Below are 222,833 nucleotides of genomic sequence, written 5' to 3' on the forward strand. Positions count from 1 at the left end.
GGCGCCGCCCAAGGCAGCATCGCGCGCTGCGGCGATGGCAGATGACGTGCCCGGCGCTCAGCTTCGCGGCCATTCGCGGATGTCGACGAAATGGCCGGCGATCGCCGCGGCCGCCGCCATGGCCGGCGAGACGAGGTGGGTGCGGCCCTTGAAGCCCTGGCGGCCCTCGAAGTTGCGGTTCGAGGTCGACGCGCAGCGCTCGCCAGGCTTCAAGCGATCGTCGTTCATCGCCAGGCACATGGAGCAGCCCGGCTCGCGCCAGTCGAAGCCGGCTGCCTTGAAGATCTTGTCGAGACCCTCGGCCTCGGCCTGCGCCTTGACGAGGCCCGAGCCCGGCACGATCATCGCGTCGATGCCTTCCTTGACCTTTTTGCCCTCGGCGACCTTGGCGGCCTCGCGCAGATCCTCGATGCGGCCATTGGTGCAGGAGCCGATGAAGACGCGGTCCAGCGCGATATCGGTGATCTTGGTTCCGGGCTCAAGGCCCATATATTGCAACGCCCGCTTCTTGGACTGGCGCTTGTTCTCGTCGGGAATGTCGTCCGGGTTCGGCACGACGCCGGTGACCGAGACCACGTCCTCGGGCGAGGAGCCCCAGGTGACGATCGGCGGCAGGTTGGCCGCGTCGAGCTTTACCACGCGGTCGAAATGCGCGCCCTCGTCGGTGACCAGGCTTTCCCAATAGGCGCGCGCCTTGTCCCAGGCCTCGCCCTTGGGCGCCCGGGGGCGGTCCTTGATATAGGCATAGGTCGTCTCGTCCGGCGCGATCATGCCGGCGCGCGCGCCGCCCTCGATGGACATGTTGCAGACCGTCATGCGGCCTTCCATGGACAGCGCCCGGATCGCCTCGCCGGCATATTCCATCACATGGCCGGTGCCGCCCGCCGTGCCGATCTCGCCGATGATGGCGAGAATGATGTCCTTGGCGGTGACGCCGCGGGGCAGCGCCCCATCCACCTGGATCAGCATGTTCTTGGCGCGGCGCTGGATCAGCGTCTGGGTGGCCAGCACATGCTCGACCTCTGAGGTGCCGATGCCATGGGCGAGTGCGCCGAAGGCGCCGTGGGTCGAGGTGTGGCTGTCGCCGCACACGATCGTCATTCCCGGCAGGGTGAAACCCTGCTCCGGCCCGACAATGTGCACGATGCCCTGGCGGGTGTCTGCCTCGTTGTAATATTCGATATTGAACTCGGCCGCGTTCCTGGCAAGCGCCTCGACCTGAATGCGGCTTTCCTCGTTCTTGATGCCGAACTTGCGGTCGGGCGAGGTCGGCACGTTATGGTCGACGACGGCGAGCGTCTTTTCCGGGTGGCGCACGGTGCGGCTTGCCATGCGCAGGCCCTCGAAGGCCTGCGGGCTGGTCACTTCATGCACCAGATGGCGGTCGATATAGAGCAGGCAGGTACCGTCGTCCTGGCTGTCGACCAGATGGTCGTCGAAAACCTTGTCGTAGAGCGTGCGGGGCTTGGTCATCTTCTTCTTCCCTAGCGGAACTGGTTGGAAATGGCTGGCCGGCCTCGACATGATCCGGGGCCGGGCTGGCTGATCCGCTCAGGCTATAGACGGCACAGTAGCGCGCCGGAAATCCGCGCGAAAAAGCGGCCGGGCAGGCGTTTCACGTCCTGCAGCACGACTTTCTCATAGGCTGGATGTCCAATCAGCTTTTCCATAAAGGCGCTAATACCAGCGTTTGGCGCGGGGAGCAATTCACGAACCCTGCGCTCGGCCTCACTCGTCCGGCTCTTTCAGGTCGAGCTTCATTTCCAGCCTGCGAAGCACCGCAAGGACAATCGCGCCGAGCAGGCAGCCGAGCCCCGCGATGAGCCAAAGCCCCAGCCCTGCGGCAAGGCCGATCGAAGCGGCCAGCCACATGCCCGCGCCCGTGGTCACGCCGCGGACATGACCGCGCTTGAAGATGATGAACCCGGCCGCCAGGAACGCCACGCCCGATGTTATCGCTTCGACTAGGCGGATCGGGTCGGCCCGCACCTGCTCGTCGGAGAACTCGGGCATGGAGACGATTTCCACGGCGACGATGGCGAATATCGCCGAAGCCAGGCAAACCAGCATATGCGTGCGCAGGCCAGCCGGACGGTCGGTCAATTCGCGCTCGAAACCCAGCACGCCTCCGAAGAGGATCGCCAGGCAAAGCCTTGCGACGATGACCTGCCAGGGCAGAACGGTGTCGGGGGCAAACTCGGCGAGCAGGATGTCCATGGCAAAGACAATGCCCGGCGCGCTATCCGGTTCCTCAACCCCGGATCGGACGCCACCGCGCTTTGCGGGCGACGGGGAGCCCGGGACACGAGTTCGGGCTGCCGCAACGAGAAAGAGCGCCGGACAGGCGCTCTTTCCGATCAGTCGCGAGTGATCCGGGCCTATTCGCTCTTCGGTTCGGCCTGCTGCTCGGCGGCCTCTGCGGCGGCCTTTTCCGCGGCCAGCGCCTGGGCGGCAGCGACCTTCTCCGCTTCCAGACGGGCTTTCTCTTCAACAACGAGCTGGCGCGCCTCGTCGTTCAGCTTACGGGCGCGGGCATTGGTGTTTTCGGTGATGCGCGCCGATTTGCCGCGACGGTCGCGCAAATAATAAAGCTTGGCGCGGCGGACCTTGCCGCGGCGCACGACTTCGACACCCTCGACCAGCGGCGAGAACACCGGGAACACGCGCTCCACGCCCTCGCCATAGGAAATCTTGCGAACGGTGAAGTTTTCCTGGAAACCGGAGCCCGAACGCGCGATGCAAACGCCTTCATAGGCCTGCACGCGGGTACGCGTTCCCTCGGTCACGCGCACCAGCACACGCACGGTGTCGCCCGGCGAAAAGTCTGGAAGGGTGCGCTGCGCGGCAATCTTTTCGACCTGCTCGGCCTCGAGCTGACGGATAAGGTCCATCGTTCATGTCCTTTGTTCTTCGCGAAGCGTCAGAGCGCTCGTCTCGCCGGCAGTCCTCTTGACCGCCTGATGAGTGCCTTCCGCGGAAGGACAGGAGCGAATTCACGTTCATTGATTAATGCACGGCCATGGACCTCCCATGGCAGCGGATGCGCGCACATACAACAGGCATCGGCGGAAATCAACTATCGAGGGCGCGCGGGAACGAACTTCAGGACGCCGACAAGCTCCGATCCCGCCTCGCGGCCGCCGTCGGAAGGGTGCCTGATCCCGTCGGTCACCGGCACTTCCTCGAAATCGAACGGGCTGATGCCTTCGAGACAGGCGACATTGACGCCGTATTCATTCGGGTTCGACCGTCTCTGGTGATGCGTATAGATGCCGCATCTAGAGCAGAAATAGTGCTTCGCCGTGTTCGTGTTGAACTGGTAGAGCGAGAGCCTCTCCCCGCCCTCCACGACCGTGAGATCGCCCAGTTTGGCCGAAACGGCGACCGCGCCGCGCATGCGGCAGTACGAACAGGTGCACCGGCGCCCGTTGCGCAGCCCGTCGCTAAGCTTCACCCGGAACTTGACGGCGCCGCAGTGACAGGCGCCCGCCGCATGTTCGAAGTCGTAGTCCATCGTCCGATCCCTCTGCCTTGCTGGATCAGTTCACCGTCTCACGGAAACGCTGAACTGATCCAACTGTTTGATTCCATGCAATTCCGGCGGACAACCGGCTTCCATTTTTCCTGGAACTGCTCTAACCGCCGATGCGGCCCAGATGCGTGTCCTTGAAACCGCTGGTTCTCTTCAAACCGTAGCCAAGCGCGCGGTCGATGCCGATATGCGCTGCCAGGATCATGCCGAGTTCGGACAGCAAGGGCCAGCCGGCAATCGATGCGAGAGCCAAAAGCGCGACCGGCGCAAGCCAGCTATGGACGGCGTTGTAGCACCATGCACCCACCCGCGGCCCGGCAAGATAGCCGAGCATTGACAGATCGGGCACGAGAATGAGCGCGGCGAAAAGCCACCAATCGCCGCCGATGAAATGATAATAGCCGAGCGCGGCGAGCGCCAGCGCCGCCCCTTCAAGGCGCAAAAGACCGCTCATGCCTTCCCCCCGCCGCGGGGGCGGTAAGCCTGCCATAAATCCGGCCGGCGCTCCGCAGTCAGCCTTTCGGCCTGTTCATGCCGCCATGCGGCGATCTTGGCGTGGTTGCCCGAAGTCAGCACCTCGGGGATCTCCCTGCCCTCGAACTCTTTCGGCCGGGTATAGTGAGGATGCTCGAGAAGCCCGCTTTCGAAGCTTTCCTCCTCGCCCGACACGACATTGCCCATCACCCCCGGCAACAGCCGCACGACGGCGTCGAGCAGCACCATGGCCGCCGGCTCGCCGCCCGACAGGATATAGTCGCCGATGGAGATTTCCTCCAGCCCGCGCGCATCGATCAGCCGCTGGTCGATGCCCTCGAACCGCCCGCACAGGATGACGGCGCCAGGACCGGCGGCCAGCTCGCGCACGCGCGCCTGCGTGAGCGGCCTGCCGCGCGGGCTCATGAGAAGCCGGGGACGTGGGTCCCCGGGCGGCGCCGAATGATCGAGCGCCCGCGCCAGGACGTCGGCGCGCATCACCATGCCGGCGCCGCCGCCGGCCGGCGTATCGTCGACGCTGCGATGCTTGTCGGTGGCGAAATCGCGTATCTGCACGGTCTCGAGCGACCACGTTCCGGCCTCACGCGCGCGCCCGGCAAGCGAGATGTCGAGCGGTCCCGAAAACATCTCCGGATAGAGCGTCAAAACGGTTGCACGGAAGGTCACCGATTGCCTCCGGCCGGTTTCGGCCCGCGCGGGGGCGCGGAAGGCTCAGATGGCGTAGGCGGATCGGGATCTTCGCCGGGTGCTTCCTCGCCGTCCTCTCCGAGCCCGGCCGCCAGGCTGTCCAGCCTTATGACGCCTTCCTCGAAGTCGATTTCGGGCACGGCCTCCCGCGTGAAAGGCACCATTACGCTCGGGCCGGAATCCGGCCGGATTTCCAGGACGTCGCCTGCTCCGAAATCATGGATGGCGAGCACCTTGCCCACTTTCTCGCCGGTCTCGTCCAAAGCCGGCAGGCCGATCAGGTCGGCGTGGTAGAACTCCTCCTCTTCCAGCTGGTCGGGCAATGCCGAGCGGTCGACGTAAAGCGCCTGACCCGTCAGCGCTTCCGCGGCGCTGCGGTCGCTCACCCCTTCGAAGCGGACGATGACGACGTTCTTGGCCGGGCGCACATCCTTCACCTTGAGCGCCTGACCGCTCTCGGTGTGAAGCGGGCCGTACCGGCCGAGTGCCAGCGGGTCTTCCGCGAAGCTTTTCACGCGCACTTCGCCCTTGATCCCGTGCGCCGCGCCGACCACTGCGAGTTGAACGGGATTCTCGAGCTTTACCGTCTTGGCCATGTCTTCTCCGATGGCGGGAATACTGCCTGGCAGCCCATTGCGCCGGTTTCCTCAACCTTGGCGCGGCGGCTCGTTGGCGGACAGCCGCGCCGCCACGGCCTCGATGCGCTCCGCCAGCTCGGCGATGCTGCCCGTGAGCGTGGCATCGTTCTTGTCGGCCTTCAAAAGAGCGTCGTCCCGCGTCTTGCGCAGGGTCGCGATCTCGCTTTCCATGCCGCGCACCCGCTTCTGCAGCTCCGCCAGCTCGTCCATCACCATGATGCCTGCCATCACGGTGATGCGCTGGTCGCCGATTTCGCCGAACGAGTCCTTCAGGTGCAGGACATAGCGGTCGAAACGCTCGGCCAGGTCAATCAGGTGCGCTTCCTGCCCCTCGTCGCAGGCCATGCGGTAGGTCTTGCCGTCGATGGTTACGGTGACTTGAGCCATGACTGCCGTTACCGGTCGAGCACGGCGCGGATCGTCTCCATCGCCGTCACCAGCCGCCGCGACACCTCGCGATTGACCTCTGCCAGCCGCTCCGCGCGCGCCTCGGCCTTGTCGATCTCCTGGGCAAGCCGCGCCCTGTCCGCGCCCATACGCTGCACCTCCGCTTCGGCCTCGGCGAAATCCTGCTCCCTTTCGAGCCGGTTGTCGGCCGCAGCTTCCAGCATGCCGACGGCCTTCGTCAGACGGCCGATCGCTTCCTTCAGCGTCGTATCACCAGAACTCTGGATGTTCATCGCCACCATTCCCAGCCCGCCCGCCTGCGAAATGCGCGCAATCCTAAGCTTTTACCCCCGAAAGATTACGCGGAGGGTGAAGCATGCGTCAATAAGATCCCCCCGCTATCCCCTATAAGATGGGCCCGATCAAGGCACGCGCAGCCGGCAGGTTTTATTGACTTAGGCACGCCACCTGCTATGTCTCGCCTGCATTTTCGGGGCCGCGATGTGCCAACCGTTCAATCTCCTGCCGATCTGCGAGCAAACATGATCCCACGCGACAAACACGACCGGATGGCGAACGCAATCCGTTTCCTCTCCATGGATGCCGTCGAGAAGGCCAAATCCGGACATCCTGGACTGCCCATGGGGACGGCCGACATTGCCACCGTCCTGTTCACCCGCTTCATGACGCACGACCCCAAGAAGCCCAACTGGCCCGACCGGGACCGCTTCGTCCTGTCCGCGGGCCACGGTTCGATGCTTCTGTACTCCCTGCTCTATCTGCTGGGCTATGAAGACATCGACATCGACGAGATCAAGAATTTCCGCCAGCTCGGCTCGCGCACGGCCGGGCACCCGGAATATGGCCACGCCGCCGGCATCGAAACGACCACCGGACCGCTCGGCCAGGGTCTGGCCAATTCCGTCGGCATGGCGCTGGCGGAATGCCTGCTCAACGCCCGCTATGGCGACGAGCTCGTCGACCACTATACCTATGTGCTGGCCGGGGACGGCTGCCTGATGGAGGGCATCAGCCAGGAAGCCATAGCGTTTGCCGGCCACCTGCGACTCAACAAGCTCATCGTCATGTGGGACGACAACCGGATCTCCATCGACGGCCCGGTCTCGCTGGCCGATTCCACCGACCAGTGCGAGCGGTTCGCGGCGTCGGGCTGGAACACGCTGCGCGCCGACGGCCACGACCCCGAAGCCATCGCCTCGGCGATCGAGAGCGCCCGCGCGTCCGACCGCCCGACGCTGATCGCATTCCGCACCACCATCGGCCACGGCGCGCCGACCAAATCCGGCACGGCCAAGGCGCATGGCTCGCCCCTCGGCGCCGAGGAGATCGCGGGCGCGCGCAAGGCGCTCGGCTGGGACGCGGATCCCTTCGTCGTGCCTTCCGACATTCTCGACGATTGGCGGCTGGCAGGCCTGCGCTCGGCCAAGGAGCGCAAGGAATGGGAAAAGCGCCTGGCTGCGGCCGATGCCGACACCCGCGCCGAGTTCGAACGCCGCATGCGCGGCGACCTGCCCGAAGCCTTCACCGCCGTCATCGACGACTACAAGAAGAAGCTGGCCGGCGAAAACCCCAAGGTCGCCACCCGCAACGCTTCCGAAATGGCGCTGGAGGTCATCAACGACTGCCTGTCGGAGACCATCGGCGGCTCGGCCGACCTGACGGGCTCCAACAATACCCGCACCAGCCAGCTCGGCACGGTCGAGCCGGGAAGCTTTTCCGGCCGCTACATCCATTACGGCATCCGCGAGCACGGGATGGCCGCGGCCATGAACGGCATGGCGCTGCATGGCGGCATCATTCCGTATGGCGGCACCTTCCTGACCTTCTCCGACTATGCGCGCCCGGCCATGCGGCTGGCCTCGCTGATGGGCATCCGCTCCATCTTCGTCATGACCCACGATTCCATCGGTCTGGGCGAGGACGGGCCGACCCACCAGCCGGTCGAGCACCTGGCGGCACTGCGCGCGATACCCAACCACAATGTGTTGCGGCCCGCCGATGCGGTCGAGGCCGCCGAATGCTGGCAGATCGCGCTGGAAAGCCGCAAGGTGCCCTCCACCATCGCCCTGACCCGCCAGAAGCTGGAACCGGTGCGCACCTCCTATGTGGAGGAAAACCTGTGCGCCCGCGGCGCCTACGAGCTGGCGCCGGCGGGCGACGATGCGGCCGTCACGATCTTCGCAAGCGGTTCCGAGGTCGAGATCGCGGTCGAGGCTAAGAGGCAGCTCGACGAGCGCGGCCACCCGGCGCGGGTGGTCTCGGTGCCCTGCTTCGAACTGTTCGAAGAGCAGTCGGAAGATTATCGCGAGGCCATTCTCGGCCAGACGCCGGTGCGTATCGCCATCGAGGCCGGCATCCGCCAGGGTTGGGACCGCTTTATCGGCTCCGATGGCGTTTTCATCGGCATGACCGGCTTCGGAGCCAGCGGGCCGGCGCCCGACCTCTACAAGCATTTCGGCATCACCGCCGAAGCGGTCGTGCAGGCGGCCGAGGCACGTCTCGGCGAAACGAAATAAGAATGGCCGGAAGGACCGGGGCGGACTTTGCCATCTGGCTCAGTCATCGCCCCGGCCTATGGCTGGATTCTTTATCGCGCCCGCTTTAAGTAACTCTCGTCTTTCCGCCATTAGCCATGGCCCATGCCCCGGAGGAAGTTCATGACCGTCAAAGTCGCCATCAACGGATTTGGCCGCATCGGCCGCAACATCGTTCGCGGTATCTACGAATCGGGCCGCAAGGACATCGACATCGTGGCCATCAACGATCTGGGTCCGGTCGAGACCAACGCTCATCTGCTGCGCTATGACAGCGTGCATGGCCGCTTCCCCTCGGAAGTGACGGTCGACGGCGATACGATCGGCATCGGCAGCGACAGCTTCAAGGTTTTCGCCGAGCGTGATCCGGCCAAGCTGCCCTGGGGCGAGCTCGGCGTCGACATCGTGATGGAGTGCACCGGCATCTTCACCTCCAAGGAGAAGGCCTCGCTCCACCTTGAAGCCGGCGCCAAGCGTGTGCTGGTCTCCGCCCCCGCCTCCGGCGCCGACCTGACGGTCGTCTACGGCGTCAACCACGACAAGATCTCGTCGGAGCACAAGGTCGTTTCCAACGCTTCCTGCACCACCAACTGCCTCGCGCCCGTGGCCAAGGTGCTGCATGACGCCTTCGGGATCGAGAAGGGCTTCATGACCACCATTCACGCCTATACGGGCGACCAGCCGACGCTGGATACGATGCACAAGGATCTTTATCGCGCCCGCGCCGCGGCCATGTCGATGATCCCGACCTCGACGGGCGCGGCCAAGGCCGTCGGCCTGGTGCTGCCCGAGCTCAACGGCAAGCTCGACGGCGTGTCGATCCGCGTGCCGACCCCCAACGTCTCGGTCATCGATTTCAAGTTCGTGCCGAAGAGGAAGGTCACGGTCGAGGAGGTCAACAAGGCGCTGGTCGACGCCGCCAACGAGGGGCCGCTCAAGGGCATCCTTGCCTATACGGACGAGCCGCTGGTCTCGATCGACCTGAACCACAACCCCGCCTCTTCCACCTTTGCGCTCGACCAGACCAAGGTGATCGAAGGCGATCTCGTGCGCGTCATGGCCTGGTACGACAATGAGTGGGGCTTTTCCAACCGCATGGCCGACACGGCGGTGGTGTTCGGCAAGACGATCTGACGCGAAGATTCCTGATCTGCGACGATACGCCCGGCCTTCGTGCCGGGCGTTTTTCCTGCCGCGCTTGCGGAACCGCGCATTTGGACGCACTCTGCACTGAATCTGCGAAGTCAAAAGGGCGATGGATCAAGGCATCTATGTCATAACGCTCATCGGCACCGTTCTGGTGCTGATCGCCGCCTTTTCCAGCCTGATCGCCTTCCGCTTCGGCGCCCCTCTCCTTCTCATATTTCTCGGAATAGGCCTTGCCGCCGGCACCGACGGGCTGGGACTGGATTTCGACAATGCCTCAGCGGCCTATTTCGTGGGATCGCTTGCGCTTGCCGTGATCCTGTTCGATTCGGGCTTCGGCACATCCATATCCGCCTTCCGTTCCGCCGCCGCGCCGGCCGTCGTGCTCGCCACCGTCGGGGTGATGCTCACCGCCGGCCTCGTCGGCGTTGCCGCCCATTTCGTCGCCGGCTTCGACTGGCTGCAATCCTTCCTGCTCGGCGCCACCGTCGCTTCCACCGATGCTGCGGCTGTCTTCTTCCTGCTGCGGGTCGGAAACATCTTCGTGCGCGAGCGCGTCCGCTCGACGCTCGAAGTGGAATCGGGCTCCAACGACCCCATCGCCATCTTCCTGACGCTCTCGCTCGTCGGGCTGATCGCCACCGGCACACCGCTGGAGCCCGCCAAGCTGGCCGGCGAGGTGGCGATGGGCTTTCTCCAGCAGATGGGCATCGGCCTTCTTGCCGGCATCGCCGGCGGCTACGTGATCGTGCGGCTGGTGATCCGGCTGAACCTCGACCAGGGGCTGATTCCCATACTCGTGCTGGCCCTGTCGCTGCTCGTTTTCGCACTCGCCGGCGCCATCGGCGGCTCCGGTTTTCTCGCGGTCTATGTGGCGGGCCTGGTGGCCGGCAACGGCCGGCTGCGCTCGACCGCGGCGATCAAGCGCTTCCAGGACGGGGTGACCTGGCTGGCGCAGATCATCATGTTCCTGGTTCTGGGCCTGTTCGCCACGCCTTCGCAATTCGCCGAACTCGCCGTACCGGCGCTGGTTCTGGGCCTGTTCCTCATCTTCGTCGCCCGCCCGCTGGCCGTGACCTTGTGCCTCATGCCGTTCCGCTTCTCCCGCGCGGAGACGGCCTTCATCTCATGGGTCGGCCTGCGTGGCGCCGTGTCCATTCTCCTGGCGATCACGCCGCTCATCGACGAGCTGGAAGGCGGCCGCGCCTTGTTCAACATCGTCTTCATCATCGTGCTCGTCTCGCTGATGGTGCAGGGCTGGACCGTCGGCCCGCTTGCCCGCCGGCTGAACATGGTGGTGCCGCCCCGGCTGGGCCCGCTCAACAAGGTGGAGCTGGAGCTGCCCGGCTCGGCGCATCATGAGTTGCTTGCCTACCGCGTGGTGCCGGGCAGCCCGGTCGAGCGCGGACAGCGCATTCCCCGCTGGGCACGTCCGTCGCTGGTGGTCCGCGACGGGCGCTCCATGACCTATCAGTATGCCGGGCGCCTCATGGCGGGCGATCACGTCTACATCTTCGTTCCCGACCGCTACCCGCGGCTGCTCGACCGTCTCTTCGCAAGCCCCGCCGAAATGGATCCGGAGGACGCCGATTTCTTCGGCGCCTTCAGCGTCGATCCGGACCGGCCCGCCGCCGATATCGAGGCTGCCTATGCGCCGGGGCTAAGCGACAAGGAACAGGCGATGTCGATCGCCGAATTCATGCGCAAGCGCCTGGGCGGGCGCGCCGAATATGGCGACCGCGTCACGCTGGGCAACATCGAGCTGATCGTCCGCGACGTCGACGAGAATGGCGGGATCGCTGCGGTGGGCCTGTCGGTCGACCCGCCCGCAAGCCCGACGCCGGTGCCGGTTTTCCTCAGCATCGGCGAGGCGGCAAGCCGCCTCCGGAGCATGCTGAAACGCCGAAGCTGACGCATCGGCGAAAAGCCTCGCGGCATCTTGTCAGCGCGGCTCGGCACTGTATGTTCCGGGCCGCGCCCGACAGGGGCAGCCTGCCGAACGAGGAGCAAGGGACATGGCCGATTTCAGGACTCTCGACGATCTGGGCGACGTCGCCGGCAAGCGCGTTCTCGTACGCGTCGATCTCAACGTGCCGATGAAGGACGGGGTGGTGACCGACGCGACCCGCATCCGCCGTATCGCGCCGACCCTTGCCGAACTCTCCGGAAAGGGCGCCAAGGTCATCCTGCTCGCGCATTTCGGCCGGCCCAAGGGCAAGCGCGATCCTGAAGCTTCGCTCGGCCCCGTGGCCTATGCCGTCGAGACGGCGCTGGACCAGCGCATCCATTTTGCCTCCGACTGCATCGGCGAGACCGCCACGGAGGCGGTCGCCGAAATGGCCGATGGCGACATCCTCCTTCTCGAGAACACGCGTTTTCATCCGGGCGAGGAAAAGAACGACCCCGATTTTGCCGCCGCGCTTGCCGAAAACGGCGACATCTATGTAAACGACGCCTTCTCCGCCGCCCATCGCGCCCATGCCTCGACCGAAGGTCTAGCCCGCCTGCTGCCGGCCTATGCCGGCCGCACGATGCAGGCCGAGCTCGAGGCGTTGGAAAAGGGGCTCGGCAATCCGGCGCGCCCGGTGCTGGCCATCGTCGGCGGGGCAAAGGTCTCGACCAAGATCGACCTGCTGCTCAACCTGGTGAAGAAGGTCGATGCGCTGGTCATCGGCGGCGGCATGGCCAACACGTTTCTTGCCGCGGGCGGCACGAATGTCGGCAAGTCGCTGTGCGAGCACGACCTGGCCGAAACCGCCAGGCAGATCATGATCGATGCCGCCTCGGCCGGCTGCGCCATCATACTTCCTTCCGATGCGGTGGTGGCCCGCGAGTTCAAGGCGGGCGCCGAAAGCCATGTGGTCGAGGTCGACGCCGTGCCTGCGGATATGATGATCCTGGACGTCGGCCCGAGAACGGTCGAGAAGATCAAGGAATGGCTGGACCGCGCCGATACGGTGGTCTGGAACGGCCCCCTCGGCGCGTTCGAGATCGAGCCTTTCGACAAGGCGACGATGGCGGCTGCCCGATATGCGGCCGAACGGACCCGTGAAGGACTGCTCGTCTCGGTGGCCGGCGGCGGCGATACGGTCGCGGCGTTGAACCAGGCTGGCGTCGCCGACGATTTCACCTATGTCTCGACCGCCGGCGGCGCTTTTCTGGAATGGATGGAAGGCAAACCGCTGCCCGGCGTGCTGGCATTAACGAAGTAGGCGAACTTCGTTTTCTTTCAATCGATTAGGAGCCTGGCCACCGCATTCCGTTTTCTACTGTCATCTGCTAATCGCGTTGCATGGCACGGCTAGAGCGCCGTGCGTCCATTCGGACGCACAAAGGACGCTCCATCTTTTTGTTTTCCGCATTTATGCGGACGTCAGGTGGTCCCACCTGACTGCAAAATGCTGAAGGAGGCACAGGAATGAGCGAACGTCTTGAAGATATCGCCGCCCGCATGTTGGCAAGCGGCAAGGGTATTCTGGCCGCCGACGAAAGCACCGGCACCATCAAGAAGCGGCTGGATTCCATCGGTGTGGAATCGACCGAGGACACAAGGCGCGACTATCGAGAGATGCTGTTCCGCGCCGAAGAAGGGATGAAGAACCACATCTCCGGCGTCATCCTCTACGACGAGACCCTGCGCCAGAAGGCAAGGGACGGCACGCCGCTGGCGAAGGTCATCGCCGACAGCGGCGCGGTGCCCGGCATCAAGGTCGACAAGGGCGCCAAGCCGCTGGCCGGCTTCCCGGGCGAGACCATCACCGAAGGCCTCGACGGACTACGCGAACGCCTTGCCGAATATTACGAGCTCGGCGCGCGCTTCGCGAAATGGCGGGGCGTGATCTCCATTTCCGACGATCTTCCGAGCTGGGGCGCCGTCAAGCAGAACGCGCAGGCGCTGGCCCGTTACGCGGCACTCTGCCAGGAGGCGGGCATCGTGCCCATCGTCGAACCGGAAGTGCTGATGGACGGCAAGCCGGGCGATCACTCCATCGACCGATGCTACGACGTCACCGAATGGGTTCTGAAGACGGTCTTCGCCGAGCTTTACGACGCCCGCGTGCTGCTCGAAGGCATGGTGCTGAAGCCGAACATGGTCATCGACGGCAAGAATGCGCGCAAGGCCAGCCGCGAGGAAGTGGCGGAAAAGACCGTGCGCTGCCTCAAGGCGACCGTGCCCGCCGCCGTTCCGGGCATCGCATTCCTGTCGGGCGGCCAGTCGGACGAGGAAGCCACGGCGCATCTGTCGGCCATGAATGCCGGCCACGACACGCCGTGGACGCTGACCTTCTCCTATGGCCGCGCGCTGCAGGCGGCCGCCCTGAAGGCCTGGGGCGGCAAACAGGAGAATGTCGCCGCCGGCCAGCGGGCCTTTGCCCACCGTGCCCGGATGAACGGTCTCGCCGCCCGCGGCGACTGGAAGGAAGCGCTCGAAAAGGCGGCTTGACTGCCGCGCCCTTCGCACCCTCTGTCCTGGCCGACCATTGGATCATCTTTCCTCAAGAGGCGGATCGGCTGCCATGCCCGGCAGGGCAAGGGCGCGCGAAGGCGCAGTAACGACAGGTCGATTCCGTAGGGTGGGCTCGAAGATCGCGGCGGCGAATGCGGCCGGGCCGGAATTATCGGTTCACCCTCGGATTGTCCTTTGCTAAACCCGTTTGATGAACCCGCTCAAGGCTGCGCTTTCCTGGCTTGCCTTCCCGATCTATGCCTGGCAGGGCATCGGGGTGCGGCTGCGCACGCCGCGCATGCTGCCGCCGCAGGGGCGGGTGCGTCATCGCATCGACGGAGCGGAGCCGGCGGTGCGCCTGCTGGTGATCGGCGATTCGTCCGTCGCCGGCGTCGGCATCGCCGATACGAGCTATGGCCTGCCCTCGCAGCTTGCCCGCCTTGTCGCCCTGCGCCACGAGCGCGCGGTCGTATGGCGGGCCGCCGGCTTCAATTCCGCAACCGCGGGACAGGTTCGCGATTTTGTGGTGCCTAATCTCGCCGACGAGCACTGGACCCATATCGTGATCGCGGTGGGCACCAACGATGCCAAGAATTTCCACGGGGTACGGCGCTTCAAGCGGGAGTTCGGCGGCCTTCTTTACGCCTTGCGCGCCAAATGGCCCGAAGCCCTGATCGTCTGGTCGCCCGTCGTCGACATGCGCCGCATGCCCGCCCTGCCGCCGGCGCTTGGGCATATACTGGAAATCCGGGCATCGCTGATCAACCACATGGGAACGCAGCTTTGCGAGGAGCGCGGCGTGGTGCCGGCCACCCGCCTGCCCATTGACGACCCGGATGCGGGCTTTTCCGATGACGGCTTTCATGCCTCGGCGGATGGCTACCGCGCCTGGGCCGAACATCTACTTGCCTACATGCAGGAAGGCCGCCAGGTCGAGCGTCCGGGCCGGCTGGTCGCCTGATCAGAATCGCCGGCTGCGTCTTTTCCATTTCATTCCACGTCGCATTCTGCATATCCGCCCGATCCGGGAAGGCATAGAGCAGCGTCACCGAGCGAGCCCGTGGAACTTGCCCGATCTTCATCTTATTTGCACGGAACCGGCTGCTTGCGCCATGTCGGCATGTAGCCGTTCATGAACCCTTTGAAAGACCAGGTCATGGCCGCACAAGCGGAAGCAAGCCAGCCACTCGCCGACTACGGCAGCGAGAGCCTGCCGACGCCGGCGATCGCCGTTGCCTCGATCATCCTGTCTGTCGGGCTCGTCGCCATCGGCAACGGGCTGATGTTCGCCTTCATTCCGCTGCGACTGGCGGCCGAGGGTTTCAGTCCGACCTGGGCAGGCGCCATCCTCACCGCGCTGGCCGCAGGCGGCATGGTCGGCTGCTTCATGACCGGGCACATGGTGCGCCGCGTCGGCCATGCCCGCGTGTTCATGACGCTGACGGCCATCGTCATCCTCTCCAACGCCTTTATCGGCATGATGACGGAGCCCTATTTGTGGCTCGGCTCCCGCGTCCTCTACGGCTTCGCCATGAACGGGCTTTTCATCGTGGCCCAGAGCTGGCTGAACGATGTGCTCGAGAACAATATCCGCGGCCGGGTGATGGCGATATTCTACGTCACCTACGTCGTGGCGCTCGGACTTGGTTCCTTCTCGCTGCGCTTCATCGACATCGCCACCAACGCCGCGCCGATGATCGGCGTCGTGTTCGCCGCTGTGTCCATTATCCCGGTGGGGCTGACGCGCCTGCGCCCGCCTCCGCCGCCGGAAACCGCCTCCATAGCGCTGAAGCTTGCCTGGCAGGTGTCGCCGGTGGGCGTTGCGGGCATGCTGGCCGTCGGCGGTCTGTCGATGATGGTGGCTGGTTTCGCGCCGATCCATGCCACCGCCGCCGGCCTGAGTCAGCAGGACGTGGCGCTGCTGATGTTCGCCATGCCGGTGGGAACCATCCTGATCCAGATTCCGGCCGGGTGGATTTCGGACCGCATGGACCGCCGCTATGTGCTCGTCGCCTCTTCGCTCCTGGTCATCGTCGGCGGCATCCTTGCCACGCGCGTCGACGGCGGCGCCCTGATCTGGATGCTGGCCGTCTACATGATCTGGAGCGGCGCGACGGAAGCCATCTATTCCATTTCGAGCGCCCATGCAGGCGACCGCGCCCACAAGGGCGACCTCGTGGCTCTGTCGAGCACGATGCTGTTCGCCTGGTCGCTGTCCGGCTTCCTCATCCCCGGCGGCACGACCTTGCTCACGGCGGTGTTCGGCACCGAAGCCTTCATGTATGTCGCCATCGTGGTGGCGGTCGCCTTTTGCGCGTTCGTCCTGTGGCGGATCAGGCTTGCCGAGGCGCCTGCGTCCGAGGAGACAACCGACTTCGCGCCGCTGCCGGCCCAGGCGCCCCTGCCGGCCGAACTCGCCTTTTATCCCGACGAAACGGCCGAGGAGCCGGAGCGGACCGACGAATCGGACGAAACTCCGGCAGGCGTGTCTTGAAACTGACAAGTATGTCTGCCTATCTATCTACTGCCTGAACCATCCACCGGATGGCGGAAATGCGGCAGACTGATCCGCCCGCAGGCAAGAGGCTGACGACCGGCTTTGCCGTTTTCGCTTTTCCAGAATCGGATTTTGGTTCAAGCTTACGGTGCGCGACAGAGTGTCGTGCAGCCTGGTTGTTCTTGTTGGAAAGGAAAGACACTGAGAACAGCACTGCAGAAGAAGGCTGAAATCATGCCTTCACCGGCCGGGGCAAGCGGCGACAGCCTGTCTCGCGCCATCCAGACCGTGCTGACGAGCCTGGAAGGCTCCAAGGCGGAAAACATCGTCTCCATCGACATTCAGGGCAAATCGCCGCTGGCCGACCACATGATCGTGGCGTCCGGGCGGTCGCACCGTCACGTGGCGGCCGTCGCGGAACATTTGCTCCGGGCGCTCAAGGAAGAAGGCTTCGGCGCGGCACGCGTCGAGGGTCTTGCCGGAGCCGACTGGGTGTTGATCGATTCGGGCGATATCATCGTTCATGTGTTCCGGCCTGAGGTTCGGGAGTTCTACAACATCGAAAAGATGTGGGCGGCCCCCGACCTGGAGGACGAAACGCTGCACTGAAGCATGGCTCCGGGAAGCGGAGAACCGCTTTTCGGACTGCAACATGCTGGAGGCGAACGACGGATCGTCGTGACCGACGATGAAATCCGTGCGGTCCGACACATACCGCCGCCGGTGGCGGCGCCCGACCGCGCCGTGCGTCCTTCTGGACGCACGAGGGACGTTGCAAGCCTTGGAGGCCATGCGGCGGGCGCATGTGGTGCGCCCACCTGAACAGCGAGGCTGACATCCGTATTCTCATTCATGCCGTCGGCCGAATGAAGGCCGGCCCCGAACGCGACCTGGCCGACCGCTTTCTCGATCGGTTGCACAAAAGCGGACCCGCCGTCGGCATCGAGTTTGCGGGCGTGACCGAATGCGCCGAAAGCCGCGCGCAAACACCCGCCGAGCGCAAGCGCGAGGAAGGCCGCAAGCTGAGCGAACTGGCCGGCACGGGCGCGATCTTCCTGCTCGACGAGCGAGGAAAGAACATCTCCTCGCGCGCTTTGGCCGAAACGATCGCCCGCTACCGCGACGAGGGCGTGAAACAGGTGACGTTCGCCATCGGCGGACCGGACGGGCATGACAGCGAGACACGCGCCGCCGCCGAGATCGCAATATCCTTCGGCGCGCAGACCTGGCCGCATCAGCTCATGCGCATCATGCTGGCCGAGCAGCTCTACCGCTCGGCGACCATCCTCGCCGGCCATCCTTACCATCGCGACTGATGGCGTGGCGTGCGGTGGAGATTGCCGTGTGACTGGCAAGGGTGATGTCCCGAACCATGGTTGATGCTTCCTTAACGAAGCCGAACTACTGTGATGTGACGAGCGTTGCGTGTATCCTGGCGTAAGGAAAGGCCGGGCGACCGGGCACGCGCTTCTGTTCGCGAGAACCCAGGGTCCTGACCCTAGCCGGTTCCTGCAACAGACGAGGCTCCAACGAGGACGCCGTAGGCGGAAGGCATGGGATGAACATTCGGAAGCTCAGCTGCGGAACGGGGATCCGGGGGCTCGCCGCCGCCGCCTTCCTCGCCTGTGCAGCGCTTCCGGCCGCAGCCCAGTCCGTCGACACGCTGGAGATCGAACAGAACAAGAGCCAGGAGGAGTTCGACCGCGTCGCGCGCGAAATGGAGCTCTCGCAACAGCGGCAGGAAGAGCTGGCGGCCGAGCTCGCGGCGGTCAAGAACGACAATGCGGCGCTGACGGCGGCTCTCATCCAGGCGGTCAAGACCGAGCGCAAGCTCAGCGAGGACATCCAGGCCATCGAAGGCAGGCTGGAGAACCTGATCGAGCGGGAGAACGAGCTGAAGACCTCGCTCCGCGCCCGGCGGGGGACCCTTGCCGAGGTCCTGGGCGCCCTGCAGCGCATGGGCCTCAACCCTCCGCCAGCCATACTGGTCCGCCCCGAGGATGCGCTCGCCTCGGTGCGCAGCGCCATTCTGCTGGGCGCGGTCGTGCCGGAACTGCGGGATGAGACTGCGGTCCTGGTGGCCGACCTCCAGGAACTGGCGCGCATCGTCGCCTCCATCCGATCGGAGCGGGAGAGCCTTGAAAGCAAGGTGGCGGAACAGGCCCATGAAAAACAGCGCCTGACCGGTCTGTTGACCGAAAAGCGCCGTCTTCAGGACGAAACGGAAGCCCTGATGGAAGAAGAACTGGCGAAGGCGGAGGACCTGGCCCTGCGCGCCGACAGCCTGCAGGGGCTGATCGTCTCGCTGCAGACCGAGATCGAAAGCCTTCGCGCCGCGCTGGAGGAAAGGCGCGCCCGCCAGGAGCGCGACGCCGAGGATGCGCGCGAGGAAAACGGGCTGGCGGAGGCGCTGCCTTTCACCCGCCGCGCCGGCCTTCTGCCCCTGCCTGTCGCGGGCGAGTTCGTCTCCTACTACGGCGAGGACGACGGCAGCGGAAGCACCCTCAAGGGTGACATTCTAAGGACACAATCAGGCGCGATCGTCACCGCACCGGCTGATGGGACGGTGCTCTATGCGGGTCCGTTTCGTTCATACGGCCAGCTATTGATACTGGACCCCGGCGACGGCTATCATATCGTACTGGCTGGCATGGACCGGCTGCATGTCTCACTGGGGCAAACCGTGTTGGCGGGTGAACCGATAGGCATGATGGGCGAGGCAAGACTGGCAAGTATCACCACGGCTGCCGCGGGCAGTGCCGTTCCCGAACTCTACGTCGAGTTCAGGAAGGATGGGAAACCGGTCGATCCCAAGCTCTGGTGGGCTCGGGAATTATCTGGAAGGACGGGAAATGATACGTAAATTGTCCCTATTGCTTGCCGGCGCGCTGATGGGCGCGTCCGCCGTCAGCCTGGTCCACGGCACAAGCGGATCGGCTGCGGTTGCGGCGGGCACGGAGACCTATCGCCAACTGGCGATCTTCGGCGACATCTTCGAGCGCGTGCGTGCGCAATATGTGACGGAACCGGACGACAAGGAGCTGGTGGAGAGCGCCATCAACGGCATGCTCACCTCGCTCGATCCCCATTCGTCGTTCCTGAATGCCGACGCCGCCAAGGATATGCGCGTTCAGACCAAGGGCGAGTTCGGCGGCCTCGGCATCGAAGTCACGATGGAAAACGAGCTGGTCAAGGTGGTGTCTCCCATTGACGACACCCCGGCCGCGCGCGCCGGCATTCTGCCCGGCGACCTCATCGAGAAAATCGACGGCGAAGAAGTACGCGGCATGGCGCTCAACGATGCCGTGGACAAGATGCGCGGCCCGGTGAACACGCCGATCGAGCTGTCGGTCCTGCGCGAGGGCCAGGCTCAGCCGCTCAAGATCACCATCGTCCGCGACATCATCAAGGTGAAGGCGGTCAAGCATCGCGTCGAAGACGATATCGGCTACATGAAGATCACCTCGTTCACCGAAAAGACCATGGACGACCTGCGCGAGGCTGTCGACGCGATCAAGAGCGCCGTCCCCGACGACGAACTGAAGGGCTACGTTCTCGATCTGCGGCTCAACCCGGGCGGCCTTCTCGATCAGGCCGTCAAGGTCTCCGACGCTTTCCTGGATCGTGGAGAGGTCGTCTCGACACGCGGACGCCAGCCGAACGACATCTCGCGCTTCGGCTCCGAGCCTGGCGATCTGACCGACGGCAAGCCGCTGGTCGTGCTGATCAATGGCGGTTCGGCTAGCGCTTCCGAGATCGTGGCGGGCGCCCTGCAGGATCACCGCCGCGCAACCGTGGTCGGCACCCAGTCCTTCGGCAAGGGATCCGTTCAGACGATCATCCCGCTGGGCGAGAACGGGGCGCTGCGCCTTACCACCGCGCTCTATTACACGCCGTCCGGCCAGTCCATCCAGGGCAAGGGCATCACGCCCGACATCAAGGTGGAGCAGCCCCTGCCCGAAGAACTCGCCGGACGCGACCTTTCACGCGGCGAATCGGACCTGCGCGGCCATATCCAGGGCGAGCTGGAAAGCACGGAAGGTTCCGGCTCCATCGCCTATGTTCCCCCGGAACCAGAGGATGACGTGCAGCTCGGCTACGCACTCGACCTGCTGCGCGGCGTGAAGACCGATCCGGCCTTTCCGCCGAACCCCGAAAAGGCGGTCATGAACCAGTAGGACCTGTGAACGCACGCCGCAGACCCTGCGGCGTGCGTTCGCACATCGTTGCCGCGGGCAATGAGACGCGGAAGAACCGGCCCACCGACATCAAACCTCTTCAACTGCGCTATCATCCCGTCGGCTAGCGATGATTCGCTGCCGCTGGTCGCGCGGCGGCATTTTTGGGGTTAGGCCCTAGACCTGCGATGGGGTTGCACGAGCGAATGGAACCGGGTCGGGACGATATGGACAGGCCTCTCGGCCAGGTGAAGCCCGGCCGCAAGCGCGCGGCACGACGCGTGGGCCTGACAGCGGCGGCAGGCATTTGCACCGCCGTTGGGCTTGTCGGAATCTCCGCCTTCCTGTCATTGAGCGGCGATCCCCTGCGCTCCCCCTCGCCCGCAGCGGTCTCCGAGCCTGAGGTGGCGACCGCTCTCGCCCAGGGCGAGACGGAAACGCAGGCGGCAAGCGCTGAATCCGGGGCGTCCACGCCGCGTTCGGGCGCGCCGGGCGCCTCGATCATCCATCTCGACCCGAAAACGCCCCGCCCGAGCGACAGCGTCGTCGTCATCCGCGATCCAGCAGAAATCAGCCAGAACCCGCGCACCGCGCATCTGCCCGACCGGAGCCTTCTCGAGCCGTCGGAGACGGGGCCGCTTCCCATCCGCAACGCCGCCGGCCGGAGGCCGTTCGATGCCTATGCCCGCCCATGGTCCGGGGCGCGTGGCGCACGGATCGCACTGGTGATAGGCGGTCTCGGCATTTCGCAGACGGGCACGCAGCGCGCGATCGAAAGCCTTCCTCCCGAAATCACGCTCGCCTTTGCCTCGCAGGGCAACAGCCTGTCGCGCTGGATGCAGACGGCCCGGCGCGAGGGCCACGAGATCATGATCCAGCTCCCGCTCGAGCCGTTCGACTACCCCGCCGTCAATCCCGGCCCCAGGACGCTTTTGACCGAGGCTCCGTGGGAGGAGAACGCGCAGAGCCTTCGCTGGGCGCTGTCGCGCATGACGAACTACGTCGGGGTCATGAACTATATGGGCGCGCGCTTCACCGCCGATGCGGACGCGATGGACCTGCTCATGGAAGAACTGGGGCAGCGCGGCCTGGCTTTCCTCGACGACGGCACCTCGGCGCGCAGCCTTGCCGACACCCTTGCCCCCCGGAAAGGCGTTCCGTTTGCCGCCGGGGATACGGTCATCGATGGCGCTCAGGAAAGAGGTGCGATACTGAAGAAGCTGGACGAGCTGGAGCGTATCGCCCGCGCACGCGGCCATGCCGTCGGCACCGGCTCGGCCCTCGACGTCACGATCGAGACCGTCGCCGCCTGGGCCGCAGAAGTCCGCGCGCGCGGCATCGAGCTCGTGCCGGTCTCGGCCGTCGCATTGGACCCTGAAGGATAGCGAACGATATGGCTGTTGCGAAGAAGAAGGCAGACGAGTTGCCCTACCGCCCTTGTGTGGGCATCATGGTGCTGAACGATGCGGGCGACGTATGGGCGGGCCGGCGGATAGTCGAGCCAAAGGGCGAGATGGACGGCGCCACCATGCTCTGGCAAATGCCCCAGGGCGGCATCGACGAGGGCGAGGACCCGCTGGAAGCCGCCAAGCGCGAGCTCTACGAGGAAACCGGCATGAAAAGCGTCTCGCTGCTCGCCGAGGCGCCCGGCTGGATCAACTACGACCTGCCGGAGCATCTGATCGGCATCGCCCTGAAAGGGAAGTTCCGGGGCCAGACGCAGAAATGGTTTGCCTTCCGCTTCGAGGGCGACGAGAGCGAGATCGAGATCAACCCGCCGCCGGGCGGCCACGAGCCCGAATTCGACGCCTGGGCATGGAAGCCCATGGACGCGCTGCCGGGCCTCATCGTGCCCTTCAAGCGCCGCCTTTATGAAGATGTGGTCGCCGCTTTCCGCCACCTTGCGGCCTGAGCCGGCAAAAAGCCGGCCTCGCGGCCGGCTTTCATCAGACCATATGCGCCTTGTAGCATTTTGCAGCCAGGTGAAACTACCTGACGTCCGCATAATGCGGAAAACAAAGAGATAAGTGTCCTTGTGCGTCCGAATGGACGCACGGCGCTTCTAAGCCGGCAGGATCGCCCCTTCGAGCGTCGTCAGCTGGCCGAGGAACTCTTCCGCCTTCGTGCGCGCCTCGTGGTCCTTGGCGTCTTCCATGTCCTCGCGCGCCTCCTGAATGCGGCGGGCAAGATCGGCGCGGTCGATGTCGTCCACATGAACCGCCGATTCGGCGAGCAGCGTGCAACCTTCCGGCAGGATGTCGGCGAAACCGCCGAACACCACATAGCGGTCCTCCTTGCCGGCGGTGCTGGAAACGGTGATGACGCCCGGCTTGATGGTGGTCATGACCGGCGCATGGTCGGCCATGACGGTCATTTCGCCTTCCGCTCCCGGGATCACGACCCGGTCGACCTCCTCGGAAACGAGAAGCCGCTCGGGCGAGACCAATTCGAATTTGAACGATTGAGCCATGACGTCCTACCGATCTGAATATCGGCGAGGCAATCGCTTGCCTCGCCTGAAGACCATATGGGCTGAAGTTTAGGCGGCTTCCGCAGCCAGCTTCTCCGCCTTCTCGATGGCGTCCTCGATGGTGCCGACCATATAGAAGGCAGCCTCGGGCAGGTGGTCGTACTCGCCGGCGACGAGGCCCTTGAAGCCCTTGATCGTGTCGGCGAGATCGACCAGCTTGCCGGGCGTACCGGTGAACACTTCGGCCACGAAGAAGGGCTGCGACAGGAAGCGCTCGATCTTGCGGGCACGGGCCACCGTCAGCTTGTCCTCTTCGGAGAGCTCGTCCATGCCCAGGATCGCGATGATGTCCTGCAGCGACTTGTAGCGCTGCAGCGTCTGCTGCACGTCGCGCGCCACCTCGTAATGCTCCTCGCCGACGATCATCGGGTCGAGCATGCGCGAGGTCGAATCGAGCGGATCCACGGCCGGGTAGATTCCCTTTTCCGAGATAGCGCGATTGAGCACGGTGGTGGCGTCCAGATGCGCGAAGGAGGTCGCCGGCGCCGGGTCGGTGAGATCGTCGGCGGGCACGTAGATGGCCTGCACCGAAGTGATCGAACCCTTGTTGGTCGTCGTGATGCGCTCCTGCAGGGCGCCCATGTCCGTGGCCAGCGTCGGCTGGTAGCCCACGGCCGAAGGAATGCGGCCGAGAAGCGCCGACACTTCCGAACCCGCCTGGGTGAAGCGGAAGATGTTGTCGACGAAGAACAGCACGTCCTGGCCCTGATCGCGGAAATATTCGGCGACCGTGAGGCCCGTCAGGCCGACGCGCGCGCGGGCGCCGGGCGGCTCGTTCATCTGGCCGTAGACGAGGGCGGCCTTGGAGCCTTCGCCGCCGCCCTTCTTGTTGACGCCCGAATCGATGAACTCGTGATAAAGATCGTTGCCTTCGCGGGTACGCTCACCCACGCCGGCGAACACCGAATAGCCGCCATGCGCCTTGGCGACGTTGTTGATCAACTCCTGGATCAGAACCGTCTTGCCGACGCCGGCGCCGCCGAACAGGCCGATCTTGCCGCCCTTGGCGTAAGGCGCCAGCAGGTCGAGGACCTTGATGCCGGTGACCAGGATTTCGGCTTCCGTCGACTGATCGACATATTCCGGCGCGGGCGCGTGAATGGGACGCATCTCCGTCGCCGTGACAGGACCTTCCTCGTCGATCGGCTCGCCGATGACATTGATGATGCGCCCCAGCATCTCCGGGCCGACAGGCACGGTGATCGGGGAGCCGGTGTCGGTCACATCCTGCCCACGCACCAGACCTTCGGTCGAGTCCATGGCAATGCAGCGGACGGTATTTTCACCCAGATGCTGCGCCACCTCGAGCACCAGGCGGTTGCCTTGATTGTCCGTCTCCAGCGCGTTCATGATCGCCGGCAGATGGTCGGTGAAGTGCACGTCGACGACGGCACCGATAACCTGGCGGATCGTACCCTTGGCACCGGGCGCGGCAGCGGTTGCCGCCGCTGTCGTCTTCGTTGCCGACGCACGCTTGGCGGGCGCGGCCTTCTTGGCGGTCGCCGAAGTCGTTTTCGGTGTCGCTGCTCTAGCCATAATCTATAACCTCTTCGGTCCGTTGAGCAATTCCAGGAAAAGTGCGAACCGGTTTTCCGTCCGGAATTGCGAATGCAGGAATTAGAGCGCTTCCGCGCCCGAAATGATTTCGATCAGTTCCTTGGTGATCTGCGCCTGGCGCTGACGGTTGTAGGTGATCGACAATTTATCGATCATCTCGCCCGCATTGCGCGTCGCATTGTCCATCGCGGTCATCTTCGCGCCCATCTCGCCGGCGGCATTTTCCAGGAGCGCCCGGAAGACCTGGATGGCGATATTGCGCGGGATGAGGTCGGCCAGGATGCCCGCCGCGTCCGGCTCATATTCGTAGGCCGCGTCGGAGCCCTGGCTTTCAGCCTCGCCGGCTGCCGGCGGCTGCGCCGGAATCACCTGCAGGGCCGTCGGCACCTGGCTGATGACCGATTTGAACTCGGAATAGAACAGGGTGCAGACGTCGAACTGTCCGTTCTCGAACAGGCCGATGATCTTCTTGGCGATCTCGTCGGCATTGACGAACCCGACCCTCTTCACCTCGCGCAGGTCGACCCGATCAATGATCAGCTGGCCGTACTCGCGGCGAAGAATGTCATACCCCTTCTTGCCGATGCAGAGGATCTTGACCGTCTTGCCTTCCGACAGGAGCTTGCGGATATGCTCGCGCGCATGGCGCGCGATCTGGCTGTTGAACCCGCCGCACAGACCGCGCTCGGCGGTCGCCACGACCAGCAGATGGGTGTCATCCTTGCCGGTGCCTGTCATCAGTGGCGGTGCATCGCTACCCGACACCGTCGAAGCGACATTGGCCAGAACCGCGCCCATGCGCTGGGCGTAGGGCCGCGCGGCTTCCGCGGCCTCCTGCGCGCGGCGCAGCTTCGCCGCGGCGACCATCTGCATCGCCTTGGTGATCTTCTGCGTCGCCTTGACCGAGGCGATCCGGTTGCGAAGGTCCTTGAGGGAAGCCATGCGTCACAAACCTCAGGCGAAGTTCTTGGCGAAGGCGTCGATCTCGGCCTTGAGCTTGCCGCGCAGATCGTCCGACAGGGCCTTTTCCTTGCGGATCGCATCGAGCACGTCCTTGCCCTCACTGCGCATATGCGCCAGCAGGCCCTGCTCAAAACGGGTCACGTCCCTCAGCGCCAGCTTGTCGAGATAGCCCTGAACGCCGGCGAAGATGACCGCGACCTGCTCTTCCGTCTTGAGCGGCGAGAACTGCGGCTGCTTCAAAAGCTCCGTCAGGCGCGCGCCGCGGTTGAGCATGCGCTGGGTGGCGGCGTCGAGGTCCGAGCCGAACTGGGCGAAGGCCGCCATCTCGCGGTACTGGGCGAGCTCGCCCTTGATCGAGCCCGCCACCTGCTTCATCGCCTTGATCTGGGCGGCGGAGCCGACGCGCGACACGGACAGGCCGACATTGACGGCCGGCCGGATGCCCTGGAAGAACAGGTTCGTCTCCAGGAAGATCTGGCCGTCGGTGATCGAGATCACGTTGGTCGGGATGTAGGCTGACACGTCGTTCGCCTGCGTCTCGATGATCGGCAGCGCCGTCAGCGAGCCCGACCCATTGTCTTCGTTGAGCTTCGCAGCACGCTCCAGAAGGCGGGAATGCAGATAGAACACGTCGCCCGGATAGGCTTCGCGGCCGGGCGGACGGCGCAGCAGCAGCGACATCTGGCGATAGGCCACGGCCTGCTTGGAAAGATCGTCATAGCCGATAACGGCGTGCTTGCCGTTGTCGCGGAAATACTCGCCCATGGCGCAGCCGGCGAACGGCGCCAGGAACTGCATCGGCGCGGGGTCCGAGGCGGTGGCGGCGACGACGATGGAATATTCCAGCGCACCGCGCTCTTCCAGCACCTTCACGAACTGCGCGACGGTCGAGCGCTTCTGGCCGACGGCGACATAGACGCAGTAGAGCTTCTGGCTCTCGTCGTCGCCGTCGTTGAGCGCCTTCTGGTTGAGGAAGGTGTCGAGAAGGATGGCTGTCTTGCCGGTCTGGCGGTCGCCGATGATCAGCTCGCGCTGACCGCGGCCGACCGGGATCAGCGCATCGATGGCCTTGAGGCCTGTCGACATCGGCTCGTGCACCGATTTGCGGGGAATGATGCCCGGCGCCTTGACGTCGACGCGGCGGCGCTCCTTGGCCTGGATCGGTCCCTTGCCGTCGATCGGATTGCCGAGGCCGTCGACCACGCGGCCGAGAAGCTCGGGTCCCACCGGCACGTCGACGATGGTTCCGGTCCGCTTGACCGTGTCGCCTTCCTTGATGTCGCGATCGGCGCCGAAGATGACCACGCCGACATTGTCGACTTCCAGATTCAGCGCCATGCCGCGAATGCCGCCGGGGAACTCGACCATCTCGCCGGCCTGGACATTGTCGAGGCCGTAGACACGGGCAATGCCGTCACCGACGGACAAGACCTGACCGACCTCCGAAACTTCGGCCTCTTTGCCGAAATTCTTGATCTGGTCCTTGAGAATTGCGGAAATTTCCGCCGCGCGGATATCCATCAGCCGACCTCTTTCAGTGCAAGCTTGAGCGAATTGAGTTTGGTTTTAAGCGAAGTATCGATCTGGCGCGATCCGAGCTTGACGACAAGTCCGCCGAGAAGGGAGGGATCGACCGTCACATCCATGGTGACGTCCTTGCCGGCAACCTCCTTGAGGGCGGCCTTGAGCTCTTTTTCCTGCGCCGCGGTCATCTTATGCGCGACGGACACCTCGGCGGCAACCTCGCCCCGGGCCCGCGCGGCGATCTGCCGAAAGGCGCGGATCATCTGCGGCACGGCGAAAAGGCGCCGGTTGCGCGCGGTCACGCGAAGGAAATTGCCGACCAGGCCGGTGATGCCGGCCTTGTCGAGTACGGCGCCGATGGCTTTGAACTGTTCTTCGGCTGAAAAGACCGGGCTCTTGATCAGGCGCTGAAGATCGTCGCTGCCTTTGAGCATTTCCTCGAAGCGCGACAGATCGCTTTCAGCGGCTGGAACGGCCTTCGCTTCATTGGCGAGTTCGAACAGCGACTGCGCATAACGCCCTGCCACTCCGGAGATCATCGAGCCAGATTCTGCCACGGGATGGTCTCTTCTCACAGCTGAGGGTCGCGAGATTTGACGCTGGAGTGCGAAGACTCGGGCTAAATCCCTGACCTTGTTGATGTTATTTCAACACAGGAGAACGCGTGCCACCGTCCCCCGGCCGAAAGCCGCTTGCCGTCTAGCACAGGCTTCCCGGACTCGCAACACGCCGCAGGGCGGCGAAAGGGGAGGTTTTGTCGCAGCCGCTGCGCGGCTGCAGCGTCGTGCGTCCGTTTGGGCGGGCGAAGGACGCTGCAGCCTATGAAATTTGCGCATCGCGTTTGCCGAAGGTCGATCCGGTTTGCGGGCCGATGCCGCAGCTGCGACGTCAGCCGATGAAGCCGAAGGTGAAGGCCAGCGGCAGCGCCGCAAGCACGATCGCGACCATGAGGCAGAGCCAGTTGTAGAGCGTGTTGGCGCCGTCCGACATCATGGAAACCAGGCGCCCGAAAGCCGCCAGCGCCCACGCCAGACCGAGCACCATGTAGACCAGCGGTTGGGCGAACAGGATGGCGCCGAGACCGATGCCGACATAGAAGCCGCCCAACTGCGCCCTCACCGACGAGACGCCTGAAGCCCGCGAGGGCTCGTTCTCCAATCGCAGCACCCGCAGCGTCAGCCGCGGCGCGAAAAGCGCGCAGGCTCCCAAAAGCACGGTAAAAGCCGCCACGCTCCAGGCCAGCCACTCGCCCTGGCTGTAGGGCCAGGGAAACGCGAAATCCATTCTTGCCCCCATTCCGCAGGCCCGAAACCGGCCTGCTTCAAACCTATATGCATTGCCGCTGATCGGCACTGTGCCGTGACGACGCATGGTGGATGCACAGACAAAGGGCTGCCAGCAAAGCCGCACGCCGTCAAGCGCCAGCGAAAGCCTCAGGGACAACAGCTATAGAAAACTCTGCGGGTCGACGTCGACCTGCACGCGGACCGAGCCGCGCGGGCGCGGCGCGGCTTCTATCATGGCGCGCAGATAGGCCTGTATGTCGGCGCGCCGCCCGCCCTGGACGAGCAGGCGGAAACGGTGGCGTCCGGCGATCAGCGAAAGCGGCGCCTCGGCGGGGCCGAGCGTCATGAGGTCGCCGGATGCCGGGGCTGCCCGGCGAAGCGCACGGGCATGGCCCTCCGCCTCGGCCCGGCTTGCCGCGCTGACGATGAGCGCCGCCAGCCTGCCGAAGGGCGGCAGCCCCGCCCGCTCGCGCTCGGCGATCTCCCTTTCATAAAACGCTTCCGCATCGCCCGAGACGAGCGCCCTCATGACCGGGTGCTCGGGCTGGTATGTCTGGATCAGCCCATGGCTTTTGCGCCCGGAACGCCCCGCCCGGCCCGTCACCTGGCTGAGGAGCTGGAAGGTGCGCTCGGCCGCGCGCGGATCGCCATTGGCAAGACCCAGATCCGCATCGACCACGCCGACCAGCGTCATGCCGGGGAAATTGTGTCCCTTGGCCACCAGTTGCGTTCCCACGACAATGTCGGCCTGGCCTTCCGCGATCGCCTCAAGCTCCAGCCGCAGCCGCTTCACGCCGCCTATCATGTCGGAGGAAAGCAGGATCGTGCGCGCCTCGGGAAAATGGCGGTCGATTTCCTCGGCGATGCGTTCCACACCCGGCCCGCAAGCAGCCAGGTGGTCGAGCGTGCCGCATTCGGGACAGGACTCGGGACGCGGCTCGTTATGCCCGCAATGATGGCATACGAGCTGGCCGCGAAAGCGGTGCTCGACCAGCCAGCTCGAGCAATCCGGACACTGGAACCGATGGCCGCATACCCGGCACAAAGTGAGCGGAGCGTAGCCGCGCCGGTTGAGAAACAGCAGCGACTGCTCCTTGCGCTCCAGCGTCTTGCCGACCGCCTCGATAAGGATCGGCGACAGGAAGCCGCCCCGCTCGGGTGGCGCCTTGCGCATATCCACCGCGCTCAGCTCCGGCAGCGCCGCGTCGGCGAAACGCGCCGGCAGCTTGATGCGCTCATAGCGGCCCTGATCGGCGTTCACACGGCTTTCCAGCGACGGGGTGGCCGAGGCGAGCACGACGGGGAACCTCCCGATATGCCCGCGCACCACCGCCATGTCGCGCGCATTGTAGAAGACGCGATCCTCCTGCTTGTAGGCCGGGTCGTGCTCCTCGTCGACGACGATCAATCCCAGGTCATCGAAGGGAAGAAACAGTGCCGAACGCGCGCCGGCGACGACGCGTATCCGGCCTTCCGCCACCTGGCGCCATACGCGCTCGCGCTTTCGCGGCGGCAGGTCCGAATGCCATTCGGCCGGCTTGGCCCCGAACCGGTCGTGAAACCGTTCCAGGAATGCCTGCGTCAGGGCGATCTCGGGAATGAGGATCAGAACCTGTTTCCCCTTTTCGAGCGCGGCGGCGACCGCCTCGAAATAGACCTCCGTCTTGCCCGAGCCCGTGACGCCGTCGAGAAGCCCGACGGAGAACGCATCGCCGCGGGCCAGGCGCCGCAGCCTGTCCGCCGCTTCCGCCTGGTCCGGCGATAGCTCCGCCTTGGCGAAATCCGGATCGGGCGCCGGCACGATGGGGCGGGGAGGAATTTCGACCGTATCGAATATCCCCTGCGCGCTCAGCCCGTCGACGACGCCGAGCGAGACGCCGGCCGCATGCGCCAAACCGGATCGCGTCCAGGCCTGGCCGTCACCGGCGAGCGCCAGCACGCGCTCGCGCGCCGCCGTCAGGCGGTCGGGCCGCCGCTCGGTCAGCCGCAGGCCCTGGATGGGCGGTTCGGGATCGAACGCGGCCGGCGCGCGCAAAAGCATGCGCGCCACCATGCCGGCGGGCGACAAGGTATAGGCAGCGATCCACTCGACGAAGCGGCGTGTCGGCGCATCCAAGGGCGGACAGTCGAACACATGCGCGATCGGCCGCAGCTTCTTCGCGTCGACCGGGCCCCCTTCGCCGTCCCAGGCGATGCCGGCCACCTCCCGCGGACCCAGCGGCACCCGCACGATGGATCCCGGAACCACCCGCATCCCTGCCGGCACGGCGTAGGAATAGGGTCTGTCCGCCGGCATGGGCACCATGACGGGAATGACACCGGTTCTTGCCGAATCTTGTTTCATGAGGCGTGACCTTGCCGTTTTCTTGGATTAGAGCAAGGCCGAGTGTAGATAAGAGGCTGCACCGTCCGCGCCAGCGCCACCCAAGGAGTAGACCATGAAATTTTTCGTCGATACGGCCGATGTGAACGAGATCCGCGAGCTCAACGATCTGGGCCTGCTGGACGGCGTGACCACGAACCCTTCGCTGATCATGAAATCGGGCCGCGACATACAGGAAGTGACCAAGGAAATCTGCTCGATGGTCGAAGGTCCGGTGTCGGCCGAGGTGACCGCCACCGATTTCAGCGGCATGATGAGGGAAGCCGACATCCTGTCGAAGATCGCCGACAATATCTGCATCAAGGTGCCGCTCACCCTCGACGGCCTCAAGGCCTGCAAGGAGATCACCGGCAGCGGCCGCCTGGTCAATGTGACGCTGTGCTTTTCGGCCAACCAGGCGCTGCTCGCCGCCAAGGCCGGCGCGACCTTCATCTCGCCCTTTATCGGGCGGTTGGACGACCTGGGGATCGACGGGATGGAGCTGATCGCCGAAATCCGCACGATCTACGACAATTACGACTTTGCCACGGAAATCCTCGCCGCCTCGATCCGCACCGTCAACCACGTCAAGCAGGCCGCCCTCATCGGCGCCGACGTGGCCACCGTTCCGCCCGCGACCTTGAAGGCACTCGTCAAGCATCCCCTGACCGACAAGGGTCTGGAAGCCTTCCTCGCCGACTGGGCGAAAACCGGCCAGAAGATCGGCTGACGGCCGGACGCACCGCCGTTCGGCCCTCGGGCGCCCTCCACCATCTGCGCGGCAGCAGCGCGCGGACGGCCCCTCGGGCCGGCACACGGACAAGCATGATGACTGCACGAAGGAAGTCGTCGATCGTGAACAATCCGGGTTCTAAGCGGCGGCCTGCATCGGCCGGAATTGAAGCACAGCGATCAAGAACGACAAAAACACCTTCAGCCACCTGAGCAGGAGGGAGAAGTTGTAGCCGGCGGTGGCCAGGATGGCGTTGATGGCATCGCCCTGGGCGTGGGCGAGGTAGTTGCGGCCCATCCTTGCTCGTTCTTGATATGGCCGATCACCGGCTCGACGGCGGGTCGTCGTCGCATCTGGCGCTTGATGGCCGGCGTCACGCGACGCTTCTGGCCTGCGGTGAAGACCCTGAACCTGTGGCTTTGCGGCGCGTTGTGGCCGCGGTAGCCAGCGTCGGCGAGGATGCGCTCGATCTCGGCGCCGACGGTGTCTTGCATCGCGGGGATGACCGTTCCCAGGGTATGGCCGTCATAGGGGTTGCCGGGAAGGGCCATGACGTGCAGAGCGAACTGGCCGCCCTTCGAGCGCTTCAGCGTGGTGGCGATCGAGACTTTGACGCCGAATTCATAAGGGGCGTGGGCCTTGCCCTTGCCGATGCACTCGACCTCATGGGCGTGCAGGCTGTAGATCTTGCGGCCACGCTGGCGTTGCCTCTGCTCGAGAACGGTGGAGGCCTGGTAGAGCGGCCACTTGAAGACCGCGTCCAGCTCCGCATCGCCGGCGATCTGGCGCTTGATGTCGCGGATGGTCCGTCCGAGATAGGTCTTCAGCTTGCGCAGCGCCTTGCCCGCTCGCTTGAATTGCTTGGCGTGGGCATAGCGCTGATGCTTGATCAGCGCCAGCTTGCCGACCCGGACATAGGACTGGCGCAGGTCGAGCCCCGTCTTCTTGGCCAGCCGTACCAGCCGCTCGCGGGCACGATGGATAAGCTTGGCGCCGGTCGGAAACATGACATTCTTGGGCTGCACCGTCGTGTCGACGATGACCCGCCGCGTGTCCTGCGGCTTCATCGCGCCAGTCTTCACCGCCACGCACGGCTTTCCTGCAGCAGGACTGCGATCCGTTCCTCGCCCATGCGCTGACGCCAGCGCGTCATCGAGGAGCGGTCAAAAGGCAGTTCGTGCTGGAAGAACTCCTCGCCGCACAGATACTGGTAATAAGCGTTCTCGATCCACCGCTCGCACAGTGCCTCGTCCGACAGGTTGAAGGTGTGCTTGAGGAGCGCCAGCCCAGCCATCAGCCGTGTCGGCAAGGGCGGCATACCCGGCCCGTCGGAATAGACCGCGCCGAAACGCTCTTCCAGCACCGACCAGTCGATGGCCTGCGTCAACCGCACCAGCTCGTGCTTCATGTTGAGAATCTGATCAAGGCGGGCGCGGAACAGATCCTGTTCTCCCGTCTCACGCCGCTCGCGTGGTTTGCCCATCGCCTGGCTCTCCGATTCACCGCGATAAAGGCAGTGAATCATGCTTCGCCGGGCAGACCATAAACTGGAATTGCAAGAAAACGACCCACAACAAGGCTGTTTCCTGCAATCTCGAAATCAACACTGCAGACTTTTTCTACGAAATATCAGTGGCTTCCGGATTCTTCACGGCCGACGAAGTCGGGCCGGTTCGTCGACCAGCCCGACCTGTAGTGCCTCGATGGAAAGGCCCTGCTATATTCCGAGCAGGGCCTTGGCTTCGCCCAGCGTGGCCATCGACGCGTCGTGGTTGCCGGCCTGGTGCTCGGCCTCGCCACGGGCGCGAAGCTCCATCACCTTGGCCTTGTCATCCTCGCTGAGGCTTGCTGTCTCCAAGGCAGCATCAATCGCGGCCATCTCGGCCGGGCACGAATGCGCCAGAGCGGAAGCGGGAAACGCAAAAAGCGCGGCGGCAAGCAGTAACGTTCGCAACATGAAAGCCTCCCTGGCCGGGGTTGTGACGGCGGCAGGTGCCGCCGATGCGGCCAACCCGATCATAGGCCCACCCCATTGCAACGCAAAGTGGGCCGAATTCAAATTCTCGCGAGAACCGGCGCGCGTCAGGGCGGCCCATGATTTTTGCGGAACGGCGTCCCGGCTGCAGAGGCACAGCTCCGCTCCTCTTGCACGTCGATACGGGCCCCCGATCCGACACCTTTCGAGGGGCGACCTACATAGACGCTGTATAGTAGAAGATGTGCCTTCCGACCTGGCCGGTCCGCTCAAGCTTGCTCGCCCACCCCGGCAGCACGAAATCTGCATGGTAGTGAGTGGAGCGCCTAAGCGGCTGGTGGACGTCGCAGCGGCGCTCGTCGCAATCGAAGATCGCGCGTGCGATCAGCTCTGCAGTCTCGAACGCGCGCGGTTCCCTGATCCGGTCGGGTAAACTGTCGCAGGCAAATGAGAACTGGCAGGCATTCTTCAGATGGTCGTTCTGGTAGACGACGTCGCAGACAGTGTCGGGATAGAAGTTGCTTTCGACCCGATTGAGGATGACGCGTGCCACAGCCTTCTGACCGACATGCGGCTCTCCCCGCGCCTCGAAATAGATCGCCCGCGAGAGACACTCGATTTCCTTCTGATAGCTGCGGTAGATCGGTGTCGACTCGGGTCGCGGTTGCGGAACAGGCACAGCCCTCGCGGAAGCCCCCTGGGAAAGAAAAACGGCGCACAAAACGCCCATGGCGAGCGCTCTGCCCGCTGTCAACTGCATCATCTGCCAGCCCCGTGTTGTATTTTCTTTCGCGAGCTCCTGCAGGATCAATTGGGCCTGACATTGAAAAGGATGCGGCAGGAAAAAGGCATCTCCGGTCTTCCACAGGACCGCCGCCTTTATTTGCGCGGACCATACGGCGGACCGAAAACGGTGAAACAGGGACTGCGTCTACACGATAGCCCTGTAAAATTGAGGCACGAGCGACGGCAATAATTGGGTGGGTGGCGGTCGTATCATCAGTCGCTATGGGATGTCGGTTTGCGGACTAGCGGTCATGTTCAGGTCGGTAGTGTGTCCTGCATGGAAGCACGATTTCCGTGGCGATCGTACCAGGCTGCCAGCGCTGGATGGATGGCGCGCCAATCTGGTTTGAGCTGCTGAAATTCCATCAGACCGAGCCCCGCCGCGAGTGCAATGCTTCGGAACACCGGAAAGTCCGGAAGGCGCTTCTTGTCAACTTCACTTTCCAAGTACGCCAGGCAACGCTTCGAACGCTCGGTCTCAACCCTGACAAGGAAATCAGAGCGCAGGTGGAGTTCGCGTCTGTTCTCGCGGACCCAGCTGGCAATTCCTTCCAGAAAACCGAGTATTTGACCCTCCTGGCATATCTCTCGCCAAGTCAAGTATTCGGGATGCGGTATCGGTGCCGATCTGGACTTCGATGCCAGGTAGTCATACACATGCCTCACTTCAGTGATCGTGAGATCGCCGTCAATCAGTGTAGGGACACGACCAACGGCACTGTATTCGAGCACGGGATTATCGGGTCGGCGGTTCGCAGCCAAGACCTCGATGGTCTCGGCCGCCAGCCCGCTTTCACGTATCATGATACGTGCGATACGCGCGTATGGAGAACCTGGTGAATAAAACAGCTTCATCTATCTAGATTAGCCTGCCCGTCTCGGAAATCCAGTGACAAGGAACGGCCGCCCTGAGCTCGAATCAATCGTTCCGGGCGAAGCGCAAACAGCCGCAATGGGATCGATAGCAGCCGTCGCTGATCGTCAAGATATAATCGGGATATATCGCGCTGTAACCTAGCACCGGCGGTTCGCTATGCAGATTGGTAGGATGCGGAGATCGGCGGCGATATCGCGCCATAGAGGGCAATCGGCGGGATGGCGGAGAGGGAGGGATTCGAACCCCCGATACGGTTGCCCGTATGCCGCATTTCGAGTGCGGTGCTTTCAACCACTCAGCCACCTCTCCGCGGTCGCCGGTGCGGGGCGAAGCCCTGCGCGGGCGCTTAGATAGCGGCGAACCGCTTTCGATACAAGGCTGAATCTGGTCCGAATCCGGTTTCGGGCGCCGCGATCGGCGGCAGCGGACTTGACCTTGCGGCCGGCTTGAATTATGGACCCGCCTATTGCGGCGTGGAGCGTTCTCTGCGCCGCTTATTTCGTGAGGCCCTGCGGGCCTTTTAAATCAGACTGATAAAAAGACGGCAGGCAGCGTGCGCGCGGCCCAAGCCGGACCGGACACCGAAAGGCCAGAATGATGTTCGCAGTCATCAAGACCGGCGGAAAGCAGTATCGCGTTTCCGCAAATGACCTCCTTGAGGTCGAAAAAGTTTCCGGCGAGCCCGGCGACATCATCCAGTTCGGCGATGTGCTCATCGTCGGCGAGGGCGAGGACGTAACCCTCGGCGTGCCCTTCGTGGACGGCGCCAGCGTGGCGGCCGAAGTGGTGGAGCAGGGGCGCGGCAAGAAGGTGATCGCCTTCAAGAAGCGCCGCCGTCAGAATTCGCGCCGCAAGCGCGGCCATCGCCAGCTTCTGACCACCGTGCGCATCTCGGAGATCCTGACGGGCGGCGCCAAGCCTTCCAAGAAGGCGGCGGCCAAACCGGCGGCAAAGGCCGAGTCCAAGAAGGACGGCGAGAAGGCCGCGCCGAAGAAGGCCGAAGCCAAGGCCGAGGCAACCACGGCTCCGCTGTTCACGGCGCCGGCGGGCGAGCCCGACGATCTGACCAAGATCAAGGGCATCGGCCCGGTAGCGGCGGGCCAGCTCCAGGAGCAGGGCATCGCCACCTACGCGCAGATCGCCGGACTTTCCGACGACGATGTCGCGCGGATCGACGAAGCCATGCCTTTCAGCGCCGACCAGATCAAGGACTGGCGCGAACAGGCCAAGGAACTGGCAAAGTAGGGCCAGTTCAAAAACGGAATTGAATTTGGACGCGAAGGCGTTCATAAGAACAACCAGGCGTTCGCAGGACGCAAAGGAGTAACACCATGGCACACAAAAAAGCTGGCGGTTCGTCGCGCAACGGTCGCGATTCCGAATCCAAGCGCCTTGGCGTGAAGAAATTCGGCGGCGAGAAGGTCGTTGCCGGCAACATCATCATTCGTCAGCGCGGCACGAAGTGGCATCCCGGCTCGAATGTCGGCATGGGCAAAGACCACACGCTGTTTGCGCTCGACGCCGGCAATGTGTCCTTCGCCAAGAAGGCCAACGGCCGAACCTACGTATCCGTAAACCCAATTCTCGAAGCAGCGGAGTAGCCGGTTCCGCACCAAGAACACCGGCGACCCATCTTGGGACCCGGTGTCGGATGAAATCCGGAAAAGGTTCAGGGGAGATGGGTCGCCATCTCCCCTTTCTTTTTGCCCGGAGGAAAAACGATGGTTGCCGACAGTGAAGAGGTCGAGAGCGAAAGTTGCAGTATAGAGTGCCCGGTCCTGGTGACCGAGCGGCTGGTGCTGCGGCCGCCGCATGAAGACGATGCGGACGAGCTGGTCGAGCTCGCCAACGACAAGCGGGTGGCCGAGATGCTCTCGCGCATGCCCTATCCCTATAGCGCCGCGGACGCGGTGACCTTCATTCGCGGCAGCAAGTCCCGCAGCAATGGCGGTTGCAACTATGCGGTGGCCCTGTCCGGCAGCGGCGCCTTCATCGGCTGCGCCGGGCTCGACAACCGCGAGCACGGCCTGGAGCTCGGCTACTGGATCGGGGAACCCTACTGGGGCCGCGGCTATGCGACGGAGGTGGCGCATGCGCTGGTCGATCTGGCGTTCCGGGCGACCGATGCCGACCGGCTGAACGTGTCGTGCCGGGTCATCAACGCGGCCTCGCGCCGGGTGATCCACAAATGCGGGTTCCAGTATGTGGGCCAGGGCATGATGGATTCGGTGGTCGCGGGACGCGTTCCCATCGAGCGCTATCAGCTCGACCGCAAGACCTGGGTCAGCCTCAGGAGCTGGGGCGCCTAAGCCGACGGAAACGGCCGGGAGGCGTTTGGCCAACGCCAGCTGCCTCCCGCGCCTTTCGATCGGCTGCAGCGCCGTGCGCCCATCGTGCATTCGGAAAATCGATTTCGATTTTCGGGCCGATGCTGTAGACGAAGCGACAAACGGAAAGACACGCGGCGCCATGAAATTCCTCGACCAAGCAAAAGTCTACATTCGTTCCGGCGACGGCGGGGCGGGCGCGGTTTCTTTCCGGCGCGAGAAATTCATCGAATTCGGCGGGCCCGACGGCGGCGATGGCGGGCGTGGCGGCGACGTCTGGATCGAGGCGGTCGACGGCCTCAACACGCTGATCGACTATCGCTACCAGCAACATTTCAAGGCCCAGACGGGCGTCCATGGGATGGGGCGCAACCGCACGGGAGCCAAGGGCGCGGATGTCGTGCTCAAGGTGCCGGTGGGCACCCAGGTCTTCGAGGAAGACAATGAAACGCTGATCTGCGACCTGACCAAGGTCGGCCAGCGTTTCCGCCTGGCGGCCGGCGGCAATGGCGGTTTCGGCAACCAGCACTTCAAATCCTCCACAAATCAGGCTCCGCGCCGCGCCAATCCCGGCCTGCCGGGGGAGGAGGCCTGGATATGGCTGCGGCTGAAACTGATTGCCGATGCCGGGCTCGTCGGCCTGCCCAATGCGGGCAAGTCTACCTTCCTCGCCTCGGTGACGGCGGCTAAGCCCAAGATCGCGGACTACCCGTTCACGACACTGCACCCCAATCTGGGCGTGGTGCGTGTGGATGCGCGCGAATTCGTGCTTGCAGATATTCCCGGCCTCATCGAAGGCGCCCATATGGGCGTGGGGATCGGCGACCGGTTTTTGGGCCATGTCGAGCGCACGCGGGTGCTTCTGCATCTCGTCTCCGCGCGGGAGGAAGACGTGGCGGCGGCCTACAGCACCGTGCGGGGCGAGCTTGAAGCCTACGGTCATGGCCTTGACGAGAAGCCGGAGGTCCTGGCGCTGAGCCAGGCCGATCTGCTGGACGAGGATGAGCGCGCGGAAAAGCTTGCCGCCTTGCAGGAAGCATCCGGAGCCCGGCCGCTACTGCTGTCGGCGGCGACGAAGGAGGGCGTCGAGGAGGTTCTCCGCGCCCTGATGCGCTTCATCGAGGAAGCGCGGATGCAGGAGAGCGATCCTCAGGCCGCGGACGACCGCTGGCAGAAGTGACGGTCGAGACGATGCTGCAACATTGGGAACCGTCACGATGAGCATCCCGGCCCTTGCCGCCTACCGCCGCATCACCGTCAAGATCGGATCCGCCTTGCTGGTCGACCGGAAAACGGGCTTGCGCGAAGCCTGGCTCGAGGCACTGGTGGAAGATATCGCGCGGCTGGCAGCTTCCGGAGCGGATGTGCTGGTGGTCTCGTCCGGGGCGATTGCGCTGGGACGCACGGTGCTCGGGCTGGAGCGGCGGCGGCTGCCGCTCGAAGAGGCACAGGCGGCCGCCTCGGTCGGCCAGATCGCGCTTTCAAGCGCCTGGGCCAAGGAGTTCAGCCGACAGGGGCTCGTTTCGGGCCAGGTCCTGGTCACGCTCGGCGACACGGAGGAGCGCAGGCGCTATCTCAACGCGCGCGCGACCATCTCCACCCTGCTCAAGATGAAGGCCGTACCGATCATCAATGAGAACGACACGGTGGCGACCAGCGAGATCCGCTATGGCGACAATGACCGGCTGGCTGCGCGCGTGGCGACGATGATGGGATCGGACCTCCTGATATTGCTGTCGGACATCGACGGGCTTTACACCGCGCCGCCCGCGCGCGATGCGGGCGCCACGTTCGTTCCGGTCGTCGATGCCATCACACCGGAGATCGAGGCGATGGCGGGCGATGCGGCGTCGGAGCTTTCGCGCGGCGGCATGCGCACCAAGCTCGACGCCGGCAAGATCGCGACCGCCGCGGGAACGGCCATGGTGATCGCCTCGGGCCACACGATGCATCCGTTGCGGGCCATCGAGGAAGGCGCGCGCGCCACACTGTTCAAGCCCAGCGGAACCCCCGTGCGCGCCTACAAGACGTGGATCGCCGGGCAACTTGAGCCTGCGGGCACGATCGGGGTGGATCAGGGTGCCCTCAATGCGCTCGCAGCCGGAAAATCCTTGCTGCCGGCGGGGGTGAAGTCGGTCTCGGGTCGCTTTTCACGGGGCGACACGGTGGCTATCCTCGGGCCCGACGGTCGCGAGGCCGGCCGCGGCCTTGTCGCGTATGATGCCGAGGACGCCCGCAAGATTGCGGGACTCAAGACGAGCGCCATTGCCGACGTGCTCGGCTACGAGGCCCGCGCCGCGATGGTGCATCGCGACGATCTCGTGCTGGCCGTGCCCGTGAGGCGCGGCGATACGGTGAAAGCGGAGGAATAGATGCTGAACCCGGTCAACAAGGGCGGCGAGGACATCGCCGGGATGATGCGCGAGATCGGAACGCGGGCGCGGGCGGCGGCCCGGCCGCTCTCCACCGCGTCCACGGAGGCGAAGGACCAGGCCCTGCAGGCGATGGCGCAGGCGCTGACGGATCGGGCGCCGGCCATTCTGGAGGCCAATGCGCGCGACATGGAGCAAGGGCGCCAGTCCGGCCTGTCCGCCGCAATCATGGACCGGCTGCTGCTCGACGAGGAGCGCATCAGGTCGATGGCCGAAGGCGTCCGCGCCATTGCCGTGCTGAAAGATCCCGTCGGTGATGTCCTGGATGCCTGGGAGCGCCCCAACGGCCTCAGGATCGAGCGCGTGCGCACGCCGCTGGGCGTGATCGGCGTGATCTATGAAAGCCGGCCCAACGTGACGGCGGATGCCGGCGCGCTGTGCCTGAAAGCGGGCAATCCGGTCATATTGCGCGGCGGCTCGGATTCGGTTCATTCCTCGGCGGCGATCCATGCCGCACTGGTCGAGGGGCTGAGGTCGGCCGGCCTGCCCGAGGACGCCATACAGCGCGTGCCGGTGACGGACCGGGCGGCGGTCGGGGAAATGCTCAAGGGGCTCGACGGCAATCTCGACGTGATCGTGCCGCGCGGCGGGCGCAGCCTGGTCGAGCGCGTGCAGGCCGATGCGCGGGTGCCGGTATTCGCCCATCTGGAGGGGCTGTGCCACCTTTATATCGACAGGTCCGCCAGCCGGGAAATGGCGATAGGCATCGCTGTCAACGCCAAGATGCGCCGGACGGGCATTTGCGGTGCCGCCGAGACCTTGCTCGTGGACCGGGCCGCGGCGGACACGCATCTGGTTCCGGTGCTTGCCGCACTGGCTGCCGCCGGCTGTGAAATCCGGGCGACGGACGAAGTCCGGGCCCTGTTCCCCGATGCCGGCGAGGCGAGCGAGGAAGATTGGGCGACGGAGTATCTCGACGCGGTCATATCCGTGAAACTGGTGGACGGCGTGGCGGGCGCGATCGATCACATCGAAACCTGGTCGTCGCACCATACGGAAGGCATTGTCGCGGAGGATGCCGCCGCGGTCGAACGCTTCTTCAACGAGATCGATTCGGCCATTCTCCTGCACAACGCCTCGACGCAATTCGCCGATGGCGGCGAGTTCGGCATGGGAGCCGAGATCGGTATAGCCACGGGCAAGATGCATGCGCGCGGCCCGGTCGGCGTGGAGCAGCTCACTTCCTTCAAGTACCGCGTCCGCGGCGCCGGTCAGACCCGCCCGTGAGTTCCCGTCGAGAAGTCGTGGCGACTGAATTGTTCGGCGTTCCGGCCTCGTGCCTGCGCATGCCCCATGTGGAAAAAGGCATGGCCGTCGGCCTGTTCGGCGGATCGTTCAATCCGCCCCATGCCGGCCATGCGCTGGTGGCGGAAACGGCGCTGCGCCGGCTGCGTCTCGATCAACTCTGGTGGATAGTCACGCCGGGCAACCCGCTCAAGGACAGAAGCGCGCTCGCCCCGCTTTCCGAACGCATCGCCCTGTCGCGGGAATGCTCGAAGGACCCGCGCATCAAGGTCACTGCCTTCGAGGCGGCGCACAAGATCCGCTATACCGCCGATACGATCGAGCTGGTGCTGGCGTGCAATCGCGGCGTCAACTTCGTCTGGCTGATGGGAGCGGACAGCCTGCGCGATTTCCACCGGTGGGAACGCTGGCGAAAGATTGTCCGCTCGGTGCCCATCGCCGTCTTCGACCGGCCCGGCGCGACGCTCTCCTTCCTGTCGTCGAAAATGGCCAAGGTATTCGACCAGGCGCGCATCGACGAGGACGACGCGCCGCTGCTGGCCCGCCTGTCGCCGCCCGCCTGGACCTTCGTTCATGGCCCGCGCTCATCGCTGTCGTCGACACAGTTGCGTGAAACGGTCCGGAGCGCGGTGCTCTAGGTGTGGCTCAGCGCGACGGTGATCATCATCGCGGCCAGGGCCAGCACGGCCAGCTTCCAGAAATCCCGGCGCTTTCTCAACCCCGGCAGGCCGAGAGGGCGGATGAGGTGCAGGGCCATCATCGCCACGATCAGCAGGGAGAGCAATTTGGTCATCGGCAACCCAGGAAATGAGGAGCGGTTCTTGTGCACGGGGCGCACGGCAATGTCAAAAGGGCCCAACGCACGGAAGCCTATGGGGCAGAGGCAAAGCCGTCTTGACCTCGGACGCCTGACGGATCAGGTTCCCGCGCATGTGAAACGATGAGGTGAGACAATGGCACTGGATGGCAAGGCGGCGATCGTCACGGGCGCGGCGACCGGCATCGGTTATGCGATTGCAGAGCGGCTGCTGCGGGAGGGGGTGCGCGTGGTCATCGCCGATATCGATGCGGAGAAGGGTGCCCGCGCGATCGCGGATCTGGAGCAGTTCGGCGAAGTGCGGTTCGTCAAGGCGGATGTCGGCAAGAGCCTCGACGTGCACAACCTCGTCGCATCGACGATCGATACGTTGGGCGACATCGACATCCTCGTCAACAATGCCGGCATCGTGCACGGAGCTGACTTCCTCGACATCAAGGAAGAGGATTTCGACCGGGTTCTGAAGGTCAATCTCAAGGGCACGTTCATGGTGGGACAGGCGGTGGCTCGCTATATGGCCGACAAGGTGAAGGGCGGCGGCGCGCCTGGCGTCATCGTCAACATGTCATCGGTAAACGCGGTCTTCGCCATTGCCAACCAGGTGCCCTATTCAGTTTCCAAGGGCGGCGTGAATCAGCTCACCAAGGTGATGGCGCTGTCGCTGGCGCCCTATGGCATCCGCGTCAACGCCATCGGCCCCGGCTCCATCATGACGGACATGCTGGCGAGCGTGAATGCCGATCCGGCCGCCAAGAACCGCATCCTCTCCCGCACACCGCTGGGGCGCATCGGCGACCCGAAGGAGATCGCATCGATCGCCGCATTCCTGGCTTCCGACGATGCGAGCTACATCACCGGCCAGACCATCTACGCCGATGGCGGCCGGCTGCCGCTGAACTACACGGTGGCGGTGAAGGACGGCGAAGAGGACGAGGCGTAGGAGGGAAAATCATACCGCGTCTCTCCTGACAGAATGTTGTCATGACGAGTGTGCGATACGGGCAGTCACATCACTGAGGAGGATGAGAAATGCCCTTATTCGACAACACTGTTCTGTCTTCCCTTGCCGGTTGGGCCCAGGGCTGGCGGCGTCGCCGTCGCCGACGCGTCGGTGAGCGGATCATGAACGATCTGCCCCGCCATCTCCAGGACGACATCGGGTGGGAACCGCCGGCGCGAAACCGCCGGATGTAGATCATGTTTCGCTAATCGGCATCGTGACGTACTATCGGTCCGGGCACGGTGCCGATGAAAACCGGCTTCGGAGCATCCGTCGCGCTTTTTCACAACCGCCTCCTGACAGGAGAACCCATGACACATCAGCAAAAGACGATCGGAGTGGTTTTCATCGAGAACCTGGCCGACTGGGAATACGGGTTGCTGGCGGCCTCGGCGGTAGAATGGCTGGGCGCGCGCGTGGTCGCCTTGACACCCGATGGCAAGCCTGTTCGTTCGGCGGCGGGGCTCCAGGTGAGTGCGGATCGCGACATCGACCCGGCGGAAAACGAAGATCTGGATGCCCTTGCGCTTATCGGCTCTGATCGCTGGGCCTCGGCGGATGCGCCTGACGTTGCGCCGCTGCTGAAGAGAATGGCCGGGCGCGGCGGCGTCATCGGCGGAATTTGCGGGGCCACGCTGCCCCTCGCCAAGGCCGGCCTTTTCGCAAATGTGAAGCACACGAGCAACGACCGCGACTGGATCAACGAACATGCGCCCGGCTATGCCGGCGCGGCCAATTATGTCGATACGCCGAAAGCCGTCGCCGACGGCCGTATCGTCAGCGCGGCCGGAACGGCTCCCGTGACATTCGCGGCGAGCTTCCTGCGGCTGGTGTTTCCCGACCAGGAGCAGGTCGTGCAGCAAATGCAGAGCTTCATGGCGCGCGAGCACGCATAGGGCCCGCTGCGGCACAGCTGGTTCCTTCGCCTCGTTGGCACCCTGCTGACGGTATGTTGTCAGGAGGGCTGTGCGATAAGGCCTCATGACAAAGGACATGGAGAGGCGCGATGAGCGAGTACAGCCCTGACAACGCGGCAGTCTGGTTCGAGATACCGGTAACCGATATGGCCCGGGCCCGTGCCTTTTACGGCGCCGTTCTTCAAAACACCCTTACGGACATGGACGGACCCAATCCGATGGCACGGTTCGCGGCGAAGGATGACCAGGCGGTCGCCGGCCATATCTATCCCGGCAAGCCGGCTGCCGAGGGAACGGGGATCACGATTCACCTATCGGTTGCGGCTCCGCTCGAGGACGCGATGGCGCGCGTGGAGGGCAATGGCGGCAAGGTTGTTTCCCCCATCGTGCCTATACCCGCGGGACGATTCGTGTATTGTCTCGACCCCGACGGTAATAGCTTTGGCTTGTTCAACTAAGGATTGTCCCTCATGCGACGGGCGGACAGGCTGTTCCAGATCGTCCAGCATCTGCGCGGAGGCAGGCTCGTTACGGCCCGTATACTCTCCGAGCGGCTGGAAGTTTCGGAACGCACGATATACCGCGACATTGCCGATCTTCAGTCGACCGGCGTTCCGATCGACGGAGAGGCGGGCGTGGGCTATCTCATGCGCGAAGGCTTCGAGCTGCCGCCGCTGATGTTTACGCGCGACGAGATCGTGGCATTGGTGGCAGGAGCCCGCATGGTGCGTGCCTTCGGCGGCGCGGCCATGGCCCGGGCGGCCGAGGAGGCGCTGGTCAAGATCGGCACCGTGTTGCCCGAAGCCGAGCGCGAGCGCATTTCACGAACCGAGATCCACACGCCCGACTGGGTGATCTCGGATGCCGAGCGCCTCATCATCGACGAACTGGAAAAAGCGATCGAGCAGCGGCGGGTGCTGCGGCTCGACTATCGCGACGAGGCCGGCCGCGGCACGCTGCGGGACGTGCGCCCGCTTGGACTGTGGTTCTGGGGCAAGGTCTGGACGCTGGTCGGCTGGTGCGAGCTGCGCAGCGATTTCCGTGCCTTCCGCATCGACCGTATCGCGGTGATGAGCGAAGCCGGGCGCACTTTCAAGCCCGAACGCGGCAAACAGCTTGGGGATTTCTACCGCCGGTTGGAGCTGCGGGAGGGCTCCGGCAACGGCCACGACAGGTGATCCAGGCCACCTCGGCACTGGATAACAAAAGGGCTGTCCTTTCGGACAGCCCCCGTGTTTTCGTATTCTCACGCGGCCATGGCGGGCATCAACAGGCCCGTCCGCGTTTCATGCGCTTCAGCGGAAAGACTGCTCCCCGCAAAGGCAATCCATCGAGACCACGCTTGAACGGAAATCACTCGACATTGGATCACCTCCTTTCGTTTCGTTGCTGATGGACGCAATGTGGAGCCTAACGCCGTCATCTGCAAGAGGCGGAATCCGTAGGATGTCGGTTCCCTACTCGGCACAATCCAAATAGCGAGAAGAACGGGCTGCGGAACCGGAGGGCTCCGGCGCCTCCGGCTCGCAACGCGGAACCTGCCTTCACCCGCGCTTGTTCTGACGGTTCTCCACGAGGTCCTCGACGACGGCCGGGTCGGCCAGCGTCGAGGTGTCGCCGAGCGCCCTATAGTCGTCCTCGGCTATCTTGCGCAGGATGCGGCGCATGATCTTGCCGGAGCGGGTCTTGGGCAGGCCGGGCGCGAACTGGATTTTGTCGGGAGAAGCGATCGGCCCGATCTCGTTGCGGACATGGGCCACCAGCTCCTTTTTGAGTTCCTCCGAACCCTTCTCGCCGGACATCAGCGTGACGTAGCAATAGATGCCCTGGCCCTTCACATCGTGAGGATAGCCGACCACCGCCGCCTCGGAGACCTTCGGGTGCGAGACGAGCGCCGATTCCACCTCGGCCGTGCCCATGCGGTGGCCGGAGACGTTGATCACGTCATCGACCCGGCCCGTGATCCAGTAATAGCCGTCCTCGTCGCGGCGGCAGCCGTCGCCTGTGAAGTACTTGCCCTTGTAGGTCGAGAAATAGGTCTGGATGAAGCGCTCATGGTCGCCATAGACGGTGCGCATCTGCCCGGGCCAGGAATCGGCAATGCACAGATTGCCGCTGGCCGGGCCCTCCAGAACCTTGCCGTCGCCGTCGACAAGCTGCGGCCTCACGCCGAAGAAGGGACGCGTGGCCGAACCCGGCTTCAGGTCCGTCGCACCGGGCAACGGCGATATGAGAATGCCGCCGGTCTCCGTCTGCCACCAGGTGTCGACGATGGGCGAGCGCTCGTCGCCGACGACCTTGTAGTACCATTCCCAGGCTTCCGGATTGATCGGCTCGCCGACCGTGCCGAGGACGCGCAGCGACTTGCGCGAGGTCTTCTTCACATGATCGTCGCCGGCGCCCATCAGCGCCCGGATGGCGGTGGGGGCGGTATAGAAGATGTTGACCTTGTGCTTGTCGATGACCTGCCAGAAGCGCGAGGCGTCGGGATAGTTGGGCACGCCCTCGAACATCAGCGTTTGCGCGCCGTTGGCCAGCGGGCCGTAGACGATATAGCTGTGGCCGGTCACCCAGCCGACATCCGCGGTGCACCAGTAGATATCGCCTTCGTGATAATCGAATACATATTGGTGCGTCATCGACGTATAGACGAGATAGCCGCCGGTGGTGTGCAGCACGCCCTTGGGCTTTCCGGTGGAGCCGGAGGTATAGAGGATGAAGAGCGGATCCTCCGCGTTCATCTTCTCCGGTTCGCAATCCGTCGACGCCTTCGAGGTCTCATCGTCATAGGACAGGTCGCGGCCGTCGACCCAGTTCACGTCGGCGCCGGTGCGGCGCACGACCAGGACGTTGCGCACCTTGGCGCCGGCCTTCTCGGCGATCTCGATGGCCTTGTCCGTGTTTGCCTTGAGCGGGACCTTCTTGCCGCCGCGCAGGCCTTCGTCGGCGGTGATGACGAAATCGGACCTGCAGTCTTCGATGCGGCCGGCCAGCGAATCGGGCGAGAAGCCGCCGAACACGACCGAGTGGACCGCGCCGATGCGGGCGCAAGCCAGCATCGCGTAGGCGGCCTCCGGTATCATGGGCATATAGATCGTGACGCGGTCGCCCTTCTTCACGCCGTTCGACTTCATCACATTGGCAAGCCGGCACACGTGCTCATGAAGCTCGCGATAGCTGATCTTCTGGTCTTCGGCCGGATCGTCGCCCTCCCAGAGGATCGCGGTCTGGTCGCCGCGCTTTTCCAAGTGGCGGTCGATGCAATTGTAGGAGGCGTTGGTGGTGCCGTCCTCGAACCATTTGATGGAGACGTCGCCGTTAAAGGACGTGTTCTTCACTTTCGTGAACGGCGTGAACCAGTCGATGCGCTTGCCGTGCTTCGCCCAGAAGGCTTCCGGGTCGTCGATGCTGTCCTTGTACCACTTCTCATAGGTGTCCTTGTCGATCAGAGCGTCCTTCTTCCACTCCGGCTTGACCTGATGAACGTGTACTTCGGACATGATACCTCCTCCGGATGAATGCACGGCACAGCCGCGGCAGGCGCAAGAGGCGCCCCGCTTTCGCGCGCATTATTAACATTCTCGCGGTCACCACAACATTAGACGATGGCCGGACTGGCAGCCGAGGGGTCGTGGCTGTTAGCAGCAGATCGCGGTGGCTGCTAACATGTTGCTTTCATGAAACTTTTACGGCCCTAGGAGCATTTTGGTTATAGACGGTCAAGTCACACGAGGACAAAATATGGCTATGTTCAACGAATCGGAAAGGGAATCGATGCGTCCACATGCCGATATGGAGATGATGTTGAAAGGCTACGGCCTGACGACCGCCCACTTCCTCTATCATCTGCCGGATCATCCGCATCTTCTGCAGACCTTCATCTGGCAGCAATACGATCTCGCGCCGAAATTTCCCGCGCTTTACGGGTTCATCGAGTTCTGGAAGGAAAAGCTCGACGGGCCGCTCCACTCGGTAACCTATACCCACCGGGAACTGGTGAGCGAAAGGGAATGGCGCAACGTCACAGGCGAACTGGTTCTGCACTGAGATCGGCTGATCGCCGGCCTTGCCGGCCGACGTCGAAATGAAGGCTCAGCTTCGGCTGCCGAAGATGGCGGAGCCCAAGCGCACGCTCGTCGCGCCAAAGGCGATCGCCGTTTCGTAGTCGCCAGACATTCCCATGGAGAGCCTTTCCACGCCTGCCTCGCCGGCCAGTTTCTCGAGCAGCGCGAAGTGCGGTCCCGGAGTCTCCTCGAGGGGCGGGATGCACATCAGGCCGGCGACGGTGAGGCCGTGGGCCCGCCGGCAACGGTCGACGAAATCGACGGCCATGCGCGGGTCCACGCCGGCCTTCTGTTCTTCCAGCCCCGTATTGACCTGCACATAGACCGGCAGTTGCCTTTCCTGCTTTCGCATCTCGTCGGCCAGTGCCTTGGCGATCTTTTCCCGGTCGACCGTTTCGATGACGTCGAAGAGGGCGACGGCTTCCTTCGCCTTGTTGGACTGCAGGGGGCCTATCAGATGCAGATCTACGTCGGGAAACTCCTGCCGCAGTTCCGGCCACTTTCCCTGCGCTTCCTGGACCCGGTTTTCGCCGAAGATGCGTTGACCGGCTTTCAGCACAGGCCGGATGTCGCGGGCCTCGAACGTCTTGGAAACGGCCACGAGCGAGATCGATCCGGCCGGCCGGCCGGCTCGGCGCGCGGCCTGTTCGATCCGCTCCCTGACTTTGCGCAGATTGTCGATCATATCATTCATCGTCTGTCGCTCCAGCCTAAACGGTCCGTCAATCATAAGCCGAATCGGAGCCTTGCAGTTGACGCTCGCCACAAAGCGTGGTGAAGGTCCCGACCGACAATCAGCTTCTATCTGTGAAAATCCGGGCATGGCAACCGAACGTTACAATCCGCGCGTTTCTGAACCCCGCTGGCAGAAGGCTTGGGACGAGGCGAAGCTATTCGAGACCCGCGACGACGACGGGCGTCCGACCTATTACGTGCTGGAGATGTTTCCCTATCCATCGGGTCGCATCCATATCGGCCATACGCGCAACTACACGATGGGCGACGTGGTGGCCCGCTATAAGCGGGCAAAGGGCTTCAACGTTCTGCACCCCATGGGCTGGGATGCTTTCGGCATGCCGGCGGAAAATGCGGCGATGCAGAACAAGGTGCATCCCAAGGAATGGACCTACCAGAACATCGCGGTGATGCGCGACCAGCTCAAGACCTTCGGCCTGTCGCTCGACTGGAGCCGCGAGTTCGCAACCTGCGACGTCGATTATTACCACCGCCAGCAGATGCTCTTCGTGGATTTCTTCGAGAAAGGCCTGGTCGGGCGCAAGATCTCGAAGGTGAACTGGGACCCCGTGGACCAGACGGTGCTGGCCAATGAGCAGGTGATCGACGGCCGCGGCTGGCGCTCGGGCGCACAGGTGGAGCAGCGCGAGCTGGCGCAGTGGATCTTCAAGATCACCGACTATGCGCAGGACCTGCTCGACGCCATCGACGGCCTCGACCACTGGCCGGAGAAGGTGCGCCTGATGCAGCGCAACTGGATCGGCCGGTCCGAAGGCATGGCGATACGCTGGGCGCTGACGGAAGAGACCGCGCCGCCGGGCGAGAGCGAGCTGGAGGTCTACACGACCCGCCCTGACACGCTGTTCGGCGCTTCCTTCATGGCGATCGCCGCCGATCACCCGCTGGCCAGGAAAGCGGCCGCCGAAAATCTCGAGCTCGCCAGGTTCTGCGAGGAGTGCCGGCGCATGGGCACCTCCGCCGCTGCGCTTGAGACGGCGGAAAAGAAGGGCTTCGACACCGGGATCAAAGTACGGCATCCGTTCGACCCGGAATGGACGCTGCCCGTCTATGTCGCGAATTTCGTACTGATGGAATATGGCACCGGCGCCATTTTCGGCTGCCCGTCGGGCGACCAGCGCGACCTTGATTTCGCCAACAAGTACGGGCTGCCGGTCATACCGGTCGTGATGCCGGAAGGAGCCGATGCGGCGACTTTCCAGATCACAGAGGAAGCCTTCACCGATGACGGCGTGATGATCAATTCCCGCTTCCTCGACGGCATGAAGCCGAAGGAGGCTTTCGACGAGGTCGCCCGGCGTCTCGAAGAGGCGACGCTCGCCGGCCGGCCGGTGGGCGTCCGGAAGGTGAACTTCCGCCTGCGCGACTGGGGCATTTCGCGACAGCGCTATTGGGGCTGTCCTATCCCCATGATCCACTGCGAAAGCTGCGGCGTCGTGCCGGTGCCGAAGGAAGACCTGCCGGTCAAGCTGCCCGACGATGTGGATTTCGAAAAACCCGGCAATCCCCTCGACCGCCACCCGACCTGGCGGCACGTGACGTGCCCGCAATGCGGCGCTGAGGCGCGGCGCGAGACGGACACGATGGATACCTTTGTCGATTCGTCCTGGTACTTCGCCCGGTTCACGAGCCCTCACGCGCAAACGCCCACGGACCCGGAAGCGGCCAATCACTGGCTGCCGGTGGATCAGTATATCGGCGGCATCGAGCACGCGATCCTGCATCTGCTGTATTCGCGCTTCTTCACCCGCGCGATGAAGGCGACGGGACATCTCGATCTGGAGGAGCCTTTCAAGGGCCTATTCACCCAGGGAATGGTGGTTCACGAGACATACCGGGCGGAGGATGGCCGCTGGCTGTCGCCGGCCGAAGTGCGTCTCGAGGGATCGGGCTCCGAACGCACGGCCATCGAGATGGCCACGGGCAAGCCGGCCACAATCGGCCCGCTCGAAAAGATGTCGAAGTCGAAAAAGAACACGGTAAGCCCGGAGGAGATCACCGAATCGTTCGGCGCCGATACCGCGCGCTGGTTCATGCTGTCCGATTCGCCGCCCGAACGGGACGTGGAATGGACGGATGACGGCGCTGCGGGCGCGCACCGCTTCGTGCAGCGCGTTTGGCGGCTGGTGTCGGACATCGCGCCAATCGTCCGGGGCGTCGGGCCGCAGGCCGCGGCGGAGGGTGATGCAGCCGCTATCTCGAAACCCGCGCACAAGGCATTGAAAGCCGTCGGCGAGGATATCGAGCGGCTGGCGTTCAACCGCGCCATTGCCCGCGCGCACGAGCTGGTGAACGAGCTGAGCGCCGGCTTTTCCGGCCTCGACGCCGACGCTCCGCGCGAAGCAAAGGCTGCGGCGCGCGAGGCGGTGGAAATCCTCGTGCATCTCATCGCGCCGTTCATGCCGCATCTGGCGGAAGAATGCTGGGCTGCGATCGGCGGCACCGGATTGGTCGCCGCCAGCGCCTGGCCTTCATTCGACCCGACGCTGGTCGTGGACGACGAGATCGTGCTGCCGGTGCAGATCAACGGCAAGAAGCGCGGAGATTTGACAATTGCCCGCGACGCGGACAAATCTGCGGTTGAAGATGCGGTCCTGAAGCTCGATTTCGTGCAGAAGGCGCTGGACGGCGCCGCGCCGCGCAAGGTGATTGTCGTGCCGCAGCGCATCGTCAATGTCGTGGCCTAAGCTGGAGCAGTGAAGGTGGAAATTCGCACATTGGCCGGGGCCGGCCTTGGCCTGATACTGGCGCTTGCCGCCGGCTGCACCGTCCAGCCGCTGTACGAGAGCACCCCGGACAGGGCCGGCCTTGGCGCGCCGGCGGTCGATCTGTCGAGCATCGCAATCGAGCCTGTTTCCACGCGCTATGCGCAGGAAGTGCGAAACCATCTCATATTCCTCCTGTCCGGGGGCGCGGGCGAACCCGCCTCGCCCCGCTATGTCCTCGATCTCACGGTAACGCACAACACCAGCTCGTCGGTCCAGATCCAGTCGGGCAACGAGAATGAGCCGACGGCCGGTACGGTGACGATGACCGGCGCCTACCGTCTCAAGGACACGGCGACGGGGTCGGTCGTGGCCACCGGCCGGCGGAGCGTGTCATCATCCTTCGACAGGCCGCAACAGGAATATGCCGTGCTGCGGGCAGAGCGCGACGCCGAGAACCGTGCTGCCCGGGAACTCGCCGAGTTTCTACGCCTGGCCGTGGCGCAGGACATTGCGCGCCTCGACAAGCGTTGACCGGCTATTATATTGATCTGGAACTAAATCCTCGGGGGACCTTCGGGTGCGGGCGGTAATTGAAGCGTGTTGTCATTGCGACGTCACAGATTTCGGTGAAACAGCCGCCAGTGGAGTGCTTCGCTCATGGATATTCACACGACGCTCACATCGGTGGCCGGGGTGCTTGGAAGCCGGGTCCTGAAACGCGAGGTGCTCGACGCCGGCGCTCCTTCTCACGTCGTCGACCAGCTGATCGCCGAACGCACGACGCATTTGTCCCAGCATCCGCTATGGCCGGTGGCCAAGCCGCTGCTTTACCGCTACTTCCACTACCGGCAGGCGGTTGCGATGGCCGACACGGTGGCCCAGCTCTCGGGATGGGATGCCTTTACCTATATCAGCCAACTGCTGCTGCTGGATATTTCGGCGCGGGGCACCGAGAACATTCCGGCTGACGGCGGATTTATTCTGGCGCCGACCCACCCTACCGGCATTGCCGACGGCATCGCTGTTTTCGACCTGATGAAGGAGATCCGGCCCGATCTGGCGATCTTCGCCAACCGCGACGCACTCCGCGTCAATCCGCGCTTCCGCGACCTGATCATTCCGGTGGAATGGCGGCAGCACGAGAAGTCCCATGCCAAGAGCCGCGATACGCTGGAAATGACGGCCAAGGCTTTTGCTTCCAAGAAGGCGGTGGTGCTGTTTCCCGCCGGGCGGATTGCCTATTGGCACAAGGACAAGCTTACCGAACGGCCCTGGCAGCCTTCGGTGGTCGCGCTTGCCCGGCGCTACGAGGTGCCGGTCATCCCCGTCAACATTACCGCGCGCAATTCCGGGCTGTTTTATCTGTTGTCCAAATATTCGACCGAACTGAGGGACATGACGCTGTTTCACGAGCTTCTGAACAAGAAGGGGCGCGCGATCCAGATAACGATCGGCAGGCCTATCGCGCCGGCGCTCCTGGACGGGGAGCCGTCGGAAGTGGCCGAGAAGTTGCAGGAACATGCGGTCGGCCGGCTGCTGGAAGAGCCGGACGCGGCGTTCGCCCCCGGATAGCGCCTTACCGATCCGCAGTACGGCGCGAGCCGGAACATGCCGAACGCTCGGCAGCAGAAGCGGGTAGGCAGGCAAAGCCGGTGGAAGTTGTTCGGGCACGGCCGCCACGGTCGCTTTCCATCTGCGCCGCCTTCGGCCAAAGTGCGCACCATGCACCTGAAGCTCTCCGGCATCGCCAGATGCGTCATCTCCTGCTGTGTCCTGCCGGCAGGCACCCTCGCCGCCTTTGCCCACGCCTCTGAAAGGGGGCATGTGCTGCTCCTGCCGACCGGATACTACCTCATGGGCGGGGCGATGGCGGTCGTGCTCAGCTTCGCCATCCTGGCCTTGGCGCCGCCGGGCGCGCTGTTGCGTGCCGGCGCCTGGCGGCTTCCGCTCTGGCGCTACCGGCCCTTCGGCAAGGCCGCCGTCAGCACACTCTCCTTCGCCGCTTTCGGCTTCCTGATCTTCGTGGGCTGGGCCGGCAGCCGCGACCCGCTGGTCAATCTCCTGCCCTTGACCGTATGGACCCTGCTCTGGCTTTGCCTGACCCTGGCGCAGGGAGTTTTCGGCTTCTGGTGGCCATGGCTGAACCCCTGGTACGGGCCATGGCGTATCTGGACAGCCATGACCAGCAGGAGCCAGCCCGTCCTGATCCTGCCGAACCCGGTGGGCAAATGGCCCGCCTTTGTGCTTCTGTTCGCCTTCGCCTGGTTCGAACTTGTCTCGCTTGCGCCCGAAGATCCCGGCAATCTTGCCAAGGTAGTGGCCGCCTATTGGCTGTTCACCTTCGTCTGCATCATTCTCTTCGGCTATGCAGCGTGGATGGAAAGAGGCGAGTTCCTGTCGGTCTTCTTCCGCCTGGTCTCCCGTCTCGCCGTATTCGCTGCCGGCGCCGGGCGCCTCTGGCTGGTTCTGCCGGGAGCGAAGCTGCGGCATGCGCCGGTTCTGCCGGCAAGCGGTGTCGCCTTCGTGCTCCTGGCGCTGGCCTACATTTCCTTTGACGGGCTGATGCGCACCTTCGCCTGGCTCCAGCTTATCGGCGTCAACCCGCTCGAATTTCCCGGCCGCTCTGCAGTCGTGGTGCAGAACACGCTCGGGCTGGCCGGCACGACTCTCCTGTTTGCCGCGCTTTTTCTCACGGCGATCCTTGCGGGCGAAAGCTTGGCCGGCGCCAAGGGAACCGCGCGTGCGGCCGGCGCGCTGGTGTGGTCGCTTACACCCATCGCGCTCGCCTATCACTTTTCCCACTATCTCGTCGTCATGCTGGTGAACGGGCAGTACGCGCTGGTCGCCGCCTCGGATCCGCTGGCGCGCGGCTGGAACCTGTTCGGCACCGCGGACATGCCCGTCCGCGCCGGCGTGACGCTGGGTGCCGATGCCGCCTGGGTCATCTGGAATGCGCAGGCGGCGGCAATCGTCGGCGGCCACGTGCTGGCGGTGATTCTCGCGCACGCCACCGCCTACCGGCTTTACGGCAGTGCACGGCGCGCCGCGCTGAGCCAGATTCCGATGGCGATCCTGATGATATTCTACACCGTTTTCGGCCTGTGGTTGCTGTCCACGCCCACCGCGGGCTGACATGCCCTCGCATAACGCTGCGTCATGTTGTATTGCCAATGGCCGGGAATGGTGATTTAGTTTGTACACAAGTGATTTTTGTGGCGAGAGAGGGCACAAAAAAGCGCCCCACCGCCCGGTTGGACTGTCTTGAACAGAGGGGAACCGGTATGACTGAAAATCGCAAATCCACCATTCTCACGCCGCACGGCCTGACGCGCCGAAATGCGTTGAAAGGCCTTGGAGCAGCAGCCGGCCTGATCGCCGCGCCCGGCTTTGTCCGCTATGGACAGGCCCAGTCCTCCGAACCCATCAAGATCGGCTTTCAGTGCCATCGCACCGGCATCGGCGCCGCCTATGGCCGCTGGTATGAACGCACCACGACGGCCGCGGCCAAGCTGATCAACGAGGCCGGCGGCATCAACGGCCGGCCGCTCGAAATCATCATCGAGGACGATGGCACCGATCCCAAGCGCGGTGCCGAAGTGGTCGAGAAATTCGCCAACCAACATAAGGTCGATCTCGTCTACGGCACGCTGTTCAGCCACGTCGTCGTCGGCTCCGCGCCTGCCGCGGGCGAACTGAAGATGCCCTACTATGTGGTCAGCGAGGGCTACCACGTCGCCTCGGGCAAGATGAATCGCTATTGCGTGCAGCCGGGCATCACCGACGTGAAGGCGCAGGTCCGCTCGGTTGCGCCGTGGATCGCCAATAATCTCGGCAAGAAGATCACCCTGATCTATCCCGACTACGCATTCGGCCACGATCACCGCGACTTCTTCGAGCCGGCGATCCAGGCCCAGGGCGGACAGGTGGTCGCCAAAGTGCCGATCCCGCCGACGGAGACCTCGTTCACCCGCTATCTGCCGCAGATCCCTTCCGACACGGATGTGATCTATCATGTCATGGTCGGCCCGGCGGTCCTCACCTTCGTCAAGGAACTCGGCGAGTTCTTCGGCAATTCCGGACCGCAGCTCTTCGGCTTCATCGATTCCCTCGAAGCCGTCGACATCAACAGCCCCGGCCTGGAATTTCTGGACGGCAGCCATTTCTGGGAAGGCATGCCGCGCTATGCGCAGCCCGACCAGCCGGATTACGTATCCTTTTACCGCGAGACGGTCGGCATCGACGAAAACGGCGCCAGTGTCGACGATCCGAAGGATGTCTCCACCGCTGCCCACATGTTCGGCTGCTGGGAGACGCTGTATGTCATCAAGGCGGCGATGGAAGCCTCCGGCTATGCCGGCCCCGGCGACCGCGCCAAGCTGATCGAAGCGACCGAGGCCATGACCGAAATGGAGGCCGGCCGCGAGCACCCGCAGGGCAAGAAGCGCTTCAACGGCAAGATTCACCAGGTCTTCGGCGAACAGAATATCTCCAGGGTCGAAGGTGGCAGGCTCAACGTCGTGCATCGCACGTCGATCGAGGACGGTCTTTACGAGCCGGAGGCCGATTACACGACGATGTCGTTCTGATCCGGCAACCGGACGCGCAGTGCTCCTACCGACGCCATCAACGCCGAGGAAGCTCGTGGATGTGTTTTGGAGGGCCCAGGGTGCCCATCCCGCCGACTCCTGGGACCCATTGGAAGAGTATCGGGAACATCGCCCCGGCGCGCCTCAACACCGGCAGCTCTTTCTGCGCAGACCGGCCGGACCTCTCAATGGGGCCCGGCTCTCCCTCCGGTTCGGCCGGGATAGCGCGCGCGGTGCCTGGTATTGACCTCACAGCCCATTCCACTGCTTCCAGGAGTTCGCCGCTAACCCATGGCCTTCGGACCCTATCTTCTCCTCGCCACGCTTGAAGGCCTCGTGACGGCGGCGGTGCTGTCGCTCATGGCGCTGGGCCTCTCGCTGGTCTTCGGCGTCATGCGCGTCGTCAACGTCGCCCATGGCGAGTTCTACATGCTGGGCGCGGTGCTGGCCTGGTGGTTCTCGACCATGCTGGGCGGCCATCCGGCCGTCGGCTTTCTGCTTGCGCTGGTGCTGAGCCCGCTCGTCGTCGCCGCTGTCGCCTTCGTCGCCGAGCGCCTTGTCCTTAGCCGGCTCAATTATGAGCCGGAGGCGACCATCGTCGCCACCATCGGCCTGCTCTACATCATCCAGCAGCTCGCGCTCAGCTTTTACGGCGCGGACGCCCGCCCGGTGGAAGCGCCGTTCAGCTATCGCATCCAGCTGCCCTGGTTCGGCTATTCCGCCTATAAGCTCGCCGTCATCGCTGCGTCCATGGTTATGATGATCGGCACATGGTTGGTGCTTACCCGCACGAAGATCGGGCTCGTCATGCGCGCCACGCAGTACGACCGCGAGACGGCGCAGGCCTTCGGCATTCCCGTCGGCAAGGTCTATGCCGGTGTCTTCGCGCTGGGCGCGGCGCTGGCCGCCTTTGCCGCTGTCCTCATCGTGCCGATCCAGCAGGCGCACTACCTGATGGGCCACGATCCGCTGCTTCTGTCCTTCATCGTCGTCATCATCGGCGGGCTCGGCTCGCTGCGCGGCACGGTCGTCGCCGCCATTCTCATCGGGCTTTCGGACGGCATCGTCTCCATGTTCTTTTCGCCGACGCTCGCCAAGATGCTTGCGACGTTCCTCGTTGCCATGGTCCTCGTCTTCCGCCCGCAGGGCCTGTTCGGAGCGGCCGCGCGATGATTTCCCTTCTCCCGCGCGGCAAGACGCTGGTTCTGCATATCGGGATCGTCCTGGTGCTGCTCGCGCTCAATTTCATCCTTCCCGAATATCACCGCGGCGTCTTCTCGCGCGTCCTCGTGCTCGCCGTATTCGCCATGGGCTACAACATCGCGTTTGGCTACACGGGCCTGCTCAGCCTCGGGCATGCCATGTTCTTCGCCGCCGGCCTCTACGGCGCGGGGCTGACCATCTATCATCTGGACTGGGGCGTCTGGCCTGCTTTCGCGACGGGGCTTGCGGCCGGCCTCGCGCTGGCGCTTCTGGTGGGCGCGCTGGCGCTGCGGACGACCGGCGTCGCCTTCATGATCGTGACACTGATGTTCGCCCAGGTCTTCTACCTCACCACCCTTTATTTCACGACCTATACGCGCGGCGAGGAAGGGCTGGTCCTGCGGCAGCAAGCCCGCGTTCTTGCGTTTCCCGGCGGCGCGCTCGATCTCTCCGACCCATCGACACGCTATCTGGTCGCGCTCACGCTCTTCACCCTCGTCCTCGGCGCCGTGCTGTTTCTGGTCCGTGCGCCGTTCGGCCGTTCGCTGGTGGCCATAAAGGAGAACGAGGAGCGCATGCGCATGCTGGGCTACGACGTCTTTGCCAACAAGCTTCTGTCCGTCGCTCTTTCGGGCCTCGTCTGCGCGGCCTCGGGCGCGGCCTATGCGGTGCTGTTCGGCTATGTCGGATCCGGTTTCGCGGCGATCCAGTATTCGATACTGCCGCTGCTCTGGGTGCTTTTAGGCGGCGCGGCGACGACGCTCGGACCCCTGATCGGCACGCTGCTCATGTTCTATGTGATCGACCTTGCCTCCAGCCACACGACGGCGCATCTCCTGGTCGTCGGCCTCGTCCTGATCGGTCTCATCCTTTACTTCCCGAAGGGCATCGTCGGCACGATACGAGAAAGGTGGGCGCCATGGCTGCCGTGAACCCCCTTCTTTCCACCAACGCGCTCAGCCGCTCCTTCGGCGGGCTGAAGGCCGTCGAGAAGGTGGATTTTTCGCTGCCTGAGGGCCAGACCCGCGCCATCATCGGGCCCAATGGTGCCGGAAAGACCACCTTCGTCAGCCTCGTCTGCGGCCGCGTTGTCCCCAGTTCGGGCACCGTGGTCTTCGACGGAAGCGACATCTCGCGGATGCCTGCCCACAAGCGCGTGCGCGCCGGCATCGCCTACACGTTTCAGATCACCTCCATCTTCGCCAATCTTACGGTGTTCGACAATGTGGCGCTTGCCGTCCAGCGGCGGCTGCTCGGCGACAGGCAGAACGGGCTCTCCAGCCGCCTGCTGCTGAAACACGGCCTCGACGCACTGGAAAAGGTCGGACTCGGCAGCTATGCCGAAGCGCTGGCGGGCAACCTCGCCTATGGCCACCAGCGCCTGCTGGAAGTGGCGATGGGGCTGGCGCTCAAGCCGCGCCTGCTGATCCTCGACGAGCCCACGCAGGGACTGTCGGACGGCGAGATCGAAAGCTTCATCGCGCTTGTCCGCGAGATCGGCAGCGAGGCGACCGTGCTTCTCATCGAGCACAATATGGACGTGGTCATGGCACTGGCCGAGCGCATCACTGTCATGGAACAGGGCCGCATCCTGGCCGAAGGCACGCCGGACGAAATCCGCGCGGACAAGGCCGTGCAACGAGCCTACCTCGGAGGCGATGCGTGAACGCGATACTCACCCTCGACGCCGTCGATAGCGGCTACGGCAAGGTGCAGGTGCTGCGCGGCCTTTCGCTCGACCTGAGGCCGGGCGAGGTGCATTGCCTGCTCGGCCGCAACGGCGCCGGCAAGACCACGGCCCTCAAGGCGATCATGGGACTGCTGCCCGTCTCGGTGGGGAAGATCGTGCTGGACGGCAGGATGATCTCCGGCCTGCCCGCCCATGAAGTCCCGCGCGCGGGCATCGCCTACGTGCCTCAAGGCCGCCGGCTCTTTTCGGAACTGACCGTCGGCGAGAACATCGAGGTCGGCCTGATGACGCGCGGCAAGGGCGGCGAGACCCGCGACAGCGTGCTGGATCTGTTTCCGGTGCTGCGCGAGCGCCTGAAGCAGCGGTCGGGCACGCTTTCCGGCGGCGAGCAGCAGATGCTGGCGATGGCCCGGGCGCTTTGCATCGAGCCGAAGGTGCTGCTGCTCGACGAGCCGACCGAAGGGCTGATGCCCTCGATGATCGCCCGCATCCGGGAAACGGTCGCCTCCCTGCGCGAACGCGGCGTCTCCACCATTCTGGTGGAACAGCGCGTCGACGCCGTGCTGCCGGTCGCCGACCGCGTTTCCTTCATTGAAAACGGACGCAACCGAGAAACGGTGGACATCGCGCAACTTCAGGCCGACCCGGGCATGGTTCACCGCTATGTGGGCGTGGGATAAGAGCGATCCCAGGAAAAGTGGAAGCCGGTTTCCGCCGGGGGGTAGCGTAAAATGATCCACCGCGCCTACCCGTCCGCGATCTTTCCCAAGAGCTTCAGAAAGATCTCCGCCTCGCGCGCGTTCAGCGGCTTCAGCGTTTCGGCCGTGATCCGCATCGCCACCGGCAACAGCCTCTCGACGAGCACGCGCCCCTCATCCGAAAGCCCCACCACCAGCCGCCGCCGGTCCAGGGCATGCGGCTTCAGTGTCACAAGTCCCCGCTTCTTCAGCCGGTCGATCACGCCCTTGATGGTCGCCGCATCCATGGCGATGAGCTGGCCGAGCTGGTTCTGCGATGTTTCGCCCACCTCATGAAGCCGCGCCAGAGCGGCGAACTGCGGCGGCGTGAGGTCGCCCACATGCGCCGCGAAAATGGACAGATGACGCTGGTTCGCCTTGCGCAGGACGAAGCCGACCTGCTCGTGCAGGCGGTATTCTCCGCCCGCTTCCAGACTGTCCCGCGGCGGCGCCGGCTTGTCGGCCAGGCTCATCGCAGCCCGTCCTGGCCTTTGATGTCTTCGGCACGAAGACCGCCCATGCGCGCATGGACGCGGGGTCCGCAGGTCATGGCGAGCACGAACAGGATCTCATCGGGACGCGGCCCGTCGGCCATCCCGACTTCCATGGCGTCGAAATGGCTGCGCACATAGGCGGCGTTGATATGGCCGAGCGGGATGTCGATGCGCGCGCCGAAGGCGCCCACCTTCTTGGCCGAGGGCACGATGGCCCGGGAATCGCCGAGCCGCTCGCGCATGGCATAGCCGCCCGGCACATGCCAGAGCGCGCCGTGCTCCAGCTCGCCCGCCACGCCCACAATGGCCCCCTTGCCGAAACCGTCGATGACCGACGTGTCGCCGCCCAAGGCAGCGATCAGCCGGTCGGAGAGCTCCAGCCCCAGCGGTTTCAGATCGTCCATCGCGCTTTCGAGCTCGGAGACATAGCGCCCGGCAAAGGGATTGGCCACCAGAGCCATGGCCGCCGCCCGGCGGCGCGGCGTCTCGCGCACCGGCCCGCCCTCGTGAAATATCTCCTCGGTAAGCAACGCGATCTTTCGGACGAAAAACTCAGGCATGGCTCGTTTCCTCAAGTAGAAGCATTTCATTGACTGGAATGGGACGTTGCCGCGGCGCTTCGCCGAAGCAAGACCGGGAGCCGCCCACCAGACGATGCCGGCCCTGCAGGAAAAGCGCCGCGCCCGCGATCAGGCCACGATCCCGCATGTCTTGCGCCACGGCAAGCCCTGCGTCGAGTGCTGTCGATGCTTCTTTCCCCGACAAAGGTCCGACCGCCACCGTCACCATCTGGTCACCGAGATCGCTGTCCGGCGACAATTCATTAGCCGGCAATCGTTCTATGCCGCCATGGCCCGGCAGATTGACAGCGTTGGCGATCAGCGTTGCCGCCACATCGGCCTGCGCCGCGCTTGCCGCCAGCACCGTCACGGCGTCGGCGATGCCCAGCGAATGGCTTCGGCCGCGCCAGCCGCTGGTGGCGAGCCCGCGCACCGGGTCGCCGGCGCGGATCGTCAGCCGGTCGGAAAGGCCATGGCCGGTGCCGGCGATCGCCACCGTCGTCTCAGTGCCTGCGGCAAGGTGCAGCGCGGTATCGCCGCCATTGTTGACATAGGCGCGCCGGAGCCGCCGGCCGTCGACCATAGCAGCCAGCATCTCATCGGCGACGCCCCCGGCAACCGCTGCCATCGGCGTCACAAAGGCCGGATGGTGCCGGGCGCTGGCCGCTTCCATCCGGCGCGCGGTCGAGTGGCGGAAACGGCGTGCCCGCAGCCCGACCGGGCGGCGTAGCGCGGGCAACTCGCTCACGAGCTCTTCCAGAATGCTCCGGAACCGGGCGGCCGCCTGCGCATAAGCCTGCCTCACCTCGTTCTCCGGGCCGAAAGCTTCGACGATCAGGTCGATCGGCCCGTGGTTCATATGCAGCCGCCGCTTGTCGGGCAGCCAATGCACGGTCGGGCCCATCATTTCCGGGGCTCCCGCCGCAATTGTGCCAGCGGCGGCCAGGGGCTGGCTGCCGGGGCTGCCTCCAGCCGCCGCTCGTTTAAATATTCGCCGCCCCGCTCCAGCACATCCTCCAGCGAACGGATCTCGGCCTCATGGCCGCCGAGACGGATATAATCGTCGCGGCGCATGGTGAACTCGATCGGCGCGACCAGCGCCGGAGTCGGCACATAGCCGAACGCATTGTCCGGCGTGCGCGAGACGTCCACCATGATGGTGATTCCCCCGCCCGGCCAGACATAGACCGGCGCCCCGCCGCAGGTGACATAAGTCTTCAGCCCCTGCACGGAGCGGGTGAGGTTGACCGGGTTTTCGGTCACGCCGGCGCGCAGGCTGCCGCCCGCCCCGCCCATGAAAAGCACGGTGCAAAGCGCGGGCTCGCAATTCTCCTCAATCAGGTCGACGGATCTGCGCAGCCGCTCGGGAAAGGCCTTCTCCACCGGCTTCAGATCCTCGTCGAGCTCGTAATAGGCGAACTGCTCACCGGTGGTCGATACCATCAGCAGCGAGAGCCCCGGCCGGGCGCCTTTCTTTGCGTTGAAGCCGCCCAGGATCTCCAGCGGGTCGTCAATGGTGGTTCCGCCCCAGCCGAGCCCCGGCTCGGAGACCTTGAAATAGCGGCCGGGCGTCGATTTGCGTCCGACGATCTTTATCCCGGTGTCCTCCCAGCCGATCACCTTGCCGGCCTGATGCTCGGATACGACGCCGGTTATATGGTCGTCCACCACGACCACCTCGTCCACCAGCCCTTTCCATTGGGTCGCGAACATGCCGATGGTGGCCGACCCGCAGCCGACCCGCATGCGGGCTTCGCGCTGGCCGTCGATCACCGGCGCCTTGCCGGCTTCCACGATGACCGTCGCGCCGCCGTCGATGGAAAGTTCGACCGGCTTCTTGTTGCACAGATCCATAAGCGCACGGCAGGTCACGCGGCCCTCGGACTTGGAGCCCCCGGTCAGGTGCTGCACGCCGCCCAGCGAGAGCATCTGGCTTCCATATTCGGCGGTGGTGACATGGCCTATCACCTCTCCCTCGGCCCGCACGGCAGCCGTCTCCGGGCCAAGATGCCGGTCGGTGTCGATCTTCACCTTGACCCCGCAATAGGAGAAGATCGCCTCGGTCACCACGGTGATTAGATCGACGCCCTCGACGTCCTGGCTCACGATAAAGGGTGCCGGCTTGTAATCCGGATAGGTCGTGCCTGCGCCAATGGCGCTGACGAACCGGCGTCTGGTATTGACCAGCCCGCCGTCCCAGGATCGCTCTTCCTCGAACGGCACCAGCGCCGCGCCATCCTCCGCCGCATGCTCCAATATGGTCACTGGATCGCAGCGCGTGATCCGCCCGCCGAAATTGCCGTAGCGGTCGCAGGCGCCGGTGCGGCCCTCGGCGATGTAGCACATGACGGGGCAGGCATCGCAGCGCAGCTTTTCTTCCTGGGCCTTCTTCGGCGGTTCCGCCTCGAAACGTTCGGAAAGCTCGTTCATGGCTTCCGCCCCGCTGCCTGAATGGCCGCCAGAACGCGCGACGGCGTTGCCGGCACCTTTTGGATCTCGGCGCCGCTGGCATGGCGGATGGCGTTGAGGATGGCCGGCGCCGTGGGAATGAGCACGTGCTCGCCCAGCCCCTTGGCGCCAAAGGGACCTTCAGGGTCCGGCACCTCCACCAGGATCGTCTCGATCGGCGGCACATCGCCGATTGTGGGGATGAGGTAGTCGTGCAGGTTTTCCGTGCGGCCCGGCACATACTCCTCCATCAGCGCAAGGCCGATCCCCTGGGCGATGCCGCCCTCGATCTGCCCTTCGGCCAGGATCGGATTGATGGCCCGGCCGACATCGTGGGCGGCGGTGATCTTCAACAGTCTCACCGTGCCCAGCCTCATGTCCACCTCCAGCTCCACGATCTGGGCGCCATAGCCATAGACGGCATAGGGCTTGCCCTGGCCCTTCCCGTCGAGCGCGGTGGTCGGCGGATCGTAGGTCTCCTCGGCCGAGAAGACATAGCCATGCGCATCGGCTGGAAGATTATCGAGTGCCACATGGCGCACCGCCTGGCCTTCGCGAATGACCAGCACCGTGCCCTCCAGCGATATTTCCGCCGCGTCCGACACGTTCGCGAAACGCAGGATCGTCTCACGCAGCGCGCGCCCCGCCTTCTCCGCCGCCTTTCCCGAAATGAAGGTCTGGCGGGAGGCGGATGTCTTGCCCGCGTCGGGCGTGATGCCGGTATCGCCGCCAAGCAGCGTGAAGGCCGACAGCGGCAGGCCGCTGGCGTCGGCGCATATCTGCGCGATCACCGTGTTCGATCCCTGGCCGATATCGACGGCGCCCTGGTGCAGGACGACGGCGCCGTCACGCGAAATCCCGACCCTGATCGTGGAGGGATTGGGCAGCGCCGTGTTTCCGCAGCCATACCAGCAAGAGGCGACGCCAATCCCCCGCCGCGTCTTAAAGCTCTCCTTGTTGAAGCTTTCCGCATCAGCCAGCGCGCGCTCCCAGTGCGGCCGCAGTTGCTCCAGACATTGGCGGATGCCGACGCCATGAAGTTCCTGGCCGCAGGTCGTCCGGTCGCCGTCCGACAGCGCATTGACCAGCCGGAATTCCAGCCGGTCCATCCCCAGCTTCCCGGCCAGGCGGTCGTAGAGCGTCTCCTGCATGATGGTCGCCTGCGGCACGCCGAAGCCACGAAACGCACCGGAGATCGGCCCGTTAGTATGGATCGCGCGGCCGACCGCCCGGTAGTTCGGCGTTCTGTATGGGCCCGACGCGTGCACCGGCACGCGATTGGCCACCGTCGGACCCCAGCTTGCGTATGCGCCTGTGTTGAAGTCGCCCTCGAAGATCATGCCTGTGATCCGGCCTTCCGCATCGGCGCCGATGCGGGCCTGCATCCTGGCGGGGTGGCGCTTGGTGGTCGACCGCATGGAATCGCCGCGGCTATAGACGAGAGCCGCGGGCCTGCCGGTTTTAAGCGCCACGAGGCCGATGAGCGGTTGAAGCGAGACGTCGAGCTTGGACCCGAACCCGCCGCCCGTCGCCAGCGGCACGATCCGCACCTTTTCCGGCGGCAGGCCCAACACCTTGGCCGTGTCGTCGCGATCCATGAAAGGGGCCTGGGTGCAGGCTTTTATGACCAGCGTGTCGCCATCGACCATGGCATAGCCGGCTTCCGGCTCGATATAGGCATGCTCCACATAGGACGTCTCCATCGAGCCCTCGACTATGGCCTCGGCGCGGGCGAAACCGGCCTCGGGATCGCCGCTTTCAACGAGCCCCTGCGTCAGGAGGTTGTCCGGGCGTTCCTCATGAACCAGCTTTGCGCCGGGGGTTCTGGCCTCTTCCGTCGTCAGGCAATACGGCAGTTCGGTCCAGGCGATCGGAAAACGGGCCGGATCGAGCGCCTCGATGGCGTCGCGTTCCCCTGCGATCAGCGCGACCGCTTCGCCCCGGAACCGGGCGCGTCCTTCCGCCAGAGCCGGCTGGTCGGCAAAGGGCGGAATGACGCCGAAGCGGTTTTCGCCGGGGATATCCGCCGCCGTGAAGACGCCGACGATGCCCGGATGCGCCGCGATAAAAGCTTCCCTGTCGCCGATCTCGAAGGTCGCGTGCCAAAAAGGCGAACGCATCACCAGCACCGATAGCGCATCGGGCGGCCGCTCGTCGGCGCCGAAGATCTCCCGCCCCGTTATCTTGCGCTCGCCGTCAAGGCGGATGGGCGAAGCACCAACGGCCGCGCGCGGGGCGATGGTTCCGCTGTCGACGGCAACCGGCCTGTTAGCGTTCATCACCGCCTGCACGATCTTGCGGTAGCCCGTACAGCGGCACAAAACGCCGCCCAGCGCGTCCTGGACCTCCGCCTCCGAAGGTGTCGGGTTTTCATCCAGAAGCGCGCTTGCCGTAATCAGAAGACCCGGCGTGCAGATGCCGCACTGTGCCGCGCCATGGCGCAAAAAAGACTGCTGAAGGGCCGAAAGGCGACCATTCGAAAGCCCCTCCACCGTGCTCACCCGGCGGCCCGCGACGTCGGACGCGGGAACGAGGCAGGCGCAGACGACCTCGCCGTCGACCAGCACCGAGCACGCGCCGCAATCGCCGGCGTCGCAGCCGACCTTGGTTCCCGTCAACCCGACCTTATCGCGCAGAAGCGCGGAAAGCCGCTGAACCGGAGCAGTTTCGACGACGATCGGCCGCCCGTTGACCTCAAACGATAGGGAAATGCTTCCACCGCTCATGCCGCAACGCCTCGCTCTGCATCGGTGAAAGCGGCTTGGAGCAGCGCCCTTTCAACGATCTCTCGCGCCCCCAGCCTGCGATATTCGGCACTGCCGCGAACGTCGTCGATGGGGGACAATTCCGAAAGTGGATAATCTGCGACAAGTTCTGATATATTACTGATATATCTACCGATCAGCGCTTGCTCCAATCCCTCGATCCGCTGCGCCACTGCCGAGCAGGAGCCGACGGCGACCGCCGCCTCCACGATTCGCTCTCCTTCCAGTGCGATGCGCGCCGCAGCCATGGCGATGGATATGACGAGGTAGCGCCGCGAACCCAGCTTCACGAAGCTGGACCGGCCGGCCGTCGCGTGCCTGGGCACATGCACCGCCGTTACGAGCTCGCCGGGCCGAAGCGCCGTTTTGCGGTTGCCGAGAACGAATTCAGACAGCCGGACCAGGCGCTGGCCTTCATCGGCAGAACGCAGCTCAACGCGCGCGTCCAGCGCCAAGAGAGGCGGCATCCCATCGGCGGCGGGAGAAGCGTTGCACAGATTGCCGGCCACCGTCCCACGGTTCTGGATCTGGATGGACCCTACCTCGCGTGCGGCCTGCTTGAGCATGTCGAAGGCCGGCGGCAGGGGATGGCGTATTATCTCGGTCCAGCTCGTCCGCGCGCCGATGGCGACATGGTCGTCGGTCTCGGTGATGCCGGCGAGCTCCGGCAGGCCGTTGATGTCGAGCACGTCCTGCTTGAGGGGCCCGGCACCCAGTGCCGGGTAGAAATCGGTGCCGCCCGCAAGCACGGTCCATGGCTTCTGCTTCAGCAGAAGCAGCGCCTCCTCGAGTTCGGTCGGTCTGGCATAGTCCATGGCTTGCCTGCCTGCCTCGTCTTGCACGCCGCACACCGCCGCTGCCTTTGGTCAGTGTCGAACCGGGCGGCACGCTCCTGTCCCTGCGCCATTCTTGTTGGTCTGCGGCGCAAACTCGTTTGTATACGAATGATACGCCGATGCGCCTGCTTGTCAAAGGGGAACATCCGGTCCACCCTTGCACCGATCACTCATTATGCGGAGGCAAGGCATGGCCGATGAGGCGCTGATCGTCATCGACGTCCAGAACGATTTCTGCCCGGGCGGCGCACTCGCGGTGAACGAGGGCGACCAGGTGGTGCCGCTCATCAACCGGCTGATCCAGCGGTTCGACCATGTGGTGCTGACCCAGGACTGGCATCCCGCCGGGCATTCGAGCTTCGCGTCCCGCCATACCGGCAAGCAGCCCTTCGAGACCATCGCCATGCCCTACGGCGAACAGACACTGTGGCCGGACCATTGCGTGCAGGGCACGCACGGGGCGGAGTTTCACGATGACCTGGAATGGACGAAGGCGGAGCTGGTGATCAGGAAGGGTTTCCGCAGGGAAATCGACAGCTACTCGGCCTTCTTCGAGAACGACCACAGAACCCCGACGGGCCTTTCTGGCTATCTGCGCGAGCGCGGCATCACAAGGGTCACGCTGGCCGGGCTCGCTACCGACTACTGCGTGGCCTATTCGGCGCTGGACGCGCGCAGGCAGGGCTTCGAGGCAGCTGTCCTGCTCGACGCCTGCCGCGGCATCGATCTCGGCGGATCAATGGCGGCGATGGAGAAAAGGATGCGCGAGGCGGGTGTGGCGCTGGCCCAAACGTGAAAAACGGCGCGAAACGCTCCGCGCCGTCGCTGCTTTCGGGCAAAAAAGGGCCTAAGCTGCCTGCCTTTTGGGCTGGATCAGCCCCTTTGCGACCAGCAATTCGGCGATCTGGACCGTATTCAGCGCCGCGCCCTTGCGCAGATTGTCGGAGACGACCCACATGGCCAGGCCATTGTCGATGGTCGAATCTTCGCGCAACCGGCTGATATAGGTGGCGTCCTCGCCGGCGCTCTCATAGGGCGTGATGTAGCCGCCGTCCTCGCGCTTGTCGATGACCTGGCAGCCCGGTGCCTCGCGCAGGATCTCGCGCGCCTCGTCGGCGGTGATCGGCTTTGCGAACTCGATGTTCACTGATTCGGCATGGCCGATGAAGACCGGCACGCGGACGCAGGTTGCCGTCAGCTTTATCTTGGGGTCGAGCATCTTCTTGGTCTCGGCCACCATCTTCCATTCTTCCTTCGTGAAGCCGTCGTCCATGAAGACGTCGATATGCGGGATCACGTTGAAGGCGATGCGCTTGGTGAACTTCTTGGTGGAGATGGGATCGGCGACGAAGACGGCGCGCGTCTGCTCGAACAGCTCGTCCATGCCCTCTTTGCCCGCGCCGGAGACCGACTGATAGGTGGATACGATCACGCGCCTGATCGTCGCCGCATCGTGCAGCGGCTTCAGCGCCACGACGAGTTGGGCCGTGGAGCAGTTGGGATTGGCAATGATGTTTTTCTTACGGAAGCCTTCAACCGCATCCGGATTGACCTCCGGCACGATCAGCGGCACGTCCTGGTCGTAACGAAAGGCCGACGAATTATCGATAACCACGCAGCCCTGCTTGCCGATCCTCGGCGAATATTCCTGGGAAACGCCGCCGCCCGCCGACATCAGGCAGATGTCGGTGTCGGAGAAATCGTAATTTTCCAGCGCCTTCACCTTCAGCGTCTTGTCGCCGTAGGAAGCCTCCTGCCCCACTGACCGGCGCGAGGCGAGCGCCACCACCTCATCGGCGGGAAATCCGCGCTCTTCGAGGATGTTGAGCATTTCGCGGCCGACATTTCCGGTGGCGCCGGCTACGGCTATCTTGAAACCCATGATCTTGAACTCCTGTCCCTCTCCGCTTGCTTTGGAAGATGCCCGCCGACCTGCGGGTTTCTCTTCCCCGGGCCGGACCCGGGGAGAGCGCGAGCGGGCCAAGGGAAATCAGACCGTCTTGGCGGTCGTTTTTTTGGCCGTCGTGGTGGTGAAGCGGAGGCGCGCGCCGACATTCCCGGCGGTGCGGGGCGAAAGGCCCGAAAAATGCATCGCGATGGGATCGCGCATCAAAGTCAGCTCCGTTTACGCGCGTTGTTTTACGCTGAATTGGCGCGGAGTCAACGTGGTGCATCGGGCACGGCTTGCCGAAACGTGACTTGACCGGCAGCCGCCGCGCCATACTCTGGTCGGGACCGTCTAACGAATGCAGGAAAGCGATCATGCATACGAACCGGACGATTTCACCCTTGCCGCTGGCTGCCCTGTTTATCGCGGCCCTCGTGTTTTTCGGCCTCGCCGCCCCGGCCTTTGCCCACCATGGCTGGGCCTGGACCGACGGCGAGCCTTTCGAGCTGAGCGGGACGATCGAGGAGATCTATATCGGCAATCCGCATGTCACCTTGACGGTGAGGGCCGAAGACGGCACCTGGCATGTCGACCTCGCCCCACTCGCGCGGACCTTGCGTGCCGGTTTCGACGAGGATGCCGCCAGCGTCGGCGATAGGGTGACCTGCCTCGGCTTCCGCTCCAGCGATCCGGCGGAAAGGACAATGAAAGCGGCTCGGGTGACGGTGAACGGCACAGCTTACGACGTTTATCCACGCCGCGTCCCCGACATCTGACAGGCGCGGCCCATGCTCGCCGAGTGGCTCCAGGCACTGCACGACTGGCCGCTGGCGGCATTCTTTCGCCGCTCGGTCTATGCCTATCCGCTGCTCAACGCGACGCATATATTCGCGCTGACGCTGCTTGTCGGCACCATCCTGCCGGCCGACCTCAAGATGCTTGGCCTGTTCCCGAGATTGGCGGCCGATCCCTTTCTGCGGCTGATGACGGCAATCTCAGCCACGGGGCTGGTGCTGGCCGTGGCCACTGGCATTCTGCTGTTTTCGGTTCAGCCGCTGGAATATGCCGCCAACGCGGCCTTCCTGACCAAGATCTCCCTGGTTGCGCTGGGCATCGCCAACGCGATTGTCGTCCGCACGAGCCAGGCTTGGCGAAGGGCTTCGGCGGGCGGGGCCATAGGCCCCGGCCTGCGGCTCGGCGCCTTGCTGTCGCTGGCCATATGGGTGACGGCGCTTTTCGCCGGACGCTGGATCGCCTTCATCTGAACGCCGGAACAAACGGAGTTGGCCGGCCGTTGCAGGAAGACGGAGGCCGCCATGAACGAGCAGAAAGAGCAGAAGACCTATCGCGCCCGCGACACCCGCCAGGGCGACATCATCTTGCGCACGCCCCTGCGCAAGACGATCTTCATCGCCGGGCTCGTAGGCTTTGTCCTGCTTGCCTTGCTGCTGACCTTTCTGTGAGGGAAAGTCCGGTCAGGCCGCCCGGTCAGGATGAAAGCGACCTGAATTTCTCCACGATGGCATCCCCCATGGCGCCGGTGCCCAGTTCGGTCATGCCTTCCGACATGACGTCCCTTGTGCGGCAACCCTCGTCAAGAACGGCAGAAATCGCCTTCTCCAGGCGGTCCGCTTCCTCCACCATGTTGAAGGAGTAGCGCAGGCACATGGCGAAGGAGGCGATCATGGCGATCGGATTGGCGATGCCCTGCCCGGCGATGTCCGGTGCGGAGCCGTGCACGGGCTCGTATAGCGCCTTGCGGCTGCCCGTTTTCGGATCCGGCGCGCCGAGCGAGGCCGACGGCAGCATGCCGAGCGAGCCGGTCAGCATCGCCGCCACGTCGGACAACATGTCGCCGAACAGATTGTCGGTAACGATCACGTCGAACTGCTTGGGCCACCGCACGAGCTGCATGCCGCCGGCATCGGCCAGCATATGGGTGAGCTCGACATCGGAATATCTTTCCTTGTGCGTGGCCGTCACCACCTCGTTCCACAGCACGCCCGACTTCATGACGTTGCGCTTTTCCATCGAGCAGACCTTGTTCCGGCGCGTGCGTGCCAGCTCGAAGGCCACGCCCGATATCCGCTCGATCTCGAACGTATCGTAGACCTGCGTGTCGATGCCGCGCTTCTGGCCGTTGCCGAGATCGATGATCTCCTTGGGCTCGCCGAAATAGACGCCACCCGTCAGCTCGCGAATGATGAGAATGTCGAGGCCCTCGACCACCTCCTGCTTTAGCGAGGAGGAAGCGGCAAGGGCGGGATAGCAGATGGCGGGGCGCAGATTGGCGAAAAGCTCCATCTCCTTGCGCAGCCGCAGAAGGCCGGCCTCGGGGCGAACCTCATAGGGAATGCCGTCCCATTTCGGCCCGCCCACCGCGCCGAAAAGCACGGCGTCCGCGGCCAGCGCCTTGGCCATATCGGCGTCGGAAATGGCCTGGCCATGCGCGTCATAGGCCGAGCCGCCCACAAGCCCTTCCTCCGTCTCGAAGCCGGCCCCAAGCTCGGTGTTCATCATATCGATGAGCTTGGCGACCTCGGCCATCGCCTCGGGGCCGATTCCGTCGCCGGGAAGAAGAAGGAGCTTTTTCGTTGCCATGGAAGCCTCTCAGAAAACATTCGACGCCTTGCTAAGGCACGGAAAACCGGGGCGCAAGGCTCATGCGCCCTGCTCCGGTACTGCGCCACGAAGTTCAGGCACCACGCAGCCGCGCCGTGACCTCGATCTCGATCTTCATTTCCGGCTTGATGAGATCGCATACGATCATCGTGGCGGCGGGCCGAATGCCGCCGAAGGCTTCGCCGAGGACCGGGAACACGCGCTCCGCGTAGGCCGCGTCCGTCACGTAATAATGCGCGCGCACGACGTCCTCGAGTGCGAAGCCGGCATCCGCCAGAGCCGCGCGGATCGTGGCGATGCAGTTTCGCGTCTGCTCTTCCACGCTGTCCGGCATCACCATCGATGCATAGTCATAGCCCGTCGTGCCGGAGACGAAACACCAGGGGCCATCAACGACCGCGCGGCTGTAGCCCGCGGTCTTTTCGAAAGGCGATCCGGTCGAGATCAGCCGCCGCATCGCGAGGCACCGATCCTCATATCCATCTTATCAGGCCCACGGGCGGCTCTGGCTGTACTGGCTCTCGAAGCTGTCGATGGCGGCGGCTTTCTCAAGCGTCAGACCGATGTCGTCGAGCCCGTTCAGCAGGCAGTGCCGCTTGAAGGCGTCGATCTCGAACTTGATGGCGCCGCCGTCCGGCCCGCGGATCTCCTGCTCCTGGAGATCGACCGTCAGCGTGGCGTTGGAGCCGCGCTCGGCGTCGTCCATCAGCTTCCCAAGCTCTTCCTCGCTCACCTTGATGGGCAGGATGCCGTTCTTGAAGCAGTTATTGTAGAAAATATCCGCAAAGCTGGTGGCGATCACGCAGCGAATGCCGAAGTCAAGCAGAGCCCATGGCGCATGCTCACGGCTGGAACCGCAGCCGAAATTATCGCCCGCAACCAGGATCTTGGCATTGCGGTAGGCTGGCTGGTTAAGCACGAAATCCGAGTTCTCCGAGCCGTCCTCATTATAGCGCATCTCGGCAAAAAGACCGGTTCCCAGCCCCGTACGTTTGATCGTCTTGAGATAATCCTTGGGTATGATCATGTCTGTATCGACATTGACGATCGGAAGGGGAGCGGCGACGCCGGTGAGCGTGGTGAACTTTTCCATGAACCTTAGACCCGTCTGCCGTGGATTTTGCGGCTGGCACTGTTTTGCATAGGAGTTTTGTTTGCACAACCCCGATGCGTACCAAGACATCTTGCGTAAACGTAAGGGCTGAGCGAAGAATTGCTTATGAGTGATTCGCCGATCAAGCTGCGCCGCTCGGCGCTCTATGTTCCCGCGAGCAATGAAAAGGCCTTGGCCAAGGCCAGGGACCTGTCTTGCGACGCGGTGATTTTCGACCTTGAGGATTCCGCCGCGCCGGAAGAAAAGGCGACGGCCAGGGAACGCCTGCGCAAGCTGCTTTCGTCCGATATGCGTCCGTCCCGCGAAATCATCATCCGGATCAATCCCCTTTCCAGCGAATGGGGCACGGAAGACCTGCTGGCCGCGCGCGCCATGCGGCCGGACGGCATACTGCTTCCCAAGGTGGAGGGCCCGGACGACATATTGGCGGCCGACGAGGCTCTGGACGAAGCGGACGCGCCGCCCTCGCTGAAGCTCTGGGCGATGATGGAGACGTCGCGCTCCATCGTCAACGCCGCCCCGATCGCCGAACTCGGCCGCAACCCCGCTGCCCGCCTCGCCTGCCTGGTGGCCGGCGTCAACGACCTCGTCAAGGAGACGCGAATCGCGCCGCTCCGGGAGAATCTGCGGCCCTGGCTCATGCAGATCGTTCTGGCCGGGCGCGCTGCCGGCATCGATGTGCTTGCCGGCGTCACCAACAACTTTCGCGACATGGAAGTTTTTGCGAGGGATTGCTCGGACGCGCGCTCCATGGGCTTCGACGGAAAGACGCTCATCCACCCGGCCCAGATCTACCCCGCCAACGCGATTTTCGCACCCTCATCCGAGGAGCTCGCCGAAGCGCGCAGGATCGTGGAAGCGTTCTCGAAGCCCGAAAATCAGGAAAAGAACGTCGTCGCCCTCAACGGGCGCATGATGGAGCGGCTCCACCTCGAGCAGGCAAGGGCGCTGATAAGGCGGGCGCAGGCGGTCGAGGAGCTGGAGGACAGGGACGATTGAGGCTGTATCGCTTTCTGACCGGCCCCGACGACGCAAGCTTGTGCCACAAGGTGACGGCAGCTCTGAATGGAGGATGGCTCCTGCACGGCTCGCCGACATATGCCTATGACGGGGAAGCCCGGGCCATGCGCTGCGGCCAGGCCGTCTGCAAGGAGGTCGAAGGCGTCGACTACACTGCGGATACCAGGCTCGGCGAATGGTAATTTGGCCGGCATGCGATCAGGCGACGTCTTCCTCGATCCGCGCCATGTCGTCGTCCGACAGGCCGAAATGATGGCCGATCTCGTGGATAAGCACATGGGCGACGATGTCGCCCAGCGTTTCCTCGTTCTCCGCCCAATAGTCGAGGATGGCGCGGCGGTATAGCGTGACCCGGTTGGGACCCTCGCCGGTGGCCGGATTCCAGCGTTCGGCAATGCCGCGACCCTCGAAAAGCCCCAGAAGGTCAAAGGGCGTCTCCAACGCCAGGTCGTCCATGATCTCTTCGGTGGGGAATTCCGCAATCTGGATGACGATCTCGCCCGTCAGCTCGCGAAAATCCCGGGGCAACGTGGCGTAGGTCTCAAGCGCCAGGAGTTCCAGCTCCGGCAGCGAGGGCGAAAGCTGGTCCTGCCAAGCTCGTGTCTGATAAATGCGTGCCATTTCTTGTCCTTGTGGAAGCGCATATAGCGGTTTCCTTTCCAAGATTCGAGAGCACGGCGCATTTCCGCTGCTATCGCTGTCACCTCTTGGACCGGCATGGCGCCTCGTGGCATCGTTTTCTCGACCTAAGCCTTTGTTCTTGCTCGTGATCCTTGTCCGGGAGGCCTGCGCCTCCGGGTATCATGGCAAAACCCGGCTTTCCTTCAGCTCCACCAGGAAAGGTGCAAGCGCCGGAATCAGAGCATGCCGCTGCGTCCAGATAGCAAAAAGGCCGGATACCCGAGCCCTAAGCCATTCAAATCTAAGAGATTTTGGAGCGGGCGAAGGGATTCGAACCCTCGACCCCAACCTTGGCAAGGTTGTGCTCTACCCCTGAGCTACACCCGCTCGCGCGGCGAAAGCCGCAAGCGGCGCTTATATGGCTGAACTGGAAGGCGATTGCAACAGGGAATTCGCACCGTTCTGCGTATTGGATGCGATTCGGCCGGCCGGGCTCGAAAGGACGCGCTTATGCGGCATCTTGCAACCGGAGCCGCCTGTGAATAGACGAAGGTCGGAGCAGAACCCGTGGGGGCAGGCAGGCCATGGCGAAGACGGCTGACGATCTATTCAAGTTCTTGCACGAGATGGGGATCGAGACCGAAACCAGGGAGCATCCGCCGCTCTTTACGGTCGACGAATCGCAAACGCTGCGCGGCAGCATCCCCGGCGCGCACACCAAGAACCTCTTCCTGAAGGACAAGAAGGGGCGCTACTTTCTCGTGACCGTGGAGGAGCGTGCGGTAGTCGATCTGAAAACCATACATCAGGTCATCGGCGCCTCGGGACGGGTCTCCTTCGGCAAGGAAGATGCGCTGATGGAGCTGCTCGGCGTGACGCCGGGCGCCGTGACCTTGTTCGGCCTCATCAATGACGAGGACCGCAAGGTCACGCTCGTTCTCGACGAGCCGCTGATGGAAGACGAGGTCATTAACGGCCACCCGCTGCACAACAGGGCGACGACATCGATCGGCAGGGATGATCTTCTCCGTTTTCTGAGGGCCACAGGACACGACCCGCTCGTCTTGAAAGTCTCGATTTGATGGCCACATCTGGCCATAGCATCATATACTGACCCGAATCCGGCTGCGGCCGGCGCAACAGAGGGATCTCCATGAGCACGCGCGACAATCCTTATGCAGTCCCCGGGGACACGGCAGGCGGCACGATGAGGGCCGGCGTCGACTTCGGCGCGCCGGAGCAGAGCCGGACGCCGGGGCGGCCATCCCTTCTGGATCTGGAGAACGGCCCTGTTGCGGAAGGACTGATCAAGGAAGCGTCCACCGCCAGCTTTACCGCCGACGTCATCCAGGAATCGCGCCGGCAGCCCGTACTGGTCGACTTCTGGGCTCCCTGGTGCGGGCCCTGCAAGCAGCTGACGCCCGTTCTGGAGCAGGCGGTGAGGCAGGCCGGTGGCAAGGTGCGGCTGGTCAAGATGAATATTGACGAGCATCCTGCAATCGCCGGACAACTTGGCATCCAGTCGATCCCCGCCGTCATCGCCTTTAAGGATGGCCAGCCGGTGGACGGCTTCATGGGAGCCGTGCCGGAAAGCCAGATCAAGCAGTTCATCGACAAGCTGGGCGGCGGTGGCGACCGGATAGGCGAAGCGCTGGAAACTGCGAAGGCGGCCGCGGACGAAGGCGACAGCCAGACGGCTGCCCAGATATATTCCGCCATTCTCCAGGAAGAACCTGATCAGGTCGATGCATTGGCAGGGCTTGCCGGGCTGCTCTTTGACGCCGGGCAGGCCGACAAGGCCGCCGCGCTGCTCGATCGGGTGCCAGCGGCCAAGAGCGATGCGCCGGCGGTCGCGGCCATTCGTGCGCGCATGGCCCTTGCCGAGCAGGTGGCAGCGCTCGGCGACCCGGAGGCGCTGGCGGCTCGTCTTGAAGCCGATCCCGACGATCACCAGGCACGGTTTGACCTCGCCCTGATCGCCAATGCACAGGGCCGCCGCGAGGAAGCCGCCGAGCATCTTCTGCACATCATTCGCAAGGACCGCAGCTGGAACGACGATGCAGCGAGAGCAAAGCTGCTCGAGCTTTTCGAAGCTTGGGGGCCGGGCGATCCGGCGACCCTTTCGGCACGCAGGCGTCTTTCATCCTTGCTCTTTTCCTGAACCCTTGAAGCATTGGCTTGCCGCGGAACTCGCACCGCATTGAGTTTTGAAACCCGTGACACATATTGCCAGATGGTAATACGCGAGCGCCGGCAAGCTGCCTCACCGGTGCTGGGCCGTGCGGGCCTGAGATTGGCTCGATGGAGGTGAATCCTTGAAGGCGGGAAATGCCGACTACTGCGATGCCGCCGACCTGCCGCGGGTGGTGCCCGTATTCCCGCTCGCCGGCGCCTTGCTCCTGCCGGGAGGGCGGCTTCCGCTGAACATCTTCGAGCCCCGCTATCTCGCCATGGTCGATCACGCCCTCGCCGATCGGCGGCTGATCGGGATGATACAGCCCAGCATCGAGCGGACCGGAAGCAAGGCCGAAGCCCATGCGGCTGGCCCGCCGCTTTGCGCCGTCGGCTGCCTCGGAAGGCTGGTCTCGCTGTCAGAAACGGGTGACGGCCGGTATCTGATCTCGCTCCAGGGCGTCTGCCGGTTCTCCTGCATAGAGGAAGTTGCGACGGACACGCCGTTCCGGCTGTGCCGCATAGAGCCGTTTGCCCGGGATCTGCGCAAGGACGCGACCGCCGAGACGATCGACCGCAAAGGCCTGATTCATGCGCTGCGGGCCTATCTGGCTGCCCATGAGCTGGAAGCGGACTGGCGCAGCGTGAGCAGGGCGGAAAACGGGCCGCTCGTCAACGCCCTGTCGATGATGGCGCCCTACGGACCGGCTGAAAAGCAGGCGCTGCTCGAGGCTCCAGACGTGAAGGCCCGCGCCGAGACGCTCATCGCACTGACGGAAATGGTGACCGCCCGGCGTGGCGGCGACAATGACCGCAATCTGCAGTAATGTCGGCGCTCCCGTCAGGGAGCAGGGGCGGCGGGACGCTACCTCTTGCCGAACCGCTCCTGTGCGGCGGTTCCAGCCATTTCGATGCGAACAGATGACCGTGGAAGGACCTCGATGAGACGGACCCAGGACGACATCGTCGATGTAAAGCTGCTGGAACTTCTGGTCTGCCCCATCAGCAAGGCACCGCTGAAGTGGGACCGGGAGCGGAACGAGCTGGTTTCACGTGCCGCAGGCCTGGCCTATCCGGTGCGCGACGGCATTCCCGTCATGCTGCCTTCGGAGGCGCGGCCGCTCTCACAGGACGTCCCCGGCCGGCCCGGCTGAAATTGCCGCTCCGTGCGAGGGCGGTTGACAATCCGGCTCCCGCAGGCGCTTTCCAACGGTGGGATGGGCGCTTAATGTGATTCCATGGCACAAAAGAAAGCACATGAAGTCGACGGCTGGCTGGCAAGGCCTGACCCCCTTTTCTGGATCGTGCTGATCTATGGGCCGGATCGCGGGCTGGTCTCCGAGAGGGCGCGGCGCTACGCCGTTGCGACCGGCCTGCCGCTGGATGATCCCTTTACCGTGATCAAGCTGGATGCCGGAGAGGTCGAGCAACAGCCGGGGCGCCTGTCCGATGAAGTGCGAACCGTGCCGATGTTCGCCGAACGGCGGTTGATCTGGCTGCGCGGCGCCGGCGCGCAGGCCGGGCTCGGTCGCGACATTGGGCGGCTGATCGCCGAGCCATCCAGCGACTGCACGATATTGATCGAAGCCGGCGACCTGAAGAAGGGCGCCGCCCTGCGCAGCGCCGTGGAGCGCGGCGATGGCGCGATGGCGCTTCCATGCTATGCCGACGATGGCCGCGGCCTCGACGCGCTCATCGACGAGGTGCTGTCGGCCAGCGGTCTGTCCATCGATCTTGAGGCGCGCCAACTGCTGAAGGCCAATCTCGGCGGCGACCGGTTGGCGACCCGGGGCGAGCTTGAAAAGCTCGCGCTTTACTGTGCCGGCAGCAAAACGGTTCTTGCCGCCGACATTCGCGAGCTTGTCGGCGATGTTGCGCGTTCGAGTGCCGACGATACGGTCGACGCGGTCCTGTGCGGTCGCATAGCCGAGTTCGACACGCTCTTTTCGCGGCATCTGGCGACGGGAAGCCCTGCCTTCCTCGTTCTCTCGGCAGCGCTGCGGCAGGTGCATCAGCTTCAGATCCTGCGCGAGCAGGTGGAACGGGAAGGCAAGTCGCCGGCCAGCGCGATCGGCGCGGCCCGCCCGCCGGTCTTCTTCGCCCGCCGCCGTGCCGTGGAGACGGCCCTGCAGCGCTGGGATCTCGGCAGGCTCGCCGCGGCGGGCGTACGCCTCCACGGTGCCATTCTGCGCACGAGGCAGCACCCTGCGGCGGCCGAGGCCTCGACCCGACAGGCGCTGCTGGCCCTCGCCATAGAAAGCGCTCGGACGGGCCGCTGAAACCCGGCCTGTACGGCTGCCGCGAGCAAACCTTAGCCGGCTATACTAACGCTGGAGAAGCCGGCAGAGTTCGTCAAGCTGCTCAAGCGAACGGTAGGCGATCTTCAACTCGCCGCCCTTGTTCTTATGATTGATGCTCACCTTCATCCCGGTATTGTCGCTGAGGAGCTTCTCCAGCGACAAGGTGTCGGCATCCTTCTCCTTGCCGCGGCTGGCCCCATTGGACGTCGGGGTCGGTTGATCCGGCGCGCTTGCCAAGGCCTCGGCCTGCCGCACGGAAAGCCCCTCTTCAACGATCCGCCGGGCGAGGGCCGCCGGATCGGCGGCGCTGACCAGCGTGCGGGCATGACCCGCCGTCAGCGAGCCGTCGACAATGAGATCGCTGACGGCGGAGGGCAGCTTCAACAGGCGCAGGGTGTTCGCCACGTGGCTGCGGCTCTTGCCGATCACCTGGCCGAGGTCCGCCTGCGTATAGTGATGCTCGTCCATGAGCTGCTGGTAGCCACGCGCTTCTTCGAGCGGATTCAGATCGGAGCGCTGCACATTTTCGATGATGGCCAGTTCCAGTGCCGCCTTGTCATCGACGTCGCGCACAATAACCGGAACTTCCGTGAGCCCGGCGCGCTGCGCGGCGCGCCACCGCCTCTCGCCGGCGATGATCTCGTAACGGCCTTCAGCCGCCGGCCTCACCACGACAGGCTGGACGATGCCGTGCTCGCGGATGGACTGGGTGAGATCAGCCAGATCCGCTTCGCCGAAATTCCGCCGGGGATTACGCGGATTGGGCGACACGAACTCTATTGGAACAAAGCGATCGGCGCGAAACGTCTCTTTTTCGCTGGCGGAAGGCTTGTCCATTTCCCCGATGAGTGCGGCGAGGCCGCGACCGAGGCGCTTGCGGGAAGGATCTTCGTTCATTTTACGTCCATACTCTTGATGACACTCAAGCGGCCCGCAAGCGGCGTTCCCGCCGAATAACCTCGGAGGCGAGCTGCAAATAGGCCTGGCTGCCAGAGCATTTCAGATCATATAAAATGGCCGGCTTGCCGTAGGATGGGGCTTCGGAGACCCGGACATTGCGCGGAATCACCGTTTCATATACGGCATCGCCCATATGCGCTCGCACATCCTCGACCACCTGATTGGCCAGGTTGTTGCGACGGTCGAACATCGTCAGGACGATGCCCTGTATGGTTAAGCTGGGGTTAATCGAGCCCTTGATCTGCTCCACCGTCTCCAGAAGTTGACTGAGGCCCTCCAGCGCGAAAAATTCGCATTGCAGCGGAACAAGCACCGAGTCGGCGGCAGCCATTGCATTGAGCGTGAGCAGGTTCAGCGAGGGCGGACAGTCCACCAACACGTAGGAGTAGGGGCTGTCCTCGGCTTCGCGCAGCGCCCGGCGGAGCTTTAGCACCCGGTCGGGCGCCTCCGATATCTCCATTTCGATGCCAAGAAGATCGAGGGTCGACGGAATGATCGAAAGACCCGGAACCGCGGTCTCCATCGCCGCATCGGCAATCGTGGAGCGACCCGTCAGCACGTCATAGGAGGACAGGAGCCGCGCCTGACGGTCGATACCGAGCCCGGTGCTTGCATTTCCCTGGGGATCCAGGTCGGCGATGAGAACCTTCTCGCCAATGGCGGCCAAGGCAGTAGCCAGATTGATTGCCGTCGTCGTTTTTCCAACGCCGCCCTTCTGGTTGGCAACCGTGATGATGCGCGTGCGCTTATTCATGGCTCCCTGCCACCCGTCCATCCGTTCCAAAAACATCGCAGTCCTCGGCTATCAACGGCGCTGAAGATTGCTGATCTCCAGAATCACACCTTCACCTGCAATCAGGTCGCAATGTTCTACCAGATCGTATTTCCAAGCGGCACCGCTTTCTGCCACTTCCAACCGATAATCCCGGCCTTTATGAAAGAGCGCTCTCGCGCCGCCTGAAATCCAGGGCTCGGCCAGCGTCAGAAGCGTCCCCAGCGGCGCCAGCGCGCGTGCCGTGACAACATCCGGCACGCCGAGCGCCGCGTGGCACATCTCGATGCGTCTCGCATGCACCTTGGCCGGACATTGAAGGCCGGCGAGGGTCGTCTGGAGGAACGATGCCTTTTTCCGGTTGCTCTCCACCAGATCCACATGGGCCGAAGGGCGCTCACGCGCCAGGACGGCGATCACTGCGCCGGGAAACCCTCCTCCGGACCCCAGATCCAGCCAATGCAGCGCCTTCGGCGCGAGCCGCCACAACTGGGCGCTGTCGAGAATGTGGCGCTCCCACAGGGCTGGCAAGGTGGACGGCGCAGCAAGATTGATGTGCGGCGCCCAACGCCTGAAGGTGGACTCGAAGCTCTCCAGCCCCATGAATGTTTCACGTGAAACCGGGCCGGCCGCGGCGCGCAGGCTCTCGAAACGATCGGTAGTCACGCGGCCCCACGCGCCTCGCGGGCTTGCTGCCGGGATGCCATGAGCACCAGCGCAAGCGCCGTCGGTGTCATTCCATCGACATGCCGCGCCTCCGCCAACGTGGCCGGCTGCCGTTGCCGCAGCTTGCTCTTCAACTCATTGGAGAGTCCGGCAATGGCATCGAAATCGAGGCCTTCGGGGATCAGTGCCCCGTCTTCCCGGCGCAGTTGCTCCGCGTCTGCCACCTGCCGATCAAGATAGACCGCATATCTGGCCTCGGTCTCCAAAAATCGTGCCGCATCCGAATCGATTCGTTCCAGCTCGGGCCAGGTGGCAGCCAAGCGCCGCAGGTCCACCTCCGGATAGGATAGGAGATCGTAGGCCGAGCGCCGGACTCCGTCGCGGTTGAGCCTGATGTCTTTCGAAGCGGCTTCATTCGGAGACATCGTGAGCGACTGCAACAGTTCCCGCGCCTGGTCGAGCCGCCGCTGCAGGTCGCGGTACCGCGAGGCGCGTTCTTTTCCAGCTATTCCCCAGGCCTCCGCCGTCGGCGTAAGCCGGAGGTCCGCGTTGTCGGCGCGCAGCGACAGACGGAACTCGGCCCGAGAGGTGAACATACGGTAGGGCTCAGTCACGCCACGCGATACCAGGTCGTCGATCATGACCCCGATATAGGCATCCGCGCGGCCGAGACGGACGGCATCCAGACCACCCGCACGGCGGGCGGCGTTCAACCCGGCCACCAGGCCTTGGGCGGCCGCCTCCTCATAACCCGTGGTCCCGTTGATCTGCCCCGCAAGAAAAAGGCCGCCGATCCGGCGCGCCTCCAGTGAGCCGGTAAGCTCCCGCGGGTCCACGTGATCATACTCGATGGCGTAGCCCGGTTGGAGAACGACAGCCTTCTCGAGCCCCGGTATGGTTGCCAGCAGAGCATGCTGAACATCTTCAGGAAGCGACGTGGAAATGCCATTCGGATAGACCGTGTCATCCGACAGGCCCTCGGGCTCCAGAAATATCTGATGGCCTTCGCGATCGCCGAACTTGACGATCTTATCTTCGATCGACGGACAGTAGCGCGGCCCCACGCCTTCGATCGCCCCCGAATACATCGCCGAGCGATGCAGGTTGGCGCGGATGATCGCATGCGTCTCGGCCGTCGTCCGCGTTATCCCGCACTCGATCTGGCGGTTGGTGATCCGGTCGGTCATCAGCGAGAAGGGCACCGGTTCCGCATCCGCCGACTGCATGTTCAGCGACGCCCAGTCGATGGTCCGGCCATCAAGCCTGGGCGGCGTGCCGGTCTTAAGCCGTCCCAGACGAAAACCGGCCTGCTCGAGCGAGGCCGACAGGCGCTTGGCGGCGGGTTCTCCCGCCCGGCCGGCGACGACCGTTTTCTCGCCGATATGGATGAGCCCCCGCAGGAATGTCCCCGTTGTCAGAACGATCGCGCCGCAGTCTATGCGCCGTTCCCCAGAGATAATGACATGCGAGACCTCGCCATTCTGGATACCGATCTCCCATGCCTCGGCCTCGATCACATCCAAATGATCCTGCGCGTCGATGGCCTGTTGAACGGCTGCCCTATAGAGCGCCCGATCGGCCTGCGTGCGCGGGCCTCGCACTGCTGGTCCTTTGCGGCGGTTGAGCATCCGGAACTGAATGCCCGCGGCATCGGCCGCCCGTCCCATCAGGCCGTCAAGCGCGTCGACCTCCCGCACCAACTGGCCCTTGCCGATCCCGCCGATCGCGGGATTGCAGGACATCACGCCGATGGTTCCCTTGCTGAGCGTTACGAGGGCGGTGTTAGCGCCTGCGCGCGCGGACGCAGCCGCAGCCTCGCAGCCCGCATGGCCTCCCCCGATCACGACGACGTCATATTTCATCTGAACTGCCTACCGATAACCACGCCTGAAATGCGGGCTTCAGAGCTCCGCGTCAAGCGCCTTCGGCACGTTTCACGTGAAACCCGCGGATGATGGGTGCGCAAATGTTTCACGTGAGTCACGCCAGCGCCACTGAACCTGCTGCACGTTTCACGTGAATCGTTCCCGCGCACGGTTCATTGAATGTTTCACGTGAGTCATTTTCCGATGCAGAAACTCGAGAATATTTCACCCAGGATGTCTTCGGTCCCGATCTCTCCACATATTCGCCCCAAGGCATCGGCGGCCTGCCTCAGATCCTCTGCCCTGAGTTCCAGATCCAGTTCCTCGTTCGCCACGGCAGCCTTTATCTGCTCTGCTGCCTTCTGCAATTCTTCGACGTGCCGGCCTCGAAAGGGCAGGATCTCGCCCGTCGCGTCCTGCAAGGGCTGGCACAGCTTCTCAATGTCGTCCAGAAGCTGCGGCAGGCCTTCGCCGCTGACCGCCGATACCAGTCGATCCCACTTCCCCACAGGCGGCATCGGCAGAAGATCGGCCTTTGTTCCGACCTGCAGGATCCGGAGTCTTTCCGGCAGTTGCACGGTCTGCGGATCGGTGGCGTCCTGAAGATAAAGAATGAGGTCCGCCTCGCTTGCCCGCTTCAACGCGCGTTCGATGCCGATCGCCTCTACCTTTGCGGCATGCTCCCGTATCCCAGCCGTATCGACCATGTTCACTTTCATGCCGCCAATGTCGAGGCTGACTTCCAGCAGATCCCTAGTCGTTCCCGCTTCATCGGTAACGATAGCTACCTCGCGCTTGGCCAGCGCATTCAGCAGGCTCGACTTGCCCGAGTTCGGGGCCCCGAGGATGACGATGCTCAGCCCTTCCCGCACGATCTCGGCACGGCGGTAGCCGGCTGCGTGGGCTTCAATCATCTTCTGGAGCGCCTTCAGTTCGTCCCATACCCTGTCCGATACCGAGCCCGGAACATCTGCCTCGTCGGCGAAATCCAGTTCGGCCTCCAGGAAAGCCCGCGCCTGCAGAAGGCTTTGGCGCCAGCCCCCGTAAAGCCGCCTGTGGGCGTCACTGCCGTTGACAATTGCGAAGCGCCGTTGTGCCTCCGTCTCCGCATCGATCAGGTCTGCAAGCGCCTCGGCCCCCGTCAAATCCATCTTGCCGTTCAAGAAAGCCCGCTGGGTGAAGGCTCCGGCCTCCGCTGCCCGGGTCCCCTTGCACGAAGAGATCATCTCCAGCATCGCGCGGACGACGCCCCTCCCGCCGTGCAGATGAAACTCGGCGCAATCCTCCCCGGTGAAGCTGGTCGGTCCCGGAAAGAAGATGCATAGGCCGCGGTCGATTGTCTCTCCGCCTCCATTGCGAAACCTGCTCAATCTTGCATGGCGCGCCGGTGGAACCGAGCCGGCGATCTGCTCGACGATCGACCGCGTGTGCGGACCCGACAGTCGCACCACAGCAACGCCGGACGGCAGACCGCCGCTGGACAGCGCGTAGATGGTCTCGCGATGCAGGATTTGATTGATCATGCCAGGCGCTCTACCTAAGGGCAAGTCGACTGCAGCCATGGAGGCCCCATTGCCGTTGCCCGCTAAGAACATGCTTTCGGCTGAAACCAGCCCTTATCTCAAACAGCATCAGTCGAACCCGGTGCACTGGCGCCCGTGGTCCGACGAGGCCTTGGCCGAGGCGCGTGAGTTGAATAGGCCCATCCTTCTCTCCATAGGATACGCCGCCTGCCACTGGTGCCATGTCATGGCTCACGAGAGCTTCGAAGACGGTGACGTCGCCGATCTCATGAACCGGCTCTTCGTGAATATCAAGGTCGACCGCGAAGAACGGCCGGATATCGACCAGATCTATATGGCCGCGCTGACGGCGACAGGCGAGCAGGGCGGCTGGCCGCTGACCATGTTCCTGACGCCGGATGCCAAACCCTTCTGGGGCGGAACGTATTTTCCGCCGACCCAGCGCTTCGGCCGGCCCTCCTTTCGCGACCTTCTCAATGCCGTGCACCAGGCCTGGACAGAGAAGAACGACGAGTTGATGCGCAGCGCGGATGCGCTCAATGCCCATGTAGAAGCGCGGCTCGCGCCTGCCGGCACCACTGCTGCAGGCGTCGAGCCTCCGTTGGCACAGCTTGCTTCCCGCATTCATTCCCTCATCGACACCGAGCAGGGGGGCCTGCGCGGCGCGCCCAAATTCCCAAACACGCCCTTCATGAACATTCTTTGGCTGGACTGGCTGGAAACGGCAAATGCGGGCTATCGGGACGCGGTGGTCTTCAGCCTCAGAAAAATGCTTTCGGGCGGCATCTACGACCATATAGGCGGCGGGCTTGCGCGCTACGCCACCGACGCGCGCTGGCTGGTGCCTCACTTTGAGAAGATGCTGTACGACAACGCACAACTGATCAGCCTCGCCTCGCAGGCCTATGCCGCGACTGGAGACCAGCTTTTCCATACGCGTATCGAGGAAACCATTGGTTGGCTCCTGCGTGAAATGCGCACGGAAGGCGGCGCCTTCACGGCCAGCTTGGACGCCGACTCCGAGGGGAAGGAAGGCAAATATTATCTATGGACCGAAAGTCAGATAAAGGACGTACTGGGTTCGGATACCGAACGGTTCCTGGAAACATATGAGCTGGCGAAACCGGAAGGGTGGGAAGGCGATCCCATTCTCCACCGCAGTTACCGTAGTGCCATTACTCCGCGGGACGAGCCCTGGCTGGCCGAGCAGCGGGACAAGCTCCTTGCAGCACGCCAGCACCGGGTACCGCCAGGGCGCGACGATAAGGTGCTGGTCGACTGGAACGGATCGGCGATTGCAGCCATCGTGCAGGCCGGCCGGCAGTTCCAGCGCCCCGACTGGATTGAAGCCGCCCAATCGGCATTTCATTTCATATCCGAATCGACTGCCGAAGGCCGCTTGCCCCACAGTATAGGCGGCGGCAAAGGTCAGCTCCCGGGTCTTTCCAGCGACTATGCGGCGATGATCAAAGCCGCTGTGGCGCTCTATCAGGCAACCGGCGACCACGATGTGATAGCACGGGCAGTGGAGTGGTATGAGGCGCTGCAAACCTGGCACACGGCACCCGGCGACCACGGCCACTTTCTCACTGCATCCGACGCATCCGACGTGCCGATCCGGGTGAGGGGCGACATCGACGAGGCGATACCATCCGCCACGGCGCAGATCATCGAGGCTCTCACCCAGCTGTCGATGGCAACTGGCGATCAACCGATCTACGATGCTGCGGCCGATGCGGCTCAGCATGCGCTGTCCCGCATCGGCCAGCAGGCCTACGGCCAGGCAGGCATCGTCTATGCCGCAGCCCTCGCGCGCAAGCCGATCAAGCTGCTCATCGTCGACAACAGGGAAGGGGCGTTCTTCCAGGTGGCGGCAGCCAATCCCGATCCCCGCCGCGTCGATATTGCTCTATCGGATCAGCCCCACCCGTCCGAAACTGCCAGCGGCATCACCATTGATCGCGCACGGCCTGGCGCCTGGTTGTGCGTTGGGACACGCTGTCTGCCGCCGATCCGAAACCCGGAAGAACTGGCAGCGCTGCTGCCGGATCACGGAGCTTAGGTCACTTTATCGGCTCCCTTAAGCGCCAGATTGTTCCTGAGACCAGGAAAAGAAGATAGCCGGCGTAGTTACCGGCTACGTATTCATCGAATCGAAGAACTCCGCATTGCTCTTGGTCTGCTTGAGCTTGTCGATCAGGAATTCGATCGCATCCGTAGTGCCCATCGGAGCAAGAATGCGGCGCAGAACGAAGATCTTCTGCAGATCCTGCCGTGCGATGAGAAGGTCTTCCTTGCGCGTGCCGGACTTCAGAATGTCGATTGCCGGGAAGATGCGCTTGTCGGCAACCTTCCTGTCGAGGACGATTTCCGAGTTGCCAGTGCCCTTGAACTCTTCGAAGATGACTTCGTCCATGCGGCTGCCCGTATCGATCAGCGCGGTGGCGATGATCGTCAGCGATCCACCCTCTTCTATATTGCGTGCCGCGCCGAAGAAGCGCTTGGGGCGCTGCAGCGCGTTGGCGTCGACGCCGCCGGTCAGCACCTTGCCGGAGGACGGAACCACCGTATTGTACGCACGGCCCAGCCGCGTAATCGAATCGAGCAGGATCACAACGTCGCGCCCATGCTCGACCAGCCGCTTGGCCTTCTCGATCACCATTTCCGCCACCTGCACATGACGCGTGGCCGGCTCGTCGAAGGTCGATGACACGACCTCGCCCTTCACCGATCGCTGCATATCCGTCACCTCTTCCGGTCGCTCGTCGATCAGAAGGACGATCAGATAACACTCCGGATGGTTCGACGTGACCGAATGGGCGATGTTCTGCAGGATCACCGTCTTACCGGTGCGGGGCGGCGCCACGATGAGGCCGCGCTGGCCCTTGCCCAGCGGCGCGACCAGATCAATCACGCGCGGCGTGTTGTCCTTGGTCGTCGGGTTCTCTATCTCCATTCGCAGACGCTCGTCCGGATAGAGCGGTGTAAGGTTGTCGAAGTGAATCTTGTGACGGATCTTCTCCGGATCCTCGAAGTTGATCGTGTTGACCTTCAAGAGCGCGAAATAGCGCTCCCCTTCCTTCGGGCCGCGGATGGGACCCTCAACCGTATCGCCCGTCTTCAACGAGAAGCGGCGGATCTGGGAGGGAGAGATGTATATATCGTCCGGTCCCGGAAGGTAATTTGCCGAAGCCGAGCGCAAGAACCCAAAACCGTCCTGCAGAACCTCGACGACACCTTCGCCGATGATCTCGAAGTCCTGGATCGCAAGCTTCTTCAGGATGGCGAACATGAGCTCTTGCTTGCGCATGATGCTCGCATTCTCCACCTCGAGCGATTCGGCGAACGCAATGAGATCGGTCGGCGACTTGCTCTTAAGCTCTTGAAGTTTCATTTCCTGCATGGTGCGGACTCTGGATCGATCATGGGAATTTGGGATGCGGCACGCCCCGGAGCGCTTGAAGCGTCCCGAAATCCGGAAGGAAACAACGCCGGACGTGCAAAGGAAGGAACGCCCTTTTATCGTCCCGGCCCCAAAAGAGCAAGGCGCCTTTTGTTCCGCCCGCCGAAAACGCTCAGAACGGTTTCACGACGACCAAAATGACGATAGCGATCATGAGCAATGTAGGTATTTCGTTGACGATGCGCCAGTGCCGCGCCGGCTTTTCGTTGCGGTCGGCTGCAAATGTCCTCACGCCCCTGGCCAGATAGCCGTGCAAGCCGGAAAGCAGCACCACCGCCGCGATCTTGGCATGAAGCCAGCCGCCGGAAAAGCCGAAGCCCTTCCATGCGAGCCAGAGCCCGAACACCCAAGTCGCCATCATCGCAGGGTTGATGATGAAGCGCAGAAGCCGGTATTCCATCACCTTGAAGGTTTCGCTCTGCGGCGAGCCGACAGCAGTCTCGGCGTGATAGACGAAAAGCCGCGGCAGATAGAGCATTCCCGCCATCCAGGAGATCACGGCAACGATGTGGAACGCCTTGATCCAATTATAGAGCCCATCCGGCGCCGCCAAAAACAGAAGCAGTACCAGAACGGCAAGGATGGCGAGCGCAACGACGGCTCTCATGCCGGCTTTCCTGCCGCTGATCTCACCGCTCGCGGTCATCGGTTCGCCCCGCGCACACGCTGCACCATCGCCTCCACATGGGCGATCGGCGTTTCCGGCGTGATGCCATGGCCGAGGTTGAACACGAGAGGGCCATCTCCCAGAGCCTCCAGGATCCGATCGACCCCCTCCTCCAGTGCTTTGCCGCCCGCCCTGAGCCGCATCGGATCGAGATTGCCTTGCACCGGACCGAGCGCCTGCAAACGACGCGCCTGGGACAAAGGCACCGACCAATCGAGGCCGAGGGTCGTTATGCCTGTTTTCGCCCGATAGCTGTCGTAAAGCATGCCTGCCCCTTTCGGGAATCCGACGATCGGCACCTCCGGATGCTTCTCCCGCACGCGCCTGACCATCTCGGCAACCGGCTTCATGCACCAGGCCTCAAAACTCGCCTCGTCCAGGACCCCTGCCCAGGAATCAAAGATCTGCACAGCGTCGGCGCCGGCGTCGATCTGCCGGATGAGATATTCCGCCGATTGTGCGGCAAGCTTCGCGAGCAGGGCCTCCATGGCCTCTGGGTCGGAAAATCCGAACAATCGTCCAGGCGCCTGATCCGGCGTTCCATGACCGGCGATCATATAGGTCGCCACGGTCCAGGGCGCGCCGCAAAAGCCGATCAGCGCCGTTTCCGGCGGCAATTCACGCCGCAACCGCCGTACGGTCTCGTAGACCGGCTCGAGATTCACGTGAAACAACGACCGATCCAGCACATCGACGTCCTGCGGCTTGATGGGCGTCATCATCGGTCCGCGGCCCTCCACGAAACGCAGCTCGCGGCCAAGCGCGTGGGGCACCACCAGAATATCGGAAAAAAGTATCGATGCGTCGAAACCGAAACGGCGGATCGGCTGCAGCGTCACCTCGACAGCCATAGCCGGGTCATAGCAAAGATCAAGAAAGCTTCCGGCGCGCTTCCGCGTTTCCCTATACTCCGGCAGATATCGGCCGGCCTGGCGCATCATCCAGATGGGAGGGGGAAACACGGTTTTCCCTCTCATGACCTCCAGGAATTTCATTTCCGCCAAGGCGACGCCTCCGTTTAGGAATTAATTAAGAATCTATCGATTAGTCTTCTTTTGATTCTAAGAGTCTGTTTGGAACGTGGATTAAATCCTGTCCACCGAACCGGCCAAGCGGGCATTGCGCATATTGCCGCGTCCTTGACCCATACATGTGGGAAAAGGCCGTGGACAGTCATGATTCAGCAATCTGAATCAAATGCCTAAGCGGCATGGCTCGATGCGAAGAATATCGAGCGGCTGTGGACGGCCCCGTTCGTCCACATTCTTTTGCACATGCGCGGTTCGCATCCTCCTGTGCGGTGAATTGTGGATTTCCACCCATCTTTTCCCCTGCTCCTGGTCTCGTCAGAAACTATCCCACGCGCTATCAACACTTCTCCACAGCAAGTGAGCGCACGGTGTGCATAAACCTCAAAGCTTCTTCCACCTGCATCTGATTTCAGACGCGACCGGTGAAACATTGCTGGCGGCTGGTCGGGCCGCCGCCGCCCAGTACAAGAACGCGCGCGCCATCGAGCACATCTATCCGCTCATCCGCACGGAAAAGCAGCTCGCCCGGGTCTTCGCCGAAATCGACGAGGAGCCGGGCATCGTCCTTTATACGATCGTCGACCAGTCCCTTGCCCGCCAGATCGACGAGCGCTGCGCCGCGATGGGCCTGCCCTGCGTCTCGGTTCTGGAGCCGGTTCTGACGGTCTTCCAGTCATATCTGGGAACACCGGCCGGTCGTCGGGTCGGTGCTCAGCACGTGCTCGACGCGGACTATTTCCGCCGCATCGACGCGCTTAACTTCACTATGGAGCATGATGACGGACAGCTTCCCAGCGACATAGATGAAGCCGAGATCATCCTCGTCGGCGTTTCGCGCACCTCCAAGACGCCGACCAGCATCTATCTGGCCAATCGCGGCATCAAAACCGCCAACGTTCCCATAGTACTCGACGTGCCGCCTCCTGAAAGCCTTGCGCGAGCGGAAAAGCCTCTGATCGTCGGCCTCATCGCCTCGGCCGAGCGCATCGCCCAGATCCGCCAGAATCGCATCCTTGGCACGCCGGGAACGGACAATTTCGACACCTATACCGACCGCAGCACGATCGCGCGCGAACTCGCCTACGCCCGTCAGCTTTGTGCGCGCCATGGCTGGCCGGTAATCGATGTCACGAGGCGCTCCATCGAGGAAACCGCTGCAGCCATCATGGCGTTGCGGTCAAAACCGCAAAGATCCCAAGGGGAATCGCTATGACAGAGAAAATCGTCCTGGCTTCCACGAGCCCGTTTCGCCGCCAGTTGCTGGAAAATGCAGGCATTTCCGTGGAGGCCGTTGCCCCGGAAGTCGATGAGCGCGTTGTCGAGGCGCCTTTGGAAAATGCCGGGGTAAGTCCGGAAGACGTCGCGCTCATCCTGGCCGAGGCCAAGGCGGTGGACGTTTCGGAGCGTCATCCCCATGCCCTCGTCATCGGCTGCGACCAGACGCTCTCCCTCGGCGACCGGGTTTTTCACAAGCCCAAGGATATGGAGGGCGCGCGCAGGCATCTTCTCGATCTGTCCGGCAAGACGCACCAGCTCAACAGTGCGATTGTGCTGGCGCGCGCGGGCCAGCCGATCTGGCGGCATCTTTCCCAGGGCAGCTTGACCATGCGGAAACTCGATCCGGGCTTCATCGGGCGGCATCTTTCACAGGTTGGCGAAAAGGCGCTCTCCAGTGTCGGCGCCTATCAGGTCGAAGGGCCGGGCATCCAGCTTTTCACGAAGATCGAAGGCGACTACTTCACCATCATCGGCCTGCCCCTCCTTCCGCTCCTGGAGAAACTGCGTGAAGAAGGAGCCATCGATGGCTGAAGCCTTGCCGCGCGCCTTCGTCTGCGGCCACCCTATCGCTCATTCCCGTTCGCCGCTTATTCATGGATATTGGCTCCAGCACTACGGGATAGAGGGAACATACGAGCGTCTGGATGTGCCGCCGGAGGCACTGGAAGGATTCCTTCGGGATATGCCTGGCTCCGCCTATGTCGGTGGCAACGTGACGATCCCTCACAAGGAAAACGCCTGCCGGCTTGTAGACCACCTCGATGAGGCGGCCCATCGCATCGGCGCCGTCAACACGCTTTGGATGGACGGCGGCCGTCTGCACGGCGGCAACACCGATGCCTACGGCTTCGCCGCCAATCTGGATGCCGAGACGCCCGGCTGGAGCCAGAGCGGCGTTGCCACGATCCTGGGTGCGGGCGGCGCGGCCCGAGCCATCGTTCACGCCCTTCAGGAGCGGGCTTTCCGCCAGATCCGCATCGTCAACAGAACCTCCTCCCGCGCACAGGCCTTGGCCGCGCATTTCCGCGGAGCCGCCAGTGCCCACGCTTGGGATGCTCTGCCGGAGCTGCTTCCCGAGACCGGTCTGCTGATCAACACAACTTCGCTTGGCATGGACGGTGGGCCGGGTCTGGAACTGGACCTTTCACTGCTGCCTTCCACGGTCATCGTCAGCGACATCGTCTACGCCCCTCTCCTCACGCCACTGCTGGCGATGGCGCGGGACCGTGGGTTGCGGACGGTGGATGGCCTCGGGATGCTGCTGCATCAAGCCGTCCCAGGCTTCGAAAAGTGGTTCGGCCGCCGCCCCGAAGTGACGCCCGAACTGCGCGCGCTCGTCATTGCCGATCTGGAGTTGCACCAATGATCGTTCTGGGCCTGACCGGCTCCATCGGCATGGGCAAATCCACCACGGCGAAGATGTTTGCCGAAGCGGGCGTGCCGGTGCACGATTCGGATGCCGCTGTGCATCGCCTGTATGAGGGTGCCGCCGCGCCGGAGGTGGAAAAGCTGTTCCCAGGCACCACTTCAAGGGGCAAAGTCGACCGCGACAGGCTGGCCAAGGCGGTCGTCGGAAATCCGCAAGCACTGAAAAAGCTTGAGGCGCTCATTCACCCTATGGTCCGGCAGGACGCCGACAGGTTCGTTGCCGAGCATCGTGCCCGCGGCACGCCTCTCGTCCTCCTCGATATTCCGCTTCTGTTCGAGACCGGCGGCACCGACCGGGTCGACAAGGTCGTGGTCGTCACGGCGCCGGCCGAGGTGCAACGAAGGCGCGTCCTGGCGCGGCCGGGCATGTCGGAGGACAAGTTCAAGGCCATGCTGGACCGGCAGGTGCCCGATGCCGAAAAGCGCGCCCGCGCCGACTTCATCATCGACACGAGCCAGGGCATGGATGCGGCACGCGCCGAAGTGAGCCGTATCGTCGAGAGCCTTCAACAGGATTGAGTGTTCTCCGTCTTGCCTGGCCCGGCTTCCCACGTGCATGCTGCGCCCAGGAGCGAATCGATGCGTGAGATAATTTTCGACACGGAGACGACGGGATTGGATCCGCGTGAGGATCGCATCATCGAGCTTGGCTGCGTCGAGCTCGACAACCGCTTTCCCACGGGCCGCAGCCTGCACAAGTTTATCAACCCGCAAGGCCGCAAAGTGCATCCGGATGCTCAGGCCGTACATGGCATCTCCGACAGCGACCTCTCCGACAAGCCGGTCTTCGGCAAGATTCTCGACGAGTTCCTGGAGTTTATCGACGGGGCCAAGCTGGTCGCCCACAACGCCAATTTCGATATGGGTTTCATCAATGCCGAGTTCGGGCGCCTCGGTCAGCCCTTCGTCGATCCTTCGCGCGTGGTCGACACGCTGGCCATTGCCCGGCGCAAGCATCCGATGGGTCCAAATTCGCTCGACGCGCTGTGCCGGCGATACGGCATAGACAATTCCAGGCGCACCAAACACGGCGCCCTGCTCGACGCCGAACTTCTGGCGGAAGTGTATATCGAACTGGTCGGCGGCAAGCAGGCGGCGTTCGGATTGGAAGTCGTGGACAAATCTTCGCGGCCCGACGGCCCGGCGCGGCAAGTGCAGGTCGTCCTGCCCCCCGCCCGAGACCGCTTCCCGGCCGGCTCACTGCGGAGGAGCGCGAGGCGCACAGGGCCATGGTCTCCGGGCTTGGCGACAACGCAATCTGGCTGAAAATCATCCACGCTGAAGACGAACCGCCCGCGCTCGCAAAGTAAAAGCCGGAGCGGATGCCGCCCCGGCCTGAAAATCAGGTCACGGTTTTCCTGGACCAGTAAGGAGCCGATCGTGAACAATCCGGGTTCTAAGCGGCGGCCTGCATCGGCCGGAATTGAAGCACAGCGATCAAGAACGACAAAAACACCTTCAGCCACCTGAGCAGGAGGGAGAAGTTGTAGCCGGCGGTGGCCAGGATGGCGTTGATGGCATCGCCCTGGGCGTGGGCGAGGTAGTTGCGGCCCATCCTTGCTCGTTCTTGATATGGCCGATCACCGGCTCGACGGCGGGTCGTCGTCGCATCTGGCGCTTGATGGCCGGCGTCACGCGACGCTTCTGGCCTGCGGTGAAGACCCTGAACCTGTGGCTTTGCGGCGCGTTGTGGCCGCGGTAGCCAGCGTCGGCGAGGATGCGCTCGATCTCGGCGCCGACGGTGTCTTGCATCGCGGGGATGACCGTTCCCAGGGTATGGCCGTCATAGGGGTTGCCGGGAAGGGCCATGACGTGCAGAGCGAACTGGCCGCCCTTCGAGCGCTTCAGCGTGGTGGCGATCGAGACTTTGACGCCGAATTCATAAGGGGCGTGGGCCTTGCCCTTGCCGATGCACTCGACCTCATGGGCGTGCAGGCTGTAGATCTTGCGGCCACGCTGGCGTTGCCTCTGCTCGAGAACGGTGGAGGCTTGGTAGAGCGGCCACTTGAAGACCGCGTCCAGCTCCGCATCGCCGGCGATCTGGCGCTTGATGTCGCGGATGGTCCGTCCGAGATAGGTCTTCAGCTTGCGCAGCGCCTTGCCCGCTCGCTTGAATTGCTTGGCGTGGGCATAGCGCTGATGCTTGATCAGCGCCAGCTTGCCGACCCGGACATAGGACTGGCGCAGGTCGAGCCCCGTCTTCTTGGCCAGCCGTACCAGCCGCTCGCGGGCACGATGGATGAGCTTGGCGCCGGTCGGAAACATGACATTCTTGGGCTGCACCGTCGTGTCGACGATGACCCGCCGCGTGTCCTGCGGCTTCATCGCGCCAGTCTTCACCGCCACCGCAAGGCTTTCCTGCAGCAGGACTGCGATCCGTTCCTCGCCCATGCGCTGACGCCAGCGCGTCATCGAGGAGCGGTCAAAAGGCAGTTCGTGCTGGAAGAACTCCTCGCCGCACAGATACTGGTAATAAGCGTTCTCGATCCACCGCTCGCACAGTGCCTCGTCCGACAGGTTGAAGGTGTGCTTGAGGAGCGCCAGCCCAGCCATCAGCCGTGTCGGCAAGGGCGGCATACCCGGCCCGTCGGAATAGACCGCGCCGAAACGCTCTTCCAGCACCGACCAGTCGATGGCCTGCGTCAACCGCACCAGCTCGTGCTTCATGTTGAGAATCTGATCAAGGCGGGCGCGGAACAGATCCTGTTCTCCCGTCTCACGCCGCTCGCGTGGTTTGCCCATCGCCTGGCTCTCCGATTCACCGCGATAAAGGCAGTGAATCATGCTTCGCCGGGCAGACCATAAACTGGAATTGCAAGAAAACGACCCACAACAAGGCTGTTTCCTGCAATCTCGAAAACAAAACTGCAGCCTTTTTCTACGGAATATCAGTGTCTTCCGGATTCTTCGCGGCCGACTAAGGATCAGGTCGCCTGAACCTTGGCCTTGGCCTGCTCCTCGGCCATGCGCTGCTGGAACATCCGCGCGAAGTCGATCGGGTCGATCATCAGGGGCGGGAAGCCGCCATTGCGCGTGGCGTCGGCGATGATCTGCCGGGCAAACGGAAAGAGCAGCCGCGGGCACTCGATGAAAAGCAGCGGGAGCATGTGCTCCTGCGGAAAGCCTTCGATGCGGAAGACGCCGCCATAGATCAGCTCGACATTGAAGAGGACGTTCTTGTCCGCTTCCGCCCGCGCGCTCAGCGTGAGAACCACGTCATAGTCCGCGCCGCTGATCGGGTTGGCGTTCACATTGACGTTGATATTGATCGCCGGAGCTTTGTCGCGACCGCGCAGGGACTGCGGAGCACCCGGGCTTTCGAAGGAAAGATCCTTCACATATTGCGTAAGCACGTTCAGGCTGGGCTGCTTGCCGTTCCCGCTCTTCGCCGCCGCCCCTTGCGCTTCCTTTTTATCCTGCGGTTCTTTGGCCATCCGCCTTGTCCTCGTCATGTGCTGGCGCCCGCGGGCGCGGTTCTGTAAATCGAGCGTTCGCTACCATGGGCGCTCGTTCAAGACAAGTTTAAGCGGGGCGGCGGCTAGTCGTCACGCCGGCCGGGCTCCCTCCAGGGCGAGTGCTCGTTCTTTTCCCTTGTGTAGTCGTCCAAATCGAGGTCGATCGTCTTGTCCGTCTTCTTCGGGTGCTGCCCGCCGCCCGCCGCGCCGGCACTGACCACGGTGATGCGATCGCGCAGAAAACGCCAGCCGATATCGCGAATGGCGGGCACGAACAGCAAAAAGCCGAGCGTGTCGGTCACGAAGCCCGGGGTCAGCAGCAAGACACCCGCTATCATGATCATGACACCATGCACCAGGTCGCGGCCGGGCATCCGCCCCTCATCAAGCGTATGGCGGACGCGGGCGAGGAGCCCGAAGCCTTGGATGCGCAGCAGGATCGTGCCGGCCACGGCCGTTAGAAGAACCAGCCCAAGGGTCGGCAGCACGCCGATCTGGCTTCCGACAACCACAAAAACGGCAATTTCCAGGAGCGGTATCGCCAGCAGGAGAAATGGGACAACAGAGAAGGGCACTTTTTTGTTCTAACCTTGTTGGAGAAACGGGAGAAAAGCCGTCAAGGTGCCGATATCGACGTCTCTTGGTGGCACTCCGCTACAGGAGATAGTAACGCGCGGACAGGATTTGAATGATAGGCTCGCGCGTTCTATATGAAATCAAGTTGCGGTGGATCGGTTTCACCGCTGTTTGCCCTGGAGTTCAAGGGCGGTGCGACAAAGGCGGCTAGCGGCTGAACGATATGGAATTCTTTGATTTCGGCACAATTTTCTTCCTGGTCGCGGCGGTCGTGATCTTCTTTCAATTGCGAAACGTCCTCGGACGCCGCACGGGCAATGAGCGTCCGCCGTTCGATCCGTATACGGCCTCCCGTCGCAAGACTGCCGACAAAAGCGCCGAGGACAACGTCATTTCCCTGCCGCGGCGCAAGGACGCGCCTGAAACCGCGGAAGCTTATGCGGCGATCGATGCCATCGCCAAGCCTGGCACCAGCGTGAACAGAGGCCTGCGCGCAATCATGGACGCCGACCCCTCCTTCGATCCGCGCGGTTTCATCGAGGGCGCAAAGATGGCCTACGAGATGATAGTCATGGCCTTTGCCGACGGCGACCGAAAGACCCTGAAGAATCTTCTTTCGCGGGACGTATATGAGGGCTTCGTGTCTGCCATCGACGAGCGTGAGAAGCGGTCGGAGAAAATTGAATCGTCCTTTGTCGGTATCGACAAGGCGACGATCGTCGGCGCCGAGATGAAAGGGACCGAGGCCCATGTCACGCTGCGCATCGTCAGCGAGCTGATCTCGGCCACCCGCGACAATGCCGGCAGCGTAATCGACGGCGATCCCGAGACAGTCGCCGAAGTCAAGGACGTCTGGACCTTCGCACGCGATACGCGCTCCGGCGATCCCAACTGGAAGCTGGTGGCCACCGAAGCAGAGGAATAGGTCAGGTGGCTGAGCCGGGGCGGAACCCGGAAGGCTGGCAGGGGCCTATTCCAGCCGTTCGGCCGGTAGCCTTCCCAGACATTGCCGGCTGGATGTCCGACGACCTCCTGTCGGCGTTTGCTGCCTTCCGTCGCTCCGCGGAATACGCCAAGACCGTAAAGCCGTACCGTACCGGCAGCTTCGGCATCTCGGCCGCGTCCTTCGGCGAGTCCTTTGAAGCGGCCCTGTCGTCCCGTGGCGATATCGGCCCGGCCGATTCCCGCGCCTTCTTCGAACATTTCTTCCGCCCCCATCGCGTTTTGCCGGAGACGGGTGGGCAGGGCTTCGTCACGGGCTATTACGAACCTGAGGCGAAAGCGTCCCTTGTGCGGACCGAGCGTTTCCAGGTTCCTGTATATGGCAGACCGCTCGATCTGGTCGAAATCGACCCCGACGATCCGCCCCCCGGCATAGAGCCGGGTTATGCGTTTGCTAGGCGCGAGGGCGAGCGCCTGATCCCTTACTTCGATCGCAGGGCCATTGACACCGGTGCGCTGGAAGGCAGGGGACTGGAGCTGTTCTGGCTGGACGATCGGGTCGATGCGTTCTTCATTCATGTTCAGGGCGCCGCGCGTCTCCACATGCCGGACGGCGGCGTGCGGCGGATCACTTACGCGGGCAAGACCGGCCATCCTTTCACCGGAATTGGCCGCGTTTTGGCAGGTATGGACGAGATTCCGCCGTCCGAGGTCACTATGCAGTCCATTCGCGCCTGGCTCGCCGACAATCCCAGCCGCGTCGATGACATTCTCTGGCGCAACCGCTCCTACATTTTCTTTCGGGAAACCGAACCGGGCGATGCCGCGCTCGGACCGGTCGCTGCGGCAAAGGTGCAGCTCACGCCCGGCCGCTCCGTCGCCGTCGACCGCCTTCTGCACACTTTCGCGACCCCCTTCTTCATCCTATCGCCGGCCCTGGACGCGGGGGGACGGCCGTTCCAGCGCCTGATGATCGCTCAGGACACCGGATCGGCAATCACCGGCCCGGCGCGCGGCGATCTGTTCATGGGCACGGGAAAAGATGCCGGCGAAACCGCCGGTGTCATCCGGCATCCCGCTGATTTTCATATGCTCGTTCCCCGGGCAATGGACGGGTTGCCGGGATGAAAAGGACGGCCCGAAAGAGCCTCACCCGGGAGGATCGCGTCCTGTGGACCAAAGTGGCGCGCACCGCGAAGCCGCTGCCAGGAAAAGCCGTTCCCGAAGAAGATGAGGCCGAAGCACCGGCAGAGCCGCCGCGCGCCAGGGCGGCGGCGGTCAAGGCACCGCCAGGTCAATCGCCACGCCCGGAAATATCAACGCCGGGCAGCAACGCTCCACGCAAGATGGATGCAGCTACCCGTGAAAAGATCGCCCGCGGCCGGCTTGCGATTGCGGGGCGGGTCGACCTGCATGGCTTGAGGCAGGAGGAGGCGCATATGCTGCTATTGTCGTTTCTGCGCCGGGCCTATGAGGCGGATCGCCGCTACCTGCTTGTCATCACCGGCAAGGGCTCCTCGCCCGCAAGCGAGGGGATATTGCGGCGGGCGGTTCCGCAATGGTTTGCCACTGCTCCATTCCGGCAACTCATTAGTGGCTACGAGGAAGCATCGCGCCAGCATGGCGGCGAGGGAGCGATCTATGTGCGTCTGCGCCGCAGGGAGCAGGCCGGATGACGCCTTTCGGGGAACGCATCCGGCAGCTTCGCCAATCCCGGGGCGCCAGCCAAAAGGAGATGGCGGCCGCCCTTAATGTCAGTCCGGCCTATCTATCGGCGCTGGAGCACGGCCGGCGCAGCCCGCCGAACTGGGCGATGGTGCAGAAGATCATCGGCTATTTCAACGTGATCTGGGACGAGGCGGACGAGCTTCAGCGTCTGGCCGAAATTTCCGACCCGCGCGTCGTCGTGAACACGGCGGGCCTTTCCGACAAAGCGACCGCGCTCGCCAATCTGCTGGCGCGCAACATCGCCACCCTCGATGATGCGCAGATCGATGAGCTTTTCCGGCGCCTGGAGGCAATGCTGGAGGATGATGGATCGAAAACCAGCGACGCGGCCCGGCGGCGGCGCTCATGAAGCGGGAACGAGCGCCTGCAGCTCTTCCAGCCGGTCGTTGACCAGCCAGCCATAGTAGTTTTCTTCCGGGAGTTTGATGTCCTGGCCGTGCTTGCGGCGCAGCCGGTTCTCCGCAGCCAGCTTGGCTGCCCGGGTCGCGGGGTTGCCGACATTATAGAGCGTCGCCGTGATTCCCGGGTTTTTCGAGATATCGAACCCGGCTATCTCGCGGTAGGCGTCGATGGATTTCTTGATCGTTGCCGATATGTAGGCCAGCGTTATGTCGGGGTCCATGATGGTCTGGTAGACCTTCTGCGGATCGCGATGATCGATCTTCTCGTAACCGGAAACGCGGTTGACGATGTCGGTCATCTGCAGCGCCGTCAGCGGATTGAGCTGCCCTATGCCGAATGTCTGGCCCGCATAGAGCGGCTGGAAGAAGACCGCGCTGAACCGGTCGTCGGGAAAGCGTTTTCCGTCCACCTTCCTGCCGCGGAACGCCTTGTCCCAGACTACCTCGCGGCAGCTCCACAGGGCGTAGCTGCCCTTCCTGTCATCGCACTCGGCGAATTCCGGCCGCTCAATGAAATCCGCGATGCCCTCACCCTCATAGGAGAAGCTGAAGTTGCTGTTCAGATAGGAGACGGCCTTCACATAATAGGTCTGCAGCCGGTCGTAGACATCCACGTTGTAGGTATGTTCCCCGATGATGGCGCCGATGACGTGGGTGGGGTCGATGCCATACTCGTCGGCTGTGACGCGGATCTTCTCGCGCAGCGCGACGTCGTTCTTCAGGAGCTGGTAGACCCGCTTGTATTTGGCCTCGAATGTCGTTTTCCCGGCGCTCGTGCGCGAGGCCGACGCGCCCGGCACGGGCGGCTGTTCTTCGTGCCTGTTGCCGGGCGGCACGAGGCTGGCCGCTTCCACGGCGTTCGCCGCGCAAACCAACAAAAGCCCTGCCAGGATGCTGTGCCTCAGCGCCATGCGCCGCCCGCCGTCATATGCTTGTTCTGATTGCGCGCAACCTATGGAAACACATGCATTGAGTCGAGCCCTAATATTGTGCGGAGAACGGGCGCTAGAGGATGAAGCGCGAAAGGTCCGTGTTCTTCGCTAGGTCGCCGACATTGGTGTCGACATAGCCGGCATCGATCGTGACCTTGGAGCCCGACCGGTCGGGCGCGTTGTACGAGATGTCGTCCAGAACACGCTCCATCACGGTCTGCAGCCTGCGGGCCCCGATGTTCTCCACGCTGGCGTTGAGGTCGACGGCAATCGCCGCGAGCCGGTCGATGGCATCGTCGGTGAACTCCAGCTCGACGCCTTCGGTGTCCATCAGCGCGATATACTGCTTGATGAGGCTCGCCTCCGTCTCGGTCAGGATGCGGCGGAAATCGTCCTTCTCCAGCGCCCGCAACTCGACTCTGATCGGCAGGCGGCCCTGCAGTTCCGGCAGAAGATCGGACGGCTTCGACACGTGGAACGCGCCGGAGGCGATGAACAGGATATGATCGGTTTTGACCGGCCCGTACTTCGTGGCCACGGTCGTTCCCTCCACCAGCGGCAGCAGGTCGCGCTGCACGCCTTCCCGGGAGACGCCGGCACCCATGCCGCCTTCGCGGGATGCGATCTTGTCGATTTCGTCAAGGAAGACGATGCCGTCGTTCTGCGCCGATGACAGCGCGGCCTGTATGACGGCGTCCTGGTCGAGCAGCTTGTCGGACTCGTCGTCGATCAGTTGCCCGTAGGACTCCTTGACCGTGGTCTTGCGCACTTTGGTGCGGCTGCCGCCCATAGCTTTTTGCAGCATGTCGTTGATGTTGAGGACGCCGATATTGGCTCCCGGCATGCCGGGAATCTCGAAGCCGGGCATGCCGCCGCCGGTATCGGAAACCTCGATCTCGATCTCCTTGTCGTCGAGCTCGCCGTTGCGCAGCTTCTTGCGGAAGCTGTCCCTTGTGGCCGGGCTGGCCGTTTTGCCGACCAGCGCTTCCAGCACGCGCTCCTCAGCCGCAACGTGAGCCCGGGCTTTCACTTCCTCGCGCATTTTCTCGCGGGTCAGCCCGATAGCGACCTCCACGAGATCGCGGATGATCTGCTCCACGTCGCGGCCGACATAGCCGACCTCCGTGAATTTCGTGGCCTCCACTTTCATGAACGGCGCGCCTGCCAGCTTGGCCAGCCGCCGCGAAATCTCGGTCTTGCCGACGCCGGTGGGGCCGATCATGAGGATGTTCTTTGGCATCACCTCTTCGCGCAACCCCTCATCGAGCTGCTGGCGGCGCCAGCGATTGCGCAGCGCGATGGCGACCGCACGCTTGGCGTCCTTCTGGCCGATGATGAAGCGGTCAAGCTCCGAAACGATCTCGCGCGGGGAAAAATTCGTCATAGGTTGGTCTCGCTTGCGTGTCGGTCGTATTGCATGATGAGTGCATCGCCGGTGCGGCCCTCAAGGTGGGGAACAGGGCGGAACCCGGCTTTTTCATAGGCGCGTATGGCGCGCGCATTGCCGCGGTCCGGATCGATGATGATGCTTCGGTGCCCTTCCTCGATCAACCGGCGAACGAAAGCGGCAAGGGCGGCGGAGCCGATGCCCTTGGACAGAAGTTCGGGATCGCCGAGGGAAAGATCGACGCCGATCGTCTCGGACGGAAGCTCCATGAGCCAGGGATGTTCCTTCACCCATTGCTCATTCTGATGATGGCCGATGAACCAGTACTGGATGTATCCCACTGGCCGGTCGTCGAGCACGATGAGGAACGGCCGCGTGGAATCGTGTCCTTCGACCATGTCGCGGATGAAACCCAGTTCCTCCTCCGGATCGCCCCACCATTCCCGCATGTGGGGGGCGCCGAGCCATTGCGCGAGCATCGGCAGATCGGCCTCCATCACCGGATTGAAGCGGATATTTGACCCTTCATTCTTCATCCAGCGATTCCAGGACGACGTTGTCGTTGGTGTAGATGCAGATGCTAGCTGCGATGGCCATCGCCTTGCGCGCCACTTCCTCGGCATCCTTGTCCGTATCCAGAAGCGCGCGGGCGGCCGCGAGCGCGTAGTTTCCGCCCGATCCGATCGCCATCACGCCCTGCTCGGGCTCCAGCACGTCCCCATTGCCGGTAAGCGCCAGCGTGATCGATTTGTCCGCAACCAGCATCATCGCCTCCAGCCGGCGCAGATACCGGTCGGTGCGCCAGTCTTTGGCCAGTTCCACACAGGCGCGCATCAGCTGGTCGGGATACTGCTCGAGCTTGCTTTCCAGCCGCTCCAGCAGCGTGAACGCATCCGCCGTCGCGCCGGCGAAACCGGCGATGACATTGCCCTTACCGATCCGGCGTACCTTGCGTGCATTGCCCTTCATCACTGTCTGGCCCAGGCTGACCTGCCCGTCGCCGGCGATCACCACCTTGCCGCCCTTGCGAACGGTGACGATGGTGGTGGCGTGCATGGAAGGGGCTTCACTCATGGCGGGTCCTTTCGAACGGCGGGCGTCTCCAGAGCGGTTATGTAAGCGGCCCGCCGGCAATTGCAAACCGGGCATGTTGCCCGAGGCCGCCATCTTCCGGCGCAAGGATACCCACGACGCCGGCTGGCGCTGGCGTTCCGGCGGACATGCTGCTAGAAGGCTGGCCTTCTGACCGCCAAGAGGACAGCCATGGCTCAAGGGACGGCGCGCAAGGCCGAAATCAGCCGCAGGACCAACGAGACGGATATCGCCGTTTCGGTCGATCTCGATGGGGAAGGGCGCTTCGACGTCGCATCCGGCGTCGGCTTTTTCGACCATATGCTCGAGCAGCTTTGCCGCCACAGCCTCATCGACATCACGCTTAGAGCCAAGGGCGATCTGCACATCGACGACCACCACACGGTGGAGGATTGCGGCATTGCCATCGGTCAGGCGCTTGCGAAGGCGCTGGGCGAGCGGCGCGGCATCATGCGCTATGCTTCGCTCGACCTTGCCATGGACGAATGCCTGACACGGGCAGCCGTCGACGTTTCGGGCCGGCCGTTCCTGGTCTGGAATGTGACCTTTCCGACCGCCAAAATCGGCACGTTCGACACGGAACTGGTTCGGGAGTTCTTCCAGGCCCTGGCGCAGAGCGCCGGCATTACGCTGCACGTCGCCAACCACTATGGCGCCAACAGCCACCATATCGCCGAGACCTGCTTCAAAGCCGTGGCGCGGGTGCTGCGCGCCGCGCTTGAGGCCGATCCCCGTCAGCCCGATGCCGTCCCCTCCACCAAGGGAACGCTGAACGGCTGACCGTCGTAACGCCTGCATGGGGCGAAGAGTTGAATGGCAAGCTATCTCGTAGTCGAACCTGAAACCGAAACGGGCGATGCCGCGGAAAAGGCAGTGGTGCTGCGCGACGGCTTTTCCTTTTTTGCCTTTCTGGCGCCCGTCATTTGGTTCCTCGTCCACCGCATGTGGTGGGAGGCGCTCGCCGCACTGGCGCTGGCACTGGCACTGGCGGCGCTGGGAACGGTCGCCGGATACTCGGCCGCGGCCTTCATCGTCTCCTTGTGCGTTTCGTTTCTGATAGGCATGGAGGCGCAGAGCTGGCGGGTCGCGTCCCTGCAGCGCAGAGGCTGGCATGTATGGGGCGTTGTGGAGGCCAATTCCAAGGACGAGGCAGAAATCCGCTACGCGGCCGAATCGGCGTCCGGTCCCCAATATGTCCGCACGAGCCAGAGGCCGGCCGCGGCGCCTCCGCCAGTGCCTTGGGGATCGGCCGGAAACCCCGTCGCACAGCGCCGCCATTCCACCTTCGGCCTGATCGACTACCCCCGGAAGTCCTGAACATGCGCGTTGCGATCATCGACTATGGCTCCGGCAATCTGCGTTCGGCCACCAAGGCCTTCGAGCGTGCTGCCCGAGAGGCCGGCATTGCCGCAGAGATCGAACTGACGGCCGACGCCGCCCGCGTTCGCACCGCGGACCGCATCGTTCTGCCCGGCGTTGGCGCCTATGCGGCCTGCCGGGCGGGCCTCGATGCCGTGCCCGGCATGGTCGAGGCGATCCGCGAAACGGCGATCGACAGGGCGCGGCCCTTCCTCGGCATCTGCGTCGGCCTTCAACTCATGTCGTCGCGTGGGCTGGAGAAAACGGTCACGGAAGGTCTTGGCTGGATCAAGGGCGACGTGAAGGAAATGACGCCTTCCGACCCGACCCTCAAGATACCACAGATCGGCTGGAACACGATTCACGTGAAACATGACCACCCGCTGTTTGCCGGCATCCCCACCGGGCCGGATGGGCTGCATGCCTATTTCGTGCATTCGTATCATCTCGACGCGCAGCACGAGGAGGACGTGCTGGCGGTGACCGATTACGGCGGTTCCGTCACCGCGGCGGTGGGCCGGGACAATCTTGCCGGCACCCAGTTTCATCCCGAAAAGAGCCAGCAGCTGGGCTTGGCGCTCATCGCCAATTTCCTGAAGTGGAAGCCATGATCCTTTTCCCCGCCATCGACCTCAAGGAAGGTCAATGCGTGCGCCTGAAGCTCGGCGAGATGAGCCAGGCGACCGTCTACAACGCCGATCCCGCCGCCCAGGCAAAGGCCTTCGAGGAGCAGGGGTTCGAATGGCTGCATGTGGTCGACCTCGACGGCGCCTTCGCAGGAACGAGCGTCAATGGTGCCGCGGTCGAGGCGATCCTGGCAGCGACGAAGAACCCGGTGCAGCTCGGCGGCGGCATCCGCACAATTGAGCAGATCGAGGCATGGCTGGACAAGGGTCTCGCCCGCGTCATCCTCGGCACGGTGGCGGTGCGCGACCCTGATCTGGTGCGCGGAGCCTGCCGCCGGTTTCCAGGCAGGATCGCCGTCGGCATAGATGCGCGCGGTGGCTACGTCGCGGTGGAGGGCTGGGCCGAAATCTCGGAGCTTTCGGCGGCGGAGCTTGCGAAACGTTTCGAAGGAGCCGGCGTTGCTGCGATCATCTACACCGACATCGACCGCGACGGCGTCCTGACCGGCATCAACTGGGAGGCAACCATCGACCTTGCAGAAGCGGTCGACATACCGGTCATCGCCTCCGGAGGGCTCGCCTCCATTGCCGATATCGTGCGCATGACGATGCCGGACGCGGCGAAGCTGGAAGGCGCCATCTCCGGCCGCGCTCTCTATGACGGGCGCGTCGATCCGGCCGAGGCGCTGCGGATCCTGCGCGAGGCGCAATCATGACGCTCAAATCCCGCGTCATCCCCTGTCTGGACGTCAAGGACGGCCGTGTCGTCAAGGGCGTCAACTTTGTCGACCTGGTCGATGCCGGCGATCCGGTGGAAGCGGCCAAGGCCTATGACGCGGCCGGGGCGGACGAATTGTGCTTTCTCGACATCACCGCTTCGAGCGAGAACCGCGAGACGATCTTCGACGTCGTGGCGCGGACGGCCGAGCAGTGTTTCATGCCGCTGACCGTGGGCGGCGGCGTTCGCGAGGTGGCGGATATCCGCAAGCTGCTGCTTGCCGGTGCCGACAAGGTGTCGATCAACACGGCGGCGGTGAAGGACCCGGATTTCGTCGCCCGCGCGGCCGACCGGTTCGGCGATCAGTGCATCGTCGTCGCAATCGACGCCAAGAAGGTGTCCGGGGAAGGCGCGGCCGCGCGCTGGGAAATCTTCACCCATGGCGGGCGCAACGCCACCGGCATCGACGCCATCGAGTTCGCCCGCCGCGTTGTCGACCTCGGCGCCGGCGAAATCCTGCTGACTTCCATGGACCGAGACGGCACCAAGGCCGGCTACGACATAGCGCTGACGCGGACGGTGGCCGATGCGGTGCGCGTGCCGGTGATCGCCTCGGGCGGTGTCGGTACGCTCGATCATCTGGTCGACGGCGTTAAGCAGGGCCATGCTGCCGCTGTGCTGGCGGCATCGATTTTCCACTTCGGCACCTATACGATCGGCGAAGCAAAACGCTTCATGGCCGATCATGGCCTGGCCATGCGGCTCGATCCGGCACAAGGCCCAGAACAGGGCGAGGCAGCGACACGATGAGCACTTTCGATCTGGCGCGGCTGGAATCCATCATCGCCGAGCGCGCCCGCTCTGGCGACACCAATTCCTGGACGGCCAAGCTCTATGCCGCAGGCATGGAAAAAGCCGCTCAGAAGCTTGGCGAGGAGGCCGTCGAGACGGTCATTGCCGCGGTGCGCGGGAACCGTGAAGCCGTCATTTCCGAAAGCGCTGATCTTCTGTATCATTGGCTGGTTGTCCTGAATCTGGCCGAGGTGCCGCTGGACGAGGTGATGGCCGAACTGGAAAGCCGCACATCGCGCACGGGCATTGCCGAGAAGGCCGCCCGCCCGGCGAATTGAAACGGTTGCGGGCGGAAGAGGGATTACGGCGCATGGATCAGTTGGTTGCGGGGGAACGCTACTCTCCCTACCGCTTCTTCTCCGCAGAGCGCTGGGCCAATTTCCGCGCCGACACGCCGCTCACCCTCACCGAGGACGAGGTTCGCCGGCTTCGTTCGCTGAACGACCCTATCGACCTGGATGAAGTGCGCCGCATCTACCTGTCCATGTCGCGGCTGCTGTCGGCGCATGTCGAGGCAAGCCAGCTCCTGTTCCGTCAACGCCAGGTCTTTTTCGAGGCGGACGATGCGGTGAAGGCGCCATTCATCATCGGCATCGCCGGATCGGTCGCCGTCGGCAAATCCACCACGGCGCGCGTGCTGAAGGAGCTTCTTGCGCGCTGGCCGTCGAGCCCCAAGGTCGATCTGGTTACCACCGACGGCTTCCTCTATCCCAACGAGGTGCTGCGGCGCGAGGGCCTGATGGACCGCAAGGGATTTCCCGACAGCTACGACGTCGGCGCGATCCTCCGCTTCCTGTCGGGCATCAAGGCGGGGCTTCCGAATGTGCGCGCGCCCCTCTATTCGCACCTGACTTATGATGTGTTGCCGGGCGAATTCGTCACCATCGACAGGCCCGACATTCTCATTTTCGAAGGCATCAATGTGCTGCAGACCCGCGAGTTACCCGAGGACGGCAAGGCGGTGCCCGTGGTCTCGGACTTCTTCGACTTCTCGATCTATATCGATGCGCCCGAAGAACTGATCCATCACTGGTATGTCGACCGCTTCATGCGGCTGCGCGATACCGCCTTCAGGGATCCGAAATCCTTCTTCCATCGCTATTCACGGCTTTCAGCCGATGCCGCGCGCACCATCGCCGAACAGCTCTGGAAAAACATCAACCTGAAGAACCTGAAGGAAAACATTCTTCCCACCCGCCCCCGCGCCGACCTTATCCTGCGCAAGGGCGCGAACCATCTGGTGGAGGAAGTGGCGCTGCGTAAGCTTTAGATTTAAGCAATCGCGCACCGACAACCGGTATATGCTTGTCTGGAATAGCTATCATTTCACCATGTCGGACCGTCAGGCCGGCTTCGTCACCCGGCGCAGGGTGAGATTGATGCGGCCAACGCCTTTCAACAGGGTCGAGGTGCCGGGATAGATGCGGTCGACGCCGTGGTGGCAAAGCCGCCCCTCGCCGGCGAGCAGCAGTAGGTCGCCGCTCTCCAGCCGCAGCGATACGGTGCGGTCCGCACGCTTCGTGCCGCCCACGCGAAACAGGCAGGCGTCGCCCAGCGATACGGAGACGACGGGAGCGTCGAACTCCTCCTCATCGCGATCCTGGTGCAGTCCCATTCTGGCGTCGGAATCATAGAAATTCACCAGGCAGGCCTCCGGCGGATGAGGATAGGAGGAGAACTCGTCCCATAGCCGCAGAAGCGAGGCTGGTATCGGCGGCCAGGGCCTGCCGCTCACCGGATGGGTTGCCTGGTAGCGGTAGCCCCGCTCCTTGTCGGTGACCCAGCCGAGCGTGCCGCAATTGGTCATGCGTACGCGCATCGGCTTGCCCGTGCGCGGCATGGCGGGCACATAGAGCGGCGCTTCGGCCACGACTGCCCGAATCTCGTCGACCAGCGACTGCTGGGCCTCAAGGTCGAGGCAGCCGGGGAGGTGACGTACGCCTGATGGCAGCTGAACCATGATCTCCCCATACGGCATTTGATAGTAGCACAAAACCCCGGACGTCCGGGCCCGGGAGTTGATGATGCCACATGGAAATCAGTGCGCCGCCCGATTCCTGGCGGCGCCGCTTCCCGTTCTTACAGCGCCGGAATGCGAAGCACCTGCCCGGGATAGATCTTGTCCGGATGGGTCAGCATGGGCTTGTTTGCCTCGAAAATCACGGTGTACTTCGCACCATTGCTCTTGCCGTAATTGGCCTCTGCAATCTTCCAGAGATTGTCGCCCTTCTTGACCGTGTAGAAAACCGGTTCGCTGGTCTCGCCGCCCGCGTCGGCCACTTTCAGCTCGCCTGCCTCGACCTTGGAAACGCCAAGCGTGTTGCCGACGGCGATAACCGCCTTTTCGAAGGCCGACTGATCGGCGACCTCGCCTTTGAGCACCACCTTGTCGCCCTGCACCTCGACCTCGACCTTGTCGGTACCGAGCTTGTGCGAATCGAGCTCCTTCTTCAGCTCGGCGGCTTCCGGGGCTTCGTCATCGACCACGCCCAGCTTCTTCCCCACCGACTTAACGAAATCAAAAATTCCCATGGCAATATGCTCCTGTTTGAACAGCATGTCATTTGACGTGTAACGGCAATATATTTCAACCGTAAAACGGTGGTCCCTCGCTGACGCCGGTAAGGCCCCTCGATCAATCCGGCTTAATCGGCCCCCGCATCTTTTTCACCTGGGAGCGCCCTGCCTTTGCCTTGAGGCGGCGCTCGACCGCACCGCGCGAGGGCTTGGTCTTCTTGCGCGGCTTGGGCGGCGGCTCGGCGGCACGCTTGAGCAGTTCCATAAGCCGGTCGCGCGCATCGGTCCGGTTGAGCTCCTGCGTCCGGTAACGTCCTGCTTCGATCAGTATCTCGCCATCCTTGGTCGCCCGGCTGCCGGCCAGATGCAGCGCCCGCTGCCTCACGGGCTCGGGCAGGTTGCGGGCGTTGGCGGCGTCGAACCGCAACTGCACCGCCGTCGCCACCTTGTTGACGTTCTGGCCGCCGGGGCCGGAAGACCGGATGAACTGCTCATCCAGCTCGTCTTCGTCGACGAAAATGCCAGGCCGGATGATGAGAGCTGGTTCGGGCATTGGCTTGTCAGTCAGGCTTTGCTGATTGCAGACGAAAATGGCCCGGCGAGCCGGGCCACCAACATGTATGCAAACGGCCGGCGCCCGCAACCCTATTCGGCAGCCTGCCGGAACTGCGGCGAAGCGTTCAGCACTTCGGGGTCCACATGGGCGTGGAACTTCTCGAAATTATCCGCGAACATGCCGACCAGCTTCTCGGCCTGTGCGTCGTAAGCCGCTTTGTCCGCCCAGGTCGAGCGCGGATCGAGCATGCTCTTGTCGATGCCGGAGACCTCCACCGGCACCTCGAACCCGAAATGCGGATCGATGCGAAACGCCGCATCGCTCAGCGAGCCGCTGAGCGCCGCGGAAAGCAGCGCCCTCGTCGCCTTGATCGGCATGCGCCGGCCCACGCCGTAGGCGCCACCGGTCCAGCCGGTGTTCACCAGCCAGCAGTCGACGCCGTGGCTGGCGATGAGTTTGCGCAGCAGGTCGCCATAGATCGAGGGGTGGCGGGGCATGAAAGGGGCGCCGAAGCAGGTGGAGAAGGTCGCTTCCGGCTCGGTGACGCCGCGCTCGGTACCGGCCACCTTGGCCGTATAGCCCGAAAGGAAGTGGTACATGGCCTGGGCCGGCGTCATACGGGCGATCGGGGGCAGCACCCCGAATGCGTCCGCCGTCAGCATGATGACGTTCTTCGGTTGGCCGGCCCGTCCGGTCGCGCTGGCATTGGGAATGAAATCGAGTGGATAGGCGCAGCGTGCGTTCTCGGTGAGGCTGCCGTCGTCGAAATCGGGGACACGATCCTCGTCGAGCACGACATTCTCCAGCACCGTGCCGAAACGCCGCGTGGTGGCGAATATCTCCGGCTCCGCCTCTTCCGAGAGTCGAATTGTCTTGGCGTAGCAGCCGCCCTCGAAGTTGAAAACGCCGTCCTGGCCCCAGCCGTGTTCGTCGTCGCCGATCAATATCCGGGACGGGTCCGCCGAAAGCGTCGTCTTGCCCGTACCCGACAGGCCGAAGAAGACGGCGACATCGCCCGCGGGGCCGGCATTTGCCGAACAATGCATCGGCATGACACCCTTTTCGGGAAGGATGTAGTTGAGCGCGGTGAAGACGGATTTTTTCATCTCGCCGGCATAGGCCGTGCCTCCTATCAGCACGATCATGCGCGACAGATCGATGGCGATCACCGTTTCGCTGCGGCATCCGTGACGCGCCGGATCGGCCTTGAAGGACGGCAGGTCGATCACCGTCATCTTCGGCACGAAGCGCGCAAGCGCCTGACGCGCCGGGCGGATGAGAAGGTGGCGGATGAACAGCGAATGCCAGGCGAACTCCGTTACCACGCGCACGGGCAGGCTGTTCTGCGGATCGGCACCGCCTACCAGATCCTGGACGAAAAGGTCCCGTCCGGCGGCGTGGGACAGGAAATCGGCATAGATCGCATCGAACTGATCGCGTGTAATCGGCTGGTTGTTTCCCCACCATACCGAATCTTCGCTGCCTGCGTCGCGCACGACAAACCTGTCCTTGGGCGAGCGGCCGGTATGCTGCCCCGTGCGCGCCACCAGCGCGCCGTGGGCCGTCAGCCGGGCCTCACCGCGGCAGACGGCCTCCTCGCAAAGCTCGGCTGCGGTTGGGTTGTAGAAGACGCTGCCGGTGGTCTGCAGCCTGGCTTTCTCGATACCGCAATCGGGATTGCGAGGTCCGGTTTCTTTCATCGGGGGCGCACCTGGTTTCTGTTGCTTGTCGTGCCGGCCAGCAACAGGGCGACGACCCTTATCGGCAGGCTGCCGATGTCAGAAACAGAAAAGCCAAGCAATTTCAAATCATTAATCGATTTAAAGATTTAGACTCCGAGTTTAATCGGTTTTATGCCGCTGAAATTGGGAGGGCGCGTCCCCAACTGCCGGGGAGAATTCCGGCTGCAGGCGGCGCCGAAGTGCGGCGAAGTGACTTTGGCCGGTGAATGTGCCACATTTTGTACCTAATTTGTCCTGCAACTGCGCCCGACGCAGCAGAAGGGACATTGCATATGAGGGAGCCGCTAGAAATGGCAACGATCGCGCTGGTAGACGATGATCGCAATATTCTGACGTCGGTCTCGATTGCGCTGGAATCCGAGGGCTATCGCGTCGAAACCTATACGGATGGCGCATCGGCGCTCGAAGGATTGACGGCCCGCCCGCCAAATCTGGCCATACTCGACATCAAGATGCCGCGCATGGATGGAATGGAGCTCCTGCGCCGGCTGCGGCAGAAGAGCGACATACCGGTGATCTTCCTGACATCCAAGGACGACGAGATCGACGAACTCTTCGGCCTGAAGATGGGGGCGGACGATTTTGTGCGCAAACCCTTTTCGCAGCGGCTTCTCGTCGAGCGGGTCCGGGCGGTTCTACGACGGGGCACCGCACGCGAGGGGATGGCCAAAACCGCTGAGAAGCAATCGCGCTCGCTGGAGCGGGGCCACCTCGTCATGGATCAGGAGCGGCACACCTGCACCTGGAAAGGGGAGCCGGTCACGCTGACGGTGACGGAGTTCCTGATCCTGCACTCGCTGGCGCAGCGCCCAGGCGTGGTCAAAAGCCGGGATTCTCTTATGGATTCGGCCTATGACGAACAGGTCTATGTGGACGACCGCACGATCGATAGCCATATCAAGAGGCTGCGCAAGAAGTTCAAGTCGGTTGACGGGGAGTTCGACATGATCGAAACGCTTTACGGCGTTGGCTACCGTTTCCGCGAAGCCTGATCGCTTCCGTCCCGGATTGTCCTTGCAGCCACGACGGGCTAACCGCGATCTTCGCAGGCTCGCCGCCATCGCGGCGGCGTGTGGCGGCGGCTACAGCGTTGTGCGTCCTTGCTTTCGAACGCGCAAAGGATGCGGTAAGTTATTGAATACAGGTACGATGCTGTAGCGACTGAAAGAGTATGGTGGCAGACACGGAACACAGGAAGACCCGGGCCCAGGGCAAGGCCGGCCAGCCGGGGACGAGATACCTTGGGTGGCTCGCGGTCCTGCTTCGCCGAATGCTGGGCCACTATCTGTTCTCTAGTCTCACTCGCCGCATACTCATCCTCAATTTTGCCGCCATCGGCGTCCTGGTCGTCGGCGTCCTTTACATCAACCAGAACAGCGACGGCCTCATCGAGGCGCATATCGACAGCCTTACGACGCAGGGCGAGATCGTTGCCGGCGCCATCGCCGCATCGGCGACGGTGGAGATGGACACGCTCAAGCTGACGCCGGAAAAGCTGCTCGAGCTGCAAGCCGGCGAAAGCATGCAACCGGGCGTCGACCATCTTGAGAACCTCGATTTTCCGATCAATCCCGAAACGGTGGCGCCCCTGCTGCGGCGGCTGATCTCCAACCCTCGCACCCGGGCTCGCGTCTACGGTCCGCAGGGCGACCACATTCTCGATTCCAAGCCCCTTTATGCCAGCGGCCAGGTGCTGCGATACGATCTGCCGCCGCTGGACGAGGAGAGGGAGAACCCGCTGTGGCGCATCTACAAGCGCATTTCGACATTCTTCTCCCGCGACAGTCTTCCGCTTTATGAGGAAGTGCCCGGCGGCAGCGGCGTTGTCTATGAGGAGGTGGTGAGCGCCCTCACCACGGGCAAGCCCAGCTACAAGGTGCGTCAGACGGCGGAAGGGAAATACATCATCTCGGTCGCCGTTCCGATTCAGCGGTTTCGCGCGGTTCTGGGGGCTTTGCAGCTCACCCGCGAAGGCGACATCGACGAAATCAATGCCGAGCAGCGCAATGCCATACTTGGCGTTTTCGGCGTGGCGGCCTTCGTGACGGCAGTGCTGTCGCTTCTTCTGGCGTCGACGATCGCCAACCCGCTGCGAAGGCTTTCGGCCGCGGCCATACGGGTGCGCCGTGGGGTGAGAAGCCGCGAGGAGATCCCCGATTTCTCCCACAGGCAGGATGAGATCGGCAATCTTTCGGTCGCGCTCCGCGATATGACCAAGGCGCTTTATGCGCGTATCGACGCCATCGAAAGCTTTGCCGCCGATGTGGCTCACGAACTCAAGAACCCCCTGACCTCGCTTGGCAGCGCGGTCGAAACTTTGCCGCTGGCAAAGGACCAGCGCTCGCGCGACCGGCTCATGGAGATCATCCAGCACGACGTCCGCCGGCTCGACCGGCTGATCTCGGACATTTCCGACGCCTCCCGCCTTGATGCCGAAATGGTGCGCGAGGATGCCGAGCGCATCGATTTTCGGCAGTTCGTCTCGGACCTGGTGGGAGCCGCCCGCGACGTGGGCCGCAACAAGAAGAAGGTCGATATCACCTTCACGGTCGCCGAGAAGGAGCAGAACAAGAACTATTTCGTGGCGGGCCACGACCTGCGGCTGAGCCAGGTCATCACCAATCTCATCGAGAACGCCCGCTCGTTCGTGCCCGACGATGGCGGCCGCATCGACTTGCGCATGGGGCGCTCGGCCAAGCGCATTATCCTGACGGTGGAAGACAACGGACCCGGCATCCGCGCCGACGACATCGAACGCGTGTTCGAGCGCTTCTATACGGACCGCCCTTCCGGCGAGGCGTTCGGCCAGAACTCCGGCCTCGGCCTTTCCATCAGCCGCCAGATCATTGAAGCCCATGGCGGCACGCTGACGGCCGAAAACATCCCCGGCGCCAAACCCGGCGACATACGCGGCGCCCGCTTCGTCATCGCCCTGCCGGCTGATGAGTAGATCTGGATGACGGGAAGCAACCATCACGGCGTGCTGCTGGTGCTGGAACACAGCGGCGTTCTCATTCTCGGACGTTCCGGTTCCGGCAAAACCCGGTTGATGCTGACGCTTCTTTCCCTTTGCCGCGCCCAGGGGACTTTCGCTCGACTGGTCAGCGACGATCAGGTGCTGCTCGAACGGAAAGGCGGCCGGCTGATCGGAACCGTCCCTGCCGCGATCGCGGGCCTGGCCGAGGCCTTTGGCCGGGGGCCATCGGCGATCCGGCATGAGCCGAGGGCGGTCGTCGACCTCGTCGTGCGGCTGGTCGAGCTGGCCGAGGCGCCGCGGTTTGATGAGGAGGGCGCCATCGGGATCGAGGGCGTCGACTTGCCATGCCAGGATCTGCCGGCCGGCGATGCGGCCGGCGCGGGCCTGGCCATCTGCGCGAGACTGGGCCTGCCGCCCTTTGCCTGACCTGCCATGTGCTACGAATTTTCAGACGAATCGCCGCATATTGGGCTTGTCAACGCTTTCCCCGTTGACAAGATACCCCTTCTGCCGTGAGGCAAGACCGTTCACCGGTCACGCCATTGATTGGAACCGAAATAAAAAATGGTTGCCGGATGCGAACAGATGTTCGAACGTCGGAGCAGAAAGTGCCAATCGGACGGAGCGTAGCCTTGACCGATCTGACATGCGGCGACGGAAATGCCGGTGCGCTCCGCTGCGCCGCCATTGCCGGACTGTGCAACGGAAGGATTTCTGTTCGATGATCGGCGTCGTGCTCGTCACCCATGGTCGGCTGGCTGAAGAGTTTCGCCACGCTGTCGAGCATGTGGTCGGACCGCAGGAAAATTTTGGAACGGTGTCGATAGGCGCCGAGGACGACATGGAGCAGCGCCGCCGCGACATCGTTGAAGCCGTGGCCAGTGTCGACGCTGGCTCGGGCGTTATCATCCTGACCGACATGTTCGGCGGAACGCCGTCAAACCTGGCGATCTCCGTCATGGAGGCCGGTCGGATCGAGGTCGTTGCCGGAATGAACCTGCCGATGCTCATCAAGCTTTCGAGCGCGCGCGCCGCCGACGACATGGCAAAGGCGCTCGATGAAGCGCAGACGGCTGGCCGTAAATACATCAATGTGGCAAGCCAGGTGCTCAGCGGAAAGTGACCACAGCCCGAACCGCCTTGATTGAACGCGAATTCGCCATTGTCAACCAGCGCGGCCTGCATGCGCGCGCGTCGGCCAAATTCGTTCAGCTGGCCGGCGCGTACGATGCACGCGTGACGGTCGAGAAGGATGGAATCGCCGTTGGCGGGACCTCCATAATGGGACTGATGATGCTGGCAGCCAGCCCCGGCTGCTGCATTAAGGTGAAGGCGGAAGGGCCGCAGGCCAAGGAAGTCATGCATGCTCTGGCCGAACTGGTTGCTGCTCGCTTTGGCGAGGAAAGCTGAAGAGCCGGCGCCTCTTTTTAGGTCGCATGCAGGGATAAAGATTTCTTTATATCGTTGTTCGCACCGCTGCTATCTGGTAGCAAATGCGCCTGATCGCGCGCAGCCGCGCCCGTTGTCCAACTGGAGCTGAAATCCATGGCCGCCAATGACTACCTCGTCGCCGATATCTCGCTTGCTCCCTGGGGGCGCAAGGAAATCGAAATAGCTGAAACGGAAATGCCGGGCCTGATGGCCTGCCGCGAGGAGTTTGGCAAGGAAAAGCCGCTGAAAGAGGCGCGCATATCCGGGTCGTTGCATATGACGATCCAGACCGCGGTGCTGATCGAAACGCTAAAGGAGCTGGGCGCGGAAGTGCGGTGGGCTTCCTGCAACATCTTTTCCACCCAGGACCATGCCGCCGCCGCGATCGCGGAAACGGGCACGCCGGTCTATGCCGTCAAGGGCGAGACACTGGAGGAATATTGGACCTATACGGACCGCATTTTCCAGTGGAGCGACGGTGGGCCCACCAACATGATCCTCGACGATGGCGGCGACGCCACCATGTACATTCTCCTCGGCGCCCGCGCCGAGGCCGGAGAGGACATTCTCACCAGTCCGGGCAACGAGGAGGAGGAAATCCTCTTCGCGCAGATCAAGAAGCGCATGGCCGAGACCCCCGGTTTCTTCACGCGCCAGCGCGATGCGATAAAGGGCGTGACCGAAGAGACGACCACCGGCGTCAACAGGCTCTACCAGCTTCAGAAAAAGGGCCTGCTGCCTTTTCCCGCGATCAACGTCAATGACTCGGTCACCAAGTCCAAGTTCGACAACAAATATGGCTGCAAGGAATCCCTAGTCGACGGCATTCGCCGCGCCACCGACGTGATGATGGCCGGCAAGGTCGCGATCGTCTGCGGCTACGGGGACGTGGGCAAAGGCTCGGCGCAATCGCTTTCGGGTGCCGGCGCGCGCGTGAAGGTGACCGAGGTCGATCCGATCTGCGCCCTCCAGGCCGCCATGGACGGCTTTGAGGTGGTGACCCTGGAGGACGCCGCGCCGACTGCCGACATCGTGGTGACGACCACCGGCAACAAGGACGTCATCACCCTCGATATCATGCGCAAGATGAAGGACATGGCCATCGTTGGAAACATCGGCCATTTCGACAACGAAATTCAGGTCTCGGCCCTGCGCAATCTGAAATGGACCAATGTGAAGCCGCAGGTGGACATGATCGAGTTCCCCGACGGCAAGCGCCTCATTCTCCTGTCGGAAGGGCGTCTGCTCAACCTCGGCAACGCCACGGGCCATCCCAGCTTCGTCATGTCCGCCTCCTTCACCAACCAGGTGCTGGCCCAGATCGAACTGTGGACGCATACGAGCCAGTACGAAAACAAGGTCTATGTGCTGCCCAAGCATCTCGATGAAAAGGTCGCGCGACTGCATCTCGACAAGCTGGGCGCGAAGCTTTCCGAGCTCTCGCCGGAACAGGCTGCTTATATTGGCGTGAACGTGCAGGGGCCGTTCAAGCCAGACCACTACAGGTATTGATCCAAAGGTCGTCCCACACAACATATTGATGCCGGCCTCTTGACAAAGCGGCCGGCATTATTTTTGTCGCACCTCCTTCTTCACGCCGATTCGCTCAACGGCTACAGTGCGGTGATTCGAGGAGCGCCACCGGTATTGAGTTCAGCGCAGCGCGGACCGGGGGCGGTCTTGACGATCATGCGGCGGAGAGGAACAGGACATGCCGGGGCTGGACCCGCTACGCGGCGGGGCTGCAAGGCCGCAGGGCCGTAGGAAGATGCGATTGCGCCGAGCTCGCGGCCTGATGTGCCTGGCATTGCCCGCTCTCGGCTGCACCGCGCTCACCGGCAGCCCGGCCATGGCGCAGGGTGCTTCGGACCCGCCGCTCTGGCGCGGACTCACGGTCGGCGCGGTAGAGGTCATCCAACTCGCCATATTGGCCGGCGTGATGGGAGCGGCGCTGCTTTCGGCGATCTGGCTGATACGCCAGCGCGCCCGCATAGCGGCGGAAAATGTGGCACTGCGAACCCGCGTGGCAGAACTTTCCGGGGCCCTTGCCCGTTCCGAGGCGCTTCTCAATCTCAAAGATCAGCGGCTCGTCGTCTGGCCAGGTGACGGTGGCCGTCCCAACGTCGTGGGCGAGTTGCCTGCCGAAAGCGGCGCGCCGCTGGAGCGCAACACCTTCTTGGCGTTCGGGCGATGGCTCATGCCGCGTTCGGCCTCGGCGCTGGACAGAGCAGTGGCCGGCCTGCGCGAAAAGGGCGCCTCCTTCGATCTGGTTGTGGAAACGCGCGAGGGCATCCTGCTCGAGGTGCAGGGACGCAAATCGGCCCTGCATGCGGTGGTCCGCTTCCTGTCGCTGTCGTCCACCCAATCCGAAAACGCGCGCCTGAAGCTGGAGCAGCAGCGGCTTGCGGCCGACCATCAGAACCTGCTGGGCCTGATCAACGCGCTCGACATGCCGTTCTGGCTGCGCGACCGGGCCGGCCGGCTCAAATGGGTCAACGAGGCCTATGCTCGAGCGGTGGAAGCCGAAAGCCCAGGCGCGGCCGTGCGCGACGGCTTGGAGTTTCTCCCCACGCCGACGCGCGACAGCCTCGCACAGCAGCATTTGAACGACACGATTTTCCGTGACCAGGTGACGACGGTCGTTGGCGGCGACAGGCGGGTCTACTCGGTCACGGATTTCGCCCGCGCCGAAGGCAGCGCCGGCATAGCCCTGGACACCAGCGACCTGGATGGGTTGAAGCGCGAGTTCGAGAGCACCGTTCGCAGCCATGCCGATACGCTCGACCAGCTCACCACGGCCGTTGCGATCTTCGACGCGGAGCAGAAGCTCAAATTCTATAATCAGGCCTTCCAGAAGCTCTGGGATCTGGATCCCGGTTTTCTCAACGGCTCGCCGGAAAACGCGCTTCTGCTCGACCGCCTGCGCAGCGGCGGCAAGCTCGCCGAACAGCCCGAATGGCGGCGCTGGAAGGAGCAGCTTCTTGCCGCCTACCGCTCGGTGGAGCCCGAGGAGCATTGGTGGCATCTGCCCGACGGCCGCACTATCCGCGTAATCGCCAATCCGCAGCCCAGGGGCGGCGTGACGTGGGTCTTCGAGAACCTGACCGAAAAGATCGATCTGGAAAGCCGCTACAACGCCGTCGTCCAGGTGCAGAGCGAGACGCTGGACAATTTGGCCGAGGGCGTCGCCGTGTTCGGCTCCGACGGGCGCCTGCGCCTTTCCAACCCGGCTTTCCGGACGCTTTGGCGCCTTCCCGAGAAGCTGGCCAACGGCGATGTGCATATCTCCATTCTCAAGGCTGCCTGCGATTCCGTGGCAAAGGAAAGCCCGTGGGGCGACTTCGTTGCCGCTGTCACCGGCTTCGACGACGAACGCCGCGATAGCCACGGCCGCACCGAACTCACCGACGGCGCCATCCTATCCTACGCCATCATCCACCTGCCCAACGGCCAGGTGATGATGACCTTCGTGGACGAGACGGACAGCGTGAACGTGGAGCGTGCGCTGAAGGAGAAGAACGAGGCGCTGGAAAAGGCCGACAAGCTGAAGAACGATTTCGTCCAGCATGTTTCCTACGAACTGCGCTCGCCATTGACCAACATCATCGGCTTCACCGAGTTGCTGGCCCTGGAAACGACCGGGCCGCTCAGCCAGCGCCAGCGCGAATATGTCGACCATATCGGCTCGTCTTCCTCGCTGCTCCTGACTGTCGTCAACGATATCCTCGATCTGGCCACCGTCGATGCGGGCATCATGGAGCTGGATATCGGAGAGGTCGAGATCAGGCCGATCGTCGCCTCTGCCGCCGAACTGATCTCCGAACGCGTCAAGGAACACGGCATAAGGCTGGAGATCGCCGTCGACGACGCGCCTTTCTCCTTCCACGCCGATGAGAGCCGCATTCGCCAGATCCTCTACAATCTGCTCAGCAACGCCGCCAATTACGCGCCTGAAGACAGTCTCATCACCCTGTCGGCGCGGCAGAGCGAGGATGGCGTCGAATTCAGGGTGCATGACGATGGCCCTGGCATGTCGCAAGAAGTGCTGCGCACCATCTTTCGCCGTTTCGAACCGCGTACGAATGGCGGCCGCCGGCGCGGTGCCGGCCTCGGCCTTTCCATCGTGAAGAGCTTTGTCGAGCTGCACGGCGGCACGGTGGAGATCGAGACTGGCGAAGGCCGGGGAACCACCGTTATCTGCCGTTTTCCCATCGCGCCGCGGGGCATGCGTGCGGCTGCCGAATAGGCCGGCCATGACGCCGTCATTCCTGTCCCTTCATCTGGCCGACGAGGACGCGACCGAGCGGTTTGGCGAGGATCTGGCGATCGCGCTCCGGCCCGGCGATCTCGTGGCGCTAGAAGGCGACCTGGGCATGGGCAAGACCGCGCTTGCCCGGGCCGTCATTCGTGCGCTTGCCGACGATCGCGCGCTGGAAGTGCCGAGCCCTACCTTTACGCTCGTGCAGGCCTATGGGCTGCGCAGCCCCGTGCACCACTTCGATCTTTACCGCTTGTCGGCGCCGGAGGAGCTGGAGGAGTTGGGCCTGCCCGAGGCGCTCGCCGAAGGCGTCGCGCTGGTGGAATGGCCCGAACGGGCCGAGCAGGCCATGGCTGGCGCCATTCGTCTGCGGCTGACCGAGAAGGGCGAGGGGCGTGAGGTGCGCATCGAAGGACCCGACGACGCACTGGCGCGTATCCGCCATTCCCTTGCCGTGCGCGCCTTCATCGACGGAGCCGGCTTTGCCGGCGCCCGCCGGACCTTTCTCCTTGGCGACGCCTCCATTCGCGCCTATGAAACGGTCAAGCCGCCTTCCGGCCCGCCGCTGATCCTGATGGACGCGCCCGAGCGTCACGACGAGCCGGCCGTCCGCGACGGCCTGCCCTACAGCCGCATCGCCCATCTGGCGCAGAACGTGACCGCCTTCGTCGGGGTGGCGAATGCCCTTCGCGTGGAAGGATTTTGCGCGCCGCGCATCCACGCCCAGGCGCTCGACGACGGTCTTCTCCTGATCGAGCATCTGGGCAGCGGCCGCTTCCTGGGGGACAGTGATCGGCCGGTGGCGGCGCGCTACGAGGCGGCATCGCGCCTGCTGGCCGCGCTCCACGAGAGGCACTGGCCGAGCGCCTTTCCGGTCGACGATCACCGTACATATGAGCCGCCGGCCTACGACCGCGAGGCGCTGAGCATCGAAACCGACCTATGCCTCGACTGGTATATGCCCTTCGCCCTCGGCAGGCCCGCGGACGCAGGGCAGGTGGCGGAGTTCAAGGATATCTGGTTCGCTCTCTTCAACCGGCTCTCCGCCGCTGAACAAAGCCTCGTGCTGCGCGACTTTCATTCGCCCAACATCGTCTGGCGGGAAGATCGCGACGGGTTTGACCGTTTGGGTCTGATCGATGTGCAGGATGCCGTTTTCGGCCCCGCTGCCTATGACGCCGCGGCACTGGCCTTCGATGCCCGCGTCTCGATCCCGGCCGATATACGAGAGCTTGTGGTCGAGACCTACTGCGCAGCTCGTGGACCCGGTTTCGACCGGGGCGCCTTTGAGGAGGCGTACGCAATCACCGCCGCGCAGCGCAACACCAAGCTTCTGGGCACTTTCACGAGGCTTGCCCATCGCGACGGCAAGCCCGGCTACCTGGGTCACCTGCCGCGCATCCGGGGCTATCTCAGGCAGGTGGTGCAGCATCCTGGTCTTGCCCGCCTGCGTCAATTTTACGAGGATCACCGCCTGCTTGAAGGAGAAGCCGAATGAGCGGTGTCGTACCCTCGAATGCAATGGTGCTGGCGGCGGGCCTTGGCAAGCGTATGCGGCCGATCACGAACACGATCCCAAAGCCGATGGTCGTCGTCGGCGGCCGGCCGCTGATCGACTGGAGCCTTGATGCCCTCATGCGCGCCGGCGTTGCGGAGGCGGTCGTCAATATGCACTACCTGCCCGAACCGCTGGCGGTTCATCTGGAGGGACGAACGAACCCGGAGATCAGGATTTCCGATGAGCGGGACCTGTTGCTGGATTCGGCCGGCGGCATCGTCCGGGCGCTGCCCATGCTGGGGAAGGAGCCCTTCTTCATCGTCAACGCCGATACGTTCTGGATCGATCGCGATCGGCCAAACCTGTTGCGGCTTGCCGGTGCATGGGATGCCTCGCGCATGGACATGCTGCTGCTTCTGGCCGATCCGGCAGCGGCCACCGGACACTCGGGAAAGGCCGACTTTCTGGCAGATGCGGACGGCCGGCTACGGCGCGCGGGCGCCGAGGCGGCGGGCTATATCTATGCCGGCGCGGCGATCATCCATCCGCGCATCTTCATGCCGCCGCTGAGACAAGGCCCCCATTCGCTCAATCTTTATTTCGACTTGGCGATAGAACGCGGCCGCCTGTTCGGCCTGCCGCTGGAAGGCCACTGGCTCACGGTCGGCACGCCCGATGCGATTGCGCTGGCGGAGGCCGTCCTGTTGCGGGCGGGTGCCACGGCGTGATGACAGGACATCGTCACCCTCGGGTCTTTTCCATCCCACCCGGCGTGCGCTTCCTCCCGGCGCTGGCCGATGCGCTCCTGGAAGGGCGGCTTGTGCCCGGTTTCCGCTACGAGGCGGATCCGTTGGCGCTGGCCGACGCCACCATCTACCTGCCGACGCGCCGTGCCGCGCGCGAACTGCGCAACGTCTTCGTCGACCGTCTCGGCGGCGCCTCGGCGATCCTCCCGACCATTCGTCCGCTTGGCGAGTTTGAGGCGGAGCTGGCCGATCTGGAGACCGAAGGCGGAGCGGCCATGCTCGATCACGCACCGCCCGTGGGGCAGCTCGACCGATTGCTGCTTCTGGCGCCGCTGGTCCAGGCGTGGAAAGCGCGGGTGCCTGCCGAGATCGCCGCCCGTTTCAACGAAGGGCTTGTCGTGCCGGCCTCGGTGAGCGACAGCCTGTGGCTGGCGCGCGATCTGGCTGCGCTCATGGATGAAGTCGAGACTGAGGAGGCCGACTGGGCAAGGCTTGGAGCCCTGGTGCCGCAGGAGCTCGCCGGCTGGTGGCAGGTCACGCTCGATTTCCTGACTATCGTCACCACCCACTGGCCGCATATCCTTGGGGCGATGGACCGCTCCAACCCCGCAGCACATCGTAACGCGATGCTGACCGCAGAGGCTGAAAGGCTGAAGCGCAATCCCGGTCGCGGCCCGGTGATCGCCGCCGGCTCGACCGGCTCGATCCCCGCCACCGCGCGCCTGCTTTCCACGATCAGCCGGCTGGACAATGGCGCTGTGGTACTGCCGGGCTTCGACAAGGGTCTGGACGGTGAAATCTGGGAGGCCATCGGCGCGCTCGATCAACCTTCGGCCTTCGGCCATCCGAAGCACGGCCTCAAGAAGCTGGTTGCGTCCATCGCTCTCCCGCGCGGCGATGTCGAAAACCTGGCCGAACCGCCGCACGAACTGGAGATAAGGCGCCGTCTGGTCGCCGAGGCGCTGCTTCCTGCCGAAACGACAGAGCGCTGGGCCGGCAATCGCGATCTGGTCGAGCGCGCCAAGGCGGCAGGCGCCATGGAAGGCATCAGCCTCATCGAGGCAGCCAACGAACGCGAGGAAGCGCATGCGGTCACCGTGGCGCTGCGCCATGCCATTTCCCGTGAGGGGACGACGGCGGCGCTGGTGACACCCGATCGCGCACTGGCCCGCCGCGTTGCGGTGGAGCTGCGCAAATTCGGCATCCAGGCCGACGATTCGGGCGGCAGCCCGCTTGCCGACTCCATACCTGCCACCTTGTTGCGTATGATGCTGGAAGCCGTCTTCCGCCCCGGCGAGCCCGTCGCCATCATCAGTCTCCTGAAACATCCGCTTCTGCGCCTCGGCATGAAGCGGGAGGCGGTGCGCCGCGCGACCGAATGGATTGAGCTCATAGCCTTGCGCGGCGGTACGGGACGTCCGGATATGGCCGAGCTCTCCAACGATTTCGATGTCCGGCTTTCAGCCATGGCCGGGGCCGCGCGCAAGCCCTTCTGGCTGTCGCGCCTCGGCGAGACTGCAAAGGGCGAGGCACGGGCAGTGCTTGCCGCGCTCGACGCCGCGCTCGCCCCGCTGACCGCGCTTCGCGGTGGTACCGCTGATCTTGCCACGGCGGTGCGCGCTTCCGTCGATGCGTTCGAGGCGCTCGGCCGAAGCGATGACGGCGCGTTGGCGAAGCTTTATGAAGGCGAGGCGGGAGAGGCGCTTGCCGGCTTCCTGCGCGAACTCGTCGGAACCCGGTCCTCCCTCGCTTTCGATGCTTCCGACTGGCCGGATATCTTCATGGCCCTGATCGCCGGGAAGACGGTGAAGCCGGCGGCTGGCGCCGACCAGCGCGTCGCCATATGGGGGACCCTCGAGGCTCGGCTGCAGAGCGTCGATGTGATGGTGCTTGGCGGGTTGAACGAAGGCACATGGCCTCAGCTTCCCCGCTCGGACCGATTCATGTCGCGACTGATGAAGGCCGAGCTCGACCTTGAGCCGCCGGAGCGGCGCATCGGCCTTGCCGCCCATGATTTCATGATGGCTTTGGGGGCGCCGGAAATCGTGCTGTCGCGGGCCGCCCGCGCAGGCGATGCGCCGGCCGTCGCCTCACGCTGGCTCCAGCGGCTTTTGGCTTTTGTCGGCGGTGAAGAGGGCGATGCCATGCGTGGGCGCGGTCGCCGTTTCATACACTGGGCCGACATGCTTGAAGCGCGGCAGGATCAGCCTTTCGCGCCGCGGCCCTGCCCGAAACCGCCGCTGGAGGCGCGCCCGCAACGCTTCTCGATCACGGAGATCGAGACGCTTCGGCGCGATCCTTATGCAGTCTATGCGCGGCGCGTGTTGGGCCTGTCGCCGGTCGAACCGCTCATCCGCGATCCGGGTGCGGCCGAGCGCGGATCGCTCTTTCACGATATATTGGAGCACTTCATCAAATCGGGTGCTGACCCATGCGCCGGGAACGCGCTCGACCGGCTGCTCGATTCGGGCCGCGCGCTCTTTGCCGAAGCGGCCCTTCCCGCCGACGTGGAGGCTGTCTGGTGGCCGCGCTTCAAGCGCACCGCCGAAAGCTTCATCGACTGGGAGCGCGGGCGCGGACAGCACGTTGTCAGCCGCCTGGCCGAAATCCGCGCCGGCGCGCTCGCCGTCGGCGCCACGGGCAAGATGCTGTCGGGCCGAGCCGACCGCATCGACCTCCTGGCCGATGGTCGTGCCCACATCATCGATTACAAGACCGGCGCACGGCCTTCGCGGATCCAGGCGCACAGGCTGCTGGCCCCGCAGCTCGCGCTTGAAGCGGCCCTCCTGGCGCGTGGCGCATTCGCCGGACCGGGAGCCCGCACGCCCGCCGAACTCAGCTATGTGCGGCTGAAGGCCAATGGCGGCGTGGAGGAAGAATCGATCCTTGAGATCAAAGGTCGCAATAAGAGCGAGAAGACTGCGACGGGGATCGCCGACGAGGCATGGCGGCGGCTGGAGGAGCTTCTGGCGCATTACGACCGGGTCGAGGCGGGCTATCTGTCCCGTGCCCTTCCCTTCAGGGAAGGCGATGTGGATGGCGACTACGATCATCTGGCGCGCGTCCTCGAATGGTCGGCGGGTGGCGATGCGGGCGAAGGCGAGGGCGATGCGGAATGAGCACGAACCTGCGCATTCCTTCTGAAACGCTGAGGGCGCAGGCGCTGGCCTCCGATCCGGCCTTGTCTGCCTGGGTCTCGGCCAATGCCGGATCTGGCAAGACGCATGTGCTGGCAAGCCGCGTGATCCGGCTTCTGCTCAAGGGGATCGAACCCTCGCGCATTCTTTGCCTTACCTATACGCGCGCCGCCGCCGCCAACATGGCCACCCGCGTCTTCGGCAATCTCGCGGGCTGGAGCCTGCTTTCGGACGAAAAGCTCTCTGTCGAGATAGAAAAACTCGAAGGCCGGCCGCCTGACGCCGAAAAGCTGCGCCGGGCAAGGCGCCTTTTCGCCCGGGCGCTGGAAACGCCGGGCGGCCTGAAGATTCAGACCATACACGCATTCTGCGAAGCTATTTTGCACCAGTTTCCGCTCGAAGCGAACATCGCCGGCCATTTCCAGCTCCTGGACAGCCAGATGGAGGAGGCGCTGGTTGCCGAGGCCAGGCGTGACCTGTTGACCGTCGTGGCGTCGGAAGAGGACGGGCCGCTGGCGGAAGCTTTTGCCCATGTGCTGGCACTGGGCGGCGAGAGCGGCCTCCAATCGCTTCTTTCCGACATCGTCGCCAAGCGCGACAGGCTGCGCCGGCTTATCGAGGCGATCGGCCACGCACCGGAACCCTATGTGGAATTGTTCGAGGAGTTCGGCTTCCGCGCCGGCGACAGGCCTGAAACGCTGGCCGCTGCCATCTGGCCGCTGCCCGGTTTCGACGCGTCGCAGTTTCGCCGGTTTGCCGATGCCGCCGACGAAACCGAGGCCAAGGATGTGCAAAAGCACATCCTGCCGGAGGCCGAAAAGGCGTACGCCGAAGCCAACCCGCTCGCACGTCTCCACCATCTGCGCAAGGCGTTCCTGAAGGCCGACGGCGCGATCTATGGCGAACGAACTTTCAAGGCGTCGCTGAGGGCCCGGCTGCCCGACATTTTCGAGCGCTACGAGCAGGCCGCCGCCATCATATCGCAAACCTGCGACCGGGTGGCGCTCCTACAGATGCTGGAAGCCAGCCGCGCCGCGCTTGTCGTGGCCGATGCGCTGATCGGCCGCTACGAGCGCCTGAAACGGGCGCGCGGGTTCCTCGACTTTTCCGACCTGATCATGCGCACCGTGACATTGCTGTCGCGGCCGGATGTAGGCCCTTGGGTCCAGTTCAAGCTCGACCGTGGCATCGACCACGTGCTGATCGACGAGGCGCAGGATACCAGCCCCGAGCAGTGGCGCATCGTCCGGCTTTTGACCGACGAGTTCTTTGCCGGCGATGGGGCGCGGGAAGGGGTCGAACGCACAATCTTCGCCGTCGGCGATGAAAAGCAGTCGATCTACTCCTTCCAGGGCGCCGAGCCGGCCGCTTTCGCCGAGAGCGGCGCGGCCTTCCATCTTCGTGTTCCGCAGGCCGGCGGCCGCTTCGAAAAGGTGCGTCTCACCCATTCCTTCCGCTCCACTGACGACGTGCTGAGCGCGGTCGACCTGGTTTTCAGGCGGGAGGAAGCGCGCCGCGGACTGACCCGGGATCCCGAGGGCCCGCCTGAGCACAAGGCCATCCGCGACAATGCGCCGGGCTATGTCGAGATATGGTCGCCACTCAGCCCCGAAACCGTGGACGAGCCCGAGGATTGGACGAAGTCGGTCGACCACGCCTCGGCGCCCGCTGCCCGGCTTGCCGAAATCATGGCCGACCGCATCGCCCGCTGGCTCGAACAGGGCGAAATGCTGGAAGGCCAAGGCCGCAGGCTGCGGCCCGGTGACATCATGGTGCTGGTCCGCAAGCGCGACCGCTTCGTGCACGCATTGTCGCGCAGCCTGAAGAACCGCAGGATCAATGTCGCCGGAGCCGACCGCCTGCGGCTCACGGCGCATATCGCGGTCAAGGACTTGCTGGCCCTCGGCCGGTTCCTGCTGCAGCCCCATGATGATTTGTCGCTGGCCGCCGTCCTGAAGAGCCCGATCTTCGGCTTGGATGAGGAGGCACTTTTCAGCCTTGCCTGGGGACGCGGCGAAGGCACGTCGCTCTATGCCGCCCTGCGCGCCGGCGCGCGCGATGGCGGACAGCTTTCGGAAATCCTCGAAGCCCTGGAAACATGGCGCAATGACGCCGCCTTCAGGCAGGTCCATGAGTTTTATGCCGGCGTTCTGGCCGGCGTTCCGGGCAGACAGGGCGCTCGCGGCCAGTTCGTCGCGCGGCTCGGGCACGAGGCGAGCGATGTGCTCGATGAGTTCCTGTCCTTCTGCCTGACCGCCGAGCGGACGGGACTGCCGGGGCTTGAGTCCCTTCTGGCGACGCTCGACGGCTCCGCGCCGGAGATCAAGCGGGAAATGGACCAGTCCCGCGACGAGATCCGCATCATGACGGTGCACGCGGCCAAGGGGCTCGAAGCGCCGGTGGTGTTTCTCGTTGACCCCGGCAGCGCGGCGGCGAGCCACAGCCATCTGCCGACGCTCATGCCCTTCCCGCTGAAGCAGAGCCCGCACCTCACCGGCTATCTGTGGCGCGCCGGCAAGGATCTCGCCAACGGCCGCTCACGACAGTTCGAGCAGGCGGCCAAGGACAAGGCGGAAGAGGAGTATCGCCGCCTGCTCTATGTGGGCATGACGCGTGCGGAGGACCGGCTGATCGTTTGCGGCTATCATGGCATGCGGCCGGCGGAGGGTACCTGGCACGGCCTTGTGCGCGCGGCTTTCGAGGATGCGGCAGGCGTCGAGGAGCAGGCCGACCCCCAAGACTGCGCACCCGTCCTGCGTTATAGGGTGACGCCATTGGGCGGGGCGGGCGAAACAGCCAAGGCGTCCGCGCCGGCAGCACCCGTTCCCCCGCTGCCACCCTCGCTTGGCGCGCCTCTTCCTCCGCCCCCTGCCTTGCCACGGCCGCTTGCGCCCTCGGGCGCATCGGCGCTGATCGAAGGTGGCTATGAGGCCGTTGCCTCGGCCCGGTCTCCCGTACTCGATGACGAACGACCGGCCGGTTTGGCGCTGGAGCGGGGCAATGTGGTTCACCGGCTGCTCCAGGTCCTGCCGGACATGGAGCTGGAGGCGCGCGGACGCGCCGCTCGGCGCTATCTTGAACGGGTCGGCGCGTCCTGGCCGGTGGAAGAGCGGGAGACGGTGCTTTCGTCGGTCATCTCAATCCTGGCAGAGCCGTCTTTCGCCGCCGTCTTTGCACCGGGTTCGCGGGCCGAAGTATCGGTGATGGGCAAGCTCGCGATCGCAGGTGCGCAACGTGCCGTTAGCGGAAAGATCGATCGTCTTGCGGTGACGGACGAGGCCGTGCTGATCGTCGACTACAAGACCAACCGCCCCGCGCCCGAGGAACTGGAGGCGGTGCCGCCGGCTTATATCGCCCAGCTTGCCCTTTATGCGGAGCTCTTGCGCCCTTTATACCCCGGCAAGGAAATTTGTTCCGCGCTTCTGTTTACGGAAGGACCGCGCCTTCTCCATTTGCCGGGCAACGCGATGGAAGCTGCCCTTGCCCGACTCACGCGAGCGTGAGAAAACCGAGCTTGAACGGCAGGGTGCGCATGCCCACATGCCCAGTCAACATACCCGGTCAGCGGACCAGTCAACTGGATTGACGACAAGGAGAGGCTCATATGGCCACCGTCAAGGTAGACAATAACAACTTCCAATCCGACGTTCTTCAGGCGAGTGAGCCGGTTGTGGTCGATTTCTGGGCCGAATGGTGCGGCCCCTGCAAGATGATCGCCCCGGCACTTGAAGAAATTTCCGCCGAGCTCGGCGGCAAGGTCAAGGTGGCCAAACTGAACATCGACGAGAATCCCGAACTTGCAGCTCAGTTCGGCGTACGCTCCATCCCGACGCTCATGATCTTCAAGAACGGCGAAGTCGCCGACATGAAGGTCGGCGCTGCGCCCAAGACCGCGCTTTCGGCCTGGATCGGCGGCGCCGTCGCCTGACGGGCTTTCACACGATGTGAGATGGAGAACCCCGCCTTTGCGCCGGCTTTTCTTTGATCATTGCGGCGGCGTACCGTTGGCCGCCAGCACTTCGCCCGCCAGATAGAGCGATCCGCAAATCAGGATGCGCGGCGGCGGCTCGTCGCCCCAGGTCTCCGCCAGGAGTTTCAGCGCATTTTCCACGGAGGCCACCGGCTCGGCGGACAGGCCTGCCTCCGCGGCGCGCGCGGCGAGTTCGTCATTGGGCACGCCGGCGTCGCTGCCGTTCACGGGCACCGTGTAGACGTGGCGGGCCATGCCGGCGAAGGCCGCGAAATAGCCTGCCTGATCCTTGGTGTTGATCATGCCGGAAATGAGAAAAAGCGGACGCGAGCGTTTTTCCTCCTCGCCGGCCATGGCCTCGGCGATCGCCGTGCCGGCGCCCGGATTGTGTCCGCCATCCAGCCAGATTTCAGCATCTTGGGGGGCGAGCGCGAGAAGCTTGCCTTCGGTCAGCCTCTGCAGGCGGCCAGGCCAAGAGACGTTCTGCATGGCCTTGTCGGCGATCTTGTCTGACACGGCGAAGCCGGCTGCCTTGACAGCGGCAATTGCAGCGGCGGCATTGGCAAGCTGGTGCCGGCCCGGCAGCCTTGGCGGCGTCAGGTCGAACAGGCCATCTTCGTCCTGATAGACCATCCGTCCGTGCTCCTCGAACGCGATGAAGTCCTGCCCATAAACGGCCGCCGGCGATCCGATCCGCTCCGCCGTTTCGATCAGCACTTCCCGCGCCGCGTCCCAATCCTGCTGTCCGATGATCACCGGGCGGCCTGGCTTCATGATGCCTGCCTTCTCGATTGCGATCAGCTCGACGCGGTCGCCGAGATAGGCCTGGTGATCGAGCGAGACCGGCATGATGAGCGAGACCGCCGGCTGCGCGATGACATTGGTGGCATCGAAGCGCCCGCCCAACCCCACCTCGACAATGGCGGCATCGGCGGGATGTTCGGAGAACAGGACGAACATGACCGCGGTGAGTATCTCGAAGACGGTGATGGTCTCGCCGCGATTGGCTTGCGCGACGCGCTCGACGGCTTCGGCCAAAATGCCATCGTCCACCAGCCGCCCGCCGCCTGCCGCGCCCATGCGGTAGCGCTCGTGCCAGCGAACGAGGTGAGGCGAGGTGTGCACGTGCACGGCATGGCCGCTGGCCTCCAGCAACGCGCGGGCAAAGGCCGCCGCCGAACCCTTGCCGTTGGTGCCGGCGATGTGGATCACTGGCGGCATCCGCTCCTGCGGATCGTCCAGGCGTGCCAGAAGCCTGCGAATGCGGTCCAGCGAGAGGTCGAAGCCCTTGGGGTGAAGCGACAACAGCCGCTCGATGGCGCGTTCGGCGGCACTCATTGATTTCACCTAGAAAGACATGGTCAGCTTGACGCGGCGTTGGCTTCCGCGCTTTCAGGGGGTTTTGCAGGCACCACGTCGTTCTTGGCCGGCGCTTCCTCAATGCTGTCTTCGAGCGGTGACTTGAGCAGGATGCTGATCAGGCGGGCTACCGTTTCCTTCATCTCGAGACGCGAGACGACCATGTCGACCATCCCGTGCTCCATCAGATACTCTGCCCGCTGAAACCCTTCGGGCAGTTTTTCGCGGATGGTCTGCTCGATCACGCGGGGGCCGGCAAAGCCGATCAACGCGCCGGGCTCGGCGATGTGGACGTCGCCCAGCATGGCATAGGAGGCCGTCACCCCGCCCGTGGTCGGGTTGGTCAGCACCACGATATAAGGCAGACCCGCTTCCTTGAGTCGGTCCACGGCCACTGTGGTGCGCGGCAGCTGCATGAGGGACAGGATGCCTTCCTGCATGCGCGCCCCGCCGGAAGCGGCGAACAGCACCAGCGGCAGCTTGCGTTCAACGGCGGTCTCGAACGCCTTGACGATGGCCTCGCCCGCGGCCATGCCGAGCGACCCGCCCATAAAGGAGAAATCCTGCACGGTCGCCACGATCTCACGGCCTTGGATGGTGCCAACCCCGTTTACGATGGCGTCTTCCATGCCCGTCTTCGATTTGGCATCGCGAAGCCGGTCCGTGTAGCGGCGCTCGTCGCGAAACTTCAGCGGATCGACGGGAGCTTTGGGGTTCTCCAGCGTTTCAAACTTGCCGTTGTCGAAAAAGAACTTAAGCCGCTCCCGCGCGGAAATGCGCATATGGTGCCCGGAAGCCGGGATTACCCACTGGTTATCCTCGAGATCCTTGTGAAAGACCATTTCTCCAGTCTCGGGACACTTGATCCAGAGGTTTTCCGGCATGTCGCGCCGGCCGAGCATCGAGTTGATTTTCGGCCGGACGTAGTTCGTGATCCAGTTCATGGCCGCAGCCTTCCTTCGTTTCTCTTCCGGAGCGGTTCGCGTCTCTCTTCGGGCCGCGATCCGCTCGGATTATTCCCGTGCCAAATCTATTCGGCAGCGGCGAGCCGTGCTTCGCGCACGCCGTCTGCCAGCCCGCGAACCAGCGTCGCCACGGCTTCGGCCGGATCGGCGGTGGTCTTGCCGTCGGGGCCGAGGACATTGGCCACCGCGTTGACGATCGCCGTTCCCACCACCACGCCGTCGGCCGCGGCACCTATGGCGCGCGCCTGGACCGCCGTCTTCACGCCGAAGCCCACGCAGACCGGCAGGTCGGTGTGGCTCTTGATCCTTGCAACCGCCGCGCCGACCTTGGGAACGTCGGTCAATGCCGAGCCGGTGATGCCCGTCATCGACACGTAATAGACGAAGCCGGAAGTGTTCTCGAGCACCTTGGGCAGCCGCTTGTCGTCCGTGGTGGGCGTTGCAAGCCGTATGAAATTGAGCCCACCCTTCAGCGCCGGCAGGCAGAGTTCCTCGTCCATCTCCGGCGGCAGGTCCACGATGATCAGCCCGTCTATGCCGGCAGCCTTGGCATCCGCGACGAAGCGCTCCACCCCGTAGACATAGATGGGGTTGTAGTAACCCATCATCACGAGGGGGGTCGCGTCGTCGCCCTCGCGGAAGGTGCGCGCCATCTCCAGCGTGCGCTTCAGCGTCTGCCCGCCCTTGAGCGCGCGCAGGCCCGCTGCCTGGATCGCCGGGCCATCCGCCATCGGATCGGAGAACGGCATGCCGAGTTCGATGATGTCGGCACCAGCCTTGGGCAGCGCCTTCATGACGGAGAGCGAGGTGTCGTAGTCGGGGTCGCCGCCCATAAAATAGGTGACGAGCGCAGGGCGGTTCTCGGACCGTAGCTTCTCGAAAAGCGCATCAATGCGGGTAGCCATCGCCTACGCCTCCATGCCGAGGTGCTTGGCGACGGAGAAGATGTCCTTGTCGCCGCGTCCGCACAAATTCATGACGATGACCTTGTCCTTGCCCATCTTCGGCGCGCGCTTGATGACTTCGGCCAGGGCATGGGCTGGCTCCAGCGCCGGGATGATGCCCTCCAGCCGGGTCAGAAGCTGGAAAGCCTCCAGCGCCTCCGTGTCCATGATCGGGACATACTCGACACGGCCCGATTCCTTCAGCCAGGAATGCTCGGGGCCGATACCGGGATAGTCGAGGCCGGCCGAGATAGAATGGCCGTCCTTGATCTGCCCGTCCTCGTTCTGCAGCAGATAGGTCCGGTTGCCGTGCAGCACGCCGGGCGCTCCGGCCGTCAGCGAGGCGCAATGCTCGTCGCCTTCAAGGCCCCTTCCGCCGGCTTCCACGCCCACCATCTGCACGCTGCGGTCGTCGAGGAAAGGATGGAAAAGACCGATGGCATTCGAGCCGCCGCCCACGGCGGCCACCAGCATGTCGGGCAGTCGGCCTTCCGCCTCCAGCATCTGTTCCTTGGCTTCCTGGCCGATGACCGACTGGAAATCGCGCACCAGCTCGGGATAGGGGTGCGGACCGGCGGCGGTGCCGATCAGGTAATACGTGTCCTCGACATTCGTCACCCAGTCGCGCAGCGCCTCATTCATCGCGTCCTTGAGGGTGCCATGGCCCGACGAGACCGGCTTTACCTCGGCCCCCAGAAGCTTCATGCGGAAAACATTGGGCGCCTGCCGCTCGACGTCGGTGGCTCCCATATAGACAACGCAGGGCAGGCCGAAGCGCGCGGCGACGGTGGCCGAGGCCACGCCATGCTGACCGGCGCCCGTCTCGGCAATGATGCGCGTCTTGCCCATGCGGCGGGCGAGCAGGATCTGCCCCAGGCAATTGTTGATCTTGTGGCTGCCCGTGTGGTTCAGCTCGTCGCGCTTGAAGTAGATCTTCGCGCCGCCCAGATGCTCGGTCAGGCGCTCGGCGAAATAAAGCGGCGAAGGCCGGCCCGTATAGTGCCTGCCCAGATGATCCAGTTCGGCCTTGAATGCCGGATCTTTCTTGACCGCGTTCCAGTGCGTCTCCAGGTCGAGGATCAGCGGCATCAGCGTCTCGGCGACGAAGCGGCCGCCGAAAATGCCGAACATTCCCTGTTCGTCGGGTCCGGTGCGGAAGGAATTTGGCTCAGCCGGCTGGTTCAATACCGTCTCCTCGTCCTCAGGCGGCGCCTTCCGTGCGCGCCGCCCGGACGGCACGAAAGAAGTCGCGGATAAGCTGCGGGCTCTTTTCGCCCGGCGCGGTTTCCACGCCGGAGGAAATATCGATGCCGCGCGACAGCGTTGCCGCGATCGCTTCACCGATATTGCCTGCGTTCAGCCCACCGGAAAGCATGTAATCGACCGTGCCGTCAAGGGAAGCCAGCAAGCGCCAATCGAAAGCGATGCCGTTGCCGCCCGGCAACTCCGAGCCGGCCGGAGGCTTCGCGTCGAACAGAAACCGGTCGGCAACGCCGTAATAGGGCTGCACCGCATCGAAATCGGCCGCTTCACGTATCGAGAACGCCTTCATCACCGGCAGTTTGTAGCGCACCTTGACTTCGGAGACCCGCTCCGGGCTCTCCTTGCCGTGAAGCTGCAGCATATCGGGTTCCATGGCCGCGACGATGGCGTCGAGCATCGCCTCGTCGGCATCGACGGTCACCGCGACCGCCTTGGCCCGTTCGCGCGCGGCTTGCCGAAGCCGTCCTGCCTCGGCCTTGTCCACGTTGCGCGGGCTTTTTGCGAAGAAGATGAAGCCGACATGGCTCGCGCCGCAATCCAGCGCCGCCGCAAGGGCGTCGTCCGTTTTCAGGCCACAGATCTTGATATCGAGCGTCATGGGAGAGGCAGTGCCATGAAATATTGGCAGAGTCGAGGTTGGTTTGGGGCAGCAGGGCAATGAGGGAGTAGAGGATAGGGCAATAAGGCAGTAATGACCTTAATCTTTTCGCCCTATTGCCTTATTCCCTTAGCTGTCCTCGAACCGTATCGCCTGCAGCGCCGTGCCGTTTCGCTTGAGCCATGCCTTGGCCTCATCCGTGCGCGGGCACAGTTCTCTGCACAGTTTCCAGAAGCCGGGACCGTGGTTCATTTCCTTCAGATGCGCGACCTCGTGGGCGACCAGGTAATTGATGACGGCCGGCGGCGCCATCATGATCCGCCAGGAGAAGGACAGGACGCCATCTGAGGTGCATGAACCCCAGCGGCTGCTCGTGTCGCGGTAGCGGATCGCCTTCGCCTTCCGGCCGACCGAAGCCGTATGCCTTGCGACCAGCGCTTCAAGATCGTGCTTCGCCTCGCGCTTGAGAAAGTCGCCGACGCGCCTGGGCAGATGCCGGCGATCTCCGCTGACGGCCAGCGCCGGCTGACCATCGACCTCGACGATGGCGACCCCGCCGCGCCGCCCCGGTTCGTGCACGATGAGATGGGGCACACCGCGCAGCGGCACCTTGATGCCGGGCCGCACCGATGGGCGTGCCGGCAGCTTGGCGATGCGTTCTTCCAGCCAGCCCTGATGCCGGGTGACGAAGCGTTGGACCTGCGACGGCGATATTCCCGGGGGGACGGTCACCCGTAGCCCGCTGCCGCCCGGCTCTATACGGAGCGTCAGCCGCCGCGCCCGCGCATTCTCGACGACGCGCAGCGGCAGCGTCCGCCCGCCAACCTCGTGGCTTAGACAGGGCGTGGCCACCTTCAGTCTCGCTGTCTTGAAGGGATTGAAGATCATTGGGCAAGAATAAGCGATTCGCCGGCCTCGGCCATAAGCAAAACGGCGCCCGAAGGCGCCGCAGGATAGATCGTGGAAGAATTGCGAGCTTAGTCTTCGCCGTTGACCCTCGGGACGCTCGAACCCTGGCCGGATTTCCGCTCGTTCATGAAACGGTCGAACTCTTCCTTGTCCTTGGCGCGGCGCAGTTCGCGCACATAGTCGTCGAACTCATTGCGCATGGCCTCAAGCTTGCGGCGCTCTTCCGCCAAACGCTCGAGTTCCTGTTCGCGCCATTCGTCGAACGCGATGTTGCCGGTGCGCGCATGGCTGCGCCGGGCATGACGGCAATTGGCAAACATGCCGTCCGTCGCGCGATTGACGTCACGTTTGAATTCTCCGAGCCGGTCTCCCCACAAAATGTAGGCGAGCATGGCAAGGCCGAGCGGCCAGAACAGCATGAAGCCGATCACCATCAGGGCGATGGTCGCGGGAGTCCAGGCCGGTCGGATAAGGGCAGTATTGGTCATTGTCACCAGATCCTCATCGGTTGAAGTGCAGGGGGCTGCGGCCGCATTGATCGAAATGGGGACCGACTGGCGCCGATTCAAGAAAGGAACGGGCGGAATCTGCCATATCCGCGGAAAATCCACCTATCTTCCACGTCTCAGGCGGCCCTTTCGACCAAGGCCTCGGCCACCCGCAGGATCATCTCGATGTCCTGCGGGCGCGACAGGCGGTGATCGCCGTCGCGCACCAGCGAGAGCGTCACATCGTCTGCCGGCAGATGTTCGACCAGCCGCATGGCATGAGCATAGGGCACGTCGGGGTCGGCCATGCCCTGGATGATGTGCACCGGGCAATGCGTGTCGATGATGCCTTCAAGCACAAGGTTCCTGCGCCCGTCGTCGAAGAGCTTTTTGGTGTAGATATTGGGTTCGTCCGAATATTCCGAAGGCTCCTCAATGAACCCCTGCCGTTCCAGGTCGTGCCGATGGGCATCCGTCAGCTCGGGCTCCATGAGCTCCTTGGTGAAATCGGGCGCCGGCGCGAGCAGGAGCAGTCCGCCGACCCGATCGCCCTCGCCCGCACGGTTCAGTTCCTGAACCATCCTGAGCGCGATCCATGCGCCCATGGACGAGCCGACGAGTATCTGCGGGCCTTCGGTGAAGTGACGGAAGACGGCGAGGCTTTCCTCCAGCCAGCGCGAGATGGTGCCGTCCGTGAAGGCACCGCCCGACTCCCCATGGCCGGAATAGTCATGGCGCGTCATCGCCCGCCCTCGTGCCGCCGCCCACTCGGCCAACGCCACGGCCTTGGTTCCCATCATGTCGGACCTGTAGCCGCCAAGCCAGACGAGGCCGGGCGGGCTCCCGGGCTGATGACGCACCGCTATGGCGTTTCCGCCGACTTCGAGTCGTGTTGCCGGGCTTTGGTTCATGAATATCCTCCAGTAGCATCGTTTTTGGCGCCGGCTCCCGCTTCGTCAAGCCGCGGCGCGTCCAAAGCTGTCGCGGCGCGTTCTTGCAGGTGATTCTTTGTCCCGCCTGTGCTATTGACACAACGCCCGACAAGCGCACATAGCGCACGCCTGTCGCTGGGGGCTCAGCCGTTCCGTCAATGATTTGAGGAGACAACGACCATTCGCAGACCATTCAAAGCGCCGCCTACAGTCAAGGAAGGCCCACGCGCCAATCGCGAGATCCGGGCCGCCCGGGTTCAGCTTATCGACGACGAGGGCAATAATCGCGGCATTCAGCCGATCGATGAAGCCCTGAGGATCGCCGAGGACGCGGGCCTCGATCTCGTGGAGGTTTCGCCCAACGCCGATCCGCCCGTCTGCAAGATCACCGACCTCGGAAAGCTGAAATATCAGAGCCAGAAGAAGGCGGCTGAAGCGCGCAGAAAGCAGAAGACGGTCGAGATCAAAGAGATCAAGATGCGGCCGAACATCGACACGCATGACTACGAGACGAAGATGAAGGCCGTGCGCCGCTTCTTCGAAGAAGGCGACAAGGTCAAGCTGACGCTTCGCTTCCGTGGTCGTGAGATGGCGCACCTGGAGCTCGGCATGCAATTGCTGAACCGGGTGAAGGAAGAGGTCGAGCCGATCGCCAAGGTCGAGGCCGAGCCGAAGCTTGAAGGACGGCAGATGATGATGGTGCTGGCGCCGCGCTGAGCGGTGGTCCACGCCATGCCATTGATGCCGAAAGGTTGGCCGCGCTGCGGCCAGCCACTTTCGTCAAAACCGGTTGCGTGAAAGGCGCTTCGCCGCTATAACGCCGCGTCTCGAACCGGCCGGCAGGGCATGCCGTGTCGGTTCCTAATGCTGAAAACAGCTCGAAACACCCTTGCGAACCCCACCGGGACCGCGGGCATCGAAGCACCAAGGCGCTTCGACGGGCCAATAACGGAGTAGCAAAATGCCCAAGATGAAGACCAAGTCTTCTGCCAAGAAGCGGTTCAAGGTGACCGCCACCGGCAAAGTCATCACCGCTCAGGCGGGAAAGCGCCACAACATGATTAAGCGTTCCAACAAGTTCATCCGCAATGCGCGGGGCACGACGGTTCTTTCCGATCCCGATACCAAGATCGTGAAGAAGTTCATGCCCTACGCATTTTAAGCGGACGAGATTAAGGAGATCATGTCATGGCACGCGTAAAAAGGGGCGTCACGTCCCACGCAAAGCACAAGAAGGTCCTGAAAGCCGCCAAGGGCTTCTGTGGACGCCGCAAGAACACCATTCGCATCGCAAAGCAGGCAGTCGAAAAATCGCTGCAATACGCTTATCGCGACCGCAAGAACCGCAAGCGCAATTTCCGCGCTCTGTGGATCCAGCGCATCAATGCCGCCACCCGCGAGCACGGCCTGACCTATGGCCGCTTCATCGACGGCCTCAACAAGGCCGGCATTGAGGTCGATCGCAAGGTGCTGGCCGATATGGCCGTGCATGAGCCGCAGGCTTTTGCCGTCCTGGTGAAAAAGTCGAAGGCGGCTCTGGAATATCTTAAGGAAACGACGCCGAACGCGTTTGAAAGCGCTGTCGCCTAAGGCCAGCGCTCCCGGCAAGCATTCGCACAATTCGGGAAACCCGCGCTGGCAAGGCTGGCGCGGGTTTTTCATTGTCAGGGTTTTGAAAAGGCTGCTTTTTTTAAAGATTCTATTGTGGATTGGAAAAATAATGATGAACAAGGGACATTTCGACGAACGCACTGATAGGGAAGACCTGAGCGGCCTCTCGCCTCAGGCACTGGAGGACCTGCTACGCCTGCTTGTGCTCGGCCAGCAGCAGCGTATTTCCAGCGCCGATCTGGATGGCCGGAGGGTCTGGATCAAGCGCTATGACGCCGAGCCGACACCGCTTTCGGGCCGGATTCATGCGGTGCTGTCGCCGCTCATTCCCGTTTATGCTCTGCGGGCCTCTCCAAAAGCGAGTGCGGCACAGATGGTCGAGCGCGAAGTCCGCAAGATGAAAGTCTTTCGCGAGGCTGGTTTCGAAACGCCCCAGGTCCTGCACAGCGCCGCCGCGATCATGGTGCTTTCGGATCAGGCGAGGATCGTCCAGCACGAGCTCGACCGGCTCAGGCTGGTGGATACCTTGCGCCATGACAGATTGCTGATCGAGGCCGCAGCCGTGCTCGGTCGTGCCCACAGCCGTGGCCTCTGTCACGGCCGTCCCCATCCGCGCGACATGTTCATTGCCGAAGGCGGGTGGGGATTTGTCGACTTCGAGGAAGAGCCGGAAGCCTCGATGCCGCTGTGCGCCGCGCAGGCACGGGACGTCTGGCTTTTATTCCTGCAGATTTCCACCCAGGCCCTTCAGCCGGAGACCGAGGACAGGGCGCTGGCCGCCTATCGCGCCGAAGCGCCCTCGGGCTCGCTGATCGGCCTCAAATCCATCATCAATGTGCTTTCGCCCTTGCTTCCTGTCCTCTCCCTGGTTGAAAAGGTGTCGCTGCTCGGCAGCGACGGGCGAAGGCTGCTCTCGGCGACCCGCTTCCTGAAAGGGACGCTGGCCGCGACAGGAGCCGAAACCGAAACGTCAAAGCCGGTAGCGGCAGGCTGAAGGAAGGACCATGACCGATCTGGACCAACTCGAACGTTCGATCCTCGACGAGATCGCCGCTGCTTCCGACGAGCAGGCGATCGAGGCGGTGCGCGTCGCCGCGCTGGGCAAGAAGGGGACGATCTCGGAGAAGTTGAAGACGCTGGGCGCAATGACCCCGGAAGAGCGGCAGGTGATGGGTCCCGCGATAAACGGTTTGAAGAACCGCATCGCCGAAGCCCTCGCCGAGCGCCGGGCGATCCTGCGCGATGCGGCGATTGCCGCCCGTCTGGAGCGCGAAAAGGTCGACGTCACGCTGCCGGTGGTTCGCCCACCAGCCGAGCGTGGCCGCATCCATCCGATCAGCCAGGTGATCGACGAGATAACCGCGATCTTCGGCGACCTGGGCTTCGAGATCGCCGAGGGCCCGGACATCGAGACCGACTACTATAATTTCACGGCGCTGAATTTTCCTGAAGGTCACCCCGCCCGTGAAATGCACGACACCTTCTTCTTCCCGCCCGACGAAAAGGGCGAGCAGAAGCTCCTGCGCACCCATACGTCGCCGGTCCAGATCCACACGATGGAGGCACAGAAGCCGCCAATCCGCATCGTCATTCCGGGCAAGACCTACCGGCAGGATTCGGACGCCACCCACACGCCCATGTTCCACCAGCTCGAAGGGCTGGTCGTCGACAAGACGTCCACCGTCGGCCACCTGAAATGGGTGCTCGAGGAGTTCTGCAAGGCCTTCTTTGAGGTGCCAGCCGTCAATATGCGCTTCCGCCCGTCCTATTTCCCCTTCACCGAGCCGAGCCTCGAACTGGATATCCAGTGCGACCGCTCGACGCCGGGCGAGGTCCGTATCGGCCAAGGCTCCGACTGGCTGGAAATCCTGGGCTGCGGCATGGTGCATCCCAACGTCCTTCGCATGTCGGGCATCGACCCCGACGAGTATCAGGGCTTCGCCTGGGGCATGGGCATCGACCGCATCGCCATGCTGAAATACGGCATGCCGGATCTGCGGGCCTTCTTCGACGCCGACGTGCGCTGGATCGACCACTACGGCTTCCGCCCGCTCGATATACCGACGCTGTTCGCAGGGTTGAGCTCGTGATTTGCGAAGGCGGTTGCCTCTGCGCTGCGGTGCGGTTTGCGGCCCACGCCGGGCCGATCTGGCGTTCCTATTGCCACTGCGGCGACTGTCGTAGGGCAACCGGAGTGCCGGTCGCAGCTTTTGTCGGCTTCCCGGAGGAAATGACTACCTTCGAGGGCGAAGCGCGCCGCAGCTTTCGTGCAGGGTCGATAGAGCGAAGCTTCTGCGGCCGTTGCGGCAGCCCGCTCACTTATCGGGACGAGAAACTGCCGGGAGAAGTCTGCGTCTATCTGGGTGTGATGAATGAGCCCGAGCGTTTCGCGCCGACTCTGCATGCATTCGAAAGTCAGCGCCTGCCATTTCTGAAGATTGACGACCACCTTCCACGTTTTGAACGCTTCAGCATTGAGCGCTGACCGGAATTCCTGAGGAACGATTTGCGATGAAATTCACGCTTTCCTGGCTAAAAGATCACCTCGAGACCGACGCGACGCTCGGCGAGATCGTGGAAAAGCTCACCATGATCGGGCTCGAGGTCGAGTCCATCGATGACAAGGCGGCTTTGAGGCCGTTCGTGATCGCGAAAGTCCTGAGCGCTGAAAGGCATCCCGACGCCGATCGGCTGCGGGTGCTGTCCGTCGACACAGGCGATGGCAAGCCGGTGCAGGTCGTTTGCGGCGCTCCCAATGCGCGCGCAGGCCTCGTCGGCGCGTTCGCTGCACCGGGCACCTATGTGCCGGGCATCGACACCACCCTGTCGGTCGGCAACATCCGGGGCGTCGAAAGCCACGGCATGATGTGCTCCGAGCGCGAGCTCATGCTTTCCGACGAGCATGAAGGCATCATCGACCTGCCCGCGGATGCTCCTGTTGGCATGCCGTATGCGCAGTGGGCCAGGCTCGACGATCCGGTGATCGAGATCGGACTGACCCCCAACCGGCCCGACTGCACCGGCGTCCTCGGTATCGCGCGCGATCTGGCGGCAGCCGGGCTCGGCCGGCTAAAAACTCCGGCGGCGGAACCCGTTGCCGGCAAGGGGCCAAGCCCCGTGACCGTGTCCATCGCTGCGCCCGATCTGTGCCCAGGCTTTGCCCTGCGCGCGGTGAAGGGCGTGAAAAACGGTCCGTCGCCTAAATGGATGCAGCAGAGGCTGATCGCCATCGGTCTGCGGCCCATCAACGCGCTGGTCGACATCACCAACTACGTCACCTTCGACCGGGGCCGCCCGCTGCACGTCTTCGACGCCTCCAAGGTGAGGGGCAATCTCACGGTCCGTCGCGCGCGCGACGGTGAGAAGGTGCTGGCGCTCGACGAACGAGAATACGAGCTGACCTCGGATGTGTGCGTCATCGCGGACGAGGAAGGCGTGGAATCCATCGCCGGCATCATGGGCGGCGAGCAATCGGGCTGCGACGAGAACACCACCGACGTGCTCATCGAATCGGCCCTGTGGAATCCCGCCAATATAGCCCGCACAGGCCGCAGTCTCGGCATCATCACCGATGCGCGATACCGCTTCGAGCGCGGTGCCGACCCGGAAATGATGGTGCCGGGCCTCGAACTGGCCACCCGCCTTGTGCAGGAAATCTGCGGTGGGGAGGCGACCGAGGCCCAGGTGGAAGGCTACGCCGGCTACCAGCCACGCACCGTCAGCTTCCCATACAGCGAGGTCAAGCGCCTGACCGGCCTGGACGTGACCGCCGACGAGAGCGCCGGCATCCTCAGGCGGCTGGGCTTCGGCGTCGAGGGAAGCGGTGAGACAGCTCTCGTCTCCATCCCGTCCTGGCGTCCGGACGTGGACGGCAAGGCCGATCTCGTCGAAGAGGTTATGCGCATCCACGGCGTCAACGAGATCGCGCCGCAGCCGCTTCCCGCCTCGGGCACGGTCAGCCAGCGCATCCTCACCACGCTGCAGGTCCGCACGAGACTCGCCCGGCGGGCGCTCGCGGTGCGCGGCATGATGGAAGCCGTCACCTGGACCTTCATCCCGCATGACCATGCAGCTCTCTTCGGAGGCGGCGCCGGGGCCTTGCAACTGGCGAACCCGATCGCCGCCGACATGTCGGACATGCGCCCTTCACTGCTGCCCGGCCTTCTGGCAGCCGCCCAGCGCAATGCCGACCGGGGCTATGGCGACGTTGCCCTGTTCGAAGTGTCCAGCATCTATGAGGGCGACGAGGCGGGCGATCAGCGCCGCGTGGCGGCCGGCGTGCGCCGCGGCACCGCCCGTATGGAAGCGCATGGGCGCCACTGGTCGGGCAACGCCCCGGCGGTCGGTGTCTTCGACGCCAAAAGCGACGCCCTGGCGGTGCTGGAGGCTTGCGGAGCGCCGGTGGACAAGCTGCAGGTCGTCGCCGGTGGACCGGAGTGGTATCACCCGGGCCGCTCCGGCACGATCAGGCTCGGCCCGAAGGTCGTGCTCGGCACCTTCGGCGAGTTTCATCCAAAAACGCTGGAGACCGTCGACGTCTCCGCCCCGCTATGCGGTTTCGAGGTGTTCATCGACGCGATTCCGGAACCGAAAGCGCGCGCCACGCGCACCAAGCCGAGACTTGATCTTTCGCCGTTCCAGGCGGTGAGGCGTGACTTCGCCTTTGTCGTGGACAAGGCGGTCGAGGCCGCCAGCATCACCCGCGCCGCCGCCGCAGCCGATAAGAAGCTCATCACCGGCGTGCGCGTTTTCGACGTCTTCGAGGGTGCAGCCCTTGGTGAGGATCGAAAGTCGGTGGCGGTCGAAGTCTCGATCCAGCCGGTCGACAAGACCCTCACCGAGGAGGACTTCGAGGCGCTGGCCGCAAGGGTGGTCGAAAACGTCAACAAGCAGACCGGCGGCGTGCTCCGCGGCTAGCCTTTGTCCCATCGGGCGGGAGAAGCCGCGGGCGCCGGTCAAGCGGCGTGGGTGCCTGCCTTTTCATTTGGCATGGCGCCCGTTAGGTTGACGCGAATATTTTCGGGAGGCGAAATAATGTTGCGATGGGGTATTCTTTCGACGGCGAAGATCGGCCGCGAACACGTCATTCCACAGTTGCTGGATACGGACAACGGCGTCGTCACGGCCATTGCAAGCCGCGATGAAGCGCGGGCAAAAGCTGTCGCGGCGCGATTCGGCATTCCCCGTATCTTCGGTTCCTACGACGCCATGCTCGCTTCGCCTGAAATAGATGCCGTCTATATCCCCCTGCCCACCTCGCAGCATGTGGAATGGGCGGTGAAAGCTGCCGATGCCGGAAAGCACGTGCTCGTAGAAAAGCCGCTGGCGCTGGATGCCAAGCACATCGCGCCGGTGATCGAAGCGCGCGACCGCAACAAGGTCGTGGTCGCCGAAGCCTTCATGGTGACCTACCATCCCCAATGGCTGAAGGCGCGCGAACTGATCGCGGAAGGCGCCATCGGCCGCCTGCGCCATGTTCAGGGCGCCTTCACCTATCACAACGTCGATCCGGGCAACATGCGCAATCGGCCGGAGCTGGGCGGCGGCGGCTTGCCCGATATCGGCGTCTATCCGACGGTGACCGCCCGCTTCGTCACCGGACGGGAACCTCGGCGCATCCAGGCCGTGGTGGAGCGCGACAAGATCTTCGGCACGGATGTCTATGCCAGCGTGAAGGCTGATTTCGCCGACTTCGAGATGAGCTTCTACGTCTCCACTCAGATGGCGGCGCGCCAGACGATGGTCTTCCACGGGGACGAGGGCTTCATCGAGGTCGAAACCCCCTTCAATTCGCGTATCTACGGCGACGATCGCCTCATCCTTCACAATGTCGATCACGCCCGATCGACCGTGTACCGCTTCGGCGACGTCCGCCAGTACAGGCTTCAGGCCGAGGCCTTCGCCCGTGCGGCGAAGGGAGAGAAGGCCGATCTGTTCTCGCTGGAGGATTCGGTGAAGAACCAGAAGGTCATAGACGCGATCTTCCGTGCCTCCGGCCATGAGGGCTGGGAAACGGTCGAGGGGATCTGAAGCGCCGGCACCGGCGGCGGCTTTTGCATGGCATCTGGCGGGCGAAAAGCTGGTGTGGCGCCAGCAAGATCCCCGGAAATCGCCTTGCGCGAGAAAAAGGGGCTTCTTATATACGCCGCGAGGCCGCGGAGCAGCGTTCGCCAACTCTGCGAAGCGGCAATTTCTTGAGAACAGGGGCTGTTGCCTGGAACGCCTCAATGGGTCCTGACAGTCTGCTTAGCGGAGAGAGTAAATGGCAAAGGTAATCGGTATCGACCTCGGAACGACAAATTCCTGTGTCGCCGTCATGGACGGCAAGGACGCGAAGGTCATTGAGAATGCCGAGGGCTCGCGCACGACGCCCTCGATTGTCGCATTCACGGATTCGGATGAGCGTCTGGTCGGCCAGCCGGCAAAGCGCCAGGCTGTGACTAATCCTGAGAACACGCTGTTCGCGATCAAGCGCCTCATTGGCCGCCGCTTCGAGGATCCGACGGTTGAAAAGGACAAGAAGCTCGTCCCCTACAAGATCGTGAAGGCTGATTCGGGGGACGCCTGGGTGGAAGCCCAAGGCAAGCAGTATTCGCCTTCGCAGATCTCGGCCATGATCCTTCAGAAAATGAAGGAAACGGCTGAATCCTACCTCGGTGAGAAGGTCGAGAAGGCCGTCATCACCGTTCCTGCCTATTTTAACGACGCCCAGCGCCAGGCTACCAAGGACGCGGGCAAGATCGCCGGGCTGGAAGTGCTGCGCATCATCAACGAGCCGACTGCCGCGGCGCTCGCCTATGGCCTCGACAAGAAGGAAGGCAAGACCATTGCCGTCTACGACCTTGGCGGCGGCACCTTCGACATCTCAATCCTGGAAATCGGCGATGGCGTGTTCGAGGTGAAGTCGACCAATGGCGACACCTTCCTCGGCGGCGAGGACTTCGACATGCGCCTCGTCAACTATCTCGCCGACGAGTTCAAGAAGGAGCAGGGCATCGACCTGAAAAACGACAAGCTCGCCCTCCAGCGCCTGAAAGAGGCTGCGGAAAAGGCGAAGATCGAGCTGTCGTCCTCCTCGCAGACCGAGGTCAACCTGCCTTTCATCACGGCAGATCAGACCGGTCCGAAGCACCTGGCGATCAAGCTGACGCGTGCCAAGTTCGAGAGCCTGGTCGAGGATCTCATCAAGCGCACGGTCGAGCCTTGCAAGGCAGCCCTCAAGGACGCCGGCATCAATGCGGGCGAGATCGATGAGGTGGTGCTGGTCGGCGGCATGACCCGCATGCCCAAGGTCCAGGAGACGGTCAAGAACTTCTTCGGCAAGGAGCCGCACAAGGGTGTGAACCCGGACGAGGTGGTCGCCATGGGCGCCGCCATCCAGGCTGGCGTGCTGCAGGGCGACGTCAAGGACGTGCTGCTTCTCGACGTCACGCCGCTGTCGCTGGGCATCGAGACGCTGGGCGGCGTGTTCACGCGGCTGATCGACCGCAACACGACGATCCCCACCAAGAAGAGCCAGGTCTTCTCGACCGCTGAGGACAACCAGAACGCGGTGACTATCCGCGTCTTCCAGGGCGAGCGTGAGATGGCGGCCGACAACAAGATGCTCGGCCAGTTCGACCTCGTGGGCATCCCGCCCGCACCGCGCGGCGTGCCGCAGATCGAGGTCACCTTCGACATCGACGCCAACGGCATCGTCAACGTCTCGGCCAAGGACAAGGGCACCGGCAAGGAGCAGCAGATCCGCATCCAGGCGTCCGGCGGCCTCTCCGATGACGAGATCGAAAAGATGGTCAAGGACGCCGAGGCCAATGCCGAGGCCGACAAGAAGCGCCGCGAAACCGTCGAGGTGAAGAACCAGGGCGAGGCGCTGGTCCATTCCTCGGAGAAGTCGCTCAAGGATTATGGCGAGAAGGTTTCCGAGGATGACCGCAAGGCCATCGAGGATGCCATCGCCGCCCTGAAGACAGCGCTCGAGGGCGACGACGTCGAGGATATCAAAGCCAAGACGACCGCACTCGCCGAGGCTTCCATGAAGCTTGGCCAGGCCATGTACGAGGCCCAGCAGGCCGAAGCTGGCGGTGGAGAAGAAGGCGGCGAAGCTTCCGGCAAATCCGACGAAGACGTCGTCGACGCCGATTTCGAGGAGATCGATGAGGACGACAAGAAGTCGGCCTGATCGTTCGCCCAGCAGATCCAATGAAGGCCCGGGTGTTTTGCACCCGGGCCTTTTCTGCGCCGTGAGCAACGCTCCTGCCGCCAGGAGGAACCCGAGTCCAGCCGTGATCGGCGTCGCGCTACGCTCTGGCAATGCGCTTCAAACTATGGCATTTGACCGCCTCAGCACCTAAATTCCGAAAACCCCACGGATGAAAGCCGCTCCGGCCAACAAGCGAGTCGTGAATTCATGAAGGCAGATTTTTACGAGACGCTCAGCGTGTCGAGAAACGCCGACGAAAAAGAGCTTAAGAGCGCCTTCCGCAAGCTCGCCATGCGGTACCATCCGGACAAGAATCCAGGCGACGACGAAGCGGAAAGGAAGTTCAAGGAAATCAACGAGGCCTACGAGACGCTGCGTGATCCGCAAAAGCGTGCCGCCTACGATCGCTTCGGCCATGCCGCTTTCGAGAATGCCGGCATGGGCGGCCGTGGCTTTGGCCAGCAGGGTTTTGGCGCCGGCGGCTTCGCCGACATCTTCGAGGACATTTTCGGCGATATGATGGGCGCTGGCGGGCGCCGCCGCTCCGGCGGGCGCGATCGCGGTGCCGATTTGCGCTACAATATGGAGATCACCCTCGAGGAGGCCTTCACCGGCAAGACGGCGCAGATCCACGTGCCCACCTCGGTCACTTGCGAAGAATGTTCAGGCTCCGGCGCCAAGCCCGGCACCTCTCCCGTTCAGTGCTCGATGTGCCACGGTGCAGGGCGTGTGCGCGCCGCCCAAGGCTTCTTCTCCATCGAGCGGACGTGCCCCCAGTGCCAGGGGCGCGGCCAGACCATACAGGATCCATGCCCGAAGTGCTCCGGCCAAGGCCGCATCACCGAAGAACGCTCTCTTTCCGTGAACATTCCCGCCGGCATCGAGGACGGCACGCGCATCAGGCTCGCCGGCGAAGGCGAAGCAGGACTACGCGGCGGTCCCTCTGGCGATCTCTACATCTTTCTTTCAGTCAAGCCGCACGAGTTCTTCCAGCGCGACGGCGCGGACCTTTACTGCAAGGTGCCGATCTCGATGACCACCGCCGCCCTTGGCGGCGCCTTCGAGGTCGCGACGCTCGACGGCACGCAGACGCGTGTGAAGGTGCCGGAAGGCACCCAGAACGGACGGCAGTTCCGCCTGCGCGGCAAGGGGATGCCGGTCCTGCGGCAACCCCAGATAGGCGATCTTTATATTCAGGTGGCGGTGGAAACCCCTCAGAGCCTGACGAGAAGGCAGCGGGAATTGCTCGAGGAGTTCGAAAAATTGTCCTCGAACGAGAACAGTCCGCAGTCTGCGGGGTTCTTCACTCGGATGAAGGATTTCTTCGAGTCATTCGGCGAGTGAGCTTGCGATGCCGAACGAAACCGGGCGATAGTCCCGCCCGAAGGGAGTAGATGATGGGCAAGGGTCTCGACATGCGCAAAGCACTCGCCGAACGGTTCGACGAGGAGTTGCGCTTCTTCAAGGGCTGGATCGATAAGCCTAAGGCGGTCGGCTCCATCATTCCCACCAGCGGCGTCACGGCGCGGCGCATGGCCTCGGTCGTGCGCCCCGACTCCGGCGATGCCGTTCTGGAGCTCGGCCCCGGTACCGGCGTCATCACGCGTGCCATACTGGAGCGCGGCATCAAACCGGAAAACCTGATCTCCATCGAATATTCGGCCGAGTTTGTGGAGCGGCTGCGCGCCGACTATCCCGGCGTAAACTTCATCCATGGCAGCGCGTTCGATCTCGACGAGGCCTTGGCGCCCTGGAAGGGCCGCCGCTTCGACAGCGTGATCTCGGCGATCCCCATGTTGAACTTTCCGTTGCCGGAGCGGGTCGATCTCGTGGAACGTTTGCTGGATCTGATGCCCCCGGGCCGCCCCATCGTGCAGATCACCTATGGGGCGCTGTCGCCTGTGCCCGCCGGCAAGGGCAGCTATTCCGTCAAGCACTTCGATTTCGTCGTGCGCAACATACCGCCGGCGCAATTGTGGATCTACCGCCGCTCGGAACAATAGAACGGTCCGGAAGGAAATTGCTCATGACGCCGCGCATTCTGGTGTTCGCGGGCTCCATTCGCAGCGGTGCCCTGAGCGGGATGACTGCGGATGCGGCGACGAAGGAACTGGCTCTGTTGGGCGCCGACGTAACCCGCATTTCGCTTGCCGACTATCCTCTGCCTCTCATGGATCAGGATCTGGAGAACGAGAAGGGAATCCCCGAAAACGCCGTGAAGCTGGCGCACATGATCGGCGCCCATGATGGCGTTCTCATCGCCAGCCCCGAATACAACGCCTCCGTGCCGCCGCTGCTGAAGAACGCTGTCGACTGGGTAAGCCGCGTCAAGGCGGATGAGAAAGGCCGGCGCTTCCGCGCCTTCAGCGGCAAGATCATCGCCCTTTGCTCATCCTCTGACGGCAACTACGCCGGCATCCGCGCCCTCAATCATCTCCGCGCCACGCTGGTGAACTGCCAGGCGGAAGTCATCACGCCCCAATGCTCGGTTCCGCGTGCGCAGGAAGCTTTCGATGAGAACGGTGATTTCATCGAGGACCGCCTCAAGAAGGCAATGACGAGAACCTGCCGCGCGCTTATTGAGCATGCGCGCATTTTTTCAACACGTGCAGAGATCTGAGACGATGAGCCAGAACATGCGCGAGCGGCTGATCGTCGGGCTCGACCTGCCGAGCCTCGGCGAAGCCGAGAAAGCGGTCGCGGAACTGGGCGAGACCGTTTCCTTCTACAAGATCGGCTATCAGCTCGCCTTTGCCGGGGGCCTCGATTTCGCCCGCGAACTCGCTGGGTCGGGCAAGAAAATATTCCTCGACATGAAGCTTCTCGACATCGACAACACCGTGGCGAAGGGTGTGGAAAGCGTCGCCCGCATGGGCATGACGATGCTGACGCTGCACGCATATCCCAAGGCGATGCGCGCTGCTGTGGAGGCGGCGCACGGCTCCGGCCTCTGCCTGCTTGGCGTGACCGTGCTGACCTCAATGGACGAGGCCGACTTGGCCGAGGCAGGCTATGACCACGACCCGGACACGCTGGTGCTGCGCCGCGCCGAACAGGTGCGCGACGCCGGCATGGGCGGCATCGTCTGCTCCGCAGCAGAGGCGAAGGCCGTTCGCGCAATCGTCGGGCCGGAAATGGCGGTCGTCACCCCCGGCATCCGGCCCGCTGGAGCGGTCGCCGGTGATCAGAAACGCGTGCTGACGCCGGCCGATGCCGTTCGCGCCGGCGCGAGCCATCTCGTGGTTGCCCGCCCCATCGTCGCCGCGCCCGACCGCAGGGCAGCCGCCCTTGCCATCCTTGAAGAAATGAACGGGGCCGCAAAGGCCTGATCCACCTCTGGGAGGAACGCGTAATGACTAAAGCCTACTGGATCGCCCATGTCGATGTCCGCGACGCCGAGCGCTACAAGGACTACGTCGCCACCGCCAAACCGGCCTTCGAGCGGCACGGTGCCAAGTTCCTCGCGCGTGGCGGAGCCTATGAGGCGATGGAAGGCCGGGGCCGCGGACGCAATGTCGTCATAGAGTTCCCGTCCCTGCAGGCCGCGAAGGACTGCTACCATTCGGCTGAGTACCAGGCGGCCAAAGCGATCCGGCAGGAAGTCGCGGACGCTGAAATGATCATTGTCGAGGGCTATGACGGCTGAGGGGCCGATCGTTTGTACACTGTCTTTGTGTTGCATTGCAGCATGGGCATGGTACTCTCCACGCGAGGTCGCAGTGAACGCGCGTTCCGCGTTCCGCCCGGTGGCCGTGGAAAATTGAACAGGCGATGTATTATCAGCTATATGAATTTCATCATGCGGCGATCCAGCCTGCCCGCGCCTACGCAGACGCCATAAGGCTGTTCTACTCGAACCCCTTCAATCCCGCCGCCAGCACCGCCTGGGGCCGCTCGATCGCGGCCACGGCAGAAATGTTCGAGCGCACCACGCGCCGCTACGGAAAACCGGACTTCGGCATCGAGACGACCGCTGTCGACGGCAGGCAGGTAGGCGTTCGCGAGCGTGTCGTATGGCAAAAGCCGTTCTGCAGGCTTATCCATTTCGAGCGCGATCTGCCGGCGGGTTCGGACCCCGGCACCAGGCTCCTGGTGGTCGCGCCGATGTCGGGCCATTACGCCACCCTGCTTCGCGGCACCGTCGAAGCCATGTTGCCCCACGCCGACGTCTACATCACCGACTGGACTGATGCCCGCATGGTGCCGCTGTCCGACGGGCGGTTCGATCTCGACGACTATATCGATTACATCATCGACATGTTCGCGCTGCTGGGGCCCCAGGCCAGCGTCATGGCGGTCTGCCAGCCATCGGTGCCGGTGTTGGCGGCGATCGCGCTGATGGAAGGCCGGGGGGACAAGAACCTTCCCGCCTCGATGATCCTGATGGGCGGCCCTATCGATACCCGCCGCAATCCAACCGCAGTGAACCAGCTGGCCGAGGAGCGAGGCATCGACTGGTTTCGCGAGAACGTCATCATGCAGGTTCCGTGGCCCAATCCGGGCTTCATGCGCGAAGTCTATCCGGGTTTTCTGCAGCTTTCGGGCTTCATGAGCATGAACCTCGACCGGCACATCATCGCGCACAAGGAATTCTTCATGCACCTGGTGAAGAACGACGGCGATTCGGCTGAGAAGCACCGCGACTTCTACGACGAGTATCTGGCGGTGATGGACCTGACGGCCGAATTCTATCTGCAGACGGTGGATACGGTGTTTGTCAAGCACGCCCTGCCCAGGGGCAAGATGATGCACCGGGAAGAGCCGGTCGAGCCAGCCGCCATCTCGAAGGTTGCTCTTCTGACGATCGAAGGCGAGAAGGACGACATCTCCGGGCTCGGCCAGACCCAAGCCGCACACGATCTGTGCGTCAACATTCCTCAGTCCCGCCGCAGCCACTATGTTCAGCCTTCGGTCGGGCACTACGGCGTGTTCAACGGCTCGCGTTTCCGGGCGCAGATCGTGCCGCGGATCGTGGATTTCGTGGCAAGCACCGCCGCCACCGGCGGCAAGGCGCAGGCTCGCCCGAAACGCAGCAGGTCTCCACGCACCTGATTCGCCGCCTCCGAAGGGCTGGCCCGGAAGACTGTTGCGGCTTTGCAGATGCCTGCACCCGGCAGGCTATAGCAATTTGGCAACATGAGCAGCCAATCGCGAGCCATTCAGCAACGTTCAAGTGGACGCATAAAAAAACGAATTGACAGCCCCCAGGCTTGCTCCGTTAACATCACATTAATGAAAATAAATAAAGTGGGAGCGGCGCAATGGCTGCTGGGCGGGCGGTTCGCGGGACCGCAATGGGGCTGTTTGTTGCCATTGGCATGGCAGCGGGCCAAGCGGGCGCAACGGGATTGATGGCGACGGGCGGCTACACCTCCCAGCCCATCGGGCATTATGAATTCTGCAAAAAATGGCCGCGGGAGTGCGCTCAGCGCCCGACTGACAACGGGCCTGAGCATATGAGTAGCGGTTTGATGCGGCGCCTTGCTTCCGTCAACCGGTCGGTCAACGGATCGGTCAAGCCACTGAACGACGTCGACATCTACGGCGTCAACGAGCTCTGGACCTATCCCGCCAAAGGCATTGGCGACTGCGAAGACTTCGTTCTCGAGAAGCGCCGGCGCCTCAGCGCCACAGGCATATCCCTTGCGAACCTTCTCATCACCGTCGTGCGCAAACGGGATGGCGAAGGCCATGCCGTCCTGACAGTGCGGACCGATGAAGGCGACTATATCCTCGATAATCTGAACAACGATGTGAAGCTGTGGAGCCACACCAGCTACCGCTACCTGAAGCGCCAGGCGAGCAACCACACCGGCCGCTGGGTCACATTGCGCGGCGAGAACAACCTTCTTGTGGGCGCAGTGCAGCAGTAATCCGGCTCCAGAAGGCCGTGCATCTGACTTGCGAACGAAGGACTGCCTTCTTCTGTTTCCGCATATGCGGAAGATGCCATTTCGCGAAACGATGCGTAGAGCGTCCTTGTGTAGCGCTCGAATGGACGCACAACGCTCTGACGACCTGATTTCATGCACTTCCGGAAAACCGATTCAACTTCCCGAAATAGCTCCATGGGATCAGGAAAGGCGTTCTGCCGCGGGCTGGGCAAAGACGGCTGCAAAGCTGCCCTGCCGATCCATCACTCCCTCCAGCGCCGCCCCGGACGGCAGGCGGCCCTTAATGCGCCTCACGCCGCATTTGCCAGCCGCTGCCCGGCCACACGATAAGAAATGGCCTCGGCCAGATGAATTCGGCCGACGTGCTCGGCGCCTTCGAGATCAGCCAGCGTTCGCGCAACCTTCAGGATGCGGTGGTATGCACGGGCGGAAAGGGCCAGTTTCTCGCTGGCTTCGCTCAAGAGCGCCGCGCCGGCGGGATCCGGTTTTGCGATGTCCTCGATCATGGCCGCTGAGCAGCGCGCATTTGTCGTCCAGGCTGGCAGGCCCAGTGCGGTGAAGCGCTCCCGCTGCGCATCGCGCGCCGCCGCCACACGCAACGCCACCGTCGCACTGTCTTCCGCCTTTTCGCGGCGGATCAGGTCTCCGGCGCTGACCGCCGGCACTTCGATGCGCAGGTCGATCCGGTCAAGCAGTGGCCCAGAGATACGCGCCTGGTAGTCGGCCTGGCAGCGTGGACCGCGTGCACAGCTATGTCCCGCTTCCCCGGCCATGCCGCAGCGGCAGGGGTTCATCGCAGCCACGAGCTGTATTTGCGCCGGATAGCTGACCCGATGGTTGGCGCGGGCGATCACGCATTCGCCGCTTTCCAGCGGCTGCCGCAGGGAATCCAGCACCTGCGGTGCGAACTCCGGCAACTCGTCGAGAAACAGAACGCCGTGGTGGGACAGCGATGCTTCGCCCGGTCTTGCCCGCAGCCCCCCGCCCACCATCGCTGCCATGGAAGCCGAGTGGTGCGGAGCCCGAAATGGCCTGCGATCGGAAAGCCGCCCGTCCGCAAGTTCGCCGGCGATGGATGAGACCATGGAAACCTCGAGGAGTTCCCTGGGCGAAAGCGGCGGCAGGATCGACGGCAGCCTTTGCGCAAGCATCGATTTGCCCGCGCCCGGCGGCCCGATCATCAGCAGGTTGTGGCCACCGGCGGCGGCGACCTCGAGCGCGCGTTTGGCGCTTTCCTGGCCCTTTATGTCGGCCAGATCCGGCAGATCGCCCAACGCGGGCTGCATGGCGGTTTCGGGGCGGCCCATGACCTGGGTGCCGCGAAAGTGATTGGCGAGCGCGATCAGGCTGCGCGGCGCCAGAATGTCGATATCCGCGCCGGCCCACGCCGCCTCCGGACCGCAATCATGCGGGCAGATCAGCCCCCGCCCCATCGCGTTTGCGCCGATCGCGGCAGGCAGGACCCCGGCCACGCGGGCGACTGTGCCGTCGAGCCCCAGTTCGCCCAATACGACATAGCCGCTCAAGGCATCGCCGGGCACTGCCCCGAGCGCAGCCATCAGCCCAAGCGCGATAGGAAGATCATAATGGCTTCCTTCCTTGGGCAGATCGGCTGGCGCCAGATTGACCGTCACCTTCTTGGGCGGCATCGAAAGTCCGGAGGCATGGAGCGCCGCCTGCACTCGTTCGCGGCTTTCCGCCACCGCCTTGTCGCCCAGGCCCACGATATGCATGCCCATTTTGCCGGGCGCCACCATCACCTGGACATCGACGGGCACCGCCTCGATCCCCTGGAACGCAATCGTCCGCACGCGCGAAACCATAATCCGCCACCCCCTGCCCCGCAGCTTGCCGTGCCGGCTCTTCCGCGCCGGGCCCGGAGCGGCGGCGCGTGCCAGTTCCCAAACACAAGCACAGATTGCAGGACGTGGCAAGAACATTCAGGGAACAAGTTGCATGGCCGGGTTGCAGAACGGTTGCGACAGGTTGCAGGCGCGGAACATCCGGCCCCGGCTGCGTCTGGTTCGTGTCTACACCGCGCCGCGCCGCGTCTCCACCGCGTCCCAAAAGAGCGCCGCCACGTCGGCGCCGCCGAACCTTTGCACCTCGCGCACGCCCGTGGGCGAGGTCACGTTGATTTCCGTGAGGTAGCCGCCGATGACGTCGATGCCGACAAGCACGAAGCCGCGCTCGCGCAGCGCGGGGCCGATGCGCGCGCATATCTCGCGCTCGCGCGCCGTGATGTCGGCCGGTTCCGCCCGTCCGCCCACATGCATGTTGGAGCGCGAATCATGTTCCGCCGGCACCCGATTGATGGCTCCCACCGGCTCGCCCTCGATGAGCAGGATGCGCTTGTCGCCGTCGCGCACTTCTTTCAGGTAGCGCTGCACGATGAACGGTTCCCGGAAGGTCTGGATGAACAGTTCAAGCAGGGCCGCCAGGTTGCGGTCCGCTTCCTGAAGATGAAAGATGCCGGCGCCGCCATTCCCGTAGAGCGGCTTTACGATGATGTCGCCGTGCTCTTTGCGGAAGGTGTCAACTTCTCTCGGATCACGGGTGATCAGCGTATCCGGCATCAGGTCGCAGAACTCGGTGACGAAGATCTTCTCCGGGCTGTTGCGTACCCATGCTGGGTCGTTGACCACGAGGGTTCCGGGATGAACGCGGTCCAGGATATGTGTTGTCGTGATGTAGTGCATGTCGAAGGGCGGGTCCTGACGGAGCAACACCACATCCATCTCGGACAGGTCGGTGCGCACGGCCTTGCCCAGCGTGAAATGGTTGCCGGCTTCGTCGCGCACCTGAAGCGGCTCCAGCATTGCAAACGCCTTGTCGCCCACCTGCGAGAGCCGGTCCGGCGTGTAGTGGAAAAGCTGGTGCCCGCGCTTCTGCGCCTCCAGCGCCAGCGCGAAGCTCGTATCGCCGGCGATCGAAACACTTGAGATATGGTCCATCTGAAAGGCGGTTTTCAGCGGCATCGGTGGAGGTTCTCCATGCGCGTTCAGGAAAGGCCGGCAGATGACGCCGGGCCCGTCCGGCTGTCAAGCGGGCATCATTCTCGGGGCCGGCGGCGTTGTGCACACGAAAATGTTATCTTCGATACGCTTCGTAAACGTTTGATCTTCATCCTCCGCCCCAAACGGCCTTGAAATCACAGGGAAATAACATGAAGACCCCGCTGGCACACGGGTTGACGGCAGGCCTTTCGGGCGAGGAGACGAGCCTGACGGATCCCTTGACGGGGCTCGGCAACACGCATCGCTTTTTCGACAAGGTCAATCGCCTGATTGCCGATCGCGCCGACGACCCGGCACCGTTTGCCATCGGTGTGCTGGATCTCGATGGCTTCAAGCCCATCAACGATCTGTTTGGGCGCACGGCAGGCGACGAGATACTGCAGCAGGTGGCCATGCGCCTGCGCGCCGCGATGGACGAGCATTCGACGGTGACCCGCATCGGTGCCGACGAGTTCGCCTTTCTTTATCCCATGGTCTTCAGCGAGGAGGCGGCCGCCGATCGCGCGAAGATGCTGATCGAGATCCTCTCGGCGCCCTACGACGTTGGCCACCGCACCGCACGCCTTTCTGCTTCGGCCGGCTGCTCGCTCTTCTACACGGAGGAGGAGACCACAGACCTTCTCCTGTCAAAGGCCGAGACGGCTCTTTACCAGGCAAAGCGCTCCGGCCGCGGTGTCGTGGTCGTCTACACCCGCGAGATGGAAGAGGCCGCCAAGCGCGTGACCCGCATCGAACAGGCACTGAGGCGGGCTGTCGCGGCCGGCGATGTGGAGGCTCATTTCCAGCCCATCGTCGACCTCGAAACCCGCCGCACGGTCGGCTTTGAAACGCTGGCTCGCTGGACGGACCACGATCTCGGCTCCATCTCGCCGGCGACCTTCATTCCGATCGCCGAAGAGCGCGGCATCATAGGCCCGCTCTCGCAACTTCTCTTGCGCAAGGCGACCGAGGCGGCACGCGACTGGCCGGAGCAACTGTTCCTGTCGTTCAATCTGTCGCCCTCGCAACTGGTGGACCACAATACCGGCCTGCAGATACTGGCGATACTGGAGCGCACGGGCTTCAACCCGCGCCGGCTGGAAATCGAAATCACCGAAACCGGCCTGATGTCCGATCCGGCATCGGCGGAGAAGATCGTCGAAGACCTGCGGCGCATGGGCATCCGCATCTCCTTGGACGATTTCGGTACCGGCCAATCAAGTCTGGGCCGCCTGCGCGACTTCAAGTTCGATAAGCTCAAGATCGACCGCGCCTTCGTCTCCTCCATTCTCAACGACCGGCCTTCCGAGCACATCATTCGCGCCATCCTCGCCATGTGCGAAGGGCTCGGCATGGACGTCGTTGCCGAAGGCATCGAGGAGGAAGCGCAGGCCGAAAGGCTGATCCAGTTCGGCTGCACTGGCGGGCAGGGTTATCTTTTTGGCAGACCCAAGGACGCCGAGGCGACATTGGGTTTTCTGCGATCGCGCCCCGGCGCGCAGTTGCGCAAGGTGGCCGGGTAGAGGCGATCTGCTGCGGCGGAATGCCCTGGATCAACACCACTCTTGACTGTATCTGGATACGGACGGGCCAACGAACCGGCTTTCCGGGTCCGCCCGTTGCGCTAGATATCGGGGCCTTGCCGCCGGCCGGCGCAGCAATAATATTTTTTATTCGGGGAGTTGCCGCAGATGACAAACGGCCGTTTTGCAGATCTTGAGGGCGCATCGGTGCTCATTACCGGCGGAGGCTCCGGCATCGGCGCCGCGCTGACCGAGGGCTTCGTCGCCCAGGGGGCAAGGACGGCGTTCATCGACATCGACGCGGATGCCGGCCAGAGCCTGGTCGGCCGGTTAGGTGCGGCCCATGACAACGTCCCGCTGTTCCTGCACGCAGACCTGCGCGACGTGGAAGCGTTGCGTTCGTCCATCGCCCGGGCCGTGGAAAGCCACGGCCCCATCTCCGTGCTCGTCAACAATGCCGCGTGGGACGATCGGCATGAGATCGAGGACGTCACGCCCGAATACTGGGACAGGAACCAGGCGATCAATCTCCGCCATCAGTTCTTCGCAATCCAGGCGGTAACGCCTGACATGAAGAAGGCGGGTCGCGGCTCGATCGTCAATTTCACCTCCACCTCCTACATGATGAACCTTGGAACCCTGCCCGTCTATACGGCGGCCAAGGGGGGCGTGGTCGGGCTCACCAAGGGCCTCGCCGGCGCGTTGGGCCCGTACGGCATACGTGTCAACGCCATTGCGCCCGGCTGGGTGATGACGGAGCGTCAGAAGCAGCTATGGGTGACGGACGAGGGTTTGCAGGATACTTTGGAACAGCAATGCCTCAAGCGGCTCCTGCAACCTGAGGACATGGTGGGACCCTGCCTGTTCCTGGCATCCGGGGCATCCGCCGGCATGACGGCGCAGACCATGATCGTCGATGGAGGCATCCAATGAGCAGCACCGGCGTTTCCGTCCTTTGCGGTATCGCCTGCGAGCTTGGCGAAGGACCCGCTTACGATCCTGCGGCCGACACGCTTTTCTGGTTCGACATTCTGGGCCGGAAAATGATCGAGTTGCCGCTGGCCACGGGTGAGGCTCTCCAGCATGATCTGCCGGTCATGGCCAGCGCGCTCGCCATGGTCGACCACGCCCGCCAGCTCCTGGTGACCGAGACGGGCCTCCAGTTGCGCGACCGCAACACCGGCGATCTGACGATGCTTCAGGAAGTGGAAACCGACCGGCCGAACATGCGCTCCAACGATGCACGGGTGCATCCTTGTGGCGCGCTATGGCTAGGCACGATGGGAAAGGCGGCGGAAGAGGGGGCCGGCGCTATCTACTGGTTCTACAAGGGGGAATTGCGCTGTCTCTACCCGCGCATTACAATTCCCAACTCGATCTGCTTTTCGCCGGACGGCGCGATCGCCTTCTTTGCCGACACCCGCGAGAACCGCCTCTACCGCGTCGCCTGCGACCCGGAACTCGGCCTGCCGGTCGACGACCCGATCCTCACGATCGAAGGCAATGAAATGGCAGGAGGCATCGACGGTTCGGTGGTCGATGCGGAAGGCACGCTCTGGAACGCCCGGTGGGGTGGCGGGCGCATCGATGCCTGGTCCTCGTCGGGCGAGTTCATCCGCAGCATCGACATGCCCGCAAGCCAGGTGACGTGCCCGGTTTTCATCGGCCATGATGCCAGCCGCATGGCTGTGACCAGTGCCCATGCGGGTTTGAGCGGCCAAGCGCGCGAGGCCGACTCCGATGCCGGCCGGACCTTCGTGCTTGAGCGGTCGTTCAATGGCCGCTTCGACCCGCCCGTCGTTCTATGAAACGATTCCAGGCAAAGTGGAAGCCGGCCTTCTGTCCGGGAACTTATTAAAAACAATCGGTTGGGTCATATCGGCGCTTCTGTGAAGCCGCCGGGAGCAAACTGGAGTGACGCCCGCCGGTCAGTGGGGGCGGTAGCGGATCGTTTCGAAACGTGCCGACAGCGCATCGTAGATGAGGAGACGGCCGAGCAACGGGTCACCGGTGCCGGTGATCAGCTTGATCGCCTCCATGGCCTCTAGCGCGCCCATGACGCCAGTGAGCGCTCCGACGATGCCTGCCTCCGCGCAAGATGGCACCAGGCCCGCTGGAGGGGCTTCGGGGAAGAGATCGCGGAAGGAAGGCAGGCGGGCGCCGTCCTTGTCGAGGGCAAAAGGCTTAAGCACGGTGATGGTGCCGTCGAATCGGCCCACAGCGGCAGTCACGAGCGGCTTTTCTGTCGCCGCGCAGGCGTCGGCCAGCGCATAGCGCGCCTCGAAATTGTCGGAGCCGTCGATCGCCAGGTCATACTGCGCGACCAGCGCTTCGGCGTTGCCGGCATCCAGACGCAGTTCATGCCCTTCGACATTCACATGCGGGTTCAGGCGGCCGATGGCCTCGCGCGCACTGCGCGTCTTGAGCGTGCCTATGGTCTCGGCGCTGTGGATGACCTGGCGCTGGAGGTTGGAAAGCGACACTGTGTCGTGGTCGACGATACCCAATGTGCCCACGCCGGCGGCGGCAAGATACTGCAGCACCGGGGCGCCAAGCCCGCCGGCGCCCAGCACCAGGACGCGCGCTCGCTTCAGCTTCTGCTGTCCGGCGCCGCCGATCTCCGGCAGCACGATGTGCCTGGCGTAGCGCTCCAGCTCTTCGTCGCTCAGCCTGGTTCGATCGGTCATGGTGGGCACAATAGGGCAATTTCGCAAGAAAGGGGAACCGGTTCTGATCCAGACTGTGAACCAAACCGGCGGAAGGGGCTAGTTTCGCTTCTCGTCTTCGCTGGCGATCTGGGCCCACGAATTGTTCTGGGCGAGCATGGAGCGCAGATAGGCTACATTGGCTTCGGCCTGGTCGGGCGAAAGTTCCTGGCGCGCGATCTTTTCGGCGTCGGAGAAGCGGCCTTGCAGCCCGATCACCAGGGCCAGGTTTTGGCGCACCCGGCTGTCGGCACCGGGGGCTGCGGCAGCCTGGCTCATGTATTTCTCTGCGGTCTGAAGGTCGCCTTCCAGCAGGTAGGACATGCCCATATTCGACAGGATCGAGGGTTCGTCGGGCTTCATGCCGAGAGCGCGCTGATAGAGGTCGCGCGCGGCCGCAGCCTGCCCGAGCTGGTCGAGAATCGCCCCTTCGGCCGACAGCAACCGCCAATCCGGGTATTCCGGCGTCTGGGCGCGGCGAACCGCGTCGAGGGCCGGCTCCAGCTCGCCGGCCGCGGCAAGCGCCTTTCCGTAGGCGGCCAGCACGTCGCGATCCTTGGAATAATCGATCGCCAGCTTGCGCATGACGGCAAGCGACTGATCGGTGTGGCCGCTCATCTGGAGGATCGAGGCATAACGCAGGGCGACCGGCTTATCCTTCGGGTTCTGCGCATAGCGCTTGCCGAGGCTGGATGCAGCTTGCTGGAGTTCGGATGCGGACATGGAATCGATCGGCCGCTCGGCCATGCGCCCGATCGAGCCGGTGGTTATCTGGCTGACCTTGCGGCTGGCCGCGCACCCGGCGACGCTGAACGCCACTATGAGCGTCGCCGCCACTGTCGCCATGCGCCTGGCGCTTGCCCCCAAAGCCCTTGTAGCCATCCCGCCGGCCCTCCTGAACTGAACCATTCACACGCATAAGTATTCCGTTAACCCTAATGGAATGTTAATCACGGGCCTCGCTGCCACAGTTCAAGGACGCCGTCTCATGCCTCTGACTCTCGCAAGCGCCAGAGAAGCGCATTCGCGCCCCGTCTACCTGGTCGCGGACGAAAAGCTGGAGCAAAGTGGCGCCGGCGAGGCTGCCCTCGCATGGGCACAGGCAAACGGCTTTTCCGGTGGAAGCGGCGAACTGCTCGCCTTTCCGGATGACGACGGAGCGCTGGCCGGCGTCTTCTTCGGCCTGGGCAAGGCCCCAGCCCCGCTGGCGCTGGGCCGTCTGGCGCGGCTGCTGCCGGAAGGCGCGTGGCATTTCGCCACTGCACCGGAAGACCCGAACCTGGCAGCCCTGGCGCTTGTGCTCGGCAGCTACGCCTTCACCCGCTATGGCAAGAAACCGACACGCGACGTGCGCTTTGCCGCGCCCGAAGGCGCCGATGTCGAGGCGGCGGTGCGTCTTGCTGAAGGCGTGTTCCTTGCGCGCGACCTCATCAACACGCCGGCCAACGACATGGGGCCGGACGCATTGGAAGAAGCGGCTCACCGGCTTGGCCAGGCATTCAACGCCAAGGTCAGCGCCGTGCGCGGCGACGAACTGTTGGCCAATAATCTTCCCATGATCCACGCGGTCGGACGGGCGGCCGAACAGGCTCCCCGTCTGATCGACCTCCAATGGGGCCAGGAAGGCGCGCCGAAGGTGACGCTGGTAGGCAAGGGCGTTTGCTTCGACACAGGCGGGCTCGACATCAAGCCGGCCAGCGGCATGCTGCTCATGAAGAAGGACATGGGCGGGGCCGCAAACGTTCTGGGCCTCGCCCGGATGATCATGGCCGCGCGCCTGCCGGTCAGGCTGCGTGTCCTCATTCCGGCGGTGGAGAATGCCATTTCCGGAAACGCTTTCCGGCCGAGCGACATTCTAACCAGCCGCAAGGGTCTGACCGTCGAGATAGGCAACACCGATGCGGAAGGTAGGCTCGTGCTGGCCGACGCTCTGGCGCTGGGCGACGAGGAAGCGCCGGAGATCGTGATCGACATGGCGACGCTGACCGGTGCGGCTCGCGTTGCGCTCGGTCCCGATCTGCCGCCTTTCTTTACGCATGACGAAACGCTGGCCTCTGCGCTTACCGACGCGGGCGAGGCGGTGGCGGATCCCATGTGGCGCATGCCCCTGTGGCGCCCTTACGCCGAAAAGCTCAATTCCCGCGTGGCGGACTTGAACAATGTCACTTCAGACGGCTTCGCAGGATCGGTCACGGCGGCGCTGTTTCTCGAGCGTTTCGTGGAAAAAGCAAAGAGCTGGGCGCATTTCGACATTTATGGCTGGAATCCCAACGAAAAACCGGCTGCGCCGGTGGGCGGAGAAGCCCAGGCTATCCGTGCCATCGAGCGTGTGCTGCGGGAGCGCTTCGGCTGAGCCTCCTTCGGGATCTTGCCAAGGCCGTGAATCACCGGCAGACTGATACGCATCCGAAACGATGCGGACGAATACCATGCCGGTGCCGCTCAGGCCGAGCCAGGCTCTCAGACTATGGCAGCAGGTGTGTCTGGCGGAGGTGACGGCAGACATGCCCGACCTCACCCAGCGGCAGACGGCCATCCTGCTGACGGTCTATCTCGATCCGCCGCCGCACACGGTGCGCGGACTGGCGGAAAAGCTGAAGGTTACGAAACCGGTGATCACGCGGGCGCTCGACACGATGGGCAGTCTCAAATTCGTCTCACGCCATCGCGACGAGCGCGATCGCCGCAGCGTTCTGGTGAAGCGGACGGTGGAGGGTGCGTTGTTCGTCGAACGGTTCGGCGACCAGATCATCGCCAAGGCAGCGGAGTTGCCGACATGAACGCGACCGGCATGCCCGGGCTGGACCGCAGGCTCCACGCCTATCGTCCGGACCTGGCCGACGAGAGCCTGCGCGGGAAGGTTCAGGCGCAGCGCTATATCGCTGGCCGGCCAGCGCGCGTTGCGCAGCCGGTAGCCGACCTTCGTTCCGCCCCCCGCTTCGACGCGGGGATCGATACCCAGCTTCTTTGCGGCGACGATGTGCTGGTTTTCGAGGAGCGGGAGGGTTGGGCGTGGGTCCAGTCCCGGCGCGATTCCTATGTGGGCTACGTGCCTGCCGAGGCGTTGGGACCCGAAGGCAAAGCGCCGACTCATATCGTGACCGTCCCCCGCAGCTTCGTCTATCCCGCGCCGGAGTTGAAAATGCCTCCCGTCCGCGCTCATTCGATGGGCGCGCGCCTGTGTGTCATGGGCAGGGAGGAAAGGCGCGGCACACGCTACGCCCTGCTCGCCTCCGGCGAGGCGATGATAGCCGGACATTTGCGGCCGGTGCCGGAGGCGGAGGCGGACTACGTCGCGGCCGCCGAGCAGTTCCTGCACACGCCCTATCTCTGGGGCGGCGCAAGCGGCTTCGGCATCGATTGCTCGGGACTGGTGCAGCTGAGCCTCTTCATGGCGGGGCGGAACGTCGTGCGCGATACCGACATGCAAGCCGCATCGCTGGGGAAAGCCATCGATCCGAACGTCTTGCGACGGGGCGATCTGGTGTTCTGGAAAGGCCACGTGGCGATCATGACCGACGGGAAGAACATGATCCACGCCAACGGGCATACGATGACCGTAGCCCATGAGCGGCTCGACGAGGCGGTGGCGCGCATCGCGCGGCTCTACGGGCAACCGACGGGCTATCGCCGGCCGTGATTCTACAGCCGCCTTAGATGATTGTCCCAGGATGGCTTGTCCGTGTCCGGCGGGCGCAGCGGTAAGATGATGTCCGGCCCGGCTTTGACGACCGCGCCGCGTCCGCTGGTGGCAAGCACCGAACCCCGGTCAAACGGAGCGATCCCGCAGCCGTCGGCGAGTTCGCGCTGGCCGAGATGTCGGCCCGTCGCCGTGTCCCAGAACACGACAAGCCCACCATGCGGGCTCGACGTGGCCAGCACGTCGCCCGAAGCATCGACCGCCAACGAGCCGACATAATTGCGCATGCGGCGCTGGGTCTCGGAAGGCGCGGGGAAAAGTTCGACCTCCCGGCCGCGCCGGTGGCGGCCCACCAGGGGTGGCCGCTCCCCAGCCTCGCCCTGGTACTGGCAGCCGAACCAGACACGGCCTGCCCCGTCGACTGCCATATGGCGGATGGAAAGCTGACGCAGTTCCGGGGCGAGTTCGGCCTTGTCGATCACCCCGCCGGAAGCGATATCGACATAGGTCAGGCTCGGCCTCATGGTCGCTAGGTTGAGCTTGGAGCGCCCATAGTCGGGATGGGTGAGGATGCCGCCATTGGCGACGCACAGCGTCTTGCCATCGCCCGCCAGCACCACCTCATGCGGGCCGATGCCATCGGTCGCAAATTCCCCGATGCGGCGAAAGCGGTCGGTCGCATCATAGATGCCGGCGACGCCGCGGCCGGCCTCATAGTCGTTCTCGGTGGCCAGCATCAGCCGGCCGTCGGGCGTGAATATGCCATGGCCGAAGAAATGGCGGTTGTCGGCGGCGGCAATGGCCACGGGCTCGCCGCCTGCCATGCCGAATGCCACCGCGAAACGCCCCGGCGAGCGCGCGAAGGCGACGGCGCGGCGGCGCGGGGCATCGATGGCGAAGGAGTGGCCGCGCGCCTCGAGCGGCAGCACGAGGACATCGCGCGCCTTCTCGTCGATGACCGCCGCCTCGTAGCGCCCACCGTTCAGTCGCGCGCCGAGGAACAGGGCGCCGTCGCCCATACCGGCGTCCGCGAATGCTCGCGGCGCTGCCGCGGCGCTGCCCGCGAGCGTCAAAAACGTGCGCCTGTCAATCGCCGTCGAGCGCATTGAATCCCATCGTCAATCCGATTGCCGCCGAGAAGCGCTCGCTTACTGTCGCATTCGCGCTTTGGAGGGCAGTTGACGCATAGGCGATGCGCCCGCGGTCCTGCTCGTCGGCGAAGGCCGCCTCGGCGGGCGCCTCGATTTCTTCCAGCGCCTCAAGAGCATGTTGCAGGTCGAAACGAAGGGCGTCGAGGATGGCCTGGCGTTCCTCGTCCAACGCCTCGTCAAAGCCAGCCGCATCGATCAGGGCGAGCGTGCCCTGGATTTGGGTGCCAACAAGGTCGAACGTCAGATCGGAACGCCACAGCGGCGCGCGCTTGCCGTTGGCCTTGGAAGGCGTCTCGCCCAGGGCCGGCAGAAGTTCGGCATCGCGGGCAAACTGCAGGCTGGTGCCCAGCGCCTTGACCACTTCACCGGCGACTTCCAGGGGCGAGCGGTAAAGCGCGTTGCCCTCGCCGGGATGCGCGAAATCGCCGTGAAAGGCAGCGCCCGGCGACCAGGCCTCGATAAGCTCGCCGGCGCGTGCGGCGGCATTGCCGGCAATCGCCGCGCCGTAGCGGCAGCGGAAATCCTCTTCGCCCGTCCCAATCGCATCCGACCCGGTTCCGAACAGCACATATTCGAGCGCCGGCAGGCCCTGCAGCGCAACGCTCTTGCCGCCAAGCCCCTCTACGGTCGCCGTCTCGGGCTCCTTTTCGGCCAGAACGCCCTGCACCTGACGCAGCGTCACGCCCCGCGCGTCGGGCCAGAAGAAGATGCGCTCGAAACGGTTGTCCGCCACCAGCGGGCCGAAGCGCAGCACCGAAACCGGCCCCCACGCGCGCACCGTATCGGCGAAGGTGGCGCGCATGTCGTCGAGGCCTTCCCGCGTGGGCTCTGCGCAAACGGCCTCAAGGCCGGCGCGGAGCCGGGCGGTTGCGCCGGCGAAGGCTTCAAGGCTGACCCGCGCATAGCCGTCCGCGACATTGGCGCCGATCCCTTCCGGCACACGCTGTTCCTGGGCTGCGGCAGCGCCCGCGCATAGGAGGACGACCGCGCAAAGAATGGAACGTATGGGCATCAAAGCGACTCCAGGAAACGGATCAGGCTATCCCGCTCGGTCTTTTCCATTTCAACCACACGCTGGCGGGCTGTCTCGGCTTCCCCTCCATGCCAGAGAATGGCTTCCAGCAGGCTCCGCGCCCTGCCGTCGTGGAGAAAAGTGGCGTCCTTACTGACAGCCCCGGTGAGACCTATGCCCCACAGCGGCGGCGTGCGCCATTCCCGCCCGGTTGCCGTCCCCTCCGGTCGATCATCGGCCAGGTCTTCGCCCATATCGTGCAGAAGCAGGTCGGAATAGGGCCAGATGAGCTGGAAAGCGAGTTCTTCCTGCGGCGCATCGCGGCGGGTGACGAATTTCGGTGCGTGGCAGGAGACGCAACCGGTTTCGTAGAAGACCTGCTTGCCGGCCAGCACATCCGGATCGCCGATATTGCGGCGGGCAGGCACTGCGAGGTTGCGGGCATAGAAGGCGACAAGCTCCAGCAGGTCGCCGGGCACTTCCTGCTCGCCCAGATGAGGCTGTGCGCCATGCGGCAGCACGCGGCAATCGCCCTGAGCTTTGGTGCAGTCCCCCCAATGATCGGGTCGCAGCGGCGTCGATAGGCCCATATCGCCGGAGAAGGCATCCGCCGTCTGCTGCACGATGCTGGCCGCATTGCCCTTCCAGCCAAAGCGCCCCAGCGCCAGTTCACCCTCCTCGTCGATCACGAAGCGGGCGCGGCCGGAAATGCCGTCGCCATCGGCATCGTAGGGGTCGGCGCCGGCCAGAATATCGTCGGCCGCAATGGATTCAAGAAGGCCAAGGCCAATCATGGGATTGGCCACGCGCGCCGACATCATTACGTCCGGGTGCATCTCGCCGAAACCCGGGTTCTCGATGCTGAGCGCCGGCTTGCGAAGGGTCACGGTCTCGCCGCCGCTGAGTTGCACCGGCATGTCCTCATAATCGACGCGCACGCGGCCTTCGGCTGGAAGGCCTGCCATCGCGAAATCCTGAAGTTGACCCCCGTAGACTGGCTCGTTCACGGCCGACTGGTAGCCTGCAAGAATCTCCTTCTCCTGATCGCTGCTCGGCGGAACCGACAGACGGACGAGCATGGAGACGGCGGAATCCTCCGCCGACGCGGGCGCATGGCCCCGACCGTCCTTTATATGGCACGACTGGCAGGCGCGGGCGTTGAACAGGGGCCCAAGCCCGTCGGAAGCCTGGGTGGAGGATGGGGACGAGACCCAGTCCTTGCGGAAAAGACCATTGCCCAGGAGAAAGCGCTGCTGGTCCTCGAAATCCAGATTGGCCGACGGCTGGGAGAAGATGTCGGCATTGATCAGCTTGTCGGTGGTCGCCGCCCCGGCCTGCATGCGCTCAAAGCGCTCGGGCTTGGAGAAATCGGTCGCCGGGCGGGTGACGTCTTCGACGCGCGAGCGATCCTCCGGCGAAAGGTCGGGGCGTGGGCTTTCGGCATGAACGGAACAAGTGGCCCCGGCCAGCGCGAAAGCAAACGCATATCTTGAGATGACCATTCTCATCTTCCAGAACCAAAGCCATGCCGCGCGCCAAAGGGGGGCGCGGCCCGTAGTCGGTTTACTGGAAAACCGCGTCGGGTGCGTCAAGGCTGTCCGATCCCTCGATGGTCACGCCGGAAAGGTCGAGCGATGCGATGACACGCTCCAGCGAGCGGGTCTGGCCGACAAGGCCGTCGATCACGGCCTGGACGACCGCGTTGCCTTCCGCATTGCCTTCGCCGATCATTTGATCGTAGGCCTCGGTCTCCTCGGCGCGCGCCTTCAGGGCCTCGGCGGCGGCCAGCGTGGCGTCGAGCTTGGCCTCGACTTCGTCGGCAAGAGCGGAATCCTTTTCGCGGACGAGTTCGGCAAGACTGGCACCTTCGACTTTCTCGCCGCCGACGCGCTCATACTCGCCGAAATAGACGTTCCGGATCCCCACAATGTCGTAATAGTGGCTGTTGTGCGTGTTGTCGGAGAAGCAGTCATGCTCTTCTTCCGGATCGTTGAGAAGAAGGCCGAGTTTCATGCGCTCGCCTGCCAGTTCGCCATAGGAAAGGGAGCCGAGACCGGTGAGCATGGCCGTCAGGCCCGCCTGCGGATCCCCCTCGGTCAGGCTCGTGCGCGCCTTACCGCCTTCTTCCCAATTGGCGACCATTTCCTCTAGATCCGCAATCAGCAGTTGCGAGGCGGCGGACAGATACTGCGCGCGACGCTCGCAATTGCCGCCGGTGCAGTTGGCGGGATCGTAGTCGGTATAGGGGCGCTCGCCCGCACCGGCCTCGGTGCCGTTGAGGTCCTGCCCCCAAAGCAGGAACTCGATGGCGTGATAGCCGGTGGCCACGTTCGATTCGATGCCGCCGGCCTCGTGCAGCGACTGGATGACCGCCGGCGTGATCGTGGAAGCGTTGATCTCCTCACCGCCCACATTGATCTTGTCGTTGGTGATCACATTGACCGTGTAGAAGCTATTCGCGTCCGACTCCGTGCCATAGCCGGCGTCGACATAGTCGATCAGGCCTTCATCCAGCGGCCAGGCGTTCACGCGGCCTTCCCAGTCGTCGACGATCGGATTGCCGAAGCGGTAGGCCTCGGTCTGCTGATAAGGAACCCGTGCGGCAAGCCAGGCCTGCTTCGCCGCCTCGAGCGCCTCCGCTGACGGATCGGCAACAAGCGCCTCGATCTTTTCATCCAGGGCCCGCGCGGTCACAAGGCTGTCTTCGTAGCCGGCCAGGGCGATATCCGCATAGGTCGTCAGGACATCTGCCGGTTCGGCCGCCTGAGCGGCCGTCACGGTCAGACCTGAGAACAGGGCAAGTGCGATCCTCATATGAATTCCTCCGGAGCAGGATTGGAGCCAATGCATGCCGGCGGGCATGCGGCCTCGTTGATGGTTTTCCTGAATTGCCTGATCAGGAAACCATCTCTGCCGACCTTTAAAGGGAATCGGCTAGACCAGCAATAGTTGACTTCCGGTATCAGGTATTAGGCGGAGACGTGACCGCGAGCACGGCATTGGTTCCGCCAAAGGCGAAACTGTTGCTGATCGCCACGTTCACGGATCGCGCACGAGCCTCGTTCGGCGTCACGTCGAGGTCGCAATCCGGATCGGCTTCTCGGAAGCCCGCGGTGGGCGGCACCACGTTCTCGCGCAGCGCGTTGATGCAGGCGATCAGTTCGATGGCACCGGAGGCGCCGAGGCAATGGCCGTGCATCGACTTTGTGGAGGATATCGAGAGTCTGCGCGCATGGCCGCCGAACACCCGCTTGATCGCCTCCGTCTCGATGCGGTCATTGGCTTTCGTGCCGGTGCCATGGGCGTTGATGTAGTCCACATCTTCCGGCGCGATCCCCGCCTCCGCAAGACATGCCTGCATGGCCCGAACAGGCCCTTCCACGGTCGGGGCAACGATGTCTGAGGCGTCGGCCGACATGCCCGTTCCCGCAAGCTCGGCCAGGATGTGCGCGCCGCGGGCAAGCGCATGCTCCAGCGTCTCCAGCACGACGATCCCCGCGCCTTCGCCCAGCACCAGCCCCTGCCGGTCGGCGGAGAAGGGCCGGCAGGTATCTGTCGCCAGCACGCGCAATGCTTCCCAGCCTTTCATCACGCCGTAGACCAGTGGCGCGTCCGCCCCGCCGGCCAGCATCACGTCGGCGCGCCCCAGAAGCAACTGGTCTGCCGCCGCTGCGATGGCGTGGTTCGACGAGGAGCAGGCGGATGTGGCACCGAAGACGGGACCTTTGAGACCATGCACCATGGATACCTGGCCAGCCGCCGCCCCGGGCATGACGCGCGGCACGCTGAAAATGCTCGCCCGGCTTTTGCCTTCGAGCAGGATCGCCCGATAGTTTTCCTCGATGGAATGCCAGCCGCATATGCCGACACCCACGACCGCCCCGATGCGGTGCCGGTCGTCCTCGCCGATGTGAAGGCCCGACTGCTTCAGCGCCTCACCGGCGGCGATTGCGGCCAGCAGGCTGAATCGGTCCATCGTGGCGATGCGCTTGCGGTCGATACCATGGTCGGGCAGCGCCTTGATCTCGCCGCCGATCCTTATCTTGACCTCATGCAGGTCCTCGTTTTCCACGGGGCCGATCGCCGCGCGGCCCGCACGCATCGCCTGCCAGATCGCCGGTGCATCCGTGCCGAGCGAGCAAATCCCGCCGAGGCCGGTAATGACGATACGCTTTCCGGCCATATTCAAGCTTTGTCGTCGACCAGTTTGCGCACCGATTCAACAATGTCGCGCACCGTGCTTAGGTGCTCCCATGCTTCCGCCGTGTTCATCTCCACCTCGATGCCGAATTCTTCCTCGAGGTCAAAGATGATTTCCGTCAGTTCCAGCGAGTGAATGCCAAGGTCGGTCAGTGGGGTAGACAGGGTGACGTTCGTGTCGCCCTCTGCATGGGCCTTGATCTTGGCGAGAATTTTCTCGCCAATCTCATCGGTATGCTGTTGACCGTCAACGCCCATTTCAGGCCCCTCCATGATCGTACTGCTTCCGTGCCTGCAGGCTGCTGCCTGGTCTGGACACGGGGACGTCCCTTTGAGTGCATATGACCCCAATCCACGGCGGGCGGCAAGCCTCATGGGAGGTTTGCAGCCTAACTCTCTTTGCCGTGCACAAATATCGTCACCGTGTTATCGTCGGCAAACTCGACTGCAATGATGTCGCTGAGCATGATGGAGCGGGAATCGACCGCATGATAAAACATGGCGCTGCCCTCTATGGCGTCACGCAGGGCTTCGATTTCTTCGTCATGTTCGGAAACCGCTTCCTTGACCCGCCCGGCCAATTCGGGGACGAACACGATCTCGAGCGTGTCGAGGCTGAAGGCCTTACGGACCTCCTGGGTACTTTCCATTGCATTCTCGACCGCTGTCACCACCCGATCCACCTGGGCTTCCTTGCCGGTTTCGGCCGTTTTCACGTCCGAGCCGACGATTGCGTCGATCGCCTCTTCGCGGTCGAGCCCTTGGGCAAATCCCGGCAGATCGGTGACGGGCCCGACCAGAATGAGCAGCGCTATAAGTATCGGCAATCCGCGCCAAGCGGTCTTTCCTCCCATACCGGGGGCATGTGTCGCCGTTGCATCCATGTCGGTCTACTCCTTGAGATTTTTGTCCGTGTCCCCGATAGATGGACGGGGAAAACGCCGCTATGGCACCGCGGTTCCTGGTTCCGCCTTCACAAGATGATATCGGGCAGGCGAGAATGCGCGATCACCCTATCGGCATTGGGCAGGTCGTTGGTCGCGACCCATCGCCGCGCATCGTCCTGCGCGCGTCCATGCTTTCGCCAGCGCTCCAGAAGCCGCCGCTCAAGCTCCGGGCGCGGCACGTCCAGATAGCACGAAGCATCGAACATGTCCGCAAGTCCGCGCCACGGCTCTTCGTCCAGCAGCAGGTAGTTGCCCTCGACCAGGACTATCCGCGTATCGCCATCCACAATGGCGGCGGCGGCCCGTGATAGCTCCATGCTACGGTCGAATAGCGGAATTGCAACCTCGCCGCTCTCCTCCCGCAGGCGACGAAGCAGTGTGCGAAGCCCCGCGAAGTCGAAAGTCTCGGGCGCGCCCTTGCGCGAGGACAGGCCTTTTTCGGCAAGAACGGCGTCGTCATAATGGAAGCCGTCCATGGGCACGACGGCGCATTTCACGCCTCGCGCGCCGATTTCCACGCAAAGTTCGGCCGCAATGGTCGATTTCCCAGAGCCGGGCGCTCCCGCTATCGCGGCAACGAAACGGCGTCTGTCTCCGGCCTGGGCAATCAGCCGATCGGCCAGCTCGCCCACGGATGAAAGGCGCATGCTCATTCCGGTCAGGACAGCCATTTGTCATAGTCGGAGACCAGGAGCCGGTACGGCTCCTCATCCTCTTCGATCTCCGAAAAGCGATCTATCGGCTCGGCAAAGATGTTGTCGGTCAGGTCGTCATTGACGGTGGATACTTCGCCGATCAGCACGTCCGAGCCTTCGCCCCAGAACTCGTGCCAGACGCCCGGCATGAGAGTGACGCTCTCGCCCGGCGAAAGCGACAGCACCTCGCCCGCCCCGAATTCGCGGATGACGCCGTCGGTGGGCACGGCGATGTCTGCGCTATCGTCGATGGCGCCGTCCGGGGCCGACGCGTACAGCTTGATGCACAGCGTGCCGCCGCCGCGGTTGATGATGTCTTCCGCCTTGATCACGTGCCGGTGCATGGGCGAGATCTGGTCCTTGCGGGAAATCATGATCTTTTCGGCATAGAGCATGCCGCGGCCCTGTTGGAGGTCGCTGGCATCGCCGTTGCGCGCGGTGAAGAGAAAAAGGCCCCGATTGTCAAAATCGCCCACGCCATAGTCCGTGATGTCCCAGCCCAGCCGCCGCAGGACAATACTGTCGATCTCGCCCCGGCGATCCTTCATTTCGGCCGGCGTCAGGTTAGCGAAGGGCGGCAGAACGTAGCCGAAGGACCCTATGAACTCTTCCCCCGACCGCAATATCTCGTTCACGCGCGAGCGTTTCATGGTTCCTCCTCGTGCTACCAGCGTTCCGAGGGAGTTTCGTACAGGATCGCGGCCCGGGCGTGAAGGGCTCTGCAGTACCGCGGTACTTCGAGAAGCAAAGCACGATGCGCTAGGCTTCAGAAGGCCTTGAATGTCAGCGTCGTGAGCGAACGGACGATGCCGGGAACATTGGCGACATTGTCGTTGATGAACTTCCCGACGTCGACGCCGTCTTCGATGTAGACCTTCAGAAGGAGATCAAATTCGCCGCTGGTCGAATAGAGCTCGGAGGCAATCTCCCGCTCATAGAGCATGTCGGCGACTTCATAGGTCTTGCCGGGCTGGCAGCGCAATTGAACGAATACGGGTCTCATCTCTTCTTTCCGGAATTGTCTCGCCGAGGCTCCGCCCTCAGCTTCGGTCTGTCAACAGGGCGTCAAGCATTGGATGATGGGGCGACTTTAGGCCATCGATAACGTCGAAATGGTGACGGTCCGGCTCCTCGACCGCCACGGTGCGCGCGCCGAGGCCCGTCCAGACATTGGCGAGCAACGCGTTCTGGCGGACGAATTCCGCGCGCTCGGCGGCTCCAACCCAGCAGATGAGCCTTGTACCGGCGCGGGGAGCGAGAAGCGCCGGGCTCTCGACCGCTGCCTCGGCCTCGTCCAGAAGCAGCTGCCCGTTCATCCCCGTGCGCATGATCGGGCGCAGGTCGTGGACGCCGGAAATCGAAAGAACTGTCTTTATGCGCTCGCCGACATTTTCGGCCAGCGGCGTCGTCTCCGTTACCATGCGGGTGGCCAGATGCCCGCCCGCCGAATGCCCGGAAAGCCATATGGGGCCGTCGATCCGATCTGCTGCAGCCTCCACTGCGCGCGCGATTTCCTCCCCGATGCCGGCGATGCGGATCTGCGGGCATAGCGTGTAGGAAGGCATGGCGACCGCCATGCCCCGCGCCAGCGCGCCTTCGGACAGGTGCGACCAGAAGCTCTTGTCGAGCTTCGTCCAGAAACCGCCATGGATGAAGATGAACAGACCGCGCGGCGCCCGTTCCGGCAGGAACAGATCGAACCTGTTGCGCGGCCCCTCGCCATAGGCGATGTCCAGCTCGGCACGGCCCGCCGCCAGCATCGCCACGCGAAAGGGCACAGCCGCCTCGGACCAGGCCTGCGGCCAGCGATCGCCGCCGGGAATATTGGGCCCGTTGGCATAGGCGTCGTCCCAATCTGTGATGTATCTTTCAAACGCCATCTTCCCCTCCTGTGGCTGCATAGCGCGCGGTCCCGCCGCTGTCACGCCCGTGGAAACCACGATGCAGCGTTCGGCGGATTGCTTCAACGTTAAAATTTCATACTTGAAATATATTCCGGGCGGTGCGATGCTTTTTCTGAAGAGAGGAGAAGGCGATGAAGATAGCTGTCCTTGGCGGCGGGCCTGCCGGCCTCTACTTCGCAATCTCGATGAAGCTGCGTAACGCCGATCACCAAGTGACGGTGTTCGAGCGCAACAGGCCGGACGACACTTTCGGCTGGGGCGTTGTCCTTTCCGACGAAACGCTGGACAACCTGGCCGAAAACGACCCGGTGAGCGCCGCCAGCATTCGCGAGCATTTCGCCTATTGGGACGACATCGCCGTCATCCACAAGGGGACGCGCACGGTTTCGACTGGCCATGGCTTCTGCGGCATCGGCCGCATGCGGCTGCTTCTCCTTCTGCAGGAACGTGCTCGCGCGCTCGGCGTCGACCTACGCTTCAGTTCGGAAGTCGACGATCCGCGCCCGTTCATGGCCGAATACGACATGGTGCTGGCCGCCGACGGGCTGAACTCGAAGTCGCGCGCGGCGTTCCCGGAGGTGTTCAAGCCGGATATCGACGTGCGCAAGTGCAAGTTCGTCTGGCTCGGCACCCATCAGAAATTCGACGACGCCTTCACCTTCATCTTCGAAAAGACCCCGCATGGCTGGGTATGGGCGCATGCCTACCAGTTCGACGCTGATACGGCGACCTTCATCGTCGAGTGCTCGCAGCAGACCTATGACAGGTTCGGCTTTGCCGACATGACGAAGGAAGAGTCCATCGCCACCTGCGAGACGATCTTCAAGGATCATCTGGGCGGCCACAGGCTGATGTCGAACGCCAGCCACATTCGCGGCTCGGCGTGGATCAGCTTTCCGCGCGTATTGTGCGAGCGCTGGTCGCACGAGAACTTGGCGTTAATGGGCGATGCCGCGGCCAGCGCGCATTTTTCCATAGGGTCCGGCACCAAGCTGGCGCTGGAAAGCGCCATCGCGCTGGCTGACTACCTGCATTCCGAACCCACGCTGGACGGGGCCTTCGCCAAATATGAGGATGCACGGCGGCTGGAGGTTCTGCGGTTGCAATCGGCCGCGCGCAATTCGCTCGAATGGTTCGAGGAGGTGGAGCGTTACCTCGATCTCGATCCGGTGCAGTTCAACTATTCGCTTCTGACCCGCTCCCAGCGCATCAGCCACGAAAACCTGCGCCTGCGCGATCCCGAATGGCTTGCCGGGGCGGAAGGGTGGTTCCAGCGGCAGGCGGGCGCGGGAAGCAATGTCAGCCGCCCGCCCATGTTCGCTCCGTACCAGTTGCGCGGGCTGCGCCTGAAGAACCGCGTCGTCGTCTCGCCCATGGCGCAGTACAAGGCGGTCGATGGCTGCCCCACCGACTGGCATTTCGTGCATTATTGCGAGCGGGCCAAGGGCGGGGCCGGCCTCGTCCATATCGAGATGACCTGCGTTTCGCCGGAAGGCCGCATCACGCCGGGGTGTCCTGGCTTCTACAAGCCGGAACACGAGGCCGCGTGGAAGCGCATCGTCGATTTCGTGCATGCCGAGACCGAGGCCAAAATCTGCGCCCAGATCGGCCATTCCGGTCCGAAGGGGTCCACCCAACTCGGCTGGGAGGAGATGGATGCGCCGCTTCCCGACGGAAACTGGCCGCTTATGGCTGCATCGCCGGTGCCTTGGTCGGACCGCAACCAGGTACCGAGGGAAATGGACCGCGCCGACATGGATATGGTGCGCGATCAGTTCGTTTCGTCGGCAAGGATGGCCGAGCGCTGCGGCTTCGACATGCTGGAGCTGCACTTCGCCCACGGCTATCTGCTTTCCTCCTTCATCTCGCCCCTGACCAACAGGCGCACGGACGAATATGGCGGCAACCTGCATAACCGCATGCGCTATCCGCTGGAAGTCTTCCACGCGGTGCGTGCCGTATGGCCGGACGACAAGCCGATCTCGGTCCGCATTTCGGCCAATGACTGGGTTGGCGACGACGGCATAACGCCTGCCGACGCCGTCGAGATCGCGCGGATGCTGCGGACCGCCGGCGTCGACATCTGCGACGTTTCGGCGGGGCAGACCTCGAAGCTTGCAAGGCCCGTCTACGGGCGCATGTTCCAGACCCCCTTCTCGGACCGCATCCGCAACGAGACCGGCATGGCCACCATGGCGGTGGGCAATATCTACGAGCCCGACCACGTGAACTCTATCCTGATGGCGGGCCGCGCCGACCTCGTCTGCCTCGCCCGCCCGCATCTGGCCGATCCCTACTGGACGCTCCACGCGGCGGCCCGGCTCTGCGACAGGGGCGTCGCATGGCCCGATCCATACCTGCCGGGCCGCGATCAGCTTTACCGGCTCGCCGAAAGAGCCGAGCAGATGACGGGGAAGGTATGATGGCAGGATCGCGTCACGCATTGGTGACGGGCGGCGGCTCCGGGGTGGGCAAGGCCGTCGCCGTTGCGCTGGCGGGAGCCGGCATCGCGGTGACCGTTTGCGGACGGCGGCTGGAGCCCCTCGAGGCGGTCGCGACGGAGCATGAAAACGTCCACGCCCTCGTTGCGGACGTAACGGATGAGGCGTCCATCGCAGCGCTGTATGCAAAGGCGGAGGCCGCTCGTGGGCCCTTCGACATCGTCGTCGCCAATGCCGGCATCGCCTCCAGCGCGCCGGCGCACAAGATATCGCTCGACGAGTGGAACCGCATCGTCAACGTCAACCTCACGGGCGCTTTCTTGACCGTAAAGCCGGCCTTGGCCCGGATGAGGGAGCAGGGAACCGGCAGGATCGTCTTCCTCGCCTCGACCGCCGGCATAAAGGGTTATGCCTATGTGGCGCCCTATGTGGCCTCCAAGCATGGGGTTGTCGGCCTGATGCGGGCGCTCGCCAGCGAGCTTGCCGCGACGGGCGTCACGGTAAATGCGGTCTGCCCCGGCTTCGTGGAGACGGAAATGCTCACCGAAACCGTCGCGCGCATCACCGAGAAAACCGGGCGCAGCCGCGAGGAAGCGCGCGCCGGCCTGGCCGCCGTCAACCCGCAGGGCAGGTTCATTCAGCCGGACGAAGTGGCGTCCGCGGTCCAGTGGCTCGTCAGCGACGGCGCGCGCTCCGTGAGCGGGCAGACGATTTCGGTTTGCGGAGGAGAAACATGGTGAGCGCTCCACTGACGGCCGAAAGGCCCGGCACGGACAGCAAGGAAAGGCTGCGTCTGTGGATCAGGCTGCTCAGGGCATCGCGCTCGATCGAAAGCGAACTGCGTGAGAGGCTGAAGCGGGATTTCGGCTCCACTCTGCCGCGCTTCGACGTGATGGCGGCGCTCTACCGGGAGACCGGCGGGATGGCGATGACCGATCTCTCGCGCTTCCTGCTGGTGTCCAACGGCAACGTGACCGGCATCGTGGACCGCCTGGTGGCCGACGGCTATGTGGCCCGCAGCAAGCGCGAAGGCGACCGGCGAACCAGCATCGTGCGGCTGACGGCGGCCGGGCGCGAAACCTTCGCGCGGATGGCCGAGGCCCACGAGGTGTGGGTGGACGAGTTGCTGGCCGGAGTGGGCGAGACGGAGGCGCGCGAGCTCTCCTCCAAGCTCAAGGCGTTCAGAAGCGATTGGGAGGGCTGAAAATGGCCGCAATGGCAGGGCTGAAGCCCGAACATTTCCTGTGGAGGATGGAGGGCAGCGTGGCCCTTGTCCAACTCGACCGGCCCGACAGGAAGAACCCCCTTACCTTCGATTCCTATGCCGAGTTGCGCGACATGTTTCGCGCGCTGCCCTATGCCGACGATGTCGACGCAGTGGTTTTCCTGCCCAATGGCGGCAATTTCTGCTCGGGCGGCGATGTGCACGACATCATCGGCTCCCTCGTCGGCAGGGATATGAAGGGCCTGCTCGCCTTCACCCGCATGACCGGCGATCTGGTCAAGGCGATGCTGAATTGCCAGAAGCCGATCGTTGCAGCGGTGGACGGCGTGGCCGTGGGGGCCGGCGCGATCATCGCCATGGCCTCCGACATTCGCCTGGCGACGCCGGAGGCGAAGACGGCCTTCCTTTTCACCCGCGTGGGTCTTGCTGGCTGTGACATGGGTGCCTGCGCGATGCTGCCGCGCATTATCGGCCAGGGCCGCGCGGCGGAACTGCTCTATACCGGCCGGTCCATGAGCGGCGAGGAGGGCGAGCGCTGGGGCTTCTACAATCGGCTGGTCGAGACGGGCCAGTTGGAAGCCGAGGCGCTGGCCTTGGCCGCGCGCATTGCCTCCGGCCCTACCTTCGCCCACGGCATCACCAAAACCCAGCTTAACCAGGAATGGTCGATGGGGCTGGAGCAGGCCATCGAGGCCGAGGCGCAGGCGCAGGCGATCTGCATGCAGACCCGCGACTTCAAGCGCGCTTACCGCGCTTTCGTCGAAAAGAAGACACCGGTTTTCGAGGGGGATTGATGCCTGACCGCTCCTTCCTCGACTGGCCCTTCCTCGAACAGCGCCACCGCGACTGGGCGGAGCGGCTGGAGGCTTGGTGCGCCGCTAATTTGCCGGTCGACCACGGCGATGTCGATGCCGCCTGCCGCGATCTCGTGGCCAAGCTCGGCAAGGCCGGCATCCTGGAACCGACGGCGCTCGACACGACAGCTCCCGGACCGCTTGACGTGCGCACCTTGTGCATCGCGCGCGAGACGCTGGCGCGGCATGACGGGTTGGCCGACTTCGCCTTTGCGATGCAGGGGCTAGGCACCGGCGCCATCAGCCTGTTCGGCAGCGACCAACAGCGAAATTGGCTGCGGAAGACCCGCAAGGGCGAGGCGATTTCCGCCTTCGCGCTTTCCGAGCCGCGGTCCGGGTCCGATGTCGCCAATATGGATATGACCGCCAGGCGGGATGGAGGGGATTTCATTCTGTCGGGCGAGAAAACCTGGATCTCCAATGGCGGCATCGCCGATATCTACACCGTCATCGCGCGCACCGGCGAAGCGCCGGGCGCCAAGGGTCTTTCCGCCTTCCTGGTGCCGGCCGATACGCCAGGGCTGAAGATCGCCGAGCGCATCGAGGTCGTCGCGCCGCACCCGCTCGCGAGCCTATCGTTCCAGGATGTGCGCGTCCCGGCCTCCGCCATGATCGGCAAGCCGGGCGACGGCTTCAGGATCGCCATGTCGGTGCTCGACGTCTTCCGTTCGACGGTCGGCGCGGCGGCGCTCGGTTTCGCCCGCCGCGCGCTGGACGAATCGATCGCGCGGGCATCGAGCCGCCAACTCTTCGGCGCGCCGCTGTTCGATCTGCAGATGGTGCAGGGGCACCTGGCGGATATGGCTCTGGACGTCGATGCGGCGGCACTGCTCGTCTACCGCGCCGCATGGGCAAAGGATATGGGCGCGCCGCGCGTGACACGCGAAGCGGCCATGGCCAAGCTCTACGCTACCGATCGCGCCCAGGAGGTCATCGACAAGGCCGTGCAGATCCACGGCGGCGACGGCGTTCGGCGCGGACACATCGTCGAGAGCCTTTACCGGGAGATAAGGGCGCTGCGCATCTATGAAGGGGCGTCGGACGTGCAGAAGGTCGTGATAGCACGGCAGCTAGAGCGCGATCCCGAAAAGCGGGCATCGGTTTTCGGAAAAGATCGTGCTCCAACAAGAAGATAAATGAGGGTGAGCTCCAATGCTGGGACCATCGGCGCATGTCGATACATTCACGCGGGACAACCTCCCGCCGCCAGATCAATGGCCGGACTTCCTTCTGGAGGGGTTCGATTATCCAGAATATCTGAACGCCGGCGTCGAACTTACCGATTGCATGGTGGAGAAGGGATTCGGCGATCATGTCGCGCTGATCGGCAATGGCCGGCAGCGCACCTATAAGGAGTTGGCCGACTGGACCAGCCGGCTCGCCCATGCCCTGGTTGAAGATTACGGCGTTAAGCCGGGCCATCGGATCCTGATCCGCTCGGCCAACAATCCCGCCATGGTCGCCTGCTGGTTGGCCGCCACCAAGGCTGGGGCGGTGGTCGTCAACACGATGCCGATGCTGCGCGCCGGCGAGCTCGCCAAGATCGTCGACAAGGCCGAGGTCGCGCTGGCGCTCTGCGACACGCGCATCAAGGATGAGCTCGTCGCTTGCGCCAAGGACAGCAGATACTTGAAGCAGGTGGTAGGCTTCGACGGCACGGCCAATTTCGACGCCGAGCTCGACCGCATCGCGCTCAACAAGCCGGTAAGGTTCGATGCGGTGAAGACGGGGCGCGACGATGTTGCGCTGCTGGGCTTCACCTCGGGCACCACCGGCATTCCCAAGGCGACCATGCATTTCCACCGCGACCTGCTGATCATCGCCGACGGCTATGCGAAGGAAGTGCTCCAGGTCACGCCGGACGACGTTTTCGTCGGCTCGCCGCCGCTGGCCTTCACCTTCGGGCTCGGCGGGCTGGCGATTTTTCCATTGCGCTTCGGCGCCGCCGCCACGCTCCTGGAAAGCGCGACGCCGCCGAACATGATCGAGATCATCGAAAAATACCGCGCGACGGTCAGCTTCACCGCCCCCACCGCCTACCGCGCCATGCTGGCGGCCATGGATGAAGGGGCCGACCTTTCCTCGCTGCGCGCGGCGGTCTCCGCGGGCGAGACGTTACCGGGCCCGGTCTGCGAGGAATGGCTGCGCAAGACGGGCAAGCCCATTCTCGACGGCATCGGCGCGACCGAGATGCTGCATATTTTCATCTCGAACCGCTTCGACGACATGCGCCCCGCCTGCACCGGAAGGCCGGTGACGGGGTATGAGGCGCGCGTCGTCGACGAGGACATGAACGAGGTGCCGCGCGGCGAGATCGGCCGGCTGGCCGTACGCGGCCCCACCGGCTGCCGCTATCTCGCCGACGACCGGCAGAAGGACTATGTGCGCGACGGCTGGAATTTGACGGGCGATTCCTTCATTGAGGATGAGGAAGGCCGCTTCCACTTCGCCGCGCGCTCCGACGACATGATCGTTTCCGCCGGCTACAATATCGCCGGACCCGAAGTCGAGGCGGCGCTGCTGGCTCACGCGGATGTGGCCGAATGCGCGGTTATCGGCGCCGAGGACGCCGAGCGCGGGCAGATCGTCCAGGCCCACGTGGTCGTTGCTTCCGGTGTCGCCTGCGATCAGGCGACCGTCAAGCGCCTGCAAGACCATGTGAAGGCGGTCATTGCGCCCTACAAATATCCACGCTCGATCGTTTTCGTGGAAAGCTTGCCCAAGACGGCGACTGGAAAGATACAGCGCTTCCGGTTGCGGGAGGGGCAGTGAAAGGACACGGTGCCGCCGTTCATGACCGCTTGTCTTTGTTATTTTCTACGGCGCGCCGATGTGGAACTATCCTGCCCGGTTCGGGTGGGATGGCAATGAGAGGCCAAGGAGCGCATTCAGCGCCCGCAGCCACCAGACGGGAACAAAGGGAGTTGAACCAATGAAGAAAATGATTGCAGCCGGGCTGTTTGCCCTTTCCATGAGCGTAGCGGGTTCGGCCATGGCCGAGCCGGTCAAGGTGGGCATGATCACCACGCTTTCGGGCGGCGGAGCGGGGCTGGGCGTCGACGTGCGCGACGGCTTCATGCTGGCGGTGAAGCAGGCCGGCAACGACGAGCTCGAAGTCGTCGTCGAGGACGATGCGCAGAAGCCGGAACTGGCCGTCCAGATCGCCGACAAGATGCTGCAGAGCGACAAGGTGGACATCCTGACCGGCATCATCTGGTCGAACCTGGCGATGGCGGTCGTGCCGAATGCGGTCAACCAGGGCACTTTTTATATATCGCCCAATGCCGGTCCGTCGCAGCTTGCCGGCAAGATGTGCAATGAAAACTATTTCAATGTCGCCTGGCAGAACGACAATCTGCACGAGGCCGCCGGCGCCTACGCCAATTCGGCCGGCCACGAGAACGTCTTCATCATGGCGCCCAACTACCCGGCGGGCACCGATGCGCTGACCGGCTTCAAGCGCATGTATGAGGGCGAACTGGCGGGCGAGGTTTACACCCAGCTCGGCCAGACCGACTACGCCGGCGAAATCGCTCAGATCCGCGATTCAGGCGCGGACGCGGTCTTCGTCTTCCTGCCGGGCGGAATGGGCATCGCCTTCACCAAGCAGTACGCCCAGGCGGGCGTCGACGCCCCGCTCATCGGCCCGGCCTTCTCCTTCGGCCAGGACATACTGGGCGCGGTGGGCGATGCGGCATTGGGCGTCAAGAACACCTCGCAATGGTCCAAGGATATAGACAACGAGACCAACAAGGCCTTCGTCGAAAGCTTCCAGGCCGAGTATGGCCGCCTGCCTTCGCTCTATGCCAGCCAGGGCTTCGACACGGCTAACCTCATCCTGTCCGCCATGGAAAAGGCCGACGTGAAGGACAAGGATGCCTTCCGCGCCGCCCTCAAGGAAGCCGATTTCAAGTCGACCCGCGGCGATTTCGAATTCGGCAACAACAATCACCCGATCCAGGACATCTACGTCCGTGAGGTGGTCAAGGAAGGCGACGTGCTGACCAACAAGATCGTCGGCGTTGCGCTGGAGGATCACCAGGACGCCTATGCCGCCGAGTGCGGGATGTAGTCCACGCCGGCTCATCCTCCTTCTCCGCTTGAGGGGAGAGGTGCCGCAGGCGGGCGGGGGCAGCGCCGACTTCTTGCTGCCCCTCGCCTTCACCCTCTCCCGGCAAAGGGGTGAGGGATCCTTCATCGCACCCAATTCCGGAACCAACCCGTGTCCTTCGCCCTCTTCATAGAGCAAATCCTCAACGGCCTTCAGTTCGGCGTCATGCTGTTCCTGATGGCGGCCGGGCTGACGCTGATCTTCGGCGTGATGGGCCTTATCAACCTCGCCCATGGCTCGCTCTTCATGGTCGGCGCGTTCGCATGCGCCGCGGTCGCCGCGGCGACGGGCTCGTTCTGGCTGGGGCTTGCGGCGAGCCTGGCGGCGGCCGCTGCCGCCGGGGCGGTCATCGAAATCCTGGTTATCCGCCGCCTTTATGACCGCGATCATCTCGATCAGGTGCTTGCCACCTTTGCGCTGATCCTCATCTTTTCGGAGGGAACGCGCTGGGTTTTCGGCTCGTTTCCGCTCTATCTCGACATTCCGCCGCTGCTTTCGGGCGCGGTAAGGCTGCCGGGCGGCGCAAACTACCCGCTCTACCGGCTCGCCGTCATCGGCGTGGGCGTGGCGGTGGCTGTCGGGCTCTATCTGCTGATCTCGCGCACCCGGCTCGGCATGCGCATCCGCGCCGGCGAATCCGACCGCGAGATGATCGCCGCCCTCGGCGTCGACATTCGCACGCTCTATACGCTCGTCTTCGCGCTGGGTGCGGCCCTTGCCGGCCTTGCCGGTGCGCTGGTCGGTGCGCTCCAGTCGGTGCAGGTCGGCATGGGTGAACCGGTTCTGATCCTCGCCTTCGTCGTCATTGTCATCGGCGGCATCGGCTCCATCAAGGGCGCCTTGATCGGCTCGCTCCTGGTCGGGGTGACGGAGACGCTCGGCCGCTTCCTGCTGCCGCGCTTCTTCGCCTTCTTCATCGAGCCATCGGACGCCGCCGCAATAGGCGCGGCCATCGCCTCAATGCTGATTTATATCGTGATGGCTCTGGTGCTCGCGGTGCGCCCGCAGGGCCTGTTTGCGGCAAACGGATGAGGCGCGGGATGACGCGAGAAGCCATCGTCACCGCCGTCCTGATCGCCGCGCTCCTGGCGGCACCCTTTGCCGCCCAGGCCATCGATGAACCCTTCTACGTTACCCTGGCCACCCGCATCGCCATACTGGCGCTGGCCGCGACGGGGCTGAACATCGCGCTGGGGCTGGGCGGGCTGGTCTCCTTCGGGCACGCCGCCTTCTTCGGCATTGGCGGTTATGCGGCGGGAATCCTGGCCACCCACGCCTTCAATGGCGAGCCATTGTTCCTGGGCCTGCCGGGCACCAACCAGATGATCGTCATCTGGCTGGTGGGAGCGCTGGCGGCTGGCGCCGCCGCCTTCCTGATCGGCCTCGTCTCGCTGAGGACGTCCGGCGTCTATTTCATCATGATCACGCTCGCTTTCGCCCAGATGATCTACTATTTCGCCATTTCCTGGCCGGCCTATGGCGGCGAGGACGGGCTTTCGATCTACGTGCGCAACACCTTTCCCGGAGCCAACACGCTGGCGCCGATGCCGTTTTTCCTGATTTGCTTCGGCGTTCTATGCGTGGGCCTGGTGGCCTTCTGGTGCCTCATGAACTCACGTTTCGGCGCCGCTCTCCAGGCCGGTCGCCAGAACGAGGTCCGGCTAGCTGCCGTGGGTATCGCACCATTCACGATCCGCCTCGCAGCCTTCGTCGTTTCGGCGACGCTGACCGCCGTGGCCGGCGCCCTCTTCGCCGACCTCAACCGCTTCGTCAGCCCCTCCATGCTTTCCTGGCACATGTCGGGCGAGCTCATCGTCCTCATCATCCTCGGCGGTGTCGGGCGGCTGGGCGGCCCGCTGGCGGGGGCGGCGCTGTTCGTGCTGTTCGAATTCGCCCTCGGCGGCATCACCGAGCGCTGGCAGTTGTTTCTTGGGCTCGTGCTCCTGGGCGTGGTGCTTTTCGCACGCGGCGGCGTGATGGGCTTTCTGGCGGGGAGGGCGCGGCATGGCTGAGCCGGTGCTGGAAATTCGCGGCCTGAGAAAAAGCTTCGGCGCCCTGAAGGCCACCGACGATGTGAACCTCGACCTGAAGCCGGGTGAAATCCATGCGCTGATCGGCCCTAACGGCGCGGGAAAATCCACCGTAATCCACCAGATCGCGGGAACGCTGACGCCGGACGGCGGGCAAGTGCGCTTTCTGGGCCGCGATGTTCTGCGGCTGGGCGTCGCCGAGAGGGCGCGCCTCGGGCTCGGCCGCACGTTCCAGGTCTCCTCTCTCGCGCCGGAATTTTCCGCGCTGCGCAATGTCATGCTGGCGGTGCAGGCGCGGCAGGGGTCGAGCTTCCGCTTCTTTCGTCCGGTGATGAGCGACCGCACGCTGACCGCACCGGCGATGGAAGCGCTGGAGCGGGTCGGCCTGCAGAACCGCGCCGCCACTCCGGCGGCCGAGCTATCCCATGGGGAACGGCGGCAGCTCGAAATCGCGGTCGCCCTGGCGCTGGGTGCGCGGGCCTTCCTCCTGGACGAGCCGATGGCAGGCATGGGGCCGGAGGGATCGCGTGCGCTGACCGCCTTCCTGCAGGATCTGCGGCACGAGGCACCCATCCTGCTGGTGGAACATGATATGGAAGCGGTGTTCGCCCTGGCCGACCGGATCTCGGTCCTCGTCTACGGCCGCGTCATCGCCTCTGGCACGGTCGATGAAATCCGCTCCGACCCGGCGGTGCGCGAAGCCTATCTGGGGGACGCGGCATGAGCCTTCTCGAAGTGCAGGAATTACAGACCTTCTACGGCAAATCGCAAGCGCTCTTCGACGTCCGGCTGACCGTGGAAGAGGGCGAGGTGGCAGCGCTGATGGGCCGCAATGGCATGGGCAAGACCACCACCATAAGGTCGATTTGCAACCTCACGCCGGCGCGCTCAGGCAAGATCGTGTTCGCGGGGCGTCCAACGGCGGGACTGCCCCCTCATCGGGTGGCGCGGCTGGGAATCGGGCTGGTGCCGGAAGGCCGCCGCTGCTTCCCCAATCTGACGGTTGAAGAGAACCTGCTGGCCGCCGCGCGGCCCGGCAAGTGGGACCTGACGCAAATCCACCGGCTGTTCCCCCGGCTCGCCGAGCGGCGGAGCCAGAGCGCCCGCACGCTTTCGGGCGGCGAGCAGCAGATGCTCGCCATCGGGCGGGCGCTGATGACCAATCCCAGACTGGTCATTCTGGACGAGGCGACCGAAGGTCTGGCGCCGGTGATTCGCAAGGATATCTGGGCCGCCATCCGCACCTTGAAAGGCGAAGGCCAGTCGATCCTGATCGTTGACAAGACCCTGTCGGAGCTGCTGCCGGTCGCCGACCGCTGCACCATCCTGGAGCGCGGGCAGACCGTGTGGCACGGCAGCCCCGAAACGATGACACCCGACATCCAGGAGCGGTTTCTCGGCGTCTAAATCCATCAGCGCCAGACAACAGGAAAAAGGCATGAAGATGAGCGTCAGCGCTTCACCCCACCAGATACTTCAACCTTCCGGATGGAAGGCCGCCAAGGGCTATTCCAACGGCATCGCCGCCAGCGGCCGTACACTCTATCTGGGCGGGCAGATCGGCTGGACCGCCGACCAGACGTTTGAGACGGACGACTTCGTCGGCCAGGTCCGTCAGACGCTGGAGAACGTAGCCGTGCTGCTGCGCGAGGGCGGCGCGGGACCCGAACACGTTGTCCGGATGACATGGTTCATCACCGACAAGGCCGAATACCTTGCGCGCCTGCGCGAACTGGGCGAGGCCTATCGTGCGGTCATGGGCCGCAATTTCCCGGCGATGAGCGTGGTGGTGGTCGCCGCCCTTATCGAAGACCGGGCAAAGGTGGAGATCGAGGCGACCGCTGTGGTTCCCGGATCTTGACTGCCTACCGGCTGGCACTTGTGAAGAGCCGGTCTTCGCCTTTGCAACGGCGCGGCACTTGACGCATATTCCGCCCATGAACGAAACAGCCGGCCCCCAGAAGGACTATGAGCAGGATCTGCGCCGGGCGGGCGTGCGCATCACGCGCCCCCGGCAGGTGATCCTGCGCATTCTGTCCAAGACCGAAGACCATCCCGACGCCATGGAGATATTCCAGCGCGCAAGCGAAGTGGACCCCAGCATCTCGCTGTCCACGGTCTACCGGACAATGAAGCTGCTTGAGGAAAAGGGTGCCATACACCGCCATGCCTTCGAAGGCGGGCGGGCCCGGTTCGAGCAGGCCGGCGGCGAACACCACGATCACCTCATCGATATCGATACGGGTGACGTGATCGAGTTCCATTCCACGAGGATAGAGGCGCTGCAGGACGAGATCGCCAAATCGCTCGGCTATGACATCGTGCATCACCGGCTCGAGCTCTACGGCAAGAAGAGACGCAAGCGCTGAACCGACAGGCTAATTCAGGGATACACCAATGAGCAAAGCGGATATCGGCCTGATCGGCCTTGGCGTGATGGGTGCGAACCTTGCGCTGAACATTGCCGAGAAGGGATTTCGCGTCGCCGTCCATAACCGTACGGCAGCCCGCATCGGCGCTTTTTTGGGCGAAGCAGGCGCGCTTGGCGAGAACATCATCGGCTGCCAGACGGCGGAAGCGCTGGTCGAGGCGATCGAGCGTCCCCGCCCCATCATCCTCATGGTCCAGGCGGGCGAGGCTGTCGATGCTCAGATCGAGGCGCTGAAGCCGCTGCTCGATCCGGAAGACATCATCATCGACGCCGGCAATGCCAATTTCCGTGACACGCAGCGGCGGATGCGGGCACTGGATGGGCATGGCCCGGCCTTTGTCGGCATGGGCGTATCGGGCGGTGAGGAAGGTGCGCGCCACGGGCCGTCTATCATGGTCGGCGGACCGCGGGCCGCCTATGAGCGGATCCAGCCGGTGTTGAACGCCATCGCCGCCCGCTATGAGGGAGAAGCATGCCAGGCCTGGCTTGGGCCGGAGGGAGCAGGCCACTTTGTCAAAACCATCCACAACGGCATCGAATATGCCGACATGCAGATGATCGCCGAGATATACGGCTTCCTGCGCGACAGGCACGGCCTGCCGGCGCAGGAGATTGCGGCGATCTTCGCGCGCTGGAACGAAGGGCGGCTCAATTCCTATCTGATCGAGATCACGGCGGCGGTTCTTTCCGCCGAGGATCCGCATGGCGGGCAGCCTCTCGTGGATGTGATCGTGGACCGGGCAGGACAGAAGGGGACCGGGCGCTGGTCCGCCATCGAGGCGCAGACGCTGGGCATCCCCGCCACCGCCATAGAGGCGGCTGTCGCAGCGCGCGGCCTCTCCTCCATGAAGGGGGAACGCGAGGCCGCCGAGAAGCTGTTTCCGCGGGAAAATGCCCGGCAAGTGGGGCCGGTCACGCCCGAACTTCTCCACACGCTGGAGCAGGCGCTGTTGGCTGGAAAGATCGTCGCCTACGCCCAGGGCTTCGCCGTCATGGCCGCCGCCTCGAGGGAATATGGCTGGAGCCTGCCGCTCGACACCGTGGCGCGCATATGGCGCGCCGGTTGCATCATCAGGTCGCAGTTTCTGGGCGAGATCGCGCAGGCCTTCGAGGCAGCGCCTGAGGTCGATAACCTGCTTGCAACGCCGGCCTTCGCATCGCTGATGCGGGAAGCGAACGGTCATCTGCGGCAGGCGGTGGCGCTCGGCATTGGTGACGGTATCGGCATGCCGGCTTTGGGCGCTGCGCTGGCCCATTTCGATATCCTGCGCCGCGGGCGCGGCACGGCCAATCTTATCCAGGCGCAGCGTGACTATTTCGGCGCGCACGGCTTCGACCGCACCGATGGGCTGGACATCCATCACGGCGATTGGAGACAGGTATAGGGATAAAAAATGCCGCCGTGGCGGAGGGGAAGCCACGGCGGCCTTGGTCAAATGCGCGGCAGCCCGGAGAGGGGGGTGAGGCTGCCGCCCTTGCCCGGATCAGGCGGGGGACGGGCCTTACCGGGCGTTCGGCTTGAATATTGCCGATAGGTGATATGTTGTGCGCCAAAACGGCTATTCAAGGGTCGCAAAGTTACAAGTAGGTAACATTGACGTTATCCAGGCTGCGGACGTCAGGAGGCTGATCTCCGCCGGCCATTCGGCATGGACAGAACGAGCCGGGCGCGCTACCCGTTTTTCCCATGAAAAAAGGTGATCATCTCTTCCTTGTCGACGGCTCGGGCTACATATTCCGCGCCTATCATGCTCTCCCACCGCTCAACCGCAAATCCGATGGTTTGCCTGTGGGCGCCGTGCTGGGCTTCTGCAACATGGTGTGGAAGCTCTTGCGCGACGCGAGGGATACGGCCGTCGGCGTCACGCCAACTCATTTTGCGGTGATCTTCGACTATTCCTCCAAGACGTTCCGCAACGAGCTTTACCCCGAATACAAGGCCAACCGCTCCGAACCGCCGGAAGATCTGGTGCCGCAGTTCGGGCTTATCCGCGAGGCCACCCGTGCCTTCGATCTTCCCTGCATCGAGATGGAAGGCTTCGAGGCGGACGATCTCATCGCCACCTATGCCAGGCTCGCCGTCGAGGCCGGAGGTGATGCCACCATCATCTCATCCGATAAGGATCTGATGCAGATCGTCGGGCCCTGCGTCTCCATGTACGATCCCATGAAGGATCGCGAGATCGGCGTGCCCCAGGTCATCGAGAAATGGGGCGTGCTGCCGGAGAAGATGATCGACCTGCAGGCGTTGACGGGCGATTCCATCGACAACGTTCCGGGCGTGCCAGGCATCGGCCCCAAGACCGCGGCGCAGCTTCTGGAGGAATATGGCGATCTCGACACGCTCTTGGAGCGCGCAAGCGAGATCAAGCAGACCAAGCGCCGCGAAAACCTGATCGAACACGCCGAGAAGGCGCGGATTTCGCGCGAACTGGTGCGGCTGAAGAATGACGTGACCGTTGAGCTCGAGCTGGATGCGCTGACGCTCAATCCGCCAGACGGGCCGAAGCTGGTCGCCTTTTTGAAGGCAATGGAGTTCACCACGCTGACAAGGCGCGTCGCCGAGGCAACAGGTGCCGACGCTGCGGCAATCGAGCCGGCAATCCTGGAGGTCGCCGAAAGCGCGGCCGCGCATGGGCCGGATTTGACGGTGCCTTCCTCGGGCACCGAGGAGCCCGGCGCTGAAGGCGAAGTGGCGCCCGAGCGCACGGATGGGGCAAGAACGCCGCGCAGCCTGGCCAACAAGTTGGCCGAGGAGGCCGCCGGCGATCCCATGGACCGCACCGGCTATCAGTGCATCCGCGACTTGGCGACGCTGGAGGACTGGGTGGCCGAGGCGCGTGAAGCCGGGCTGCTGGCGTTCGACACCGAGACCACGTCGCTCGATCCGATGCAGGCAGAGTTGTGCGGCTTCTCCCTGGCAACCGCGCCCGGCCGTGCCGCCTATGTGCCCCTGTCGCACAAGAACGGTTCTGGCGACCTCCTGGGTGGCGGGCCGATCGACGGCCAGATTCCCGTCGGCCAGGCGCTCGCTGCTCTCAAGCCGCTGCTGGAGGATCCGGCGGTGCTGAAGATCGGCCAGAACATGAAGTACGATTGGCTGCTGCTTTACCGGCAAGGCATCGACATCACCCCCTATGACGACACGATGCTCATCTCCTATGTGCTGGAGGCCGGCGGCGGTCACGCCAATGGTGGGCACGGCATGGATTCCCTGTCTGAACGATGGCTGGGCCACCTGCCGATCGCCTATAAGGAGCTGACCGGTTCGGGCCGCAGCCAGGTCACCTTCGACATGATCGACCTGGAGCGCGCCACGACCTATGCGGCCGAGGACGCCGACATCACATTGCGCCTGTGGCGCGTTCTCAAGCCGCGGCTCGTCGCCGACGGGTTGGTGTCCGTCTATGAGCGACTCGAGCGGCCGATGATCTCGGTGATCGGCCGCATGGAGCATCGCGGCATCCAGGTGGACCGTCAGATCCTGTCGCGCATGTCGGGCGACTTCGCCCAGACGGCAGCCAGCATGGAAGACGAGATCTACCGGCTCGCCGGCGAACGCTTCACCATCGGTTCGCCCAAGCAACTGGGCGAAATCCTGTTCGGCAAGATGGGCCTGCCCGGAGGCGCGAAGACGAAATCGGGCCAATGGTCGACCTCGGCGCAGGTGCTTGAAGAACTGGCGGCTGCAGGCCACGAGCTGGCCCGCAAGATCGTCGACTGGCGGCAGGTCACCAAGCTCAAATCGACCTACACCGATGCGCTGCCAGGCTATATCCACCCGGAGACCAAGCGCGTCCACACCTCCTATTCGCTGGCCTCCACGACAACCGGCCGCCTTTCCTCGTCCGAGCCGAACCTGCAGAACATTCCCGTGCGCACGCCAGAGGGACGCAAGATACGCACGGCCTTCGTCGCGCCGGAGGGTCGCAAGCTGATCTCGGCGGACTACAGCCAGATCGAGCTTCGTGTGCTGGCCCACGTTGCCGATATTCCGCAGTTGAAGCAGGCCTTCGCTGAAGGCCTCGACATTCACGCCATGACGGCGTCGGAAATGTTCGGTGTGCCGGTGGAAGGGATGCCGGGCGAGGTGCGAAGGCGGGCTAAGGCCATCAATTTCGGCATCATCTACGGCATTTCCGCCTTCGGGCTGGCCAACCAGCTTGCCATTCCGCGCGAGGAGGCGGGCGCCTATATCAAGCGCTATTTCGAGCGTTTCCCCGGCATCAAGGATTATATGGACGCGACCAAGGCCTTCGCGCGCGAGCGGGGCTATGTCGAGACGATCTTCGGGCGGCGGGCGCACTACCCCGAGATCCGCTCGTCGAATCCGTCGGTACGCGCCTTCAACGAGCGGGCGGCGATCAACGCGCCGATCCAGGGCTCGGCCGCCGACATTATCCGGCGCGCCATGATCCGCATGGACGCCGCGCTCCATGGCGCCGGCCTCGACGACGTGCAGATGCTGCTGCAGGTGCATGACGAGCTGGTCTTCGAGGCACCGGACGAAAGCGTCGACAAGGCCATCCCGGTAATCCGGCAAGTGATGGAAAGCGCTGCCTTCCCGGCGCGCGCCCTCTCGGTGCCGCTCAAGGTCGACGCCCGGGCGGCGAGCAACTGGGAAGAGGCGCACTAGCACCTGTGGAATGTGACGTGCCGAACCCGGTTCGAAGGAACCGGATGAATTGAATGATCCGCTAAAGCAGCCCTTAATCAGCTTGGACTAGCGTCGGTGCATCGAATGTTGGAGGAAATGCGATGAAACGAACGCGACATATAGGTTTGACGGTGTTTGCGGCAGGGGCGCTCATGTTCGGCGTGCTGCATGGAGGTGAAGGCGTGGGCTTCGCTTCTTCCGCGCACGCTCAGGCGGGTGGACAAGGTGGTTCCGGCGGCGGTGGTGGTGGCGGCCGCGATGGTGCGGGAGAAGGGCCGGGCGCCGGCTCGAGCAACGCATCCGACCGGTCGGGCGGGTCGGGCGGGTCGGGCGCCGGTTCAAGCAGCGCATCCGAGAGCAACCAGTCGGGCGGGTCGGGCGCCAGCTCGAGCAGCGCATCCGAGAGCAACGGGTCGGGCGGGGCGGACGCTCCGGGCATGGCCACTTCAGCGGCGGCCCGCAATCCCGACACGCGGGGCGTGGAGAAGGCATTGAGCGTGGTGGAAACGACGCCGGCCACCGAGAGCGAGGCGCCCCAAACGCTTGCCGAGGCCCTTTCGCGCTGGTTGTCGCGCGGCGAGGGCGGCGAGGAAGAAGAGGCGGTCCAGTAGAGCAATTCCAGTGGAAGCCGATTCTCCGTCCGGAACTGCTCTATCTCTTTGTTTTTCCGCATTTATACGGACGTCAGGTGGCTCCACCTGACTGCAGAATACTATAAATCAAGTAGCTGGATCAGCTCGGCGTTTCCATGAAACGGTGAACTGGTCCAGCCACTCCTCCGGGTTCACCTTCGCCTCGCGGGCCGTGCCAGGCCGGCGTCGACTGCCGACGTCAGCCGCCTGCGGATTTCCTGATGGCCGCGATGTTATCACGGTAGTCGGCTTCGCCCGCGCCTCTGAAGACGGCCGAGCCCGCCACCAGCACATTGGCGCCCGCCTTCACCACCGCGCTTGCCGTTTCCGGTGTAACGCCGCCATCGATCTCGATATCGATGGGGCGATGGCCGATCATCGCCCTCACACGTTTGATCTTGTCGATCACCGAGGGGATGAAGGCCTGCCCGCCGAAGCCGGGATTGACCGTCATGAGAAGCACCAGATCGACCTCGTCGAGCACATACTCGATGACGTTTTCCGGTGTCGAGGGATTGAGCGAGACACCCGCCTTCTTGCCCAGCCGGCGAATGGTCTGCAGCGACCGGTGCAGATGCGGGCCGGCTTCCGCATGGACGGTGATGACGTCGCAGCCCGCCTCTGCGAAGGCCTCCAGATAGGGATCGGCCGGGGTGATCATCAAATGGCAGTCGAACACCTTGTCCGTACGGTCGCGGATGGCCTTGATGATCGGCGGCCCGAAGGTGATGTTGGGCACGAAATGCCCGTCCATGACGTCGAGATGAATCCAGTCCGCGCCCGCCTTGGCGACAGCCGCGACCTCCTCGCCGAGGCGCGAGAAGTCGGATGCGAGAATGGAAGGGGCGATCAGGGTGGGGCGGGTCATGCGCTGGTTCCGGACACGGCTGCGATTGCCCTGCCCCTACAGCATTTTGCTGCACAGTGGAATTGCCTGCGGCTCGAAAGCTTCCCCGCTCCTGCGAGCGATGGCGGCATTACATGCGAGAGATCATGCGGTGGCTCGCCGGATGCGTCATGCGCACCAGCGTGATCGGCCGGTCGTGCAGCCAGGTGATGCGTTCTCCGACGAAGACCGGATCGCCTTCCCGCAGATCGAGAAGCGCGGCCTCCTGCCGGTTGGCCGCGGCGGCCAGGAAGGTAAACTCCGCATCGGTGAAGGGCGAATTGCGCACCAGCCATTCATTCGGGCTGGTCTCGCCGAAATCCGCCTCGCGCGCCGAAGGCACGGCGCCCATATTGATCCAGCGGTCCTCTAGCTGATAGGCGCTCCCGTCCGAAAGATGCAGACAGCGCACATGCAGAAGCGATGCCGCAGCGGTCAGGTTCAGGCGCTTGTGAACGGCCTCCGGGGCAGGTTCTTCCTCCGCGTCCAGCAGGCGATAGCGGTACTCGCCGCCCTTGGCCTCGATTTCCTGGCGCACCAGCGGGATGACGAAACGCGCCTCTCGCACGGGATGCAGGGCGACACGTGTTCCGGCCTTGCGCTTGCGTTCGATGAGGCCGGAACGGGCAAGCTCCTGCAAGGCCCGATTGACCGTGGCGCGCGCCGCGCCGAACTCGCGCGCCAGTTCTTCCTCGCCCGGAATCAGCGCGCCCGGCGCCCAGGCGCGCTCGGCAATGCGGCGGGCCATCTCGTCGCGAATGGCGCGGAAGGAGGCGCGCATGGTCAGATCTGTCCCATGAGGCGCTTCATCGCGGCAAAATAGCGCCCGGCGATGGCCTCGCGCGCAACATGCCGTCCGCCCTTCACGCGATGGCGACCGGCCGACCAGAGATCGGTCACCGCATCGTTGGAGCCGGTGAAGAGCCAGCCGTCGAGACGGCCGTCATCCTCCTCAAAGCCGGCAAAGGACTTGGGATCGATGGCCACCAGGTCCGCCCAGTTTCCGACGTCCAGGGAGCCGGTCCGCCTGCCGAGCGCCCGCGCGCCGCCGCCGAGCGCCGCGTGATAGAGCGCGCGGCCGCTCGACGCGCCATGATCGGCCAGCACGACGCGGGCGCGGTCGCGCAGGCGCTGCGAATATTCGAGCTGCCGCAATTCCTCGGCAACCGAGATGCGGATATTGGAATCGGTCCCGACGCCGAGACGTCCTCCGGCAGCCCTATATTCCGGCCCGTTGAAGATGCCGTCGCCGAGATTGGCCTCGGTAACAGGACAAAGCCCGGCAACGGCGCCGGAACGGGCGAGCATATCCGTCTCCTGGCGGGTCATGTGGGTGGCGTGGATCAGGCACCAGCGCTCATCGATCGCGCATGTGTCGAACAGCCACTCCACCGGCCGCCTACCATAGGTGCGTTCCACCTCCTCGATTTCCGGCTCCTGCTCGGCAATGTGCATGTGGATTGGCCGGCCCGGCAGAAGGCCGCTCACCGCCTTCAGCTCTTCCGGCTGCACGGCGCGGATCGAATGCGGCGCGACGCCCAGGCCTGCATCCGGCGGCAGGGCGCTGACATGACGTTGGGCACTGGCCAGCAGGCTCTCGAAGGCAGGCAAGTCATTGCCGAAACGCTGCTGTCCCCCGGCAAGCGGCCGCCTGTCGACGCCGCCGTAGCGGTAGAGAACCGGAAGCAGCGTCAGGCCAATGCCCGTCTCCTGCGCCGCCGCGCAAATGCGGCCCGCGAGCGCGCCGATGTCGTCATAGGCTGTGCCGCCCGGCTGATGGTGGACATAGTGAAACTCGGCGCAGGCCGCGAACCCGGCCTCCTGCATCTCCATGAAGGCGAAGGCGGCGATGGCTTCGATATCGTCCGGGGTGAGCAGGTCGAGAAACCGATACATGATCTCGCGCCACGTCCAGAAACTGTCGCGGCCTTCGGGCCCGCGCCGCTCGGCAAGACCAGCCATGGCGCGCTGGAACGTATGGCTGTGCAGGTTCGAGACCGCGGGAAGAAGAACGGGAACGCGATAGGCGCCCTCCTCCCGGCTGCCGATCTCGACCGACGCTATGCGCCCCGCCTCGTCGATGCGCAGCAGAACAGCCCGCCGCCAGCCCTCGGCGGTCAGCGCGGCGTCGGCGAATATGGTCTGCATGCTGAAATCCCCGTTGACTTATTTTGTATATACATAATAGCATCAAGTCGAGACAAGAACAGGGCTTTAGCAGCGATGGCGCGTCAAATCATTACCGGCATCCGCCTCGCGGCCATGACGGCCGGCGGCGTGCCCTACGGGCTGGTTGAGGACGCTGCGGTCGCCGTAGAGGATGGGCGCATCGCCTTTGCTGGTGAGCGGGCGGCGCTTCCGCAAGGCTGGTCGGACGCGCCGGGGCAGGACTTCGGCGGCCGGCTGGCGACGCCGGCATTTGTCGACTGCCATACCCACATCGTCCATGGCGGCCATCGCGCGCGCGAATTCGAGATGCGGCTGCAAGGCGCGAGCTATGAGGAGGTAGCGCGCGCCGGCGGCGGCATCGTTTCCACCGTATCGGCAACGCGGGAGTTGAGCGAGGACGCGCTTGTCGCCGGCGCGCTGCCCCGGCTCGACGCCCTCATCGCCGAGGGAGTCGCAACGGTGGAAATCAAATCCGGCTACGGACTGACGGTCGCGGATGAATTGAAGATGCTGCGCGCGGCGCGCCGGCTGGGGCTGTTGCGGCCGGTGCGCGTGAAGACCACCTATCTGGCCGCCCATGCCCTGCCGCCCGAATACAAGGGCCAGGCGAACGCCTATATCGACGATGTGGTGCTGCCCGGCATGGACGCGGCGCACGAGGAAGGCCTGGTCGACGCGGTGGATGGCTTTTGCGAGGGCATTGCCTTCTCGCCCGACGAGATGGCCCGCGTCTTCGACCACGCGGACAAGCTCGGCCTTCCTGTTAAGCTGCATGCCGAGCAGCTTTCAAATCTCGGCGGAGCCCGGCTGGCCGCCTCCCATGGCGCGCTTTCGGCGGACCATCTGGAGTATCTGGACGAGGACGGGGTAGCGGCCATGGCGCGTGCGGGCAGTGTTGCCGTGCTCCTGCCGGGCGCCTTCTACACGCTGCGCGAGACGCAACTGCCTCCGGTGGATGCATTGCGCAGAGCCGGCGTGCCCATCGCCGTCGCCACCGATTGCAATCCCGGCTCCTCGCCGCTCGCTTCGCTTCTCCTGACCCTCAACATGGCCTGCACCCTGTTCCGCCTGACGCCGGAGGAGGCGCTTGCGGGCGCAACGCGCGAGGCTGCACGGGCCCTCGGGCTTGCCGGCGAGATCGGCACCATAGAGCCGGGCAAGCGCGCCGAGCTAGCCATCTGGGACGTCGAGCATCCGGCCGAACTCGCCTACCGCATCGGCTTCAACCCGCTCCATCGCCGCATCGTCGGAGACGCCGCATGATCCTCACGCTCTCCCCCGGCAGGGTCTCGGTTCGCGATCTCGAACGCATCTGGCGCGAAGGACTGCCCGTCAGGATCGATCCGGCCTACCACGGGCAGATCGAAGCCGCGGCGGCGCGCATCGCACAGATCGCCGGCGGCAGCGAGGCCGTCTACGGCGTCAATACCGGCTTCGGTAAACTCGCCAGCGTCAGCATTCCCGCGCAGGACGTGGCCGCACTCCAGCGCAATCTCATCCTGTCCCATTGCTGCGGCGTGGGCGCGCCCTTGTCGGCGGAGATCGTTCGGCTCGTCATGGCGCTGAAGCTGATGTCGCTCGGGCGTGGCGCCTCGGGTGTGCGTATGGAGATCATAGCGCTTCTGGAAGCCATGCTTGAAAAAGATATTCTGCCGGTGGTCCCGGAAAAAGGTTCCGTCGGCGCGTCGGGGGACCTTGCCCCATTGGCCCATCTAGCAGCCGCGATGATCGGCGCGGGCGAAGCTTTCTTTGCCGGCGAAAGAATGCCCGCCGCCGAGGCACTGGCCAAGGCCGGCCTCGCACCGGTGACGCTGGCCGCCAAGGAAGGGCTGGCGCTGATCAACGGCACCCAGGTTTCGACCGCGCTCGCTCTGGCCGGGCTCTTCAAGGCGCATCGGGCCGCAAGGGCAGCCGTCATCACCGGTGCGCTGTCGACCGACGCCGCCATGGGCTCGTCAGCTCCCTTCCACCCCGAGATTCACACGCTGCGCGGTCATAGAGGGCAGATCGACACCGCCGCCGCGCTCTGGACATTGCTCGAGCGCTCCGAAATCCGCGAGAGCCATCGCGAAGGCGACGAGCGTGTGCAGGACCCTTACTGCATCCGCTGTCAGCCGCAGGTGGACGGCGCTTGCCTGGACGTGCTGCGTCAGGCGGCGCGCACGCTGGAAATCGAGGCCAACGCGGTGACCGACAATCCACTGGTGCTTTCGGACGGGCAGGTTGTCTCGGGCGGCAATTTCCACGCCGAGCCGGTGGCGCTGGCCGCCGACCAGATCGCACTTGCGGTGTGCGAAATCGGGGCGATCGCCCAGCGGCGTATCGCGCTCCTGGTCGACCCGGCGCTCTCCTTCGGCCTGCCGGCATTCCTGGCCAAGAAGCCTGGCCTGAACTCGGGCCTGATGATCGCCGAGGTGACCTCCGCCGCGCTCATGTCGGAAAACAAGCAGATGGCGCATCCGGCCTCGGTCGATTCCACCCCCACCTCCGCCAATCAGGAGGACCATGTCTCGATGGCCTGCCACGGCGCCCGGCGCCTGCTGGCGATGACCGAGAACCTCTACGGCATCGTCGGCATAGAGGCCGTGACAGCGGCGCAAGGCCTCGACCTGCGCGCTCCATTGAAGACCGGCGCCGAACTGCAGAAAGCCCATTCCGCCATCCGCGCCGTTGTGCCGGAACTCGAAGCGGACCGCTTCATGGCGCCCGACCTGGAAAAAGCCATCGAGCTCGTGCGCTCCGGCAGCCTCAATGCCAGCATTTCGCCGGGCATCCTCCCGGAGTTGAGGAGCGAGCCGTGATCGGAATGGACATTTGTTCATGGCTTGGCGCAGCCCCTCACCCCGCCTGGTTCCGGCAGGCGGATGAGGGGCAGCGCGGCATTTCCGGAGGTCTTCGATGACCCCAGTCGACGTGCATCAGGGCACCTCGCCCATCATTCTCGGCCTGCCGCACACGGGAACCCATGTCCCGGAAGACATCCGCGCCCGTCTCAACGACCAGGGGCGGCTGCTCACCGATACGGACTGGCACGTCCACCGGCTCTATGATGGACTGCTGGAGGGCGCGACCACGGTGCGCGCGACATTCCACCGCTACGTGATCGACGCCAACCGCAGTCCTTCCGGCCAAAGCCTTTATCCCGGCCAGAACACGACCGGCCTGGTGCCGCTGATCGATTTCGACAATCGGCCGATCTGGAGACCGGGCCACGAGCCCACGGAAGCCGATACGGCCGAGCGGCTTGCCACCTTCCATGCCCCCTATCATGCGGCGCTCGCTGCCGAGATAGAGCGGGTGAAAGCTCTGCACGGCCTGGCCATCCTTTATGATTGCCACTCCATACGCTCCCATTGCCCGTTTCTCTTCGAAGGGCGGCTGCCCGATTTCAATATCGGCACCGACCACGGCAGGACATGCGCGCCTGCGATTGAGCGGGCGGTGGTGGATGTCTGTGAGGCGGCCGATGGCCACACCAGCGTGCTCAACGGCCGCTTCGTCGGCGGCTGGACGACGCGTCACTACGGACAGCCGGACAACGGGCAGCACGCCATCCAGATGGAACTCGCGCAGGCAACTTATCTCGCCTCCGAGGCCCTGCCCTTTGCTTATGATCCGGACAAGGCGGAGCGCCTGCGCCCGCATCTGAAGGTTGTTCTTGAACGCCTCGAGGACATCGCGCTGTCGATGAAAAGGAAAGAGCGATGACAAACCCGCGCCACAACATCCGCGACGTGAAAGCCCCGCGCGGGCCGGAACTCAACGCCAGGAGCTGGCTCACGGAAGCGCCGCTGCGCATGCTGATGAACAATCTCGACGCCGAGGTGGCCGAAAACCCCAATGAGCTCGTCGTCTATGGCGGGATCGGCCGGGCGGCGCGCACCTGGGATGATTTCGACCGCATCGTGGCGACGTTGAAAACCCTCGGTGAGGACGAGACGCTGCTGGTGCAGTCGGGCAAGCCGGTCGGCGTGTTCCGCACCCATGCGGATGCGCCGCGCGTGCTCATCGCCAATTCCAACCTCGTGCCGCATTGGGCAAACTGGGACCACTTCAACGAGCTCGATAGGAAGGGCCTCATGATGTACGGCCAGATGACGGCCGGCTCATGGATCTATATCGGCAGCCAGGGCATCGTGCAGGGCACCTACGAGACCTTTGTCGAGGCTGGGCGCCAGCACTACGGCGGCGACCTCAAGGGCCGGTGGATACTGACGGCGGGGCTGGGCGGCATGGGCGGCGCGCAGCCGCTGGCCGCCGTCATGGCAGGCGCCTGTTGCCTGGCGATCGAGTGCGACGAGACCCGCATCGATTTCCGCCGCCGCACCCGTTACGTCGACGAAAAGGCGACCTCGCTCGACGAGGCGCTGGAGATGATCGACCGCTGGACCAAGGCCGGCGAGGCGAAGTCGGTCGGCCTGCTCGGCAACGCTGCCGAGATCGTGCCGGAGATGGTGCGCCGGGGTGTGAAGCCCGACCTGGTGACCGACCAGACCTCGGCCCACGATCCCGTCAACGGCTACCTGCCGAAAGGCTGGACGGTGGCTGAATGGCGCGAGAAGCGGGAGAGCGATCCGAAGGCGGTGGAAAAAGCCGCCCGCGCGTCGATGCGCGAGCATGTGGAAGCCATGGTCGCCTTCTGGAACCGCGGTATCCCAACCCTCGATTACGGCAACAATATCCGGCAGGTGGCGAAGGAAGAAGGCCTGGGGAACGCTTTCGCCTTCCCCGGCTTCGTGCCGGCCTATATCCGCCCACTGTTCTGCCGCGGCATCGGCCCGTTCCGCTGGGCGGCCCTTTCAGGCGACCCGGAAGACATCTACCGCACCGACGAGAAAGTGAAGGAGATACTGCCCGACAACGAGCACCTTCACCGGTGGCTGGACATGGCGCGCGAGCGCATCGCCTTTCAGGGCCTGCCGGCGCGCATCTGCTGGGTTGGCCTTGGCGACAGGCATCGTCTGGGCCTGGCATTCAACGAAATGGTGGCCAAGGGTGAACTGAAGGCGCCGGTGGTCATCGGCCGCGATCATCTGGATTCGGGCTCCGTCGCCTCGCCGAACCGCGAAACGGAGGCGATGAAGGACGGTTCGGACGCCGTCTCCGACTGGCCGCTGCTCAACGCGCTGCTCAACACCGCCTCCGGCGCGACCTGGGTTTCGCTGCACCATGGCGGCGGCGTCGGCATGGGTTTCTCGCAGCATGCGGGCATGGTCGTCTGTGCCGACGGCACCGATGCGGCGGCGGCCCGGCTGGAGCGCGTCTTGTGGAATGACCCGGCGACCGGCGTCATGCGCCATGCCGACGCCGGCTACGAGGAAGCGCTCGACTGGGCGAGAAAACAGGGATTGCGGCTGCCCGCGATCCTGGGAAATTAGAGCATGATCCCGAAAAGGGACTCCGGTTTTCGGCAACCATCCTGATCTAAACGACAAGGGGAACGACAATGAAAAGACGTCAATTCTTGCAGACAGCGGGTATAGCCGGCGTGGCGACGGGGCTGGCCGCACCGGCAATCGCCCAGGACAAGCGCACCTGGAACATGGTCACCGCATGGCCGAAGAACCTGCCCGGTCCCGGCGTTGCCGCGCAAATGCTCGCCGACCGCATCACCGCACTGTCGGGCGGACGGCTGGAAGTCAGGCTCCACGCGGCGGGTGAGCTGGTTCCAGGCAATGGTGTCTTCGACGCCGTCTCCGAGGGCACGGCCGAACTCTACCATGCGGTGCCTTCCTATTGGGGTTCCAAGTCGCGCGGCATTCTCCTGTTCGGATCGCAGCCCTTCGGCCTGCGCGCCGACGAGCAGCTTGGCTGGCTGATGCATGGCGGCGGTCAGGAACTCTATGACGAGATGTATGGCCGGTTCGGGCTGAAACCTTTCCTGTGCGGCAATTCGGGCCCGCAGTGGCAGGGCTGGTTCCGCAACGAGATAAACTCCGTGGACGATCTCAGGGGCCTGCGTTTCCGCACCACGGGGCTTGCCTCGGAAATGTGCGCCAAGCTGGGCATGGCCGTTCAGGCCATGGGGGGCGGCGACATGTTCCAGGCGCTGCAGTCGGGCGCGCTGGATGCCGGCGAATTCATCGGCCCGTGGAGCGATTCGGCTCTCGGCTTTTATCAGGTCGCCAAGAACTACTACTGGCCGGGCGTTGGCGAGCCTTCCTCGGCGGAGGAATGCGCGGTCAACATGGCGGCCTACGAGGAACTGCCGGAAGACCTCCAGCAGGCCGTCGCCTATGCTTGCGAGTCCCTCTACAATCCGGTCTGGACCGAATACTCCACCAAGCACGCCCAAGCGCTCAAGCAACTCGTCTCCGAGCACGGCGTTCAGGTGAAGCAACTGCCCGAGGATGTCATGGTGGCGATGGGCAATGCGGCCGGCGAGGTGATTGCGGAACTGCGCGAGGACGACGACGAACTCGTCAAGCGGATCGTCGAGAGCTTCCTTGCCTACCGCCAGAGCATCGCCGAATACATGGTCTACGCCGACAACGGGCAGATGAACGCCCGCGCGCTGGACTATAACTACGGCGGGTGATCGACTGCTTGCGGTGGGGCGCGCCCGTCCCGCCGCGAAGTCCCTCCGGAAAGAAACCGACCCGCTTTGCGAATGGGAAAACCAATCCATGCAGCGCTTGGCAACCGCGCTTGATCAGGTGAACATTGCCGTCGGCGCGACCGTGCGCTGGCTGGCGCTCATCATGGTGCTCGTGCAGTTCGGCACTGTGGTCCTGCGCTATGTCTATGGCGTCAGCTTCATCTTCCTCAGCGAAAGCGTCCTTTATCTGCACGCCGCGCTCTTCATGCTTGGCGCGGGCTATACGCTGCTGGTGGATGCCCATGTGCGCGTCGACATCTTCTACGGCTCGCTCTCCACGCGCAAAAAGGCGCTCATCGACATATTGGGCGCGACCCTCTTCCTGCTGCCTTCCATGGTGATGATCGCGTGGTTCTCCTGGCCGTCGGTCCGCAATTCATGGGCGGTGATGGAAGGCGCGATCTCCGTCGGCGGCATTCCGGCTTCGTTCCTCCTGAAGTCGCTCATTCCCGCATTCTGCGGCCTGCTTGTCATTCAGGGACTGGCCTGCCTACTGCGCGATCTGGCGCTTTACCGCGACGGGACGAATGCCGCATGAGCCTGCCGCTCGATCTTCTCATGTTCGCCGCCCTCATCGCGGCCATTCTCGTTGGTTATCCCGTTTCCTTCATGATGGCGGGAACCGCCGCCATTTTCGCCCTGATCGGATGGATGACCGGGCAGTTCCATCCCGCCCTCCTTGGTGCGCTCGGCCAGCGCGTCTTCGGCCTTTTGACGAATAACGTGCTGATCGCCATCCCGCTCTTCGTCTTCATGGGCGTGGTGCTGGAGAAGAGCCGCATTGCGGAAGAGCTTCTTGAAACCATGGGCCGGCTTTTCGGCGCCATGCGCGGCGGCCTCGGCGTATCGGTCGTGCTGGTCGGCGCGCTGCTTGCCGCCTCGACGGGTATCGTCGGCGCGACCGTTGTGGCGATGGGCCTGATCGCACTGCCCACCATGGTGCGCAACGGATACGATCCGAAGCTTGCCTCGGGCATCGTCTGCACCTCCGGCACGCTCGGCCAGATCATCCCTCCCTCGACGCTGCTGATCATCCTCGCCGACGTCATGTCGAACGCCTTCCAGCAGGCGCAATACGAGCAGGGCAAATTCTCGGTCGAGACCATATCCGTGGGCCAGGTCTTTGCAGCGGCGCTCCTTCCCGGCCTGACACTGGTCGGCGTCTATATCGTCTATCTGCTGATCAAGGCGACTTTCGTCCCCCAATCCGCTCCCGCGCTGGCGGAAGCCGGAGAGCGTCCCTCCGCGCGCCAGATCATGCGCGCCGTGGTGCCGCCGGTTCTGCTCATCGTGGCTGTCCTGGGCTCCATACTCGGCGGCGTCGCGACGCCCAGCGAGGCGGCAAGCGTCGGCGCGGTCGGCGCGCTGCTTCTGGCCGGCGCGCGGGCGGAGAAGAATGCCCGCCTCATCGTCGCCGGCGCGGCCGCCCTCGGCCTCGTCGCCGTCCTGGCCGGCTCCGTGCCGGTGCGCCTGCAGCGCAGCGATACCGATATGGCCGACTGGGCACTCGGCGGATTTCTCACCCTGTTGGTGCTGATGGGCCTTGCGGCCGTCCTGCAATCGGTGTGGCGGGCGCAAAAGAAGGGGATCCTGACCCCCATCGTCACTTCGACCATGACCGTGACGGCGATGATCTTCGCGACGATCCTGACCGCGTCGGTCTTTTCGCTGGTGTTCAGGGGCTTGGGCGGCGATGTGCGGGTGGAAGAATTCCTCACGCAGATGCCCGGCGGCCCGCAAGGCGCGCTGATCTTCGTGATGGTGCTCATCTTCGTGCTCGGCTTCTTTCTCGATTTCGTCGAGATATCGGTGATCGTGCTGCCGCTGGTCGCGCCCATCCTCATCCTCATGGGGCACGATCCGCTGTGGCTGGCGGTGCTTATCGCCATCAACCTGCAGACCTCGTTCCTCACCCCGCCCTTCGGTTTCTCGCTGTTTTATCTGAGGTCGGCCGCGCCCAAGGAGATCACGACCAGGCAGATCTATCGAGGGGTTATCCCCTTCATCATGCTGCAGATCGTCGGCATGGCGGTGATCTGGTTCGCGCCGGCCGTTTCCACCTGGCTACCGCGCATCATATTCTGAGGTCCAGGATGCGCCCCAAGCAGCGCGCCGGTGGATTGTCAAGAAACTGACATTTCGCCGACATCGCAGCTTCACGCACGACCGCTAGGCCATGTCGCGAATAAGGACGAAAGCGTCCGCGGGATATGGGAGTGGTCATGCTTGAGATACGCGGTGTAACCCGCCGCTTCGGCAAAACGGTTGCGGTGAAAAATGTCGATGTGAAGATCGCCGAGGGCGAGATGGTCGGCGTCATCGGCCGGTCGGGCGCCGGAAAGTCCACCCTGCTTCGCATGATCAACCGGCTGATCGAAACGAGCGAAGGCGCCATCACCTTCCGCGACCTTGAGGTCTCGAAACTCCGCGGCACAGCCCTCCGGCGCTGGAACCGCGACTGCGCGATGATCTTCCAGCAGTTCAACCTCGTACCGCGCCTCGACGTCCTGACCAATGTGCTGCTTGGCCGGCTCAACCATCGCCCGACGGCGATGAACCTTCTCAACATCTATTCCCGCGAGGAGCGCATCCAGGCGATCGCCGCGCTGGAGCGGCTCGACATCGCCCATACCGCCCTGCAGCAGGCAGGAACGCTCTCCGGCGGGCAGCAGCAGCGCGTGGCCATCGCCCGTGCGCTGATGCAGGAGCCGCAGATGATCCTGGCGGACGAGCCCATCGCCTCGCTCGACCCGCTCAATGCCAAGGTGGTGATGGATTCGCTTGCCGACATCAACGCCCGCGACGGCATCACGGTCATCACCAATCTGCACACGCTAGATACGGCGCGACACTATTGCAGCCGCATCATCGGCATGGCGCACGGCGAGGTTGTGTTCGACGGCACGGCGAGCGAGCTGACCGCAGCGGCCGTGCGGGAAATCTACGGTGCCGACACAGCCGGCGAAGGCGTATCCGAGGAGATCACCTCGACCAGCATCGAAACGCCCGCACGGCCGCGCCGCGAGCGGGCGCTTGAACCGGCATTGGCAGGTTAGGCCCGGCGGAACGCCCGCCCGGCCAAAAACGAAAGTCACAACCTCACAAATCGATTGCCGGAAGAACCGGCATGCAACAGGAGAGACGGACATGTTGAAGAAAACTCTGTTGGGCGCCGTGGCATTCACGGCTTTGATCGTCGGCGCGGCCCAGGCCGAGGACCTCAAGGAATTCCGCATCGGCATTCTCGGCGGCGAGAACGAAGCCGACCGCATGCGCAACTTCCAGTGCATGACCGAGGCGCTGCCGGAAGTGCTGGGCGTCGAAAAGGTTTCGCTGTTCCCGGCATCCGATTATGACGGAGTCGTGCAGGGCCTGCTCGGCGGTACGCTGGACTATGCCGAACTCGGCGCTTCGGGTTACGCCAAGGTGTATCTGGAAAATCCGGATGCGGTCGAGCCGATCCTCACGACGGTGCAGACGGACGGTTCCACCGGCTACCATTCGGTGATGGTGGCGCGCAAGGATTCGGGCATCCGCACGCTCGAAGACCTCAAAGGCAAGAAGCTCGGCTTCGCCGACCCTGATTCCACCTCCGGCTATCTCGTCCCCGCCGTGACCCTGCCAAAGGCGCTGGGCATGCCGATCGAGGAGCATGTCGCCGAAACGGGCTTCGGCGGCGGCCACGAAAACCTGGTCCTCGAAGTGGTCAAGGGCACATTCGATGCCGGCACCACCTGGGCCTCCGGCGTCGGCGATTTCTCCGACGGCTATACCTCCGGCAACCTGCACAAGATGGTGGAGAAGGGCATCCTCGACATGGACGATCTGGTCGAGGTCTGGAAATCGCCGCTGATCCCCAACGGCCCCGTCGTCGTGCGCACCTCGATGGACGACAGCATGAAGCAGGCCTTCAAGGACTTCATGATGAAGCTGCCGGAGAGCGACCCGGAATGCTTCTCCGCCATCCAGGGCGGCGACTACAAGGGCTACACGGAAGTCACGCCGGCATTCTACGAGCCCATCATCGACGCCCGCCGCTCGAAGATCGGCTCGTAAACACGATCCATTGAGGCAGCGCGCCGCCCTTCATCCGCCTGCCGACAGAGGCAGGGGCGAGGGGCGGCGTATGCCGGCTGAAAGCTCCGCGCGCAGAAGCACACAATGACCGCAACCACCCATCATCCCGGCCTCTCCGAAGCCGGCCAGACCGTCGAACGGCATTTCCGGATGCTGGCCGGGCGCAAGCGTCTCTATACGATCGGCGGCATCTTATTCATGGTCCTGGCCATGGGCGGTTCCCTGTGGTTCGCCAATGAATCGAACGCCGGCAAATTCTTCGACCGACTGCCCTATCTGTTCGATTTCGTCGGCCAGATGGTGCCGCGCGACGGTATGGAAATATGGCGGGCGCTGTTCGATCTGCCATCGCCCTATGACGATGGCAGCCTCAAATACAACTACCCCGAAGGCCGGATCTATTTCACCCAGTCGCTCTATCTGCCGGAATATTTCTACAAGATGCTGGAGACGATCAACATAGCGCTGGTGGCGACGCTGATCGGCTTCGGTCTCGGCTTCGTGCTGTGCTTTCTGGCCGCCTCCAACCTGATGACGCGGCGCTGGCTGCGCTTCTTCGTCCGGCGCTTCATGGAACTCCTGCGCGCCTTTCCCGAGATCGTCATAGCCGGCTTCTTTCTGGCGATCTTCTCGCTCGGAGCGGTCCCCGCCATCATCGCCGTCGCCGTCCACACGATCGGCGCGCTGGGCAAGATGTTCTTCGAGGTCGTCGAGAACGCGGACCTGAAGGCCGAGGAAGGGCTGCGCGCGGCGGGCGGCAATTGGGTCGAAAGGGTCTGGTTCGGCGTCGTGCCCCAGGTCCTACCGAATTTCCTGAGCTACGGGTTGCTGCGGTTGGAAATAAACGTGCGCGCCTCCACCATCATCGGTGCGGTGGGCGGCGGCGGCATCGGGGAAGCGCTGCGGCTTTCGATCAGCCAGACGCATGAGGCCAAGACCCTCGCGATCATCCTGCTCCTGTTCTGCACCATCGTGGCCGTGGACCAGTTCTCGGCGTGGCTGCGCCGCCGCCTCGTCGGCAGCCAGACATTCGAATTCGGCCGGGGAGGCTGAAATGAGCATCACCCATGACATTCACGGCGTTGCGGCCCGCCATCCCGAAGTTTTCGCCCGCTCGCTGCGCAAGCGGCTGACCGGCTGGCTCGTCGGCGCCGGCATCATCGCCTATCTGGTTTTCGCCTGGTGGTTCTTCTCGATCGGGGCGGTCCTGTCCGGGGCCAATTGGGGCATTGCCGGCAACTATCTTGCCGATTGGGTCTCCTACGAAGTCCGCCCGGACATAGACTTCAAAGACAACCATCTGGAAATCTCCTATCCGCGTTTCTCCCCGCTGGGAGCCGATCCCCAGCCGGACTGGGTTTCCCTGAAATCGCAAACGGTCGAGATTCGATCCGAGGCCAAGCCGACGGCCACCGAGGGCGCGACCTCGGGAGCCGGCTTCCTCGGCAGTCTCGACGATGGCGGCTCGCAGGACGATACCGACAGCTTTCTCGGCCCGGTCGCGGGCGCAGACAGCGGATCACCGCGGCAGGCCGACAGCGAACCGGCCGCATCGAGGCGGGAAGCGGTGGTGGAAGCTTCCGTCGAGTTCGGCGACGCCGGCCGTGTCGATATCCTGCCCGGTCTGGTGCGCCTGACCCGCGGCGGCGAGACGATCATGCTGGAGATCGACCGGGCCACCGGCGTCATCGCGCCCGGCGATCTTCCTTCCTGGGCAAGCCAGCGCGAGCCTGGCGCGAAGGTGACGGTCTATTTCGGCTTCGCCGGTCGCGCCGAAATCCGCGACAACAAGGTCAAGATCAGCCGCCGGTTCTTCGGCTGGGAGAATTTCTTCTTCGACCCGCGATCGCCCTTCTGGGGCCGGCCGGTCGGGGAGGTTGCCAGTCTCATCCTGTTCGGCCCGCGCCTGCAGCCCGATATTTCCAACGCCGCGCTCGCCTTCGACAATTTCGTCAATAATTCCGAGTGGCAGCACGGGGACGTCTGGCTGAAGCTCTTGCAGACCATCGTCATGGCTTTCGCGGGCACGGTGCTCGCGGTGATCGTGGCTTTTCCGCTGTCTTTTGCTGCCGCGCGCAACATCTATCCGAGCCGCATCGCCAACTTTGCTCTTAAGCGGCTGTTCGACTTCCTGCGCTGCGTCGACATGCTCATCTGGGCGCTGTTCTTCACCCGCGCCTTCGGGCCGGGACCGCTGGCGGGCATTTCGGCGATCTTCTTCACCGACACCGGCACCTTCGGCAAGCTCTATTCCGAAACGCTGGAGAACATTGACGACAAGCAGCGCGAGGGCGTGCGCTCCGTGGGTGCCTCACCCGTCGTGGTGCAGCGCTACGGCGTGCTGCCGCAGGTGCTGCCGGTGTTCCTGAGCCAGGCGCTCTACTTCTGGGAATCGAACACGCGCTCGGCCACGATTATTGGCGCCGTGGGCGCAGGCGGCATAGGCCTGAAGCTGTGGGAAGCCATGCGCACGAATTCGGACTGGGAGAACGTGGCCTATATGGTGCTGCTCATTTTGATGGTGGTGTTCGTTTTCGACAATATATCGAGCATGCTCCGCCAGCGTTTGATAGGAACCGACGCAAGAAGCGCGCATTGAGGTTATGATGGCTGGACCGGTCGGTGGCCGGCAACTGAATCTGTCGGCGGCTTCGTCTTTCTGTCACGCAAATCGCCTATTGCAACGCGATCGGTTATAGAAACCAGCGCAGTTTCAGGAACAGAGGCCGGTTTCCGCCCGGAATTGCGCAGAATCAGGTAATCCGGAGCGCGCGAGGATGAAAAGCATGCGGTATGCGATATATTTCACGCCCGGAAAGGACGATCCGCTCGGGCAGGTTGCCGCCAGATGGCTGGGACGCAGCCCGTTTGCACGGGATGATGCAAGGCCGATTGGCGTCGACGGTTTCTCAGCCGCCGAAATGGCCTTTCATACGGCTCCGCCCCGGCGCTACGGTTTTCACGCCACGCTGAAGGCGCCTTTCCGGCTTGCAGAGGGGCGCAGCGAATCCGAGCTGGTTTCGGCCTTGGACGCATTTGCCTCCCGGCGTGAGCCCGTGGTGGTCGAACGCATTGCCGTGGCACGGCTCGACGGGTTCTTCGCCATCGTCCCGCAAGTGCCTTTTGAAGCGCTCGACCGGCTGGCCTCCGACATCGTGACGGAATTCGAACCCTTCCGTGCGCCGCTGACGCAAGCCGAGATCGAGCGCCGCAATCCAGATAGTCTTTCGCCCGCGCAGCTAAAGAATCTTCACAAATGGGGCTATCCTTACGTGCATGACGAATTCCGGTTCCACATGACGCTGACCGGCCGCGTGCCCGCCGCCGAGGCACCGCGCATGGAAAAGGCCATAGAGGCCTTCTTCGGCCCGCTGCTCCTGGAGCCGCTCGACATTTCGTCGCTGGCTCTTTTCGCCGAACCGGAAGCCGGCGCGCCATTCCACATCAAGTCCTTCCACGAGATGGGTCGTGCAAGGGAGAGGAAAACCGCCTGACATGACATCGCAGATAATTTTCAAGAACGCCCGCATCGTCCTGGCCGACGAGGTCATCGACGGGGCCGTCCATGTTCGGGACGGCAGGATAGAAGATATCTCCAGGGGCCCGGTCTCCGCCGGCGGCGAGGACATGGAGGGCGATTATCTGATCCCCGGCCTCGTCGAACTGCACACGGACCACCTGGAGCGCCACTATGCGCCGCGCCCCAAGGTGCGCTGGAATCCGGTCGCCGCCGTTCTGGCCCACGATGCGCAGATCGCTGCCTCGGGCATTACCACGGTCTTCGATGCGCTGCGCGTCGGCCTCGACGAGGACAGCGATATGATGGTGGACGACGTGCGCGCATTGGCTGACGCCATCGCAGGAAGCATGGATGCCGGCCGGCTGCGGGCCGAGCATTTTCTGCATCTGCGCTGCGAAGTCTCGGCCTCCGATTGCCTGGAAGGCTTCGCCCTTCTTGCCGGCGACGACCGGGTGAAGCTTGCATCGCTGATGGATCATTCTCCGGGCCAGCGGCAGTTCACGAACCTTCAGGCCTACGCCACCTACTACAAGGCCAAGATGAACCTGGACGATGCGGGTTTCGAGAGGTTCTGCGAAAAACGCACGAGCGAATCGCGCGCCAATTCCGCGCCCAACCGCCGGGCCATCGCCGAGGCATGCCGGGAGCGTGGGATCATCCTCGCCAGCCACGACGACGCGACCACTGACCACGTGGCTGAGGCGGAGCGCGATGGCGTGCGCGTGGCCGAATTTCCAACGACGGCCGAGGCGGCAAGGGCCTCCAAGGGTTCCGGCATGGCGGTGCTGATGGGCGCGCCCAACGTGGTGCGCGGCGGCTCGCACTCGGGCAACGTCTCGGCACGCGAACTGGCGCTTGGCGGTGACCTCGACATCCTTTCTTCCGACTATATTCCCTTCAGCCTGGTCCAGGCGGCGTTCCACCTGGGCGAGGTTGTCGATGGAATTTCCCTGCCCGAGGCGGTCGCGAAGGTATCGAAGAACCCTGCCGAAGCTGTGGGCCTGACCGACCGCGGCGTCATCGAACCCGGCCGCCGGGCCGACCTCGTCCGCGTCCGGCTCGATACCGGCATTCCCGTCGTGCGCACCGTCTGGCGCGCCGGCGAGCGTGTGGCCTAGGAAACGGTTGTATGGTTTCGGCCAGCATAGAACGCGCGCAGGCGGAGGCTCCCTTCCCGATAGGGCATGGCGTTTTCGTGGCCGTTGCCGGTCCTTCCGGCGCGGGCAAGGATTCCGTAATGGACTACGCCAGGGGGCGGCTTGGCTCCCATTCCGACGATATCGTCTTCATACGGCGAATTATCACGCGGCCCATGGAGCCGGGCTCGGAAGTCCACGACACGCTGGACGATGACGCTTTCGCCAAGGCCGAGGCTGAAGGGCGTTTCGCGGCATCGTGGCGCGCCAACGGGCTGGCCTACGGCATTCCCGCCGAAGCCGATGACATCGTGCGTTCCGGGCGCGTGGTCGTCGCGAACGTGTCCCGCGGCGCCATGGGTGCGCTGCGCGGGCGGTATCATCACTTCCTGCCGGTGATCGTGACCGCGCCTCCCGCCATCCTCGCCGAACGTCTTTCGGCGCGCGGCCGCGAGAGCCGCGAAGAGGTGCTGGCCCGGCTTGAGCGGGCAGCAGACCGGTCGCTGCAGGTGCGCGATGCCGTGGTGATCGAGAATTCCGGTCCGCTTGAAGAAGCCGGCGAAAAGTTTCTGGAGGTCCTGCGCAAGGCGGCGGCGTGGAGCGACGTGTGTGATATGGTCTGATCCGATTCAGCTTGGAGACAGACCGCCGCATGATCCCGAAAGCCGAACTGCACTGCCATATCGAAGGGGCAGCCGCGCCAGAGCTCGTTCTGCGGCAGGCGGAAAAATATGGTGCCGATGTTTCCGCCTTCATCCGCGAGGGCGCCTATCACTGGCATGACTTCACGAGTTTCCTGAAAGCCTATGACGGTGCGGCCGGTCTCTTCCGCACACCGGAAGATTACGCCCTCCTGGCCGAGACATATCTGTGTGAGCTTGCCGGCCAGGGCGCCATCTACGCCGAATTCTTCACCTCGCCCGATCACGCCGAACGCATAGATCTGTCCGCCCGATCCTATACGGAAGGGCTGGCCGAGGGCATGCGCCGCGCGCGCGAAACGACCGGCATCGAGGCCCGCATGATCGTAACCGGCGTGCGTCATGTCGGCGTTGAGGCTGTGGAGAAGGCAGCCCTGTTCGCGGCGCAATGCGGCCACCCGCTCGTCACCGGTTTCGGAATGGCCGGCGACGAGCGCATCGGCCATTCGCGCGATTTTGCACGCGCCTTCGATATCGCTCGTGAGGCGGGGCTGGGCGTCACCGTGCATGCCGGCGAATTCGGCGGTCCCGAGAGCGTCGAGGCGGCGCTGGATACGCTGCGGCCCGCGCGCATCGGCCACGGCGTGCGCGCAATCGAGAAACCTGCGCTGGTCGAAAGGCTGTCGGCAGAAGGCGTTGTTCTGGAGATATGCCCCGTCTCCAACATGGTGCTGGGCGTATTTCCCGATTTGGCCGGCCACCCGTTTCCCGCCCTGTATGATGCAGGATGCAAGGTCACGCTCAACTCCGACGACCCTCCGCATTTCCGCACCAGCCTCGGCTATGAATATGAAGTCGCGTCGCGGCATTTCGGGCTGGATGAGGAGGCGCTTGCCGGCATCACACGCACCGCGGTGGAAGCCGCCTTCGTGGACGAGCCGACCCGGTCGGCGCTTTTGACACGGGTCGTGCAGCCGGCGGTCCTTTCGGGATAAGTGCCCTCGGAGGATCGGCGCTACAAAGCTGTGGCCACCCCTTTCAGGCTATGGCCACCGCGCCGATGGCGAGGCTAGTATCCTCACGTCACGCACTTTGCAGTCGGGTTAGGATCACCTGATGTCCCCAGGGGTGCGGAAGACAAGCCGACCGCAGCCGGAGAAAGCCAATGCAGGGCGTCACCATCGTCGATCACCCGCTTGTCCAGCACAAGCTCACCATCATGCGCGACAAGGAGACCTCGACGGCCGGGTTCCGCCGGCTCCTGCGTGAGATATCGCTCCTGCTTTGCTACGAGGTGACGCGCGATCTCGAGATGACCACGCGGGTGATCGAGACGCCGATCATGGAGATGAAGGCGCCCACGCTGGAGGGCAAGAAGCTGGTATTCGCCTCGGTTCTACGAGCCGGCAACGGCCTGCTCGATGGCATGTTGGACCTGGTGCCGGCGGCGCGAGTGGCGCATGTGGGCCTTTACCGCGACCACGAAACGCTGGAGGCGGTGGAATACTTCTTCAAGGCCCCGTCCGATCTGGAAGACCGGCTGGTGATCGTGGTCGATCCGATGCTGGCGACTGCCAATTCGGCCATTGCCGCAGTGGACAGGCTCAAGGGGCGGGGCGCCACCAATCTGCGCTTCCTGTGCCTGCTGGCGGCGCCCGAAGGGGTCGAACGCTTTCGCAAAGCCCACCCGGACGTGCCGATCTTCACGGCGGCCGTCGACGAAAAGCTTAACGAAAAGGGCTATATCGTGCCTGGTCTGGGCGATGCGGGCGACCGCATGTACGGCACCAAGTAAACCCGCTTAAAGGCGCGTTAACCAACAGCCGAGCCTCCCGTGGCCCGTTAAACGGGCGGTGACACATCGCAGCCAACATGCCCGCGCGAACAAAGGGCTGGATCATGCTGCGCAAGTTCATCCTGGCGGGTGCGTTCATCGGCGTCGTCGTGGCGCTGCCCGCCATACATGTCGAGAATCCGGAACTGCTTGGCCAGCTGGTTCGCCATGCCTATGAACGGGCCACGCCCCAGGCCGAGCCGACCAAGCTGACCGTGACCCTGGATCGGGCCGAGACCGCGCCCGGAACCGAGACCCTCCTGGGCAAGCGTGTGCGCATCCCCGCCGATGCGCAAGGCCACTACGAGGCTGAGTTCAAGCTGAACGGTCGCCGCGTCGATGCGCTGGTAGACACCGGCGCGACCTTCGTTGCGATAAATCAATCCACGGCCCGGCGGATCGGCCTGAAGCTTGCCCGCTCCGACTTTCGCTACAAGGTCAACACCGCCAATGGCGAGGCGGCCGCCGCCGCCGCAGAGATCGCCAGCCTGCAGATCGGCCGCATCCATGTCGGCAATGTGCAGGCCGTGATCCTGGAAGACAAGGCTCTCGACGGGGCGTTGATCGGGCTCAGCTTCCTCAACCGCCTGGCCAGCTTTCAGATGCAGAACGGCGCCCTGCTTCTGGAGCAGTAGACGGCTGCTCGGCGCGACTGTCTTGCCAAAACCGGCAAATCACGTTTAGATGGTTGAAAGTTCCGAAGACGGGGCGATCTGGTTTGGCCAGCGTGGAAGCCGACGATATGCAAGGCATGGAAGGACCGGTTCCCTTCTTCTTTGGGGGCAGGCTGTGCCTCGATTTCGTCAACACCGTCAACAGCCGGTCGTGCCCGGCGACAAAGGACTATCTCCCCGACTATTCTTCGCTCGCCGGCTGGTGCCGGCAGACGGGCGCGCTCGACGCGCCGGTACTGTCCGGTCTTGAAGCCCATGCTGCCAGCGAACCGGCCGCTGCCGCCGCCGCCCACGGGGAAGCGGTCGCGCTGCGGGAAGCGCTATATCGGGTGTTCCGCGCGGTAATCGCCGGCTCGCACTCTCCGCCGCCGGACCTCGCGCTGCTCAATCAATGGCTGCGCGAGGCGCGTTCGCGGCAGGTGCTGGCCGAGCAGGCTGCCGGTTTTGAATGGCGCTGGGAACACCTGCGCCGGGAGTTGCGCGCGCCGCTGATGGCCGTTGCCGTTTCGGCCGGAGCGCTGCTTTGCGACGACCTGAAGCGCCTCAAGGACTGTCCGGGGCCGGAGGGCTGCGGCTGGCTCTTCTACGACGGAACCAAGAACAATTCGCGCCGCTGGTGCAGCATGGACCATTGCGGAGGCGCGGCCAAAGCGCGCCGCTACGCCGCCCGCCATGGCGGCGCCGTATCGGACCGGAAATCGGAAGCAGGGTGATGATCGGAAACTGGAACGAGAAGAAGGTGCTGGCGGTTGCGGTGGGCTTGGTCGCAATCCTGTTCGCCATCGGCTGGCTGTCGCGGGAAGACCCCTCGCATCAACCCTATCTGAAGATCATGGGCGGCGGCTTCGTGTTCAACTACCGCAACGCCGAAGTGTTCTATGGTTTCACCGCGCAGGTCGTGCGGCCCTTGGCTAGCGGCTCCATCATCGAGGCGAGCTTTGAGGATCCCGGGGGAGGCGGGCCGCACCAGGCGTCGGAACGCGTCAGCCCCATGACCGACCGCTACTCCCTTCGCTCACCGCCCGTTCGCGGGGTCGAAGCCGGCAAGCCCTACAAGGTTGTGATCAGTGTATACGATCGCCAGCGGGAGAAGCTGATCTGGCGGACGGAGCGCAGCTACAAGAGCCAGATCAGCGACAAGGTCGTGCCCGACGCGCCCCTGACCGTCGGCCCCGGCTATCATCTCAATCCGGAACCGGCGGCAAGGCCAGGCGGCTGAGAGCGTCCTAGCGATAGCCGCACGATGCCATCTGAGAGGCGTAGGTGCGGGCCATGCTGGCGGTCTTTGCCGCGGCATTCTTCATGCCTGCACTGTTCTTCCACGTCCCGCGCGCATAGCCGCCATGTCCGGCATAATAGGCAAGGTAAAGATTGTAGGCGTCGTTGAGCGCTATACCGTTCGTCCGGTTGCTCTTGTTGTGATACCAGCCGATGAACCGGACGGCATCGCCGAAATCCGCTCGCCTCGCCGAATAGCGCCCCGTTTCCCGCTTGTACTCGGCCCATGTTCCATCCAGCGCCTGGGCATAGCCGTAGGCCGTGGAAGCACGCTTTCCGGGAATGAAACCGAGGATCTTCCGGCGCGGCGGCCGGGCGCGGGCGCGAAAGCCCGACTCCTTGTAGACCGTCGCCATCAAAATAGGCACGGGAACGCCGTATTCGCGCTCCACGCTCTTGGCCTGCCGGTACCAATTGTTGAACCAGCCGTCCTTCTGGCTGAAGATGGAGCAGGCATTCGCCGTTCCCGAAGGCGCCGACGCGCATCCTCCCAAGACCAGCATCAGAACGATAAATACGGCACGCATGGCGGGACTCCGAACCTGCTACACCACCCACCGCCTCACGAGCCGAGTCCTCGCTGGATTTGATTGAAATTTTATTAATCGGCAACGCGCCATGGATGCGCGCAGCAGCATGTCAGGCCGGCCGCGGCCGTGACTGACGCCCTGAAATGTATTCGAACGGAAGGAAAAATGGTGGAGCCAAGCGGGATCGAACCGCTGACCTCTTGCATGCCATGCAAGCGCTCTCCCAGCTGAGCTATGGCCCCACACGTCGGCCACAAGGGCCGATGCCGTTTCCGGCTTAGAGGTCTGCCGCCCGTTACCGGGCGACTGTGATGGCGGCTTCTAAACCCGCCCGTCCTGTAAATCAAGCCCGCCTGATGCCCGAGGGCTGGAATTTTCGCTCGGCATCGGCGGCAGGCTCAAGGCGCCGATCAGCTTTCCTCGTCGTCTTCGCCGACGCCGATGATTCCCTTCACGTCGTCGTCTTCCTCTTCCTCATCCGCGAGGAAGGTGTCGTCGTCGTCATCGTCAAGTTCCACCTCGTCCTCGTCATCGAGGTCGGGCAGGTCGTCGCCGCTGCCCTTGGTCTCCTCATCGGCGTCTTCGAGCGAGACGATCTCCGGACCTTCTTCGGAGTCGACTTCCTTTTCCTCGATCTCTTCCTCTTCCTCGACCAGGAAATCTCCGCCGGCTTCGAAATAGCTGCGCGGATAGGACTGGCCTGTATAGGGCGAGACGATCGGGTCCCGGTTCAGATCATAGAACTTGCGGCCCGTTTCGGGGCAGATGCGTTTTGTGCCAAGTTGCGGTTTAGCCACCGTGGTGCCTCATCGTCTTCACGGACCGGTTCGACCGCCCATTCAGGGGCCGTTTCCGGGGAAAAAGTCTAACGCGATTTCGGACCCCATAACCACAGATCGCGCCCCTGTCAAAGCCTATTGAGGCTTGGCCCCGGATGGGCGGCGGCAGGCGGCCCGCGGCGGGGGATGACCGGGCCCGGTCGGCATGCTAGAGGCTGTGCCGTTCCCCGAGCAACCTGCGTCCGAGAGCCTCATGAACGATCATCCCAAGCCGCAGCCCGCGACCAGCCGGAAGAGCGGCCCCCTTTTCGGCAAGGCCCGACTTCCCGGCGACAAATCCATCTCCCACCGCGCCTTCATGTTTGGCGGGCTGGCCTCGGGGGAAACCCGCATCACCGGCCTTCTCGAAGGCGAGGACGTATTGCGCACGGGTGAAGCGATGAAGGCAATGGGCGCCCGGATAGAGCGGAACGGGGCCGAATGGGTGATCCAGGGAACGGGGAATGGCTGTCTCCTGGAGCCGGCGGAGCCGCTGGATTTCGGCAATGCAGGCACCGGCGTGCGTCTGACCATGGGATTGGTCGGGACCTACGACATGAAAACGCACTTCCTCGGCGATCCGTCCCTATCGAAGCGCCCGATGGGCCGTGTGCTCGATCCACTGCGCGAGATGGGAACCCAGGTGCTGAAGGCCGAGCCTGGCGATCGGCTCCCGATCACTCTGCAGGGGCCGCAGCGCGCCGCCCCCATCAGCTATCGCGTGCCGATGCCGTCGGCGCAGGTAAAGTCCGCCGTGCTTCTGGCCGCCCTCAACACGCCCGGCGTGACCACCGTGATCGAGCCGGTGATGACCCGCGACCATACCGAAAAGATGCTCGCGGGCTTCGGCGCGGCGCTGGAGGTGGAGACAGACACCGAAGGCATGCGCCACATCCGCATCGAGGGGCAGGGCAGGCTCCAGGGGCAGGTGATTGCCGTGCCGGGCGACCCCTCCTCCGCCGGGTTCCCGCTGGTGGCGGCGCTGATCGTGCCCGGCTCGGACATCACCATCGAGAATGTGCTGATGAACCCGACCCGCACGGGCCTCATCCTGACACTGCAGGAGATGGGCGCGGACATCGAGCTCATGAACAGGCGCAGTGCCGGTGGCGAGGACGTGGCCGACCTGCGCGTGCGGTCTTCCGAGCTTAAGGGCGTGCGGGTTCCGCCGGAACGCGCGCCGTCGATGATCGACGAGTATCCGGTCTTGGCCGTCGCGGCATCCTTCGCCGAAGGCGAGACGCTGATGGAGGGGCTGGAAGAACTGCGGGTGAAGGAATCGGACCGCCTGTCCGCCGTGGCCAACGGCCTCAAGGCCAATGGCGTGGACTGCACGGAGGGCGAAACCACGCTCAGCGTGCGCGGCGCACCGGAGGGCAGGGGCCTGGGCGGCGGCACGGTCGAAACCCACCTTGACCATCGCATCGCCATGAGCTTCCTGATTCTGGGGTTGGCGACCGCGAAGCCGGTCACCGTCGACGATCGCGCCATGATCGCCACCAGCTTCCCCGAATTCATGAGGCTGATGACCGATCTCGGAGCCGAGATCGAATAGGAGAACGCTATGGGTAGCGAAAAAACGGCGATGATCGTTGGCGGCGGAAGCGGCATGGGAGCCGAAGCCGCACGCAAGCTTTCCGCCGATGGCTATCAGGTCGCCATCCTGTCCTCCTCCGGCAAGGGTGAGGCGCTCGCGAACGAGTTGGGCGGCCTGGGCTTCACCGGCTCCAACCGGAATCCGGACGATCTGAAGCGCTTCGTCGACATGACAGTGGAGCGTTTCGGCCGCATCGACGCGCTCATCAACGGAGCGGGTCACGGGCCAAAAGGCCCGGTGCTGGAGATCTCCGACGAAGATTGGCATATCGGCATGGAGACGTATCTGCTCAACGTCATCCGTGCGACACGGCTGGTGACGCCGGTCATGCTGGCGCAGGGATCGGGCTCGATCGTCAACATATCCACCTATGCGACGTTCGAGCCGGAGGAGATGTTTCCTACCTCGGGTGTTTTCCGCGCCGGGCTGGCGGCGTTCACCAAGCTCTTCTGCGACAGATATGCGGTCCGCAATCTGCGCATGAACAACGTCCTTCCCGGCTTCATCGATTCCCTGCCGGAAAAAGAGGACCGTCGCTCGCGCATCCCCATGGGTCGCTACGGATCGGCGGACGAGGTCGCCGAGCTTATCTTGTTCCTGGCTTCCGAAAAGTCGGCCTACATCACCGGCCAGAACATCCGCATAGACGGCGGCATTACGAGGTCCGTGTGAGCGGCCCCCAAAAGATCATGGCCATCGCCATCGATGGCCCTGCTGCCTCGGGCAAGGGCACGCTGGCACGTCGGCTGGCGGCGAAATACGGACTTCACCACCTGGATACCGGCCTCACATATCGGGCCGTGGCCAAGGCTCTTCTCGACAAGGGCCTTCCGCTGGACGACGAGGCCGTGGCCGAGCGCGAGGCAAGGACGCTCGATCTCTCCAGGTTGGACCGCGAGCTGCTTTCGACCCACGAGGTCGGCGAGGCGGCATCCAGGGTGGCGGTGATGCCGGGCGTGCGCCGGGCGCTGGTGGAAAAGCAGCGCGCATTTGCCGCCATGCCGCCCGGCGCGATCCTCGATGGGCGGGACATCGGCACGGTGGTTTGCCCCGATGCACCGGTGAAGCTCTACGTGACGGCGAGCGCGGCCGTGCGCGCCGAGCGGCGCTGGAAGGAGGTCGTGGAGCAGGGCGGCAGGGCCGAATATGCGCAGATTCTGGCCGATGTGGAGCGCCGCGACGCGCGCGATATGGGCCGCGCCGACAGCCCGCTGCGGCCGGCGGACGACGCGCACTTGCTAGATACGAGCGAAATGGATATAGAGACCGCGTTTCAGGCCGCTTGCGCTTATATAGACGCCGCATTTGGCCGCTGAGACGAAAACCGGCCTGCCAAGCATCCTTATGCGCCGGAAAAGCCGCGAAAGCGGCCAGAGCAGACTGCTCGGGTGCCCGGCGGGCCACATGCAACACGAACCACCGGCGCCAGCCCCTCCAAAAGGGGTGTTTCAGGAGCATCAATGTCACAATTTAATCCGACTCGCGACGATTTCGCGAGCCTTCTCGAAGAATCCTTCTCCGAGCGCGACGCGGGCGAAGGGTCCGTCGTCAAGGGCGTCATCACGGCCATCGAAAAAGACATGGCCATCATCGATGTCGGCCTCAAGGTCGAAGGGCGCGTGCCGCTGAAGGAATTCGGCGCCAAGGCCAAGGACGGCCAGATGAAGGTGGGCGACGAGGTCGAGGTCTACGTCGAACGCATCGAGAATGCGCTCGGCGAGGCCATGCTCAGCCGTGAGAAGGCGCGCCGCGAGGAGAGCTGGGTCAAGCTCGAAGAGAAGTTCAACAATGGCGAGCGCGTCGAAGGCGTGATCTTCAATCAGGTCAAGGGCGGCTTCACTGTCGATCTCGACGGCGCCGTCGCCTTCCTGCCGCGCAGCCAGGTGGACATCCGTCCGATCCGCGATGTATCGCCGCTCATGCACACGCCGCAGCCTTTCGAGATCCTCAAGATGGACAAGCGCCGCGGCAACATCGTCGTCTCGCGCCGTACCGTGCTCGAAGAGAGCCGGGCCGAGCAGCGCTCGGAGATCGTGCAGAACCTCGAAGAGGGCCAGGTGGTCGAGGGCATGGTCAAGAACATCACCGATTACGGTGCGTTCGTCGACCTCGGCGGCATCGACGGCCTGCTGCATGTCACCGACATGGCATGGCGCCGCGTCAACCATCCGACCGAAATCCTCAATATCGGCCAGACGGTGAAGGTGCAGATCATCCGCATCAACCAGGAGACGCACCGCATCTCGCTCGGTATGAAGCAGCTCGAGGCCGACCCGTGGGAAGGCATCGGCGGCAAGTACCCGCTGGGCAAGAAGGTCACCGGCCGCGTTACCAACATCACCGACTACGGCGCCTTCGTGGAGCTGGAGCCGGGCATCGAGGGCCTCATCCACGTCTCCGAGATGTCCTGGACCAAGAAGAACGTGCACCCCGGCAAGATCCTGTCCACCACGCAGGAAGTCGAGGTCGTCGTTCTCGAGGTCGATCCGGTCAAGCGCCGCATCTCGCTCGGCCTCAAGCAGACGCTGGAGAACCCGTGGGAAGCCTTCGCGCGCACCCATCCGGCCGGTACGGTGGTCGAGGGCGAGGTCAAGAACAAGACCGAATTCGGCCTGTTCATCGGCCTGGAAGGCGATGTGGACGGCATGGTGCACCTGTCCGATCTCGATTGGTCGCGTCCCGGCGAGCAGGTGATCGAGGAGTACAACCGCGGGGACGTGGTTCAGGCGCAGGTTCTCGACGTGGATGTCGAGAAAGAGCGCATTTCGCTCGGCATCAAGCAGCTCGGCCGCGATTCGGTCGGCGAGGCGGCGGCCTCCGGTGATCTGCGCAAGGGCGCCGTGGTGACCTGCGAAGTCACGGGCGTGAAGGATGGCGGCCTCGAGGTTCGCCTGGTCGATCACGATGTCGAATCCTTCATCAAGCGCTCCGACCTGTCGCGTGATCGCGACGAGCAGCGCCCGGAGCGCTTCTCCGTCGGCCAAAAGGTCGATGCCCGCGTCACCATGTTCGACAAGAAGACGAGACGCCTCAATGTCTCGATCAAGGCGCTGGAAATAGCCGAGGAGAAGGAAGCGGTCGCTCAGTTCGGCTCCACCGACTCCGGCGCTTCGCTCGGCGACATCCTGGGCGCTGCGCTCAAGAAGCAGGGCGGCGACGAGGAATAGTCGAATACCGCACTGACCATTGCATCAAGGCCCCGCCGGAGCGATCCGGCGGGGTTTTGTTTGGTTCGGGTGCGGGATCGCGCTCGCCGGCATAAGGGCTAGGAGGCATTCCCGGCTGGCCTGCCTGGAACGATAGTCGTCTCCTGGGTACTAGTGCGAGCGCTTCGCAAGATATTGCGGGGAGAAAGCCCGCATCAGCGCAAGAAATCCCTTTCTGAGGACGTCCGAGCGCGCACGGTTCGCCTGATGGGCGTAGCGCTGCAGTCCGGCGCTGGAGCCGGCACCTATGGTGTAGTGAGACATTTCAGAGCCTCCTTGATGTCCGCGAGCGGCCGGGCCTGCGCCAGCGATCGCTTGCGCCGACCAGTTTTATCGCCGTCAACCTGGTGAATAGAAAGGTATCCCGGCTCACCTCGGTCCGGTGTCCGTGTGCCCAATATAGTTCGGCAGGATACGCACACAACATAAATGATTTTCCTCGTTGTGTGAAATATAGTAACACACCCATATGAGCCGCCGTCTGCCGAACCTGAATGCCGTCCGCGCCTTCGATGCCGCAGCCCGGCACCAGAGCTTTTCGCGCGCGGCTGATGAACTCGGCGTTACGCATGCCTCGATCAGCCGCTATGTGAAGAATCTGGAGGCGGAGCTCGGCGTACTCCTGTTCGAACGCCGGCATCGGCAGGTCGCATTGACGGCGGCGGGATCGCGCTATGCGCAGATCGTTGCCGACGGGCTGATGCTGATTTCGCTCGATACGGGCACCAAGGTGGCGCGGAACGCGAAAGGGAGGGTGGTCGTCGAGGCCGATTCTGACCTTGCATTGCTGTGGCTCATGCCTCTGTTGGACAAGAATGCGCTGGATACGCTCGGTATAGAACTAGAATTGCGCTCCTACGCCGAACCGCCGCGCACCATCGCTCCGGATGCGGATCTGGCCCTCACCTGGGGGCCGATGGATGTGCCGGGCTTTTCCCGTGAACTTTTCCTGGATTTCACGTCTTTTCCGGTCTGTGCCCCCGATCAGGCCGAGCAGGTAATTGATCGTGGACTGGAGGCGCAGACACTTATCCACGACCGCGCGCTGAATGGTTGGGACGAGACGCTGAAACGTAGTGGAGCCAGTCTGGATGCCGCCAGCGGCTACCTGATGTTTCACCGGACCTATCTCTGTCTTGACGCCGCCGCAAGGGGAGTGGGAGTCGCGATCGGCGATGATGTCACGGCGGGCGCGATGCTGCGTCAGGGCAGGCTGGTCCGGCCCTGCGGCCCAAACCTCCCCGGCCGCAAATCATTCTATCTCTCCTCCAGTTCGCGCCGGCCGAGCCGGCCTGCTGTTGAGGCGATGCGCTCCTGGCTGCTGAGCCGCGCAACGGAACATGCCGAATGGGCGAAGCAGGAGGGCTTGTCGCCATCGGCGTAGATCGCTGCCGCCTGGCGGCCAGATCGCTTCGGGAGCGGCAACGCTACTGCAAGCGTGTGTGCGCGAGGATGATCTACCTGCTTACGAAATCGATAGTTTCCTCACCAGTGCGGTGGCTTGGTCACCGGCACGTCCGGCGCCGTCTGCTCCTCCAGCGCCAGGAAGCGCTCGGTGAGCCTGTCGAGCTTCTTTTGCAGAAGGTCCACGGTCTTCCATTGCTCGGCGAGCCCGGCGGAAAGCTCCTCGATGGTCTTTTCCTGCTCGGCGACCAGCATTTCCAGTTTTTCGAGCCGTTTCTCGCTCATGTGGCGATTGTCTCCAGTAGCGCGCGCAATCCGGGCGCAAGTGCCTGAGGGCGGCGGCTTTCGCGGTCCACATAGACATGCACGAAGAAGCCCTCGGCCGCCGCCGTCTCTTCCTCATTGCGGAACAGCGCGACCTCGTAGCGCACCGAGCTCCTGCCCAGATGCGCCACACGCAATCCCGCGGTCACCGCGTCCGGAAATGCCATTTCGGCGAAATAGCGGCAGCCCGTCTCCACCACCAGGCCGATCTGCTCTCCCCTGCCGATATCGAGAACGCCGCTCTCGATCAGCCAGCCGTTAACCGCCGTGTCGAACAGGGAATAGTGCACGACATTGTTCATGTGGCCATAAATGTCGTTGTCCATCCATCGTGTCGGGATGGTCCGAAAGGCCCGATAGGACGCGCGATTGGAAGGGGCGGGACGGTCGATCATGCCGGCGATCCAGACATGCCGCTTCGCATGAGGGGCGCTGCCGATCCTGCGAAGCTGAAAGAGCGTGGCAGGATGGCGGAGAGAGAGGGATTCGAACCCTCGATACGGTTTCCCGTATACACGCGTTCCAGGCGTGCGCCTTCAACCACTCGGCCACCTCTCCGCATACCGTCCGCTGCTAGGCAGGCCCGACGGCTGGAACATCGAACGATGTCCGGGCTCATCTAGTCGAAATGTTGCTTAATGCCAAGACGTGGGGAGCGCTTTTCCGGCGCCGGGCAAAATTAGCTGCCTATCAAATCCTCGTGTGAAGATTGCCACCGCGTCCTGCCGGGCCTATCTCAGGGGGGCTGGAGGCGGGCGGGCGGTATTCCGCGGCGCCGCCGGCGATAAAGGCCGGCC

The 222,833-nt window shown here is 63.9% G+C and carries 219 protein-coding genes, 4 tRNA genes and 3 pseudogenes (1 of these 226 cut by a window edge); 138 read left to right on the forward strand and 88 right to left on the reverse strand.

Annotated elements, in window-relative coordinates; genetic code table 11:
* On the forward strand, positions 1–45 hold the 3' end of the coding sequence (locus tag NTH_RS09635) for a hypothetical protein (RefSeq protein ID WP_338529816.1). The gene continues 567 nt to the left of window position 1, outside the view; the window shows 45 of its 612 coding nt (coding positions 568–612); its start codon lies off the left edge, out of view; it ends in the stop codon at positions 43–45.
* Positions 46–57: 12 nt separating this feature from the next.
* Here the strand turns inward: NTH_RS09635 and leuC are convergent, their stop codons facing one another.
* The 9 genes from leuC to NTH_RS09680 all read right to left on the reverse strand — a co-directional run bounded on the left by leuC (position 58) and on the right by NTH_RS09680 (position 6,032).
* On the reverse strand, positions 58–1,473 hold the full coding sequence (gene leuC, locus NTH_RS09640; protein WP_338529817.1) for a 3-isopropylmalate dehydratase large subunit: 1,416 nt from the start codon (positions 1,471–1,473) through the stop codon (positions 58–60).
* Positions 1,474–1,728: 255 nt separating this feature from the next.
* Entirely contained in the window at positions 1,729–2,217 is a 489-nt protein-coding gene (locus NTH_RS09645) for an MgtC/SapB family protein (protein WP_338529818.1), read from the reverse strand.
* Positions 2,218–2,378: 161 nt separating this feature from the next.
* Entirely contained in the window at positions 2,379–2,891 is a 513-nt protein-coding gene (gene rplS / locus NTH_RS09650; RefSeq protein WP_338529819.1) for a 50S ribosomal protein L19, read from the reverse strand.
* A 185-nt stretch (positions 2,892–3,076) separates the two neighbouring features.
* Positions 3,077–3,514, reverse strand: a complete 438-nt coding sequence (locus NTH_RS09655) for a GFA family protein (protein ID WP_338529820.1) — start codon at positions 3,512–3,514, stop codon at positions 3,077–3,079.
* Between the two features lie 121 nt (positions 3,515–3,635).
* On the reverse strand, positions 3,636–3,986 hold the full coding sequence (locus NTH_RS09660) for a DUF4260 domain-containing protein (protein WP_338529821.1): 351 nt from the start codon (positions 3,984–3,986) through the stop codon (positions 3,636–3,638).
* The gene (gene trmD / locus NTH_RS09665; protein WP_338529822.1) at positions 3,983–4,693 is read right to left on the reverse strand and encodes a tRNA (guanosine(37)-N1)-methyltransferase TrmD; all 711 of its coding nucleotides are present in this window, start codon (positions 4,691–4,693) and stop codon (positions 3,983–3,985) included. The genes NTH_RS09660 and trmD overlap by 4 nt, the downstream gene beginning before the upstream one ends.
* On the reverse strand, positions 4,690–5,310 hold the full coding sequence (gene rimM / locus NTH_RS09670; RefSeq protein WP_338529823.1) for a ribosome maturation factor RimM: 621 nt from the start codon (positions 5,308–5,310) through the stop codon (positions 4,690–4,692). The genes trmD and rimM overlap by 4 nt, the downstream gene beginning before the upstream one ends.
* A gap of 51 nt (positions 5,311–5,361) precedes the next feature.
* Complete coding sequence (locus NTH_RS09675) at positions 5,362–5,739, reverse strand: cell division protein ZapA (RefSeq protein ID WP_338529824.1); 378 nt, start codon at positions 5,737–5,739, stop codon at positions 5,362–5,364.
* 8 nt (positions 5,740–5,747) lie between these two features.
* The gene (locus NTH_RS09680; protein WP_338529825.1) at positions 5,748–6,032 is read right to left on the reverse strand and encodes a DUF4164 domain-containing protein; all 285 of its coding nucleotides are present in this window, start codon (positions 6,030–6,032) and stop codon (positions 5,748–5,750) included.
* 180 nt (positions 6,033–6,212) lie between these two features.
* Here NTH_RS09680 and tkt point away from each other — a divergent pair, with 180 nt between their 5' ends.
* The 13 genes from tkt to NTH_RS09745 all read left to right on the forward strand — a co-directional run bounded on the left by tkt (position 6,213) and on the right by NTH_RS09745 (position 22,474).
* Positions 6,213–8,276 (forward strand): transketolase, encoded by a 2,064-nt coding sequence (tkt, locus tag NTH_RS09685; RefSeq protein ID WP_422392372.1) that lies wholly within the window; start codon positions 6,213–6,215, stop codon positions 8,274–8,276.
* Positions 8,277–8,417: 141 nt separating this feature from the next.
* Positions 8,418–9,428, forward strand: coding sequence for a type I glyceraldehyde-3-phosphate dehydrogenase (gene gap / locus NTH_RS09690; RefSeq protein WP_338529826.1), 1,011 nt, complete (start codon positions 8,418–8,420; stop codon positions 9,426–9,428).
* Between the two features lie 121 nt (positions 9,429–9,549).
* On the forward strand, positions 9,550–11,352 hold the full coding sequence (locus NTH_RS09695) for a potassium/proton antiporter (protein WP_338529827.1): 1,803 nt from the start codon (positions 9,550–9,552) through the stop codon (positions 11,350–11,352).
* Positions 11,353–11,455: 103 nt separating this feature from the next.
* On the forward strand, positions 11,456–12,652 hold the full coding sequence (locus NTH_RS09700) for a phosphoglycerate kinase (RefSeq protein WP_338529828.1): 1,197 nt from the start codon (positions 11,456–11,458) through the stop codon (positions 12,650–12,652).
* A gap of 206 nt (positions 12,653–12,858) precedes the next feature.
* Positions 12,859–13,884, forward strand: a complete 1,026-nt coding sequence (locus tag NTH_RS09705; protein WP_338529829.1) for a class I fructose-bisphosphate aldolase — start codon at positions 12,859–12,861, stop codon at positions 13,882–13,884.
* Positions 13,885–14,098: 214 nt separating this feature from the next.
* On the forward strand, positions 14,099–14,848 hold the full coding sequence (locus tag NTH_RS09710) for an SGNH/GDSL hydrolase family protein (RefSeq protein WP_338529830.1): 750 nt from the start codon (positions 14,099–14,101) through the stop codon (positions 14,846–14,848).
* A 171-nt stretch (positions 14,849–15,019) separates the two neighbouring features.
* The gene (locus tag NTH_RS09715) at positions 15,020–16,381 is read left to right on the forward strand and encodes an MFS transporter (RefSeq protein WP_422392373.1); all 1,362 of its coding nucleotides are present in this window, start codon (positions 15,020–15,022) and stop codon (positions 16,379–16,381) included.
* 237 nt (positions 16,382–16,618) lie between these two features.
* Positions 16,619–16,993 carry a ribosome silencing factor gene (rsfS, locus tag NTH_RS09720; protein WP_338529831.1) on the forward strand — a complete coding sequence of 125 codons (375 nt, stop codon included), beginning with the start codon at positions 16,619–16,621 and terminating at the stop codon, positions 16,991–16,993.
* Between the two features lie 227 nt (positions 16,994–17,220).
* Positions 17,221–17,700, forward strand: coding sequence for a 23S rRNA (pseudouridine(1915)-N(3))-methyltransferase RlmH (gene rlmH, locus NTH_RS09725; RefSeq protein ID WP_338531856.1), 480 nt, complete (start codon positions 17,221–17,223; stop codon positions 17,698–17,700).
* Between the two features lie 242 nt (positions 17,701–17,942).
* Positions 17,943–19,247 carry a murein hydrolase activator EnvC family protein gene (locus NTH_RS09730; RefSeq protein ID WP_338529832.1) on the forward strand — a complete coding sequence of 435 codons (1,305 nt, stop codon included), beginning with the start codon at positions 17,943–17,945 and terminating at the stop codon, positions 19,245–19,247.
* Positions 19,237–20,562, forward strand: a complete 1,326-nt coding sequence (locus NTH_RS09735) for a S41 family peptidase (RefSeq protein WP_338529833.1) — start codon at positions 19,237–19,239, stop codon at positions 20,560–20,562. Before NTH_RS09730 ends, NTH_RS09735 begins: the two co-directional genes overlap by 11 nt.
* A 227-nt stretch (positions 20,563–20,789) precedes the next feature.
* Positions 20,790–21,947 carry a divergent polysaccharide deacetylase family protein gene (locus NTH_RS09740; RefSeq protein ID WP_338529834.1) on the forward strand — a complete coding sequence of 386 codons (1,158 nt, stop codon included), beginning with the start codon at positions 20,790–20,792 and terminating at the stop codon, positions 21,945–21,947.
* 8 nt (positions 21,948–21,955) lie between these two features.
* Positions 21,956–22,474, forward strand: a complete 519-nt coding sequence (locus NTH_RS09745; protein WP_338529835.1) for an RNA pyrophosphohydrolase — start codon at positions 21,956–21,958, stop codon at positions 22,472–22,474.
* A gap of 150 nt (positions 22,475–22,624) precedes the next feature.
* On the opposite strand, the gene NTH_RS09750 is transcribed toward NTH_RS09745, so the two are convergent.
* The 7 genes from NTH_RS09750 to NTH_RS09780 all read right to left on the reverse strand — a co-directional run bounded on the left by NTH_RS09750 (position 22,625) and on the right by NTH_RS09780 (position 30,766).
* A complete protein-coding gene (locus NTH_RS09750; protein WP_338529836.1) occupies positions 22,625–23,032 on the reverse strand; it encodes a F0F1 ATP synthase subunit epsilon in 408 nt (135 codons plus the stop codon).
* Positions 23,033–23,101: 69 nt separating this feature from the next.
* The gene (gene atpD, locus NTH_RS09755) at positions 23,102–24,628 is read right to left on the reverse strand and encodes a F0F1 ATP synthase subunit beta (protein ID WP_338529837.1); all 1,527 of its coding nucleotides are present in this window, start codon (positions 24,626–24,628) and stop codon (positions 23,102–23,104) included.
* An 81-nt stretch (positions 24,629–24,709) separates the two neighbouring features.
* Positions 24,710–25,591, reverse strand: coding sequence for a F0F1 ATP synthase subunit gamma (locus NTH_RS09760; protein WP_338529838.1), 882 nt, complete (start codon positions 25,589–25,591; stop codon positions 24,710–24,712).
* A gap of 12 nt (positions 25,592–25,603) precedes the next feature.
* Positions 25,604–27,133 carry a F0F1 ATP synthase subunit alpha gene (atpA, locus tag NTH_RS09765; protein WP_338529839.1) on the reverse strand — a complete coding sequence of 510 codons (1,530 nt, stop codon included), beginning with the start codon at positions 27,131–27,133 and terminating at the stop codon, positions 25,604–25,606.
* Positions 27,133–27,693, reverse strand: coding sequence for a F0F1 ATP synthase subunit delta (locus NTH_RS09770; protein WP_338529840.1), 561 nt, complete (start codon positions 27,691–27,693; stop codon positions 27,133–27,135). The genes atpA and NTH_RS09770 overlap by 1 nt, the downstream gene beginning before the upstream one ends.
* Before the next feature lie 331 nt (positions 27,694–28,024).
* Positions 28,025–28,420 carry a DUF4345 family protein gene (locus NTH_RS09775; RefSeq protein WP_338529841.1) on the reverse strand — a complete coding sequence of 132 codons (396 nt, stop codon included), beginning with the start codon at positions 28,418–28,420 and terminating at the stop codon, positions 28,025–28,027.
* 162 nt (positions 28,421–28,582) lie between these two features.
* On the reverse strand, positions 28,583–30,766 hold the full coding sequence (locus NTH_RS09780; protein ID WP_338529842.1) for a primosomal protein N': 2,184 nt from the start codon (positions 30,764–30,766) through the stop codon (positions 28,583–28,585).
* 94 nt (positions 30,767–30,860) lie between these two features.
* Between NTH_RS09780 and fsa the strand changes: the two genes are divergently transcribed.
* The gene (gene fsa / locus NTH_RS09785) at positions 30,861–31,514 is read left to right on the forward strand and encodes a fructose-6-phosphate aldolase (RefSeq protein WP_338529843.1); all 654 of its coding nucleotides are present in this window, start codon (positions 30,861–30,863) and stop codon (positions 31,512–31,514) included.
* Positions 31,515–31,655: 141 nt separating this feature from the next.
* Here the strand turns inward: fsa and NTH_RS09790 are convergent.
* The 5 genes and pseudogenes from NTH_RS09790 to NTH_RS09810 all read right to left on the reverse strand — a co-directional run bounded on the left by NTH_RS09790 (position 31,656) and on the right by NTH_RS09810 (position 35,464).
* Positions 31,656–33,000: pseudogene (locus NTH_RS09790) on the reverse strand (IS5 family transposase).
* A gap of 234 nt (positions 33,001–33,234) precedes the next feature.
* A complete protein-coding gene (locus tag NTH_RS09795; protein ID WP_338529844.1) occupies positions 33,235–33,474 on the reverse strand; it encodes a hypothetical protein in 240 nt (79 codons plus the stop codon).
* Positions 33,475–33,709: 235 nt separating this feature from the next.
* The gene (locus tag NTH_RS09800; protein WP_338529845.1) at positions 33,710–34,303 is read right to left on the reverse strand and encodes a cell wall hydrolase; all 594 of its coding nucleotides are present in this window, start codon (positions 34,301–34,303) and stop codon (positions 33,710–33,712) included.
* Positions 34,304–34,533: 230 nt separating this feature from the next.
* Positions 34,534–35,133, reverse strand: coding sequence for a glutathione S-transferase family protein (locus NTH_RS09805; RefSeq protein WP_338529846.1), 600 nt, complete (start codon positions 35,131–35,133; stop codon positions 34,534–34,536).
* Between the two features lie 241 nt (positions 35,134–35,374).
* A tRNA-Ser gene (locus tag NTH_RS09810) sits at positions 35,375–35,464 on the reverse strand.
* A 288-nt stretch (positions 35,465–35,752) separates the two neighbouring features.
* On the opposite strand from NTH_RS09810, the gene NTH_RS09815 reads away from it, so the two are divergent.
* The 7 genes from NTH_RS09815 (at position 35,753) to NTH_RS09845 (ending at position 41,797) form a co-directional block, all read left to right on the forward strand.
* Positions 35,753–36,400, forward strand: coding sequence for a 50S ribosomal protein L21 (locus tag NTH_RS09815; RefSeq protein ID WP_338531857.1), 648 nt, complete (start codon positions 35,753–35,755; stop codon positions 36,398–36,400).
* Positions 36,401–36,486: 86 nt separating this feature from the next.
* Entirely contained in the window at positions 36,487–36,756 is a 270-nt protein-coding gene (gene rpmA / locus NTH_RS09820) for a 50S ribosomal protein L27 (RefSeq protein WP_265516258.1), read from the forward strand.
* A 120-nt stretch (positions 36,757–36,876) separates the two neighbouring features.
* Positions 36,877–37,464 carry a GNAT family N-acetyltransferase gene (locus NTH_RS09825; RefSeq protein WP_338529847.1) on the forward strand — a complete coding sequence of 196 codons (588 nt, stop codon included), beginning with the start codon at positions 36,877–36,879 and terminating at the stop codon, positions 37,462–37,464.
* 160 nt (positions 37,465–37,624) lie between these two features.
* Positions 37,625–38,662, forward strand: coding sequence for a GTPase ObgE (gene obgE, locus NTH_RS09830; protein ID WP_338529848.1), 1,038 nt, complete (start codon positions 37,625–37,627; stop codon positions 38,660–38,662).
* 37 nt (positions 38,663–38,699) lie between these two features.
* Positions 38,700–39,854: a glutamate 5-kinase gene (proB, locus tag NTH_RS09835; protein WP_422392374.1), complete on the forward strand. Its 1,155-nt coding sequence runs from the start codon at positions 38,700–38,702 to the stop codon at positions 39,852–39,854.
* Positions 39,855–41,141 (forward strand): glutamate-5-semialdehyde dehydrogenase, encoded by a 1,287-nt coding sequence (locus NTH_RS09840; RefSeq protein ID WP_338529849.1) that lies wholly within the window; start codon positions 39,855–39,857, stop codon positions 41,139–41,141.
* A 59-nt stretch (positions 41,142–41,200) separates the two neighbouring features.
* A complete protein-coding gene (locus NTH_RS09845; RefSeq protein WP_338531859.1) occupies positions 41,201–41,797 on the forward strand; it encodes a nicotinate-nucleotide adenylyltransferase in 597 nt (198 codons plus the stop codon).
* On the opposite strand, the gene NTH_RS09850 is transcribed toward NTH_RS09845, so the two are convergent.
* Entirely contained in the window at positions 41,794–41,952 is a 159-nt protein-coding gene (locus tag NTH_RS09850; RefSeq protein WP_338529850.1) for a hypothetical protein, read from the reverse strand. The two genes, NTH_RS09845 and NTH_RS09850, sit on opposite strands and share 4 nt — an antisense overlap.
* Positions 41,953–42,112: 160 nt before the next feature.
* Here NTH_RS09850 and NTH_RS09855 point away from each other — a divergent pair, with 160 nt between their 5' ends.
* The 4 genes from NTH_RS09855 to NTH_RS09870 all read left to right on the forward strand — a co-directional run bounded on the left by NTH_RS09855 (position 42,113) and on the right by NTH_RS09870 (position 45,071).
* Positions 42,113–42,916 (forward strand): SDR family NAD(P)-dependent oxidoreductase, encoded by an 804-nt coding sequence (locus NTH_RS09855; protein WP_338529851.1) that lies wholly within the window; start codon positions 42,113–42,115, stop codon positions 42,914–42,916.
* Between the two features lie 371 nt (positions 42,917–43,287).
* Positions 43,288–43,872, forward strand: coding sequence for a DJ-1/PfpI family protein (locus NTH_RS09860; RefSeq protein ID WP_338529852.1), 585 nt, complete (start codon positions 43,288–43,290; stop codon positions 43,870–43,872).
* 110 nt (positions 43,873–43,982) lie between these two features.
* Positions 43,983–44,351 (forward strand): VOC family protein, encoded by a 369-nt coding sequence (locus tag NTH_RS09865; protein WP_338529853.1) that lies wholly within the window; start codon positions 43,983–43,985, stop codon positions 44,349–44,351.
* A 12-nt stretch (positions 44,352–44,363) separates the two neighbouring features.
* Positions 44,364–45,071 carry a helix-turn-helix transcriptional regulator gene (locus tag NTH_RS09870; protein ID WP_338529854.1) on the forward strand — a complete coding sequence of 236 codons (708 nt, stop codon included), beginning with the start codon at positions 44,364–44,366 and terminating at the stop codon, positions 45,069–45,071.
* A gap of 366 nt (positions 45,072–45,437) precedes the next feature.
* On the opposite strand, the gene acs is transcribed toward NTH_RS09870, so the two are convergent.
* Positions 45,438–47,393 carry an acetate--CoA ligase gene (gene acs / locus NTH_RS09875; protein WP_338529855.1) on the reverse strand — a complete coding sequence of 652 codons (1,956 nt, stop codon included), beginning with the start codon at positions 47,391–47,393 and terminating at the stop codon, positions 45,438–45,440.
* Between the two features lie 274 nt (positions 47,394–47,667).
* Here acs and NTH_RS09880 point away from each other — a divergent pair, with 274 nt between their 5' ends.
* Entirely contained in the window at positions 47,668–47,940 is a 273-nt protein-coding gene (locus NTH_RS09880; RefSeq protein WP_338531860.1) for an aspartate-semialdehyde dehydrogenase, read from the forward strand.
* A gap of 45 nt (positions 47,941–47,985) precedes the next feature.
* On the opposite strand, the gene NTH_RS09885 is transcribed toward NTH_RS09880, so the two are convergent.
* Positions 47,986–48,642 (reverse strand): YggS family pyridoxal phosphate-dependent enzyme, encoded by a 657-nt coding sequence (locus NTH_RS09885; protein ID WP_422392434.1) that lies wholly within the window; start codon positions 48,640–48,642, stop codon positions 47,986–47,988.
* A gap of 136 nt (positions 48,643–48,778) precedes the next feature.
* Between NTH_RS09885 and leuS the strand changes: the two genes are divergently transcribed.
* The 9 genes from leuS to NTH_RS09930 all read left to right on the forward strand — a co-directional run bounded on the left by leuS (position 48,779) and on the right by NTH_RS09930 (position 59,577).
* On the forward strand, positions 48,779–51,397 hold the full coding sequence (leuS, locus tag NTH_RS09890) for a leucine--tRNA ligase (protein ID WP_338529857.1): 2,619 nt from the start codon (positions 48,779–48,781) through the stop codon (positions 51,395–51,397).
* A gap of 15 nt (positions 51,398–51,412) precedes the next feature.
* Positions 51,413–51,949 carry an LPS assembly lipoprotein LptE gene (gene lptE / locus NTH_RS09895; RefSeq protein WP_338529858.1) on the forward strand — a complete coding sequence of 179 codons (537 nt, stop codon included), beginning with the start codon at positions 51,413–51,415 and terminating at the stop codon, positions 51,947–51,949.
* A 126-nt stretch (positions 51,950–52,075) separates the two neighbouring features.
* Positions 52,076–52,990 carry a GNAT family N-acetyltransferase gene (locus NTH_RS09900; protein WP_338529859.1) on the forward strand — a complete coding sequence of 305 codons (915 nt, stop codon included), beginning with the start codon at positions 52,076–52,078 and terminating at the stop codon, positions 52,988–52,990.
* A gap of 150 nt (positions 52,991–53,140) precedes the next feature.
* Positions 53,141–54,550, forward strand: a complete 1,410-nt coding sequence (locus NTH_RS09905; RefSeq protein WP_338529860.1) for a hypothetical protein — start codon at positions 53,141–53,143, stop codon at positions 54,548–54,550.
* Positions 54,551–54,699: 149 nt separating this feature from the next.
* Positions 54,700–56,004, forward strand: coding sequence for an ABC transporter substrate-binding protein (locus tag NTH_RS09910; RefSeq protein WP_338529861.1), 1,305 nt, complete (start codon positions 54,700–54,702; stop codon positions 56,002–56,004).
* A 291-nt stretch (positions 56,005–56,295) separates the two neighbouring features.
* Entirely contained in the window at positions 56,296–57,177 is an 882-nt protein-coding gene (locus NTH_RS09915) for a branched-chain amino acid ABC transporter permease (RefSeq protein WP_338529862.1), read from the forward strand.
* Positions 57,174–58,139 (forward strand): branched-chain amino acid ABC transporter permease, encoded by a 966-nt coding sequence (locus NTH_RS09920; RefSeq protein ID WP_338529863.1) that lies wholly within the window; start codon positions 57,174–57,176, stop codon positions 58,137–58,139. The genes NTH_RS09915 and NTH_RS09920 overlap by 4 nt, the downstream gene beginning before the upstream one ends.
* Positions 58,127–58,873, forward strand: a complete 747-nt coding sequence (locus NTH_RS09925; RefSeq protein ID WP_338529864.1) for an ABC transporter ATP-binding protein — start codon at positions 58,127–58,129, stop codon at positions 58,871–58,873. Before NTH_RS09920 ends, NTH_RS09925 begins: the two co-directional genes overlap by 13 nt.
* A complete protein-coding gene (locus tag NTH_RS09930) occupies positions 58,870–59,577 on the forward strand; it encodes an ABC transporter ATP-binding protein (RefSeq protein ID WP_338529865.1) in 708 nt (235 codons plus the stop codon). Before NTH_RS09925 ends, NTH_RS09930 begins: the two co-directional genes overlap by 4 nt.
* A 65-nt stretch (positions 59,578–59,642) precedes the next feature.
* Here NTH_RS09930 and NTH_RS09935 read toward each other — a convergent pair whose 3' ends face one another.
* From NTH_RS09935 to NTH_RS09960, 6 genes are read right to left on the reverse strand one after another with little or no spacing between them, the layout of a single operon-like run.
* Positions 59,643–60,107, reverse strand: a complete 465-nt coding sequence (locus NTH_RS09935) for a MarR family winged helix-turn-helix transcriptional regulator (RefSeq protein ID WP_338529866.1) — start codon at positions 60,105–60,107, stop codon at positions 59,643–59,645.
* Positions 60,104–60,688, reverse strand: coding sequence for an amino acid synthesis family protein (locus tag NTH_RS09940; RefSeq protein WP_338529867.1), 585 nt, complete (start codon positions 60,686–60,688; stop codon positions 60,104–60,106). Before NTH_RS09940 ends, NTH_RS09935 begins: the two co-directional genes overlap by 4 nt.
* A complete protein-coding gene (locus tag NTH_RS09945) occupies positions 60,681–61,595 on the reverse strand; it encodes a UPF0280 family protein (RefSeq protein ID WP_338529868.1) in 915 nt (304 codons plus the stop codon). The genes NTH_RS09940 and NTH_RS09945 overlap by 8 nt, the downstream gene beginning before the upstream one ends.
* Complete coding sequence (locus NTH_RS09950; protein WP_338529869.1) at positions 61,592–63,118, reverse strand: 6-hydroxynicotinate reductase; 1,527 nt, start codon at positions 63,116–63,118, stop codon at positions 61,592–61,594. Before NTH_RS09950 ends, NTH_RS09945 begins: the two co-directional genes overlap by 4 nt.
* Positions 63,115–65,862, reverse strand: coding sequence for a molybdopterin-dependent oxidoreductase (locus tag NTH_RS09955; RefSeq protein WP_338529870.1), 2,748 nt, complete (start codon positions 65,860–65,862; stop codon positions 63,115–63,117). The genes NTH_RS09950 and NTH_RS09955 overlap by 4 nt, the downstream gene beginning before the upstream one ends.
* On the reverse strand, positions 65,859–66,716 hold the full coding sequence (locus NTH_RS09960; protein WP_338529871.1) for an FAD binding domain-containing protein: 858 nt from the start codon (positions 66,714–66,716) through the stop codon (positions 65,859–65,861). The genes NTH_RS09955 and NTH_RS09960 overlap by 4 nt, the downstream gene beginning before the upstream one ends.
* A gap of 211 nt (positions 66,717–66,927) precedes the next feature.
* Between NTH_RS09960 and pncA the strand changes: the two genes are divergently transcribed.
* Positions 66,928–67,533: a bifunctional nicotinamidase/pyrazinamidase gene (gene pncA, locus NTH_RS09965; RefSeq protein WP_338529872.1), complete on the forward strand. Its 606-nt coding sequence runs from the start codon at positions 66,928–66,930 to the stop codon at positions 67,531–67,533.
* Positions 67,534–67,584: 51 nt separating this feature from the next.
* Here pncA and NTH_RS09970 read toward each other — a convergent pair whose 3' ends face one another.
* Complete coding sequence (locus tag NTH_RS09970) at positions 67,585–68,619, reverse strand: aspartate-semialdehyde dehydrogenase (RefSeq protein ID WP_338529873.1); 1,035 nt, start codon at positions 68,617–68,619, stop codon at positions 67,585–67,587.
* Between the two features lie 380 nt (positions 68,620–68,999).
* Here NTH_RS09970 and NTH_RS09975 point away from each other — a divergent pair, with 380 nt between their 5' ends.
* Genes NTH_RS09975 through NTH_RS09985 form a run of 3 tightly spaced genes read left to right on the forward strand, consistent with a single transcriptional unit; the run spans position 69,000 to position 70,088 of the window.
* Positions 69,000–69,401, forward strand: a complete 402-nt coding sequence (locus NTH_RS09975; protein WP_338529874.1) for a DUF6152 family protein — start codon at positions 69,000–69,002, stop codon at positions 69,399–69,401.
* A 12-nt stretch (positions 69,402–69,413) separates the two neighbouring features.
* Entirely contained in the window at positions 69,414–69,890 is a 477-nt protein-coding gene (locus NTH_RS09980) for a DUF2214 domain-containing protein (RefSeq protein ID WP_338529875.1), read from the forward strand.
* 51 nt (positions 69,891–69,941) lie between these two features.
* Positions 69,942–70,088, forward strand: a complete 147-nt coding sequence (locus NTH_RS09985) for a peptide ABC transporter permease (protein WP_338529876.1) — start codon at positions 69,942–69,944, stop codon at positions 70,086–70,088.
* A gap of 25 nt (positions 70,089–70,113) precedes the next feature.
* Here the strand turns inward: NTH_RS09985 and leuB are convergent, their stop codons facing one another.
* The 3 genes from leuB to leuD form a co-directional block, all read right to left on the reverse strand.
* A complete protein-coding gene (gene leuB, locus NTH_RS09990; RefSeq protein ID WP_338529877.1) occupies positions 70,114–71,226 on the reverse strand; it encodes a 3-isopropylmalate dehydrogenase in 1,113 nt (370 codons plus the stop codon).
* A gap of 94 nt (positions 71,227–71,320) precedes the next feature.
* Positions 71,321–71,704, reverse strand: a complete 384-nt coding sequence (locus tag NTH_RS09995) for a RidA family protein (protein WP_338529878.1) — start codon at positions 71,702–71,704, stop codon at positions 71,321–71,323.
* A gap of 30 nt (positions 71,705–71,734) precedes the next feature.
* Entirely contained in the window at positions 71,735–72,340 is a 606-nt protein-coding gene (gene leuD, locus NTH_RS10000; protein ID WP_338529879.1) for a 3-isopropylmalate dehydratase small subunit, read from the reverse strand.
* 126 nt (positions 72,341–72,466) lie between these two features.
* On the opposite strand from leuD, the gene NTH_RS10005 reads away from it, so the two are divergent.
* Positions 72,467–73,360 (forward strand): HpcH/HpaI aldolase/citrate lyase family protein, encoded by an 894-nt coding sequence (locus NTH_RS10005; protein WP_338529880.1) that lies wholly within the window; start codon positions 72,467–72,469, stop codon positions 73,358–73,360.
* Positions 73,357–73,563 carry a DUF1737 domain-containing protein gene (locus tag NTH_RS10010; protein ID WP_338529881.1) on the forward strand — a complete coding sequence of 69 codons (207 nt, stop codon included), beginning with the start codon at positions 73,357–73,359 and terminating at the stop codon, positions 73,561–73,563. The genes NTH_RS10005 and NTH_RS10010 overlap by 4 nt, the downstream gene beginning before the upstream one ends.
* Positions 73,564–73,579: 16 nt before the next feature.
* Here the strand turns inward: NTH_RS10010 and NTH_RS10015 are convergent, their stop codons facing one another.
* Both NTH_RS10015 and NTH_RS10020 read right to left on the reverse strand, forming a co-directional pair.
* Positions 73,580–74,002 (reverse strand): metallopeptidase family protein, encoded by a 423-nt coding sequence (locus NTH_RS10015; RefSeq protein WP_338529882.1) that lies wholly within the window; start codon positions 74,000–74,002, stop codon positions 73,580–73,582.
* Between the two features lie 312 nt (positions 74,003–74,314).
* A tRNA-Gly gene (locus tag NTH_RS10020) sits at positions 74,315–74,389 on the reverse strand.
* Positions 74,390–74,586: 197 nt separating this feature from the next.
* On the opposite strand from NTH_RS10020, the gene NTH_RS10025 reads away from it, so the two are divergent.
* From NTH_RS10025 to holA, 5 genes are all read left to right on the forward strand, one after another.
* A complete protein-coding gene (locus NTH_RS10025; RefSeq protein ID WP_338529883.1) occupies positions 74,587–75,084 on the forward strand; it encodes a prolyl-tRNA synthetase associated domain-containing protein in 498 nt (165 codons plus the stop codon).
* A 71-nt stretch (positions 75,085–75,155) separates the two neighbouring features.
* Positions 75,156–76,163, forward strand: coding sequence for a thioredoxin (gene trxA / locus NTH_RS10030; protein WP_338529884.1), 1,008 nt, complete (start codon positions 75,156–75,158; stop codon positions 76,161–76,163).
* A gap of 154 nt (positions 76,164–76,317) precedes the next feature.
* Positions 76,318–77,001, forward strand: coding sequence for an LON peptidase substrate-binding domain-containing protein (locus NTH_RS10035; RefSeq protein ID WP_338529885.1), 684 nt, complete (start codon positions 76,318–76,320; stop codon positions 76,999–77,001).
* 114 nt (positions 77,002–77,115) lie between these two features.
* Positions 77,116–77,328: a Trm112 family protein gene (locus tag NTH_RS10040; protein ID WP_338529886.1), complete on the forward strand. Its 213-nt coding sequence runs from the start codon at positions 77,116–77,118 to the stop codon at positions 77,326–77,328.
* A gap of 84 nt (positions 77,329–77,412) precedes the next feature.
* A complete protein-coding gene (gene holA / locus NTH_RS10045; RefSeq protein ID WP_338529887.1) occupies positions 77,413–78,453 on the forward strand; it encodes a DNA polymerase III subunit delta in 1,041 nt (346 codons plus the stop codon).
* A gap of 45 nt (positions 78,454–78,498) precedes the next feature.
* Here holA and NTH_RS10050 read toward each other — a convergent pair whose 3' ends face one another.
* From NTH_RS10050 to mnmE, 5 genes are all read right to left on the reverse strand, one after another.
* On the reverse strand, positions 78,499–79,371 hold the full coding sequence (locus NTH_RS10050; RefSeq protein WP_338529888.1) for a ParB/RepB/Spo0J family partition protein: 873 nt from the start codon (positions 79,369–79,371) through the stop codon (positions 78,499–78,501).
* 25 nt (positions 79,372–79,396) lie between these two features.
* Positions 79,397–80,188 (reverse strand): ParA family protein, encoded by a 792-nt coding sequence (locus NTH_RS10055; protein WP_338529889.1) that lies wholly within the window; start codon positions 80,186–80,188, stop codon positions 79,397–79,399.
* A gap of 51 nt (positions 80,189–80,239) precedes the next feature.
* Positions 80,240–80,872: a 16S rRNA (guanine(527)-N(7))-methyltransferase RsmG gene (gene rsmG / locus NTH_RS10060; RefSeq protein ID WP_422392375.1), complete on the reverse strand. Its 633-nt coding sequence runs from the start codon at positions 80,870–80,872 to the stop codon at positions 80,240–80,242.
* Positions 80,869–82,734 (reverse strand): tRNA uridine-5-carboxymethylaminomethyl(34) synthesis enzyme MnmG, encoded by a 1,866-nt coding sequence (gene mnmG, locus NTH_RS10065; protein ID WP_338529891.1) that lies wholly within the window; start codon positions 82,732–82,734, stop codon positions 80,869–80,871. The genes rsmG and mnmG overlap by 4 nt, the downstream gene beginning before the upstream one ends.
* Before the next feature lie 197 nt (positions 82,735–82,931).
* A complete protein-coding gene (gene mnmE / locus NTH_RS10070) occupies positions 82,932–84,260 on the reverse strand; it encodes a tRNA uridine-5-carboxymethylaminomethyl(34) synthesis GTPase MnmE (protein ID WP_422392376.1) in 1,329 nt (442 codons plus the stop codon).
* A 49-nt stretch (positions 84,261–84,309) separates the two neighbouring features.
* Between mnmE and NTH_RS10075 the strand changes: the two genes are divergently transcribed.
* Complete coding sequence (locus tag NTH_RS10075; RefSeq protein WP_338529892.1) at positions 84,310–86,322, forward strand: thioredoxin domain-containing protein; 2,013 nt, start codon at positions 84,310–84,312, stop codon at positions 86,320–86,322.
* Between the two features lie 75 nt (positions 86,323–86,397).
* Here NTH_RS10075 and rho read toward each other — a convergent pair whose 3' ends face one another.
* The 3 genes from rho to hemE all read right to left on the reverse strand — a co-directional run bounded on the left by rho (position 86,398) and on the right by hemE (position 89,385).
* Positions 86,398–87,663: a transcription termination factor Rho gene (gene rho, locus NTH_RS10080; RefSeq protein ID WP_338529893.1), complete on the reverse strand. Its 1,266-nt coding sequence runs from the start codon at positions 87,661–87,663 to the stop codon at positions 86,398–86,400.
* Between the two features lie 172 nt (positions 87,664–87,835).
* Positions 87,836–88,330 (reverse strand): protoporphyrinogen oxidase HemJ, encoded by a 495-nt coding sequence (gene hemJ, locus NTH_RS10085; RefSeq protein ID WP_338529894.1) that lies wholly within the window; start codon positions 88,328–88,330, stop codon positions 87,836–87,838.
* A 35-nt stretch (positions 88,331–88,365) separates the two neighbouring features.
* A complete protein-coding gene (gene hemE, locus NTH_RS10090) occupies positions 88,366–89,385 on the reverse strand; it encodes a uroporphyrinogen decarboxylase (RefSeq protein WP_338531862.1) in 1,020 nt (339 codons plus the stop codon).
* Between the two features lie 406 nt (positions 89,386–89,791).
* On the opposite strand from hemE, the gene NTH_RS10095 reads away from it, so the two are divergent.
* From NTH_RS10095 to dnaQ, 5 genes and pseudogenes are all read left to right on the forward strand, one after another.
* Positions 89,792–90,634: a pyruvate, water dikinase regulatory protein gene (locus NTH_RS10095; RefSeq protein ID WP_338529895.1), complete on the forward strand. Its 843-nt coding sequence runs from the start codon at positions 89,792–89,794 to the stop codon at positions 90,632–90,634.
* Positions 90,631–91,230 carry a Maf-like protein gene (locus tag NTH_RS10100; protein WP_338529896.1) on the forward strand — a complete coding sequence of 200 codons (600 nt, stop codon included), beginning with the start codon at positions 90,631–90,633 and terminating at the stop codon, positions 91,228–91,230. Before NTH_RS10095 ends, NTH_RS10100 begins: the two co-directional genes overlap by 4 nt.
* Positions 91,223–92,065 carry a shikimate dehydrogenase gene (locus NTH_RS10105; protein WP_338529897.1) on the forward strand — a complete coding sequence of 281 codons (843 nt, stop codon included), beginning with the start codon at positions 91,223–91,225 and terminating at the stop codon, positions 92,063–92,065. The genes NTH_RS10100 and NTH_RS10105 overlap by 8 nt, the downstream gene beginning before the upstream one ends.
* Entirely contained in the window at positions 92,062–92,646 is a 585-nt protein-coding gene (gene coaE, locus NTH_RS10110; protein ID WP_338529898.1) for a dephospho-CoA kinase, read from the forward strand. The genes NTH_RS10105 and coaE overlap by 4 nt, the downstream gene beginning before the upstream one ends.
* Before the next feature lie 60 nt (positions 92,647–92,706).
* Positions 92,707–93,437: pseudogene (dnaQ, locus tag NTH_RS10115) on the forward strand (DNA polymerase III subunit epsilon).
* A gap of 86 nt (positions 93,438–93,523) precedes the next feature.
* Here dnaQ and NTH_RS10120 read toward each other — a convergent pair.
* From NTH_RS10120 to NTH_RS10130, 3 genes and pseudogenes are all read right to left on the reverse strand, one after another.
* Positions 93,524–94,869: pseudogene (locus NTH_RS10120) on the reverse strand (IS5 family transposase).
* 182 nt (positions 94,870–95,051) lie between these two features.
* Entirely contained in the window at positions 95,052–95,561 is a 510-nt protein-coding gene (gene secB, locus NTH_RS10125) for a protein-export chaperone SecB (RefSeq protein WP_338529899.1), read from the reverse strand.
* 104 nt (positions 95,562–95,665) lie between these two features.
* Positions 95,666–96,157: an FxsA family protein gene (locus NTH_RS10130; protein ID WP_338529900.1), complete on the reverse strand. Its 492-nt coding sequence runs from the start codon at positions 96,155–96,157 to the stop codon at positions 95,666–95,668.
* 224 nt (positions 96,158–96,381) lie between these two features.
* On the opposite strand from NTH_RS10130, the gene NTH_RS10135 reads away from it, so the two are divergent.
* The 4 genes from NTH_RS10135 to NTH_RS10150 all read left to right on the forward strand — a co-directional run bounded on the left by NTH_RS10135 (position 96,382) and on the right by NTH_RS10150 (position 99,177).
* Entirely contained in the window at positions 96,382–97,083 is a 702-nt protein-coding gene (locus NTH_RS10135) for a Tim44/TimA family putative adaptor protein (protein WP_338529901.1), read from the forward strand.
* Between the two features lie 92 nt (positions 97,084–97,175).
* Entirely contained in the window at positions 97,176–98,228 is a 1,053-nt protein-coding gene (locus tag NTH_RS10140; RefSeq protein ID WP_338529902.1) for a murein transglycosylase A, read from the forward strand.
* Positions 98,225–98,776, forward strand: coding sequence for a Smr/MutS family protein (locus tag NTH_RS10145; protein WP_338529903.1), 552 nt, complete (start codon positions 98,225–98,227; stop codon positions 98,774–98,776). The genes NTH_RS10140 and NTH_RS10145 overlap by 4 nt, the downstream gene beginning before the upstream one ends.
* Complete coding sequence (locus NTH_RS10150; RefSeq protein ID WP_338529904.1) at positions 98,773–99,177, forward strand: helix-turn-helix domain-containing protein; 405 nt, start codon at positions 98,773–98,775, stop codon at positions 99,175–99,177. The genes NTH_RS10145 and NTH_RS10150 overlap by 4 nt, the downstream gene beginning before the upstream one ends.
* On the opposite strand, the gene NTH_RS10155 is transcribed toward NTH_RS10150, so the two are convergent.
* From NTH_RS10155 to hslV, 4 genes are all read right to left on the reverse strand, one after another.
* A complete protein-coding gene (locus tag NTH_RS10155) occupies positions 99,172–100,140 on the reverse strand; it encodes a DUF1402 family protein (RefSeq protein ID WP_338529905.1) in 969 nt (322 codons plus the stop codon). The two genes, NTH_RS10150 and NTH_RS10155, sit on opposite strands and share 6 nt — an antisense overlap.
* Before the next feature lie 94 nt (positions 100,141–100,234).
* On the reverse strand, positions 100,235–101,545 hold the full coding sequence (gene hslU, locus NTH_RS10160; protein ID WP_338529906.1) for an ATP-dependent protease ATPase subunit HslU: 1,311 nt from the start codon (positions 101,543–101,545) through the stop codon (positions 100,235–100,237).
* Positions 101,542–102,084 (reverse strand): GNAT family N-acetyltransferase, encoded by a 543-nt coding sequence (locus tag NTH_RS10165; protein WP_338529907.1) that lies wholly within the window; start codon positions 102,082–102,084, stop codon positions 101,542–101,544. The genes hslU and NTH_RS10165 overlap by 4 nt, the downstream gene beginning before the upstream one ends.
* Positions 102,074–102,622: an ATP-dependent protease subunit HslV gene (gene hslV / locus NTH_RS10170; RefSeq protein ID WP_338529908.1), complete on the reverse strand. Its 549-nt coding sequence runs from the start codon at positions 102,620–102,622 to the stop codon at positions 102,074–102,076. The genes NTH_RS10165 and hslV overlap by 11 nt, the downstream gene beginning before the upstream one ends.
* Positions 102,623–102,811: 189 nt before the next feature.
* On the opposite strand from hslV, the gene hisB reads away from it, so the two are divergent.
* From hisB to coaA, 7 genes are read left to right on the forward strand one after another with little or no spacing between them, the layout of a single operon-like run.
* Positions 102,812–103,420 (forward strand): imidazoleglycerol-phosphate dehydratase HisB, encoded by a 609-nt coding sequence (hisB, locus tag NTH_RS10175; RefSeq protein ID WP_338529909.1) that lies wholly within the window; start codon positions 102,812–102,814, stop codon positions 103,418–103,420.
* A gap of 33 nt (positions 103,421–103,453) precedes the next feature.
* Positions 103,454–103,957, forward strand: coding sequence for a DUF2628 domain-containing protein (locus tag NTH_RS10180; RefSeq protein WP_338529910.1), 504 nt, complete (start codon positions 103,454–103,456; stop codon positions 103,955–103,957).
* A gap of 2 nt (positions 103,958–103,959) precedes the next feature.
* Positions 103,960–104,610, forward strand: a complete 651-nt coding sequence (hisH, locus tag NTH_RS10185) for an imidazole glycerol phosphate synthase subunit HisH (protein ID WP_338529911.1) — start codon at positions 103,960–103,962, stop codon at positions 104,608–104,610.
* Positions 104,607–105,341 carry a 1-(5-phosphoribosyl)-5-[(5-phosphoribosylamino)methylideneamino]imidazole-4-carboxamide isomerase gene (gene hisA, locus NTH_RS10190; RefSeq protein ID WP_338529912.1) on the forward strand — a complete coding sequence of 245 codons (735 nt, stop codon included), beginning with the start codon at positions 104,607–104,609 and terminating at the stop codon, positions 105,339–105,341. The genes hisH and hisA overlap by 4 nt, the downstream gene beginning before the upstream one ends.
* Positions 105,338–106,153 (forward strand): imidazole glycerol phosphate synthase subunit HisF, encoded by an 816-nt coding sequence (gene hisF / locus NTH_RS10195; protein ID WP_338529913.1) that lies wholly within the window; start codon positions 105,338–105,340, stop codon positions 106,151–106,153. Before hisA ends, hisF begins: the two co-directional genes overlap by 4 nt.
* On the forward strand, positions 106,150–106,473 hold the full coding sequence (locus NTH_RS10200) for a phosphoribosyl-ATP diphosphatase (protein ID WP_338529914.1): 324 nt from the start codon (positions 106,150–106,152) through the stop codon (positions 106,471–106,473). Before hisF ends, NTH_RS10200 begins: the two co-directional genes overlap by 4 nt.
* Before the next feature lie 32 nt (positions 106,474–106,505).
* Positions 106,506–107,465 carry a type I pantothenate kinase gene (gene coaA / locus NTH_RS10205; protein WP_338529915.1) on the forward strand — a complete coding sequence of 320 codons (960 nt, stop codon included), beginning with the start codon at positions 106,506–106,508 and terminating at the stop codon, positions 107,463–107,465.
* Positions 107,466–107,537: 72 nt separating this feature from the next.
* On the opposite strand, the gene NTH_RS10210 is transcribed toward coaA, so the two are convergent.
* From NTH_RS10210 to NTH_RS10225, 4 genes are all read right to left on the reverse strand, one after another.
* Complete coding sequence (locus NTH_RS10210) at positions 107,538–108,155, reverse strand: alpha-ketoglutarate-dependent dioxygenase AlkB family protein (RefSeq protein ID WP_338529916.1); 618 nt, start codon at positions 108,153–108,155, stop codon at positions 107,538–107,540.
* A gap of 119 nt (positions 108,156–108,274) precedes the next feature.
* Positions 108,275–108,727 carry a peptidoglycan-binding protein LysM gene (gene lysM, locus NTH_RS10215; RefSeq protein ID WP_338529917.1) on the reverse strand — a complete coding sequence of 151 codons (453 nt, stop codon included), beginning with the start codon at positions 108,725–108,727 and terminating at the stop codon, positions 108,275–108,277.
* Between the two features lie 103 nt (positions 108,728–108,830).
* Positions 108,831–109,265: an alternative ribosome rescue aminoacyl-tRNA hydrolase ArfB gene (arfB, locus tag NTH_RS10220; protein WP_338529918.1), complete on the reverse strand. Its 435-nt coding sequence runs from the start codon at positions 109,263–109,265 to the stop codon at positions 108,831–108,833.
* 92 nt (positions 109,266–109,357) lie between these two features.
* On the reverse strand, positions 109,358–110,968 hold the full coding sequence (locus NTH_RS10225) for a phosphoenolpyruvate carboxykinase (protein WP_338529919.1): 1,611 nt from the start codon (positions 110,966–110,968) through the stop codon (positions 109,358–109,360).
* Positions 110,969–111,300: 332 nt separating this feature from the next.
* On the opposite strand from NTH_RS10225, the gene NTH_RS10230 reads away from it, so the two are divergent.
* The 12 genes from NTH_RS10230 to trxA (NTH_RS10285) all read left to right on the forward strand — a co-directional run bounded on the left by NTH_RS10230 (position 111,301) and on the right by trxA (NTH_RS10285) (position 128,985).
* Positions 111,301–112,002, forward strand: a complete 702-nt coding sequence (locus NTH_RS10230; RefSeq protein ID WP_338529920.1) for a response regulator transcription factor — start codon at positions 111,301–111,303, stop codon at positions 112,000–112,002.
* A gap of 179 nt (positions 112,003–112,181) precedes the next feature.
* Positions 112,182–113,960 (forward strand): sensor histidine kinase, encoded by a 1,779-nt coding sequence (locus NTH_RS10235; RefSeq protein ID WP_338529921.1) that lies wholly within the window; start codon positions 112,182–112,184, stop codon positions 113,958–113,960.
* Positions 113,961–113,966: 6 nt separating this feature from the next.
* Positions 113,967–114,413, forward strand: coding sequence for an HPr kinase/phosphorylase (locus NTH_RS10240; protein WP_338529922.1), 447 nt, complete (start codon positions 113,967–113,969; stop codon positions 114,411–114,413).
* Positions 114,414–114,708: 295 nt separating this feature from the next.
* Positions 114,709–115,110 (forward strand): PTS sugar transporter subunit IIA, encoded by a 402-nt coding sequence (locus NTH_RS10245; RefSeq protein ID WP_338529923.1) that lies wholly within the window; start codon positions 114,709–114,711, stop codon positions 115,108–115,110.
* Positions 115,107–115,397: an HPr family phosphocarrier protein gene (locus tag NTH_RS10250; RefSeq protein ID WP_338529924.1), complete on the forward strand. Its 291-nt coding sequence runs from the start codon at positions 115,107–115,109 to the stop codon at positions 115,395–115,397. The genes NTH_RS10245 and NTH_RS10250 overlap by 4 nt, the downstream gene beginning before the upstream one ends.
* A gap of 135 nt (positions 115,398–115,532) precedes the next feature.
* A complete protein-coding gene (gene ahcY / locus NTH_RS10255) occupies positions 115,533–116,930 on the forward strand; it encodes an adenosylhomocysteinase (protein ID WP_338529925.1) in 1,398 nt (465 codons plus the stop codon).
* Between the two features lie 199 nt (positions 116,931–117,129).
* Positions 117,130–119,664, forward strand: a complete 2,535-nt coding sequence (locus NTH_RS10260; protein ID WP_422392377.1) for a sensor histidine kinase — start codon at positions 117,130–117,132, stop codon at positions 119,662–119,664.
* Positions 119,665–119,671: 7 nt separating this feature from the next.
* Complete coding sequence (tsaE, locus tag NTH_RS10265) at positions 119,672–121,174, forward strand: tRNA (adenosine(37)-N6)-threonylcarbamoyltransferase complex ATPase subunit type 1 TsaE (RefSeq protein ID WP_338529926.1); 1,503 nt, start codon at positions 119,672–119,674, stop codon at positions 121,172–121,174.
* Positions 121,171–121,902, forward strand: a complete 732-nt coding sequence (locus NTH_RS10270) for a nucleotidyltransferase family protein (RefSeq protein ID WP_338529927.1) — start codon at positions 121,171–121,173, stop codon at positions 121,900–121,902. Before tsaE ends, NTH_RS10270 begins: the two co-directional genes overlap by 4 nt.
* On the forward strand, positions 121,902–125,039 hold the full coding sequence (addB, locus tag NTH_RS10275; RefSeq protein WP_338529928.1) for a double-strand break repair protein AddB: 3,138 nt from the start codon (positions 121,902–121,904) through the stop codon (positions 125,037–125,039). Before NTH_RS10270 ends, addB begins: the two co-directional genes overlap by 1 nt.
* Positions 125,036–128,560: a double-strand break repair helicase AddA gene (addA, locus tag NTH_RS10280; RefSeq protein WP_338529929.1), complete on the forward strand. Its 3,525-nt coding sequence runs from the start codon at positions 125,036–125,038 to the stop codon at positions 128,558–128,560. Before addB ends, addA begins: the two co-directional genes overlap by 4 nt.
* Before the next feature lie 101 nt (positions 128,561–128,661).
* Complete coding sequence (gene trxA / locus NTH_RS10285; protein ID WP_338529930.1) at positions 128,662–128,985, forward strand: thioredoxin; 324 nt, start codon at positions 128,662–128,664, stop codon at positions 128,983–128,985.
* Between the two features lie 57 nt (positions 128,986–129,042).
* Here the strand turns inward: trxA (NTH_RS10285) and NTH_RS10290 are convergent, their stop codons facing one another.
* The 8 genes from NTH_RS10290 to NTH_RS10325 all read right to left on the reverse strand — a co-directional run bounded on the left by NTH_RS10290 (position 129,043) and on the right by NTH_RS10325 (position 136,464).
* A complete protein-coding gene (locus NTH_RS10290) occupies positions 129,043–130,365 on the reverse strand; it encodes a bifunctional folylpolyglutamate synthase/dihydrofolate synthase (RefSeq protein WP_338529931.1) in 1,323 nt (440 codons plus the stop codon).
* A 23-nt stretch (positions 130,366–130,388) separates the two neighbouring features.
* On the reverse strand, positions 130,389–131,330 hold the full coding sequence (gene accD / locus NTH_RS10295; protein ID WP_338529932.1) for an acetyl-CoA carboxylase, carboxyltransferase subunit beta: 942 nt from the start codon (positions 131,328–131,330) through the stop codon (positions 130,389–130,391).
* Positions 131,331–131,416: 86 nt separating this feature from the next.
* Entirely contained in the window at positions 131,417–132,256 is an 840-nt protein-coding gene (gene trpA / locus NTH_RS10300) for a tryptophan synthase subunit alpha (protein ID WP_338529933.1), read from the reverse strand.
* 3 nt (positions 132,257–132,259) lie between these two features.
* Complete coding sequence (gene trpB / locus NTH_RS10305; protein ID WP_338529934.1) at positions 132,260–133,480, reverse strand: tryptophan synthase subunit beta; 1,221 nt, start codon at positions 133,478–133,480, stop codon at positions 132,260–132,262.
* A 16-nt stretch (positions 133,481–133,496) separates the two neighbouring features.
* On the reverse strand, positions 133,497–134,156 hold the full coding sequence (locus tag NTH_RS10310) for a phosphoribosylanthranilate isomerase (RefSeq protein ID WP_338529935.1): 660 nt from the start codon (positions 134,154–134,156) through the stop codon (positions 133,497–133,499).
* 129 nt (positions 134,157–134,285) lie between these two features.
* Positions 134,286–135,044, reverse strand: a complete 759-nt coding sequence (locus NTH_RS10315) for a M48 family metallopeptidase (protein WP_422392378.1) — start codon at positions 135,042–135,044, stop codon at positions 134,286–134,288.
* An 89-nt stretch (positions 135,045–135,133) separates the two neighbouring features.
* Positions 135,134–135,553 (reverse strand): DUF2852 domain-containing protein, encoded by a 420-nt coding sequence (locus NTH_RS10320; RefSeq protein ID WP_338531864.1) that lies wholly within the window; start codon positions 135,551–135,553, stop codon positions 135,134–135,136.
* Positions 135,554–135,690: 137 nt separating this feature from the next.
* Entirely contained in the window at positions 135,691–136,464 is a 774-nt protein-coding gene (locus NTH_RS10325) for an alpha/beta hydrolase (RefSeq protein ID WP_338529937.1), read from the reverse strand.
* A gap of 201 nt (positions 136,465–136,665) precedes the next feature.
* Here NTH_RS10325 and infC point away from each other — a divergent pair, with 201 nt between their 5' ends.
* The 16 genes from infC (at position 136,666) to NTH_RS10405 (ending at position 152,169) form a co-directional block, all read left to right on the forward strand.
* Positions 136,666–137,202 (forward strand): translation initiation factor IF-3, encoded by a 537-nt coding sequence (gene infC / locus NTH_RS10330; protein WP_338531865.1) that lies wholly within the window; start codon positions 136,666–136,668, stop codon positions 137,200–137,202.
* 244 nt (positions 137,203–137,446) lie between these two features.
* Complete coding sequence (rpmI, locus tag NTH_RS10335) at positions 137,447–137,647, forward strand: 50S ribosomal protein L35 (RefSeq protein ID WP_338529938.1); 201 nt, start codon at positions 137,447–137,449, stop codon at positions 137,645–137,647.
* A gap of 26 nt (positions 137,648–137,673) precedes the next feature.
* Positions 137,674–138,075 carry a 50S ribosomal protein L20 gene (gene rplT, locus NTH_RS10340; protein WP_338529939.1) on the forward strand — a complete coding sequence of 134 codons (402 nt, stop codon included), beginning with the start codon at positions 137,674–137,676 and terminating at the stop codon, positions 138,073–138,075.
* Positions 138,076–138,208: 133 nt separating this feature from the next.
* Positions 138,209–139,090, forward strand: a complete 882-nt coding sequence (locus NTH_RS10345) for a serine/threonine protein phosphatase (RefSeq protein WP_338529940.1) — start codon at positions 138,209–138,211, stop codon at positions 139,088–139,090.
* 10 nt (positions 139,091–139,100) lie between these two features.
* Positions 139,101–140,186 (forward strand): phenylalanine--tRNA ligase subunit alpha, encoded by a 1,086-nt coding sequence (gene pheS, locus NTH_RS10350; RefSeq protein WP_338529941.1) that lies wholly within the window; start codon positions 139,101–139,103, stop codon positions 140,184–140,186.
* Positions 140,187–140,215: 29 nt separating this feature from the next.
* Positions 140,216–140,581, forward strand: coding sequence for a GFA family protein (locus NTH_RS10355; protein ID WP_338531866.1), 366 nt, complete (start codon positions 140,216–140,218; stop codon positions 140,579–140,581).
* A gap of 26 nt (positions 140,582–140,607) precedes the next feature.
* On the forward strand, positions 140,608–143,013 hold the full coding sequence (gene pheT / locus NTH_RS10360) for a phenylalanine--tRNA ligase subunit beta (RefSeq protein ID WP_338529942.1): 2,406 nt from the start codon (positions 140,608–140,610) through the stop codon (positions 143,011–143,013).
* Positions 143,014–143,130: 117 nt separating this feature from the next.
* Positions 143,131–144,126 carry a Gfo/Idh/MocA family protein gene (locus NTH_RS10365; protein WP_338529943.1) on the forward strand — a complete coding sequence of 332 codons (996 nt, stop codon included), beginning with the start codon at positions 143,131–143,133 and terminating at the stop codon, positions 144,124–144,126.
* A gap of 232 nt (positions 144,127–144,358) precedes the next feature.
* Positions 144,359–146,275 (forward strand): molecular chaperone DnaK, encoded by a 1,917-nt coding sequence (dnaK, locus tag NTH_RS10370; RefSeq protein ID WP_338529944.1) that lies wholly within the window; start codon positions 144,359–144,361, stop codon positions 146,273–146,275.
* 228 nt (positions 146,276–146,503) lie between these two features.
* Positions 146,504–147,640 carry a molecular chaperone DnaJ gene (dnaJ, locus tag NTH_RS10375; RefSeq protein ID WP_338529945.1) on the forward strand — a complete coding sequence of 379 codons (1,137 nt, stop codon included), beginning with the start codon at positions 146,504–146,506 and terminating at the stop codon, positions 147,638–147,640.
* Positions 147,641–147,693: 53 nt separating this feature from the next.
* Positions 147,694–148,299 carry a phospholipid N-methyltransferase PmtA gene (gene pmtA, locus NTH_RS10380; RefSeq protein WP_338529946.1) on the forward strand — a complete coding sequence of 202 codons (606 nt, stop codon included), beginning with the start codon at positions 147,694–147,696 and terminating at the stop codon, positions 148,297–148,299.
* A gap of 23 nt (positions 148,300–148,322) precedes the next feature.
* A complete protein-coding gene (locus tag NTH_RS10385) occupies positions 148,323–148,916 on the forward strand; it encodes an NADPH-dependent FMN reductase (RefSeq protein WP_338529947.1) in 594 nt (197 codons plus the stop codon).
* 4 nt (positions 148,917–148,920) lie between these two features.
* On the forward strand, positions 148,921–149,625 hold the full coding sequence (pyrF, locus tag NTH_RS10390) for an orotidine-5'-phosphate decarboxylase (protein ID WP_338529948.1): 705 nt from the start codon (positions 148,921–148,923) through the stop codon (positions 149,623–149,625).
* A gap of 23 nt (positions 149,626–149,648) precedes the next feature.
* Positions 149,649–149,942 (forward strand): DUF1330 domain-containing protein, encoded by a 294-nt coding sequence (locus NTH_RS10395; protein WP_338529949.1) that lies wholly within the window; start codon positions 149,649–149,651, stop codon positions 149,940–149,942.
* Between the two features lie 125 nt (positions 149,943–150,067).
* A complete protein-coding gene (locus NTH_RS10400; protein ID WP_338529950.1) occupies positions 150,068–151,348 on the forward strand; it encodes a polyhydroxyalkanoate depolymerase in 1,281 nt (426 codons plus the stop codon).
* Positions 151,349–151,557: 209 nt separating this feature from the next.
* A complete protein-coding gene (locus tag NTH_RS10405; protein WP_422392379.1) occupies positions 151,558–152,169 on the forward strand; it encodes a transglutaminase-like cysteine peptidase in 612 nt (203 codons plus the stop codon).
* Between the two features lie 311 nt (positions 152,170–152,480).
* Here the strand turns inward: NTH_RS10405 and NTH_RS10410 are convergent, their stop codons facing one another.
* Positions 152,481–154,013: a YifB family Mg chelatase-like AAA ATPase gene (locus tag NTH_RS10410; RefSeq protein ID WP_338529951.1), complete on the reverse strand. Its 1,533-nt coding sequence runs from the start codon at positions 154,011–154,013 to the stop codon at positions 152,481–152,483.
* Positions 154,014–154,220: 207 nt separating this feature from the next.
* Entirely contained in the window at positions 154,221–155,168 is a 948-nt protein-coding gene (gene gshB, locus NTH_RS10415) for a glutathione synthase (RefSeq protein ID WP_338529952.1), read from the reverse strand.
* Between the two features lie 188 nt (positions 155,169–155,356).
* Between gshB and NTH_RS10420 the strand changes: the two genes are divergently transcribed.
* The 3 genes from NTH_RS10420 (at position 155,357) to NTH_RS10430 (ending at position 158,517) form a co-directional block, all read left to right on the forward strand.
* Positions 155,357–156,709, forward strand: coding sequence for a putative bifunctional diguanylate cyclase/phosphodiesterase (locus tag NTH_RS10420; RefSeq protein WP_338529953.1), 1,353 nt, complete (start codon positions 155,357–155,359; stop codon positions 156,707–156,709).
* A 168-nt stretch (positions 156,710–156,877) separates the two neighbouring features.
* Positions 156,878–157,642 carry an SDR family NAD(P)-dependent oxidoreductase gene (locus NTH_RS10425; protein WP_338529954.1) on the forward strand — a complete coding sequence of 255 codons (765 nt, stop codon included), beginning with the start codon at positions 156,878–156,880 and terminating at the stop codon, positions 157,640–157,642.
* Positions 157,639–158,517: an SMP-30/gluconolactonase/LRE family protein gene (locus NTH_RS10430; RefSeq protein WP_338529955.1), complete on the forward strand. Its 879-nt coding sequence runs from the start codon at positions 157,639–157,641 to the stop codon at positions 158,515–158,517. The genes NTH_RS10425 and NTH_RS10430 overlap by 4 nt, the downstream gene beginning before the upstream one ends.
* 120 nt (positions 158,518–158,637) lie before the next feature.
* On the opposite strand, the gene NTH_RS10435 is transcribed toward NTH_RS10430, so the two are convergent.
* Positions 158,638–159,396 (reverse strand): molybdopterin-synthase adenylyltransferase MoeB, encoded by a 759-nt coding sequence (locus NTH_RS10435; RefSeq protein ID WP_338529956.1) that lies wholly within the window; start codon positions 159,394–159,396, stop codon positions 158,638–158,640.
* 78 nt (positions 159,397–159,474) lie between these two features.
* Positions 159,475–160,296 carry a tetratricopeptide repeat protein gene (locus NTH_RS10440; RefSeq protein WP_338529957.1) on the reverse strand — a complete coding sequence of 274 codons (822 nt, stop codon included), beginning with the start codon at positions 160,294–160,296 and terminating at the stop codon, positions 159,475–159,477.
* Positions 160,297–160,402: 106 nt separating this feature from the next.
* On the opposite strand from NTH_RS10440, the gene NTH_RS10445 reads away from it, so the two are divergent.
* The 3 genes from NTH_RS10445 to NTH_RS10455 all read left to right on the forward strand — a co-directional run bounded on the left by NTH_RS10445 (position 160,403) and on the right by NTH_RS10455 (position 163,054).
* Complete coding sequence (locus NTH_RS10445) at positions 160,403–161,767, forward strand: leucyl aminopeptidase family protein (RefSeq protein ID WP_338529958.1); 1,365 nt, start codon at positions 160,403–160,405, stop codon at positions 161,765–161,767.
* Positions 161,768–161,843: 76 nt separating this feature from the next.
* The gene (locus tag NTH_RS10450; RefSeq protein WP_338529959.1) at positions 161,844–162,194 is read left to right on the forward strand and encodes a MarR family transcriptional regulator; all 351 of its coding nucleotides are present in this window, start codon (positions 161,844–161,846) and stop codon (positions 162,192–162,194) included.
* Between the two features lie 11 nt (positions 162,195–162,205).
* The gene (locus NTH_RS10455; RefSeq protein WP_338531868.1) at positions 162,206–163,054 is read left to right on the forward strand and encodes an NlpC/P60 family protein; all 849 of its coding nucleotides are present in this window, start codon (positions 162,206–162,208) and stop codon (positions 163,052–163,054) included.
* A 2-nt stretch (positions 163,055–163,056) separates the two neighbouring features.
* On the opposite strand, the gene NTH_RS10460 is transcribed toward NTH_RS10455, so the two are convergent.
* From NTH_RS10460 to NTH_RS10510, 11 genes are all read right to left on the reverse strand, one after another.
* Complete coding sequence (locus NTH_RS10460) at positions 163,057–164,073, reverse strand: DUF1513 domain-containing protein (RefSeq protein ID WP_338529960.1); 1,017 nt, start codon at positions 164,071–164,073, stop codon at positions 163,057–163,059.
* A 67-nt stretch (positions 164,074–164,140) separates the two neighbouring features.
* Positions 164,141–165,217: an imelysin family protein gene (locus tag NTH_RS10465; RefSeq protein WP_338529961.1), complete on the reverse strand. Its 1,077-nt coding sequence runs from the start codon at positions 165,215–165,217 to the stop codon at positions 164,141–164,143.
* Positions 165,217–166,719, reverse strand: coding sequence for a di-heme oxidoredictase family protein (locus tag NTH_RS10470; protein ID WP_338529962.1), 1,503 nt, complete (start codon positions 166,717–166,719; stop codon positions 165,217–165,219). Before NTH_RS10470 ends, NTH_RS10465 begins: the two co-directional genes overlap by 1 nt.
* A 61-nt stretch (positions 166,720–166,780) precedes the next feature.
* Entirely contained in the window at positions 166,781–168,031 is a 1,251-nt protein-coding gene (locus tag NTH_RS10475; RefSeq protein ID WP_338529963.1) for an imelysin family protein, read from the reverse strand.
* A gap of 148 nt (positions 168,032–168,179) precedes the next feature.
* The gene (locus tag NTH_RS10480; protein ID WP_338529964.1) at positions 168,180–169,400 is read right to left on the reverse strand and encodes a beta-ketoacyl-[acyl-carrier-protein] synthase family protein; all 1,221 of its coding nucleotides are present in this window, start codon (positions 169,398–169,400) and stop codon (positions 168,180–168,182) included.
* Between the two features lie 2 nt (positions 169,401–169,402).
* The gene (locus NTH_RS10485; RefSeq protein WP_338529965.1) at positions 169,403–169,675 is read right to left on the reverse strand and encodes an acyl carrier protein; all 273 of its coding nucleotides are present in this window, start codon (positions 169,673–169,675) and stop codon (positions 169,403–169,405) included.
* A 131-nt stretch (positions 169,676–169,806) separates the two neighbouring features.
* A complete protein-coding gene (locus NTH_RS10490) occupies positions 169,807–170,301 on the reverse strand; it encodes a hypothetical protein (protein WP_338529966.1) in 495 nt (164 codons plus the stop codon).
* An 89-nt stretch (positions 170,302–170,390) separates the two neighbouring features.
* A complete protein-coding gene (locus NTH_RS10495; protein ID WP_338529967.1) occupies positions 170,391–171,011 on the reverse strand; it encodes a nucleoside/nucleotide kinase family protein in 621 nt (206 codons plus the stop codon).
* 11 nt (positions 171,012–171,022) lie between these two features.
* Entirely contained in the window at positions 171,023–171,709 is a 687-nt protein-coding gene (locus NTH_RS10500) for a D-lyxose/D-mannose family sugar isomerase (protein ID WP_338529968.1), read from the reverse strand.
* Between the two features lie 116 nt (positions 171,710–171,825).
* Positions 171,826–172,062: an Lrp/AsnC ligand binding domain-containing protein gene (locus NTH_RS10505; protein WP_338529969.1), complete on the reverse strand. Its 237-nt coding sequence runs from the start codon at positions 172,060–172,062 to the stop codon at positions 171,826–171,828.
* A gap of 37 nt (positions 172,063–172,099) precedes the next feature.
* Complete coding sequence (locus tag NTH_RS10510; RefSeq protein ID WP_338529970.1) at positions 172,100–172,939, reverse strand: alpha/beta hydrolase; 840 nt, start codon at positions 172,937–172,939, stop codon at positions 172,100–172,102.
* A gap of 155 nt (positions 172,940–173,094) precedes the next feature.
* On the opposite strand from NTH_RS10510, the gene NTH_RS10515 reads away from it, so the two are divergent.
* The 16 genes from NTH_RS10515 (at position 173,095) to NTH_RS10590 (ending at position 191,323) form a co-directional block, all read left to right on the forward strand.
* The gene (locus NTH_RS10515) at positions 173,095–175,386 is read left to right on the forward strand and encodes a bifunctional salicylyl-CoA 5-hydroxylase/oxidoreductase (RefSeq protein ID WP_338529971.1); all 2,292 of its coding nucleotides are present in this window, start codon (positions 173,095–173,097) and stop codon (positions 175,384–175,386) included.
* Complete coding sequence (locus NTH_RS10520; protein WP_338529972.1) at positions 175,386–176,144, forward strand: SDR family oxidoreductase; 759 nt, start codon at positions 175,386–175,388, stop codon at positions 176,142–176,144. The genes NTH_RS10515 and NTH_RS10520 overlap by 1 nt, the downstream gene beginning before the upstream one ends.
* Positions 176,138–176,608: a MarR family winged helix-turn-helix transcriptional regulator gene (locus NTH_RS10525; protein WP_338529973.1), complete on the forward strand. Its 471-nt coding sequence runs from the start codon at positions 176,138–176,140 to the stop codon at positions 176,606–176,608. Before NTH_RS10520 ends, NTH_RS10525 begins: the two co-directional genes overlap by 7 nt.
* A gap of 2 nt (positions 176,609–176,610) precedes the next feature.
* The gene (locus NTH_RS10530; protein ID WP_338529974.1) at positions 176,611–177,423 is read left to right on the forward strand and encodes an enoyl-CoA hydratase family protein; all 813 of its coding nucleotides are present in this window, start codon (positions 176,611–176,613) and stop codon (positions 177,421–177,423) included.
* Positions 177,423–178,619: an acyl-CoA dehydrogenase family protein gene (locus NTH_RS10535; protein WP_338529975.1), complete on the forward strand. Its 1,197-nt coding sequence runs from the start codon at positions 177,423–177,425 to the stop codon at positions 178,617–178,619. The genes NTH_RS10530 and NTH_RS10535 overlap by 1 nt, the downstream gene beginning before the upstream one ends.
* Positions 178,620–178,635: 16 nt before the next feature.
* Positions 178,636–180,255, forward strand: coding sequence for an AMP-binding protein (locus tag NTH_RS10540; protein ID WP_338529976.1), 1,620 nt, complete (start codon positions 178,636–178,638; stop codon positions 180,253–180,255).
* 160 nt (positions 180,256–180,415) lie between these two features.
* Complete coding sequence (locus NTH_RS10545; RefSeq protein ID WP_338529977.1) at positions 180,416–181,555, forward strand: ABC transporter substrate-binding protein; 1,140 nt, start codon at positions 180,416–180,418, stop codon at positions 181,553–181,555.
* A 150-nt stretch (positions 181,556–181,705) separates the two neighbouring features.
* Complete coding sequence (locus NTH_RS10550; RefSeq protein ID WP_338529978.1) at positions 181,706–182,626, forward strand: branched-chain amino acid ABC transporter permease; 921 nt, start codon at positions 181,706–181,708, stop codon at positions 182,624–182,626.
* A gap of 8 nt (positions 182,627–182,634) precedes the next feature.
* The gene (locus NTH_RS10555) at positions 182,635–183,606 is read left to right on the forward strand and encodes a branched-chain amino acid ABC transporter permease (protein ID WP_338529979.1); all 972 of its coding nucleotides are present in this window, start codon (positions 182,635–182,637) and stop codon (positions 183,604–183,606) included.
* Positions 183,599–184,348 (forward strand): ABC transporter ATP-binding protein, encoded by a 750-nt coding sequence (locus NTH_RS10560; RefSeq protein ID WP_338529980.1) that lies wholly within the window; start codon positions 183,599–183,601, stop codon positions 184,346–184,348. Before NTH_RS10555 ends, NTH_RS10560 begins: the two co-directional genes overlap by 8 nt.
* The gene (locus tag NTH_RS10565; protein WP_338529981.1) at positions 184,345–185,031 is read left to right on the forward strand and encodes an ABC transporter ATP-binding protein; all 687 of its coding nucleotides are present in this window, start codon (positions 184,345–184,347) and stop codon (positions 185,029–185,031) included. The genes NTH_RS10560 and NTH_RS10565 overlap by 4 nt, the downstream gene beginning before the upstream one ends.
* Positions 185,032–185,062: 31 nt before the next feature.
* Positions 185,063–185,485, forward strand: a complete 423-nt coding sequence (locus NTH_RS10570) for a RidA family protein (protein ID WP_338529982.1) — start codon at positions 185,063–185,065, stop codon at positions 185,483–185,485.
* Between the two features lie 76 nt (positions 185,486–185,561).
* Positions 185,562–185,993: a Fur family transcriptional regulator gene (locus tag NTH_RS10575; RefSeq protein ID WP_338529983.1), complete on the forward strand. Its 432-nt coding sequence runs from the start codon at positions 185,562–185,564 to the stop codon at positions 185,991–185,993.
* Positions 185,994–186,021: 28 nt separating this feature from the next.
* Positions 186,022–187,440 (forward strand): NADP-dependent phosphogluconate dehydrogenase, encoded by a 1,419-nt coding sequence (gene gndA, locus NTH_RS10580; RefSeq protein ID WP_338529984.1) that lies wholly within the window; start codon positions 186,022–186,024, stop codon positions 187,438–187,440.
* Positions 187,441–187,742: 302 nt separating this feature from the next.
* The gene (gene polA, locus NTH_RS10585; protein WP_338529985.1) at positions 187,743–190,691 is read left to right on the forward strand and encodes a DNA polymerase I; all 2,949 of its coding nucleotides are present in this window, start codon (positions 187,743–187,745) and stop codon (positions 190,689–190,691) included.
* A gap of 122 nt (positions 190,692–190,813) precedes the next feature.
* On the forward strand, positions 190,814–191,323 hold the full coding sequence (locus tag NTH_RS10590) for a hypothetical protein (RefSeq protein ID WP_338529986.1): 510 nt from the start codon (positions 190,814–190,816) through the stop codon (positions 191,321–191,323).
* A gap of 220 nt (positions 191,324–191,543) precedes the next feature.
* On the opposite strand, the gene rpe is transcribed toward NTH_RS10590, so the two are convergent.
* The 3 genes from rpe to NTH_RS10605 all read right to left on the reverse strand — a co-directional run bounded on the left by rpe (position 191,544) and on the right by NTH_RS10605 (position 194,378).
* A complete protein-coding gene (rpe, locus tag NTH_RS10595; RefSeq protein WP_338529987.1) occupies positions 191,544–192,212 on the reverse strand; it encodes a ribulose-phosphate 3-epimerase in 669 nt (222 codons plus the stop codon).
* A gap of 109 nt (positions 192,213–192,321) precedes the next feature.
* Positions 192,322–193,011: a GntR family transcriptional regulator gene (locus NTH_RS10600; protein WP_338529988.1), complete on the reverse strand. Its 690-nt coding sequence runs from the start codon at positions 193,009–193,011 to the stop codon at positions 192,322–192,324.
* Between the two features lie 2 nt (positions 193,012–193,013).
* On the reverse strand, positions 193,014–194,378 hold the full coding sequence (locus NTH_RS10605) for a formimidoylglutamate deiminase (protein ID WP_338529989.1): 1,365 nt from the start codon (positions 194,376–194,378) through the stop codon (positions 193,014–193,016).
* A 75-nt stretch (positions 194,379–194,453) separates the two neighbouring features.
* Here NTH_RS10605 and hutI point away from each other — a divergent pair, with 75 nt between their 5' ends.
* The 19 genes from hutI (at position 194,454) to NTH_RS10700 (ending at position 214,098) form a co-directional block, all read left to right on the forward strand.
* Entirely contained in the window at positions 194,454–195,662 is a 1,209-nt protein-coding gene (gene hutI / locus NTH_RS10610) for an imidazolonepropionase (RefSeq protein ID WP_422392380.1), read from the forward strand.
* Positions 195,659–197,200 (forward strand): histidine ammonia-lyase, encoded by a 1,542-nt coding sequence (gene hutH, locus NTH_RS10615; protein WP_338529990.1) that lies wholly within the window; start codon positions 195,659–195,661, stop codon positions 197,198–197,200. The genes hutI and hutH overlap by 4 nt, the downstream gene beginning before the upstream one ends.
* A 97-nt stretch (positions 197,201–197,297) precedes the next feature.
* Complete coding sequence (gene hutG, locus NTH_RS10620) at positions 197,298–198,107, forward strand: N-formylglutamate deformylase (RefSeq protein ID WP_338529991.1); 810 nt, start codon at positions 197,298–197,300, stop codon at positions 198,105–198,107.
* Positions 198,104–199,777, forward strand: a complete 1,674-nt coding sequence (hutU, locus tag NTH_RS10625; protein ID WP_338529992.1) for a urocanate hydratase — start codon at positions 198,104–198,106, stop codon at positions 199,775–199,777. The genes hutG and hutU overlap by 4 nt, the downstream gene beginning before the upstream one ends.
* Positions 199,778–199,845: 68 nt before the next feature.
* The gene (locus NTH_RS10630) at positions 199,846–200,937 is read left to right on the forward strand and encodes a TRAP transporter substrate-binding protein (RefSeq protein ID WP_338529993.1); all 1,092 of its coding nucleotides are present in this window, start codon (positions 199,846–199,848) and stop codon (positions 200,935–200,937) included.
* Between the two features lie 88 nt (positions 200,938–201,025).
* Positions 201,026–201,535 carry a TRAP transporter small permease subunit gene (locus tag NTH_RS10635; protein ID WP_338529994.1) on the forward strand — a complete coding sequence of 170 codons (510 nt, stop codon included), beginning with the start codon at positions 201,026–201,028 and terminating at the stop codon, positions 201,533–201,535.
* The gene (locus tag NTH_RS10640; protein ID WP_338529995.1) at positions 201,532–203,082 is read left to right on the forward strand and encodes a TRAP transporter large permease; all 1,551 of its coding nucleotides are present in this window, start codon (positions 201,532–201,534) and stop codon (positions 203,080–203,082) included. Before NTH_RS10635 ends, NTH_RS10640 begins: the two co-directional genes overlap by 4 nt.
* A 137-nt stretch (positions 203,083–203,219) precedes the next feature.
* Complete coding sequence (gene phnC, locus NTH_RS10645) at positions 203,220–204,053, forward strand: phosphonate ABC transporter ATP-binding protein (protein ID WP_338529996.1); 834 nt, start codon at positions 203,220–203,222, stop codon at positions 204,051–204,053.
* A 91-nt stretch (positions 204,054–204,144) separates the two neighbouring features.
* Complete coding sequence (phnD, locus tag NTH_RS10650; protein ID WP_338529997.1) at positions 204,145–205,053, forward strand: phosphonate ABC transporter substrate-binding protein; 909 nt, start codon at positions 204,145–204,147, stop codon at positions 205,051–205,053.
* 105 nt (positions 205,054–205,158) lie between these two features.
* Entirely contained in the window at positions 205,159–206,127 is a 969-nt protein-coding gene (gene phnE, locus NTH_RS10655; protein WP_338529998.1) for a phosphonate ABC transporter, permease protein PhnE, read from the forward strand.
* A gap of 1 nt (position 206,128) precedes the next feature.
* On the forward strand, positions 206,129–207,673 hold the full coding sequence (gene phnE, locus NTH_RS10660) for a phosphonate ABC transporter, permease protein PhnE (protein ID WP_338529999.1): 1,545 nt from the start codon (positions 206,129–206,131) through the stop codon (positions 207,671–207,673).
* Between the two features lie 187 nt (positions 207,674–207,860).
* Positions 207,861–208,568, forward strand: a complete 708-nt coding sequence (locus tag NTH_RS10665; protein WP_338530000.1) for a DUF1045 domain-containing protein — start codon at positions 207,861–207,863, stop codon at positions 208,566–208,568.
* A 1-nt stretch (position 208,569) separates the two neighbouring features.
* Complete coding sequence (locus NTH_RS10670) at positions 208,570–209,712, forward strand: alpha-D-ribose 1-methylphosphonate 5-triphosphate diphosphatase (RefSeq protein ID WP_338530001.1); 1,143 nt, start codon at positions 208,570–208,572, stop codon at positions 209,710–209,712.
* Positions 209,713–209,723: 11 nt separating this feature from the next.
* Positions 209,724–210,353 carry a phosphonate metabolism protein/1,5-bisphosphokinase (PRPP-forming) PhnN gene (gene phnN, locus NTH_RS10675; RefSeq protein ID WP_338530002.1) on the forward strand — a complete coding sequence of 210 codons (630 nt, stop codon included), beginning with the start codon at positions 209,724–209,726 and terminating at the stop codon, positions 210,351–210,353.
* A gap of 29 nt (positions 210,354–210,382) precedes the next feature.
* Positions 210,383–211,366, forward strand: coding sequence for an adenosine deaminase (locus NTH_RS10680; RefSeq protein WP_338530003.1), 984 nt, complete (start codon positions 210,383–210,385; stop codon positions 211,364–211,366).
* A 170-nt stretch (positions 211,367–211,536) separates the two neighbouring features.
* Entirely contained in the window at positions 211,537–212,166 is a 630-nt protein-coding gene (gene upp, locus NTH_RS10685; protein WP_338530004.1) for a uracil phosphoribosyltransferase, read from the forward strand.
* Positions 212,167–212,243: 77 nt separating this feature from the next.
* Complete coding sequence (locus tag NTH_RS10690; protein WP_338530005.1) at positions 212,244–212,840, forward strand: retropepsin-like aspartic protease family protein; 597 nt, start codon at positions 212,244–212,246, stop codon at positions 212,838–212,840.
* A gap of 107 nt (positions 212,841–212,947) precedes the next feature.
* On the forward strand, positions 212,948–213,592 hold the full coding sequence (locus NTH_RS10695; RefSeq protein ID WP_338530006.1) for a CGNR zinc finger domain-containing protein: 645 nt from the start codon (positions 212,948–212,950) through the stop codon (positions 213,590–213,592).
* Positions 213,592–214,098 (forward strand): hypothetical protein, encoded by a 507-nt coding sequence (locus tag NTH_RS10700; protein ID WP_338530007.1) that lies wholly within the window; start codon positions 213,592–213,594, stop codon positions 214,096–214,098. Before NTH_RS10695 ends, NTH_RS10700 begins: the two co-directional genes overlap by 1 nt.
* A 7-nt stretch (positions 214,099–214,105) precedes the next feature.
* Here the strand turns inward: NTH_RS10700 and NTH_RS10705 are convergent, their stop codons facing one another.
* The 3 genes from NTH_RS10705 to NTH_RS10715 form a co-directional block, all read right to left on the reverse strand.
* Positions 214,106–214,684, reverse strand: a complete 579-nt coding sequence (locus NTH_RS10705; protein ID WP_338530008.1) for a hypothetical protein — start codon at positions 214,682–214,684, stop codon at positions 214,106–214,108.
* A 169-nt stretch (positions 214,685–214,853) separates the two neighbouring features.
* Positions 214,854–214,929, reverse strand: a tRNA-Ala gene (locus NTH_RS10710).
* Between the two features lie 168 nt (positions 214,930–215,097).
* Positions 215,098–215,484: a TIGR02300 family protein gene (locus NTH_RS10715; protein ID WP_338530009.1), complete on the reverse strand. Its 387-nt coding sequence runs from the start codon at positions 215,482–215,484 to the stop codon at positions 215,098–215,100.
* A 235-nt stretch (positions 215,485–215,719) separates the two neighbouring features.
* Between NTH_RS10715 and aroA the strand changes: the two genes are divergently transcribed.
* The 4 genes from aroA to rpsA all read left to right on the forward strand — a co-directional run bounded on the left by aroA (position 215,720) and on the right by rpsA (position 220,269).
* The gene (aroA, locus tag NTH_RS10720) at positions 215,720–217,060 is read left to right on the forward strand and encodes a 3-phosphoshikimate 1-carboxyvinyltransferase (protein WP_338530010.1); all 1,341 of its coding nucleotides are present in this window, start codon (positions 215,720–215,722) and stop codon (positions 217,058–217,060) included.
* A gap of 9 nt (positions 217,061–217,069) precedes the next feature.
* Positions 217,070–217,774, forward strand: a complete 705-nt coding sequence (locus tag NTH_RS10725; RefSeq protein WP_338530011.1) for an SDR family oxidoreductase — start codon at positions 217,070–217,072, stop codon at positions 217,772–217,774.
* Positions 217,775–217,791: 17 nt separating this feature from the next.
* Positions 217,792–218,418 (forward strand): (d)CMP kinase, encoded by a 627-nt coding sequence (gene cmk, locus NTH_RS10730; protein ID WP_338531870.1) that lies wholly within the window; start codon positions 217,792–217,794, stop codon positions 218,416–218,418.
* A 144-nt stretch (positions 218,419–218,562) separates the two neighbouring features.
* A complete protein-coding gene (rpsA, locus tag NTH_RS10735; RefSeq protein ID WP_338530012.1) occupies positions 218,563–220,269 on the forward strand; it encodes a 30S ribosomal protein S1 in 1,707 nt (568 codons plus the stop codon).
* A gap of 150 nt (positions 220,270–220,419) precedes the next feature.
* Here rpsA and NTH_RS10740 read toward each other — a convergent pair whose 3' ends face one another.
* Positions 220,420–220,572: a hypothetical protein gene (locus NTH_RS10740; protein ID WP_338530013.1), complete on the reverse strand. Its 153-nt coding sequence runs from the start codon at positions 220,570–220,572 to the stop codon at positions 220,420–220,422.
* Positions 220,573–220,777: 205 nt separating this feature from the next.
* On the opposite strand from NTH_RS10740, the gene NTH_RS10745 reads away from it, so the two are divergent.
* Positions 220,778–221,692, forward strand: coding sequence for a LysR family transcriptional regulator (locus tag NTH_RS10745; RefSeq protein WP_338530014.1), 915 nt, complete (start codon positions 220,778–220,780; stop codon positions 221,690–221,692).
* Between the two features lie 101 nt (positions 221,693–221,793).
* Here the strand turns inward: NTH_RS10745 and NTH_RS10750 are convergent, their stop codons facing one another.
* The 3 genes from NTH_RS10750 to NTH_RS10760 form a co-directional block, all read right to left on the reverse strand.
* Complete coding sequence (locus NTH_RS10750; RefSeq protein ID WP_338530015.1) at positions 221,794–221,997, reverse strand: SlyX family protein; 204 nt, start codon at positions 221,995–221,997, stop codon at positions 221,794–221,796.
* A complete protein-coding gene (locus NTH_RS10755) occupies positions 221,994–222,431 on the reverse strand; it encodes an acyl-CoA thioesterase (RefSeq protein ID WP_338530016.1) in 438 nt (145 codons plus the stop codon). The genes NTH_RS10750 and NTH_RS10755 overlap by 4 nt, the downstream gene beginning before the upstream one ends.
* 73 nt (positions 222,432–222,504) lie before the next feature.
* Positions 222,505–222,594 (reverse strand) — tRNA-Ser (locus NTH_RS10760).
* Between the last annotated feature and the right edge of the window lie 239 nt (positions 222,595–222,833).

Source organism: Nitratireductor thuwali (assembly GCF_036621415.1).
GTDB lineage: Bacteria > Pseudomonadota > Alphaproteobacteria > Rhizobiales > Rhizobiaceae > Chelativorans > Chelativorans thuwali.

What these genes read in the sequence shown, in the direction of transcription:
- leuC (WP_338529817.1), bottom strand. Translation starts at nt 1,473, where the DNA reads ATGACCAAGCCCCGCACGCTCTACGACAAGGTTTTCGACGACCATCTG.
- NTH_RS09645 (WP_338529818.1), bottom strand. Translation starts at nt 2,217, where the DNA reads ATGGACATCCTGCTCGCCGAGTTTGCCCCCGACACCGTTCTGCCCTGG.
- rplS (WP_338529819.1), bottom strand. Translation starts at nt 2,891, where the DNA reads ATGGACCTTATCCGTCAGCTCGAGGCCGAGCAGGTCGAAAAGATTGCC.
- NTH_RS09655 (WP_338529820.1), bottom strand. Translation starts at nt 3,514, where the DNA reads ATGGACTACGACTTCGAACATGCGGCGGGCGCCTGTCACTGCGGCGCC.
- NTH_RS09660 (WP_338529821.1), bottom strand. Translation starts at nt 3,986, where the DNA reads ATGAGCGGTCTTTTGCGCCTTGAAGGGGCGGCGCTGGCGCTCGCCGCG.
- rimM (WP_338529823.1), bottom strand. Translation starts at nt 5,310, where the DNA reads ATGGCCAAGACGGTAAAGCTCGAGAATCCCGTTCAACTCGCAGTGGTC.
- NTH_RS09675 (WP_338529824.1), bottom strand. Translation starts at nt 5,739, where the DNA reads ATGGCTCAAGTCACCGTAACCATCGACGGCAAGACCTACCGCATGGCC.
- NTH_RS09680 (WP_338529825.1), bottom strand. Translation starts at nt 6,032, where the DNA reads ATGAACATCCAGAGTTCTGGTGATACGACGCTGAAGGAAGCGATCGGC.
- tkt (WP_422392372.1), top strand. Translation starts at nt 6,213, where the DNA reads ATGTCTCGCCTGCATTTTCGGGGCCGCGATGTGCCAACCGTTCAATCT.
- gap (WP_338529826.1), top strand. Translation starts at nt 8,418, where the DNA reads ATGACCGTCAAAGTCGCCATCAACGGATTTGGCCGCATCGGCCGCAAC.
- NTH_RS09695 (WP_338529827.1), top strand. Translation starts at nt 9,550, where the DNA reads ATGGATCAAGGCATCTATGTCATAACGCTCATCGGCACCGTTCTGGTG.
- NTH_RS09700 (WP_338529828.1), top strand. Translation starts at nt 11,456, where the DNA reads ATGGCCGATTTCAGGACTCTCGACGATCTGGGCGACGTCGCCGGCAAG.
- NTH_RS09705 (WP_338529829.1), top strand. Translation starts at nt 12,859, where the DNA reads ATGAGCGAACGTCTTGAAGATATCGCCGCCCGCATGTTGGCAAGCGGC.
- NTH_RS09710 (WP_338529830.1), top strand. Translation starts at nt 14,099, where the DNA reads ATGAACCCGCTCAAGGCTGCGCTTTCCTGGCTTGCCTTCCCGATCTAT.
- NTH_RS09715 (WP_422392373.1), top strand. Translation starts at nt 15,020, where the DNA reads ATGAACCCTTTGAAAGACCAGGTCATGGCCGCACAAGCGGAAGCAAGC.
- rsfS (WP_338529831.1), top strand. Translation starts at nt 16,619, where the DNA reads ATGCCTTCACCGGCCGGGGCAAGCGGCGACAGCCTGTCTCGCGCCATC.
- NTH_RS09730 (WP_338529832.1), top strand. Translation starts at nt 17,943, where the DNA reads ATGAACATTCGGAAGCTCAGCTGCGGAACGGGGATCCGGGGGCTCGCC.
- NTH_RS09735 (WP_338529833.1), top strand. Translation starts at nt 19,237, where the DNA reads ATGATACGTAAATTGTCCCTATTGCTTGCCGGCGCGCTGATGGGCGCG.
- NTH_RS09740 (WP_338529834.1), top strand. Translation starts at nt 20,790, where the DNA reads ATGGACAGGCCTCTCGGCCAGGTGAAGCCCGGCCGCAAGCGCGCGGCA.
- NTH_RS09745 (WP_338529835.1), top strand. Translation starts at nt 21,956, where the DNA reads ATGGCTGTTGCGAAGAAGAAGGCAGACGAGTTGCCCTACCGCCCTTGT.
- NTH_RS09750 (WP_338529836.1), bottom strand. Translation starts at nt 23,032, where the DNA reads ATGGCTCAATCGTTCAAATTCGAATTGGTCTCGCCCGAGCGGCTTCTC.
- atpD (WP_338529837.1), bottom strand. Translation starts at nt 24,628, where the DNA reads ATGGCTAGAGCAGCGACACCGAAAACGACTTCGGCGACCGCCAAGAAG.
- NTH_RS09760 (WP_338529838.1), bottom strand. Translation starts at nt 25,591, where the DNA reads ATGGCTTCCCTCAAGGACCTTCGCAACCGGATCGCCTCGGTCAAGGCG.
- atpA (WP_338529839.1), bottom strand. Translation starts at nt 27,133, where the DNA reads ATGGATATCCGCGCGGCGGAAATTTCCGCAATTCTCAAGGACCAGATC.
- NTH_RS09775 (WP_338529841.1), bottom strand. Translation starts at nt 28,420, where the DNA reads ATGGATTTCGCGTTTCCCTGGCCCTACAGCCAGGGCGAGTGGCTGGCC.
- NTH_RS09780 (WP_338529842.1), bottom strand. Translation starts at nt 30,766, where the DNA reads ATGAAACAAGATTCGGCAAGAACCGGTGTCATTCCCGTCATGGTGCCC.
- fsa (WP_338529843.1), top strand. Translation starts at nt 30,861, where the DNA reads ATGAAATTTTTCGTCGATACGGCCGATGTGAACGAGATCCGCGAGCTC.
- NTH_RS09795 (WP_338529844.1), bottom strand. Translation starts at nt 33,474, where the DNA reads ATGTTGCGAACGTTACTGCTTGCCGCCGCGCTTTTTGCGTTTCCCGCT.
- NTH_RS09805 (WP_338529846.1), bottom strand. Translation starts at nt 35,133, where the DNA reads ATGAAGCTGTTTTATTCACCAGGTTCTCCATACGCGCGTATCGCACGT.
- NTH_RS09815 (WP_338531857.1), top strand. Translation starts at nt 35,753, where the DNA reads ATGTTCGCAGTCATCAAGACCGGCGGAAAGCAGTATCGCGTTTCCGCA.
- rpmA (WP_265516258.1), top strand. Translation starts at nt 36,487, where the DNA reads ATGGCACACAAAAAAGCTGGCGGTTCGTCGCGCAACGGTCGCGATTCC.
- NTH_RS09825 (WP_338529847.1), top strand. Translation starts at nt 36,877, where the DNA reads ATGGTTGCCGACAGTGAAGAGGTCGAGAGCGAAAGTTGCAGTATAGAG.
- obgE (WP_338529848.1), top strand. Translation starts at nt 37,625, where the DNA reads ATGAAATTCCTCGACCAAGCAAAAGTCTACATTCGTTCCGGCGACGGC.
- proB (WP_422392374.1), top strand. Translation starts at nt 38,700, where the DNA reads ATGAGCATCCCGGCCCTTGCCGCCTACCGCCGCATCACCGTCAAGATC.
- NTH_RS09840 (WP_338529849.1), top strand. Translation starts at nt 39,855, where the DNA reads ATGCTGAACCCGGTCAACAAGGGCGGCGAGGACATCGCCGGGATGATG.
- NTH_RS09845 (WP_338531859.1), top strand. Translation starts at nt 41,201, where the DNA reads ATGCCCCATGTGGAAAAAGGCATGGCCGTCGGCCTGTTCGGCGGATCG.
- NTH_RS09850 (WP_338529850.1), bottom strand. Translation starts at nt 41,952, where the DNA reads ATGACCAAATTGCTCTCCCTGCTGATCGTGGCGATGATGGCCCTGCAC.
- NTH_RS09855 (WP_338529851.1), top strand. Translation starts at nt 42,113, where the DNA reads ATGGCACTGGATGGCAAGGCGGCGATCGTCACGGGCGCGGCGACCGGC.
- NTH_RS09860 (WP_338529852.1), top strand. Translation starts at nt 43,288, where the DNA reads ATGACACATCAGCAAAAGACGATCGGAGTGGTTTTCATCGAGAACCTG.
- NTH_RS09865 (WP_338529853.1), top strand. Translation starts at nt 43,983, where the DNA reads ATGAGCGAGTACAGCCCTGACAACGCGGCAGTCTGGTTCGAGATACCG.
- NTH_RS09870 (WP_338529854.1), top strand. Translation starts at nt 44,364, where the DNA reads ATGCGACGGGCGGACAGGCTGTTCCAGATCGTCCAGCATCTGCGCGGA.
- acs (WP_338529855.1), bottom strand. Translation starts at nt 47,393, where the DNA reads ATGTCCGAAGTACACGTTCATCAGGTCAAGCCGGAGTGGAAGAAGGAC.
- NTH_RS09880 (WP_338531860.1), top strand. Translation starts at nt 47,668, where the DNA reads ATGCGTCCACATGCCGATATGGAGATGATGTTGAAAGGCTACGGCCTG.
- NTH_RS09885 (WP_422392434.1), bottom strand. Translation starts at nt 48,642, where the DNA reads ATGATCGACAATCTGCGCAAAGTCAGGGAGCGGATCGAACAGGCCGCG.
- leuS (WP_338529857.1), top strand. Translation starts at nt 48,779, where the DNA reads ATGGCAACCGAACGTTACAATCCGCGCGTTTCTGAACCCCGCTGGCAG.
- NTH_RS09900 (WP_338529859.1), top strand. Translation starts at nt 52,076, where the DNA reads ATGGATATTCACACGACGCTCACATCGGTGGCCGGGGTGCTTGGAAGC.
- NTH_RS09905 (WP_338529860.1), top strand. Translation starts at nt 53,141, where the DNA reads ATGCACCTGAAGCTCTCCGGCATCGCCAGATGCGTCATCTCCTGCTGT.
- NTH_RS09910 (WP_338529861.1), top strand. Translation starts at nt 54,700, where the DNA reads ATGACTGAAAATCGCAAATCCACCATTCTCACGCCGCACGGCCTGACG.
- NTH_RS09915 (WP_338529862.1), top strand. Translation starts at nt 56,296, where the DNA reads ATGGCCTTCGGACCCTATCTTCTCCTCGCCACGCTTGAAGGCCTCGTG.
- NTH_RS09920 (WP_338529863.1), top strand. Translation starts at nt 57,174, where the DNA reads ATGATTTCCCTTCTCCCGCGCGGCAAGACGCTGGTTCTGCATATCGGG.
- NTH_RS09925 (WP_338529864.1), top strand. Translation starts at nt 58,127, where the DNA reads ATGGCTGCCGTGAACCCCCTTCTTTCCACCAACGCGCTCAGCCGCTCC.
- NTH_RS09935 (WP_338529866.1), bottom strand. Translation starts at nt 60,107, where the DNA reads ATGAGCCTGGCCGACAAGCCGGCGCCGCCGCGGGACAGTCTGGAAGCG.
- NTH_RS09940 (WP_338529867.1), bottom strand. Translation starts at nt 60,688, where the DNA reads ATGCCTGAGTTTTTCGTCCGAAAGATCGCGTTGCTTACCGAGGAGATA.
- NTH_RS09945 (WP_338529868.1), bottom strand. Translation starts at nt 61,595, where the DNA reads ATGATGGGCCCGACCGTGCATTGGCTGCCCGACAAGCGGCGGCTGCAT.
- NTH_RS09950 (WP_338529869.1), bottom strand. Translation starts at nt 63,118, where the DNA reads ATGAACGAGCTTTCCGAACGTTTCGAGGCGGAACCGCCGAAGAAGGCC.
- NTH_RS09955 (WP_338529870.1), bottom strand. Translation starts at nt 65,862, where the DNA reads ATGAGCGGTGGAAGCATTTCCCTATCGTTTGAGGTCAACGGGCGGCCG.
- NTH_RS09960 (WP_338529871.1), bottom strand. Translation starts at nt 66,716, where the DNA reads ATGGACTATGCCAGACCGACCGAACTCGAGGAGGCGCTGCTTCTGCTG.
- pncA (WP_338529872.1), top strand. Translation starts at nt 66,928, where the DNA reads ATGGCCGATGAGGCGCTGATCGTCATCGACGTCCAGAACGATTTCTGC.
- NTH_RS09970 (WP_338529873.1), bottom strand. Translation starts at nt 68,619, where the DNA reads ATGGGTTTCAAGATAGCCGTAGCCGGCGCCACCGGAAATGTCGGCCGC.
- NTH_RS09975 (WP_338529874.1), top strand. Translation starts at nt 69,000, where the DNA reads ATGCATACGAACCGGACGATTTCACCCTTGCCGCTGGCTGCCCTGTTT.
- NTH_RS09980 (WP_338529875.1), top strand. Translation starts at nt 69,414, where the DNA reads ATGCTCGCCGAGTGGCTCCAGGCACTGCACGACTGGCCGCTGGCGGCA.
- NTH_RS09985 (WP_338529876.1), top strand. Translation starts at nt 69,942, where the DNA reads ATGAACGAGCAGAAAGAGCAGAAGACCTATCGCGCCCGCGACACCCGC.
- leuB (WP_338529877.1), bottom strand. Translation starts at nt 71,226, where the DNA reads ATGGCAACGAAAAAGCTCCTTCTTCTTCCCGGCGACGGAATCGGCCCC.
- NTH_RS09995 (WP_338529878.1), bottom strand. Translation starts at nt 71,704, where the DNA reads ATGCGGCGGCTGATCTCGACCGGATCGCCTTTCGAAAAGACCGCGGGC.
- leuD (WP_338529879.1), bottom strand. Translation starts at nt 72,340, where the DNA reads ATGGAAAAGTTCACCACGCTCACCGGCGTCGCCGCTCCCCTTCCGATC.
- NTH_RS10005 (WP_338529880.1), top strand. Translation starts at nt 72,467, where the DNA reads ATGAGTGATTCGCCGATCAAGCTGCGCCGCTCGGCGCTCTATGTTCCC.
- NTH_RS10015 (WP_338529882.1), bottom strand. Translation starts at nt 74,002, where the DNA reads ATGGCACGCATTTATCAGACACGAGCTTGGCAGGACCAGCTTTCGCCC.
- NTH_RS10025 (WP_338529883.1), top strand. Translation starts at nt 74,587, where the DNA reads ATGGCGAAGACGGCTGACGATCTATTCAAGTTCTTGCACGAGATGGGG.
- trxA (WP_338529884.1), top strand. Translation starts at nt 75,156, where the DNA reads ATGAGCACGCGCGACAATCCTTATGCAGTCCCCGGGGACACGGCAGGC.
- NTH_RS10040 (WP_338529886.1), top strand. Translation starts at nt 77,116, where the DNA reads ATGAGACGGACCCAGGACGACATCGTCGATGTAAAGCTGCTGGAACTT.
- holA (WP_338529887.1), top strand. Translation starts at nt 77,413, where the DNA reads ATGGCACAAAAGAAAGCACATGAAGTCGACGGCTGGCTGGCAAGGCCT.
- NTH_RS10050 (WP_338529888.1), bottom strand. Translation starts at nt 79,371, where the DNA reads ATGAACGAAGATCCTTCCCGCAAGCGCCTCGGTCGCGGCCTCGCCGCA.
- NTH_RS10055 (WP_338529889.1), bottom strand. Translation starts at nt 80,188, where the DNA reads ATGAATAAGCGCACGCGCATCATCACGGTTGCCAACCAGAAGGGCGGC.
- mnmG (WP_338529891.1), bottom strand. Translation starts at nt 82,734, where the DNA reads ATGAAATATGACGTCGTCGTGATCGGGGGAGGCCATGCGGGCTGCGAG.
- mnmE (WP_422392376.1), bottom strand. Translation starts at nt 84,260, where the DNA reads ATGATCAATCAAATCCTGCATCGCGAGACCATCTACGCGCTGTCCAGC.
- rho (WP_338529893.1), bottom strand. Translation starts at nt 87,663, where the DNA reads ATGCAGGAAATGAAACTTCAAGAGCTTAAGAGCAAGTCGCCGACCGAT.
- hemJ (WP_338529894.1), bottom strand. Translation starts at nt 88,330, where the DNA reads ATGAGAGCCGTCGTTGCGCTCGCCATCCTTGCCGTTCTGGTACTGCTT.
- hemE (WP_338531862.1), bottom strand. Translation starts at nt 89,385, where the DNA reads ATGAAATTCCTGGAGGTCATGAGAGGGAAAACCGTGTTTCCCCCTCCC.
- NTH_RS10100 (WP_338529896.1), top strand. Translation starts at nt 90,631, where the DNA reads ATGACAGAGAAAATCGTCCTGGCTTCCACGAGCCCGTTTCGCCGCCAG.
- NTH_RS10105 (WP_338529897.1), top strand. Translation starts at nt 91,223, where the DNA reads ATGGCTGAAGCCTTGCCGCGCGCCTTCGTCTGCGGCCACCCTATCGCT.
- coaE (WP_338529898.1), top strand. Translation starts at nt 92,062, where the DNA reads ATGATCGTTCTGGGCCTGACCGGCTCCATCGGCATGGGCAAATCCACC.
- secB (WP_338529899.1), bottom strand. Translation starts at nt 95,561, where the DNA reads ATGGCCAAAGAACCGCAGGATAAAAAGGAAGCGCAAGGGGCGGCGGCG.
- NTH_RS10135 (WP_338529901.1), top strand. Translation starts at nt 96,382, where the DNA reads ATGGAATTCTTTGATTTCGGCACAATTTTCTTCCTGGTCGCGGCGGTC.
- NTH_RS10140 (WP_338529902.1), top strand. Translation starts at nt 97,176, where the DNA reads ATGTCCGACGACCTCCTGTCGGCGTTTGCTGCCTTCCGTCGCTCCGCG.
- NTH_RS10145 (WP_338529903.1), top strand. Translation starts at nt 98,225, where the DNA reads ATGAAAAGGACGGCCCGAAAGAGCCTCACCCGGGAGGATCGCGTCCTG.
- NTH_RS10150 (WP_338529904.1), top strand. Translation starts at nt 98,773, where the DNA reads ATGACGCCTTTCGGGGAACGCATCCGGCAGCTTCGCCAATCCCGGGGC.
- NTH_RS10155 (WP_338529905.1), bottom strand. Translation starts at nt 100,140, where the DNA reads ATGGCGCTGAGGCACAGCATCCTGGCAGGGCTTTTGTTGGTTTGCGCG.
- hslU (WP_338529906.1), bottom strand. Translation starts at nt 101,545, where the DNA reads ATGACGAATTTTTCCCCGCGCGAGATCGTTTCGGAGCTTGACCGCTTC.
- NTH_RS10165 (WP_338529907.1), bottom strand. Translation starts at nt 102,084, where the DNA reads ATGAAGAATGAAGGGTCAAATATCCGCTTCAATCCGGTGATGGAGGCC.
- hslV (WP_338529908.1), bottom strand. Translation starts at nt 102,622, where the DNA reads ATGAGTGAAGCCCCTTCCATGCACGCCACCACCATCGTCACCGTTCGC.
- hisB (WP_338529909.1), top strand. Translation starts at nt 102,812, where the DNA reads ATGGCTCAAGGGACGGCGCGCAAGGCCGAAATCAGCCGCAGGACCAAC.
- NTH_RS10180 (WP_338529910.1), top strand. Translation starts at nt 103,454, where the DNA reads ATGGCAAGCTATCTCGTAGTCGAACCTGAAACCGAAACGGGCGATGCC.
- hisH (WP_338529911.1), top strand. Translation starts at nt 103,960, where the DNA reads ATGCGCGTTGCGATCATCGACTATGGCTCCGGCAATCTGCGTTCGGCC.
- hisA (WP_338529912.1), top strand. Translation starts at nt 104,607, where the DNA reads ATGATCCTTTTCCCCGCCATCGACCTCAAGGAAGGTCAATGCGTGCGC.
- hisF (WP_338529913.1), top strand. Translation starts at nt 105,338, where the DNA reads ATGACGCTCAAATCCCGCGTCATCCCCTGTCTGGACGTCAAGGACGGC.
- NTH_RS10200 (WP_338529914.1), top strand. Translation starts at nt 106,150, where the DNA reads ATGAGCACTTTCGATCTGGCGCGGCTGGAATCCATCATCGCCGAGCGC.
- coaA (WP_338529915.1), top strand. Translation starts at nt 106,506, where the DNA reads ATGGATCAGTTGGTTGCGGGGGAACGCTACTCTCCCTACCGCTTCTTC.
- NTH_RS10210 (WP_338529916.1), bottom strand. Translation starts at nt 108,155, where the DNA reads ATGGTTCAGCTGCCATCAGGCGTACGTCACCTCCCCGGCTGCCTCGAC.
- lysM (WP_338529917.1), bottom strand. Translation starts at nt 108,727, where the DNA reads ATGGGAATTTTTGATTTCGTTAAGTCGGTGGGGAAGAAGCTGGGCGTG.
- arfB (WP_338529918.1), bottom strand. Translation starts at nt 109,265, where the DNA reads ATGCCCGAACCAGCTCTCATCATCCGGCCTGGCATTTTCGTCGACGAA.
- NTH_RS10225 (WP_338529919.1), bottom strand. Translation starts at nt 110,968, where the DNA reads ATGAAAGAAACCGGACCTCGCAATCCCGATTGCGGTATCGAGAAAGCC.
- NTH_RS10230 (WP_338529920.1), top strand. Translation starts at nt 111,301, where the DNA reads ATGGCAACGATCGCGCTGGTAGACGATGATCGCAATATTCTGACGTCG.
- NTH_RS10235 (WP_338529921.1), top strand. Translation starts at nt 112,182, where the DNA reads ATGGTGGCAGACACGGAACACAGGAAGACCCGGGCCCAGGGCAAGGCC.
- NTH_RS10240 (WP_338529922.1), top strand. Translation starts at nt 113,967, where the DNA reads ATGACGGGAAGCAACCATCACGGCGTGCTGCTGGTGCTGGAACACAGC.
- NTH_RS10245 (WP_338529923.1), top strand. Translation starts at nt 114,709, where the DNA reads ATGATCGGCGTCGTGCTCGTCACCCATGGTCGGCTGGCTGAAGAGTTT.
- ahcY (WP_338529925.1), top strand. Translation starts at nt 115,533, where the DNA reads ATGGCCGCCAATGACTACCTCGTCGCCGATATCTCGCTTGCTCCCTGG.
- NTH_RS10260 (WP_422392377.1), top strand. Translation starts at nt 117,130, where the DNA reads ATGCCGGGGCTGGACCCGCTACGCGGCGGGGCTGCAAGGCCGCAGGGC.
- tsaE (WP_338529926.1), top strand. Translation starts at nt 119,672, where the DNA reads ATGACGCCGTCATTCCTGTCCCTTCATCTGGCCGACGAGGACGCGACC.
- NTH_RS10270 (WP_338529927.1), top strand. Translation starts at nt 121,171, where the DNA reads ATGAGCGGTGTCGTACCCTCGAATGCAATGGTGCTGGCGGCGGGCCTT.
- addB (WP_338529928.1), top strand. Translation starts at nt 121,902, where the DNA reads ATGACAGGACATCGTCACCCTCGGGTCTTTTCCATCCCACCCGGCGTG.
- addA (WP_338529929.1), top strand. Translation starts at nt 125,036, where the DNA reads ATGAGCACGAACCTGCGCATTCCTTCTGAAACGCTGAGGGCGCAGGCG.
- trxA (WP_338529930.1), top strand. Translation starts at nt 128,662, where the DNA reads ATGGCCACCGTCAAGGTAGACAATAACAACTTCCAATCCGACGTTCTT.
- NTH_RS10290 (WP_338529931.1), bottom strand. Translation starts at nt 130,365, where the DNA reads ATGAGTGCCGCCGAACGCGCCATCGAGCGGCTGTTGTCGCTTCACCCC.
- accD (WP_338529932.1), bottom strand. Translation starts at nt 131,330, where the DNA reads ATGAACTGGATCACGAACTACGTCCGGCCGAAAATCAACTCGATGCTC.
- trpA (WP_338529933.1), bottom strand. Translation starts at nt 132,256, where the DNA reads ATGGCTACCCGCATTGATGCGCTTTTCGAGAAGCTACGGTCCGAGAAC.
- NTH_RS10310 (WP_338529935.1), bottom strand. Translation starts at nt 134,156, where the DNA reads ATGACGCTCGATATCAAGATCTGTGGCCTGAAAACGGACGACGCCCTT.
- NTH_RS10315 (WP_422392378.1), bottom strand. Translation starts at nt 135,044, where the DNA reads ATGATCTTCAATCCCTTCAAGACAGCGAGACTGAAGGTGGCCACGCCC.
- NTH_RS10320 (WP_338531864.1), bottom strand. Translation starts at nt 135,553, where the DNA reads ATGACCAATACTGCCCTTATCCGACCGGCCTGGACTCCCGCGACCATC.
- NTH_RS10325 (WP_338529937.1), bottom strand. Translation starts at nt 136,464, where the DNA reads ATGAACCAAAGCCCGGCAACACGACTCGAAGTCGGCGGAAACGCCATA.
- rpmI (WP_338529938.1), top strand. Translation starts at nt 137,447, where the DNA reads ATGCCCAAGATGAAGACCAAGTCTTCTGCCAAGAAGCGGTTCAAGGTG.
- rplT (WP_338529939.1), top strand. Translation starts at nt 137,674, where the DNA reads ATGGCACGCGTAAAAAGGGGCGTCACGTCCCACGCAAAGCACAAGAAG.
- NTH_RS10345 (WP_338529940.1), top strand. Translation starts at nt 138,209, where the DNA reads ATGAACAAGGGACATTTCGACGAACGCACTGATAGGGAAGACCTGAGC.
- pheS (WP_338529941.1), top strand. Translation starts at nt 139,101, where the DNA reads ATGACCGATCTGGACCAACTCGAACGTTCGATCCTCGACGAGATCGCC.
- pheT (WP_338529942.1), top strand. Translation starts at nt 140,608, where the DNA reads ATGAAATTCACGCTTTCCTGGCTAAAAGATCACCTCGAGACCGACGCG.
- NTH_RS10365 (WP_338529943.1), top strand. Translation starts at nt 143,131, where the DNA reads ATGTTGCGATGGGGTATTCTTTCGACGGCGAAGATCGGCCGCGAACAC.
- dnaK (WP_338529944.1), top strand. Translation starts at nt 144,359, where the DNA reads ATGGCAAAGGTAATCGGTATCGACCTCGGAACGACAAATTCCTGTGTC.
- dnaJ (WP_338529945.1), top strand. Translation starts at nt 146,504, where the DNA reads ATGAAGGCAGATTTTTACGAGACGCTCAGCGTGTCGAGAAACGCCGAC.
- pmtA (WP_338529946.1), top strand. Translation starts at nt 147,694, where the DNA reads ATGGGCAAGGGTCTCGACATGCGCAAAGCACTCGCCGAACGGTTCGAC.
- NTH_RS10385 (WP_338529947.1), top strand. Translation starts at nt 148,323, where the DNA reads ATGACGCCGCGCATTCTGGTGTTCGCGGGCTCCATTCGCAGCGGTGCC.
- pyrF (WP_338529948.1), top strand. Translation starts at nt 148,921, where the DNA reads ATGAGCCAGAACATGCGCGAGCGGCTGATCGTCGGGCTCGACCTGCCG.
- NTH_RS10395 (WP_338529949.1), top strand. Translation starts at nt 149,649, where the DNA reads ATGACTAAAGCCTACTGGATCGCCCATGTCGATGTCCGCGACGCCGAG.
- NTH_RS10400 (WP_338529950.1), top strand. Translation starts at nt 150,068, where the DNA reads ATGTATTATCAGCTATATGAATTTCATCATGCGGCGATCCAGCCTGCC.
- NTH_RS10405 (WP_422392379.1), top strand. Translation starts at nt 151,558, where the DNA reads ATGGCTGCTGGGCGGGCGGTTCGCGGGACCGCAATGGGGCTGTTTGTT.
- NTH_RS10410 (WP_338529951.1), bottom strand. Translation starts at nt 154,013, where the DNA reads ATGGTTTCGCGCGTGCGGACGATTGCGTTCCAGGGGATCGAGGCGGTG.
- gshB (WP_338529952.1), bottom strand. Translation starts at nt 155,168, where the DNA reads ATGCCGCTGAAAACCGCCTTTCAGATGGACCATATCTCAAGTGTTTCG.
- NTH_RS10420 (WP_338529953.1), top strand. Translation starts at nt 155,357, where the DNA reads ATGAAGACCCCGCTGGCACACGGGTTGACGGCAGGCCTTTCGGGCGAG.
- NTH_RS10425 (WP_338529954.1), top strand. Translation starts at nt 156,878, where the DNA reads ATGACAAACGGCCGTTTTGCAGATCTTGAGGGCGCATCGGTGCTCATT.
- NTH_RS10430 (WP_338529955.1), top strand. Translation starts at nt 157,639, where the DNA reads ATGAGCAGCACCGGCGTTTCCGTCCTTTGCGGTATCGCCTGCGAGCTT.
- NTH_RS10435 (WP_338529956.1), bottom strand. Translation starts at nt 159,396, where the DNA reads ATGACCGATCGAACCAGGCTGAGCGACGAAGAGCTGGAGCGCTACGCC.
- NTH_RS10440 (WP_338529957.1), bottom strand. Translation starts at nt 160,296, where the DNA reads ATGGCTACAAGGGCTTTGGGGGCAAGCGCCAGGCGCATGGCGACAGTG.
- NTH_RS10445 (WP_338529958.1), top strand. Translation starts at nt 160,403, where the DNA reads ATGCCTCTGACTCTCGCAAGCGCCAGAGAAGCGCATTCGCGCCCCGTC.
- NTH_RS10450 (WP_338529959.1), top strand. Translation starts at nt 161,844, where the DNA reads ATGCCGGTGCCGCTCAGGCCGAGCCAGGCTCTCAGACTATGGCAGCAG.
- NTH_RS10455 (WP_338531868.1), top strand. Translation starts at nt 162,206, where the DNA reads ATGCCCGGGCTGGACCGCAGGCTCCACGCCTATCGTCCGGACCTGGCC.
- NTH_RS10460 (WP_338529960.1), bottom strand. Translation starts at nt 164,073, where the DNA reads ATGGGCGACGGCGCCCTGTTCCTCGGCGCGCGACTGAACGGTGGGCGC.
- NTH_RS10465 (WP_338529961.1), bottom strand. Translation starts at nt 165,217, where the DNA reads ATGCCCATACGTTCCATTCTTTGCGCGGTCGTCCTCCTATGCGCGGGC.
- NTH_RS10470 (WP_338529962.1), bottom strand. Translation starts at nt 166,719, where the DNA reads ATGGTCATCTCAAGATATGCGTTTGCTTTCGCGCTGGCCGGGGCCACT.
- NTH_RS10475 (WP_338529963.1), bottom strand. Translation starts at nt 168,031, where the DNA reads ATGAGGATCGCACTTGCCCTGTTCTCAGGTCTGACCGTGACGGCCGCT.
- NTH_RS10480 (WP_338529964.1), bottom strand. Translation starts at nt 169,400, where the DNA reads ATGGCCGGAAAGCGTATCGTCATTACCGGCCTCGGCGGGATTTGCTCG.
- NTH_RS10485 (WP_338529965.1), bottom strand. Translation starts at nt 169,675, where the DNA reads ATGGGCGTTGACGGTCAACAGCATACCGATGAGATTGGCGAGAAAATT.
- NTH_RS10490 (WP_338529966.1), bottom strand. Translation starts at nt 170,301, where the DNA reads ATGGATGCAACGGCGACACATGCCCCCGGTATGGGAGGAAAGACCGCT.
- NTH_RS10495 (WP_338529967.1), bottom strand. Translation starts at nt 171,011, where the DNA reads ATGCGCCTTTCATCCGTGGGCGAGCTGGCCGATCGGCTGATTGCCCAG.
- NTH_RS10500 (WP_338529968.1), bottom strand. Translation starts at nt 171,709, where the DNA reads ATGAAACGCTCGCGCGTGAACGAGATATTGCGGTCGGGGGAAGAGTTC.
- NTH_RS10505 (WP_338529969.1), bottom strand. Translation starts at nt 172,062, where the DNA reads ATGAGACCCGTATTCGTTCAATTGCGCTGCCAGCCCGGCAAGACCTAT.
- NTH_RS10510 (WP_338529970.1), bottom strand. Translation starts at nt 172,939, where the DNA reads ATGGCGTTTGAAAGATACATCACAGATTGGGACGACGCCTATGCCAAC.
- NTH_RS10515 (WP_338529971.1), top strand. Translation starts at nt 173,095, where the DNA reads ATGAAGATAGCTGTCCTTGGCGGCGGGCCTGCCGGCCTCTACTTCGCA.
- NTH_RS10520 (WP_338529972.1), top strand. Translation starts at nt 175,386, where the DNA reads ATGGCAGGATCGCGTCACGCATTGGTGACGGGCGGCGGCTCCGGGGTG.
- NTH_RS10525 (WP_338529973.1), top strand. Translation starts at nt 176,138, where the DNA reads ATGGTGAGCGCTCCACTGACGGCCGAAAGGCCCGGCACGGACAGCAAG.
- NTH_RS10530 (WP_338529974.1), top strand. Translation starts at nt 176,611, where the DNA reads ATGGCCGCAATGGCAGGGCTGAAGCCCGAACATTTCCTGTGGAGGATG.
- NTH_RS10535 (WP_338529975.1), top strand. Translation starts at nt 177,423, where the DNA reads ATGCCTGACCGCTCCTTCCTCGACTGGCCCTTCCTCGAACAGCGCCAC.
- NTH_RS10540 (WP_338529976.1), top strand. Translation starts at nt 178,636, where the DNA reads ATGCTGGGACCATCGGCGCATGTCGATACATTCACGCGGGACAACCTC.
- NTH_RS10545 (WP_338529977.1), top strand. Translation starts at nt 180,416, where the DNA reads ATGAAGAAAATGATTGCAGCCGGGCTGTTTGCCCTTTCCATGAGCGTA.
- NTH_RS10555 (WP_338529979.1), top strand. Translation starts at nt 182,635, where the DNA reads ATGACGCGAGAAGCCATCGTCACCGCCGTCCTGATCGCCGCGCTCCTG.
- NTH_RS10560 (WP_338529980.1), top strand. Translation starts at nt 183,599, where the DNA reads ATGGCTGAGCCGGTGCTGGAAATTCGCGGCCTGAGAAAAAGCTTCGGC.
- NTH_RS10565 (WP_338529981.1), top strand. Translation starts at nt 184,345, where the DNA reads ATGAGCCTTCTCGAAGTGCAGGAATTACAGACCTTCTACGGCAAATCG.
- NTH_RS10570 (WP_338529982.1), top strand. Translation starts at nt 185,063, where the DNA reads ATGAAGATGAGCGTCAGCGCTTCACCCCACCAGATACTTCAACCTTCC.
- NTH_RS10575 (WP_338529983.1), top strand. Translation starts at nt 185,562, where the DNA reads ATGAACGAAACAGCCGGCCCCCAGAAGGACTATGAGCAGGATCTGCGC.
- gndA (WP_338529984.1), top strand. Translation starts at nt 186,022, where the DNA reads ATGAGCAAAGCGGATATCGGCCTGATCGGCCTTGGCGTGATGGGTGCG.
- polA (WP_338529985.1), top strand. Translation starts at nt 187,743, where the DNA reads ATGAAAAAAGGTGATCATCTCTTCCTTGTCGACGGCTCGGGCTACATA.
- NTH_RS10590 (WP_338529986.1), top strand. Translation starts at nt 190,814, where the DNA reads ATGAAACGAACGCGACATATAGGTTTGACGGTGTTTGCGGCAGGGGCG.
- rpe (WP_338529987.1), bottom strand. Translation starts at nt 192,212, where the DNA reads ATGACCCGCCCCACCCTGATCGCCCCTTCCATTCTCGCATCCGACTTC.
- NTH_RS10600 (WP_338529988.1), bottom strand. Translation starts at nt 193,011, where the DNA reads ATGCGCGCCTCCTTCCGCGCCATTCGCGACGAGATGGCCCGCCGCATT.
- NTH_RS10605 (WP_338529989.1), bottom strand. Translation starts at nt 194,378, where the DNA reads ATGCAGACCATATTCGCCGACGCCGCGCTGACCGCCGAGGGCTGGCGG.
- hutI (WP_422392380.1), top strand. Translation starts at nt 194,454, where the DNA reads ATGGCGCGTCAAATCATTACCGGCATCCGCCTCGCGGCCATGACGGCC.
- hutH (WP_338529990.1), top strand. Translation starts at nt 195,659, where the DNA reads ATGATCCTCACGCTCTCCCCCGGCAGGGTCTCGGTTCGCGATCTCGAA.
- hutG (WP_338529991.1), top strand. Translation starts at nt 197,298, where the DNA reads ATGACCCCAGTCGACGTGCATCAGGGCACCTCGCCCATCATTCTCGGC.
- hutU (WP_338529992.1), top strand. Translation starts at nt 198,104, where the DNA reads ATGACAAACCCGCGCCACAACATCCGCGACGTGAAAGCCCCGCGCGGG.
- NTH_RS10630 (WP_338529993.1), top strand. Translation starts at nt 199,846, where the DNA reads ATGAAAAGACGTCAATTCTTGCAGACAGCGGGTATAGCCGGCGTGGCG.
- NTH_RS10635 (WP_338529994.1), top strand. Translation starts at nt 201,026, where the DNA reads ATGCAGCGCTTGGCAACCGCGCTTGATCAGGTGAACATTGCCGTCGGC.
- NTH_RS10640 (WP_338529995.1), top strand. Translation starts at nt 201,532, where the DNA reads ATGAGCCTGCCGCTCGATCTTCTCATGTTCGCCGCCCTCATCGCGGCC.
- phnC (WP_338529996.1), top strand. Translation starts at nt 203,220, where the DNA reads ATGCTTGAGATACGCGGTGTAACCCGCCGCTTCGGCAAAACGGTTGCG.
- phnD (WP_338529997.1), top strand. Translation starts at nt 204,145, where the DNA reads ATGTTGAAGAAAACTCTGTTGGGCGCCGTGGCATTCACGGCTTTGATC.
- phnE (WP_338529998.1), top strand. Translation starts at nt 205,159, where the DNA reads ATGACCGCAACCACCCATCATCCCGGCCTCTCCGAAGCCGGCCAGACC.
- phnE (WP_338529999.1), top strand. Translation starts at nt 206,129, where the DNA reads ATGAGCATCACCCATGACATTCACGGCGTTGCGGCCCGCCATCCCGAA.
- NTH_RS10665 (WP_338530000.1), top strand. Translation starts at nt 207,861, where the DNA reads ATGCGGTATGCGATATATTTCACGCCCGGAAAGGACGATCCGCTCGGG.
- NTH_RS10670 (WP_338530001.1), top strand. Translation starts at nt 208,570, where the DNA reads ATGACATCGCAGATAATTTTCAAGAACGCCCGCATCGTCCTGGCCGAC.
- phnN (WP_338530002.1), top strand. Translation starts at nt 209,724, where the DNA reads ATGGTTTCGGCCAGCATAGAACGCGCGCAGGCGGAGGCTCCCTTCCCG.
- NTH_RS10680 (WP_338530003.1), top strand. Translation starts at nt 210,383, where the DNA reads ATGATCCCGAAAGCCGAACTGCACTGCCATATCGAAGGGGCAGCCGCG.
- upp (WP_338530004.1), top strand. Translation starts at nt 211,537, where the DNA reads ATGCAGGGCGTCACCATCGTCGATCACCCGCTTGTCCAGCACAAGCTC.
- NTH_RS10690 (WP_338530005.1), top strand. Translation starts at nt 212,244, where the DNA reads ATGCCCGCGCGAACAAAGGGCTGGATCATGCTGCGCAAGTTCATCCTG.
- NTH_RS10695 (WP_338530006.1), top strand. Translation starts at nt 212,948, where the DNA reads ATGCAAGGCATGGAAGGACCGGTTCCCTTCTTCTTTGGGGGCAGGCTG.
- NTH_RS10700 (WP_338530007.1), top strand. Translation starts at nt 213,592, where the DNA reads ATGATCGGAAACTGGAACGAGAAGAAGGTGCTGGCGGTTGCGGTGGGC.
- NTH_RS10705 (WP_338530008.1), bottom strand. Translation starts at nt 214,684, where the DNA reads ATGCGTGCCGTATTTATCGTTCTGATGCTGGTCTTGGGAGGATGCGCG.
- aroA (WP_338530010.1), top strand. Translation starts at nt 215,720, where the DNA reads ATGAACGATCATCCCAAGCCGCAGCCCGCGACCAGCCGGAAGAGCGGC.
- NTH_RS10725 (WP_338530011.1), top strand. Translation starts at nt 217,070, where the DNA reads ATGGGTAGCGAAAAAACGGCGATGATCGTTGGCGGCGGAAGCGGCATG.
- cmk (WP_338531870.1), top strand. Translation starts at nt 217,792, where the DNA reads ATGGCCATCGCCATCGATGGCCCTGCTGCCTCGGGCAAGGGCACGCTG.
- rpsA (WP_338530012.1), top strand. Translation starts at nt 218,563, where the DNA reads ATGTCACAATTTAATCCGACTCGCGACGATTTCGCGAGCCTTCTCGAA.
- NTH_RS10740 (WP_338530013.1), bottom strand. Translation starts at nt 220,572, where the DNA reads ATGTCTCACTACACCATAGGTGCCGGCTCCAGCGCCGGACTGCAGCGC.
- NTH_RS10745 (WP_338530014.1), top strand. Translation starts at nt 220,778, where the DNA reads ATGAGCCGCCGTCTGCCGAACCTGAATGCCGTCCGCGCCTTCGATGCC.
- NTH_RS10750 (WP_338530015.1), bottom strand. Translation starts at nt 221,997, where the DNA reads ATGAGCGAGAAACGGCTCGAAAAACTGGAAATGCTGGTCGCCGAGCAG.
- NTH_RS10755 (WP_338530016.1), bottom strand. Translation starts at nt 222,431, where the DNA reads ATGATCGACCGTCCCGCCCCTTCCAATCGCGCGTCCTATCGGGCCTTT.